Here is a 230,686-nt window from a genome sequence, read left to right as displayed (position 1 = left end):
GGTCGTTACTAAATGAGCCGGTTTTGAAAGATTGGTGATACTATTATATTATTTGAAGTTGGCTGTGGATTGTCTGACTTAGGGCTTGCCTTATAGCGTAAACGTTGCATTTGGGCCTGAGGGTTAACTACTACCTATTTGGCGAGAAAAAACTAACTACTTACCAATATGACTTTATTTCTCTCTACCCTTGAAAACATTAACCGGGAATTGCTTTATATTCTAACTCCTTATAGATGAGAATATTCTTCTAATGCATGAATACAGAAAAGAAATTGACGGATTAAGATTCTTGGCTGTTGCTCCCGTAATTATCTTTCACTATCATCCGGCCACACTGCCTCTGGGTTACTTGGGGGTAGATCTTTTTTTTGTGATCTCTGGATATTTGATCACCGGGCTGATAATGAAAGATACCGATAAAGGGAGTTTCAATTTAGCTCACTTTTACATCCGACGAATTAGGAGAATTTTACCGGCTGTATTGGTCGTATTCCTTTTTGTGTTAATTTCTGGTCTGATTTTTTTCATTTCTTCAGATTTAATCAGATTATCTACAAGCCTGCTAACAAGCTTATTTTTTGTTTCCAATATATACTTTTGGCGCTCAGGTGGTTATTTTGGTGCTAGTGATGAACTGAAGCCTTTATTACATTCTTGGTCCTTGAGTATCGAAGAGCAATTTTATCTTGTTTTCCCTTGCACGCTATTACTGCTAACCAAATTATCCAAAAATAAGAATTTTTATATAATCTTAGCTTGCTTAGTTATATTGGCATCCATCAGCCTAAATATATTCATTCTTTCTATCGGGGGTGAAAATCCTGCTTTTTTTCTTACACCCACACGAATCTGGCAGCTTGCAATTGGCGTCCTGGTTGCTCTATTAGCTTATAGAAACCCACAGCAAAATAAAAACATAAATATTCTGCTATCTTACCTGGGGTTTGGGATGATCATAGTCGCGTATTCATATCCCGAAAACTCGATTATTCCAGCTATTTTGATAACGACAGGGGCAGGACTAATGTTGTATCAACCCATTGGTTCGCAAAGTTTGTTATATTGTATCTTAACTTTATCAGCAATTCGTTTTATAGGCCTTATTTCATATTCCATGTATTTGTGGCACTGGCCAGTTATCTCTATCATTAAATATGTTTATGTTGATCCACCTAGTAATTATGTATTGATATTAGGATTCTTATTTACATGCCTTGCTTCAGCTTTGACCTGGAAATTTATTGAAATTCCTTTTCGCAACAAATATCCTGATAAACTTTCCATACTATTGATTGCCCTGTTATATATCTTGATCGTCGCATCGACCGCACTAATTTTTAGCTTTAATGGATTTCCTAAGCGTCACCCTCCATTAGCAAATAGTTTTTCGGAATCGATAAGCTCTAACTTTCGTTGTGGGGTTAGAGAATACTTACCTTTTGGTGCCTCTAGAGCTTGTTTAGTCGCAGGTGATAATAAGCAACCCTATTCAACAGTACTTTTGGGTAATTCTCATGCACAAATGTATGGTCCAGCTTTTGTTAATGCATTAAACAGTATTGATGAGAAAGGTCTAATTGTCCCTTTAAATAGCTGCTTGCCAACACTTAGAGTCAATCTAAGTCAAGATTGTTTGAGAAAAGCAAAAAAGAACTATGAAGCTATTGTTTCTACTAAGGAAATACAGAAGGTAATTATCGCACAAACTTGGCATTCTAATAGATATATTAGCTCTGAAGGTAGCCTTGTCAGTAGAAAAGCCAGGGAAGCCTTGGCTGAGGCTACGATTAGCTTTGTCAATCGATTGGAGAAAGCTGGTAAGATAGTGTATGTATTAGGGCCGATTCAAATACCTGGCTATAATTTTCCATCTATTGAAAGCCGAAAGTTGGCTATGGGAATCTATAATCCAAAGCATTTCTTTGTAGGAATTGAAAAATTTAATGAAGATTATCTTGACGTTGTTAACTACCTACATAGTAGATTGGGTGACCAACTGATGTTACCTCACCAGATTCTATGCCCAGAAAATACCTGCCTATTTTCTAATGGCGAGGTTTCATACTTTAGCGATAATCACCATTTGAGTCCTGCAGGTGCATTACTTATGACTCCGTTATTTGATACGATAGTCAAGGGAACTTAAGTTAACTGTTAGGTTAGATTAAGTCGAGTATATAGTTTATTCAGGATATAAATAATGAGCATAAAATATAAACAAGGAACTAAAGCTGACTGTCATCGTGTAGCGGAACTCGATTACATAACATCCGACGGTGTTGTTGAGTATCTTTTACTCGATTTTATTCCCGACCAATCGCCCTTCGTTTCGGATAATAAGTGCCGTTAGTCCGGGAGGGTTCTTCTGATAGCGCCGGCACCTCTCCCGGCCAAGATATGATCTGAGGGAGTTGTAATGATATTGTGGAGGAACAGCTTGGATGAAATCCCAGGGGCCTCGCGTAGCTTAAACGAGAAACAATATATAAAGTAAGGCAATCCTTAGGAATAACTCGTGAGCCTTGAAGGCTAAGCCAGATCAGATATAGTTTAAACCCTATTTCCGGACACCCATCAAAGAAGTATATTTAAATGTCAAATTCATTGACATAATGTAGGGACTTCCACAAAGTACTGGATACAAAAACAGCCACCTCACCTAATTCCATGACCCTATCTCGATGCTCACAGATATCTATTGATGCAATACCCTACTATCCCTGCGTCTCTCGCTGTTTACATAGGGCATTTCTTTGCCGAAAAGATGTTCAGCTTGGGAAAAACTATGAGTATCGACGTCACTGGATTGAGGTCGGAATGTAAAAAATGCCATTTTCGCCCTTGATATTGCAGCCTATGTAGTAATGAGTAATCATTACCATATCGTACTCTATATTGACTCAAATACAGCCAAAGCTTGGTCCGATACTAAAGTCATTCATCTCTGGCAGCGAGTTTTTTAGTACATCAATACTGGCTCAACGCTGTGATCAAGGTCACCCCCTTGATCACAGTGAAATGGAAAAGCTCAACGAGCTTATCGCTCTAACGAACCTATTGCTCGCCAGGCCAATGCAGAAGAGAAGTGTACAGGTCGCTTTTCCGAGGGGTGCTTTAAGTCCCAAGCTTCGACGGATGAGAGAGCCCTTGCCGCCTACATGACCTACGTCGATCTCAATCCTATCCGAGCCAAAATGGCAAAACCCCGAAAGATTCCAGTCACACTTCCATTCTACAGTGTATTCATGTTGCGACCACAGGTGAGCAGCCCAAAGACCTACTGCCATTTGAAGGAGGCGAACATGCGTAAGGGGTTACCCTTTCAATTGGAGCACTACCTGGAACTAGCGGGCTGGAGCGGTCGATATTTAGATCCCAGAAAGTGCGGCTCCATTAATGAGAACGCCCCCCATACTCGAACACTTGAGTATACAACCAAAACACTGGTTGTATCTCAGTCGTAATTTTGAATACCACTATAATCGCCTGGTTAGATCAGCAGAGACCGTACGACAAGCTTGCATCAAGCTCGGGAAACACTGGGTACACGGTATCAGTAATTGCCAACGCTACCTTTCGGCAACACCCAGCTAATTCTGACTCTCTCCAACTGCCTTCATTCCTCTCAAATTTCTCCTAAACCCTAATTTTCACATCCGAAGCATAATGCTTACCCCTTTCACTACGCCTTAGTACCAATTTATAAAAAACCAGTCGCCAAGGGGGTACCTGCGCCTCAGCTCTCCCCCCCTTATTTATGGGTGTCCTGAACCACCTCACCGCGATAGGTAAGTTAACGAGTACTGGACGAAAGATATTCTATTCATATACGGGGGTATAAGACAGTGAAGGAACTTTAATTGCTACCGGCCAATTGACTATGCGCTATCCTGGTGGCGGTAAAGCATTGGATGGTGAACTAATAGAAGGCGACTCAGTAAAGGAGGTTGAACAAAGAAATGTCTATCTTTGACCTACTACAGCTGAGCCGCCCACAATAACTTTGGATATGGCCTTGGAAAAATACCATAGGGGCCTACTCAACAGTTTATACATATAATTTGAAATAAGCTCGATGCAGGCAATCACACGTATTATCTCACCTATAACAGTTGAGCCAGCCACTTTTAGCAATACCCGTGGGACATAACTTTTATATCAAAAAATTCTATAAAGATTGTAAGAAATCTAACAGATCAGTCCGCTCAGAAATACTCATTGACTGAAACTTTTCCCGGCTATCCAAAGCCTCTCCAGCATGCCACAAAATAGCTTCCTCGACGGTTCGCGCCCGCCCATCATGTAATAAGTTACTGTGCCCATTTACTGCCTTTGACATACCCAACCCCCATAATGGCGGAGTTCTCCATTCCTGATTGAAATCGGCAGACTCACTCAAAGAATCAGCCAACCCCTCCCCCATATTATGAAGCAGTAAGTCAGTATAAGGGTATATGGTATTCCCCCTAAGCTCAGCAAGAGGATGGCTATGATCAGTACTCATTTCCGGTCGATGACAGGAGTCACATCCAGCTTCATAAAACAGCTTCTCTCCTGAGAGCACAGAATCTCTGGAAACGCTGCCTGGATTGCGGGGCGGCGCTCCTAAGGCTTGAAGGTAAACAACTAGGTCTCGCAGATGCTCTTCCGAAAGCTCAGCTGAATGCTCACTATATTGCCAACAGTTTATCTGCTCATACCCACAATCCGCGCTTCCTCCATTAGTAGTGACCCCAATATCACTATTAAGTGCATCACGCGTAAAACTGGTTAGACTGGCATGGCTGGCCTTCCAACCAAACCGTGCGACATATGGAAGTTCACCAGTTGGCTCTTTTACCAGTGCAGCGCGCCCAGAAATTCCATTTTCATCAGAATCATTAGGATCATGCCATTCTAATATTTCAGACTCAGGCACTGCCTCAAGCAACCCGAGCCCCAGTATTGGTTGAGGCATCCGTGGGGAAAAGTACACTATATCGCTCCCTTTGCCATCGAGCTTATTAATACTGTATACAGGCTTCCTTAACGTGTACTCAGTACCATCATCATAGTGGTTCACAATCTCTTCATATGTAACTACCACCTGACCTTCCACTTCTATCTTTTCGTCGGAAGAAACAGTTTGTAATAAATGGCCAAAGTAGTGATGAGGTAATACTTGACCCTGGACATTAAGTCCCCCAGACCCCAGTTTCATGGCCATCGTCTCGGGAAAATAGCCGTTCTCTGGAGCCTGTCCACGTCCATTATTGATATGACAAGCAAAGCACGAGTGCTGCACTTTAAGATCAGTGGCTAATTCTGCTAGCTCTGAAAACCTCGGATTTCCTTCTTCCTCATGATCACCAGAATTAAAATCGGTATGGAACAACCTTCTGCCCCGCAAAAATATATTGTGGGTATCCCAATGAATATTCGATGCCTCTTGCATATTTGCTGTCCAGTCAGCAATACCACTCTCGACGATGTAACTATCGTATATGCCTGTCCCGTCTAAAATTGGATAGGTAACTTCGGTAGCGTCGTCTGACCCACCACTTGTCCATGCACCGTCGGCTCCAGCATAGTAAGTCAAAGTCTTATCTGATAAGTTTTCCGAAATAATCTCAGAAGCTGGTACAGAATTCCCCGCTATTATCGGGACAGCTGTCGCGTTACCTCCAGCTCGTATACTTTCATCAATATCGCTATCATTAACAAGATAGATACCAGGTTCACCCAATTGGATACGATAAGTATTTGTGTAGTAAATAGCTTGGCCTTCTATATTTTCATCCCCATTGTATTTTCCCAAAAATTGCTGAAATTCAAATTCCATCCACTCGCCAACTTCCAGAACACCGTCATCTCCATCGTGCGCATCAAAAGTAATTAAACATACCCATATTTGCCCTTTCCCATCCTCATCAGCCTCAACTAAAGGATCCACCTCAAACCTAGCATTATTATTAAAATCTGCTCGATACACATTGGAATATGCCGATCGGCACTCTGGTGAGCGGTAGTGGGCATACTCAGGGGAGTAATAGATTTCAATTAAACTTTCACCTTTTGGGGTGTGATCATGAATCTCAAGACCAAAAGTCCTATGTTCAAAATAGAATTTTGGGAAAGTATAAAATGATCCCTCAGACTCATGGCGTGATCTAGCTCTACCACTGGCGAATGTCACTAGGGTTCCATCCTCTTTTATATACCAATTTTGAGCTTCACCAGCAGGATAAGTTTCATCGAAAAGAGGCATGTAACTTAGCAGGCTATCTGTGGGGATGGAATCCATTGCCTTATCAAATAACATGAGCTCCCAAATGGTGTAATGCGAGCTACCCTCACTTAACTCATCACCTTGAATTCGCAGATAACGGTAACTACCGGATAGTTTATGGCTATCAATTCGTGAACCGTACTGCCCATCGCCAGTAGTGACAAGCGTTTCCCACTCATTGCCATCATTTGAAGCCTGAATTTTGTAGCTAGCAGCATTATCTTCACCCCAGTCTATGATTGCCTTCGTCAGCTCAGTTGGTTCTCCAATATCCAGTAGTAAATAAGCCGTATCGCCCCCAGCCTCCCAGGCTGTACTTCTCAGACCATCAATAGCAAAATTACCTTCCCCTAAAGAAGACAAGATTGAGGCGTCCAAGGCAATATTACGCCCTACATTGCTCGGAGTTTCCTCTACGGAGTCGTAAACAGGTTCGCCATATACTTGAAACTCATAGATAGAATAGCCCCAGAAATTTCCATTACTACGAGTCAATCCATTAAGCCGTATATAACGAAATTTTCCGGATACTTGAAGAATGTCAGTTCTATCTCCAAACTCTCCATCAGAATACTCTGCTAACAGCTCCCATCCCTGCCCATCATTTGAACCTTCAAGATTATATGTATTTGCATTTGCAGCCTCCCAATAGAGCACCACCTCCTCCAATTCAGAGGTGGTGCCTAAATCAATAGTAAAAGTACTGGGATCTGTTTGATGTGAACTTTCCCAACGTGTACCCATGTCATTATCAACAGCCAAAGATGCCGACTGCACCTCTGTACTTGCAGTAACACTCTTCTCTTCAGAAAGTAATTCAGCAATTGCATTTGAACAAAAAACGGATAATAAAGTTAGGACACAACTTGCAGAAACTATATTTCTCATCAGGGCACCTATTTTCAATAGATATAGGAAGATCCCCCATAATGCGAGAGCCTCACCATCCCTGTAAGAAGTATATGCTCCTTCAATTAGCCCCACCGATATGGTGAAGTCTTCCAGCTTATAATTATTTTATTGGTTAGAAGTGAATAGCTAGATATCAGGGATTAGAAAAATAGAGACTCTTGTAACTACAACCCTTAACGTAATAACAATCCTATTAACCAGCGCCACCCAAAACCTCAATTAAATTGTAATTTATATCCAATTATTATCATTATCTATTCGATCAACAGGTAGGGATCAGCGTTAAACCGGACCAAAAATAGAATACTACGTCAACAATAAGATCTGCCTCACACCCTAGTACCCTCTAACTTTTACGATACTTAACCATACGATCTAAACTCCAACCAAGATGAAAAGATTTTTCTTGCGCCAACAATGGCAGATCAGCCTCAATAAAACGCTTATGCAATATTTGCACTCCCAAGATATGATTGAGCATCGCATCCAATTGAACCTTTTTTGACCGATGCAGGGTCGGTAACTTATACTCTTCAATTAAAGTATCTATTTCCGAGTATCGCAGTAATCCAGCTAAATTAACCTCCTTTGGGCTGAGAAATTTCTCAATAACTCGTTGCACCCAAGTCCAAGCTCCGGTAACTGTCTCTACCGGAGGAGCCATGAATGCAAATTTTTGCTTTTTATATAGAACATCCGGAAGGACTCCCTTCATCGCTTCGCGAAGGGCATACTTTTCTGTAGTTCCGCTAATCCTGACCGATGGTGGGATTTGTATAGCAAACGCAGCCAGGTGATGATCGAGAAAGGCCGGACGGGTTTCAATGGAGTGTGCCATATCCACTCGATCACTTACCCAGCCCAATATCTGGGTCTCAAACATAGTTTTTATCCAAACATACTGAGCAACATCCAGCGGATGTCTACCTTCAAGTTGTGATAAATCTAGCGTATCAACAATTGCCTTCCCGGCATCATAACCAGATATTTCTTTGCGCCACTCTTTGTTAAGCAATTTTTCTGCTTGATGATGACAGCTTAACCAGGATTGCAAGCATGTAGGGGTGAATCCTAAAGTCCGTTCCATTCCCTCTGATCGATAACTATCAATTGGCAGCATAGCTCCCTTAAATAAGCTATTGCTCCTTTCTAGATGTTGCTGCCAGGTTCTTCGTTTATTCAACTCAGCTTCAGATGTGCCATACAAGTAAAAATCTTTTTTAAATGCAGGATACCCAGAAAATAGCTCATCTGCCCCCTCCCCAGTAATTGCAACCTTGTAGCCATTAGACTTAACAGCTTTACTGAGCAAAAATTTAGCTACTGATAATGTATTGTAAAATGTCCTTTCGGTATGCCAAATGGTTTCTGAATAATTTTCATATATTTCTTCATCAGTTACCTTTACTATGAATTGGCTGACACCAATCTCACTCGCGGCTTCCTTTGCGATATGAGACTCATCGTAATCCGGATTTTCAAACGCTATCGTAAAGGCGGTGAGATCCTGCTGAGAAAGCGACTGCCCTACCCCAAGCAAGCTACCCGAATCAACACCACCTGAAAGATAATAGGTTACTGGGACATCAGCTTGAAGCCTCAAAGACACGGAGTCTATAATTTGTTCCCGCAAACCCTCAATATAATACTCATCAGACTTGTCACGAGCATACTCATCTGAAACCAAAAAATCGATGTCCCAATATTTATGTTGAGTAACAGCCAGTTCAGTGTTGTCTCGCTTAACTTTTGTAATGCACCCAGGTTCAACCTGGAAAACCCCTTCAAAAGCGGTTGTTCCAGGAATCGATACCTGAATGAGCTGGTGATACACTCCATGCGCTGTCAGTCTTCTTTGGACATCAGGGTGGGCAAACAAACTTTTAATTTCAGAACCAAATACTAAACCTTTTTTGATTCTAGCCCAATAAAGTGGCTTCACTCCAAACCGATCTCTAACCAAGTAGAGGCAATCCTCCATTTGATCGTAAACGGCAAATGCAAATTCTCCTCGAAGATGTTTAATAGCCCGAACAAGACCTAACTCCGCAATAAGATGCAAAATAATTTCGGAATCACTTTTACTTAAAAAATAAACTCCAGAGGCCCTCAATCTGGCTCTTATTCGCTGATAATCATAGATTTCACCATTATGAGCCAAATAGTAACGACCATCTTCTGACACATAAGGCTGAGAAGCGCGCTCATCACTCAGGTCATTGATCGATAAGCGCACATGACTCATCCCAAATCCCAGACCTGGAGGATTTGTAAAACCTACACCATCCGGGCCACGGTGGAACTGGATAGCAGCCATATTTAGAAGGAGTTGACCATCGACAGGCATTGTACGCGCACTATGAAGAATCCCAGCTATTCCGCACATAGACGATACCTTTTATTGGGGCCATTTCGAGACTGGAGAGGCTAGATAATGTCTACGACCTCACTAGGGCGGCCACAAATAGCCATTGCCAAGGCCATTCTGACGTACACACCACCTTTTGCCTGTATAAAATACCAATTATGGGGCGTATCATCCAGATTACTATCAAGCTCCCCCATTCGGGGTAAAGGATGCAGCACAATAGCTTGTTTTTTCAAAGGAGAATTATTATCTATAAAATATCCAGACCCAAAATCTCTATGACCCGCTGTTTTTAGGGATATAGCATTCATATAGACCACATCGAGCCGGGGAAGAATATCTCCAATCTTATCCGTTAACCTTATTTTTAAACCTTTTTCCTGAAGCATTGATAATTGCGCTTGCCTAAACGGTTCTTGTTCTTCCTCATCACAAAGCACAAAAACCCCTGAGAAAAACTCAGGAAAACAGCTCATGAGTATCAAGAGGCTTCTCGCCGCTCGCATTCGAGCTGGCGCTCCAATTAAGCCAATGGAGAGTTTTCGACTTTTTCCTGACAGAATGGAAGGGTTCCACTTAAGAAGTGCATATAGATCGATAAGGGATTGCGTGGGGTGCTCATCTATCCCGTTACCAGCATTGATGATTGGTATACTTAAATTATTAGACATAATTTTCACTGAATCTTCAGAAGAATCCCTCAAAACTACACAATCACCATAATTACTTACCATCTCTGCAACATCTCTTAAGCTCTCTCCGACACCAATACGTGTTGTCCCTTTATCTGTAATTGAAACAGTACTCCCTCCAAGTCGCAGCCAGGCGCTTTCAAAAGATAGCCTCGTCCTGGTGCTCGACTCAAAGAATGCGCTGATTAAGATTTTATTATTTAAATGACATGAGAATTTTCTGTTATCCAGCTCACAACGAGCGGCAAGTCTGAGTAACTGCAATATTCCATCTCTATTAAGCTGACTGCTCGATATAAGACTTTTACCAGTCAGGGACTCTAAGTATCTACCCTGCTCCGGGATAGCCTCTACCAGAGTTTTTGCCATCAAATTTGTATCTTTGTCGAACGGAGCGCTAGTCATCATAACCAAAGCCTAAATCAAATTTGAGGGGACAATTATCGCTTGAATAATCTGCGTGCAGATAAAGCACTTACAATACGGTTACTTAAATTCATACATCTAGTACCACCATCAAACTAAGAATCTTCAACCAATTTTATTGAACCTTGTTCCAATACGGTGTTCTTTCTAGCATTTCCTGCTGAATATCTTCTGGAAGAAGTTGAAATGGTGGAATTCCCTGCTGTATCTGCCATCCACCTCCGAGCGATAGATACACCTGCACCAGGTTCGCTGCCACGGCACCTCGCGCTATCGCCAAAATATCCTGCTGCTGAACATCTGATATCAGCGTAGTTATCACAGTATCAAATTCCACTTGACCATTAGTATATTGAGACAGGGAAATATCGACAGATCGCTGGGAGGCCTGGGCAGCCACCTCATAGTGAACTAATTGCCTTTGAGATTTTATATAAGCGACAATAGCGTTCTCCACATCAGCTTGCGCTAACAGAACTATTTGCTGATAGTCAGACACCAACTGCTGGAAAATCGCATCCTGTAGCCTGACATTGCTCCGAAGTCTTCCGTAGTTAAAGAGATTCCAGTCAAATTCAATAAAAAGGTCCCAGGCACTACTGCTGCCATTAAGTTGACCGCCATTGATATCGATAGCCCCTATCTCCCCACCAATACTAAAATTTGGATAGAGTTCCGCCCTCGCAACACCTATTAACTCACCTTGAGCTGCCAGCCGTCGCTCTGCTGCACGGATATCGGGTCGCTGCCTTAGTAAATCCTGAGGCATACCAACAGTAACGACTTTAGGAATCATAGGTATGGATGAGGGAAAAGAGACGATGTACCTCAAACTATTAGGAGGTATTCCCAGAAGGACTGCCAGGGCATTTTCAAACTGCTGTAAGCTTATCTCCAGTCCCGGCACACTGGCTTCTGTGTTACTGAGCAAAGCCTGCGCTTGCTCCGCATCCAGTGCACTGACCTCTCCTGCACGAAATTTGACTCTCGCGATCCTTAAACCCTCACGTTGTACGCGAATGTTTTCCCTGGCAACTTCTAGCCTGCGTTTCGTTGTGCGAATATTGATATAGGTTTGCGCCACCTGGGCAATAATAGAAACCAGCACACCATCATAGTCAGCTATGCTGGCTTCAAAATCTGCTGCGGCCGAATTAACCAGCCTTCTTAACTGCCCCCAGGTATCTAATTCCCAGGTTAAATTAAAGTTCGGGTAATATTCAGTCTGCAGATTGCCAGTGATCCCCGATCGAACATACTTTGAACGATCAATAAGTCCCTCAAGCTGCTGTGTTTGGGGATACTGGTTACCTATTGCAATAGCTAGCTGTTGCTGGGCCTGGAGAGCCCTGAGAGCCGCAGAACGCAGCTCCAGGTTATTCTCAATCGCAAGTGAGACTAATTCGTCCAGCGTCACATCTGAAAATGCCCACTGCCACCACAATGGGTTAACGGCTTCCAAGGTATCCAGTTTTGAGCTGGTTTGATAGATCCACTCACTTTCGACCTCTACCGGTGGGGGATGGTAATCTGGCCCCAGCATACAACTACTGCCGAAGATGAGCAGCAATGCCAACAGACACCCCTGTAGGCTCCGTATTAACCCTTTCCTGAAACTATTGGGATTGCACCGGTTCATCTTGCTCGGTGCCCGCAGAATTGCTCATTACTAGCACTGAGCTGGTAAATCCAACACGAAGCTTCACAGATTCGGGGACTTCTGTCAGATGAATCCTGACGGGAATACGCTGTGCAAGGCGAATCCAGTCAAATGTGGGATCTACCATTGGCAATAAGTCATTACCTGCAGTTCCATCTTTGCGAGCAATACCCCAGCCAATACTTTCAACATATCCTTCCAATTCTAGATGAGGATAAGCCATCAACTTCATAAATGCCTTATCCCCCGGAGCGATCCGACGAACAAAAGTTTCGCGAAAAAAACCATCAATACGAAAAGTGCTTATATCAACTACAGAAAGTGCAGGTTGGTTGGCGACGGCCTGATCACCGTAACGAAAATCTATATTGGTGACATAACCAGTAACCGGAGCAACAACTGTTGTGTATTCGAGATTTAGCCGCGCCTGCTCCAGCAGCGCAAAAGCCGCACGAACGCCCGGGTTATCGGCTCCAAGCGCTCCCAATTGTGCTCTAACCTGCTCCAGCTCCGCTTGGGATTGCTCCAAAGCAGCCATAGATTCCACCAAGCTGGCTTCTGCACCCGCTCGATACTCAATTGTGGATTCATACTCAGCCTGAGCCGCTTGCAATGCCCTTACTGATGTCGCTCTCTGGGGTAGCAGCTCTCTCTGCCGATCATATTCAGCTTTGGTTCTTGCAATTTCCGCATCAAGCGCGCCGATATTACTTTTTGCCAGATCAATATTTGCTATTGACTCCCTAATCCTGGCCTCATAAGCGAGAATATTCTTGTTTTGCGCTCGGTATGTATCGAGAGCTTCCTCGTACTCTGCCTTGGCCTCTTCCAAGGCTGCTTCATATATTCTCGGATCAATCTGAAACAGTAGTTCCCCTGCTTTAATAAACTGATTATTCTTAATAGGCAACTCAACTACCTGTCCAGTTACCCTGGGAGTCACTTGAATAATGTCCGCCTGCACTTTTCCATCCCTGGTCCAGGGATTATTGAGATATCTCCAGAACTGGATAATAAGTAACAGCAGTGCTACAAGCACTATTGTTCCAGTAAAAATATATTTTCTATACCTAGCCACTACTATATTCCCAAGAATATCCTTCCTATAAAAATTGAATAAATTACACTGAGGGAGATAATAACAACCGGTGGATTGGCAAAATATCGGGATAAACGATACCGATCCAAAAGCCTAGCGGTTAACAAGGCCGCAACAACACCAAACAAAGCTATCACCAATATTGGTGATAGATAGAAACTGCCTATTGATATATCGTGCGGTACTCTTTCCATTTAAAACCCTACAGACATTAAAGACACCTTTCCTCACAGAAAGCCTTCCAATCCACAGATTCTGAAACGCGACGAAACTCTGCCAGATAGTTATTGATGCAGTGGGTAACACCCAAGAAATAAAGAAAGTTTGTTACACCCTCTCTGGATTTTTCACTACATTCCCTTAGCTCCATCAACTCACCGACATCAATATTTGCCCTTTCAAATATCCTCCTATAACCTCTTCGCAGGGATTCAATATCAACCTTTTGGTTGCCACCAGAAAAATAGATAAGTATTTTGCTTGCAAGCCGCCTCCATATAAATGCCTCGCGAAGTAATCTTTTAGGAGCCACAAAATTTATTTTCTTCTTATCTATCTTATATAACAGCTTAACCTGATTGGATATCAACATAGCCAAACCTATAAGGCTTTGCATCTGGCTTCTGGTCATACCCCGCATTTTTTTATCAGAAATGCCCTCCACCCAATAGAACACTCTCTTCCTTGAGATCATAATAATATTCAGGTGGTACAATATATATAACCTGAAAAACAATGATTCTCTCTTTTTTTTCGGAATATCACCCTCCACCACCAGCCATGCGGCACTATTGAGAATCCTATCAATACTTCTCTTCAGGTTTATTTCTGGGTGAGCAGTGAAGGGGATATTTCTTGAAACGGCCAAAATACAAAAAATTATCGCCAACACAAATAGATAATTTGTGTAAACTACAAAACTATACTCTTGAGAGTTGTTAAAATTAAAAATAATCTGGGGAAAGATAAGAACCAGGGTTCGAATCATCGACTGGGGTCCAAAGACCTTATTCGAAGAAAAGCTTACTACAAACGTCCATACAAAAATCACGACAGCCAATGAATAAAATCCGTGCAATTTCGGCATTAGAAAGAAATATATAGGTGCCGATAATATGCACACTAAAATCGTGAAAACACAGGTTTCAAACAATTGAATTTTAGGGGTCATTGAGGCGAGAATACCTATTACTGTTATCAGTAATATAACCAGCAATCCACCAATCATGTCAGGGATAAAAAGATATGCCAGATAAGCGATCCACATTCCCATCTGAACACGGACAATATTAGTCAACCTGTCCGGGTCGGGCATCAAAGCTCCAAGCCAGCCTATGCCATCACTACTTACCTGTCTCGAATAGGAGTCACCCCGTGTTTGTATATCATTTACTGAATCAATTAGAGATCGGGTTTCAACCTCCAAGTCATTTAAGGATTTTCTAGTAACGGCTAAAGCAGCGGTTTCAAAGGTTGACAACCTCTTTACTTCTTCAATATTTCCTCGAACCACTCTCCCATTGGCACTATCTATAGGCATTTCCTCTGAAAGGGCGCTTTCCACTTGCGCGAGGCGCCCCTCAATGTCAGGTATATATTCCTCTACACCAATAAGGAATTTTGATATACCCAGATCACCTGAGAGTGCTAAGCTTTCTTCCAACTTCAAGAGGGACTGCGTGACGGCTGTCGCAGATTGACCAAAGTGACCCCACTGCTTTCGACATTCCCACACCTCATAACTATCTGAGCTCGCATCGCCAATGGCTGTTTGTAAGCGCGTATCAAGCTCTAAAAGAGCAACACGCTTTTTACGCCTAATCTTTATTTTCTCGCCACTTCTAACCCGAGAAAAACAATTATCCACAAATCGACGATGTTCTCTCAATAAATCCAGAGATGCTCTTCTTAACTCACCACGACTACAGTTAGGCCAGATCAAAACGGCTACCAATCCGTAGACAATTATTCCGAGCAAGGACTCCTGAATACGTAATACCCCAGCCTTGTAGGAGATAGAAAAGTCACCACCGGTCACATCCCACAATAAAAAGATGACATAACCACTTGTAAGCCAAAAGTACTGGTAGTTCGACCTCTGTAAAAAATAAACACAGATAGACACCCAAATAGATAGGGCGATCATAAACAACCAGCGATCCTGTGGAAATAACGCGACGATTAACCAGCCAGCTAGCAAGGCAAATAGCGTCCCTAAAATCCACAAAATAGCTCGATTTAGCGACTGCCCAAGATTTGCCTGGCTGCAAACAATAACAGCAAATCCACCCCAAAAAGGTTTTTCCCAATTCAGGCCCAAGGCAATGGCATAAACGATCACTAAAGCTGTTGCTAGCTTAATCGACTCTTTAACATTACGAGACAACTGCAAAGCTTTCTCCGACCATTTCTACATACTATTAATTCGTCATTTTGATCTATGACACAGCAATATATATTCACCCCGAATATATACTGGATAACCAAAAGGAAGTATGGCATACCAAGAGCTAAAGAAATTCGCTATCGGCGAGCTTCTCTAAACCAGCCCCAGATCTAAGAATCAATCCAAATAATATGAAATATAAAAGCTGACAAACAATAAAAATAAACGCCTAAACCCCCCAAACATGCAGGTACATCCTTATAGACTTTTCCTTTCTGCAAGCCTAAAGATCAAGATTATGACTAACTGAGCCACACCCAAAATACACTACTTATAAATCTTTAAGGCATGAAGGGAACGAAGTATTTGCTGTATTGCCAGACCAAATATTGGTCCCAGAACTACAATCTGAAGCCTCGTTGTCATCTAAAAGGTCATCAAAACCACTGCCTGCTACTGTATTTCCACTAACTACATTGTCCATATTCTGAATGACATATGGACCTCCAATCGCTATGCCCCAAATTTCATTATTCTGGACATTATTACTGGCAATAACACAAAAAGAAGCACCTACAGTCACACCATCAATTATTCTTGCTCCCAGGCTTATAGCAACAGCATTACCTTCTAAATAATTATTCCCAATATAAGAAAAGAAACCAAAGCCACCTATTCCATTTTCAAAAAAACCAGAGACACTATTTCCAATTGCAACATTAGCCACCCCTTCCAGCACAATACCCGATGCCTGAACATTAGTGGTGTTTGACAAGGTATTCTGTCGGATAAGGTTACTATCACTTTCTGCAAAAACGCCTGCGCCACTGGATTCCTCGACGGTTACACTGAATACTTTATGTAGGCCACTCCCCGCCAACTCCAATCCAGTTTCACAATTACTAACAACTCCACCCGTCACAACTCCTGAAGTTCCCAACATAAGTACCCCAACCCCATCGGTAGTGCATTCAATTGCGCCTTCACCAGACATTACAAGACTACCGTCAGGGCCTTCAACCGTTATTGCTGGATCTTCGCTGCAAGAAAGCTCACCAGTAAGAGTCTGCGCGTCAGTAATAGTATCGCCACATTCAACATCTGCAATGCAGACTGAAGAAAAGTATAGAGTTGACATCACCACCCCAGGAGCAAGGAGTGTTTTTGGAGAGAAGGACATTTATGGAACCTCAGCAAGTAGAGTATAGCTTCACCAAAGTGTCGCCTCTTTACGATCAACCCACTATAGGAATATTTTCTTAACTTCTAAAGATTTTTAAGGCAGGATGGAAATGATGTATCAGCAGCATTGTTAGACCACACATTTAAACCATCACTACAATCTGACTCTTCATTATCATCCAAAATATCATCATTACCACTTCCAGTTACAGTATTCCCTGTCACTAAATTATCCATGTTAGGATATGTATAGGGTGCGCCTATTCCAATCCCCGTACGTAGACTGCCTACCACTGTATTACTTTCAATTACGCAATACGAAGCACCTATACTCTCTCCATCAACTACTAATGCACCCAATATAATCCCCAACTCACTATTCTCTACATAATTATTTCCAATATATGAATAGAAACCAAAGCCAGCTATTCCATATTCTAAAAATCCGGACACATTATTACCAACGGCAACATTTCTCTCACCATCTAGCTCCAAACCAGATGCTATTACGTTAGTAGTGTTCGACACCGTGCTTTGACGAATTAGATTACCGTCACTTTGTGCAAAAATTGCTGCGCTAGAGGATTCTTCAACTGTTACACCAATCACTTTATGGGAACCATCTCCATCCAACAACAACCCTAAATCACAATTAGTGACAACCCCGCCCATGACAAGCCCAGATCTCCCCAGCATATGGATTCCTATACCATTAGTAGTGCACTCAATAGAACCCTCACCTTCTATCACAAGGAAACCCTCCGGCCCCTCAATAGTTAGCGCTGGATCATCACTGCAAGATAATGCGTCAGTGAGGACTTGAGAATTGGCAATAATATCTCCGCATTGGACAGCCAAACTACCGGTAGAATAAACACATGAAAACAGCATCACTAATCCAGTCGCGTAGATATCCTTTGGGTAATTAAACATGGATTGAGCCCTGGTAAGAATGTAAAAAAATATCACCTCAGTATCGCCTGTCCGTATTACCCTGCCATAGGAACATCATCTCAATCCATAGAAAATAACATGCTTGCACAGACCAATTCCCAAACACACATAAGAAGAATTCTTCCTGCTTCATCAACCCCTCTAAGGTGCACTGCTTATTTTGCCTTGGTCACCCAATCCAATAACGAATAACAAAGATGAAAAACTCTGCAAGTTAGAGTTCCATAATTTAACTTAAGAGCCAATAGAGAAGCTACAGGATTACCCGCAGCAAAGTGGGTTAACGCGGAACAATCAAGCTCGTGCCAATTAATTAATAATCCAATGACCCCCAAAATAAAAAAGGCCCCATTGGGGCCTTTTCAATCTCAATTAGCTCAGCAATTATGCATTAAGAGCTTTAAACTCGCGCCTACGGCGATGCAGAACCGGCTCGGTATAACCATTTGGCTGGGCACAACCTTCAAATACCAGCTCACAAGCAGCCTGGAAGGCAACGCTCTTATCAAAGTTCGGTGCCATATCGTTATAGTTGGAGTCGCCGGCATTCTGGCGGTCTACCACAGCAGCCATACGCTCCATGGTTTCACGCACTTGCTTTTCGCTAACGATACCCTGCTTGAGCCAGTTGGCGATATGCTGAGAGGAAATTCTCAGGGTTGCACGGTCTTCCATCAGGCCGACATCATTGATATCCGGCACCTTGGAGCAACCCACGCCCTGCTCTACCCAGCGCACTACATAGCCGAGAATACCTTGAGCATTGTTGTCCAACTCAAGCTGGATATCTTTAGCACTCCAGTTTGTTTCGGCCGCTACCGGAACCGTTAAAATATCTTCCAACTTAGCGTGATGGCGATGTTGAATCTCTTCCTGGCGGCGATTCACATCCACTTTGTGGTAGTGTAAGGCATGCAAGGTAGCAGCCGTGGGCGACGGTACCCACGCCGTATTGGCACCGGCCATTGGGTGGGCCAACTTAGCGTGCATCATGGCTGACATCTGGTCTGGAATTGGCCACATGCCCTTACCAATTTGCGCTCTGCCCTTCAGGCCACTGTTCAGGCCAACATCCACATTCCATTCTTCGTAGGCGTTAATCCATGTGGATTGCTTCATATCACCCTTGCGAATCATGGGGCCCGCAAGCATGGAAGTATGGATCTCGTCACCGGTGCGATCCAGGAAACCAGTATTAATAAAGACTACACGCTCTTTCGCTTCGGCAATACAGGCCTTGAGGTTCACAGTGGTGCGACGCTCTTCGTCCATAATGCCCATTTTTACTGTGTAACGGGGCAGATCGAGCGCATCTTCGATTCGGTTAAACAGAGTATTGGCGAAAGCCACTTCCTCCGGGCCGTGCATCTTCGGTTTTACGATATAGATGCTGCCTTCACGGGAATTCTTGATCGGGCTCTCGCCACGGAGGTCGTGCAAAGCGATCAAGCTGGTGATCATGCCGTCGAGAATCCCTTCGGGGATTTCCTGGCCATCGCCGAACAGCACTGCATCGTTGGTCATCAGGTGGCCGACGTTGCGTACGAACATCAGGCTGCGCCCCGGTAAGGTAACCTGGTTGCCGTTCGGGGAGGTGTACTCACGATCTGCATTGAGCCTGCGCTCAAAGGACTTGCCGCCTTTGCTAATGGTTTCCTTCAGGTCGCCCTTCATCAGACCTAGCCAGTTGCGGTAAACCACTACCTTATCTTCAGCATCGACAGCCGCTACCGAATCCTCGCAATCCATAATGGTGGTCAGCGCAGATTCCATTAGCACATCTTTAACACCGGCATCATCGGTTTTGCCGATGGGGCTCTCGCGATCCACCTGGATCTCAAAGTGCAAACCGTGCTGCTTCAGCAGGATGCTGGAGGGCTCTTCACTGTCACCCAAATAACCAACAAACTGCTTGGCATCTTTTAAGGTGGCGATGTCGCCACTGGCCTGTACCACTTCCAGCAGTGAACCATTGATGCGGTATTGCACCGCCTCAGCGTGACTACCGCAGGTAAGCGGGGCTGACTGATCGAGGAAGTTGCGTGCATATTGGATCACTTTAGCGCCGCGAACCGGGTTGTATTCCGTACCTTTTTCCGCGCCACCCTCTTCACTGATCACATCTGTACCGTAGAGTGCGTCGTAAAGGCTGCCCCAGCGCGCGTTTGCCGCATTGAGGGCGTAGCGTGCGTTCATTACCGGCACAACCAGCTGAGGTCCCGCCAGGATGGCGATCTCTTCATCGACATTTTCGGTAGTTGCGCTAAATTCAGCAGGCTCGTCGGCGAGGTAGCCGATCTCTCGCAGGAAAGTCTGGTAGCCTTCCAGATCGCGGAAACCCTCGGGGTTGTCCGTGTGCCAGCGATCCAGGGTCTCCTGCAGTTCATCGCGTTTTTCCAGCAAGGCGCGATTTACCGGGGCCAGATCGTGGACAATAGATTCCAATTTGGCCCAGAAAGCTTCGGCGCTAACTCCAGTTCCTGGAATCACCTCCTCGCAAACCAGGTTGTAAAGTTCTGGTGCGATTTGCAGATCGCCGATTTGGACTCGTTCCGTCATACCCAGGGCCTCTCATCAGATTGTTGGAATAGCGGCATTCTAAACAGCCATTTCCACATACCGCTAATTTATAGACACAATTCCCACTATTCATAGATCGAATTTTTATGACAAAGCAGTTGATGTGTGTTTGCCCAGACAGAACCGCGCAGACACAGCGCCCACCTGCAACATCGTTACAAAGCGCGGCCAATATCGAGAATTAAACGGCGCAGCCAGCGGTGCGGGGCGCTCTGTTGCAACAGTGGGCTCCAAGCCATTTTCAACTCCAAATTGGGAATATCCAGGGGCGGGTCACGCCTCACCACGCGGGGATTATCACTGGCCAATTGAGCCAGGCGAGTGGGCACCGTTACGATCAGATCGCTCTGTTCAGCCAGCAGCATAGCTACCTGGTAGTGACGGGTGAAAACGGAGATATCCCGCTTCTCTCCCAAACGACCTATGGCCTCATCCACCCAGCCCAAGCGCTGTACATCTTCCGGGTTAACCCCGACACCCACCCCCATACCGGTCTTGCTCACCCAGATATGCTGGGCTTCCAGATAACTCTGCAGATTGTAATCCCGGAGTATCGGGTTATCAGCGCGCATCACACAGGAGAAGCTATCGCGCCATACGGTGGCCTGGTGAAAGCTCTGCGGCATACTGTCAAAGCGGTTGATCACCATATCCACTTTGCCCTGCTCTACATCCACAAAGCTCACATCACTGGGCGTCATGATATCCAGACTGATACCCGGGGCGTCATCCCGCAGCTGCTTTAACAGCGGCGGTATCAGGGTGGACTCGGCGTAGTCACTGGCCATGATGCGGAAGGTGCGGCGGGTATTGGCGGGGTCAAAATCCCGATTTGGCTGGATAACCCGATCAATGGAAGAGAGTGCTTCGCGCACCATCGGCTGCAATTCCAAAGCCCTTTCCGTGGGCATCATGCCCTCACGGGTGCGCACCAGCAACGGATCGTCAAACAGTTCCCGCAGACGCTTCAGGCCATTACTCATGGCCGGCTGGGACAGTCCCAGGTAATTGGCTGCACGGGTCACATTGCGTTCGCGCAGCAGCACATCGAGGTAAACCAGCAGGTTCAGGTCAGCTCTTTCCAGTTGCATACATCTATTCGCCAAATCGATAGTGAAAATAAAATCAATAAATTAGGCAAATTATGCCACTCCTCCTAAGATACTCAACACCTAATCGCAGTCACCGTTTAAGGATTTACAGTCATGTCCACTTACACTCAAGACATCGACGCGGTAGCAAAGCTCCGTGAAAGTCATGGCAGCTCCTGGGACGCCATCGATCCCGAATCTGTTGCCCGTATGCGTGCCCAGAACAAATTCAAGCACGGCCTGGATATCGCCAAGTACACCGCTGATATCATGCGCGCCGACATGGAAAACTACGACAAGGACACGTCCAAGTACACCCAGTCCCTGGGTTGCTGGCACGGTTTCATCGGTCAGCAGAAGATGATTTCTATTAAGAAGCACTTCGAAGGCAACACTGACCGCCGCTACCTGTACCTGTCCGGCTGGATGGTCGCCGCTCTGCGCAGCGAATTCGGTCCTCTGCCCGACCAGTCCATGCACGAAAAAACTTCCGTAGCTGCTCTGATCGAAGAGCTCTACACCTTCCTGCGCCAGGCTGATGCCCGCGAATTGAACGACCTGTTCCGCGAAGTGGACGCCGCTCGCGAAGCTGGCGATAAAGAAGCTGAGAAAGCTGCCCAGGACAAGATCGACAACCACAAGACTCACATTGTACCGATCATCGCCGACATCGATGCAGGTTTTGGTAACGCCGAAGCAACTTACCTGCTGGCCAAGAAAATGATCGAAGCGGGTGCTTGCTGTATCCAAATCGAAAACCAGGTTTCTGACGAGAAGCAGTGTGGTCACCAGGACGGTAAAGTAACCGTTCCTCACGAAGACTTCCTGGCCAAGATCCGCGCAGTTCGCTACGCGTTCCTGGAACTGGGCGTAGACAACGGTGTTATCGTTGCCCGTACCGACTCCCTGGGCGCTGGCCTGACCAAGCAAATCGCTGTAACCAATAAGCCGGGTGACCTGGGTGACCAGTACAACTCCTTCCTGGATTGCGAAGAAATCGATGCTTCCGAGCTGGCCAACGGCGACGTAATCATCAACCGCGAAGGCAAGCTGCTGCGTCCTAAGCGTCTGGCTTCCAACCTGTTCCAGTTCCGCAAGGGCACTGGCGAAGCGCGCTGCATCCTGGACAGCATCACCTCTTTGCAGAACGGTGCAGACCTGATCTGGATCGAAACCGAGAAGCCTCACGTTCGCCAGATCGGCGGCATGATGGACGAAATCCGCAAAGTCGTTCCCGATGCGAAGCTGGTTTACAACAACAGCCCGTCCTTCAACTGGACCCTGAACTTCCGTCAGCAGGTATTCGATGCCTGGTCTGAAGAGGGTAAAGACGTATCCGCATACGACCGCGCCAACCTGATGAGCGCCGAATACGACGACTCTGAGCTGTCTGCAGCGGCCGACGAGAAGATCCGTACCTTCCAGGCCGACGCGGCTCGCGAAGCTGGTATCTTCCACCACCTGATCACTCTGCCGACTTACCACACTGCGGCCCTGTCTACCGACAACCTGGCCAAAGAGTACTTCGGTGAGCAAGGTATGCTGGGCTATGTGAAAGGCGTACAGCGCAAAGAGATCCGTCAGAGCATCGCCTGCGTTAAGCACCAGAACATGGCTGGTTCCGACATCGGCGACGACCACAAAGAATACTTTGCTGGTGATGCTGCCCTGAAGGCTGGTGGTAAAGACAACACCATGAACCAGTTCGGTTAATCGACCGGTACGGTTTCAGTAAATTTGAGGCGGCACTTGCCGCCTCTTTTTTTGAACCCATTGGGTTCATCTCAAAGCACCGCAAGCTTGCCTACGCTTTGATCTCTGCAATTTTTATTACTTGGGCCGCTACTGCGGCCCTTTTTTATTCCGAAACTGAACTACCCCGGTTCTTTCCCTCGCAAAGACAACTCCTCGGCTAGCCTTAAAGCACCCTCGTTGAAATTCGCGCACCATGAGCGATCAAAATTTAATTCTGATATTCAATTGCGGCAGCTCGTCAGTGAAGTTTTCCGTGCTGGACCCAGATTCGGGTGCAGAACATCTTGCCGGTATCGCCGAGGCTTTGGGCACCCCCAAGGCCAAGCTTAAGTGGCAATACCAAGGGACGGCTGATTCCCACCGACTTGCGCTGGATAGCGACCATGCGGCGGTAATTAATGAGCTGGTAACACAGTTTGACCGATCCTGGTCACAGTTACAGGACGGGTTAAAAGCGATAGGTCACCGAGTCGTCCATGGCGGCGAGCATTTCTCCAGCTCCGTTTTGATCAATCAGAAAGTGATGGCCTGTATCGAAGAGTGCTGTGACTTGGCCCCCTTGCATAACCCCGCTGCTCTCAAGGGGATCTACGCCTCCCTCGATGCCTTCCCCCAACTACCCCAAGTCGCCGTTTTTGATACCGCCTTTCATCAGCAAATGCCGAAGTATGCGTATCTATACGGGCTCCCCTACCCACTGTACGAAGAGCACAAGATCCGCCGCTATGGCATGCATGGCAGTAGCTATCAGTACATTGGCGAGCGGTGCGCCGAACTACTGGGAAAACAGACGGCTGAACTAAATATCATTGCTGCCCACCTCGGTGGCGGCGCCTCTATTTGCGCCATCAAACAGGGGCGCAGTGTAGATACAAGCATGGGGCTTACACCTCTTGAAGGACTGGTAATGGGGAGTCGCTGCGGTGATCTGGACCCGGGAATACTCCTCTACTTACAGCAATCGCTGGGATATACCCAAGCCTCACTAGAGCAGCTGCTAAATAGAGAAAGCGGTATGCTGGGCATATCCACCCTGAGCAGTGATTGCCGCGCACTGGAGCAAGCTGCCGAGAAAGATCATCAGGGAGCCAAACTCGCCCTGGAAATATTCTGTTACCGCCTGGCCAAATATGTCGCTGCCTACACCATCCCCTTGGGTAGCGTCGATGCTTTGGTATTCACCGGCGGTATCGGGGAGAACTCCTCCGGGGTGCGAAGCCGGACCATCGAATGGCTCAAGCCCTTAGGCTACCAACTCAACCCTGAAGCCAATCAGAAAACCAAGTCGCAAGTAGAGGGGTTAATCTCTGCGCAGGAAACTCCCAACATCCTGGTAATCCCCACTAAGGAAGACTGGATTATTGCCCGGGATACATCGCGCTTGGTGCAGTCTTAAACATGCTGCGACACAGCAACGCCAGAACCCTGATGCTGGTTCCCCTGGAAGCGGGAGCCGGCATCACCTCTGTAAGCCTGGGTTTAATTCGGGCGTTAGACCGAAAAAGTATTGAGCTTCAATTTTTTAAACCTGTTGCCGAGCCCCCACCCCCAGACGGCACTATAGAGCGCACCACTGAAATCTTGCGACAAACATCCAACCTAGCCATCCCCAGCTCACTGAGTGCCGAATATGCGGACTCGATGGTATCTACCGGAAAAATGGCGGATTTACTGGAAGAGATTCTCGCCCGCTTCAGACGAATCTCGGCGAAGGCTGAGGTTAACGTGATCGAAGGTGTACTACCCAGCCGCGACAATCCCGTGACTAACCAACTGAATTATCAAATTGCCAAAACCCTAGATGCGGAAGTGGTACTCGTCGCCTGTCCATCTCCCGGTGCCAGCGATTCAATCAAGCAACTTCGCGAGAGACTGGAATTTGCCGTTCGTCTTTATGGCGGCGAGGATGCAAAGCGCGTAGTGGGCTGCATCATCAATAAAGTGGGTCTGCCAGCGGAAATTATGGATACTCCCGGAGCTCATTTAATTGGACTGCATTCACAACTGGAATCTAGCAAAGAAAGCCCCCCTAGCCTGACCCCTGAGATACTTTCAAAGCAGATTCCACTGCGTATTGTCGGTTTTATTCCCTGGAATGCAGAACTGCTCTCCCCCCGTGCACTCGACCTGGCGCGGCACTTTAATGCAAAGGTACTCAATAAAGGGGAGCTGGAAACTCGCAGGTTGCATACCGTCACTTTCTGCTCCCGCTCACTGCCCAATATGTTGAGAAGATTTAAGCCCGGGGCCATGCTGGTAACTTCTGCCGATAGGCCCGATGTGGTTGTGGGCGCATGTTTAGCCGTGATGAATGGAGTCAAAATTGGATGCCTGCTATTAACCGGCGGCTACCATTTGGACAAAGCCATTTTGAAGCTGTGCACCCCGGCCATGGAAACAGGCCTACCCATTTTACTGGTGCCTTCCAATACCTGGCACACGGTGATGTCACTGCAGACTTTTAATTTGCGCACCCCATCAGATGACAGAAATCGCGTGGACCGGGTGCAGGAATTTTTCGCCAGTCGCCTGGATGAGGAGTGGGTGGAATCACTGAGCCAACAAAGTGAAATCCCCAAACGCCTTTCACCCCCGGCATTCCGCTATCACCTCACGGAACTGGCCCGGCGCCGCACTATGCGGATTGTCCTACCCGAAGGAACCGAACCCCGCACCATTCGCGCCGCCCAGCTCTGCCTGGAGAGAGAGATTGCACACCCGGTTTTACTGGGCGAAGAAAAAGATATTTTCAAAATTGCTGAGCAGCAGGGGTTAAAGCTCAATAAAAAGTTGGAAATTGTCGATCCCAAGGCGGTGAGGGCACACTATGTGGAGCCCATGGTTGCCCTGCGTAAAAACAAGGGACTTACTCAAGTAGTGGCACTTGAGCAGCTACAGGATAATGTGGTTCTCGGAACCATGATGTTGGCATTGGGTGAAGTGGATGGACTGGTGTCCGGAGCTATTCACACAACAGCCAATACCATTCGGCCCGCCCTGCAACTGATCAAAACCGCCCCGGATGAAGAGCTGGTTTCCTCGATATTTTTTATGCTGCTCCCTGAACAGGTACTGGTCTACGGAGATTGCGCGATCAATCCCGATCCCGATGCACAGCAACTCGCCGCTATAGCCATTCAATCAGCAGATTCCGCAGCGGCATTTGGTATAGAACCCCGAGTCGCAATGATCAGTTACTCCACCGGCACATCCGGCAGCGGCAGCGATGTCGATAAAGTCCGCAAGGCCACCCAGCTGGCCAAACAGAAGAGACCGCAGCTAATTATTGATGGCCCCCTTCAATACGATGCCGCCTTAATCCGCAATGTCGCTGCCCAAAAAGCCCCGCACAGTCCCGTGGCCGGCAGGGCCACAGTTTTTATCTTTCCCGACCTGAATACCGGCAACACTACCTACAAAGCCGTTCAACGCAGCGCTGACTTAGTGAGTATTGGGCCAATGTTGCAGGGATTGCGCAAGCCGGTTAACGACCTATCACGGGGCGCACTCGTGGATGATATTGTGTATACCATTGCCCTCACCGCCATCCAGGCCCAGGGCAAACTTCACTGATTTTATTTACTCACGGCGCAGGGGCCTTCGCTGGTCGATATACTCTTGTAACGCGGCCGCAACGGTATAGGCTTCCAGCCTGTGCTCATAGGTCTCTGTATGATCGTACCCCATTCGCTGTAAGCAGCGTTGGATATAGTCGGCACTTGAGGATTTATCGTGCCAGACCCGGCGGCCTTTAAAAATATTGGCCAACACTTTCCACCAGCTTTTATCAGCAGAGCGCAAGTGCTGTAGGGCCACCGCTAGCAGGGCTTCCTCATCAGAGAAATCAGTACCCAGTGGATAGTGAGGCAGTTCCGCCAGGCATTTTTCGTCATTGAATACACTGGCGAGATGTTCAGGTGTGTTGTTATTAAAACTCTCGGGAATCGAAAAGCTTTTTTCTATCTTCCCCGCGTGCTTGGCCTGCTCTAGCAATACAGCTTGAAAGCGGGTATCACAGATACTGAGCATAGCCACCATTACATCCCGGTCTGTTTTACCACGCAAATCGACTGCGCCATATTCCGTCACAACCACATCGCGCAAATGCCGGGGAATTGTCGTGTGAGGATATTCCCACACAATATTACTCTCGCAGATACCATCGCGCATTCGCACACTTGGGAGTGCAATAATGGATCGGGCCCCAGGCAAGTCCCAAGCCTGGGCGACAAAGTTATATTGCCCTCCCACCCCACTCACCACGTGGTTATCCACCAAGGCATCCGAGACAACCGCCCCCCCAAGGGTCACCATCATGGCTGAATTTACAAAGCGCGCATGCTGTCGCTGCGCCAGCTTTAGGTCTCTTTGGGATTGGAGGTCATTGGTAAAACTGATGTCAATCATATCGAGACCTGCACCCTCCTTAGGGTCCAGATCCCGCAACTCTCGATACATAAGTTCCGGCCCCAGATAGAAGCCACCATGTAACCAGATCCCCCCAGCGATCTTTTTATTCAGGCAACTACCAATTAGACGGCGGCGCCCATGTTCGCTGTGAAGATCACACTCCTCTTCTTCACCATCAGGAGTCAGCAACTTATGGCCCCGCCAACTGTAGCTGGGGTCCACAATGCCAAGCTGCTGTAAAAAATCTGTATCTGCCACGGTTAAAGGGCAACTGATACGGCCAGCATTCTTTAATGCAAGCAGCGTTTCTTCCTGCACAGTATCAGTAATCTGATCGCTATCGAGCAGATGTTGAATTGTCGCATCAGCGTAGACTTTACGGGTCAGAACCCCCGCTCTACGCAAATGGAGAAAACCGTGGGGCACCATTTCACTGGCCCCATAAAGGCCCCTCTGAAATGTACCGGTACACAGAGGTAATTCCTCTCGGTAGCGCTTTGTATCCTCTTCCACCAAGTCATTCAGAATCCGGCAAAAGAGGGCGTTTTCCTTATGCCTCAAGCGCAGTACATGGCAAACCGCATCTCCCAGGGCGCCGATACCTACTTGAAGGGTTCCCCCATCTTCAACCAGACTGGCGATATGGTAGGCGATACTGTATTCGGTAAAGGTTACCGGCAGGGCCGGAGCCGCAAACAGCGGCGTATCAAAAGTCTCGCCTTTCAACAAAAAGTCAAAAGCACTGGCCGGTAGCTCACTGCTTCCATGGATATAGGGCAGCTGTGTATTTACTTCACCCAATAAAAACAGGGGGTAGTCCTTGCGCTGAGCTGCCAGCTTTAGAACAGGCAGTGTCAGGTCTGGGTTACAACTTAAACTGTACTTGTCTCCACACTCTGAGGGCGCCACCATTTGCGCAATAACGTTAACCCCCCGACTGATCAGCTCACCGGGTACCTGGGTATAATTTGCACTCACGTAGTGTTGCTGTGCATAGTTGTTGCCGAGCAGCGAACCGGGCTCCATAAAGAATTCAATAACCTGGATATTACCTGGCAGGTGCCCTTTCCTCCTCGCGGGAACATAAGCAAGGTCTTGGTATTGACTGTAATGGGTATCCAGAAGTGGCTGGATAAAGCGCCGGGAAATATCACTATCCCCACGGGGGCGCTCCAGCGTCAGGGCCGTAAATATCGTCAGTGAAATCGTATGATCTTCTGCCGCTCGAGCGTATAGCGTATTAGCGAAATGGTTTGCTTTACCAAGCCCCAGCGGTAATGCCAGAACTATTTTTTTGCCGACAACTTCTAAGAGCTTATCGACACACTCCTCGGCACTGGTAAAGCTCTCTGGAGCATTCTTGTGCGCAGATTCCATCGGAGGTAGCTTTCCTCAAACCCTATTGGACTGTGCCCGCACACCCACCCAAGTGCTCGAAGTGATCCACCTGAATTGCCTTCTCTACAGCATCCGCTGCATCGTAGAGTATCTCAGCCTCTTCATCGCTGATTAGATTTTTCTTTAACCCTTTTTCCACGCTATCCCTGCTCAGGTTGCGAATACCGCCTTTTTTTAATTTTTCACGAGCCCGCTCGGAAGCGCATACCCGATCAAACGCCTGCTCAACAATATCCACTCCATCCCCGGGAGTTCCGAGAAAGACTCCACTGGTCAGCCGGTCGCGAGTCGCCGACGGCGTCAACAGTAATTCCGCACAGGCCTTGGCTTGCCGATCCGATGCAGTGTGGACACTGTGACCCCAAGGCATGGTGAGGAAGTGCATTACTTGGCCAATAAATGGCCGGGGGAAATTTTGAAACACCTCCAACAAGTTGACTTCGATCTTATGCAATCCATCTCGCATGGCAAATTCCAGCAGAGGGAGGTCATCCTTAGGGTTGCCATCATCATAAAAGCGCTTCAGGGTGCAGCTGAGCAGATACAGCTGACTCAAGACATCGCCCAATCGGGAAGAAATCAATTCTTTTCGCTTGAGTTCTCCTCCCAGGGTCATCAAGGAAAATTCGGTGACCAGAGATAGCACCGCCGAATACCGGTTCAATTGCCGGTAGTACTTGGCGGCGTGCCCTACGTTGCGGGGGCTGCTGGCAAACAAGCCCACCGTCCAGCCGTGAAAAATACCCCGACAGAGGGTTTTGAATTGAAACCACATATGCTTGGGCAGCAACTTATCCAGTTCGTCCAAACCCGCTTCATGATCCGGGTTTTCTGCCGCCAACATTTCCTTCAAAATATAGGGGTGGCAGCGAATTGCGCCCTGACCAAAGATCATCAAACTGCGAGTGAGAAGATTGGCCCCCTCTACCGTAATTGCTACCGGTATCGCTCGATAAACATTACCCAGGTAATTTAATGGACCATCCATAATGGCCTTGCCCGCATGAATATCCATTGCATCAATAATGGCCTGGCGTAGACCACAAGTAGCATTGGCTTTCATAATTGCGGTGATCACCGCTGGCTTTCGCCCCTCATCCAGGGCACGGGTAGTCGTTTTATGGGCGCTGTCCAATACAAAGGCGATAGAAGCAATTTCAGCCAAGCGGCGTTGCACGCCTTCAAAGCGGCCAACAGGCACATTAAATTGCTCTCGAACCCGGGCGTAAGCGCCGGTCATGCGCGCGGCCATTTTTGCCCCACCGGTAGACAGGGATGGCAGAGAAATTCCTCGGCCTGCGGCAAGGGCACTCATCAGCATCTCCCAACCTTTGCCGACATTCTCCTCGCCGCCAATAATCCAATCCATCGGCATAAAAACATCTTTTCCCCAGTTGGGCCCATTCTGAAATGCTTGCAGCGCTGGGAGATGCCTCTGACCAATGGAAACTCCCGGTGTATCTGTGGGAACCAGGGCAACCGTAATACCCAGCTCTTCTTCATCGCCGAGAATATGGTCCGGGTCATAGAGCTTGAAGGCCAAACCTAACACCGTGGCTATCGGGCCCAAGGTGATATAGCGCTTGTGCCAATTAACACGCATACCAAGGACCTTTTCGCCTTGATATTCGCCGTAACAGACTACGCCACGGTCAATCATGGATGCCGCATCAGATCCGGCCTCCGGACTGGTCAGCGCAAAGCAGGGAATATCAGTGCCATCTGCCAGACGTGGCAAATAGTAGTCCTTTTGCTCTTGCGTACCGTGAGCCAGTAGCAGCTCTCCCGGGCCCAATGAGTTAGGCACCATTACGGTGACACCCACACAGGTACTGCGGGTGGTAATTTTGGTCACTATCTCCGCGTGAGCTGTCGGAGAAAAGCCTAGACCACCATACTTCTTGGGAATAATAATGCCAAAAAAGCGATTTTTCCGAAGGAAATCCCAAACATGCTCCGGAATATTGCGATCCACATAGCTAATTTGCCAATCGTTGATCATTCGGCACAGCTCTTCGACTGGCCCCTCCAGGAAAGCCTGCTCCTCTTCATTGAGCGCAGGTGGCCCCATCCCCAACAATTGATCCCAATGTGGTTTACCTGACAATAACTCAGCGTCCCACCAAACTTCACCCGCTTCCATCGCCTCCCTTTCTGTTTCAGAAATTGGCGGAAGTACCCGTTTAATAATTTTTAAAAGAGGCGCGGTAAAGAATTTTTTGCGCAATTCGCTCATTTTCACCTTCCATAGCGGCAGCCGTTGCAACAAACACTGCCAATTCCCGCAGGGTCAAGAGAGTCATCAATGCACAATAATAGGAGACGTTTGATTGCAGGTAAGAATTCACAGAAGAAATGCATGCCCCTACCCTGATAGACATTTTATTTTTCAACAAAACCGGCGTTATTTTTTTTAGGGCCATTGAAAAGTTATTGAGATTAGCTTTTTCTCACTCCGTCCACAGCAATTCGTATTGTGGGACCCCCTCACCCCCTTTCAATTAAACAACCATTTTTTCCAGGGACTTAGCCTTATAACTTTTTGAAAGGGAAAGAAAAATAAACAAGGATTTTGACATGAAGCGATTAACGGCAATATCTCTCACCAGCATCAGCCTGATGCTCCCTTCATTAATTTACGCCGATCTTATCGGCGAAGCACCGCGCTTAGACCCTGCAGATAGGATTAGCCAGGATGAAATTTCCCAAGGACAACTCCACCTCGACGAAATACGTGAAGCGGGGCTGATTATTTTCAGCACGCCTTTCAATCGTTACGACGGTTTTGGTGATGGCCCCCACGATTTTTCTGAACCGGACAACCACTCCCCCACCGGAGGTAACAGGCCCACCCTGCAAGGTAATGGCACATTCTTACGGGTCAATGGCCTCGATGCGCAAAATTGCCTGGAGTGCCACACCGTTATCAGCAATAGAACAACGCCACCCAAATTAGGCATTGGCGGAGGTGGAGGATTCGGAACCAGCGTATTATTCCGTCCCGCCAATATCGATGTTATCGATGAAAACTTTGACGGTATCGCAGAGTTTGATGGGCGGCTGATTAATCCGGTATTTTTATTTGGCGCCGGGGGGATTGAATTGGTTGGTCGTGAGATGACCCATGAATTACAAAATCTTAAACAACACGCCCTCAACAACCCCGGCACCATCGTTGAACTGGAAACAAAATCAGTCAGTTTTGGGAGCATCATTGCCGACGAGTACGGCAATTTGGATACAACCAATGTCGAAGGCGTCGAGCACGATTTGGTTGTCAGGCCATTTGGTCGAAAAGGTGACAACGCCTCAGTCAGGGAGTTCGATGTCTCCGCCTTGGCATTTCACATGGGGATGCAGGCCTCGGAAGCCTTTGGCGGAGCAACAGCAGATGCTGATAATGACGGAGTCGTCAATGAAATCACCGTTGGGGACTTATCCGCACTGAGTATCTTTATTACCACCCTGGAACCACCATTCGATGTCGATGACAGAGAACACCGTGACGGCCGGAGGCTTTTCTCCGATATTGGCTGCGCCGACTGCCACCGCCCAACGATGGTCACCCAGAGAAGGACCCTCCCTTATAAACTTACCGGCTCTCCAGAAACTCCCTTTGAAGACATTTTTTACGAAGTGGACCTCACCAAGCAACCGACAAATTTTCGCCAAACCCGCAATGGCGGAATAGAGGTTGCAATGTTCTCTGATCTCAAGCGCCACGATATGGGCGAGGGGCTGGCTGAGAACGCCTTCTTCCAAACGGACCAGCAAAACCGTGAGTTTATTACCGCACGCCTTTGGGGAGTGGCCGATACCGCGCCCTATTTACACGACGGCAGAGCCACTACGTTGGCAGAAGCCATTTTTCTCCACGACAACCCCGGAAGCGAGGCCAGTAACGCAGCACAGAATTTCAAGTATTTAAGTGAAAATGATCAGAATAAGATCTTGGCATTTTTGATGTCCCTGAGAATGCCGGAGAACCCCGCTGATGATCTAATTGATCCCCGCTGAGTTGATTCTCAACAACTGGCAGCGCTTTTGGGCTGCCAGTTTCCAGACCTAATGGACTTACTGGCGTTTTTAGGTCAGTGCCTTACCCGCCACAATTACACCGTTGTTATCCGCGTAGAGGTACTCCCCCGGGCGGAAATCCACACCGGCAAAGCTAACCGCCAGGCCTCTTTCACCAATTCCCTTTTTTTCTGTTTTCATTGGATGGCTACCAAGTGCCTGCACCCCCAGATCCAGTTCCGCGATTTCATCTACATCGCGAATGCAGCCATACATCAGGATACCTTCCCAACCGTTGGCAACCGCCTTTTCTGCCAGCATATCGCCAAGACAAGCCCGCCGCATAGATCCACCGGCATCCACTACCAAAACCTTGCCCTGCCCCGGTTCAGCCACCAGTTCTCGCACCAGGGAGTTATCTTCAAAACATTTGATAGTGACAATCTGCCCACCAAAACGATCTCGGCCACCGTAATTGATAAACATAGGATCAACTACTCGCACCTCATCAGGGTAGGCATCACATAAATCGGGGGTTGACTTGAGCATCAATATTCTCGCAGCAATCTATGGAAGAGAAGGATAATAGCGGGAAAAAAGTAGAAGAGCTAAGAGGCAAATAAATACCGGGTATCACCACGATGGATAATACCCGGCCAAGCCTTCGCTGCCACGAAATTGAAACTAGTGTGTTACACGAACCGGCGTGCCTACACGCACATGCTGATAGAACTTTCTCGCCATATGTGGGGGCATACGCACACAGCCATGAGAAGCGGGGTAGCCGGGCACGTGGCCAGAGGCATGCAGACCGATACCGCCATTAAAACGAATGTAGTTATTCATTTTTGCTCCACGATACACAGTACCCGCAGGGCGACGATGCTTTCGAGTATTTACATTCGATCTCACGACTCTGCCAGTGCGTCTATCAACAAAACTGCCATAAATAGACGAGCGGTGATAAGGGTGTTTGGACAACACACGAAAATGTCCGGGGCGTGTGCTGTAACCGCGCTTCCCCGAAGAAATACGGGAGACACCAACTAATTTCCCACCTTTATACAGATATGCGCGCTGCTCACTTAAATCAATTCTAATTGATGGACTACCACCCCTGGCTGCGGCGCGATCATCAAACCAATTAGATGCGCGTGGCTTTGCATCTGCCGGTGGCGATGCCATTAAAGCCATAAGGCACATCATCAAAAAGACATGAAGTATGGGGATTTGAAACTGTCTACTCGTTTGCATAGCTCACCTCACCGAGTCTGGGTACCCTGCCCTGAATCCAACAGATAAACAGTCTGTCGGTAATTTTCAGGTGCGCGCCAGTGGGGCCAGGGCCCACGGCGAACATTTTTACGGAGCACATTGCGCAATCTGTTTTTCGATTTACACGCAACCTTAGGACTCTTCCGATTCTATTGAGGCGAGCGGAAAGATTTAGAATGAATTCTTCTGTGTGGATCAGCTGATAGAGGTTTGTATTTTTTGGGTAATGTGTCGTTTAAATTTTTCAAACACAATTAGCAGAACAAAATCAGGTGTTTCCGGATTTAACTGCAACAACGGACTCATTTTCCACCAAGGCAAACACCGCTTCAGCAGAAAAATTACAGTTAAATATAGCGGGGGAATAATTGGGAAAGCGGCCCACAGTTGGGCCGCTTTAGGAGGAAAATTAACCTTCCTCGTTGGCCAGGAATAGCCAGGTATCTACTGCGGTATCCGGGTTCAGGGACACACTGTCGATCCCCTCATCCATCAACCAGCGGGCGAAGTCTTTATGGTCAGAAGGACCCTGACCACAAATACCTACATATTTACCCGCTTTCTTACAGGCTTGGATCGCCCTGGAAAGCAGTGCCTTGACCGCTGGGTTGCGCTCATCAAACAAATCGGCAACCAGGCCGGAGTCGCGGTCCAGACCAAGCGTTAGCTGGGTCAGGTCATTGGAACCGATGGAGAAACCATCAAAGTGCTGCAGGAAGTCTTCCGCCAGCAAAGCGTTGGACGGCAGTTCGCACATCATAATGACCTTGAGGCCACCTTCTCCACGGCGCAGGCCGTTTTCAGCCAGCAGACCGACTACTTCCTCAGCTTCTTCCGGGGTGCGGACGAAGGGCACCATGATTTCCACATTGGTCAGTCCCATTTCATCGCGGACTTTCTTCAGTGCACGGCACTCCAGGGCAAAGCACTGGCGGAAATCTTCGGAGCGATAGCGAGCTGCACCACGGAAGCCAAGCATTGGGTTTTCTTCGCTTGGCTCGTACAACTGGCCACCCACAAGGTGCGCATACTCATTAGATTTAAAGTCGGACAAGCGTACGATGACGCGATTCGGTGCGAAGGCTGCAGCCAAGGTAGCGATGCCTTCCACCAGTTTTTCGACAATAAAGTCTTCTGGAGAATCGTATCCACCGATACGCTCGCGAATATTCTGCTGCAGATCTTCCGGCAGGTTATCCAGTTCGAGCAGTGCTTTCGGGTGAATACCGATCATGCGGTTGAGGATAAACTCAAGGCGCGCAAGGCCAACGCCCTGGTTAGGCAGATGGCTGAAAGCGAATGCGCGATCCGGGTTGCCCACGTTCAACATAATTTTGAACGGCAGCTCCGGCATTTCCGCAACTTCAGTTTCCTCGCGCTGGAATTCCAGTTCACCAGCCATTACAAAACCGGTATCGCCTTCCGCACAGGAAACTGTCACCGGGGTGCCGGTTTCCAGCAGCTCGGTTGCATTACCACAACCTACAACTGCGGGGATGCCCAGCTCACGGGCGATAATTGCCGCGTGGCAAGTACGGCCGCCGCGATTGGTAACAATAGCACTCGCTTTCTTCAGGACCGGCTCCCAATCCGGGTCGGTCATGTCGGTAACCAGGACTTCACCATCCTGCATCAGCGCCATATCTTCTACGGATTCAAGCTTGCGAACGGGGCCCGCGCCAATGCGCTGGCCGATTGCGCGGCCTTCACACAATACGTCACTGCGCTCCTGCAAGCTGTAGCGCTCAATGCTGGTTCCCTGATCGCGGGAGCGTACAGTTTCCGGACGCGCCTGTACGATAAACAACTTACCGCTGTCGCCGTCTTTGGCCCACTCGATATCCATCGGGCGTCCGTAGTGCTCTTCAATCTTGCGGGCCTGGATTGCCAGGTCTGTCAGCTCCGCATCGTTGAGGGCAAAGCGCTGGCGGTCTTCGTCTGCCACCGGGATAGTTTTCACGGAACGACCACATTCACCGCTCTCGTCGTAAACCATCTTGATCGCTTTACTGCCGCGGTTGCGGCGCAGAATCGCAGGACGGCCCACATCCAGGGCTGGCTTGTAGAGGTAAAATTCGTCCGGGTTAACTGCACCTTGAACAACGGTTTCGCCCAAACCAAAGGCGGCGGTGATAAAGATCACATCGCGGAAGCCACTCTCTGTGTCCAGGGTAAACATCACACCCGCTGCGCCAGTCTCACTGCGCACCATGTGCTGGATACCGGCAGACAGGGCAACGCCCACATCCGCATAACCGGTATGCACGCGGTAGGCGATAGCACGGTCGTTGTAGAGGGAAGCAAAAACCTCTTTTACTGCCTTCAATACAGCGTCGATACCGCGGATATTCAGGAAGGTCTCCTGCTGACCGGCGAAGGACGCATCCGGCAAGTCTTCGGCGGTTGCAGAGGAGCGAACTGCAACAGCAGTTTCCGCACCACCCAGGGCCTCATAGCCCTCGCGAATCTCTTTTTCCAGCTGCTCGGGGAACGGAGTCTGTAAAATCCAGTTGCGGATTTCATCTCCCGCCTGGGCCAGCTCGGTGACATTACCAACATCCAATCCTTGCAAACGCTCGGCTATACGCTGCTCCAGCTGTTCGTGAGCCAGGAAAGCCCTAAAGGCTTCTGCGGTGGTAGCGAATCCACCGGGTACGCTCACGCCGGCACCGGCGAGAGAGGAGATCATCTCGCCCAGTGATGCGTTCTTGCCGCCGACTTTGTCGACATCGGCCATGCCCAGTTTTGCGAAGTCGATCGTGAAGTTCGTCAAGTGAAGGCCCTCTAAAATTCAGGTTGAGTGGCGGCAGATTATAAGGATGAGTTTTGTAAAAAATAGCCCGTAAAAATTGGCCAAAATGTTGTAAATTTTCTACAAAAATTGCAAATCGCCAGAATAAAAGACCTTTGCCCCATTCCTCCCCTACAATAGCCCCCTCACGCCGACAAACTGAGAACAAACATGGCAAAAGACAAGCGCACGGCTTTTTTTATCTCCGACGGAACCGGTCTCACCGTCGAAGCGATTGGCCACAGCCTACTCGCACAGTTCCGCGATCAACAAGTTGAGCAGGTCACGCTTCCCTATATCGACTCCACCGAAAAAGTTAAACAGGCCCTGCAACGCATAGAAAAAGCAGCCGATGAATCCGGTTTACAGCCGATCATTATTACCAGCATTGTTTCTGACAAGATCCGGGAACAGCTGCACCAAAGCTCTGCGTTGATGCTCGATATCTTCGAGAACTACCTCACGCCACTGGCCAATCTGTTTAACCGGGATCCAGCGCAGATGGTCAACGTCTCTCACGGCATTGACGACAACCGTCGCTACACCGACCGGATTGAAGCAGTGCACTTCGCCATGGACAATGACGATGGCCGCAGAGTCAGCGAATTCCAGCAAGCCGATGTAATCCTGTTGGGCGTTTCCCGCTCCGGCAAAACGCCTACCTGCTTGTACCTGGCACTTCAGTTTGGCCTGCGCGCGGCAAACTACCCCATCACCGAAGAGGATATGGACTCCACCACCCTGCCCAAGATCCTGCGCCCGTTTCGCAACAAGCTGTTTGGCCTGACAATCGAGCCCGAGCGTCTGATGCAAATTAGACAGGAAAGGCGCGCCAACAGCCGCTACGCTTCTAAGGAACAATGTGAATTCGAGGTGCGCCAAGTTGAGCAAATGCTGAGGCGGGCCCAGGTGCCTTTCCTCAATGCAACCCAACTTTCGGTGGAGGAACTCGCCACCCGCCTGATGTCTCAGGCCGGTATTGAGCGCAGGATTGACTAAAGAGCCACACACCCTTTAATTGCCGCCGCAAAATGTGTAGTGTGCGCCGTCTTCCGGACTGCTGTAGCTTGATATGCAAATTGTCTCTCTGCCCTACTCATTAAACACGCCCGCCGCATTTGCGGCGATAGCGGATTTACCTATCCCCGTTTGGCTCGACAGCGGTCGACCTCTCGCGGAGGGTGGGCGCTATGACATCATTAGTGCCGACCCAATAAATACCCTCGAGTTAAGTGCCGACACGCCCGAGCCATTTGCCCGGCTGGATGACCTCGTGTGCGAACTCTGCCCTCAGGACAGGGACTCACAACTGCCTTTTTGCGGCGGGGTTATTGGTTACGCTGGTTATGAACTCGGTGTAGAGGGCAATTATCTGCCGGCAGATATGCGCCCTACGGACTTGCCCGCAGGCTTTTTTGGGCTCTACACATGGGCCTTTATTGCCGACCACCAACTGGGCAGCAATCACCTGGTTTTCCACCCCGCCTGCCCACCCCAGCAAGTTCGCGAATTGATACAGCGATTTAAAGCTATCAACTGGGAGACCACGCTTACACCCGGGGACTTCCGGCTGCTTTCACCATTTGAGCACGAACTGAGTGCAGATGATTATCGGGCACAAATTGAGCAGATATTGGAATATATCGCCGCCGGCGATATCTATCAGGCAAACTTTACCCAGCGTTTCAGGGCCCCCTACAGCGGCGATCTGTTAACAGCTTACCTGGCATTGCGCTCTCAAGCTGCCGGTCCCTTTTCTGCTTATATGGCCCTGCCCCATGGCAGTCTGCTCAGTATGTCGCCGGAGCGATTTATCCGAGCTGATGGCGCCAGTTTGCGCACGGAACCGATTAAAGGCACTGCTGCAAGACACGCTGACAAGATGGCAGATCAGCGCGCCGTCTTCTCGTTGCAGAGAAGCCCCAAGGACCGGGCGGAAAACCTGATGATCGTCGATTTACTGCGCAATGATTTGAGTAAGCTGTGTCGCAGTGGCACTGTACGTGTTCCCGAGCTATTCCAATTGGCAAGCTTTGCCAATGTCCACCACTTGGTCAGCGTAGTAACTGGCGAGCTACCCGAAGAGTCGGTCTACAGCGAATTACTCGAAGCTTGTTTCCCTGGAGGGTCTATCACAGGTGCTCCAAAGCGACGCTCTATGGAAGTAATTCGGGAGCTGGAATCCAGTCCTCGGGGGATTTATTGCGGCAGTATTGGCTACATCAGCAGCTGCGGCCGCGCTGACACCAATATCGCCATCCGGACCTTCAGTGCCAACGATGGACACCTAACCTGCGCGGCAGGTGGTGGGATCGTTGCAGATTCCGATCCCACTTCAGAGCACCAGGAGTGCTTGGCCAAGGTGCGCTTACTACTGGAAACAACTGAACAATTTTTGCAGTAGGCATCAAATCGCCGAAAAACGACCAAAAAATAGCCTATTTTGGCGCCTTTTGTAGCATCACTACAAATTTCAGTTATAAAGGTATCGGCGATTGATATTTCAAAGTTATTAGGGGTTCTGATAGATTCAGTCCATCTTGCCTTTAATGGCATTGCACTGGATCAAGGAAATTATCGTGAAGATCACACTGGTCAAGAAAATTCTCGCCGACGGCTCGCCCTGCGCCAAGTGTCGCGACGTTGAAGAAAAGCTGGAAGAAAATGGCCAAATGCAATTTATCGACCAGACACTTATCGCCGACGTGCGTGACCCGCAAAGCCCGGGCTTACAGCTGGCTCAGCAGTACAAGGTAGAGCGAGCGCCCTTCTTTATAGTAGAGCGCGAAGGTAAGGAAGCAGAGATTTTCACTGTTTACTTCAAGTTCGCCAAAGAAGTGCTGCGCCCCCTGATCGAGATGGAGGCTTCATAGCCTCCATCCCTTAGCTTTATTCGGCACTTCCATTCAGCAGCAGCTCTAGTAAACCGGCAACTCCATATCGGCGAACAGCGCATCGACCTCAGAACGGGATGTCGCCTGTGCCGCCTGGTCAATCAGCTCACGGCTGAGATGGGGGGCAAATTGCTGGATAAACTCATACATAAAGCCCCGCAGGAAAATCCCCTTACGGAAGCCAATTTTCGTAACACTCGATTCAAATAGATCACTGGCATCGAGAGCCACAAGGTCCTCATCTTCGCCATCAACGGCCATATCAGCCACAATGCCAATTCCCAATCCCAGACGCACATAAGTTTTGATTACATCAGCATCGGCGGCGGTAAAGACTACCTTAGGTGACAACCCTTTCTCCAAGAAAGCTTCATCTAACTTGGAGCGGCCGGTAAACCCAAATACATAAGTAACTATCGGGTACTTCGCCACGTCCTCAAGGGATAGCTTGCTCACTTGGCAAAGCGGGTGATCTTTCGGTACCAGAATGCAGCGGTTCCAGCGGTAGACAGGCATCATCACCAAGTCGCTGAAAAGCTCCAGAGCTTCGGTAGCGATGGCAAAGTCTGCGGTGCCATCTGCCGCCATCTCAGAAATTTGCATAGGGGTTCCCTGGTGCATATGCAGGGAAACCTCCGGATAACGGCCTATAAACAGCTTAATAATCGGGGGCAAGGCATAGCGCGCCTGAGTGTGAGTGGTAGCTACAGCGAGACTACCTTTTTTATCATTGCTGAACTCTTGCGCAACCTGTTTAATATTCTCCACTTTGCGCATAATTTCGCCGGCAGTCTTTAAGATTGCCTCCCCTGCCGGGGTCACCCTCGTGAGATGCTTGCCGCTGCGCGCGAAGATTTCTACGCCAAGCTCATCCTCCAAAAGTCGGATTTGCTTACTGATTCCCGGCTGGGAGGTATAGAGGCTCTGCGCTGTAGCAGAAACATTGAGGTCGTGATGTGCCACTTCCCAGATATATCTCAACTGCTGCAGCTTCATAGATCCTCCCTTTCATTAAGTTCGCTCATGGCCGAGAGCGAGTAATACCATTTTTTGATCGATAGTTATAAAAACTATCTTGAGTTATACGAGAAAAGAATAGCAGTGAATCAAAGCCAGGGCCAATGGACGGTTGAATATCCGTGGTAGAGACGAAAGTGTCAATCAACTTTGGGGGATCCCGGACTTTCTGTCGGCTTTATTTTCTAATAATTAGAGCTAAGCCTCTCGGATGAGGGCCGGGAAAAGTTCAAACATTATCGGCATAGAGAGCACTGAGTGATAACGTACACCTTTATCACTTTTGAACTTTTTATACCTCTGCATTTGCGATTCCATGAGGAACATGGCCCGTAGCCACATGCTCACCTGCAGAAACACAGTGACTAGGCTGATCATCAAAGAAGACATCGGCGCCAAAAGCCCGCAGGAACTCACCTTTAGGAAGCCCGCCGAGAAAAACTGACTCATCCACTCTAATATCCCAGGCGCGCAATGTCCTGATGACCCGCTCATGGGCCGGTGCGGAACGTGCCGTTACCAAAGCCGTTCGTATCGGGCAGGTATCCATCTCAAATTCAGCCTGCAACCTCTGCAAAGCCTCAAGGAATCCCTTAAAGGGTCCTCCCCCCAGTGGCTTCTGTGCTGAGGCACGCTCCGCCTCAGTAAAAGCAGCCAGGCCTTCCGTTTTGTAGACTCGCTCAGCCTCATCAGAGAAGATTACCGCATCGCCGTCAAAGGCAAATCGCAACACATCATCACGATATTCGCGGTTTCCTCCGGCAACCAAGGTTGCCGCAGCAACCCCCTGCTCCAACGCCTGGCGGACATCTACACCATCAGCAGACAAAAACAGGTTGCATCCAAATGGACCAATATAGCGGTAAGGGCTCCCACCATTGCAGAAGGCTGCACGAGTAATATTGAGCTCATAGTGCTCAATAGAGTTAAACACCCTTAATCCGGTATCGGCACTATTCCTGGATAGCAGGATCACCTCCACCCGCGGCTCCCCGCCAAGAAGCTCATTGATCTTTAGAAACTTCTCAACCAGAGGGAATGCATCTCCTTTTTCCAGAACATCGTTCTCACGCTCAACTTGATAATGAGAAAAGGCGTGCAATCCCTGCTCCTCAAAAACCTTGTGGCTATCGCTAAGGTTAAACAGAGCTCGAGAGGAAATAGCGATTACTAACTTATCTGGACGCACAGCCATTAGGGAGCCTCTACATCGTTAATCCACCGACACCGCAGCTTCACTGAGGGCAGTGAGAGTCTGCGACAAATCTCAAACTTATATTCCACAAATTGAGCGATATGTACAGATAAGAATGCCAGCCCTTACTGATGTTGCTTCCGTAGCGCCGCACAAGTGCCCAGGGAGTCAAAGTTGTTTGACTGCGGGATTAAGACGATGGAGCAAAACGTTTCAAAATTGAAACCGCTCCAAACTACCGCGTGCATTTTTCTTCAGTAATGTATTGATAGAGTTAATATCCACCCCATCAAATTCAGAAAGGATTAATACTTTAATCCTTTAGTTTGACAACCCCTTAAAGAACCCAGATTAATACACTCCTTCAAACTTAACAAACATATAGCACCCTCTTCATGCAAATTGAATTAAATTGAAGAATTTCGCACCAGAAATAAACAAAAACAACAAAACAATAGAAAGCTAAACCGTTTAAATATAACTCAAAAAAGTTTGCCACTCAGAAAAAAGCTATAAAATAACCAATTAAAACCCCTCAAATAACCAAAGTTGCAAATATCTGAATTCGTGACATACACATCAAAAAAACAATTTGACCTTTCAAGTTTACATCCACCACAAAAAAATTATTGTCAGGAATAACAACAAGGGATATCGTTATTTCGCCTGACAACGGCAAACAACCCCCAAGAAAATTTTGCACATAAACTCCATACAGCTCTCAGCTCATAGCGCGAGATATTCTTGGGGTGTGATTCAATTGGCCGCTTAACCAGACAGCATTAACCACTGAGCGTTTATTTTATGCTCCCGGTTAACTATGGCCATTAAATTATAATCATAAAGAGAATTACTTAATGAAATATTTGTTAGGAGCCGCTAGCACACTCGCACTCGCTATTAGCGCCCAAGCGGCGGAGCGTATTAATGTCACACCAGAGTTACTTTCCAATCAGTCCCTAGCCTCAATCGCTGGCTCAGATATGAAGTTGGAAAAGGTTCGCGAGCGCACGCTTGCCAATGGGAGAACGGTTGCCCGATATCGGCAAACTCATAAAGGCATACCCGTTTGGGGGAGAACCATAACCAGTTCCAGGCAAGGCTTAACTGAAAAAGTGAGAGGCCACGTACTCTCAGGCCTAGAGCTGGAGGTACCTACCGCCCGCGCAACGATTGATGCCGATAATGCTATTGATCGAGCCATGAACCATCAGCTGAATCTGCGCACTCAGGATGGTGACAGTAAAAAAGCTCTCTCAATGTCGTCCATGCGCTTCAACGCACGAAACCAGAAAAAAGAGCTCTATGTCTATGTCGATGAAAACGACCAGGCGCGATTAGCTTATTTGGTTAACTGGGTCGAATACGGAGATGAGCCGAGCAGACCGTTCTATTTTGTAGACGCACTTACTGGCGAAGTTATCAAGCAATGGGACGGCCTTGCCTTCCAGGATGCCACAGGCCCCGGTGGCAATGAAAAAACCGGGCGTTATGAATATGGAACGGACTTCCCTGCCCTCGAAGTTGACAATAACTGCTCCATGAACACTGCTAACGTAGAGACTGTGGATTTGAATCACGGTACAAGCGGAGGTAGCGTTTTCTCCTTCACCTGTCCGGAAAATGATTACAAAGAAATCAATGGTGCTTATTCTCCATTGAATGATGCCCACTTCTTCGGCAACGTCGTTTTCAATATGTATAGTGACTGGTATGGAACATCGCCGCTCACACAAAAATTGAGAATGCGAGTTCACTACAGCAACAACTACGAGAACGCCTTCTGGGATGGCAGCCAAATGACATTTGGTGATGGCTTCACAACCTTCCACCCGCTTGTCAGCTTGGATGTATCCTCTCATGAGGTGAGCCATGGCTTTACTGAGCAAAACTCCAACCTGACCTACGCCAACCAATCCGGCGGCATCAACGAAGCCTTCTCTGACATGGCCGGTGAAGCTGCCGAGTTCTACATGAAGGGCACTAACGACTGGATGGTGGGAGCCGATATATACAAGGCTGATGGCGCTCTTCGCTATATGGATGACCCCACCAAAGATGGCAGATCCATTGGCCATGCTTCCGACTACTATAGCGGCATGGACGTGCACTACAGCTCCGGCGTATTCAACCGGGCTTTCTACCTGATCGCCAACTCAAGCGGCTGGAACACCCAAACTGCTTTCGATATCTTTGTGCTTGCTAACCAAACTTATTGGAATCAAAGCACTGATTACATTGAAGGTGCTTGCGGAGCCCTGTCAGCTACTGAAGATCTCGGATACGATACTGCAACAGTAATCGCAGCGTTCGACACCGTAGGGGTATCTACCAGTAACTGTGGCGATGATGGCGGTTCAAACTCAGAAGGCTGGGAAGAAACCAACTTATCAGGCCGCCGCAACAGCTGGCAGCACTTCACTCTGGATGTACCATCAGGCTCATCATCTTTGACTGTCGAAATGCTCGGTGGCAATGGCGATGCCGATTTGTACGTCCGTTATGGTGCCACCCCAACCAGCGACAACTGGGATTGTCGTCCTTACGTAAACGGCAATAATGAATTCTGTAGCTTTAGCAATCCAGCTGCAGGTACCTGGCACATCAGTGTACAAGGCTATATTTCATACAGAGGCGTAACCCTTTCCGCCCAGAGCCAGTAATATTTAAGGCCGGTGCCGACACATTAGTGTGTCGGCATTCTCTATCACACCACTCAAAGACTAGCTTCCAAACCTATCTAACAAACTGTGGTAAAGCATCCCCAACACCAACCCCGGCCACCTCAATAAAGTGCCACCTGGAAACTCTACTTTAGGAAGAGAAGAAAACACGTTATAACCCTCACTCTCCCCATAAATTGCATCAGCCAGAAGCTTGCCGGCAAAAGTTGCCGTAGGCACTCCATGTCCAGAATACCCCTGACTATAATATAGGCCCGACTGTAACTGTCCTATACAGGGCATCCGATTCATAGTAATGGCCAGCGTACCCCCCCAGCCGAAATCAACAGCAGTATTTTCCAGCTGCGGGTAAACCCTCAACATATACTTGCGGACGAAACTGCAAATATCTTTAGGGAAACGCCTGGTGTAATTTTCCCCTCCCCCAAAAATTAAGCGGTTATCGCCAGATAATTTCCAATAATTTATAACAAATAGAGTATCTTGCAGTGCGAAGTCATTGGCTATGATTTCCCTAGCGAGCTCCGCCGGTAAGGGCTCTGTTGCCAGCACAAAATTATTTATTGGCATTATGCGCCCCGCTAAGCGGGGCTCAAGATCTTTCAAGTAACCATTGCAAGCTAAAATTAACTTTTCGGCCTTCACCTTTCCTCGTGCAGTTTTCACCGTAAAGGGAGAAGAGCTCGAATACCCTTGCACACCACTACACTCAAAAAACCTGGCACCGGCAGAAACTGCTGCGCGGGCAAGACCTAATGCAAAATTGAGAGGATGAAGATGTAGCGAACCAAAATCCAGCTGTGCGCCGAGATATCGTTTGCTACTTACAAGCTGTCGAACTTCTTCTTTCTCTATATACTCAACTTGCCTGTAATCATATTTCTCTCTGAGTTCTTCAGTTTCATCCTGCAGATATTTATCGTGACTGGATTTTGCTGCAAGATGCATGATCCCGCGTTTTAAATCACATTGAATCTGGTGCCTGACTATAAGGCTTTCCACCAGTTGAACAGCATTGATACTCAAATTCCAGAGCTGCTTAGCGGTGTCAAATCCGAACATGGCTTCCAGATCACCCTGGCTTCGCCGTTGTCCAACACCGACATGTCCTCCATTCCTTCCTGATGCGCCCCAACCAATCCTATTAGCCTCCAGAAGCACCACACGGTAGCCGCGCTCTGCCAAGTGCAAAGCACTGGAAAGTCCCGTATAACCACCACCAATAACGCAGACATCTGCCTCCACGTTACCTTCCAGGCATGGATACTCCTGAAGGTCGTTAGCTGTAGCGGCATAATAGGATTCCGTGTGCTCATCCAACCTATTCATCACCTTCATATTTCTACCAGATACCCTCAATGCCATTTAAATAAACGGCCCTGTTCCAATCGGCAGTATATAGTTCCTTTACACAGGAGGAATTATTTTCAGCGCAACGCTTTCCGGCACTGATCATAGAATTTCACTCAGGAAGAAAAAGTAAGCAATGGCTATCCAATGGATAAAATTACAAACTGGCTGGCAAATCACAATATTGCAGAAGTTGAATGCCTTGTTCCCGACATGTCAGGTAACGCCAGAGGAAAGTTCACCCCCACCGATAAGTTCTTAACTCAAGACAGCCGTTTACCGGAAAGCATTTTGGTGCAAACTGTCACGGGGGATTATGTCGACGAACACAATGAGCTTGTTGATCCAGCAGACACCGACATGCTCCTAATCCCTGACCCCAACTCAGTGCGCCTAAACCCTTGGGCCAATGATCCGACAGCACAAATCATTCATGACTGCCATTCTCGAGATGGGGACCCTCACCCTATCAGCACCCGTAATATTTTAAAATTTGTCCTCGAAAAATATGCAGACAGAGGATGGAAGCCTATTGTCGCCCCTGAGGTAGAGTTTTATCTTGTAAAAAGAAACCTGGATCCGGATGAAAAGCTATCCGCGCCTGTGGGAAGATCGGGACGCACAGAAAAAACCCGACAATCCTACAGCATTGATGCAGCCAATGAATACGAGCCCATCATTGAAGACATGTATGATTTTTGTGAAGCTCAGGGGCTTGATGTCGACACACTGATCCACGAATCAGGCACTGCCCAGATGGAAATTAACTTTCTCCATGGAGATCCACTTCATTTAGCTGACCAGGTCTTTACCTTTAAACGCACAGTGCGCGAAACGGCTCTGCGCCACGGCATTTATGCAACCTTCATGGCAAAACCGATGGAAGACGAACCTGGAAGCGCTCTGCACTTACACCAGAGTGTGGCGGATAGAAAAACCGGTGAAAATATTTTTGTCGATAATACAGGAAAAGAGAGCAATAATTTCTTGCATTTTATTGGCGGCATGCAGAAATACACTCCCGGTTTTATTAGTTTTTTTGCTCCAAATGTAAACTCCTATCGCCGCTTCACACCTGAAATGGCCGCACCCACCAGTCTCCACTGGGGTTATGACAATCGAACAACAGGCCTTCGGGTTCCCGACAGCTCGCCACAAAGTAAACGTCTTGAAAATCGTTTTCCCGGAGCAGACTGTAATCCCTACCTTGCCATAGCAGCTTCTCTTGCCTGCGGGTATTTAGGAATGATCAATAAAGTCGCACCGAGCGCACCTTATCAGGGCGACTGCTCCAAAGAGTCAATTACACTTCCCCGCACCCAGGAACATGCCCTGACACTCCTATCAGATTGTGATGAAGCAACAGAAATGTTTGGCAGTAAATTCGTAAAAGCCTGGAGCGCAATCAAGAGAAATGAATATGAAGAGTTTAATCGTGTGATCAGTTCGTGGGAGAGGGAATTTCTATTATTAAATGTATAAATAACCGTTCCACTAAAAGCTAACAGAAATAATAAACTGTTATCGCCAAATTTATTTTTTCGGAAAAAACAACTCATCTTTTCCACCTCACAGGCAGAACATCACTTCCTAATTTGTGACGATCCGAGCAAAAATATCGAAAACAATTCAAATATATTAGTTTGCCATCACCTTTTTGTTGCCTAGATGCGTATGCAGGGTAATCTCAAGTTGCCCAATTAATTAGGGCAACCGGTTTGAGAAAGCGAACGCCACTGCCGCTACCGCGGTCCCTTCCTGGCGACGGTTATCTTCTGCTGTCTTACCACATAAAAATCCAGCCTGTATTGGCCAACCAGATTTAATACGGTCCCCACAAGGGAAATACGGCTGTATACCGGCGGATTCATATATAAAAAAGCTATAAAAGGGAAAGCTAGCAATGAAGCATTTTGTAGGACTAAGCTGCACTTTAGCCTTGGCTATTAGTGCACATGCTGTTGAGCGCGTCCCCGCCACGGCGGACATGCTCTCACCACAAACTTTAGCTGCCACCGGCGGATCGGATATGGCGCTCGAAAAAGTTCGTGAGCGCACTCTCGTCAACGGCAAAACCGTAGCCCGCTACCAACAGACTCACAAAGGCATTCCTGTCTACGGCCAAACAGTAACCAGCTCCGGGCAGGGTCTGATTACTGAGGTTCGCGGCAATGTCATCACTGGGCTGGAACTGGAAGTACCCAATATCAAAGCATTTATCAATGAAGATAATGCTATTGAGCGGGCAATGGACCACCAGATCAACTGGCGCACGCAGCAGGGCGTTATCCAGGGAGCTTTGTCAGTTCAGGCTTTGAAGCTGGAAGCACATAACCCCAAAAAGAAACTCTACGTCTATATCGATGAGCAAGACAATGCCCGCTTGGCTTACCTGGTCAACTGGGTTGAGTACGGCGATGAACCCACACGCCCCTTCTACTTTATCGATGCAATGACTGGCGAAGTTCTCAAGCATTGGGACGGCTTGAACTTTGCACAAAATGCGACAGGCCCAGGGGGCAATTCAAAGACCGGGCGCTACGAGTACGGTACTGACTACCCCCACATGATTGTTGACGACAGCTGTGCCATGGATACGGACAATGTAGAAACCGTTGATATGAACCACAGCACGAATGGCGGTAGCATCCACTCGTTCACTTGCCCGGACAATGACTATAAGTCAATCAACGGCGCTTACTCACCACTCAATGACGCACACTTCTTTGGCGGTGTGGTCTTTGATCTCTATAGCGACTGGTACAACACATCCCCTCTCACACAAAAACTGAGAATGCGGGTGCACTACAGCAACAACTACGAGAATGCCTTCTGGGATGGCAGCCAGATGACATTTGGTGATGGCCAAAGCTACTTCTATCCACTGGTTAGCCTCGATGTTTCCGCTCACGAAGTCAGCCACGGCTTTACCGAGCAAAATTCGGACTTGAATTACTACAATCAGTCCGGCGGTATCAATGAAGCCTTCTCTGATATTGCCGGTGAAGCTGCCGAGTACTATATGCGCGGCAGCAATGACTGGTTGGTAGGGGCCGAAATCTTTAAGTCCAGCGGAGCACTCCGCTACTTTGAAGATCCAACTGACGATGGCAGCTCCATCGGTCATGCCGATGATTACTACAACGGCATGGACGTGCACTACAGCTCCGGCGTCTTTAACCGGGCCTTCTACCTACTGGCGAATACCAGCGGCTGGAATACCCGCACAGCATTCGACCCCTTTGTTCTTGCCAACCAGATGTATTGGAGTGCCAATACTGATTTTGAAGATGGTGCCTGTGGTGTTTTCTCTGCAGCATCAGATTTAGGCTACGACACTGATGATGTTGTTGCCGCATTCTCCACGGTAGGCGTTTCCACCAGCAGCTGCGGTGGCGGCGGTGGTGGTGGCGGTGGTGGTAATGAAGGCGGAGAACTCGAAAACGGGGTTACCGAGACCGACATCGAGGGCAGCAGTGGTGATGAAGTTCACTTCACCCTGGATGTACCCGCAGATGCCACAGACCTGTCTTTTGTAATGTCCGGCGGAAGTGGCGATGCCGACCTCTACGTTCGCTTTGGTAGCGCGCCGACCACCAGCACTTATGACTGCCGTCCGTATAGTTCTGGCAACAATGAAACTTGTGATATCGCTGACGCTGACCTGCAGGGCGGAACCTATTACGTCATGGTGCGCGGCTACTCCTCCTTCTCCGATGTCACCCTGGTAGGCAGTTACACCGGTGGTGGTGGCGGTGGTGGCGGTAGCGATAGCTGGGAAGAAACCAACCTTTCTGGTTCCCGCAATAGCTGGCAGCACTTCACCATTGAGGTTGACGCTGGAGCTTCTACCCTGAGCGCCGTAATGGAAGGTGGCAGCGGAGATGCAGATCTCTATGTTCGCCACAGCCAAGAGCCTACCCGTACAGCGTACGACTGTCGTCCCTACCAGTGGGGCAATGACGAAAGCTGCACCATCAGTAATCCGGATGCTGGAACCTGGTATATCAGTATCCGCGCTTACTCTGCCTACTCTGGTGTTACCCTGAGTGCAAGCACTGAGTAATTAAGCTGATTTCCACCCAGCAGGTCTCTGCTGGGTGGACAAGCTCTAGACCGATCAAAGGATCGGTGGTGCACAAACAAAAAAGGCGGCCATATTGGCCGCCTTTTTTAATCAAACCCAGACAAATTATTTATGGCTTGGGTCTTTCCAGTAGTCCTTCACGGTATCTTTCATCTCCTTGGCCAACACAGTAATACCAAACAGATTGGGCAAGGTCATTATCACAATGGCCACCGCAGAGAGGTTCCAAATAACTGTGGTGTCCTCAATCGCAGCCCAGAAGAATGCAATAACGTAAACTATTCGGTAAGGCATTACTGCCTTGGGGCCGAAAAGGTAAATCATTGAGCGGTCGCCGTAGTATGACCAGGCAATTGCTGTAGAGAAAGCAAACAGCAGAATTCCCAGAGTTACAATCAGACCACCGTATTCACCAAAGTAACCGCGCTGGAAGGCAAGATTGGTCAGGGCCACAGAGTGCACCAGGGACTTACCCCAAATATCCACATCTTCATTGGCAAACTTACCATCTTTCACATCCAGAACACCGCTGAAGCTGTCATCCCCCACACGGAAGTCCAGGTCTTCAGCAATAGAACGGGCGTGGATGAGGGTAAAGTCCTGGCTGTTCAGCGGGTGGCCGTCAGTCACAACAATGGAGCCGTTATAGGCCTTAACATCACTCTCCTGACCGCTCAAATACTTGAACAGCTGCTCAACATCCTGGGTATTCTTCTCATCGTAGCTACCCGCTACAACGTAAGTATCTGCACCTTCAAACAGGTTCTCGTGTTTCTCAGTCCAAACACCAGAAGAAAGAATCACAAGTCCGGTTAAGGTACAAATGATAATGGTGTCGATAAAGGGTTCCAGCAGGGAAACCATACCTTCAGAAACCGGCTCGTCTGCGCGAGCGGCGGCGTGAGCAATAGGTGCAGAGCCCTGACCCGCTTCGTTCGAGAAGAGGCCACGGTTCACACCACGGTTAAAGGCATAGGCAAAGCTCGCACCCAGGAATCCACCTACAGCCGCACTACCGGTGAAGGCATCGCGGAAAACAGCCCCAAAGGACGGCAGAATATTTTCGTAGTTGTAGATGATAACGCCCAAGGCACCTATTACGTAGATAACTGCCATGGTGGGAACAATAGTGGAGGTCACTTTAGCAATTCGGGTAATACCGCCAATAATCACCATGCCCAGCAAAATCGCCAGGATGCCACCAGTCAGAGCCTTCTCAACACCAAAAGAATCGTGCATTGCCTGGGCAATGTTGTTGACCTGGGGCAAGCTGCCGGTACCGAATGAACAGATAACGGTCGCGATTGCAAAGAGCACCGCAAGCCATTTCATATTCAAACGGCGCTCCATGTAAAACATGGGGCCACCCGCGTAGTAACCATCCGCTGCTTTAATACGGTATTTGTGTGACAGGGTCACTTCCACAAACTTTGTGGTCATACCCAGGAATGCGGTCATCCACATCCAAAACAGCGCAGCCGGACCACCGAGGAAAATAGCCAAGCCAACGCCACCGATATTACCGGTACCTACGGTACCTGACAGTGCCGTGGCCAATGCCTGGAAGTGGGAGGTATCACCCGGGTCACCGGGCTTGTCGTACTTACCGCGCACAATCTTGATCGCATGCCCAAAATAACGAAGCTGCGGAAAACCAAGATAAATGGTGAAAAAGAAACCGACTCCAAGTAACACCCAGGGGAACCAAGGTGCTGAGCCGAGCATGCCGTCTATTAACAACAGCAGATTGTTAAAGGAATCCAAACTAACCCCCCACTACTCTGACTTATTTCTGTTTGTTTTATATACAGATACAACTGTAATTTGTTGCGCAGGTTAGCAGCTTACGCGGCACGAGAACAGTAATGTCGTATTATTCGGCCACTGGGAAGAAGTGAGTTCGGTGGGGGAAGAGGCCAAATTGCCCTCCGGTATGAATAAAAACCAGGTTGTCTGAGCCCCGGTAATTTCCTTTTTTTAACTCCTGTAACAGACCATGAAATGCTTTGCCGGTGTAGACTGGATCGAGAAGAATACCCTCCAAGCAAGCCAACTCTTTAATAGTCTGGTAAACCTCTGGCTCCGCCACCCCGTAAGCGGGACCTTTATAGTCGGCATTAACCAAAATCTTGAGAGACTCCAAATCAAGCGATACACCAGACTGTGCCATCCACTGTGAAATATCCTCACGCACTTTCACTTGGAAATAATTAGCATTGTCGCAAACGGCGAAACCCGTAACTTTCACACCGGCTTCCAGCAAATGGCATCCCAAGGTCAAACCCGCTTGGGTCCCACCGCTGCCAGTAGCGCATAAAATATGATCAGGCGAGAAGCCCCTATCTGCACAGTCTGCCAATAATTCCTGAGAGGCCGAGATATAACCCCAGATGCCTAAACCGTCGCTGGCACCAGTGGGGATACAGAAAGACTTCTGCCCTCTGGACAGATACTCAGCAGCCCAGCTATCAAAGAGGCCCTGTAAATTCCGGGAGTATTCTTCCGGTGAGTAAACCGCAATTTCAGCGCCTGCCAACTCATCCAGTAAGAGGTTGCCATCGGGATTTGCAGTGCACTCGCCACGTAAAATCAACTGAACCTTAAACCCCAATCGAGCCCCCACCAAAGCAGTGGTACGGCAATGATTGGATTGCACTCCGCCACAAGTGATCAAAACCTGAGCCCCTTGGGTCCGGGCCTCAGCGGCAACAAACTCTAGCTTGCGCAGTTTATTTCCCGACATGCCGGACTCGGTAAGATCATCTCTCTTTATCCAAATCCTGGGCCCTCCATAAGGAAGGGAGTAAAGATCACTGATTCGGTCTAACGACTGCAGAGGTGTGGGCAGATTCGCCAGGCGCAACCGCTTAGGCAACTCAATTGGCAGGCTCTTAAGCACGGTGAATTAAACCTGTTATGTCTAATTATTAGTTTTATCGATGTGACTCTGTAAGAGGACACCTCTAGCAAAAAGTTTCCGCAGAGGTAGAGCCAAGCTTGCTGAGTAAGCGGATAGAGGACTAGCTTTGAAAAATGAACATAAGCATGCCTTTCAGTGCTATTTATTGCTTTTTGCCTAACCTGCTTTTTTATCGGAAAATTAATCAGACAAATTAGTCCAGTCTTTGATTAATTCCGCAATTTTTCTGTGGGCTTTCAAGGCACAATAAATACTGCCCGCGCAAAAATAGTAACCAAAAAAAAGCCCGGCAATTGCCAGGCTTTTTTAGTGACGACATTCAAAGATAAACCCTGAAAAGGATTAGATCTTTTTAATCGTACCTTTGGGTAATACTGCGTGCACAGCTACTTTTTGGAACTTCAAAGACATGCTGTCTGCAACTTCCAATACGATGTAGTCCTCATCGACCTTGTCGACGCGGCCCAGCATCCCGCTGCTCATTACAACTTCGTCACCCTTTTTCAGAGCGCCAACCAGTTCTTGATGCTCTTTCTGGCGCTTGCGCTGTGGGCGAATAATAAAAAACCACATGAATGCAAACAAACCCGCAAACATCAGCAGGGTTATCATCGGATTACCCTGTGCTGCCGGCGCCGCTTCTTGTGCCATGGCGGAGGGGATAAAAAAGCTCATGCAAAACCTCAAAGAGTCAGCCTATTAAATTGCCGCCAACTCTAACGGGTTTGCCCCGCGGAGGCAACGGATTGGGCCGATCCCGTAGAGACCGGCCAAACCAATCCACACTCAGAACCTCTGGCGGACCTGCCGGCGGTAGCCAGTAGGAGACATCCCGGTCCAGCGTTTGAACGCGCTGGTAAAACTGGTTCGATCAGAGAAATCGAGAATTCGTGAGATTCCATCAACGCTCAGCGCAGTATCTTTGAGGAAATGCACCGCGTGACGAAAACGAACATGGTCACGTAAAGATGCAAAACTGAGGTTGTGTTCCTGCAACCGGCGTTGCAGAGTCCGGGTGGACATACTTAGGTCGGACGCTACCGGGCGAATAGCGAGAGAGGCCTTACCGATACGCTGCTCCAGCACATCTATTACCCGTGCGGCAATACCAAAACTGGTTGCTTCGGGGGGGGCCAGCAGCTGGTCGAGAATATTCGGGTCTCCGGATATTCTGGCCTGCTGAAGTGATTTGTCTTCAGAGAGCGAAGTCTGGTCGGGCTGAGTATGGTTCATCGAGCTGCTCCTATTGAGTTCCGTGAGCCGCAGTTATTTTTCTATGTCCGCATCCAGCGAATCCCGGTTGCCCCTGCCCACACCAACACAACATCAACTTCGGCGGACGACTACGTGATGCGGGATGCACCAAAAAACAGACATCGAATCCTTCACAGAGATGTACAATTTTTAAACTAACCGCTCCGGCAATTCCCGCAGAGAGACTCTCTCTAGCCGGCGCACCTTTCCTTTACAACTGCCAGTATAGACCAAGAATTAAGAAAGCAAGGGGCGACAGTGCTTTTTTTCATCTTATTGTGTACCAAGGGCCAAAAATACTTACTTTCGGTACCCACGTGTCGCCTTTGAGTCCGAAAGGTAGGGGCTACAGCAGACCAAGCACCAGTCCAGCCCCGCCCCTCAGAGTCTGGCAATTAATCCAGGTTCTCGCCAATCCAATTCAAAACATCAGTGTCATGGGTCTTGGTTTTAACTTTGTCGATAATATGGCGAAGGCGCCCACTCTTATCGATAATAAAAGTTGTTCGCAGAAGCCCCATGTACTCCTTGCCCATAAATTTCTTCAAGCCCCAGCAGCCATATTTATCAGCAATCTTGTGTTCTTCATCAGATAGCAAATCAAAATTCAGTTCGTGCTTGTCGATAAAGCGCTGCAACTTTGCTTCTGGATCCGGGCTCACCCCCAACACAACAGTATTGGCTTTTTTAAATTCAGCCGCACTATCGCGAATCCCACATGCCTGAGTGGTACAACCGGGGGTAAGTGCTTTCGGGTAAAAGTAGAGGACGACATTACTTTTGTCACGAAAATCCTTAAGTGACACTTTCTCGCCACTTTGGTTGGTCAGCGTAAAAGCCGGAGCCAAATTACCGATCTTCGGAAAAGCCATCTGATATCCCCTGTGGAACAGTTAAGAGTAAAGCGGGGATTATAGCGAAAAGAAACAAACGAGACGCCAGTTCTATAGAGAAATCAGAACTGCTGCAGACGAAACTCTTTCTCTTTCCTGGCACAAATGCCAAAACGACCTAACTTCTGCACCAGCTCCGCCTTTTCAGCTTCGGTGAGGAACTCCCCGACTTCAAGGCATCCCTCAGGACCACTAAAGTTAACCGAAGCCATTTCGGTAGCACTGCTCCCCATCCTTACGAGTACTGCCAACTTATCGCGGGCGAACTCCCGGTGATACACCGTTTGCTGCCTGAAACCCTTACAGCAATCCAGAATTACCAACTCCTCATTGATGCGTATTACTTCTCTGCGGGTCCCTTCGAGGTACACGTAGGTAAACAGGATGCCTAGCAGGATCATTTCAAGCCCGGCAAAGGGAAGAATCATCCAGGCTCCCGCCATCGCAAAAGCGAGGCTGATTCCAAGGGATACCCCAACCAGGGAAAAAAACACCCACAGATTGCCGGAGAGGGACAGGGACTGGTTAGGCTGCAGCAGGATACAGGCGCAACGGGCGGTGTTGCGGCCAACTTCAGTGACCATAGCAGGGACATCCGGCAGATATATAAAATCAGTGTAGTGCCGATGGCGGCAGCTCACACGAAGATACTGACCGGGAAAGTTTCCTGGTCCGGGCCGGGGTTTACAAAATTCAGGCATAAAAAAACCCACACCTCAGTGTGGGTTTTTGGGAGAGGTCTGCGGCCAAGGCCTGGGACCTGTCACTCCCTATTACGGCAGCAGGTGTGCTACTGCATCACGCTCTTCCGCCAGCTCCTGCTCGGTAGCAGACATTTTCTCGCGGGAGAAGTCGTTGATGTCAACGCCTTGAACAATTTCCCAGTCGCCGTCTTTGCAAGTGCAAGGGAAAGAGTAAATCAGGCCTTCCTGAATACCGTAAGAACCATCGCTGAATACAGCCATGCTGGTCCAGTCACCTTCAGCGGTGCCCAGAGCCCAATCGTGCATATGGTCGATGGCAGCGTTGGCAGCGGAAGCCGCAGAGGAAGCACCACGCGCCTTGATGATAGCTGCACCACGCTGTTGAACAGTCGGGATGAAGTCGTTTTCGTACCATTCCTGCTCCACTTTATCCATGGCTGCAGCACCGGAAACCTTCACTTGGTGCAGGTCTGGGTACTGAGTGGAAGAGTGGTTGCCCCAAATGGTCATATGGGTGATGTCGTTAACGCTGGAATCAGTTTTGTTTGCCAGCTGAGACAGAGCGCGGTTGTGATCCAGACGGGTCATCGCGGTGAAGTTACGCGGGTCCAGGTCTGGCGCATTGCGCTGAGCGATCAGGGCATTGGTGTTAGCCGGGTTGCCAACAACCAGCACTTTTACGTTACGAGAAGCAACGTCGTTCAGGGCTTTACCCTGTGCAGAGAAGATAGCAGCGTTAGCTTCCAGCAGATCCTTACGCTCCATACCCGGTCCACGGGGACGCGCGCCTACCAGCAAAGCGTAATCTGCATCTTTGAACGCAACAGTAGCGTCATCGGACTGAACGATACCCGCGAGCAGCGGGAAAGCGCAGTCTTCAAGCTCCATAGCAACGCCTTTCAGCGCTTCCAATGCCGGAGTGATTTCCAGCAATTGCAGAATAACCGGCTGATCTTTGCCCAGCATTTCGCCAGAGGCGATGCGGAACAGCAACGAATAGCTAATCTGACCGGCAGCGCCGGTAACAGCAACACGTACAGGTGCTTTCACGATAGTTCTCCCTCGTTTGTAAGCGGCCGCATTATAGGGCCTCGCGAGTAAATTTCATCTTACACAAGCGAAATAGCGGCTCAATTTGTATGACAAAACCTCTCAGACTGTATTGGACACTCTTTGCGAGTGATTATGTCAGCGCCAATTCCCGGTAACGCGCCTGCAGTGCCTTGTAAACCTGGTCACTGTAATCAGCAGCAGATGAGTCCAAAAGTCCGGCAATTTCCGCTAAATGTTCATTGTCTTCACGGCCCGCCCAGTTTTTTACATAGCTGCCATCTTTGTAGCCGTTATCCTGACGGAATCGGTTGAGTACATTTTTACCAACATATCGCTGGTACAACTCAGCAAAAGACATTTCTGCATCGGCCAATAGTTGAGCAAAGCCAGCAACATCAAACTGTTTGGTGGCCAGGGTGTTCAAGGTGAAAGACTCGAGGTTCTCACGGAAATCACCCGCCGTACGCTCGGAACCGGCAAATTCCTTCAGCATGATCTCAGCCACTTCCTGCGGAGAGCCTTTTTGCAACTCAAGGCTCAAACCGAAATGCCAGATATCCACCAATTCAAGCTTCACCTGATCCATTTCTGGAAGTTGCTTCTTCCACCACTTCCAACCGTAATGGTCTAACAACTCTGCACTTTCTACCCAAATAGCGCGGTACCAGGCAAAGTTTTGCTCACGCCAGTTTTCATTTACTACTGTATTAATCTGGTCTTGCAGAGTCAGCATGACTTGCAACTGCTGCTTCATCATAGGGGAACATCCAATAGACCCGGATCAAACTGCCCGGGGGAATAATCTGAAAAAGTTTTCTGAGGTGATTTCGGCCAGCTCTTCGTAGGGAATACCGCGTAAATCAGCGATAAATTCCGCCACTTCACGCACATAGGCCGGAATATTGGGCTTACCCCGATAGGGCACTGGGGCCAAATAAGGGGAGTCGGTCTCAACGAGTAACCGATCCAAAGGCAACTTGCGGGCGACATCCCGCAGCTCCTCAGCATTTTTAAAGGTCACGATGCCAGACAAAGAAATATAATAATTGAGATCCAGGGCAGCCTTGGCCATATCCCAGCTCTCGGTAAAACAGTGCAGAACACCTGCGGTATTGGTATTACCGTACTCTTTAATGAGAGCGATAGTATCTTCCCGCGCATCTCTCGTATGCACAATAACCGGAAGCTCTGCCTGTCCTGCCGCTTTCAGGTGTGCAATAAAGCTCTGCTGCTGGATTTCCTGGGTGTCAGTGCTGTAGTAGTAATCCAGGCCTGTCTCCCCCAATGCAACAACATTGGGCTGGTTAGCCATTTCTACCAGTCGCTCAACATCCGCCATGCCGGAGTCGACATCCAGCGGGTGCACACCAACGGAACAGACTACGTCCTCGTAGCGGGTTGCGATTTCAACAACCGCATCGGCGTTTTCCAAACTGATACCGACACAGAGGAACTTGCCAACACCGCGACTGCGGGCCAGGTCCAATACAGCATCCAGATCGCCATCAAATTTATCGAGCTTAAGTCTGTCCAGGTGACAGTGAGAATCAACAAGCATTAGAGAGTTACAACGTATGGGTTGGGCGGCTGGATTCTAAGGTTCCCGCCAAGTGGGTTTCAATCTTGTTTTGCGCGATATTGTCCTTATCGCCAAACTGAACTCCGATTCCGGGAGTGCGGTTGCCTTGAGCACCATTGGGGGTAATCCAGATCACTTTACCGGCAACCGGAATCTTTTCCGGCTCATCCATTAAGCTCAGAAGCAGAAAAACCTCATCGCCAAGGTTGTACGATTTATCCGTACTGATAAACAAGCCACCATTCTTTACGAAGGGCATATAGGCCGCATAGAGCACAGATTTATCCTGGATTTTCAGTGACAGGATGCCGTTGCGGGCACCGCCTCCCATGGCTTTCATGGACAACCTCAATGTTTATATTTTTAAATGATGCGCTAACTTATCTAAGCCCGCTGCCTGTGTCCAGGCAACGTCAATTGCCCTACCCGACTTGTGCAAGACGCCTAAGCAAAAAGCTTCGCCCAACGAATAAATAATTCTTCCAGCAGCAAACGACGATTGGGGTTAGCTGTGCCCAGTAACCCTTTCCGCGCCTGAAGCAAATGATCGTAGAACGCAAATACTGGCTGCAAGCTTTGCTCACTCGACCCCGGCAACCTCTGCAAAAGAACCATTAGCTGGGCATCTCCACTAAGATCACAACTGCGAATCTGCACCATCTGGGTTAACCAGTGCTGCCAAAAAAGCAGTAGCTGAACCAATTCAACACCCTCGGCCGGTGTTTCCCAACGGCCCGCTGTAGAGACTGAACTTGCCGTACCCTGAGCTACAGCAACCAAATCTTTAAAAAACTGCTCGCGTACTTCTCTCGACTTGGGCTCGGCCAGCTCCGCCGCCAATAATGGTGCCCCGCCTGCCAGAGTTAAGGCACGCTGTGCCAGCGGCTCTTCCAGCCCATTGCTGTATAGCCACTGTAGCGCCACCTCTCCAGTTGGGGGCGGAAAAGCTATAGATTGACAGCGACTTCGAATGGTTGGCAAAAGGCCTGTGGGAGCATCGGTGATCAACACAAAGATAACGGAGGGTGCCGGCTCTTCCAGGTTTTTCAACAGGGCATTGGCTGCGTTGACATTCATCGCCTCCGCCGGCGACAAACAAACCAGACGCGCCCCGCCCCGCCCACTGGTGCGGGAAACAAAGTTGCCCAGCTGACGGATCTGTTCCACTTTCAGCGGGCCACCGGGCTTTTCAGGTTCAACTTGTAGGAAATCAGGATGCGAGCCAGCCATCCACAACCGACAATCCTTACACTTTCCACAGGCCTGACCTGCCCTCGGTTGTTCACATAGGGCCAACGCGGTAAAAGCAGCCGCGAATTGTCGCTTTCCCAACCCCTCCGGGCCAGTCAGCAGCAAAGCGTGCGGGCAGCGGCCCGCCTGCAACTGCAACCCCAACCGCTGCCATTGCTCGGAGTGCCAGGGAAGAGGTACCGGTATCGATTTATACTCAAAAGTTTCAGGCACAGACATCAGCCACAATTCTTATCATTTAAAAATAGATTCTGGGGCAAGATAGCTTAAAGCAACAGCTCCAATTGCTTGGCTAGATCCATCTGCACCTGTTCCAGAGATTGGCCGGCATCCACAACCGCGTAACGGGCAGGCGCAGCTTCAGCTCGATCGCGATAAGCCGCACGCACCCGCTGAAAAAACTCCAGGTGCTCACTCTCAAACCGATCCGCTTCCCCAGTCCGTGCAGCTCGCTGTAGCCCCACTTCTGGGTCGAGATCCAATAAAAGCACTTTATCTGGGCGCAAATCCCCTTGAACTGTCTGCTCCAACTGCTCGATCAACTGTCGATCCAGTCTGCGACCACCGCCTTGGTAGGCATAGGTAGCATCGGTGAAGCGATCACAGATCACCCAATCCCCACGTTTTAAGGCGGGCAGTATAACCTGAGACAGATGTTGCGCGCGGGCGGCAAACACCATCAATAATTCCGCCGTGGGATCAACGGATTCATCCCGTTTGGCCAATAACAGCTCGCGCAGCTGTTCTGCCAATGGGGTGCCTCCCGGCTCCCGGGTTTGGATAAAGTTAATATTGTGCTTTTTGAGCCACTCGGTGATGAAGAGTAAATTGGTAGATTTCCCCACCCCCTCTACACCCTCGAGGGTGATGAACTTGCCGTGCGACACTAATTCTTTCCTTTTGCCGGACTCGAGCGGTAATCCGCGCGCCTTTTCAGCTGATACTCCCGCACCGCACGGTTGTGCTCTGTCAGAGTCGCTGAGAAATGATGAGATCCATCCCCTTTGCCAACAAAATACAAGCTCTTGCCGGGCTTTGGATTTAAAGCGGCCCGAATTGCCGCTCGCCCAGGTAGGGCAATCGGCGTAGGGGGAAGGCCATTAATAACATAAGTATTATAAGGTGTTGCCTGGCGCAGGTGTGTACGGGTCAGATTTCCGTCAAAGTCCTCACCCAAGCCGTAAATTACGGTGGGGTCTGTCTGCAAGCGCATACCTTTATTCAGCCTGCGTACAAAAACACCGGCTATTTCACTGCGCTCAGATGGCTGCCCTGTCTCTTTCTCGATAATTGAAGCCATGATTAAGGCTTCATAGGGCGACTTATAGGGCAGATCATCCCCTTTTGATTGCCACTCCTCATCCAGTACCTTCTGCATCCGATCATAGGCCTGACGCAACAGCTCAATATCTGTGGTACCGGACCGGTAGACGTAAGTATCCGGGAAAATCCAACCCTCGACCTCATCTTCCTTTAGGCCCAGGGCCTGGGCAGCGGCACTGACATTGCTTCCCTCTTCGGACTGAACGATTCTTTCACCGGAGCGGATTTGTCGCAGGGCCTGGCGAAAGGTCCAGCCCTCTAATAGCGTAATGCGATAGCGGGTAACTTCACCGCGATTCAGGCGCGCAATCAAGTCCCGCGCGTTACTGCCAAAGGGAACTAAATACTCGCCGGAATGGATTTCTGTTGTGCCCTCCCAGTAGGCATAGGCGAGGAGTATTTGCGGCCACTGGATTATCCCTTCGCCCTGCAGGCTTCGCAGCGTCCGGGACAAACTTCCGCCCTTTTCCACCTGAAGCGTAAGCCCATCTTGTGCAATTGGCAGGGGGGATTCCAAGGCTTCCTTTGCCACGTATAGAGAGGCAACTGCAACCAAGCAGGCTAATACCAGCCCACCAAATAACAGCTTCAACACTCTCCAAGCGAAACTCGCTTGCTTTTTCTTCACCACAATTTATCCAATATCAGCTTCTGTAGCTTGCGGGTCTCGACACCCACAGGCCAATTTTTGTAACCGATTACCTCTACTACCGGTAATACACCTCGAACACTGTTGCAGAGAGCCAGCTCATCGGCCTCACAGAGTTCGGAAAGCTCCATGTCTTCCTCTTGCCAGTGGATATGGCTCGAGAGCCACTGCCGCATCACACCATGAACACCACACCGGTGCAGGGATGGAGTCATCCACTTCCCACCAAATCGGGCCAGGATATTACAGCGCAGGGTTTCGATGACCCTTCCCGCCGAATCCAGCATCAATCCATCGAGAAATTGACCCACCGGCAGCTCTGCTTTTGCCGCATTATATCGGTTACGGAGTAAAGTTTTGCAGCCCTGGTTCGAATTACTACCGATCGGCAAGCTCGTCGAACAAGGGAAAAGGCTAGTACCCACCTGCCCCTCAGCGGTTTCAATCAGCGGCCGCAGCACCAAATCCCAACATTGCTGCCCGCGCACACTGCCAACACGCAGGCGCGCAATCGCCTCAGGCCAGCGACAGCCGGCTGTCAATTTTAACGTCGACTGCTCAATTTCTCCCAGACAGGCCTCATCCAACACTCCCGAACGCTCCAGGCGAGCGCGGTGGAAAGACCAAAGCGGTAGACCTTTGTTGTGACAGCGCATTGTTTCGAGGATTCCACCCGAGTAATCAGCATCATCTGGTAACTGATCAACGGCCAGCCCCCGAAAGTACATTTGAGGTAACTGGTACATGGAGCTCCCAAGGCAGGTGCGCCCACCTCGCGGTGGGCACGGGAATCAGACTCGCTTGAAGATCAGTGACCCATTGGTTCCACCGAAACCAAAGGAATTGGATAAGACTGCATTGATTGCCATCGGCTGGGCCTCTTGGGGCACCAGGTTAATACCGGCACAGGCCTCATCCGGGGAAAAGAGATTGATAGTGGGGGGCGCAACCTGGTCGCGCAATGACAATACCGAGAAAACGGCTTCAATAGCGCCGGCAGCCCCCAGCAGGTGACCGGTCATCGACTTGGTAGAACTCACAGCGAGGGAGTCCGTCACCCCCGCGAATACTTTTTTAACCGCCAGGATCTCAGCTGTGTCTCCCAGCAGAGTAGAAGTGCCATGAGCATTGATATACTGGATATCACTTGGGCTCATACCGGAATCTCTCAGGGCATTTTCCATTGAGAGAGCAGCGCCAGCGCCATCCTCCGGAGGAGAGGTCATGTGGTGGGCATCACCGCTCATACCAAAGCCAGCTACTTCTGCATAAATCTTGGCTCCGCGAGCGATTGCATTTTCGTACTCTTCCAAAACGAGTACCGCAGACCCTTCGCCCAGCACAAAACCATCACGGTCTTTATCCCAGGGGCGGCTTGCTGATTGCGGATCATCATTGCGGGTGGACAGCGCCCTTGCCGCACAGAAACCGCCGAGCCCTACCGGGGTGGTAACCATTTCTGCACCACCACATACCATCACATCGGCATCACCGTGCTGAATCGCACGAACGCCGAGGCCAATCGCATGGGTTCCTGTGGTACAGGCTGTTGTCACTGCCAGATTGGGGCCTTTGAGGCCATATTTAATCGAGAGGTTACCCGCAACCATATTAATGATGGCGCCAGGTACAAAGAAAGGTGATACACGGCGAGGGCCTTTTTCGGCAATCAGCAATGAATTATCTTCGATCGCCAGGATACCGCCCATACCAGAGCCAATACAGGTACCCACGCGTGGACCCAGCTCTTCGGTTACTTCCAGGCCGCTATCTTGCATAGCCTGAATACCGGCAACCAGTCCGTACTGCAAGAAAGTATCCATCTTGCGCGCTTCTTTTGCGGGCATGTATGGCGTGGGATCAAAATCCTTTACAGTAGCGGCGAAGCGGGTTGAAAAAGCCGAGACATCAAATGTCTCAATCGGAGCAGCACCATTAGCTCCCTGTAGTACCCCAGACCAAGTATCCTCTAGGGTGTTACCTAACGGGCTAACGACTCCCATTCCGGTTACAACAACTCTTCTTTGCGACACTGCGCTCCCCCCTGAAATTTTCTGCTACCGTCCTTCACCAATGTAGTTAAAAGAACAACATCCGGTCAGCAGTCACAATTCCGTAGTACCAATAACAAGAAAGCCGCGCTATGAAACATAGAACGGCTTTCAGAATCGCTCGGCTAGGTACAGCATATTGAGCTGCCCGTGCCTAAACTACCCAGCAGGAATTAACCAAGGTTATCCTTGATGTAATCCATTGCCAGCTGAACAGTAGTGATTTTTTCAGCTTCTTCATCGGGAATTTCAGTTTCGAATTCCTCTTCCAAAGCCATAACCAGCTCAACTGTGTCGAGTGAGTCAGCGCCCAGATCTTCAACAAAAGAGGCTTCAGGCTTAACGTCTTCTTCCTTAACGCCCAGTTGTTCAGCAACGATCTTTTTAACGCGCTCTTCAATGCTGCTCATGATTCAATTTAACTCCTAGTGGGTAAAAATCTGTTTTAGTCGCTATTGTTTTTCACCGTATCCAATGTTGTTGGTGATAACGACCGGCTCACACAGCTTTTGGATAATTCAGAGGCCATTGTACCCCAAGTTTTTCGGGATGTAATGTGCGGCCCCTCAACACCATCAGCAAAAACATAAATATCTCTAAAATCAATAAGTTAAAGAGACATTTTGAAACACAAACTACGCCATGTACATACCGCCATTGACATGAATTGTCTCGCCGGTGACATAGCCTCCCGCATCACTCGCCAGGAAGGAAACCACCGAAGCAATTTCTTCCGGCTTCCCGAGCCTCGCGAGAGGAATCTTACCCAGAAGCAACTCGCGTTGCGCTTCAGGCAAGACTTTTGTCATATCAGTATCAATAAAGCCGGGGGCTACGGTATTAACCGTGATTCCTCGGGAGCCCACCTCTGAAGCCAGGGAGCGGGCAAACCCTCCCACACCAGCTTTGGTCGCCGCATAATTGCTCTGACCGGCATTACCCATACTACCTACGACGGAGCTGATATTAATAATCCGTCCCCATCGCGCCTTGGTCATATCGCGCAGGCAAGCCTTACTCATGCGATAGACCGCGGTCAAATTCGTATTGACGACTGAATCCCACTCGTCATCCTTCATGCGCATCAACAAGTTGTCCTTGGTGATGCCAGCATTATTAACCAATATCGCAGGAGCACCAAACTCATTTTTTATCGCTGCATGAAGCTCGGAAATACTTTCCGCATTGCCCACATCCAGAACTTTACCGGCACCTGCTATACCGGCTTCTGCGAAGCGGGCGCTTATTTTTTCAGCACCGGATTCGCTGGTGGCAGTACCAATAACTGTGGCACCCATTCCACCGAGCATATCTGCAATTGCCGCACCAATACCGCGACTTGCACCTGTCACCAAGGCAACTTTACCCTCAAGGGACATCTGTAAGGTCATTCTCACTTATCCTTATTCGACTACTGGACTACTTTTTGAGCGATTTATACCGCTGTAGCTCGCAGAGCTTCATTAAAGTTACTGGGGCTATCGATTGCGTGACAGGAAACACTTCGATCGACACGTTTGATCAGGCCAGACAAAACCTTACCCGGACCACACTCAACCATTTGCTCCACTCCGGAGCCAATAATTTTTTGTGCGCAGGCAGTCCAGCGAACCGGGCAATAAATCTGCTCGATCATCAGGGTCTTAATTTTTTCCGGATCCGCTTCAAGCTCAGCGTGGACATTGTGCACGATGGGTATTTCTGGCGCGTTAAATTCTGTCGTCTCTATTTGAGGGGTCAACTTTTCCGCCGCAGGACGCATCAGTTCAGTGTGGAATGGGGCACTGACCGGAAGAGGCATAGCCTTCTTTGCACCGGCAGCTTTACAGGCTTCGATGGCGCGCTGCACCGCCGCGCTACTTCCAGCAATAACAATCTGGCCGGGAGAGTTGTAATTCACCGCAGCGACTATTTCGTCCTCAGCAGAAGCAGCACAAGCTTCTTCAACAGCTGCATCATCAAGACCGATGATCGCAGCCATAGCGCCCTCCCCTACGGGAACCGCCTCTTGCATCAAGCGGCCGCGCTCGCGAACCAAATGAACCGCATCTTTAAATGCCAGAACGCCAGAGCACACCAGTGCTGACCACTCGCCCAAACTGTGACCGGCCATGAATGCAGGCTGGGCACCGCCGCGAGAGCGCCACATGCGATAAAGGGCAACACTGGAAGTCAGTAAGAGAGGCTGGGTACGCTGGGTGAGATTAATGGCTTCCTGCTCGCCATTCTGGCACAGGTCCCAGAGGTCATAGCCGAGCACATTGGATGCTTCGGCAAAAGTGGCCTGAATTTCAGGCGCCTCTTGGGCAATCTCAGAGAGCATACCTATTTTCTGGGAACCCTGCCCCGGAAAGACAAATGCGAGTGCGGCATTGGTCATAAGATATCCTTAACCTAAATGTGGCTGATTTCAGTAAGGGAAAACTGCTTTTTACCCTTCATCCATGGAGCGTCTTTCGCCGGATTGTGCCATAGCGGCATCGACCCTGGCTGCCAGGTCAGCATCGGCACACTCCTTCGCCGTAACCATCGCCCGATAAAAAGCTTCGCTGCTGGCACCGCCGTGACTCTTGATCACGTTGCCCTTTACCCCTACAAAGCTGGCGCCATTATAGCGAGCAGGTTCCACCTGTGTACGCCATTTTCGCAACAGCTTTATGGCCAATTGGCCAAAAAAACGCTTGAAACACCCTCTTTTCTCGATTATGAACGCTTTTTGACCCATTAGTCGAATCACACCCTCGGCAGATTTCATCGCGACATTACCCATCAGGCCGTCGCAAACAACCACATCTACCGAGCCGGTAAAAATATCATGCCCCTCAACAAAGCCAACATAATTGACCCCGGGGTCCGCATCGAGCAGCTCCGCTGCACGGCGTATTTCGGCGCTACCCTTATGCGCTTCCGCCCCAATATTGAGCAGCGCCACCTTTATATCCTTCACACTCTTGCGGGCAGTATGAATCCGCTGAGCCTCAATCCCCATACGGGCGAACTGAAGCAAATCCTCAGCACTGCAATCCACATTGGCACCAAGGTCCAAAAGATAGCAGGAACCCATACCTGAAGGTACAGACTTACCGAGCGCCGGCTTCCTAACACCTTGGATATTACCGAGAATACTGCGACTCAACGCCAACAAGGCGCCAGTATTGCCGGAGGTAACTGCAGCTTGCACACCTCCCGATGCAACACTCTTCAGGGCCATCGCCATGGTTGAATCGCGCTTATGGCGAACAGCCTGCAACGGATTGCACTCTTGAGTGATGACTTGCTCGCAATGGATAATTTCGAGACGGCGGGTAACGCGGCGGCGATGGCGCTGCAGCTCTTGATGAACCAGAGCTTGAAGCTCTGCGCGCGGGCCAAATAGCTTTAGCTGCGCTTCAGGGAAGTTTTGAAGAAATCTAATACATGCCGGAACGACAGAGCGGGGACCTAAGTCCCCGCCCATTGCATCCACGGCCAATCGCAATTGGCTGGACAAAGCTTACTCTTCTTCAGAGCCGCCGCTAACTTCGATCACTTTGCGACCACGGTAGAAACCGTCTTTGGTCACGTGGTGACGACGGTGCTTTTCACCGGTAGTCGGATCGACGGAAAGGGTAGCACCTGCGCCCAGCGCATCGTGGGAACGGCGCATACCGCGACGGGAACGAGTCTTCTTGTTTTGTTGAACAGCCATTGCTAGCTCCTAAAATAAACAAATTTCGCTGGAACCGGGGCGCCTACCGGCGAGCCCAAACTCATCGGGAAACCTAGGATTTACCCGACGAACCCTTCAACTGCTCCAGCACTTTAAAGGGGTTTGCCTGTTGCTCATCCGCCTCGGCAACCTCGTCACCAAAATGAAAGCTCTCCTTGGAGACACATTCTTCCTGGTGATAAGCCACCATTGGCAAATTGAGCAAAATTTCATCTTCAAGGATCTGATGCAAGTCCAGCTCATCGCCGTCCTGGATCACCGGGTCCAGATCTTTGGGCAGGGCCTTACCCTGCTCCTCAGTCCATACGATACCCCAGCTAAACTGTGCCTCGATCTGCTCATGGACCGGTGACAAACAGCGCTGACACAAGAGGTCAACTGCAAGTTGAACCTTGCCACTCACCGTTTGGTGACCTTGCAAGTCTCGCTCAAACTGCAATTCAGCAGAAATCTCTCCGTGGACAGACTCAACTGCGCTACCAACCCGAGGCAGGGACTCCAACGGCAAAACACCATCGAGCAACTGCTCTCGCTGTACCAATTTCCGAGCATCAATGCTCTTTGGCAATACTGATTTAGAGGGGGCTATCGACATAAGCGCGCAATTCTATGGACTCACCTTAGCCTTGTCAAAACAAATCAGGCATTGCAGTATCGCCCGGTCACAAACCACTATTCGACCCAGCGGAAAATCCACCAGAATGCCCCACCCTCTGATACTAGCCTCCAGCTCTCCTTACCGCAGAACCCTACTACAACAGCTTGGCATCCCCTTTCGGCAGGATTCGCCCCATATAGATGAAGCACCACAGGCGGGGGAAGCGCCAGCTGCACTCGCCCTGCGCCTCGCCACAGAGAAAGCGCGCGCCCTGGCAGGCCGCCACCCGAAATCACTGATTATCGGTTCAGATCAAGTTGCCTCTTGCGACGGTCAAATACTTGGCAAGCCAGGCAGTAGGGAGCGCGCCATCGCCCAGCTGCAAGCCTGCAACGGCAAAAAAGTGATATTCCACACCGGCTTGAGCCTGCTGAATAGCGCAAGCGGAGAGCAGTTGGGCGATACGGAAACCTTCACCGTCTACTTTCGGCAGTTGAGCACAGAGCAAATTGAACGATATGTAGAGCTGGAACAACCTTACGATTGCGCCGGCTCTTTTAAGGTTGAAGGGCTAGGTATCGCCCTATTTGAAAGGCTTGAAGGAGCAGATCTCAACACCCTGGTAGGGCTGCCACTAATCCGCCTTACCGATATGTTGAGCCACTTTGGCATAGATCCATTGGGCCCGCAGACCACTTAAAGGAGTGGCGGCCAGCGGAGCAGCTCAGAGAAACGATCGATAACAGCCTTGGGGCCATACCCCTGCAGTCGGGTTGGGCAATGAGCGCCATAGCTCACCCCGATAGAGGGCATACCGATCGCCGCCGCCATTTCCAGGTCGTATACGGTATCCCCTACCATTACCGCCTGCTCCGGACCGGTTCCGGTCTCATATAGCAACTCATTCAGCATCAGCGGGTCAGGCTTGGAAGCGGTCTCATCCGCACAACGACTGGCGGCAAACAAGTGGCCGAGGCCGTGCTCCTCAAATTCCCGATTGAGCCCCTGCCGACTCTTCCCGGTCGCCACCGCCAACTGGTGACCACCGCACAGCAACTGGTCCAGGGTATCCAGGACTCCCTCAAATAATGGCAGAGGTTCAACCCGGGCCGCCATCCACTCATCAAAGTAAAGTTGGCGCAACGTGAGCTTTTCTTCACTGGCAGCCTCCGGAAACAGAGAGGATATCGCTTCCGGCAGGCCAAGCCCGATAATGTTGCTAACCGCTTCCGGGGCAAGCACCGGCAAACCGGCTCTATCTGCTGCCCGCAACATACAATCGACGATACGCGCCTCAGAATTACAAACCGTCCCGTCCCAATCGAGGATTACCAACATAACAAAAGAACGCCCTACTCTTCCCTTAACCTATTCAGCACTGCACTCAGCTCCGCAGGGAGTGGAGCCTCCACCTCAACCTTGGAGCCATCTGGCAAAGAGCAGCGCACTGAAGCCGAGTGCAAAAAGAGACGCTTCAGACCGCGACCACGAAATTCACGATTGACTTCGTCCGAGGTGTACTTGTTGTCGCCCGCCAGAGGGCAACCAACAAACTGAGCATGAACTCGAATTTGGTGTGTTCGCCCGGTGACCGGCTCTGCGGAAAGCAGAGTCGCCGCCTTAAATCTCTCAATCAACTTAAAGCGGGTCTCTGAAGGCTTCCCCTCAGGGTGCACTGACACCATTCTCTCGCCGCTTTTCAAAGTGTTCTTGCGCAAAGGTGCCTCAACAACGCGGCGACCTCGGGGCCACTTGCCCACCGCCAATGCCTGATACGATTTACCGATCTTTCCCGCCCGCAACTCCGACTGAACATGCTGCAATACCGCGCGCTTGCGGGCCACCATGATGGCGCCACTGGTATCCCGGTCCAGGCGGTGCACCAACTCAATAAACGGGCTTTGCGGAAACATCTGGCGCAAAACTTCAATCAGGCCCAATCTGACACCGCTGCCGCCATGGACCGCAAGGCCCGACGGTTTATTGATCACCATAAGCCCGTGCTTGTCATAAAGTATGGACTCTTGGATCAGCTGGCGCAGAGATTCACCAGCGAGAGGGGTCTCAGCCTGCTCGGCAACACGAATTGGCGGCACTCGCACCACATCGCCCGCCTTTAACTTGTATTCAGCCTTTATTCGTCCTTTATTTACTCTTACCTCACCCTTACGCAGGATTCGGTATATACGTGAACGCGGCACACCCTTGAGGCGCGCCTGGAGGAAATTGTCGATCCTCTGTCCCGCCAGCTCTTCAGGTACAGTTAAAAGCTGCACGCCGCCAGATGGATTCGAGGTCTTTGATGGGGTCTCGGCCGGAGCCTTCTTAGGGTGGGGTATACTTCGCATGACGCGCATCATAGCGTTGCCAGGGATACAATTGAAGCACCTCCCTGCCCATGCTATATTCGGCCGGCCTGAATTCGGCGTATTTTCGGTCAAAGGCGACTTCCCACATGAAGAGATAGCCGTGACCCCAACGAAAATACCCCATTCGGTCGGTGCGCGGGGATGCCGCGTCATTGATAAAACTTAGCCGTTGAGATGTCCCCCAATTACCAGAACCAGAGGGGAGCTCACCGGCAACAACAGCCCGCGGTTATGCGGGTAATTATCGCGAAGGTAAGACGGGCCGTGACCCGCAGCGCTTGAAAGGACGACTCAAACTTGCGTCCGGTTTTGCAGAATACGACGAGCCAGCAACCGAACTGGCAACCAGGGCAGCACAGCTTCCGCAAGCCTGGTAAAAAAATTAAGAAGAATGGGTATCAGCCAAAAGCTGAACTGCAGAACCTCTGATGATTGACGCAAACCTTGCCGCCCAGCATGAAACAAACCAAGGGGCGGCGCCCAACCCTGCTGCAGAAGCCTGCAGCACAGGTACAGGGCAGTACTAACAAAAGGTATTAAAGGTACCAACGGATAGCACAATAACAGCGCGTATCCGGAGTTTTTGCAGAGCGAATAATAGGCAAATGCCAGTCTCAACAAGCCGCATAGATCCATGGCGCGGTAGAGCTGGCATACCTTATTTTCCCTGCCCTGCCTGGTGGTCCTCTCCACCTGGCAGCCAACAAGCAAGCCTGTGAGTAGCGGTGTCACACCTTTGCGCAACGCAAGGAAAACGACACGCATGAAAAGAATGCTAATCAACGCAACCCAACCTGAAGAGTTGCGTGTTGCCCTGGTCGACGGCCAGTGGCTCTATGATTTAGATATTGAGAACCGAACCCGCCAGCAGAAAAAAGCGAACATCTACAAAGGTAAGATTACCCGTGTAGAACCCTCCCTCGAAGCTGCATTCGTCGACTACGGCGAAGAGCGCCACGGGTTCCTCCCCCTGAAAGAAATCTCTCGCGAGTACTTCCTCAAGCAGCCCAAAGACATCGAAGGCCGCATCAAAATCAAAGATGTTGTCAAAGAAGGCATGGAAGTTATTGTCCAGGTGGACAAAGAAGAGCGCGGCAACAAAGGCGCCGCCCTCACCACCTTTGTCAGCCTCGCCGGCCGCTACTTGGTGTTAATGCCCAACAACCCTCGTGCCGGTGGCATTTCCCGCCGCATTGAAGGTGATGAGCGCTCCGAGCTCCGCGACGCACTGGCCAGTGTAGACGTCCCCTCAGGCATGGGCATCATCGTGCGCACCGCCGGCGTTGGCCGCAGCGGTGACGAGCTGCAATGGGACCTCAACTACCTGCTGCAACTTTGGAACGCCATCAAAGAAGAAGCTGATACCTCCAAAGCGCCACACTTCCTGTTCCAGGAAAGCAACGTCATTATCCGCGCCATCCGCGACTACATGCGCGATGATATCGGCGAAGTTATTGTCGACGACAAAGGCGCCTTTGAGCTGGCCGCAGAGTTTGCCCGCCAGGTAATGCCCCACTACGCCAATAAGGTGAAGTACTACGAAGACGCCATCCCGCTGTTCAATCGCTATCAAATTGAAAGCCAGATTGAGACAGCGTTCGAGCGCGAAGTGAAGCTCCCCTCCGGTGGCTCCATTGTTATCGATGTGACAGAGGCTCTGGTATCTATCGATATCAACTCCTCCCGCGCAACCAAGGGCGGCGATATCGAAGAGACCGCGCGCAATATCAACCTGGAAGCCGCCGACGAAATCGCTCGCCAGCTGCGCCTGCGCGATATGGGTGGACTGGTTGTAATCGACTTTATCGACATGCAGAGCAAGTCCAACCAACGCGAAGTTGAAAAGCGCATGGAAAAGGCCCTCAGCATGGACCGCGCCCGCGTTCAGGTTGGCCGCATCTCCCGCTTCGGACTATTGGAAATGTCCCGCCAGCGCCTGCGCCCATCCCTGGGTGAAACCACCTTCCGCGTTTGCCCCCGCTGTAGCGGTCAAGGCACTATTCGCGGCACCAAGTCTCTGGCCCTCTCCATTCTCCGCCTGGTAGAAGAGGAAGCGAAGAAAGAGCGCAGCGCCGAGATCCGTGCAATTACCCCGGTGAATGTCGCAACCTACCTGCTGAACGAAAAGCGTAAAACGATCTCCCAGATCGAATCCCGCAATTCCACTCGCGTAGTAGTTGTGCCCAGCGCAGAAATGGAAACGCCGCACTTTGAAGTTCAGCGCCTACGTGACGATGACACTGCAACCCTGGAAACTTCCTACAAGATTTCTGGCACTGCCGAAGAGACAGTGACCAAGAAAGAGGAAAAGCCACAGCGTCCAGCTCCAGTGCAAGCGGCCGTGCAGCAAATTGCCCACACCGCTCCAGCACCCACTCCGGAGAAAAAGGAAGAGCCTGGACTCTTCAGCCGATTGATTAGCGCTATCGCCTCCTTCTTCACCGCAGAAGAGGAAGAGCCGAAGAAGCATCAAAAGTCCAAAGGCCGTGGCAAGGACTACCAGCAGCGCAACCGCAATCGCAACCAGCGCGGAAATCGCAACAACCGCAGTGGCCGCCCCGCGCGCCGCAAGGATGATCGCCGCGAGGACAATAAGCGCGACGACCAACGCGAAGATAAGCGCAGCGCCAAGCTGGACGAGCATGACAGCGCCTCTGATCGCCAGGGTGAAGGTCAGCGCAGACGTCGCCGTCGCCGCAACGACAACCGCCGCAGCGACAACCGCACTCAAGCTGCTGAAACCCAAAATACCGTTGATACCAACGAACAGGCTGGAGACACTTCCGATCAGCAACGCCCAGCACGTCGCCCGAGCAATGTGCGCGGCCGCCCTCAAGCGCGCCGTCGCGGCGGACGCCGCAGTGAGAACACCGCAGCAACCGCGGTAGCTCACAGCCAGGAAGAGCTGAATCGCGAAGTTCACGAAGCCATCGACGAAGCTGAAAGCGAAGCCCGCAAGACCAAGGAAGTCGCAAAAGAGACTCGTACCGAGGCGCCCAAGCCCAAGGCGAAAGACTCTCACAAGGCTCAGAGAGCTCCCAAGCAAGCAGCTCAGCCCGCCATTACAATGCCGGTGCGAACTGCTCACGAGGAAAAATCTGAAGCACGAGAGACCCAGAAGCCTGCAGCTCAACCGCAAAGCGCCCCGCAGGCAGCCAAAGCAGCCGCCTCCGAGCAGCAACAGCAGCCTACTCAGCCCAAGCCCAAAGCTACCCCGGTAGAAAAAGCAGCTGCACCAGCTGCCGAGCCGGCCAAGCCTGTAGAGCAAGCGCCAGAACAAGAAGCCACCACGGCAGAAGTTCCGGCTACCCCCAAAGCTGAAACCACTCCTGCCAAGCCAGAAGTAGAAGCAGCAGAGGAAATCGTGCTTGAAGAAGCACAAGCTGCAGCTGAAGCTTTACAGGAACAGGCAGGCACCAGCGAGCCGGAAGTTCAGGAAGAAATTGTTGCCGCCGAGCAGGCAGCTTCCGAAGAGGAACCGACCGCACCCAGCCAGGGACGCGCAGTAAATGATCCGCGCATCAACCCCAAACCACTGGGTGAATTCTCAATTGTTACTGAGCGCCGTGAAGTGGGCTCCCAGCAGCCTCTGGATACCGCGCAGCCGGCAGCGATTGAGCATAATCCACGTGCCCTCGCCCGCCCGGCCAACGACCCGCGTATCAGCCGCAAGGCCGTGGAAGTTGATACCAACGCAGATATCGATCGCGACTCTGCAGAAGCGAGCTAAGCGATAGCTGCCAAGCCGCCCCAGCCAATGGCCGGGGCGGCCTTATCAACCTGACAGCAAGCCTTGAGCTGGTCAATAAATCACCTAACTTATTGAACTATATAAAAAAAATAAAAATGGCGCTTGTACATCCCGAGAAGCTATGTATAATGCGCAGCACAATTTGGTGGGGTGGCTGAGTGGTCGAAAGCGGCGGTCTTGAAAACCGTTGACTGTAACAGGTCCCAGGGTTCGAATCCCTGCCCCACCGCCATTATTCATACAGAAAGCCCTGATTTTTCAGGGCTTTTTTGTTTCTGCTATTTTTATTCCCCCACTAGTTCCCCTACTTATCTTTTGTAGGCCCATAACGCTTCAGACGACGCAAACTCTATACGCACCAACTGCGGCAGCGCACCAACGTCTTTACCGCCTGCCCTTTCACGTAAACACCAGATCGATTTAGCTCTTTTGCAGGCTCCACAACCGCTCGACCCTCAACCTTACAAAGACCTCATACGCTTACGCAGCAGCTAGACCGTAATCTCCGGTAGCTGGTCCCACTGAGTCGTATAGGCTGGCGATCGATGCTCCTGTCGCATCTTCCACTTCTTGTCGATACCTTCAGCCCCCAGAAACAAGGTGCCCCGGCCAAACCGCTGATTGATCTGGTCGATAGCCTGCATGGTCTCACCTGATCGTATTGGCTGACCTGTGGTGAACATATCGCCCTGGCCCAGCGAGCGGGGGATAAGCTCTACCAGCCCCACCCCCGCTTTCAGGAATCTATGCCCCTGCAGGAACAGTTCTGTAATCGCACGCTTTACCAGCTGCACTATCAACCGTGTGTCATCCGTAGGGTATGGAGTTTGCACTACGGTGCTGCGGCTGTAGTAATGCGGTTCATGGGGTGAGGTATGCAGGAAGACATGGATAGACTTTACCAGGGAATCCTGGGCCCGCAACTTCTCTGCTGCCCTACTCGCATACAAGGTGACCGCCTGCAGTATCGGCTGCAGATCGGTGAGCTTTTCGCCGAATGAGCGCGTGCAATAGATCTGTTTCTTGGCTGGTGGCTGCTCTTCCAGGCTTAAGCAACTAATGCCATTTAGCTCTTCTATCGTGCGCTCAATATTTACGTTCGTATGGCTGCGTAGAATTTTCGGGTTGGCTTGTGCTAGGTCATAGGCTGTCTTGATACCCAGGTGCCCAAGTCGCTTTGATAGGCGCCTGCCTACACCCCACACATCACCTACTTCAGTGCGCCGCTGCAGCCATTGCCACTTTGCGGGGGAGTCCAAGACGCAGACGCCCTGACACTTGGGGATCTTCTTGGCGACTCTATTTGCCAGCTTGGCCAGGGTTTTACTGGGAGCAATGCCAACGCCCACCGGCATGCGAACATCCCGCCAAAGGGTTTGCCTTATTTGCTGGCCGTAATCCAGCAGACACTCTTGCAACCCATGCAGATCCAGAAACATCTCATCGATGCTATAGACTTCAACCTCTGGACTGTACTGCTTCAGCGTTATCATTACCCGGTGGGAAATATCGCCGTACAGGGCGTAGTTACTCGAGAAGATCTTTACCCCGTGCTTTCGCAACAGATGCTCGATCTTGAAGAACGGCTGCAAATCGGGAATACCTAACACTTTGGCTTCTTTCGAGCGAGCCACCACGCAACCATCATTATTGGAAAGGACTACCACCGGAAGCCCGCGCAGGTCGGGGCGGAATATCTGTTCGCAGCTGGCATAGCAGCTGTTGCAATCAACCAGTGCCAACATCAGCAGGACCGGTGGTACCGCACGGAAGCCTTGACCACTCCCTCAACAATCAATTCCTGCCCCTCCCAAATGGGAATCGGTGCGTATTTATCATTGGCTGATAGCAGGCGGCCCTGTTGGCGGTCGAGCACCTTGCACGTTAACTGCCCATCGAGGGCAACCACCACCACATCACCGTGTATTGGCGTTAATGATCGGTCGACTACCAGCAGATCCCGGTCAAAGATGCCGAGGTTCTGCATAGAGTCGCCGTTGGCGCGGGCGAGGAATGTCGCCGCCGGGCTGGTTATCAGGTGTTGATCCAGGCTCAGCGCTGCTTCTTTGTGGTCATCCGCTGGCGAAGGAAAGCCGCAGCTAACGCCACTGCCGTATAGAGGGGAAAGTTTCATGTGCTCTAGCAATATACTGTATTTTTATACAGTGTAGTGGCGAGCACCCAATAAAGACAAGTAGCCAGTGTGACTCCAGGGCCTCACAGGTATTTTGTACTCAAGCCATCTCGGCGCCGCCACCTCCTTTTGACTCAGCCGAATAAATCACCCCCTGGATAGTGGTGCTCACTTCCTCACCTATCAGCTTTAACACGGCATCCATTCCCGCTAAATCAGGGCAGCCTGTTACCCGCTCCAGGGCCACACACAGGCCTGCGACCCGCTGCAATTGCTCCACTTGCGCTTTTATAGGCATGCGCAACTCCTTGTAACTGCTAGCCCTATCTCAATCTTGTGTCACCTAACACCGGCCATCTTTATTGCCTTATGACGACAAGCCGCCAAACGCACCTCGATATTTGAGGCCGGATCACTAGGCGATCTCCTGAGCAACGTACGGAAACGGGAGAGGATGATGATTGCACAGCCGGCAAGACAGCTGGGGCTTGCGTCATCTCAAATTTCGAAAATGGAAACGGGCGTACAAAGAGTTCCGGCGGACCTGCTGCCGGTATGGTGTGAGGCGGTTGGGATTACTTTAACGGAGGTGTATGGGGTGGAGAACCTGCACCACTTTGCACAGATTCCTTTCCCCCTTTTATTGATCGACTCTATTCGCAACTACCGGAGAATTTTCGCAAGCATATTCATTCGGTCATTGAGAGTAGCTAGCAACTCTGGAAGAGGTTGGGAGTAGTGGTAGGACAGCCGGTTACCCTAACTGCCCCCACGCAGATCCGGACGTGCGGAACTACCGCATCCGGCTCTTCAGTAATATATTCGCTCGTGTAAAGCACGAACCCTAATACCAGTCCACAAGTATACTGCGTTTGTATACTCGCGGTGGCTTTAGCCCAAAATATCCCAGCATTTCCTTTAGACTATTCCAGTTATAACTCTTGCGCTGACTCCGTCGATTGAGCCATTTGTGTATGCTGTGTAGAACATAGCTGTACAAACGGGACAAGCTTCGACTGTTGTCTGGCAGACCGAAGTAGTTCTGGAAGCCTTGTAGCTTGCGCTTCAGTGTGGGCAGCCATTCTCTCAGACGCTCACTGCGCTTGGCTTTGATCCAGTGGTAGAGCGCTTCCATTGTGCCCTTCTGTTTCTTTGCGGCAGTCCGGCGCCTGAGCCTGGGACGTTTGTTGACGTCCAAGCTCCAGTAGAACTCAAAACCCAGAAACTGGAACTGCCGTTTTCGGCCCGGATGGAAGCGGCTAAAGCGCTTCAGGTGCGTTTTCTCGGGGGCTAACTGCAGGCCAAACTTGTTCAGCCGTTGCGGTAGTACCCGGTAAAAGCGCTCTGCATCCGTTTTCAATTGGAAAGCCGCTACATAATCATCGGCGTACCGGATTAGCATGGCTCTGCCACGCATACGCGGCTTAACCTTCTTCTCGAACCACAAATCCAGGACGTAGTGCAGATAGATGTTCGCCAGTACCGGACTGATCACGCCACCTTGCGGGGTGCCTGCTGCCGCTTTACTGAACTTACCATCTGGAGTTTGCACGCGCACCTTAAGCCACTGTTTAATCAGTGTCAGCAGGGCTTTGTCGTCGATACGAAGGGCTAGCATGCGCAGTAACCAGTCGTGATCCAGCTGATCAAAGAAGCCTTTAATATCGGCTTCAACGATGTAGCCGTAGCCTTTGAATTGCAGGTTTAAGCCAAGGCTATGTACGGCTTGGTGGGCGCTTTTCCTGGGGCGGTAGCCGTAGCTAAAGGGCAGAAAATCCTGCTCCCAGATACTTTGCAGTAGCTGCGCTACGCTCTGCTGCACCAGTTTGTCTTCCACCGTAGGCAGCCCCAGTGGGCGCTGCTTGCCGTTGCCTTTGGGAATCAATACCCGCTTAATCGCCTGGGTACGGTAGCGTTTGTCACACAGCCGTTGATGTAGGCATTGGATATTTTGCGGCAGACCTTGCCGGTAAACTTCGGTTGTTACTCCATCAATACCGCAGCGGGCCTGCTTGTTGAGCTGGCCCCAGCTTTGATACAGCAGGTTGGAATTTAGCAGTCCGTATAAATTCTGAAACCTGTGCGTGGGGTGGCTCTGTGCTTTAAATGCGATGGCGTGCAAGGCGGTTGTCATAGTGTATCCAGCCCTACTTTGTCCGGACTATGTTTCTGTTGCACACCGATATTACTGTCAGCCCCTTCGCCATGTAAGCGGCTTTCCCGCTCTCGGACTACTATGAGCTGATCCGACTTCCGAGTGGTCTTCGTTGGTTTCACCATTAGGCTTAACTTCCCTACCTGCTCCTTCAGGAACCTGCTCGGATCTCTCAAGTTCTCAATACCTCTCTTTCTACATGCCATGGCTTGATAACCCCGCCGATCCGCCACAACCTCACCAATGCGGTTGCTTTGCCTGGACTTCGATGGCGTTACACATCTCGTCGATCGGAGCTCACTTTATTATCGGAGCGATACCAGCACTTCAGGATCACGATAACCCCTATGGCCTATAGAATTCTCTGTGTACGCTTCACATAGTTTGTTCACAGTGAGAAAAAAATGAGTATATTTTTTTTTTCCTTCTGCTCCGCCCTACGCGCAACACTCGATACGGGTGGCTGGTTAGGCCTTACCCGACAGGGACTTCCACCCTGCAAGAAGCATCAAGCTTAGCTTGACGCACTAACGCCCGCAGTTGCGGCTGGTTTGGAGCGCAGCGAAAAGCCAGTCCGACAACCTGCGCTTGTTAAATGTTTTTCTTCATGTACTGCTTAAGGTCGTCAATGCTATCGGCGATCTTATCAGCATACTGTGATTCCATACCGATGGATGGAATTGTAAATACTTCGCCTTTTGCATTTACTGCCAATATTTCGTTGCTTCCGCTGTCCCCGAAGCCAGTGAATTCTGGAGCATATTCTGAGAATTGATACTCTTTATTGAACTGATCAATTTCTTCAGGCTTCCAGATAATGTACCAAAGCGGATCAATCTCAAGTTCGCCTTCTACGTAACCTTCATTGATTAATTCTTTAACTTTTTGCTTGATATCCATGATGACATTTAACGCCTCAATAACCGGCGTAGCTTTGCTGCGTCCGGCGCCGTAGGCGCGTAGTTGATTGACTTGTATGATTGCTCTTGTCTGATTCTGATGTTGAAAATCCTTTTCGTTAACGGGTAAATTGAGACCCACCTTCGGCGGCCACCGAAGGCCTTGTTTATCACAGTTCGCTGCTTGACTGGTTCGTAAAAGACCGATAACAAGTATGAACGTGATAAGCACTCACTAGGCATAACTCGGATAGTCATGTGGGCCTCGAGCCCGAATAGCAAGGCGGAGATAGCTTATCTTATGGAACCTCAAGAGATCAATGTCGGTATCGATACCAGCAGTAAACAACTCGATATTTATGTGAGACCTACTGGCCAATTCTTTAGTGTTGCCAATGATAAAAATGGCATTAAGGATGCCATTAAACAATTACAACCTCTTAAACCTCAAAGAGTATTAATAGAGTCTACAGGAAGACTCGAATTAGAGTTTGTTTGCGCCGCTGACAGAGCAGGATTACCTGTTGTTGTTTGCAACCCTTCACAGATAAGAAGCTTCGCTAAATCCGCAGGGCGCCTCGCCAAAACTGACAAGCTAGATGCAATGGATATTGCACATTTTGGTGAGGCCATGAAGCCAAGACTATCGGAGCTAAAGCCAGTAAAGCTTAGGGAGATCAGTGACTTACTGGCTGTAAGAAGTCAGTGTTTAGAGATGAGTACAATGCAAAAGAATCGGCTTCAGAGGATGCCGAAATCAGTACACAAACCTATCCAGACCATTCTAAACACCATCAAGAAAGAGTTACAAGGTATCGACAAGCAACTGGATAAACTGGTTAACAGTGTGTCTGAGTGGCGGCAAAGGCGCGACCTATTGTTGAGTGCCAAAGGGGTCGGAAATGTATTGGCTTATACGCTGATGAGTGAACTTCCCGAACTAGGAAAATTGAACCGTAAAGAAATCGCTGCACTTGTAGGTATCGCTCCGATGAACCGTGATAGCGGCAGCTTCCAGGGAAAGAGATATATTCGAGGAGGAAGGCATCGTGTACGAACAGTTTTGTTTGTCTCCATCATGTCAGCCATTCAGCATCATCCCAAATTAAAGCCGATGTATAAGCGATTAGTCGACGCTGGCAAACCTAAAAAGGTTGCTCTGATTGCCTGCATGAGAAAGCAGATTACCATCCTGAATACGATGGTGAAAAATAACACCTATTGGGATGAAAGTATGGCTTAAAAACTTGACGAGTAACCATAGTCACTTGTTAGGCATTTGCAACACGATAAACCTCGAATATACGATACGGGCCAGGCTCACACTGGTTGAAAGCCCCTGATTCAATAAGATGCTTTGCCTCTTCAAATGAATTTAATAAGCAGTGTGAGCTGACCTTAAACTCCTCGGCCATATGGTTGCATGAAAGTGGAGAACATTCAGCGTATGTTTGAGCCGTAAATGTGGTTACATCGTAGCCCTCGAGTATTGGCGACTCTGGAAGCTGAACATTGGTTTCAAATGACTCTTCAGGCTCGAATTGCTCCCACTCTAAAACTTCATCATTCCATTGCTGTTCATATACCTTATAAAAGAACAACTTCATTTCATTCAGATCAATCTTATGTTCTTTAGCTAGGTTTTCGATAATTTCAGGAGAATCAAAAAACCAATAGCCATTATGCTTCCAATAATTGATCCATTCGTCGAAGTCTTCAGATACGCAGCCGCTAACAGAATATATATCCTTTACCTGATCGGTCTTAAGCCAATCAGGTTTAGATACTACTGCTTTATACATGTAACCTGCGGGAATCATCTTGTATGCCTAACGCTTAGATAACCTGCACTGCAGGCGGTAAAAAAAATGACCTGGCATTGAATTTAGGCCGAACTAAAGAGGCCCATTCCTGCAGTGTCTGGTTCATCGCCATGTTGTACATTCCCGCCGGCACTATCTTGCCGAGCCGCCCCCTTTATAAAGGAAATTCCTTTTTTCGCCTTAGACCACACTCGGCCAGTCAACTTTGTAGATTCATGGCACTGCCCACACTCTACCATCAGATCTTGGATTTGCAATCCAGCTGGGAGTCGTTGATCTTTCATTAAACCCACTTGATTACTACATAGATCGTGCTTTTTCTTATTGCACCCAGCATATAATCCATAACTCCGTACCATGTGTTTTCCTATTGGAGGTATGTGCTGCAAGACACGTCTTAAGAACTCCTGAGGCTTTAACCGAAGTTGCTTACGTCGCTGGTCACGGTGATCAAAATAACGAAAATCCAGCCCCTTATGATCCACGTTTAATATCTGCTTTGGCTTAAGCGGGCCACCTTTGATGTAGCGTGAAAAATACAGCAGAACGCCTTGACCATGCTCATATCGTTCTTGAATACGAACCAACCATTCCTTGCGATAGCAAGCTTTAAAGAGGATATCAAACTGGCCAATTGACCAACTGGGAGGAAGCTTGAGTAACCCGGCACGATACTGTTCTAATAAAAGCGCTTGAAATTTTCCCCTATAAAGACTCTTAACCACTCGCACAGGCAATAAATATTCACCTGTTTCTTTCCATTTTTCCCTTAAAGTCAAGCCGCCAGCAGTTATCAAACAGTGTATATGGGGATGTAAAGTTAACTGTCTTCCCCAAGTATGCAGAGCCATAAGCATCCCGGGAGTTACTCCGTGATAGTCTTTACTCGCCATTAATTCAAACAGGGTTTCTTTACTCGACAAAAAGAGTATATCTGTAACCTTCTCTTCGTTGTATTGCCATAACGGCAGATACTCATGAGGTATAGTAAAGACCACATGAAAATGTTCTGTATCAAATAATTTACGACGCTGCTGATCAACCCACTGGAGCTGTTTTCTGCCTGAGCAGAGGGGGCAACTTCTATGCCTACAAGAATGATGCTGTTCAGTGACATGGTTGTGCTTACAACGATAATAACTGCTTCCCATCGATTTTGTACGGCATTCTTGTATCGAGGAGATAGCCTTTAAATTTTTTAGTGGTTGCGCAGTTTTAGATAAATAACCACTGTACGCAGAAAATATATTTTGCAATACCCGGTGAAGCGTCTTTATATCAACTTTCTATATAATTCTACTCACTTCTTTCAAGATAACCTCAAAAACCCAATAATATCAAAAAGTTAAGAGCTTTGACATAATTCTCAACAGGTAGATATAAAGCAGGCGCTATATATCTACCTGCCTTTTCTGCTCTTTATAACATTATCAACCCTATAAAAATCAAAGAGATAGATCGTCACTTCCAGAAATAGGAGAAGCTTCTCTTGAATTCTGATATATAGAGCAAGCCTCAACTGTCTTAACCGCCTTTATTCCCGGGTAACTAACCGTGCGCTTAGTCTCAAATAGCTCTATCGTTCTTACCTGGCTTACGCTGCTCAATGACAGGCTCCGTTACCTATTCATCACCTGCTATCTTGCTTTAGGCAGCAAAGCTGAAGCTGGGGGAGGAAGTGGTTATGTCTGCCATGTGCCGTTTAGCCCTTTTGGCAGTAGTTTTTGTAGATCTGATGGGTCAGGGATTGCTGTTCCCGATCATCAATGAATTGGTTATGTCGACAAAATTCCAGTTCCTACCTACTGATACGCCACAATCAACTCGGCACTTGTACTATGGAGTTGTGATCAGCAGCTTCTTTCTGGCGTGGTTTGTTGGGTCCGTATATATCGCCAAACTGTCTGACAATATTGGACGCAAAACTGCCATGGTGCTGTGTTTGGTGGGGGCCATGGCCGGATACGCTATCACTGTCCTCTCTTTGCTAAGCAATAGCCTTTGGCTTCTTATTCTCGGACGAGTGATCAGCGGCTTTACTGCGGGAAACCAACCTATTGCTCAAGCAGCAATGATTGATGCCAGCCAAAGTGAGCTGGAAGCCTCCAAGAACCTAGGGTTATTGGTAGCCGGAATGAGTGCTGGGGCTGTAGCTGGACCGATTATGGCAGGAGTCCTGGCAGACAGGGAGCTATTGGGGAGCATAGCCAGTATCCAACTACCCTTTTACTTTGCTCTGGTACTTGTCGCTATTACTTTGTTTTTGATCCTGACCTTTTATCACGATACCCGGCAAGCCCCGATGCAGCTTAGGCTTCGCTTTCTGGATCTATTTACTCAGTTTATACATCTGAAGGACCGTCCTCGGGTTGTCCGACTTTGCCCTGCCTATCTCTGTTTCATGCTGGTGCATCTCAGCTTTTATATATTTATCACAAACTATTTAAGCAGTAGATTCCAGGCAGGCCTGATAATAACCAGTATGGCCATGCTGACTATGGGTATTGCGGTGGCAATTTCCAGCCTCTTTATGGTCAAGTCTGTTTTGTCCCGCTGGACCAAACCCCTGGTAGTTACAGTTTCCGCCTTAGTGATGGGAGCGAGCGCGTTAGTCTTCGTATTCAGCAGCCATATTTGGCTATGCTATCTCAGTGTGTTCTTCGCGTACCTTTGCTTTGGGCTCGCTTACCCCGCCCTCTTAAATATATTTGCCAATAGTGTCGATGAAACGGAACAGGGTTGGGTGATGGGAATAGCTACTGCGGGCTTCACGCTGGTAGCAAGCTTGATTTCGCTCGCGGGGGGCATGGCAATGGAAGTTGATACCCGCTTACCGTTTTACATTACAGCAGCTGCATCGATATTAGTATTTGTTTTAATCCGCTGGAGCTGGCGCAAACTCCCTGGCGTAGCATAGTGAAAAATCAGGCAAATAAGTAACCGACCTACTCCGCCAGTGACAACAGACATGGGCCCATCAGGATAAGCTGAAAGGCCCATAACTTTAAACCTCGCCCCTCATTAGTTAATGAATCGCCCGCTCTCTAGCTAATCCACAGTCTACAGGGTTATTTACCTCCACACTTAAATCTAGAATACGGGCGACCCACCATATAAATGGCTCAACCTGACCGCTTAAGGTGCAGCTACCTGTACAAATATCATCAAGCAGCGACTGAACATCGTGAAGCCGCAAGGCCGTGACAGATCTCTGGTTTCTTAGCGTTACTGAGCAAAAAGGAACGTCGTTGACCGAGAGATCACTCAAGATTACTTTGCCGCCATCAATTAAAATCCTCACCGGCTCAAACTGTTCAGTAACACTCACGGACAAGCACAAGTTGGGCACGGGGCTGGATAGTCGATTGATATATTCCTGTAAGAAGTTAGAAAAGGTATTTGCCCACTCACCAATTTCAGCGAGGGCTTGCCCCAAATCCATAGCTTCCTCTTTTGCTTCCTGGGATTGAGCATCAACCTCTTTTTCAGCCTCAATAAGAGCTTCCACGGTCCTATCAACATCCTCCCTCGTGTGAGCTGCCGAGCAGATCAACCTCAGGCGGCCGCGGCCGCTCTCAACTATCGGGTAAGTGACAGCCGAGGTTTGAATACCGCGCTGATAAAGCGCTTGGACTATCCCATATAGTTTATCTTTATCTTTAAAATGGGGTGTGATAATAGGCCCATCACCTGTTCCCAAATCGTATCCGGCCTGCTCGAATTTCCGGCGCATATAGCGGGTCGTATCCCACAATTGATCACGCAGTCCATCGTCAGATTTAATCCGACGCAAAGAAGTCAATGCGGCTGCAATATCTGCAGGACTGATAGAAGCCTGAAAGATATATGCCCTGGCTGAGGACCTCAGCAAGTCAACGTACTCCTTACTCGCAGCAACCACACCCCCAAGGCTACCGAGCGACTTACTGAGTGTTGTCATAATAAAGTCAACTTGATCAGTAATACCTTGAGCCGCACAGATGCCGGCACCACGCTCACCATAAAAACCGAATGAGTGCGCCTCATCGACTAAGGTCAAGGCGTTGTATTTCTTTGCTGCACGCACGATTTCAGCTACCGGTGCAGCACCTTCCCCCATACTGTAAACGCCCTCGAGAACCACTAGCGTGGTTCGGTAGGGAGACACTTCAGATTCCAACACTGACTCCAGATCAGAGGCATTATTGTGTTGGAAAGTTCTAATTTTGGCACCACTGAGACGGGCCCCATCAACAATTGAGGCATGGCAAAGTTGGTCTATAACCACAACATCATCTTTACCTAATATTCCTGCCACCACCCCGACATTGGCCGTATAACCCGTTGGAAACAAGCAGGCTCCAGACTTGCCTACCAAATCAGCAAACTCCATTTCAAACTGGAGGTGAAGGTCCGTCAGGCCCGATGCCGCCGCTGAAGTGCCCATTCCTGTCCCGAAAAGCTGTACAGCGGATGAAGCCTGTTCGATAACTTCTTTATCTCTATTCAGGCCAAGGTAGAGATTGGTCGTCCAAATAATTGCATCCTGGGTATCATCGTTATAAACATCTGTAACAGTGCCGTGCGTCCCACTACCTGTACGTAAAACTTTACTGTAAGGATTCCTCTTCTGATTGTTTGCCATGGCTATCACCGCCTGTACCAACTTACTTTTGTCAGAAGCAGACCAGGATGACGCCTTTGCGGCCTGGAAAGTTGGATGGCTCAACTGGAGCTGGGACTGGAAATTAGCCAGCGCATCAATTTCAGATTTGGCAACCTCATTAGCTGACTCACCACTGATCTTACCTTCCGTCAAATCAAGCATATAGCCAGCCAATAGCTTCGGCGTGGGATAATCGAAAATTGTCTGCGCAGATAGGGGGTGTCCAATGCTATGACTCAATCGGCTGGCCAATTCTAATGTTGTCAGCGAATCCAGGCCCTGCTTGTCGAAGGCTATCTCTGGGAGCACAACCTCCGGATTTGGGTGATTCATGATGGAAGCCACCTCACCCTGGATAATTGAAGTAAAAATTGCCTCGCTGTCTACTGATAAATCTGCGAAATGCTCGCCCATTCCACGGCTTCGGTTAATATCATCGTTTGCAGCCAAATTGCTTTCAGTTGGGACGACAAGCTCTCCTTCAAGGAGGGCTAATCGTTTGCGATCCAGCTTATTGTTGGGTAGCAGAGGTAACTCTTGCAGATGCTTGACAAACTGGGGGACCATATATTTAGGAAGGCGCTGTTCAAGAAACTCTTTTACTGCTACTTCGGTAATTGTCTTTTCGCTAGCAACAATATAGGCCACCAAAATCTTCTGTCCGGCCCCGCCATCTATAACGGTAGTAGCGGCAACATCAATACCCGGCATAGACTCAATTGCCGATTCTATTTCTTCAAGTTCAATACGATAGCCCCTAATTTTCACCTGGCAATCGGCGCGCCCCAAGTATTCTATTTCTCCATTTGCTGTCCATCGGCACAGGTCTCCCGTTTTATACAAGCGCTGGTCGGAAATTCGGGGATTGGAGGCAGACGGTATAAAACGCTCCTCGGTCAGATGCTCATCATTTAAATAGCCCCGAGCTAGCTTGTCACCAGACAAATACAACTCCCCCTCCCCTCCGGGAGCAACTGGCTCTAATCTCTCATCCAAAATATATGCGCGTGAACTTGAAACCACCCTTCCAATCGTAATTTGGTCGCTATCTGGGCTAACTTCTGAATAAGTTGAGTAAACCGTGTCCTCTGTGGGGCCATAAACATTAACTATCCGCAGTTGTTCAGCCCCCGCATATATTTGCTCAACTAGGGATTGCTTAAGTACTTCACCCCCAAAAATCAGGCAACGCACTCCCTGAGGCAATTTGTCTATCGAAAGTAAAGCCTGAACCGCTGATGGAACGGTGATACAAGTTCGCACCTGTTCTCGAAAGGGAAGTTTTGGCAGCTCCAAAATATTCTTCGACAATATAACTCGGCCGCCCAGAGAAAGAGTCCCGATAATTTCCATCACCGAGGGGTCAAAGCAAACTGAGGTCGAAGCCAAAACGCCTTCTAGCTCTCCATCGCTCAACAGCTCACTCATGGACTTACTGAGAGCGATAAGGCTTCGGTGTTCGATAGCAACCCCTTTCGGGCTTCCAGTAGAGCCGGATGTATAGATTACATAGGCTAAATCACTCGTTTTCGGCCTGGTATGTTCCGGTAGAAACTCCGGTGCCTGCTCTCGCAACTCATCGATCCATAACAGTTCTTTCACGCCAAGGCACAAGTTTGCGTTATCGTCACAGTCGACAATTGCTGCGGCAGCTCTGGAGTGCTCGAGCATATATCGTACCCGCTCTAGCGGATAAGTTGGGTCCAATGGGACATAAGCACAACCTGCACGCATTACGCCAAGTAGAGCCGCGACCAGCTCCCAGGATCGACTCATACAGACTCCAACCAAGGAACCAGGCTCAACTCCTCGATTTACCAACTCAGCGGCAATCCCATCGACCCGTTTCATCAGGCGAGTGAAATTTATTTCTGTGTTGCCATCGACAATAACGACCTGATCAGGATTCTTTAGCTTTTGTCTTTCGATCAAATCGCAAACTGTATCTCCTGATGATACAGCTCCCATTTCTCCCGATTCAAAATCTAAGGACTGGGCGTTATGTTTGTTTATTGAGCTGCACACTGAACATTACCTTTTATACTTATTAAAATCCGAAAACTAACTTTCAATTCATTTCTCTGTCTTTCAAATTTGGTCAAAATTTTCTGTTATTTGAATTACTTGAAAATCAGTTGCTAAATTGGAAGTATGCCGGGAAATAATTTCATAACATTGAACTGGAGCAGTATTTCAGCTACCGCAGTTCCAGGTCATAAAGGAAATTTAAATGAAGGTGGTATTCAGGAAGACAGAAACGCAATTTGGAAACTGATAGTTAAACATCAGTCATAAAATTAAATTTCTGAGGAAAAAAGCCGGTAAGAAGATACCGGCTACCGTTGAATTTATTTCTGTGTGATTGCACCGCTACTACCGAGGCGAGCGATGATATTTTTCAACCTTGTAAACAACTGGGGGATATCTTTACCCATCATTAAATAGAGGCAGGGTACCAATAACAATGAGATCGCTGTGGCAGCGAGTATTCCATAGCCCAGCGAGATCGCCATTGGAATCATAAAGCGCGCTTGCACCGAGCTTTCAAAGATCATCGGCATTAAGCCGCAGAAAGTTGTTATGGTGGTCAATACGATCGGGCGAAAACGCCGCGCTGCCGCTCCCTTGATAGCGCTTTCCAAATCAGCGCCATCATTTCGGAGACGATTGCTGTACTCAATCATTACCAGAGTGTCGTTAATCACAACTCCGGCCAGTGCCACCATACCCAGCAGACTCACCATACTGAGTCCATACCCCATGCCCAAGTGACCAAGTAACGCACCGATCACACCAAAGGGTATCGCCACCATTACGATCAACGGCTGTACGTAACTCTTTAAGGGAATTGCCAATAGCAAGTACAGCACCGCCATCGCAAGGGCAAAGGTCATCGCCAGGCTTGCCAGCCCCTCTCGCTCCTCCGCTTGGCGTCCCTCATAAGAAACACTTAGGCCGGGGAATTCAGCTTTCAATTGGGGGACCACACTTTCATTCAGCTCATTAATGACGAGTGTCGCTTGGTCACTGGGCTCCACATTGGCGGTAATTGTTGTAACCCTGCGGCCTGCCCGGCGATTAATCGTGGCATAGGCGCGCCCTTTATCAATTTTTACCAGATCTGGCAGGGGCATCCAAAGTCCATTGCTGGCCCGGATCATAATGCTATTCACATCATTGATATTGGCTCGCTCATCCTCAGGCAAACGTACCATGACCTTCACCTGATCCCGGCCACGCTGTTGGCGCAGGGCCTCAGCCCCGTACAACGCTGCCCGCAACTGGCGACCAATATCCTCCGCAGACATGCCCAAACTTTTGGCCGTTTCAGTCAGCGTAAGGTCCAACTGGGTTTTACCGAGGGAAATACCGGGATCGATATCACTGACATTCGGGAATTTCTCCAACTCATCCCCTAAACGTATCGCAGCTTGCTCCAAGGTATCCGTGTCAGTATGGCGAAGCTCCACGGTTAACGAGGAGCCAGCGCCGGGACCGCCACGGTCAGAAGCTGTTGTTGCGCTAAGGGCACCGGCAATAGGCCCCACTTCCTGGCGCCAGGCGCGAATAAACTCACCGGTGGAAAAAGGACGCTCATCTGCGGGAACAAAGAAAGCGTCCACCATAATCGCGTCATCGCCCATCAAACCGCGAATCCCCAGGAAGACCTTTTCTTTATCGTATTGCTCGAGCACCTTATCGGCAGCAGTAATAATCTGCGAGCGCGCTTTTTCCAGCTGGGATTGGGCCGTTCCGGTGGGAAAGGTGACGGCAAAGCGACCGGAGTCACGCTCCACCCTGGGCATCAAGGTGAAGCCCATACGGCCGCTAGCCGCATAGCCGCCAACCACCAGCAGCGCCGCTACCGCCACGGCAATAGTGGTGTAGCGGTGCTTGATACATATATCAAGGAAGGGTCTAAAGCGCTGCTGTACAAAACGATCCAATCCCCGCGCCAGCATTTTCTGCCGCGCAGCAAAGCGGCGCGCCCGGCGACTTTTATAACCGCGACGAGAGTGGGCCAAGTGACCGGGCAAAATAAACAGGGCTTCCACCCAGGAAATAATAAATACCGAGCCCACCACAAAGGGAATCACACCAAAGATCTTGCCCATAAAGCCGGGTAAGGCCATCAATGGAAGGAAGGCGACAATATTAGTCAGAATCGCAAATGTGAGCGGTACCGATACCTGGCGGGCACCGGCAACGGCAGCCTCCAGATTGCTGTAGCCTTTTTGTCGCCACTCGTGGATATTTTCACCGGCAATAATTGCATCATCCACCACTATTCCAAGGGCGATAATAAAGGCAAACATACTTACCATGCTGATGGAAATATCGAGCCCAGGCAGGAATAGCAATGCCCCCAGGAAGCTGGTAGGAATGCCCAGTGTTACCCAAAAAGCCAACCGCAATTCCAGAAAGGCTCCGAGCACAACAAATACTAATAAGAGCCCGATAAATCCGTTCTTCAGCAGCAGGGTCAGACGCGCTTTGAAAATTTCCGAGTCGTCATCGCGAACTGTCAGGGTCACACCCGGGGGCAGGCCTGCCCTAACCTCATCAACGACTTCATGGGCAGCCTCACTGACACTCATTGGTGTCTGGTCGCCCACCCGGTAGATCTTAATACTGATAGCTGGCTCGCCGTTAAACACCATATTGCGCGCTTCTTCCTCAAGCGCATCGCTGATATTGGCAACATCCTTTAAATAAACGGCACCGCCACCAATACCTTGGGCAATAACAATATCGCCAAACTCTCGAGCCCAATCGCGGCGCTCGGTCACCCGGACCAATATCTCCCCCGCATCAGATTTAACACTGCCGCTGGGAATATCTACCGCTGCATTTTCTACGATGTTTGCCACTTCCAGCAGGGTAAGCCCATAGCGACGCAGGTCATCGCGGCGAACCTCGATCGCCACTTGCAAGTCCCGCATCCCCCGCGCTTCCAGCTGGGTAATACCAGTGTGTGCTTCGAGCTTATCGTAAACCTGCATCGCCAACGCGCGCAGGTTTTGTTCAGTAAGATCGCCGTGTAATACGAGATCCAGCACATCCCGTTTGCGCTCGGCGAGACTGACCTGGGGCTGCTCAATATCTGTGGGGAAGGTGGTAACAGAATCGATAGCCTGCTGAATATTCTGGTACACCAGGGCAGCATCAGCATCGCCTTCCAGCTCCAGGGTTAAAGAGGCACTACCCTCATTGGCCCTCGCGGTCATCTCTTTGATGCCTACCAAGCCCTGCACCGCCTGCTCCGCAGCCACCAGTACACCGCGCTCGACTTCCTCAGGGCTGGCACCGGGATAGGAGATGGACACGCTCACAGTATCCAGGCTGAATTCCGGGAAGACTTCCTTTTTAACGATGGTCGAAAAAATCAAACCACCAATCAAGAAGACCAACATCAACAAATTGGCAGTTACGTGGTTGCGTGCCATCCACGCGATGGCGCCCGTGCGGGTATCGACCTTATCTTTGGATCTATTCTGTTCAGTCATCTGCGCCCCCAGCGTTGGGTCCACCGGGGCCGCGTCTTGGCGGGCGTTCCGCAGAGGCAGCCGCATCTATCGGCGGACGCTGCTGGCGATTACTGTCTCCGGCAATTCGCACCGGCATACCTTCAGTAACGGTTACCAACCGGGTCGTCACTAAGGCTTCTCCACCGCTGAGCCCCTGCTCCAGGACTGCAAAGTCGCCGCTCATATAGGCCACTTCTACCGGCAGAACCGTGGTGCGGTTCTCGCGAACCACCCACACATTGTTGCCGTCTTGCAACGCAGTGAGGGGGATTCGCACACGTTCATCCTCACTTTGGGAAACGATCTCTACTTTCGCCAGATCGTTGAGAAGCAGCTGCGGCTGGGACGGATCCTGCACGGAAAGCGGGTCTTCCAGCTCTACCAACACACTGGCGAGACGACCCTGCTCTTCCAGTACCGGGATAACCCGGACAAACTCACCGCGGCGGTAGACGCCCTGCGGCCACTGGCTGCCGTAAATTCGAACTTCAACATCACCGCGTCCGAGCCGGTGCAGTTGCGACGCGGGAACCTCAACGGCAATCTGGAAACGGTCAGCACTAGCGAGGCTGTAGAGAGTATCTCCCGGAGAGACGCGATCACCGACATCGGCATCACGCTCAACTACCAGGGCATCAAATGGGGCGCGAATCTCGGTAAGCCGAAGATCGCGTTTAGCCAAGGCCACATTTGCCTCTGCGGATTTTACTGCCGCCTCTGCTGCTGCTCTCTGAGGCTCGCGCAATACCAGAGCCTTATCCGTTCCAGACAGGGCTGTGCCAAGAAGCTCGTATTCCTCTTGAGCAACTTGCTGTTGTCCTTGCTCCTGCTGCAATTCAGCACGGCGTTCGGCGAGGGCACTCTGGGCAGTCATCAGGGCCAACTGGTAGGGCTCCTGGTCAATACGCAACAGCACCTGCCCTTTTGGCATTACGGCTCCGGGGCCCAGATCATAGTCGAGCCATTGCACCTGCCCCTGTACCTGGGGCTCCAACTCCGCTAACTCTCGGGCACTCACTTTACCCAGCGCGCTCAGGGTTACAGGAAAACGACCCTGCTCAGCAACGGCTACATCGACTGTCGGCGGTGGCGATTTGCGCTCACCGCGACTGACCGATGGTTTTTCCCGCATCATCCAGTTGAAGGCCAAGAATGCCAACACCACCAAAATTATGGGGATCAGCAGGCGCCAATTGAGTTTCTGCAACATCAGTTATTTCCCTCCAGGTACAACTCCAAATCCACTGGCTCGGGGGCTGGAAGATCCGCCTGGGGGATCCCGCCGGAAAGCGCGCGGTAAAGTACTACTCGGTTTTCAATCAGTTCGCGCTCGGCAGACAAGATTTGTCGCGCCAAACTCTGTTGTTCACTCGTCGCGGTCAACACATTGAGGAAGTCGATGGTTCCCCGCGCATAGGCGCGGCTTTGGCGCAGAACCAAAAGGTCTGCGAGACGCTCACGCTCACGTAGATGGTTAAGTCTCTGCTCGATCAGGCTCTCTCGAATCAAGGCCTGCTCTACTTCAGACAAGGCTTCATTGACTGCACTGCGGTAGAGCGCCCAGCGCTCCTGCAGAACGGCGTCCTGTTGCTCCCGGGCTGATGCCAAGGCGCCACCATCAAAAATCACCCCCTCAATGGAGGCTGCAATGGCCAAAAGCCAGTTTTCAGTCACATCGCTAATTAAACTGGTGCCATTGCTGGCTACCGCAGACAAACTAAATACGGGCAGTCGATCGGCCCAGGCCTCATCGGCTAAGTGATAGCCCTGTAAAAGGTCTCGCTGCGCCTCAACGACATCCGGGCGGCGCAATAGCAATTGCGATGGCACGCCGGTCTCTGGCAGGGCTGGTAAGGCAGGCAACCCGGCCTGTTCGTGAATAATGCTGCTAAGTTCCTCGACATTGATACCCAAAAGCACCGCTAACTGTACTTTTAGAGTTTCGGCATCCGCTTCCGCCTCATCCAGTTCCTGCTGTGACTGCTGGACCAGCTGCTGTTGCTGCAAAACATCGGCTGCACCTGAGACGCCGCGACCAAAGCGCAGTTCCAGAACCTTCAGGCTTTTGCGATTGATCTCCAGCTGTTGTTGCAGCAAATCCCGCTGCCCCCACTGCTCCCGCAACTCCAACCAGGTAGCTGCCACCTCGCTCGCCAGGGTCAAGGCTGCCGTCTGTAAATTCTGTTCCTGGGCCAGGTAAGCCGCCTCTGCTGCACTGGCACCGGCACGGACCCGCCCCCAAAGGTCCACTTCATAGCTGGCGGCGATACGGGTACTCCAACTATTGCCCTCCGCAGAGGGATCGGTGAACTCGCCGGAAGAGTAGCGCTGCTCAGTATTTTCAATACTGGCGGTCAGTCTTGGCCAAAGGCCCGATCGCGCTCCCCGCGCGGTGGCTGCGGCCTGCTCCAATCGCCAATAGGTAGCCTGAATATCCGGATTATCTTTCAGTGCCAGCTGTACCAAATTGTCCAACTGCGGATCTTCCAAATCTCGCCACCAGCGCAAACTCGGTGCGACAGTGCCCGATGCACGAAAAGATTCTGGTAACCCCAAATTTTCATCGGGTTGAATGGTCTCAATTGGCTGCGAACTACAGCTGACAAGCAGCGGAACACAAATTGCCAAAATACGGTAAAAGGACAAGGAATATCACCGAAATTAAACGTTTAATCATAAAAAATAGAGATTTATTGCGTGCATTATCCGCCCCCCAAAATCGCTCGCAATGCGTTTTACTCTTGTTTACAAAGCATGCGTAAAATCAGGCAAAAAATTGCTGCCCGCAGGAGTGCCGAAAACCGAGTACTTCGGTATGATGCGGCACACTAAACTGAATAGTCATCGGGGTTTGACGCGGAGCTTATCCAAAAAGTCTCCCCTCTGTACAAAGGTGCTCGGCCTTCTTCAGCCGGCCCTCTTGGACGCTCCGGTGGAATTAATAACGGAAGTAGAAGAGACAAACCATGAGTAAACATCAGCCACTCGCCCATTGGGACGATATTTTGCTGCTGGACCAACAGCTGACCGACGAAGAGCGCATGGTGCGCGACACGGCACGTGAGTACTGCCAAAGCAAACTGATGCCCAGAGTTCTCGAGGGTAACCGCCACGAAATCTTTGATCGTGAAATCATGAACGAGATGGGTGAATTGGGCCTGCTCGGTTCCACCATCGAAGGCTACGGCTGTGCCGGTCTCAACTACGTTTCCTACGGCCTGGTGGCGCGCGAAGTTGAACGCGTTGACTCCGGCTACCGCTCCGCTATGAGCGTTCAGTCCAGCCTGGTTATGCACCCGATTTACGCTTACGGTAGCGAAGAGCAGAAGCAGAAGTACCTGCCCAAGCTGGCATCCGGAGAATGGGTTGGCTGTTTCGGCCTGACCGAGCCCGATGCGGGTTCCGATCCCGGCGGCATGAAAACCCGCGCCAAGAAAGTCGATGGCGGCTACCGCATCAGCGGCTCCAAGATGTGGATCACCAACAGCCCAATCGCCGACGTTTTCGTTGTTTGGGCGAAAGATGACGACGATATTATTCGCGGCTTCGTGCTGGACAAGGGTATGGAAGGCCTCTCCGCACCGAAGATCGAAGGCAAGTTCTCACTGCGCGCCTCCATTACCGGCGAGATCGTGATGGACAATGTGTTCGTTCCGGAAGAAAACAAGTTCCCGGAAATTGGCGGATTGCGCGGCCCCTTCGGCTGCCTGAACCGCGCCCGTTACGGTATCTCTTGGGGCGCCATGGGTGCCGGCGAGTTCTGCTGGCACGCCGCTCGCCAGTACGGCCTGGACCGCACTCAGTTCAACCGCCCTCTGGCTCAAACCCAGCTGTTCCAGAAGAAACTGGCTGACATGCAGACCGAAATTACCCTGGGCCTGCAAGCTTCCCTGCGCGTTGGTCGTATCATGGATGAGAACAAGCAGTTCGACCCCACCATGATCTCCCTGGTGAAGCGCAACAACTGTGGTAAAGCACTGGATATCGCGCGTATTGCTCGCGATATGCACGGCGGCAACGGCATCTCCGACGAATTCCACGTAATTCGCCACGTGATGAACCTGGAAGCTGTAAATACCTACGAAGGTACCCACGACGTACACGCCTTGATCCTCGGCCGCGCCCAGACCGGCCTGCAAGCATTCGTGTAAAACACGTCTAGTTGGATGCTCACGGTATTTTCCGTGGGCATCGCCCTTATCCCGTCACTTCTTATCTCCTTACTTCTACTTCGGCCCCAGGTTGGTAGCACAAAATCATTAAACTAAAGTTCGGAATAGTCACGCAAAAAGGCGGCGCATAGACTGTGTAGCAGTATTAAATTATTACCCACACCAAGCAAAGTACTGCACCGAAAAAAACGTTTGGATTTAAAGTAATAATAATTTGAGAGAAGACCAAAACTCACTGTGACCATTTACGCATCATCGAACCGCGAAATAAGTAAAGACAGCCCTCAGCAATTATTAAACTCTCAATAAAGGTATAAAAAGGAAGTTTTGGGAACCATGGAAAGCCCAAACAGAGAGCCCAGCAAGCCGAATAAAATTATTACCCCTCCCCTAACTTCCCTCCACATCAACAATCTCCTGCCCCGGATTTCGATCGTTTAATTTCACTACACAAAGAGCAATACCCAGCAACACGACAAAAGTCGCTACCCACTCGATAAATGTAAGATATTCACCAAGGATAATTGATGAACCGATTATTCCCACAATAGGAACCAGCAACCCGAATGGTGAAACACAGGCAGAGGAATAGCGACGAATTAAATCACCCCATAAAATATAACCAACCAATGTCACCATGCACACTTGGTAAATAATTGAAAACCAACTGGCCGTATGCGCTTGAAAAAAGAAAACCCAGGGGGTATGGCTCTCATAAAATATCGACAAGACTAAAAGAGGTACTGGCGGCACCAATGAAGCCCACACCATTAAATGAAGTAAGTTAACTCCTGGCATCCTGCGGAATACGATATTCGCTATCGCCCAAGACAGCCCCGCCCCCATGATAAGGATAAATCCCACTATCGTTGTCGACCCACCTTTATCGGCATAGTAGAAGAATACAGAGAACCCTACAGCCGCTATTACCAAACCCAAGCACTGCTGCATATTTATCTTATCGCCAAACAGCATTGCGAATAACAATAGGGTGAATGGCACCTGCGACTGCATAAGCAGTGACGCTACACCCGCTTGAATATCGGCCTTCATGGCGTAGTACATCAACCCCAGAGAGAGAAACTCTAAGAAGAAGCCGAGCGCAACAACATTGAGGATCGAGGTCTTGGGGAATGGACAAAAGAAAACCAGAGGAACAGCGACGAGGGTGAAGCGAACCGAAGCCAATAACATTGGCGGGAAGTCGGCCAGCGCCACCTTGGTTATCGGGTAATTCAGTCCAAAAATTGAGACTGCCAGCAAAGCCAACAGTATGCTTCTATACGGCATCTCTACAGCCAGTGAACAATGGACGTAACCAAAGGGTAGCAGCCTCCATTACTCTTCTGCGCCTAATGGGCCCTTTGTCATTGTTTCAATAGCTCCCTGGTACCGATCTATTGCGGCGCCTCACACTTCTCACCAGTAGATCGCTGCTCAATTCCCTTTGCGTAGACAGAAGTGCTATTCTCCCCTGCCCGCCAATCTCTGGATGTAACGATGATATGGATGAGCTGCTGCACTGGTTTGAATTGATCGGTATCGCGGTCTTTGCCTTCAGCGGCGTACTCGCCGCCGGCCACAAACAGATGGATTTATTTGGTGCCGTGGTACTCGCCTGCGTCACCTCTATTGGCGGCGGCACCGCCCGGGACATTATTCTCAACGTCCCTGTATTCTGGCTTGAGCACACCTATTACCTGTGGATCGCCTCAATTACCGGTGTAGTAAGCTTTTACCTGATACGCTATCTAAAGGTCCCTATGCGCCTGCTAATGGTGGCAGATGCCATTGGACTCGCCGTTTTTGTGGTGCTCGGAACCCAGAAAGTACTTGAACTGGGCTATTCCGCGACCATCGCAATCGTGCTCGGCGTAATGACCGGTACTTTTGGCGGGGTGATTCGGGATGTGCTGTCCGGTGACATTCCACTTTTACTCCGGCGAGAGATCTATGCCACCGCTGCCCTTACTGGGACAGCCATACTCGTTGCATTGGACAATGTAGGGTGGCTACCCCATGAGCTGGTGGTGGCTATTGCTGTATTTGTGACCTTAGCGATTCGCCTCGCGGCATTGCGCTGGAATATCTCCGCGCCAGTGGCACGCTTCGGCAAGCACTGACCCGCTCACAGGCCTGGAACCATAAACCACTACTTAATAGCAGTCACAGGAATAATCTAAGTGCAAAAAGCCCGATTGCGCATACTCCTCATCATTCTCTTTTCCATGGTGATTGGAGCCTGTGAGCGCTCGACAGACTCTGCCCAAACCGGTCAATCCCCGCAAAAACAATACGCTCGCCTGGTAGCAAAGCCCTGCTGGTTCAAAACCGATGAAACCTGGCCTTTCACCCAGTGTTTCATGATGGAGGTGCCGGAAAATTATGCCCACCCAGAAAAGCGCAAAATCCGCTTCCCGGTAGTGCGCTTCCGCGCCACAAACCCCGATCCCAAGAAAATCCCCCTACTCCACCTAGGCGCCGGAGGCCCCGGAGCCAGCATGGGGTTAGAGCCCGAGAACGCCAGCGATTGGTTGTGGCTTAACTATGCCGCCATGACAGTAGAAGACGGCCGGGATCTGTTTGTTATAGACCCCAGGGGCACCGGTATGGCCCAGCCGCGCCTCACTTGCAGCGAGTTTATCGAAGATGCCGATACCGCCTTCCGGCGCAACCTATCTCCGGAAGAAGAGGCCCGTGTTTTTTCCTTCAGTATGGAGCGCTGTTACAGCCGCCTGAGCAAAGGTGCCGACTTGGCCCAGTACAACAGTTCTGTGATCGCCAGGGATGTAGAAGAGCTGAGAAAAACCCTCAAGCTCGATAAATTCGACCTCTATGGGGTGTCCTACTCCTCCCGCTACGCCCTGACAGTGGCCCGCGACTTCCCAGAGTCAGTGCGCACTCTGGTGCTTAACAGTGCGGTCTTCCCCAATATTGTCTACACGCAGCAGCTCCCACAGGACTCCCTGGCAGCCTACGAGCGCGGCCTGAAGCATTGCATCGAAGACGAGAAATGTAACAGTCGCTATCCCAATTTGCGCCGCAGGCTGGAAAACCTGATCCAGACCTTAGATGAAGAGCCGCGCACCATTCCGATCAAGCACCGCTACTCAAAACAAAGCTATCCCTTTGTGCTTACTGGACAGCGCTTGCTGAGAGTTTTATTCCAGGCGCTGTATAACGAAAACTTCTACAGTGAACTGCCCAAGATGATCGAGGGCCTGGAAAATGAGGGCGATGAAGGGCTACAGCCGGCCCAGGATGCCATCGCACACTTTATGGAGATCGTACTGGACCCCTACTTTGGGGATGCAGCCGGCGTTAGCCACTTCTGCTATGAAGAGGCTCCCTTTGTCGATTTTGATCAGGCCAGGGCCAACGCTGCAGACACCGGCATTCTCGGCGGGGCCGTACGATCAGATTTAAATTTGTTGCAGCTACAGTGTCGCATCTGGGCAATCCCCTCTGCTCCACTCACTGAGTCAGAAGCCATCTCCACCCCAGTTCCAGTGATAGTGTTACACGGCGGCCTGGATCCGGTACTGGCTGCAGATGATGTCGATATCGCACGCAAAGAGCTACCGAATCACCAATGGCTGCTATTTCCCAACCTGGCTCACGATATTATTTCCGCAAGCAACTGCGCGGAGCGGGCAGTTGCGCGCTTTCTCGACAACCCTGCCGAAGATCAAACCGAAACCACCATGACTTGCCGCAAAGCGGAGCTGGCAGACCAGATTTCCACCGAAGAAGAGTCTGAGTCCCAGCAAGAAGCCGAACAACAGGCCGTTGAACCCCAAGCAGCAGAGGTCCCTGCCCCGGAAAGCGGCCAATAACCAAAAACAACAGCTGAAGTTACACGACAAAAGCGGTATCAAGGATTGAGGAGAGGCCGATGGAGAGCAACAACAACCCCGCCCTGATTGAAGTTGCGGATTTGGTAGAGCTCAAAAAGACCGGCGAACCCGTAATATTGGACTGCCGCTATAGCCTGGCGGATCACGATAGTGGTGAGCGGGACTATCGGGCTGGCCATATTCCCGATGCCCATTACGCCTGCCTGCACCGTGACCTCTCTGCCCCTGTGCAACGCTACGGCGGCCGCCACCCAATGCCGAGCGCTGCACAGTTCCAGGACTACGCTCGCAATCTGGGAGTCGATAGTGACACACAAGTAATCGTCTACGACGACAACCGCCTGGGTTTCGCCGCCCGTGCCTGGTTCCTGTTTTTCTTCTTTGGCCACAAGAAAATCAGCATTCTGAATGGCGGTCTAAAAGCCTGGCTCGATGCAGGGGAGGATTTGGACACAAGCGAGCCCACTCTATCCAAGCAAGGAAACTTCAGTGCACAACCAAAAGAAAATCTTTTGGTTCATTACGAGACCATCAAACAAAACCTGGGTAAAGCACCCTGGCAGTTAGTAGACGCCCGGGACAGTCAGCGCTTTGAAGGAATTGAAGAGCCTATCGACCCGATTGCCGGACATATACCCACCGCCATCAACCAGCCCTGGCAAAACATTACTGACAAAAACAATGGCAAAGTGAAATCTATTGCCGAACTTAAATCACAGTTTGGCAACTTGGCAGATGGTAAACCACTTCTCAACTACTGCGGCTCTGGGGTTACTGCCTGCGTTAATTTCTATGCACAATATTTAGCTGGTCGCCACGACTCACTACTCTATCCAGGGAGTTGGAGTGATTGGTGTTCGCATCAGTGAAGATAAAATAGGAGTCATGGAACTTAAATACAGCAGTGCGAGAAGGCTCATGCGAACTGTAGATATAAAATAAAGCTAATAAGCCAGTTACAGTTTTTACTATTGCTTATATGCCCAGCGAATCCCCCACCTCCAAATCAGAACACTCCTGCATGGGCGGTAATTGGGCTATTTGATGCTTATTCAGTCGGGCACCAGAGAATTCGCAACGATTTTTACACATAAAGATTATAAAATTAGTTAAACCGATATCCACCAGCACCTCTTTACCGCATAACATGTTAGAGGAAGCCTCCTCATAACACCCCGCCGCTCTGCACTTTATAAGGTGTAAACATGGGTACGCCAACGATCTGAAAGACCTAGGGAACCAAATCCATTCGACAGAATCTTCCGCCGATAATATTCACGGAAGAAATTAAAAAAATCCTGCTTGTTATTAAAACAGTACTCTCCATGGTTAGGGTCAAAAAAAGTGCACTGTTGAGCCATCCCAGCGGGTCCAATATAGAGAGAAACAGCATGGGCCGCCGAAAAGTGCCCAAAGACTTTACCTGACACAGTAATTATTACGTAATGATCGTTTAATTGATCTAATGATGCTATTAAAAAATCGGTCATTGATAAAGGCTGAGCTCCAGGATTAACTATTTGAATACTCGAATCTTCTCCAAGCCCAGGTACTGGATATACTCCACGCTCTCTCAGCCACGCCCCTACATTATTCATATAAGAATTATCTTTATCATGTGCCCACCCCCACTGAGACTTGGCAACACTTCTTAATTCACGAATATTTAGAGAGCGAAGTCGAGTGAATGTAAATGGACCTGCTCCAACTTTCCACTTTTCATACAAGCCCAATTTGCTTGATAGAGATACCCCTTCAGAAGCCCTACAATGTATCCAATGTGCAGTTAAGGCTCCACAAATGCCAAACGTGCTAAATCCTGCATAGTGCACCCAAACTCTTAGCGAACTCTGAGAAAAACCCCAAATTTTTTGCCCTCGATGACGCTCGGCAATTGTACTAACACGCATACAAGCAACCTCCCAACAGACAATTAAAATCCAAAAATTATCTATTTTAATTCGAACAAAAACCTACAATAAATACTGATCCACACCTAGCCAGAGGCTTTTACCTACAAGGACTGATAACTCTCTTAGAAAATGGGGTGCGCAGATTGACATACTCTTATATTTACGCCAACCCAACAACAATAAAATAGATCAATCAATCCTTTACCCATTGACTCAAATGAACATTGCCAAATTGATCAACATCACCAATTTTGTACTTTTAATATCTCTTTATAACCAATTATGACAAGCAACGACTCACAACCCAATACCCGCACAGGATCTAAGTAATTCCAATATCAGCAAAATTTACTTCTCTAACACTCCCTTTCCCAGACTTAACGCCCACTATATCCAGCGCACTGTTAAAACAGTAAAAGTTAAATATGCCAAACCTGAAATAATGAATTTGTTTATATGAAAAGAACTGCGCCTCCATGGCTTTAAACCACACTTACCCCTTACCGGCCAATTTTCCACCCTCTCAACCTCCAACTTAAAGGGTAATTCATCCCTAAAAGCCAAAAGAATAGCTCTCTCTTTAGATCTATATTATGTCGGCACTATCAAGTAGCGCTTTAGATATTGGGCAAATGTTTTTAGGTTTTGGACTTTCTTTAGGGAAAGGAAAATACATGCAGATTGGGTTGTTTTGTATGGGGAAAGTAAGATGGCTAGAACTCCAACCATCTTAAGCAAACCGCAAAACTCTATACGAGATGAAATACTTCCTGCAACACTAAGCAGAACCAATTTATGAATAGAGCTAGCTTTTCCATATCCTATCGATCTGCCATGAATCGAATTTATGTTCCGCCCGATAATGCATATTACTGACCAAGTGAAAGAAGAAGTAAAAATCCTCTTTATCCTCAAACCAAAACTCCCCAAAGTTCGGATCAAAGAAACAAGCATCCTGCTTTTGCCCGCCAAATGACTGGGCACCAACCCAAGCAGCTACTGCATGAGCGCCCGGATTCTCGTCTCGACTAGAGCGCATTTCAATTAACGCATAGGCTCCATTAATCTGTTTAAGCCGCTGTCGCAAGGAATCCCTGTTTGATCTTCCGGTAGCTGAAGAAAGCACTCTCAACCGATTTAAAAGTAACCAGGCCCTATGAGAAGCTTCCCAGTTGGCACTTTGCTGCCAGGCTTGCTGTTGTGCCGCTATTCGTTGGTATTTTCCCATATTGAAAGGGATAAATCTTCGCTGACCCCAAACACCACCCAAGTGATTTACTAAAGAGTCGTCATAAGCATGATACTTAATCCAGTGTGAAACCAGCGACAAACAGATTCCACCGCCAGAAATCTGTCGGATATTCAACACAGGAAATGATTGGGAAAAATCCCAAGTACATACTCCACCCAACTGGCGCGCCATAGAGTAAACGCTGTACATAAAAGGTCCTACGAAAAAATTATTGTGACTCTGTACTTAAGGAGCCTCTGAATAACTACGCGGATAGAGTGAAATCTGTAACGGCCCCCTTATTAACCGTAACCATTTCTGCTCAAGATAAAAGTGAGGCTCAAGGGTTCTTTTCTCCGACGCAGGAGTTGGAACTTTACGCGCCAATCCCACCGCCGACTTTATGATTTGGGCGCAAGTTTTTAGATTTTGGTCATATTTTAACGACAATCAAATACAGGGAAGCAAATTCAGAGAAGGCAGGAAAAAGACAGAAAAGTGGAGGGGAATTAACTGTGCTAAGCGTCACAACAACAGGCAGCACTCACCGCGCCGCCTGCTTCTGCAATCTAACAACGTTTAGTCGTGCATTGGGTTGCGAAGAATTGGGCAAACAGCGTCTTCTTTCTTAGCCATATACCACTGGTGGTATTCATCGGCATAGTAGAACGATTGGGCCATGCTGATCTCAGTGGTGATTGACCGCGATCTTTAGCATCCAGCGCCTCCTGCACAGCCGCCCTACTTGCTTCCGCCTCCTGTTTCTGGCCTTCATTCAGCCAGAAAACACAGGAACGGTACTGGGAGCCGATATCGTTACCCTGTCGCATCCCCTGGGTTGGGTCGTGGTGATCCCAGAAGATACGCAGGAGCTCTGCATAGCCCACCTTTTTCGGATCAAAGATTACTTTTACCACCTCCGCATGCCCGGTACGACCGGTGCAGACCTCATCGTAGTTCGGGTTTTCAGTGGCGCCATCGGTGTAGCCTACGGCAGTGGCAAAGACAACATCCGTATCCCAGAACCCATGCTCTGCGCCAGAAGCACCCCATACCAAAAATGGCGACCTCCAGGTGCTCGGGGAGTGGCTCTTTAATGGTGTTGCCATTTACAAAGTGGGTCCCACTGGGTATTGGATAAATATTTTTAGATTTTAGGCACTTTTAGACATAAAGTAATTAAAGTTAAGTTGAGGGGACCGGCCTCCAAGAGCCCCAGATAACCGAGGGAGCCTTTAAATAATCTCACAATATCTCTACGGATTGTGATTACATTTCACCAAAAATACGACAGGCACTTCAAGCACAAATACAGGCCAATTTTAGGCTTACCCGAAGGCAACAAGCTGCTCACTCTTTTGGGGGAGCACTTACTAGCCAGGCAGAAATAATCAGTACACTCTGGCAATATAAACTGCATGAAATACGATGCCAGAAAACTTAGTACTGAGAAGCAGCACCTCATACGTAAAATTGCTGTTCAGCGAGTATTTGATGGAGAATCTGCGGCGGAGGTTAGTCGTAGCTTAGGGCTGGGGAGCAGAACTATTTTCCCATGGTTAAGGACTGCTCGGGAGAAAGGTATTAAAGCGCTATCTCCAAAAATTAGACCTGGACGCGGTAGAAAGCTATCAGCTATTGAAGAAAAGGAAGTCAAGCGATGGATTATTGGTAGCGATCCAAGGCAATATGGCTTTGACTTCGGATTGTGGACACGTCAGATCGTATCGGATTTGATTTTTGAGAGATTCAAGGTTGAACTTAGCATTTCTGGTGTCGGCACACTGGGCCTGACGCCACAAAAGCCTCTACGAAGAGCTTACGATAGAGATGAGAAGACGGTGAATAAATGGGTAAAGGAAGTCTACCCAAAGATTAAATCTTATGCGAAAAAAACTGGGGCAGAAATATTTTGGCTGGACGAGGCTAATATCAGATCAGACGATCCACTCCAAAGGACATGGGGAGAAAAAAGAAAAACTCCAGTGGTAAAAACGAGTGGTCAAAGACAGTCAATCAATGCGATCTCAGCTTTATCGAACAGAGTTGGCTTCTGGTGTCATATTTATAGTGAAAAGTTCACGGCAGAAAAGTGCGTAGAATGCTTCAAAAATTTCCAGAGAAGTCCGAAAAGACCAGTGATTCTCATTGTTGATGGGCACCCAGTACACAAATCGAAAAAGGTATTGGAGTATATCGATTCACAGGATGGCAAGCTTGAAGTGGTGTTCTTACCGCCATATGCACCAGACCTAAATCCAGATGAGTTGGTCTGGAATCATATGAGAAATATAGGGACCTCAAAGAAGCCGCTGAAAAAAGGTGAGACACTACTGAGTCGTGCAAATGCAGATTTGCAGAGCATCAAGAAAAATAGAAAACTTGTAAATCATTTTTTCAAGAGTCGTCTGTATTCTTTGCTGCTGCCTAGGTAATAAGCTCGAAAATCCTGCCTGTCAGCACAAGCATTCAGTGCTTCTACTAACCTATGATATCGTGCCTTATTGTAGCTAAACTGGTCTTAATATAGCGAAAGGGTTGCTCCAGCTTGGTCCCAACCTGTACTTCTTTCCATTATACGAAATCAAATTTTCTCCGGAAGAGATTTTTAGCTTGCTCGGCTTCAACGTTATGTTACAGACCATATTTCGATCTTCCCACATTTCCACACCGATGTAGTGCCAACGGCGTGTACGATTACGGTCTCATCATCAACACCAATAATAAGTTTCATATCAAATACCATTGCCCACCCTTCTTGACCTTGTAGATCTCTGGATTATGAGCTTTTCTTATTTTTGGTAGAACTGCGCGCACTGATAGTTCACTGACAGTTGTTGCATCTACGATGCATCCTTTTTTCAGTAATACGCCATTTTCTATGATCTGCTTGTGAATAGCCGTGAAGAGTTGACGAGCAAATTATTGTGTCTCAAGCAAATAGCAAAACTTAAAGACGATTGTTTTATCCGGGATAGGCTTTGTCAGTGCCAACCCAGCAAAGCGACGCATGACTTCGATTGCATAGAGGACGCCACATGTACGAGCTAGAATTACTTACTTTTTCCCTGTTTTCTAGTAATTCAGGCTTAAACTAACAGTGGTTACATTCTTGCTTCGCTCACTGGGAGTAATTAGTCCACCGCTTGTGATAAATACGTTTTTTCAAAGTTCCCACTGGAGACAAAATTGCGTCGACCGGGAAGCTTCGTCTGAGTTTTTAGTCAACTAGATGCTTGGAACATTTGGAGTAAATTTGTACTGTTCTATGCGAATAAGATAATCTCGCCACCCCTGAATTAATAGCTTGATTTTGCTCTGACGATGTATTGTGCTTTATTGTATTAACCTGCTGATTATTTATCCTGCCCCCAGCATACTATATCCACCTCTCTGAAGCTTCTGTAGACTTTCGATGCCTGAGTGTTTCACTCCTCACTTGTAGCTCATTCCTGGGCCTTTTTTACCTTTACGCGGCAATAGATATTCTCGATGACTCATTAGGGCCATCTATTCCCGAAATCTTTAGAAATCAACAAAATAATGACCAAAAACTAAAGATGAGATATGGGTGAAATCTAATAATACTTGAACCTTGTGAAACCTATAAGAGTTAATGAAAGTGACTATCCCGTTTTTTAAATCCATGGCTATAGCTATGCTTCTATTCTCCCTTGCAGGCTGTAGTGGCGGAGGGGGTAATAATGGCGCTACTGGCGGTGAAGATACCACTATAGCGGGGTCGCCTGCGGAAGACCCACCTGCGGAAGACCCACCTGCGGAAGACCCACCTGCGGAAGACCCACCTGCGGAAGACCCACCTGCGGAAGACCCACCTGCGGAAGACCCACCTGCTGCCCCCGAAGCAGTTCAGGGTTTTACCCTGAGCTTCGAGGCAATCAAGGTTTTCCGTTTTAATTGGAGCGATGCGGAAGGGGCTACTCATTACCACCTGCTGGAAAATCCTGATGGAATTTCCGGTTTCACACGTTTAGTCGAGGATATTCCCCAGGGTAATGGGACCCTTGAGGTACAAGTCCCACTGCACGCCCGAACAAATGCGCTATATATACTGCAAGCTTGTAACAAGGTGGGAGAGCAAGATCTTTGCACTGATTCTACCTCCCTTAGCGTAAACGACACCTTGGTGGAGAGCATTGGCTACTTCAAGGCAAGTAATACAGGTATTAGGAACGTTTTCGGAGTGTCAATCGCCCTCAGCGCAGATGGCCACACCCTTGCGGTAGGCGCTACCTTAGAGGAAAGCGATGCGACCGGTATCAATGGCGACCAGGAGAACGATGATGGAGTCAACCCAGATGGAACTAGCCCAAGAGGTGCGGTCTATGTGTTTACACAGGTAGATAACGCCTGGGTACAGGAGGCCTATATCAAAGCCAGTAATAATAATGGAGGGGGTCTTTTCGGTGTTTTAGATCTGAGCGGGGATGGCAACACTTTAGCCGTTGGTGCATTCTATGAGAACAGTGGCACAACGGGTATCAATGGCGATCAAACCAATACTGACGCCCCTCAATCCGGCGCGGTCTATGTTTTTACACGTCTAGATGGTGCCTGGACACAAAATGCTTATATCAAAGCTAGCAATACATCCCCCTATGACTTATTTGGACGCTCTTTAAGCCTCAGTGATGACGGCCGTCTTCTAGCTGTAGGTGCGCCTTTTGAAGATAGCAGCACTACTGGCATCAATGGCGATCAAACAGATCCAACTGTTATACTTGGCATCCCTGACGAGAGTGGAACTTGGCAAATAGAGGATAACAATGAGAGTCAGGAAATCGGCAATACTGTGAATTCAGGAGCGGTATATGTTTTCTCCCATATAGATGACACCTGGGTGCAGGAGGCTTATATTAAGGCTAGCAATACCGGTCTTCTGGATGAATTCGGAATTTCCGTCAGCTTGAGTGGGGATGGTACAACTATGGCTGTTGGCGCGACCGGAGAGGATAGCAAAGCGGTGGGTATTAATGGCGAGCAAAGCAATGATGATGCCCTTTACTCGGGCGCTTGCTACGTATTCTCCCGTACGGATGGTAATTGGGCGCAACAGGCGTATATCAAAGCGAGCAACTCTGATTATGACGATGAGTTTGGCTTGTCAGTTGACCTAAGTGCTAATGGTAACATCTTGGCCGTTGGTGCTAATAATGAAGACAGCAATGCCATAGGCACTGATGGCGATCTAAGCAATAATGCAGCCAAAGACTCTGGTGCTGCCTATGTCTTTGCCCGTGCAGATGGCCAGTGGGCGCAGCAGGCCTATCTCAAGGCCAGCAACTCAGATGCCTCTGACAATTTTGGTGAATCAGTTAGCCTGACTGCCGACGGTCGAACTCTGGTAGTTGGAGCACCCAGAGAGGGCAGTATCGCTAAGGGTGTAGGGGGAGACCAAAACAATAACAATGCCGAAAATGCTGGCGCAGCTTATATGTTTGCTCTAGTTGATGGGACCTGGTTGCAGAAAACATATTTGAAAGCAGGCAATACTGATGCAAATGATGCTTTTGGCTTTTCCGTCAACCTCAGTGCAGATGGCGATACCCTGGCTATTGGGGCTCCCAATGAAAGCAGTAGCTCTACTGGTATTAATGGTGATCCGGATAATAACCAAGCTGAGGGATCCGGTGCGGTTTATATATACTGATAGAAGCCTGACGCCCAGTAAAATCCCCCATCTTATTTCTTGGATTGGGGGGGGTAGTGGCGCTTGCGTAGGCAGTTCGGTTATAGGTCTGGTATCTTTCAAAGAAAATCGCATTCTAAGAATTTAGTAAGAACTTTGCTTTTAAGATCGGCCCTCAAATCAGCAACCACCCGCATAGCGGGTGGTATGGTGAAAGCCCCCAGAGGGGGCTATTTACAACCCCGCCAGTTGCATCTGCACTTGCCGGCGTTCTTCAACCTCTTGATGCTTGATGTACTCTCGAATCATCTGCTCATCAAGACCTACTGTGCTCACTCAGTAACCCTGAGCCCAAAAGTGTCTTCCTGTGAAATTTCTCTGCACATGCCTGTACTTCCGAAATATCTGGATCGCAGATTTCCCTTTCAGAAAACCAACCGTATTGGAAACACTTAACCTTGGAGGAATCATTAACAACATATGAATGTGATTCCTCATTGCGTACCCCTCGACCAACTCAATACCTTTTTGACGACATAAGTCTCGGAATATTGCTCCAATCTCATGTCTCAATGCTCCAAATAACGCATTCTTTCTATACTTGGGCACAAATGCCACATGGTACCTGCAATAATGTTTCACGTGAGCATGGCACTGCCAATCTCGCATATGGCCTCCTTAAAGAACTTGCCGGTTCATGGAGGCCATATTTTACTCTGCACGCCGGAACGGCGGAGCCTTGTCTAGTCTCACCGCCTGAGGCGGTGGTTTACCTATTTGTTAATTAGAATGCGTTGCAATTACTGCTAGTACATCAGTTAATGGTTGCTCTTCAGCATAAAATTCAAATGGTTCACTCCGTAGATCTTCAGCCAATACATAATTAACCGAAACAGCACAAAAATTAATTAGAAAAAATAACACTAAGGTGCAATATATTTATATAGCTGATTTTCCTTAATTTCGTTAGAGTTAATCTTTGGCAAAACACTTTCACACAATGAACAATGATAATTTGTAAATTCATAAAATTCTTCATAGGAGACGCTATTTTTGATAATGGTCTGAAAACCGAAATATTTTGCAACGTCAGCTATTATAGATTTTGCAAACCCAGGCCATGCATAGCCCTTTCGCATAGCATTCGTTAGGAGCACCCCTCTATGGATAGTTCCAGATTAACACTAACTAGCAAATATTCATTTCGTAACTCATAAAATAAAACGCTAAATTTTGAATCAAAATTTAAACAATAAGATTTATCAGGGCCATCTATGATCTCAGATATGAGAAAATCGAGGCATAATTTTGTTAGTTTGTCATTCAGCGGCATAATGATCCGAAGCACCGCCATAGTCATTTATTCGAACTTCAACAGCGAAAACATAAAAATTCTTTTAATTTTAACTTTTTTATGCAAAGGACAATTGTATAGCGATCTGAAGATATTTATTGATCATGCAATATACAGCTTGATTAACATCCAATCAGCAATATTTTGCGCACCTCATGAACAAGGTGCACAAAAATTATACTTTTATACCGAGCTTATTATCAACACTGAGATTACCTGTTAATGCTCCTGAACTTATTGAGTTATTATTTGATGTAATCAATTCATACCAATACATAGCTGCCTGATACAGTTCATTAACCCTTTTTGTTAATGACTCCACCTCAATATTTTCAAAATATTCTTTATCACAAAGTACTACCTTTTGTGACTCTGGATTGATTGATAGCGTTGCATACTCTGTTCCTATCCACAGGTAGTTTGCTTGAAGCATCAAGTTACAGAAATGCAACTCCTGACCTTGGGGTATGCCGCATATATCTAGAGTTAAAACTACAAACTCTCGGCTGTTCTCTTCATGGTGATAGATATGCATATCAATATCATCCCAAGAAATACGACATGAATCTTCTACCGGCTCCATTAATGGTTGCTGTAAGTTAATTGATAAATCCTGGATCAGTCTTTGAAAATCTAAATTCACAGTGAGTACTCTTTATAAGATCTCTAAATAGTTAAACTTGTTTTTCATGAGCCCTCAGCCAACGAATGACATCAGCTACAGGTTCAACAAATTCATCGGTTATACCTTGATCAACGCCTATCTTAGAATATAGCGCCCTTGCTAAGGGTACATTTTCAATAATTGGGACATTATTCTTGCTTGCTAAAATTTTTATCTTCCAGGGTAATATAAATTCACCTTTCATAGTTACATACGGAAGCCCCGTGCTTGTATAGATCAGTATACATTCTTATGATCTACACCGGCTTCGTCAATTAAAGACCTGGCACCATGCTCTAAAATGCCTCCTTTGAATTCAAATAATGATAATACTGGCTCCTGCTCTCTATCAACTTCCTTCAATATTTTCGAATTACTAGTCGAAGCACTTGCTGACTCCGAAAGCTGTGACCTCAATGAAAGAAGGGCTATTCCCTTCTTTGTTATATCTAAAGAAAAGTGTATCGAAAACCTCTTGAACTCTTCTAGAGCTCCAGCTTCAGTAAACTCATCCTTATTAATTGCGCTCGCTAGCTCAGAAACCCTACTCACCTCTTTCACATTTAAAGAAGCTTTTGTCATTTTTTTAATGTTCTAGCATCAATATCTTTTCGGGATATCTTTAGCTCTATTTTGGTTTAGGTTCTTATATTTATGCAAAAATGATGAAAATTCTATAAGGCTATTATTTATTGCCTGAAGCATTGCCCCCCCCCTAAAGGGGCAGCTCAGCTTGACGTTGGATACTATCTATAGCCTTGGGATTTTAAACGATATGAGTGACAACAAGTGGCGGACCGTTATATGAGCTCATTTAACCCCCTTAAATATAACAAAATAAATTAATAGCTATACGTACAATTAATTATCGTGTGTTGCTGTCAAGCAACTCCTACCTTCCCAAAGCTTACTAAAATTATTCATTATCGTTTCTCTCTCTTCTGGGGAAAGACTTCGAGGATTCAATCCGATATAGAGACATCCAGGCTCAGAAAATTCCACCCTGTATAACTCTAAATTATATCCCCGAACCGTATGCTCCATGTAATGCATCGAATCCCGACTCTTGGCTGCAATAACATCTACATCGCCCTCTTTAAGCATGTCTATACACTTACTTATAGATTTACAGTCAACAAATGCAAAAGCATCTGGATGTAAATTTATCAAACTTGGATCAACGCTCAAGGACGAGTCATCAGCAACATGGCTTATAGTTTTTATTTTCGAAAAAATATCCCTGTCAGAAATATTTGCTAGGTTATACCTTTCCTTGAGAGTAAAGCAATTAATAGATGCCTCACCAATCAACCTTCTTTCCCAACTTGTTGCACACCCCCCTGATCTGAGATAATCCATTGACTAATGACAACATCATAATTACCTAACGCTAGCTTTCTTTGAAGATCTCTAGCTGATAGTTTGTCAATTGAAAAAGGGGGAAATCCTTCTAAGCAATTATATTTTTAAAACAAAACATCTGACGCTTTACTTGATATTACGCTTTCAACTTGCACTCCAATACTTAGTGTCGAAATTATCTCTGCATCACTTGTCTTTTGTACAGCACTACCTATTATTGTAGAACCAAATAGACATGATAAAAAATATCTCAGGTACATTTTTGTCGAGCCTCAGATGGAGATATTCCATATTTTGACTTATACAGCTGGGTAAAGTACGACTGACTAGAAAAACCGCTCTCTAGGGCAATATCCACCAGTCTTCTATTGGTAGTACGAATTTGGATATCTGCGTGTCGGAGCCGCTTTTCGTTAATCCAGGCTTTTGGTGAATTTTCTTTATAAACTTGTCCAAACATTTTTTTAAAAGATGTCAAGCTCATGCCTATTTGCTTCGCATATGTAGCCACAGACCAGTTCTTCGTAGTGTTAGATTCCATGAATCTTCTAAATTTTTCATGTGTAGGATTAACCCTATTTAGCAGTTCGTCAGCAAGAATTTCCCCATGCTCACTATTTAGTTTCAAGAGAAGCAATTCTTCCAGCTTAAGAGCATTTAACCCATCATTGTCTAATCGGCCTAGCAGCCTAAAGGAGTCCAAAGTTATTCTCGTTAGCTCACAGCTTGGAAAGATGATTGGGGAAGCATACTTCGGTAATGAGGACTCCACCATTTTAGCAGCCTGTTTCTTGAGAATAAGCGCATTGTCATACCTGTCATAGAACCTGGCTAACATTGCTTCACGAATACGAACGCAAATAGCTACAATATCCTGGGACTCACTTTTATTACTCAAATTAAAGTCTGTATCAGAACCAACAAGCCAAACCTGCCCAACTGATAACTCAAATTTGGACTGGTTATATGTAATACTTGCAGAACCGGCTACCATCAAGACTAAATTAATAACCGGTGCAAATATGAAGGCAGCAGATTTTCCTTGAGGAATTGAAATAGTTATCAATTCTATTAAATCACCACTATGGTGACTTTCAATAGTTATTTCCCGTTCTGAACAGCATACCTGCCCTTTACTCAAGGCAATATTCATACTTTCAACAACTCACTAAAATTATTTCTTTAAATATACCGCTCAAACTCAATATCTATACAATAGACTTTGATAGTGCCTTAATTGTTGTACTATTATGAGAGTGTAGATCATCAATCATAGATTGAAATGCACTATTTAGGTTATCGACTAAGTTTATCTGCGCATTATTAGGAAAAGTTTCTGAGGAAAATTTACTTAGCGGGGTTTGGTAGTCCCCTACACCTCTCCAATCAGCAATACTTGCGTTATTTTTGTATGATTTTTTCCAGGGCATGGGATTGTAAGCAGGGTCCAGAGTATTCACTTTCCTTTGCTCAAAATAGAGTCTTTCATGTAGGTCATACATTACGACCATTTCAATTTCGCCTTTTAGTGAAAGCTGCTCTTGAAGCCAACCATCTACTGCATTTATCCTGCTTTTTAAATCTGTAAAAGCTTTTTGTTTATCCACTAAATGCTCAACAAGTAGCCCATTCATCTCAGAAACAATTTTCTCTGGTGCAACCTCAATTTCATTATGATAATATTTACCTGCATCATAGACCGAAAATACATCCGCGTTGATATCCGCCCTCATCTTATTTCGCAAAGCTACTCTTGCCGCACGAACCTCCTCACTTATTTGCTCGGGTGCTTGATCATCCTGAGTATAGAGCTTCGCAATTGCATCCACATCTTGTTCGAATGCACCATTCGCATCAAACAGAAGTAACTTGGACCCTTCTGATAGCACAGTAATCATAGCTGTAGGCGAACTTCGAGTTTGACCTAGAATCTCACCTTCTGTTGCTTCACGTACATTCCCATCACTGTCATAGCGAAATTTCGATGCTCCAAAAAGCCAAACATCCCCACCACTATCAGATAGGTTAGTTTCTTCACTTTTGGTCGCTTTCATACTATTCTGGGAGGCCATACTAATAACCCTTAGGCTCGCCCCCAATTGATTCCGGTCATACTGTCTCCTTTGAGCCTACACCAGTTTTGTATACATCTTGTGCGAAATCTATATGTTATCGAGTGACCCAGTAAGAATTTTCGGCTTTGCTAAATGCCCCGGGGAAAATTCTTGTTTCAGTACAATATTTAGTAGCCATGTTACGTAGTATCAGAATTCACGCTTTAGATTTTCCTGTTTTTTTTTTTGATTTTAGACTTTTTTCCCTGTTTCGTGGCACAGTGCTTCATCTAGCTTAGCCCCCTCAATCACTCCACTAATATGTGTGTCTGACTTCGCGTATTAAGTGTCCTGCAAGGCTTAAAGTTCATTCTGCTTCACATCTATCGCTCTAAATTTGATTTAACTCATGCTGAAGTAGTACATTTTTTTGAAGCGAGACTTCCCAGTTTATTGTTCTTCGCTGGACATCTCTCAAAGTTATTTATGCTGACCTATTTAAGCCTCATTCAACTTAATCCTATTAAACCCTGTATCCATTTGATCTAGCGTTTGAAGTATCGTTTGATCTATCAGTTGATTGTTCTGTGCCCTTCCATTTCCGTTTTCAGCCCCGACTCAGTCATCGACCTCACAAACATCCACACCCTATCGGTGATCAACAATTGGGGTCAGCTCTTTACGAGCTTCTGTCTGCTATACGGCCGATAGCTGAAAATTTTTATCACTCCTTGATTGCCCCGCCTCCCCGCCAAGTTATCAGTCTTGATGATGCGACTGATTTATACTCTACTTACTCAGCGTGGCATCAATACTGTTCATGTGTTTCCATTTGGCAGGTTCTACAAAGATAATCTTAGCTTCCTTAATCTGCGGATTTCTTTATGGTTTGTATTTAAAACTGTCACTCTCTATCATCAGTATCTCCTTATGGATACCACATCAGCTGCCAGCTCTTTGGATTTGCATCACCTAAGGTGATTCTGGATACATCGGTATGGTAAAGCGGGAATAGCTGAAAGAGACAATGGTGGGCTGGTACATAGCGTTTAGACCGAACAAGCTAAATCCCTTCCAGGTCAAATGTCACTTCGTAAAGTGGAAAAGAAAGAGATGCAGGTTAGGGTCACCCCTTCCGCTATATCAAGTGTCAGCTTGGCTACAATAATGCTCGATAACGCGGGTTGGTGAAAAATACTTGACACCTGTAATTACAGGTAGGCTTTACGATTTTATGGATAGGGAGAAAATATCTTGCTGCCTTGGGATATTGCGCCTGAAATCCGTACACAGAGGAATTCAGACAAAAACTTGGGAGATTTGTGCAAAAGTTAAAGCTATCTTCGTGAGAAGCCCAATTTTTATCCAGCCCAGGCTGGTCCGATAATAAGACCTCCTTAATCAGAAGTCTCTTCGAGAGTCTCTGAACAACTCCGCAATGTCTCTGCAGGCCTTGAATATTGCAGGGTTAAGCGTAGATCGCCGTGAATGGCTGTACAGCTGTGGCCTTTAAGACCTGCCCTTCGGGGCTTGCGTAGCGATTCACACTCCGCGCTGCGACTTATTGAAAGATCTAGCGATTCCTGCGAAGCCGCGCCTTGATTGTGAACCGCTCTGCATCCAGAGGTATCGTGAAGTTGTTCAGAGGCACCTAATTCTTGATGGCGGAAGCCTCCCACGAAAATTGCCGTAAAATATTTTGCGGAATATTGGTTAATCAACGCTAGAATATTTTTTATTTAATCGATATATTTTTTACAAGCTTGAAATTGGCATCTACTGTAACCAGAGGTACTAAAAATGACCAGAACTAATAATTTCGTCGAAGAATTCTAAAGCAGGAAAATCTGCATTTAGTTACCATAACTCAAGTAAATGACTTATAGGATTTTCACTCTATGATAACTAGGTTCCACCTATATATACCTTTTGTATGGATATAGAGGGCCGTATATTGTTTTTTAATTTGTAAAATACCCGAGATCTTCATAGGATTAGCTTAGCAGGTCTTATAGTTAAGGTTTGAAATTACTACTTTATGTCTAAAATAACTCATGTAAACCAGATAATTAGCACAGGTAAAATAGATTCTAAGTACTCAGCTGACATTGCTGTCGACCAGTATCAGGGGGAGTTCTGCCATGTGCGTAAAGATATGCAAAGATTGATAGATATAAACTTTAATCGCTTACCTCTTTCCTCCCCCAATTTTATTACTGGGGGCGACGCGTCTATTGATGCAAGTACTTCTAAACGAGCACTAATTCGTTTTTTACAACAACTAAGTACAATAACAGGAGCGGCCAGCACTTTAAATATTGCAGAAAAACTCACTGAAGTTGTAAAAATTGTAGAGAATGTTGAAAATGATATTTTGCATAGCAAATCATAAGGGTAATTAGCACAACGGTCAATTTATTCAACCGTATATAGATTTACTACTTTTGATTACCCAAAAATCGCTGAACTGATTAATTTTATACCACCCTTAAAGAATCTAATAATTATGAACAGGATAAATTATGCTGTCCTTTAACTTTAGTCCACCTAAGATTTTCCATACAAGTAAACCATCCAAGAAATCTCTACAGTGCACACTAGAACCTAACACTGCATCAAGCTTTGAGAGACTTCGTAGATATACTTTTAAATCGTATATTATAGTTTTTGCTGATACCAGTGGAGTATATAGTGGTCAGCATATGGAAACCCCCTCAGAAATAACATCTTCTGCATCGATCGAAAAGCCACCCTCTCCGATACAAAAAAAATCAGCTTTACATAAGTGTGTAAATGATATTAAGAAGCGCGGAGCTTGGAACACCAAGCTTTCAGATATGCACCCATCTCTTTTGTCTCAATGTATAATAAGGCCTATCAATATAATTTCTCCTGGCTACAACCAGGTCTTGGCGATAGGTGAAGAGTTTTCTAGTTCGTCTGCAGTAAATTTATTCCTAGACAATAATCACTATCAACTAATTAACAATGCAGTCAAGAATCCATCAGATTTGATTGAGTTAGAAAAAGCAAAGCAGCTAGAATCAACTAATGCCCCAGAAGATGGAAATTGCTTATTTGCAGCAACAGCTAAATATTTAAATAACCTTCAGATTAATTATGCATCTCTTCGACAGAAACTTGGTGACTGGGTAGCAGATAATCCTAACCACTCATTGGCTCAAGGTTTTGTCATTAATGAAATTATTTAGTCTGCATTGCTGCGTTGTGTTTCCAATCTGTCCAGGAAGGCTTGCCTCCCTCTTTGATCCGTCAACCTTATACTCGAAATGAAACTTTCTCATGCATTGAGATTTACAAATCTGCGCCTCCTTTGAGCTAAGTAGAGATGAATTCTTTCACTGCATTTACAAAAACCTTAGAAGCCGGTTCACGCCCAAGCAAAAGGTGGCCATCGCTATTCAAACCCACGAACTTGCAATTTGGGATGCTTGCTGCAATATCAATCCCTTGCTGTATTGGTATTCTTTGATCACCCAGCGAGTGGATAACCAGTGTCGGTACAGTAACCATTTTAAGTTTATCGCGAACATCTATACTACCAAAAACTGAAAGAAATCGGGCTGCATTATTCGCTGATGTTGTAAGTCGCTGAAATTCGTCGAACCAATCTAACTCATCAGCTTTCGCGCTAGGCATAAAGGTGGACGAAAAGATGTGCCTGTATGCTGGGTTGTCTTGCCCCCAACCTGACTCTGTAAGTGTTATTATAGCTTCACGCTCTTTAATGATCTTATCAGTTGCCCCAGTCCGCCAACCTGCTGCATACCCTCCAAAAAGAATCAGCTTATTAACGCGCTCCGGATGGCGTACTGCATATTCAATAGAAACAGCTGCCCCTTGAGAAATCCCGAGTAAGGCGAACTTATCAACACCACTTGCTTCCACAACCGTCTCTAAATCAGTTACAAATGATTCAAATGAAATGGTATCCACATTCCAATCGGATAGACCATTTCCACGCTCATCATAGCGTATAAACTGGTGTTCAGCGGATAAAGCTTGGAACAAAGGGCTCCAAATTGGGGATTCCCAATCATACTCTAAGTGGCTTAACCAGTTCGCAGCTTTTATGATTGGAGTTCCCCTACCGATAGATGCGTAGGCAATTCGAGCACCATCTGATGCTTTACAAAATTTAATTTTCTGGCTCTTAATTAATGTACGCTCTAATGACTGCTTCTTAAATCCTTTTACATAAGTTATCGCAAAGTTATTCTTTGGTGCCCATGATATGCCAGCCCTTTTAAATCTTTCTAAAAGTTTTGGGCGAATACTATCAGCCTCCTCAATACGCCCTAACATTTCTAGCTTGTTTAGTAATTGAGTTGCTGCGTTAGGATTAAATGGCTCTAGCGTTTCCCAATCTCGCGCCCACTTTAATTGCTCTGGAGGCGGGCTGTTTTTATGGGATGACAAGCGCGATAAGGTTTGCCCTCGCAAGCGTCCCACCTCCTCCCTCTCTGCTGCTAACCACTGCTGAAAAAGCTCCTGATCAGGCAAATCTATACCGTCTAGGAAAGTCTCCTTTAGCTCATCATGAATTGACAGAAGCTCACTGTAAGATAACTCAGGAGCTTTAAGCTTTGAAGCTAGCTCCCTCACATCAATATGAATATCTTCCGTATCCATGCGAACCCTTTCTCGATCTGCATTTAAGCGCGCATTGTGCGGGTCATTCACAATAGGCCTGATCTTACTAAGAGACCACCTTAGCGATGCCCTAGGATCATCTGGCAGATCCCAGAAGAGCTCACACAAACGATCACGACGGTGTGGCCTTGAAGCCAATAACAAGAACGCGAGGATTGCTCGGGTTTTTTTGGAGCGAGGTAAACTTATCGCTGAACCATCATGGTAGACAGCCAACTCGCCAAACATTTGAATTGATATATTCACAACAACCTATTTACCAATTCTTGTACAAAGTCCTAAGGAGTCCCAAATTACCTCAGATCATCTTTGGGCTGAAGCGTAAAGCGCAACTCGCCACACCTAGCCTTACCCCTTAAGAAGCGTCTATACAATCGTAGCAGCCATCAAAAAGACACATTTAATCCAAAGTAATTTTTTGACCCATTGGTTCTACTCGAATAGCTGACTACCCGTAATACCTATGAAAATATCCAGTTAGTGGCTTTCCTATTAGCCTGATATAAATATTTTGTACCACGAACTTGAGGAGCTCGGATGCTCCTGCCTGACCAAGAGCAGTCATCGTATGCTAGTAATAGATGGTACTAAAGTCACGTTAAAAAGGAAGAAACTATACATTGTCTATTTTTCATGCATTATTAGGCTTAAAGTATTATAGAAAGTCGAATATCTTGATTTTTATCTCCCTCTTACTACTCCGCGCATCAGACATGATCGATGATGTCTCAAAGAAAAGTTCTCAGAGTATTACTTTTTTGGCATCACTTACTTGATTGTTGTTAGATACAAAGAAACATTAATCAGGGGGCTCTGGATACGCCTAGACTTCCCGTCGGACCTCAAAGAATATCGGTGATAGGCTAAGCTTTAAAGGAAATAGCTTTTTAGTCATTGCAAGTGTTATTACGCTGGCCCTACGGCATCCTATGATCAATTCATAATCCGCAACAAGGCCTCCAAAAAACCTAATATTTTTAGAAAGCTCTCCTCAGGCTGCACCCGCTCTGAGAGGCACTTGCATCACCTGTCCCCTCCCAGAAAAGTGGCCCAAAGGCTAACCTAAAACTATCTATGCCCTACCAAGCCAACTCCAAATGTGACCAATCGGTCAACAACCTCTCTATGTATCTTCAGCACCCAACATCTATATATGGCACTATCTACCTTGGCACTCGTGCCCAGACCAATCATTGAAAAGAACCTATGGAACTAGAGTGCGACTGTAGCGACCAACTGTTTCCGGAAAATAAGTTAAGTTTTTCTTCCGCTTTTGCAGTCGGGACCCCATCATTGCGTTGGTGGGGGCGCTCCCAGTTATAGTAAGTCATTAGATAGTGACTGATATCTCGGCGCGGCGGACCTCCAGAATGACTTTATACTACCGTTTTATGCCATACATGATCTTCCAGTGCTGCGCATCCTAACTGATCGTGGTACCGAGTATTGTGGCAAATTGGAACAGCACAATTATCAGTTATATCTAAGGAGCCTCTGAATAACTCCGTAATGCCTCTGCGGGTTTTGAAAGCTGCAGATGTAAGACGCAGCTTGCCGCGAATGGCCGTAGCCCTTTGCAAAAGCTGCAACGCAGCAGATGCGGCCTTCAAGACCCGCCCTTCGGGGCTTGCAGAGCGATTCACACTCCGCGTTGCGACCTCTTGAAAGGTCTAGACATTCCTGCGAAGCCGCGCCTTGATTGTGAACCGCTCCGCATGCCAGGGGTATCACGGAGTTATTCAGAGGCTCTCTAAGTGTGAACGAAATAGAACACACTAAGACAAAAGCCAGGCATCCACAAATAAATGGGATCTGTGAACGCTTCCATAAAACCATTTTACAAGCGTTCTACCAACCTTCATACGCCGCAAGATCTATGGATCAATAGAAGAGTTACAAAAGGATCTGGACGAAGGCTCACATATTACAATAATTGGAGAACCCATCAGGGTAAATAGCACCTCCTGAAAAACCGGTAACTGTCAGATCAAACCTGAGCTACTATAGTTGAAGGGTAGGATCACTCGGACCCTTTTAGCTACCCGCAACTTTCTAATAGCGCTAGAAGATACCAGTCTCCCAAGCCACCAATAATAGTCCAATCTTGAGAACCTTAAACACCGACACATCAAGTTAATCGAGAATAGCCCTACATGCTCCTGTATCAGTGCGTACTTTACTCTTAGTGGTTCGCAAAGTACGCAGCTGCCTTTTTAGACACTCGCCCCCCTTACGCGCCTCCTGCAATTCCTTCGTGAGCCTGCGGACTACTGCACTTTCCTACTTGGAGTAGTCGATACCATTTAATCTATTAAGCTGCTTATCTGAGAGACGATTAAATTGACCGCGCCAGCTATAGATCTGCTGTGCACTGACACCCAGCTCGCGTGCCACAGAAGCCGTTGTCACTCCAGGCTTTTCCGCCCTTTTTACTGCCTCGATTCGGAATTCCTCTGTATACGCCTGAGTTCTTTTGTTTCCCATGATACAAGGCCGAAACCTAACTATACAGGGTGTCTACTTAACCTGGGTAAGTCTTATATCGAGCGCCGCTGAACTTGACCTACTAGCTATTAGTTAAAAAGTCCGATTGATTAAAAGCATTTAAAAAATATGGAAGCAACGAATAAAGTGTACCAATGGAAGGACTGTTTCTGAGCCTGGGATTTGAATGGATTCCTTCTCCAGGTTATACATTTATAAAATTAAAATCAGAACCTAATGGCTTACAGCAACTGTGAGCATTCCCACCGGCACAATGGGGATATCTCGCCTAGAGATGGAAAGTAAAATTAACATATTATCCGAAAATAGTTGCAATGCACATCATTTAATCCTTAGATATTAATGATCCTTGATTTTAGATAATAAGTGTGGCTGGGAAAGTAGGGTTCAGTTGGTAGAGTCAGCACCTCTCCCGACTAGAAGATGGGCACTGATGGGAGTGTTTTGAAGAATAACTACAGGGGTCGAATATCCTCAAGTAATTTACATCTGTGGACGATCTATTGAGACCGAAGAACACACAACGCCTGGCCTGTGTTTTATACACATCATTTAAGTCCATTTAAAGCCTCCGCTGCCTCCATATAATGGAGAAGCTTTGTGTACCCCTGCCAAACGGTTTTAACTCCAGGCTCACCATCGCCGCTCCGCCCCAGAAAGCCTCCAAGTCCTGCCAACATACGAGTTATATCTCTCATACTTGGAGCTTCATTGGGTGGGGAGGTTTTAGCTTGCATTATCCATATCATACGCCACTCTTTTTCAGAGTAGAATTTCGTACACGACGTATCAGGAAGCGTTCGTGCCCGTGTTGTCATGGAGTGTAGACGCCACCCAATAATCATATAGATTGCAATACAGTTCAACATGCGCTGCTCAGTTCTAAAGCGATTACTTTCTATCTGGCATCCGCCTTTCACCACTCGAAAATAGGTTTCAATTTCCCATCGACTTCGATACCACTCAATAATGATCCTCGCTTGCTTAAAGTCCTCAACTGCAAGATCGGTCAGCAGCATCCATTCAATACCTTTTTCCCCTTCTGGTGGGCTTAATTCCTTAGCAAAGACTGCGTAGAGAGAAAGAGGTCGTTTTGATTTTCCTTTTCCCTGCAATCTTACTTCTGCAATGGATACACTGACCTTAGCTTCCCTTTCTGGCCGTCCACTCCTTTTGGGGATACCTACTGAGTATTTCCCGATGGACTTCTGCTTGGTCATATAGTCCCAAAGTAAAGTCGTATCTTCTCCTTCGATCTCTAAACTACGGTTAGCCTTGGCTCGAACAATATAGCTTGCACGCCGCTGTTCATTTTGATCTTCAGCTAATTGAAACCACTCATGAATATCCCCCTCTCTATCCGCGATGCTCACAATCGTGGTTTCAGGGCAGCGCTCTTGTATCTCACAAGCTGATTCATAATGGTCTAGCCAGCGTCGACTCTCTTTATCTTGTATCGACTTGGTATAGCGAGAATTAGCACTAGATTCTTTATCTCGCTGCCACATACTACCTTCAACAACACCCAAATTAATTCTGGATGGTGTTATCGCGATGGAGGTGTGCAAGAGTTGTTGGTTGGTCTCTTTACGCCTAAGTGTTCCCATCTCTTTACTTTCTAGGTCAGTGGCAAAATTTAGAAAAGTAGTATCTTGTGGGATAAGAACAACAGGCTGCGCCTTGATTCTCTCAAGAGTTGCCGATTTATGGCCGCTCATAATAGAGTCAAAATTGACTTTATCATTTTCGATAAAGCGATAAGCCGCAAACGTTTCTGCCCAAGTTTTGTTTGCACAAGGAATGCTATTCTTTGGGTCGGAGCTTAAATTACTAAGAATATTAGACAAGCGTTTATTCAAGCGTGTATCACCCATAACCTGATTTTTTACTTCGTCCATGACCCAGTCCTGCATAATTATCCAGCCAAATCTGTAGTTCTTACTGGGCTAAACTGTAACTTATTGATTTATATAATAAAACTGAAAAAACTTGTGTATAAAACTTAGCGCCTGGCTACTAGGAAAGACACAGTATAAACAGCCTGCACACTAGATAACAACTAAAATATTTTTCAGAAAAACTTGGAAGGAATTATTTTGGATTAAAGATGTGAGTTTTCGAACCAGAAAGCCCTTATTCATGCAGAGAAATAAATACCGATCTCTGTGATCCAAAAGTCAGAAATAGAGAGAAAGAATGGTAATTGGTACATGCATACCCCCAAAGGGAAGTGACCTATCCATTCATGAAAAAATGCAGACATAAATGATAACCACAAAGAAAATTAAAAATAAAATTAAGACCCCTAGAAGCACTATATTCACAAAAAAGGTTAGGGGGGGGGGCAACATTTCATCCATCGTCCGAACTCACACAGACAAAGTTGATGAACTTATACTAATGATCTGATCATTATTATTCACCCCAACACTCTACCTATGCCTTTATTCTTTTTCTAAAGTAGAAAGCATATCCATATCTCTTTGGTAAATACGAAAGTATTACCAGTCACAGACCAAAGACAATACGACCCCATGAAACTTTGAATATTAAGCAAACACTACCGCCACACATAAAGCACCCAAAGAAATAACAACTTGCTTTATAAAAGACCACCTTCGCCCCCCATTAAACAAATACAATCGATTACATCCCAAAAAAAAAGACCAATATTGATAGAACCAGAAACCCAAAAATATATAGTTAAAACACCAATAAGAAACAACACCTAAAATAAAACATAATTACAATAATTACTGATTTTCATCCCCCACACGGGGACTTTCAGAGCAAGGAAAGGAAGGGGGTGGACATGTTTAATATATTTAAATTAGTCAAGGAGGGGCAACCATATGAGATAACACTGATACTGGCCAATAGATTCAAAATTCCTCTAAGCAACTGTATTAAAATTAATGATTATGTTACCAAAAGATTACTTAATTTTGAAAAAAATACCTCAATCGCTAGCTTATTTAAGCTGCATTATAATGACACTAAGCACTCAAAGTTTCGCGAAGGATTCCGATGGAGATGGGCTCGAAGATCATGTTGAACAACTAATAGGGTTAAACCCCAATAATTCCGATTCTGATCAAGATGGCATTCTTGATCCAGATGAATTTTATGAATTTAGAGATTTTATTGAGGCCGATACTGGTCGCACAATTAACCGGGATCATTTTCTAGTTAACCCATCTATCGATAGCGACGAAGACCAAATTACAGATTTCACTGAAGTCTACGGGTATTATAATGATGGAAACTTATTGAGAGGGGCACAAAGAGCTGTTCCCTCAGATATATGGCTAGATATGAGAGATAACTCCTCACATAATGTCATTTTAAACGGCATAACTATTCGAACTACAAGGTGGGCAATTAAAGCACTCGAAGCTGCTGGAAAGGTCACTACACAACAATTATCAAATCTCGATACAGGAGGCGAGCAAGACTTCAGAGTTCTCATCGTTGATGGGATGTACGATATTATCCGCTCCCATGTTATCAGTAAATTAGATGGACTTGGTGTTGCCAACCCGGAAACACATCAGGTAATTACCGGGTCTCCCCGCGAAGATGGAACCATCGCATCCGTAATGGCGGCGATCATGATCAATAGTGATTCTTTTGGCCCCGCTAGAGAAATCTTCTTTACAGACCCTTTTAGATACAGCACAGATTTTGACCCTTATAGTGACCGAGAAGAGGCAATTGGTATTTTTGGAGCCTCCCAACCGGTCCATGGAGCATCACACCCACTAATTGGAGCAATGCCACAACTTGTAACAACACTCGAGGGCATAACCCTTTATGATATGACTACAATTGGTGAATCTAACGGCACCGAAGTCGGCGAGGAAATCGGTGAGTATCAGACAAAGGAAAATAGTCAAACCAAAGAAAAACTATGGTTTGTTACATTAAACTTTGAAGGCAATGCTGGTACCGATGGCCTAAGCATCGGAGTAAATACCGGTGGGGGTTACGGTCAAAGCACCGGATGGTCCTCTAGTGAGGCAATAGAGACGGGCTCAAGCACATTTGAGTCTTTAAGCAGTGAAACTTCTACTGAAGTTTCAAATAGCTGCTTTTCCTCAATGGCACTGACTTTAAAGGTAACAAATACTGGGTCAGACGCGGCCTCTCAAATATTTCCATTCTGGGATATATATTTTGGCGATCAATTATGGGGAACCGTTGACTATGAAGGCAATGGGTTCTCACTAGCTGCTGGTCAGAGTGAGAGACTAGTTGTACTTGGAAGGAGTGAAGAAGGATCATGCTTAAGTGTGGAGGAAACAGATTACTTAGCGAATGGTGGTGCAGTTGGATTAGCCACAAATATTGCAAGTGCAAAAGTGACTCTCTTCAACAATGCTACAGGTCAACTCAATAACAATGCGGACTGGTCAGCCCTTATTAACTCATTCAATTCTGATCTCGCACGTATAAGTGTAAAAGGCGTGTCTGCGAACGGTAGTGACTTCAATCACAATATCTGGGTTCATGCCTATGATGAAGGTAGTTTATTACCAGACATGTCGGTAACCATTAAGGAAGCATTTGATATAGCCTATACCCAGCTAGACTGCAAGAACAGTGGCTATACAGATGCAGCCTTATGTTATCGTACTTCAGAAGGTGATTTTATTATTGGCGGCGACAATGATCGCGCATCCAGTTTTGAGTTCACATTTACAGATAGCAATTTTAACGTAATTAATGACCCAAATTTTGTAGAGCAACTAACCTCAAAAAATAACAGCTCTAATTTTTGGGATATACGATTGCCACCCAAAACAACTGTAACCATTACTCAACAAATCCCACTGTATCCAATAGTGAAAAACTATGATATTTTCCAGCTATATGGTGACAATGGAATTACTAATAATATAGAAGTGCACGCAGTCATTAATGATCATTTGGGAATAAAGAGTGTCGAGATATGCGATGGCAATCAATGTAACCCATTAAAACCCAAACTAGAATCCGGAGAACGAAGTAATAACTACTTCAAGTCTGTAAATAATATTTCCGATCTAGGTAACTTAACCCTGAAAGTAGAAAATACTTTAGGGAACATCTCAGAAACACCGGTTAGCCCCACGGCTGTAAAATATAGCAAAGAAACACAAAGAAGAATCACTTTTGCAGAAAACTATGCAATTAGCCTTAGTCAGCACCTTAAATACTATGAGGAAGAGATTAGCAGTACCGATAAAGATTACTATATAAGAATGGGATTAATATCAGATATTGACACCTTGCGAGAAAAAGTAGACGGCATCAATAATGATGCATTTTATCTTTCATCCGTATGTGATAATAACCTGAATACAATAACCCAGTGTTTCGACTCAATAGATAAATTCGATAAAACTTATCTGTCAGAAGAGCAAGTTCTTTTCAACTTGAACAAAATGCCAATTCGAAACCGATTACTAATGCCACGCGGTCAAATCCCTTCTTTTTCAGGTGATGTAGATTGTGCGATTCCCTCAAACTCCATCATTGTGGGAATGAAGGCCAAATCAGTAATTAGAGCTCCTGGTACGGATGCCAACCTCAAAATAGGTATATTTTCACGAGAAATCCTACCTACATATAAACCACAAGAGCCATTCTTTATTTTCAACTCAACTGTTGAATCATGTGATAAGTATAGCGGTAATGGCAATATGCATTTTTATGATTTTAATTTTGTAGATGGTGACAACACTAAAGCATATGCTTTCACCAATTTTGGCCTTGATGTTGATAATGGTCAAGTAAATAAACTTTGCGTGGGAAGGCACAAGGTAGACCTATCAAAAAAGGGACCTCTCACATCCACTGGAAGTCATTATAGTTCAATCTGTGGTAATAGTGATAGCTGGAGTGGCATCGAACGTAGAACGTCATCTACCCCAACAACTACGAGAGGACTGCCGTACCACTTAACTGCTGAAGCAGTACGTGCCACCGCAAAAAGTGCATCTTTTTATCGGGTTCAAATGTCTGAAATTGTTTTTGCCCAGCCCTACACTAGCGGGTTAACCAATGGTTACAGGTATCGAATTAAAAATGTTGAAACGGGAAATTATTTAGACAAGAGATCAGGAGACAATGATATTGTCGATATATCGCCGCGCAATGATGATGATCTTTCACAAATATGGATACTCGATGCCGTCAACCCACTCGAGTTTCGAATAATTTCTGCTAGCCAGAATACAATCCTTACTCAACCTAACTCATTAACGGAGAAATTTTTTACTAGGGCTATTCCCAACAATGACCAAGAGCTTGAATCAAATTATTCTCAACACTTTAGGCTCGAGTCACTTAGCGGGGGAGCAAATACTATTAAGTCTGTCTATATGAACAACAAATATATGTCAGCTGCTGGGAATCTATCAAATGCTTCAACAAGCACTAAATGGCTTTTTGAACGGGTAACTGATTAAATATTCTTATACCTCATTAAGCGCTTATGAGTTCGTTAACAAGAGGTTTCATAAGCGCATCTTAAAAAGGTGCTAGCAGCAAACTGATCTGACGAATTTGAATTCCCGATATAGTAACTAGCAACAGTTCTCTTGAGGCAGGGGCTAGTGATACAACCAGCCAGCACTATGGTGATACTATTGATTTATTTTTAACTGTGTAACTAATTGCTTTCCAACACTCAACACCTAAGTGTCTCATGAGTAAAATAATGACTGAAAACACCCTTAGTTGACTCACCCAGATGCCTATCAACATAATAGGCGGTTTTGGCTGAGCGCGCCCCCCCCTCTGTTCGAGGTTTTGACAACAACCACAGCGGTAATAACTCCACTCACCTTAAAGGGCAACATAGTAGAGTTGAAATAAGTGGTCTCTACTGTCAAACCGGATAATTTAAAAGTCAACTTGTTAATACAGGGCCAACCCATCTAACACAGATCGATAACCGGATTTTGGCTCAGTATGCACCCGCAATATCGTCAATACCCATGAGGAAACTGTGGATCTATATTTCTGCAGATTTTGCGCTATAGGGTACTAAGCTGCTTATGAAGTCGAGATAGGTCGGCACACACATCCTCTGGATTGGAAGTCCGCAGTTATCCATCTCAAAGAAATTGCGCTTCACGCTGCCCCAAAAAGCACTAAGCGTCAATATGGAAGGCCAGAGGGTCCCTCTGATCTTATATCTCAGAGGAACAGTGGATGTTAAATTCTGGTTGTTCGTGTAGTATTCATCGAGTTGAAGGTATTTTCCGTAGCGACTGCAGGAGAATATCTTACATCACGTTGATTCGCATCAAGTATAAACTGGGGTAGGATTCATCGACAGACTTCGAGGCGGTTGCCGCTGGTCTAAAAAATAGCTCCGGGAATAAGCCACTCTCTGCTGAGAATTGAGGCAGCAATTACCCACAGACTAGCAAGTCCAAGAGCAGTACACTAGCCAAACTTTTATATTCTGTTTGGAAATCCGTACGGGATTCATAAATTAACTTATACAACGAATATACTAAAGCGCCACAACAGCATGATCGGATAAACTAAAAACACATAAATTTCAACCACCTAATGAACCTTCAATGCAGGGAATATATCGAAAAGTCGATAATTTTATCCAAAACTGGAAGCCGATCTTATACCGACTTATAATCGAGCGTAGAAAGCAGCTTACCGACTTCCAGCAATATATTAGCATGATTGATTAAATCTAATCATCAATCTCTACTTTATATACATTTCGTACCTAATGATATACTTCATAGCAAACTAATATGTCTAACCTCAACAATCTGAGAACCCTCATATTCAGCATCAATACTTATACGATCTCCGTGCTTCACACTAAGGCCTTTTATTTTCTTCTTATCTAAGAAAAAATAGTTTCCAGAAACCTCATCTTTAATCAAAAAAAGGTGCTCAACCTTACTAAAGCTTTTATCTTCTACAGTGACTTCCTCTAGCTTTCCGACTATAAAATCTTCAGCCGTGACACTCACCGACAAAAAAATTGAAATCGCCATCAGTAGTATTCTAAACATAATTTACACCAAAAAAGATCTGTATTTAAAAATTAATTACTATATTTTACAGTAAATTTTGCAAACTTTCTCATAGCGTCCACCGATTCAAATTTAATAGACAGGCCATTCCTGGAGTCTGTGAAAGACTCACCGACCTTTACAATCGCCACATCATTATATGCCCCACCATCAGCATAGCTGATATATAACTCATCCTCAATTTGGTAGGGATTCATTATGGGGTGGGAAGCATGATAGTTAACATAATAATATTCTTTTCCATGACTATGACCTTCACCTCCTATTTTTACTTGCTGAGGAAGATTTTTTGAAAGCTCTCCGGGACCAAGATAAATTGACTGAATTTCTATTTCTTGTAATCCACCCAGATATGGTGTGACTACCTTTGTATACTCAGGGAATTGCTCATACCACCCTAAAAATTCACGCTGGCCACTCCCAAATAGGTTAGACCACCCTAAGCCCATTATTCCTCTTCCCCCATAATAACTTTCAAGATTTCCATCGTTATTCTCATCAAAATTTGCATGGCCTAGTCCAAAGTTATGACCCACCTCATGCTTAATAGTGGCTAAGGCTGCAACTGGCCCGCCCTCTAACCCTACAAACGACCAGTTCCCCCAAGTTGCGGCCACTCCAGCCGCACCAAATATAGATATCGGATAAAGATATACTCGATGGTCCCATTTTGTTAAATCCAGAGGTTCATTATTTTCATCTAATAAATTTTCTCTGGCCCATTCGTCAGCTTCATCTCGAAAGGTCATACCTTTATCTGTATATCGACCACCAAGGTGTTGTCTATCGAGTAACTCCTGGTAGCTGAGCATGTCGCCATTTATTTCATCGGGCACATTGTAGATTACACAATCAATTGATGAGTTTTCCTGGCCAGAGGTTCCATAGCAATAATTATCTAGAGAGCTATCATTAACACGATGCCGTACAAAATTATGCTGACCTAAAGAGTTATAATAATACACTCTATTCATTGAATTTGGGTTATTAAAAACACTATTAGCCAAATCAGATATACCGAGACTATCTAAGGATGAATTGCCATCGAACTCCATGTAAACAAATACAATACTACTTTCCTTTACCTTTATCGTATTAATAGAAAGCAATACTACCTGAGAAGTATTATTGCTTAATGACAGACTTATCGTTTCAGTAGCTGACTCTCCTGAGGCAATATTTTCAACTCCATCATTAAGGCGGTACTCCCAGTCACCATTCTTATCTACACTAAATTCACCATATTCACCATCAATGGTATCTTCAGTAAATGTTGGGGCATTTCCGTCGACATCAGTAATAGTTACTGTTCCAGATAAGTACTCTGTATCGCCAACGACTAATGTACCAATTGGAGACTCTACGTTAAATTCGTATGGATCATCAAAACCTACAATAGTAATCGTAATAGGTGTTGTTTCACTACTTGAGTCAATACCTATAACAAAATTATCTCTGACAACTTCCTCTCCCTTAATTGGATCTGATAGAGCCTCATCAAGTACATACACCCAACTCCCATCTATACTTACTTCAATCTCCCCATATGCTCCCTGAAAACTGCCTTGAGCGAATTGAAGGCCGCTATTTGTATCACTGATGAGCTTTCCAGATATTTTCTCTTCGATATTTTCTGAAATTCTACCGGTTCCACCTGTTATTTGATACGAACCTCCGCCTCCAGAGTTACCACCACCTCCTGAGTTATTGCCACCTCCTGAGTTATTGCCACTTCCTGAGTTATTGCCACCTCCTGAGTTATTGCCACCTCCTGCGCTATTGCCACTTCCAGCAGAACTTTCATCGGTAGCTTGGCCTGAGCTTCCCCCACCACCTCCACATGAGGCTATAAGAACAGACAACAAAATGCTAACGGCAATCTCTCGTATATTTTTCACATATTCTCCAAAGTACTATCTCTAGGATTGTTTGGCTTTGTCCTACATTATTTTCTATAAACATAAACCTATCAGTAAGAAAATACTGCGGGTGTCATAGAAATAAAAACTTCAGATAGAACAATTAACCATCTATATACAACCCTTATATTGCGTATACAACCACTCATTCGACGTATATTGATTAAATGCTTATACCTGATGTCAAATGGTGAAGGCGTCATTATTTTACATAACCCATTATTTTCATTATTTTTTGGTCTGATAATTTTAGGAATTGGTCTTTATTAACGGGTATTTGGTATTTTTTCTTACTTTTGTGAACTTTATTCAGTTATCGACACCCTCGCCGGAATCCAACACCCCCTCATATATTCGAACTTATTCGATTATATATTCCACAACCGCCACACAATAAGTTTATCGACTCATGTTATTTAGCCAGGGAATACTCCAGCTTATTTACATTGGTCTACTTTTCCACATTTTTATTTACATAACCACCATCTAGACAATATGGAAAAATCTTTACACGATGATTAATTTTTATTCCAAGGAATAACTACGATTCTTTATTCCACAAGTGGATCACCATGTGGCCTGGCAAATAATTCATTTGACGGCCATCCTCTTTTACTCGCTCCTGATCTACTGTTCAAAAGATCCATTACAAATTGATCCTGCTCGGCCATCACCTTATTAAAACCGGCATCCTTTGGGAAATATTTTCGCTCCAAGCCGTTTGTATTCTCACTGATTCTTCTCTACCAAGATAAATATGGGTGAACAAAGTAAAATATCTACTTCTAAGCAATCTACAATTGTTTCTTGTTCAGCGAATTCGAGACTACTATCAAAGGTAATCGTTTTGATTTTATCTTCGAAACTTACCTTGCGACTAATCGCTGCTTCAGCCAGCAAGTCTGATTGTTTACATATCAATGTAACAATAACAGTAAATAGTGTCTTGCGTTCAGGCATAGTCAGTAATTAACCGCGTCGATCACACCTATCGTAGCACTTGCCATGGGACTTTGATGCAATCCTAAGGTGCTTGTATTAGCTTCATAATTTTCCGATCTAAATAAATTTGTTGGTAGATCATCTCACCGTGTAACGACAACCCCGTACACCTCTTCATATAGCTTACGACTTGCTGTGGTCTGAGTTAGGGCCTCTATTTGTTTCCACATGCCATCAGTCACCCTCTGTGCTTTATACACTTGCTAGCGTCTTAGCGCTGCAAGCTTATGTTCTTGTCCCGGGCGATATCCTAAGTATTACACTGCAGCTTTTAGTCGATCATTGCGAGATACCTCTCTAACGGTTTTGCTATTGTTTTCTAAGAATGCATGGATGTTCTAAAACTGTAAATCTGGCATCGTTCGATCTCGCTCCGTTGGTAGCAGCTCATCATTTTCTTTCACTTGATTGAGATAGATTCCGGCTCTACCAACTGAGCCCACTCTTACCAATTACTCTTATTATCCGAAACCAACAATTTGTGTCATTGCAGGTATCAATTTAATTAAAGCAAAACAGTTTAATGGTTTCAAAACTTAGGGCGGGATCCTGTGGCGTACTGGGTATGCTTGATACGGCAGGTTCCTCTTTGTGATTACTAGAGTCAACACCAGAATGGATTGCGGGGGTATAGTGCTGGAGTCTCTTGGCTTTTAAATGTAGCTTATGAAGTGACCCACTAACCCCGGATACCATAATGACTTTATGCTTTCGGGCATTTTCATAGGTTGTAGAGTCCAAATGCGATAGGCCCGGATTTTGGTTGGCATTTCAGCGTATCGGGTGAACGCCTGGCGAGAACTCTTTATAGAAATATTAAAGGGGAGCTAGCGAAGGCAGACTCAAGGCCAGTCCACCACTTCAGCGACGCGGCTGTTGAGCGAAAAAATGAGGATGTGATTTTTTAGAGGTACCCTCGAGTATAAACAGCACGGCGGAGGGGATGTGCATATGGGATTGCTCCTATACCTTTCTGAAAACTGTAAGTATTAAGAATACCAGTAACCTGTTAATAATCATACAACTGTCTGTCGCATGCTAATCCCCCCCGCTTTAATGTGAGGGGGTATTAGAGTCGCGAGCAAAAATAATTAGTAAGTATAGATCTCTATCGCTGAGGATCCATCCGGGTCTACTGGGTATTCATATGCGCTAACAGCCAGCGTTTGCCCATCGCCACTGAGGCTGATAGTCGTTCCGAAAGAGTCACCCTGCTCAGTATTGCTACTCTTGAGATAAGCCTGCTGCTGCCAGGTATTGGCCTGCCGTGCAAACATGTAAGCTGCACCAGAGCTTATAGCACCATTATTGTGTTGATCACCATTGATACCTTGGGCACTGCTGCCCTCAAAAATAGCGCCAACAGCCAGAGTTTGGCCATCGGCACTGAGACTGATAGGGAACCCGAAATGATCACCCTGTTCAGTATTGCTGCCCTTGAGATAGGCTTGCTGCTGCCAGATATTGGCCTCTCGAACAAACACGTAAGCTGCGCCAGAGCTTATAGCATCATTGCTGTGTTGATTACCATTGATACCTTGGGCGCTGCTGTCCTCAAGATCAGCACCGACAGCCAGAGTTTGGCCATCGGCACTGAGGCTGATAGCCATTCCGAAAAAGTCATCCTGTTCAGTATTGCTGGCCTTGATATAGGCTTGCTGCTGCCAGATATTGGCCTCTCGTACAAATACGTAAGCTGCCCCAGCAAATGGGGCATCATTGTTGTGTTGATCGCCATTGATACCCTGGGCGCTGCTGTTCTCAGAAACAGCACCAACAGCCAGGGTTTGGCCATCGGCACTGAGGCTGATAGAGCTCCCGAATTCATCACGCTCTTCAGTATTGCTGCCCTTAAGATAGGCTTGCTGCTGCCAGATATTGGCCTCTCGTACAAATACGTAAGCTGCCCCAGCAATTGGGGCATCATTGTTATGTTGATCGCCATTGATACCTTGGGCGCTGCTGCTCTCAGAAACAGCACCAACAGCCAGAGTTTGGCCATCGGCACTGAGACTGATAGAGCTCCCGAAAGCGTCCCCCTCTTCAGTATTACTACCCTTGAGATAGGCTTGCTGTTGCCAGGTATTGGCTTCTCGTACAAACACGTAAGCCGCCCCAGCAATTGGGGCATCATTGTTGTGTTGATCGCCATTGATACCTTGGGCGCTGCTACCCTCAAAATGAGCACCAACAGCCAGAGTTTGACCATCGGCACTGAGACTGATAGAGCTCCCGAATTCGTCACCCTCTTCAGTATTATTGCCTTTGAGATTGGCATCCTGCACCCACACTCCCCCCTCTCTGATAAACAGGAAGACTGCATTTTCACTGTGATTAGCTACGGCCAGGGTGTGGCCATCACCACTGAGGCTGACAGAGAAGAGCTCTTCGGTATCATCGATCTTGAGGTAGCCAATGGCAGCGACCAATGCGTCGCTCACTGAGATAAGGTCTGAGTCACTGCACTGCTCCAATTCACCCTCCCCGTTACAAGCTTGTAGTAGGTACTGAGCATTTGCCCGCGCGTAGAGCGGCACTTCTAGCGTTATGGTTTCACTCCCCTGGGGAATATGCTCTGCGACAGGAGTAAACCCAGATAGCCCATCTGAGTTTTCCAGTAAATGGTAATGACTGGCGTTGCCGGTATCGGTCCAACTAAAGCGGAACAACTTAACGGGCTCAAAGCTTAGGGTGAAATCCTGTGGTGGATTAGGAATATCGGGTGTCTCTTCTACGGCAGGTGTCTCTTCTACGGCAGGTGTCTCTTCGTTGTTACTCTCGTTGCTACCGGACCCTCCACTGCTGCAAGCAGTAAGGAGGGAGAGGATAGTTATTATAAAGATGGCTTTAATGGACTGCGGGGGCATGGTGATAGGATCTCTACGCTTTTTAATACAACAGCTCAATTATTCATATCGCCCGTGCTGTTTCTTTAGGATTTGGGCATTTTTTATAGGTCACAGAGTCACAAAACTAATAAGACGGCACTGAGCAGTGGGGTCTTAGGTTCAATGTACCTGTCAAGATGATGATCCGAGGAGTTGGGTGCACACAGGCGCAATTCCCAGTCCGGGTATTGCTTACGGAAAACCAGCAGAACAGGTACAGGGCAGCAATTGTGGCAATGAGAGTGGAGTAGTGAACCCAGGCTGATTCTGCCCCACCGGGTAGAAAGTGTTTTTCTTCAACGCTGCGACGGCGATATAAAATTAGCGCATAAAAAATGACTGTCGCAATCACAAAGATGCGGGACCAACGGGTTTATTGTTCGTCAGATCCCACCTGGGCCACAAGACAGCACACCGCTGAATCAGCATAATCACAGTAAACAGACAGTGCTGCTGATGCGGCATTTTGTCAAACGGCTGACTGACTGTTGGAAATATGGTAGTAAGCATCAGTTGGATTAGTTCAGACCAAATCTGAACTACTACAGTTTAGTCGTCAGTGGGATCGATAGTTATCTTCTTACAGAGTTTTTTCCATATTGCCTGCATGTTAATTACGCTAAAGAAGTTATGAAACAGTTTCTAGGGGAAAGGAGCATCTGCGATATTTCATCTACAGATGCCTACCCCCTTAATTATTAGAGTCAATATTAGCTAAAATGAAAATTTCAAAGCTTAGGTATCAGCTATTACCTTCTAAATTTATGCACCTAAAAAATTTAGCAGCATATCCCCTCTTGTCCGATAATGATCTTCGTTCGCACCCTTTCCTGTATGCAGCACCCTAATATCATCCAATATTTTTTTCTTGTGCTTCACCACCGAGCCTACTATAGAAATCTTTCACCTCATGTGCGCAGTTTTCACCAAGCTTCCCTTTGTCCAGTAAAACTGCATTGAAGTGTATCAGAGATTCCTTTTCTTTATAGCTCATTTCTCCGCACAACTTATCTGCCAATGCACCCAAGTTATTACTTCGAAGGTTTACCAACAGCTTCAACTGCCGATCAGGAAATAATTGTTTGAAAATATTATGTTGCTGTTCAGGTTTCAGCTGGGTAGATAAAATTGCAGCGAGCGCAAGGTTTTGCTTATGGATCATCACAGACATCAGTGCTACTGAGCCATCAAAAAGATATGATACGAGCCCAAAGAATAGATTGTTATCGGATTTAATCCTATGAATAAAGCATGTATAGTTCCGTCTCAGGTACTTTCCATCGGTTGCGTTTAGATATCCATCAAAAATTTGACTGTTGTTCAAATTTTGACAAAGCTTGTCCGCGAGCTTATCCATTCCTGGGTCCCGACAGCCTCCAAGTAACTTCATTTGCTGGCCTGGATCTAGCTGTTCAATCATGCCATTCTGTTGATCGGAACTCACATGTGTAAGTAATAAGGCTGCACGGTGAGGACTTTTGTAAATTAATGTGGACATAACCGTAGGTTTTATGTCCCCTAGGCTTAGTGACTTAGTCTTTATTTGATTCGGACGGACGGCTTTGGGGCGTGATCAGTTTGTTTTCTGCCACAGAATCTAGTAAAAATTCGGTCACAGAGATCGGTCCTGCGCACTTCGATTAATCTTTTTCGACATGTATTACGCTCAGCGGATCGCTTGCCTTGTGTGTTATTTTTATGCTGAGGCGCTCCACTTGTTGCTCTTGTGCTACCGACTGAATTTACACCCATTGTTTTCACTTCTTCTTATGATGCTAATAATTTCTATATTTTATCTTGAGGAACCTCTAAATGCTTTATTTTATGGGCTTTAGTTTTTAACTCCTTGGTTTCAGATAATAATCCACCATATCCTTACCCCCCAATAAGCATGATCGTTATTGTAAAATACGGGGCATTCGTCCAGATACATCTGAAGACCCCCAACAAATCCATAGATAATCACCAAATAATGAAAACAGGCAGAATTCCTATAAACTAGTTATACCATAACGCATATAGTTATTATTTTGTTTCAGATGTCCGCTTTTAAGTGTCCCCCATCTCATTCATGTTCAATATTGCTCATATTCATATCCCCCTAATTTACTTCGATACCTCGCTTCCTAGACAGTTAGGATGTGCATCAATAGAATATTAGTTATTGGATGCAATAGTAATACAGGGTCCTTCAGAAGTTCCTCCACAGTAATGTGGTATTTTGATTGAATACATCCGATCATGAGGCAACTGCGCATAACTATTAATTAGGTTTCCTTAGCAATCCGGCATAATGAAGTATCCTATGGGCCTAGATAGCCTGGGTGCTGGGTACCGATGTCATCACAAGCTTCGTCATGCTGCTTTCGCGCTAAAGCCTGGATTTGCAATTAAGGTAAGATGAGCCTCTCCTTTACCACCTTTGCCTCAAGCTAATCGAAATTTGAAGCTCCCCAGGTCAAGCAGCCACAACCAGGTGCACTGTTATGCCCTAGACCCCATAATCGACTCAATGATATGAGCGCTAGTTTCTAAATCTTGGACATAAGTTGAAGACAGCCCAATAACGGGAAATAAACTTAGAGAATGCAGAAAAAAAGAAAATCGATGGGGGGGGAGCTCTGCTCAGCACAAAACAGGCAGCATTCAACGCGCCGCCGGCTTCTGCAATCTAACAATTTTTAGTCGTACATTGGGTTGCGAAGAATAGGGCAAACCGCATCTTCACTCTTAGCCATATAATGGCTCTTTGATGGTATTGCCATTTACAAAGTCGGCCTCATTGGGTACTGGATAAATATTTTTAGGTTTTAGGCGCTTTTCGACATAGGGTAATTAAAGGTAAGTTAAGGGGACCGGCCTCCAAGAGCCCCTGATAACCGAGGGAACCTTTAAATAATCTCACAATATCTCTACGGATTGTGATTACATTTAGCGGACTTACAGCAGTGGCGACCCATTACACCTAAATTAATTTCTATCGGTAACGGCGGGCAAGTTGCCGGCCTCCTATCCCGACAGCTGGATCGACTATTGTGCACACCAGTGAACTCACCCTCAACAAGTCGCGATTAAATCAGATTTATTCTTGCCATTTCATTACCTGAAACTCAACACTACTTACTCAAAACTAAAAATTATTACCAAGCGCTTATCTTGTAAGCATTAACATTCCATTGACCCGAGTAAGCTTGCCAACGTGACAAATAAGCATGGCGATAAAAAGCATCAAAAAAATTAAGAAAATCATTTTTTGATGGGAAGCGGTATTCACCATAGTTTGGGTCAAAGAACAGAGCACCAACCTCAGTGGGAATACGCTCATCCGCGATCCAAACAGCTATTGCATGTCCAGCACGCCGTGAACTAATAGAAACATATCCATAGGTTTCTTGAAAGCGTCCAAATGCATTTACAAGACATCTATTAACCGGTGGAATGGGGTTTGCAGGTGGCTGCGGATTGCCCGGTACTATTGGTGCAAGGTTTTGTAGGGCTAAATCTGCCCAACTAGTGCAATACTCCTTCGCCTTAGTAAGACCATTGTGAATTAACCAATTATCGATATTATCCCTCTGCCTACCTCCCCCGTTAGTCCAAAAATGAAAATCCTTTGCCACCTTGACTAATTCACCTGTATTAAGCGATCTATAAGTGGGATATCTTATTGGACCTAGAGTTATAGAGCATGGAGTTAATCCAAGCTTGTCTGGTAGGCTTTTATCATCTACCGCATGAGTCTTGATCCAGTGCGCACTGAGCGCGGCACATATTCCACGCGGACCATACTTGGCATAGTGCACCCAGCTCCGAGGTGAACTTTGCGAAAATCCCCAGGTTTTAACCCCTCTATGTGCTCTCGCAATTCTATTTACCCACATTATCTCTCCTTAAACCTGCTATCGTATTTCATTACTATGTCTCTGTGCCTAAGTACGCGGCTAAAGCGAAACTTGTAACCTGTTCCTATATTTAAGCCACCGCTACATCAAGTAATGCAGCGTTCCAAGGCACTCTCTACGCTAACCTAGAGATAAGACTTTACGCGCCGAGAGCGCAGATAACTTTAGATTGCAGGCTTAATTTTTTAGACTTTGGCCAAAACTTGTCTACATCCAAATGCAGGAAAACTAACTTGGTGAAGGTAGGTGGGAAAAAGAAAGTGACGGGAAAGTAACTGTGCCAAGCATCACAAAAACAGGCAGCAGTCACCGCGCCGCCTGCTTCTGCAATCTATCAATTCTTAGTCATGCATTGGGTTGCGAAGAATTGGGCAAACCGCGTCTTCATTCTTAGCCATATATTGCTGGTGGTACTCCTCGGCGTAGTAGAACGGTTGAGCCATGCTAATTTCGGTGGTGATTGACCCACGATCTTTGGCGTCCAACGCTTCTTGCACAGCCGCCCTGCTCGCTTCCGCCTCCTGTTTCTGGCCTTCGTTCAGACAGAAAACACAGGAACGGTACTGGGAGCCGATATCGTTACCCTGGCGCATACCCTGGGTTGGGTCATGGTGATCCCAAAAGACCCGCAGGAGTTCTGCGTAGCTCACCTTTTTGGGATCAAAGATTACTTTCACCACCTCTGCGTGCCCTGTACGGCCGGTGCAGACTTCATCGTAGTTCGGGTTTTCGGTGGCGCCATCAGTGTAGCCAACGGCAGTGGCAAACACACCATCCGTATCCCAGAACACATGCTCTGCGCCCCAGAAGCATCCCATACCAAAAATGGCGACTTCCAGGTGCTCAGGGAATGGCTCTTTAATGGTGTTGCCATTTACAAAGTGGGTGCCACTGATCTCCATCGGCTGGGGCCGACCGGGCAGCACCTGGTCCGCATCGGGTATCTGAAATTTGTCGTATTGCATACTGTTTTCTCAAGTGCAGGTATTTTCTTTTGTCAGGATAGCTCTAAGGCGCTTATCCTCCCAGATCAAGTAATATTAATCCGCGAATCAAGTAGTTAAGAGGACTCTATGATACGCAGAACAAACATTGGCAGATCAACACTATAAGGAGTCGTCATTGGCGCGCTTAATCTTACTGATTTTAATCGCCATCGGTGCCTGGTATCTCTGGCAAAAAATCAAATCTAGCTCACCGCAGGAGCGGCGCAAGCAGATTTTTATGGCCAGCATCGCCGGCGTCGCCGCAATAGTGGTTGTGCTGGCTATTACCGGGCGCCTGCATTGGGTAGGAGCAGCGCTGGTGCTCATTCTTCCTGTGTTGGGCCGCTTACTCAGTCAGCTCTCCCGTTATTTACCCTGGTTGATGCCACTGTTTGAAAAGTATTCAAACAGGCGCCCAAACCCAGGGGCCACTCAACATCCGCCGCCACACAACACCGAGGGCCCGCCACTCTCGGAACACGAAGCGCGCCGTATCCTTGGCGTTGATGCCGATGCTGGCAGAGATGAAATCATTAGTGCACACCGCAAATTAATCCAAAAACTCCACCCAGATCGCGGCGGCAACGATTACCTGGCATCGCGTATCAACGCCGCCAAGGAGTTGCTACTGAGCATTCTTGGTTAAACCTTACAAAGCAGGTGGATATACCTGGCCAATTGCCGATAGGGGTCCACCTGGGAGTATTCAAGCTCCTTTTCCACAATGGCCGACGCGGGCAACTTTTCCCGGATTGATGGCGTCATAAAGTCGTGGAAGCAGCGGATGCCGCTGTGACAAACCACGGAAAAGTCCGCTTCGGTCAACCAGTCTTCCACCCATTCCGGCAAAAGTGGATTCTGTGGAGTGAGGCTGCCAGGGTGGCCACCCCAGTTATCCCCTTCAATATTGCGGTCCAGCTGGCGAAAGCTGCCCCGCTGTAATAGACGGAACTCAAGGGCACGCCGATTGTAGAAAGTGAGCGAAAGATGCCCTCCAGGCTTTAACAGGCTGCGCAGCTGCTGCAATGCCTGTTGCGGCTGTTCCAACCATTCCAGCACAGCGTGGCAAATTACCAGGTCTGCGCCCTTTAACGCTTCTATTTGCGGCAGTTCTTGTAGGGGTTTATGCAGCAAGGTCATTTGCTTTTGCAGATGGCGCTGGCGAATTTCCGCATCTGCGAGTTCAAGCATCTGCGCAGAAATATCTGCGAGAAAAACCTCGTGCCCAGCCTCAGCCAGATCCATGGCAAAGTGGCCCTGGCCACCCCCAGCGTCAACGATTTTTAGAATGCGCTGCTCGCTCCCCAACAGCGGCGCCAGATCCCGGTTGAGCACTGCCAGGCGGATATCCCCTTTAAGGCCGCCATAGATACGGTTGCGAAAACGGTGAGCGAGATCGTCAAAGTTTCGATCTTTATGCAGGCTGTCACCCATCGGAGCCCTCACCTTGCAAAGCCTCATTGCATCGGCGGCGGTTCTCAGCGAATTTGCGCTGTAGCGCCTCTTCCATATCAACCCCCAGTACAGCGGCCAGTTTGCTCAAGTACATCTGAATATCCGCCAGTTCAGCGGCAACTTGCTCGGCCTTGTCGCCTGCCATTAGATTCTGGATATCTTTATCGCTGCACCATTGAAAGTGTCGCCCTAACTCTGCAACTTCCACAGATAGCGCCATGGCCAGGTTTTTTGGGGTATGCAGTGACTGCCAGCCGCGCATTTCAGCGACTTCATCAAAAGCCGCCAGGATTTCACGGTCTTTCATCAAATTTTTTCCTCTGCTGGCGCTCCAGCCCGCCCTCCCGGGCCGCCAAAATTGAATTCAGTGCGCGGGACAGAAACTCACGCCTGTATAAAACACAGACAACAAACAAATATCCGGCAACAAACAGGATTGGGTGTATAAACCAGCCCAGCACTGACATTGAGAAATAATAAGAGCGCAGACCGTAGTTGTAACTGTGGCCCGCATGGTCGATCACCTTGGCTGTACTGATGGCAAACCGGCGTCGCTCTTCCTCGGATAGATCACCAGTTTCCGGCGGCGGTGCTGCACCAATGAGTACATTGGCGAAGGAGTACTGGCGCAGTGACCAGGTAAAATTGAAAAAGGCGAAGATAAAAATCAGGATCAACAACATCACCTTGAGCTCAAACTGCTCAACGGTGGTGGGCTCCGCAAAAGGCAAACTGGTAAGCACTTCGATGGCGGCCTTGTTCGCCGTCAAAGCCGTCACTAAACCCGCCAGGATAAGAATACTGGTGGAGGCAAAAAAACCAATGACTCGCTCCAGGTTACTGAGAATAGCGGTATCGGCCATGCGCATATCCCTATCGAGCATACGCATCATCCATTCAACGCGGTACCACTGAAGGGATGAAGTAAGGCACCAGGTTTCTTTGGCTTTTTTTCGCGCAAAAACAGTGTAACCCACCCATGTGATAAAAAAGCCAATGACACTGGCAATATCCAACCAGGACAACCTCTAATATCTCCGTGTTCGTCTACATTTATGCCGTAGCTTCGGCAAGCGAAGTCTTCGCCCTACTGGCATCCTTGTCAACACTGTCTTTCCGATGTGTGCAAGCGGTAGAATAGCGCCCTTTCGCCGGCAGCAGTGGCCGGCCAGAAAATTCATATAACTCCAGGGAGCTGTCTTTTGAGCAACTCACATCCTGCATTTGAACTGGTTACCAGCGCAGATATTGATTCTCTCGGCGTGCGCGTCGAGGAATACCGACACATTACGACCGGTGCCCAGCACCTGCACATCGCCGCAGACAACTCGGAAAATGTTTTCCTTGTCGCCCTGCGCACCGTGCCCGAAGACTCCACCGGTGTCGCCCATATTCTTGAACACACAGCCCTGTGCGGCAGTGACAAGTACCCGGTGCGCGATCCCTTCTTTATGATGATCCGGCGTTCACTCAATACCTTTATGAACGCCTTCACCAGTTCAGATTGGACCGCCTACCCGTTTGCCAGCCAGAACCGAAAGGATTTTGACAACCTTCTCGACGTCTATCTGGATGCGGTATTTTTTGCGCGCCTGGACCCGCTGGACTTTGCCCAGGAAGGCCATCGCCTGGAATTTGCCGAAGCGGATAATGCGAGCAGCGAGCTCGTCTACAAAGGTGTCGTGTTCAATGAGATGAAAGGTGCCATGAGCTCCGTCACCTCGCAGCTGTGGCACACCCTGAGCAAATACCTGTTCCCCACCACCACCTATCACTACAACTCCGGTGGCGAACCTACTGATATTCCAAAGCTGAGTTACGAGCAGCTGGTTGCCTTCTACCGCAGCCACTACCACCCCAGCAACGCCACCTTTATGACTTTCGGTGATATTCCCGCAGCGGAACACCAGGCCGCGTTTGAAGAAAAAGCGCTGCACAAGTTCGAGAAACTCGACAAGACCATTTCCGTTGGGCGCGAAGACCGCTACCAGGCGCCGCTGAAAGTCGAAGAGCACTACCCGTTAAATGGCGAGCCTCTGAAGGCCAAGACCCATATCGTATTGAGCTGGCTACTGGGTGATGTCACCGATCTTGAAGAGGCCCTGACCGCACACCTGCTCGCCGGCGTACTGCTGGATAACAGCGCTTCACCGCTAATGAAGCTGCTGGAAACCACCGACCTGGGCACTTCCCCTTCGCCGCTGGTTGGCCTGGACGATTCCCAACGCGAACTAGTGTTTGTCTGCGGTATTGAAGGCAGCGAACGCGAAAGTGCCGACGAGCTTGAGCAACAGGTTCTCGACGTGCTGAGGGACGTGGCGGAAAACGGCATCCCCTACGAACAGGTAGAAGCCAGCTTGCACCAGCTGGAATTACAACAGCGGGAAATTGGTGGCGACGGCTACCCCTTCGGCTTGCAATTGATTCTCACCGCATTGACCGGCGCCACTCACCGTGGCGATGCCATCGGCCTGCTGAATATCGATGCCACCCTGGAGCGTCTGCGCGAGCAGATCAAAGATCCGAAGTTTATCGCCAATAAAGCCCGTGAACTTCTGCTGGAGAACCAGCATCGCGTACGTATGGTACTGAGCCCCGATGAGCAGTTGGCTGCGCGCCGCGAGCAGGCGGAGAAAGACCAGCTGGCGGAAATCAAAGCCGCTCTCAGCGAAAAAGAAAAAGCACAGATTGTCGAAACGGCCAAAGCCCTGGCCGATCGACAAAACCGCGAGGACGACGCTTCTATCCTGCCCAAGGTCGGCGTGGAAGATATTCCCGCAGAGCTTCCCGATGTCGAAGGCGAAGCAATAGAGTTGGGTCCACAGAAGTTGACCCGCTATAGCGCGGGCACCAACGGCCTGGTTTACCAACAAATGGTCTGCGCGCTACCGGAATTTACCGAAACCGAAAAACAACTGCTGCCCTACTACTGCCAGGTACTGAGCGAAGTTGGCCTGGGTGAAAAAGACTACCTGGAAGTCCAGCAGTGGCAGACCAGCGTGGTGGGCGCCCTGCACGGTTTCACCAGCAGCCGCACTGCCATCGACAACCTGGATCACCTGTCCGGCCACTTTATCCTGTCCGGTAAAGCGCTGGCACGCAATCAGGGCGGCCTGACCGAACTGATGCAAGCCACTATGGAGCAGGTGCGTTTCGACGAGCACGCCCGCATCAAGGAACTGCTACTGCAAACCCTCGCCCGCCGCGAACAGGGTGTTGTCGGCAACGGCCACGCCCTCGCCATGGCTGCCGCCAGCGCCGGCTACAACCGTGCCGCCTGGGAGAGCCATGCCAGCGGTGGTCTGCTGGGATTGCGCAACCTGCGAGCCCTGGTTGCCGGACTGGAAAAAGAGGAAGGCCTGCAAGACCTTTCCACCCAATTCCAGGCTATCCACCAGAAAATCCTCGCAGCACCGCGCCAGTTCCTGCTGGTGGGAGAAGAAGAGAAAATTGGCGATTTCAGCCAGACACTGATGCCACTGACCTCGACTTCCAGCATCGCCGCAGCCAACCCCGCTGCACCTTTCGAGAGCAAACAAATCGAGGAACTCTGGGTTGCCAACAGCCAGGTGAACTTCTGTGCCAAGGCCTACGCCACTGTGCCTATGTCCCACCCGGATGCGGCACCGCTGTCGGTTTTGAGCGGCTTCCTGCGCAACGGCTTCCTGCATCGCACCATCCGCGAACAGGGCGGCGCCTACGGCGGCGGTGCCGGCCACGACAGCAATATTGGCGTATTCCGCTTCTACTCCTACCGCGATCCGCGTATGGGTGAAACCCTGGAGGACTTCGACGCATCCCTGAAGTGGTTGACCGAAGAGAAGCACAAGGAAGAACAGGTTGAGGAAGCGATCCTCGGCGTCGTCGGCGGTCTGGATAAACCCGGCTCCCCCGCAGGTGAAGCCAAGAAGAACTTCCACTCGGGCCTTTACGGCCGCACCCACGAGACGCGCCAGCAATTCCGCAAACAGGTTACGGAAGTTACCCTGGAAGACCTGCAACGCGTCGGTGCCACCTATCTGAACCCGAGCAAGGCCAGTACCGCCATTGTTACCGGTCCCCAAGGTAGCGAAGCGGCAGCCAAACTCAACCTGAAGGAAGAGAAGCTCTAACTGGAGCTCGACGATTCCCCGGCAATTTGTCCGGAGAAGCTCTGCGGCGCCGGCCAAAAACCGGCGCCGATCTATCGCCGTTATCCTCTAGCGAAGTTCCAATGAGTAAACACGACAATATTTTTGCAAACCCACTGGGCCAAGTAGCTGGCTTCGAGTTCGATCGCCAGGTGGTGCAAGTTTTTCCCGATATGATCAAGCGCTCCGTGCCCGGCTACACCACGATCGTAGCCATGATCGGCACCCTGGCAGAGCGCTACGCCCAAGCCGGAAGCCGCTGCTATGACCTGGGCAGCTCCCTTTGTGCGGCAACCCTGGCCATGCGCCATCGCATTCCCGCCGCCGACTGTGAAATCGTCGCCGTGGACAATTCGCAAGCCATGGTTGATCAGGCGCGCACAGTACTCGAAGCCGATAGCGGCGAGGTTCCCGTTCAACTTATCTGCGACAACCTGCAAAACGTTGCTATCGAAAATGCCTCGGTCGTCGTGCTCAACTTCACCCTGCAATTTATTCCGGTGGAAGAGCGCGAAGAAATCCTGCAGAAAATCCACGATGGTTTACGCCCCGGCGGCATTCTGATTATTTCCGAGAAAGTGGACTTCGCCGATAAAGCCCACAACGAGTTAATGATCGAACTGCATCACTCCTTTAAAGCCGCCAACGGTTACAGCGCGCTGGAAATCGCACAGAAGCGCTCTGCCCTGGAGAATGTATTAATTCCGGAAACCCTGGATACCCATCGCACACGACTGAAAAATGTCGGCTTTACCAGTGTCGATGTCTGGTTCCAGTGTTTTAATTTTGCCTCTTTAATCGCCATCAAAGGCGCGCCGGAAAAGTAAGTACCCCGTGATTGACTACACCCAACTCTATCAAGGCCTGCAACACGTTCCCGCCCTGCGCACCTGGCTGGCCCAGCTGCCAACACAGGTGGCTGAAAACCTGAGTCCTCATCGCTGGGGCGACCTGCCCGATTGGCGCGCAGCGGTGCAAGCCCTACCGGAAATCACGCCCTCCGCTATCGAACTCAACAGCAAAGTCAGCACGGGCACTGCCGCTGATGCCAGCCCGGAACAACTCGAAGCCCTGGAGCGGGAGCTGCGCAAATTACACCCCTGGCGCAAAGGCCCCTGGGAGTTATTTGGACTAAATATTGATACTGAGTGGCGCTCCGACTGGAAATGGGATCGGGTACTTCCGCACTTGGCACCACTGAAAAATCGACTGGTGCTGGATGTGGGCTGTGGCAATGGGTACCACTGCTGGCGATCCTACGGTGCCGGCGCGCGCCGGGTAATCGGTATTGATCCCTCGGCCAAATTTGTCGCGCAATTTTACGCCCTGAAAAAATACCTGGGCCAGGAAGCGCCGGTGGATTTGTTGCCCCTGGGTATTGAAGCGCTCCCGGCAAACTTGCACGCTTTCGATACCACTTTTTCCATGGGGGTGCTCTATCACCGCCGTTCACCCATGGACCACCTGCGCGAATTGCGCGAGACCCTCCGCCCCGGCGGCCAGCTTGTATTAGAGACACTGGTTATCGACGGCGGACTCGGCGATTGCCTGGTACCTGAAGACCGCTATGCAAAGATGCGCAATGTGTGGTTTTTCCCCAGCTGCGCCACCCTGGAGAGCTGGCTGCGCAAGTGCGGTTTCCGCAACCCCAGGACCGTGGACCTGAACACCACCAGCCTGGAGGAACAGCGGCGCACCGACTGGATGCACTTCGAATCCCTGGCAGATTTTCTCGACCCGGAATCGCCAGACAAAACCGTGGAAGGTCACCCCGCGCCCAAGAGAGCGGTTTTGGTCGCGGAAGCGCCGTAGCTTGTCTATACGCTTAAGGTCTGGGAACTCATAAATTCCGCAAAATTTGCTGCTAATAGAATTTTGTACGGAATGGGGAGCACCATCTTGATTGTTGCGACTCATAAGGCAAAGTGCGCCCCTAAATAGTGCAACTATATCCTTTAGGGAGGGCTGCCGCAGGATGCAGCCCGGCGCAGAGAATATTTATGAGTATTAGCGTTTTTGAGCTTTTCAAAATTGGGGTTGGCCCTTCCAGCTCCCACACGGTGGGCCCTATGGTCGCTGCCCGCCAATTCGTGCAGGATTTGCAAGACCGTGAACAGCTGCCCCGCACAGACCGCGTACAAGTCCATTTGTATGGCTCGCTGGCCCTGACCGGGGTTGGTCACGGTACCGATATGGCGGTACTGATGGGGCTTCTGGGTCAATCTCCAGACACCATTGATGTCGACTCGATTGACGAGAAAATTGCGCAAATCCAGAGCGAGCGCCGCCTGTTATTAAACGGTGACCAGGATATCGAATTTATTCGCGAGTGCGATCTGGTTTTCCATATGGAGGAATTTCTTCCCCAGCACTCCAACGGAATGACCTGCCAGGCTTACGCTGGCGAAGAGCTGCTATTCGAGCGCAGCTATTTCTCCATCGGCGGCGGCTTTGTGCTCTCTGAAGAAGATTTCGCTCACAAAGAGGAAATCGCCACCCTTCTGCCCTATGACTTCAGCAATGCAGAACAGCTGATGAAGATCTGTGATCATCACGGTTGGACTATTGCCGAGCTGGCCATGGAAAACGAAAAAGCCTTCCGCAGCGAGCAGGAGGTCAAAGACCGTTTGTGGAATATCTGGAAAGTAATGGATGCCTCTATTGAGCGAGGCTGCCACCAGAATGGCATCTTGCCCGGCGGCCTCAATGTTCGCCGCCGCGCTGCCGAACTCTACCGGGAGTTGAGTAAACAGAGCCCGGAAGAGCGCAACCACGGCCTCGCCATCCTCGACTGGGTTAGTCTTTTTGCCCTCGCCGTCAATGAGGAAAATGCCGCGCGCGGGCGCATCGTCACCGCACCCACTAACGGTGCCGCCGGTGTGATTCCCGCCGTTATCGCCTACTACGTGGAATTTGTACACGACAGCAAAATTCACGGTGAATTGAAAGACCAGGTAGTGAAATTCCTGCTCACCGCTGGCGCTATCGGTATGCTGTTTAAAAAGAATGCCTCTATTTCTGCCGCTGAGGTGGGCTGCCAGGGAGAAATCGGCGTAGCCTGCTCCATGGCTTCTGCCGGCTTGGCCGCCGTAGAGGGCGGCACCAACCAGCAGATTGAAAACGCTGCTGAAATTGGTATGGAACACAACCTCGGCCTTACCTGCGATCCAATCGGCGGGTTGGTGCAGGTTCCCTGTATCGAGCGCAACACCATGGGTGCCGTAAAAGCCATTAACGGCGCACGCCTGGCCCTGCGCGGTGATGGCGCTCATATCGTACCGCTGGACAGCGTTATCGAGACGATGCGTCAAACCGGTATCGATATGCAGAGCAAATACAAAGAGACCTCTCTCGGCGGGCTCGCAGTAAACGCTGTGAACTGCTGATATTTTTCGGCAGGAGCACAAATCCGCTCCTGCCGCTTACTTAGGGAGCCTCTGAATAACTCCATAATGCCTCTGCGGGTCTTGAAGGCTGCAGATGTTAGGCGCAGCTCGCCGCGAATGGCCGTAGCCCTTGGCAAGAGCTGCAACGCAGCAGCTGTGGCCTTCAAGGCCCGCCCTTCGGGGCTTGCAGAGCGATTCACACTCCGCGTTGCGACTTCTTGAAAGGTCTAGACATTCCTGCGAAGCCGCGCCTTGATTGTGAACCGCTCTGCACGCCAGAGGTATCATGGAGTTATTCAGAGGCTCCTTAGCCCTAAAGATACCAAATTCTTTTTGTGGCATATCTCCAACGAACCCCCACCGGTCTTTAAAAGTCACTGGTTAAATATCAACGAGCGATGAGCTCCAACACCCGCCATGGTGCCGGATGCAATCGCAAAGGTTCCGCTTTGCATCGGGTTGGATAAATCCCCAGCAGCAAAGACTCCCTTTACAGAAGTTTCCTTAAAGCCATCCACCTTCACAATCCGCCCGGTAAAAGACTCCTCCAGCTCCAACCCCAATTTATCGATAAACGGAGAGGTCAACTCCGCTTTGGGGCTCACGTAGAGCCCCTCCAGTGGCAACTTGCGGCCATCCGCCAAAACAACTTCACTTAAACTATCCCCCTCTCCCTCCAACTGCGTAATCGGGGCTTCTTCCAGCATTACTCCCCGAGCCAGCAGATGATCGAGCACTTCCCCCTGCGGATTAAACTGGCCCTGGGTAAACAAGGTAGTTGCGCCCCAATCGGGAATCATCGCCGCCTGGTGGAAAGACAGCTCACTGGTAGCCAGCACACCTAAAGGGCGATCACTCAGCTCATAACCGTGGCAATAGGGACAGTGAATCACACTCCTACCCCAGCGCTCCTTTACCCCGGGGATATCAGGTAGCTGGTCCGTAATACCCGTTGCAAGAATCAGCCTCTTCGCTTTAAAAGTGGCACCTCCCTGTGCAGCGACAACAAAACCCTCTTCCTGGACATCCACACTATCCGCAGCCCCTTCAACCAGCTGGAAGCTCGGATAAGCTTGTAGTTGAGAAAGCGCCGTGGTTCGGATCTCCTCTGGTGCCTTTCCATCCAGGCAAAACACGCCGTGTGACGCTTTTGCATAGCGGTTTCGAGGTCTCTTAGCATCCAGTACAACGACCTTACGCCTTCCCCTAACCAGCTGCATCGCCGCAGATAAACCGGCAAAACTTCCACCGATGATCAATACATCCGTATCCATAGTCACCTCTCCAATATCATGCAACTTTTATTGTTACATAAATATTCGAACCTAGACAATACACGTAACAGAAAAAGTTTCGTGATAAGCTACAGGACGGAAACCTAGGTGATTTATGCGTAAAGACAGCCGACTATCCAGGGCACTTCATGTCCTGATTCATTTAAACATGACCGACAAGCCGGTTACTTCAGACAAGATGGCAGCTATGCTCCTCACCAATCCTGTGGTGGCTCGCAGAACCATGGCGCTATTGCGGGATCAGGGGTACGTGCGCTCCAGTAAAGGACACAATGGGGGCTGGTCACTCGCGAAGCCCTTGGATGAAATTACACTTCTGGATATCCATAAAGCACTGGGAGACAGCTCAGTTTTTACCATTGGCCTCACAGACGAACACACTAACTGCGTTATTGAACATGCCGTTAACGCCACATTAAAAGACGCAATGGATGAGGCAGAAAATATTTTGCTCACGCGATTTGGTGAGATCACTCTAGACCTGCTCGGGCGAGATTTCGAACCACCAGGAGCCTCGAAATAACTACTATAACCAGACGGCCAGCGAGGCTACGTTGCCTATAATGCCCCCCAAACACCCACTTCTGCCAGAAATTTAGCAAGCGACTTGCCCCTCAAATTGAAAGCCTGGGGGCTCATTAAATATTTTTTCCGTCAAGAGACTTTGGAAACCCCAGGTATTCCTTAAGAATAATAAGACTAAATTTATGGCATCCCTGTTATCTAGTTTACATAGCAGGCTGCAACTATCCAAATCGGAAAAATAGTATAAACATTTTCAAGGACCTTAATATAAGTTAAATTATTTTGCAGCAAAAACCCAAACACACCCTTAAAAATCCCCACAAAGAAACTAGAACTTTGACCATTAAAACAATTAAAAAACCTCCCCCAAAAACCAACCAAAATATGAGCAGACTCACCTAGCAATCACCCATTAAAAATGGCTTATAAAGATTTATTGTAAAATAGTCGCCAATAAGAGCCTCACCTAATAACTACAATATATCCTACCCTGCCAAACCTTAAGAAACCTAACTTTAGAAACCCGAATAAAATCAAATAAAAAACAGATAGTAAATTACCAATCATACTTTTAAGAAAAACGACTATTGAGACAGAATGCAAAATTGATGCGAGATCTAATTAGCCAGGAAACTTACTCGCCATCAATAACTTTCAAATCAATAAAGGAGATACAAATGATTAATTTTCGAAAATCGTATAAAATAAGCACTTTTACCGCAATTCTGTTTGTTGCATCCAACAGCGCAACTGCTGTCAATTGTGGTGATACTATTACAACCCCTACTGTACTTACAGAGAATCTTACCTGCCCGATAGACATAGATAACCAAAATGGTCTCATTGTTGAAGGTCCTTCAGGGAGTCTATATATGAATGGGTATACGCTAACATGCAATCTTGACAACCTCCCACTATTTACCGATGCAGCGGGTATTCGTATCACCGGCATGGCATCTCTTGTTACTGATGGAACGGTAAACAACTGCAATTATGGAATATTTGTAGTTGGCACTGGATTCCATACCATTTCAGATATGACAATCACTAACAGCTTAGAAGATGGCATAGATCTAAGAAGCGACAATAATACCGCCATAAAAAATCATATACAGTTCAGTGGTGAAGATGGTATCGACATGCAGGGAGATTTCAGTAGCGTTATACAGAATTATATTGAATTCAGTGACCGTGACGGCATTGAGGCCGATAATGATTTCGGTACAGTGGCTTTTAACTTCGTAACAGGCAGTCAGAGAGCTGGAATAGAGATGGAAGCCTCAGACAATAATACGATAGTACAAAATACAGTAATGAATAATGGTGATGGTATTTCCGGAGATTCTGGAGGGATTGTAATTACCAGTCAATCTTCATCTAATAACTTAATACTTGGGAATACTGCCGAGAACAATCTACCCTTCGACCTAAAGGATAGAATAGATCCAAACTGTACAGGCAGCAACCAATGGGTTGCCAATAATTTCGTAACTGCTGATCCAGCCTGTCTGGAATGAACTACCTGTATTTCGAAATCCAGCATCACCACTTATTAGAGGGGTGGTGATGCGGTTTTAAGTATTATTATTAAAGCGACACATTCTACCCAAATGAGGCAACAATCACCCACCTAACTAATCTTGAGTCAATAACAATCCTAGGAGCTAAGTGTGACCAACTGCAGCAATGGATTCAATCGCCACTTCGCAAGCTCCCAAAGGCTAAAAAATCGCGCAAAGCAGAGAGTTCCAAAATTCTCCTATGAGTACTTAATAGAGGGCTGTATGGATGATATTGGCTTATGCCGCAATCGCCAAGCATTTGCCTCCGTAAAATTCACTCCCCAATATATCCGTCCAAACTCTACTCCGAATTTAAACTGTGAGCTTCTTGGGAAGTTATACAGTGCTCCATTTGGCATAGCCCCCATAGGGCTACAGGGGCTTATGTGGCCAAATGCACCTGTCATACTCGCTAAAGCTGCATACGAGCACAATATCCCATTCATTCTCAGCACTGTATCCTCAGAAGCACTAGAGCGAATTTCTGAAGTCTCACAGGGAACAGCCTGGTACCAACTCTACAACCCAACAGACCCAGCCATTCTTTCTGACCTGTTATCCCGACTAACCTCTGCCCAATATCAACATTTAGTCATTACCATTGATGTTCCTACATTTGGCTTACGCCCCAGAGACTTCCACAACGGGTTGGCAATGCCACCGAAGTTGAATGTAAAAAACATCTGGCAAGCGATACTCAGGCCAAATTGGAGCCTATCTACATTGCGATACGGTCTCCCTAAATTTAAAAATCTAGAGCCTTACATTGATACCGATAACAAAAAACTTGAACTAACCGAGTTTATGAACACCACAACTATGGGCCCACTGGATTTTGACAGTGTAAAACGCATAAGAGATCTATGGCCCCATAAACTTATTATTAAAGGGATAATGAGTGAACCCGATCTTCAACAAGCGATTAAACTCGGGGCAGATGGAGTCATTTTATCCAATCACGGTGCACGGCAACTTGATTTAGGCGAAGCGACTCTCCCCTTACTGGGACGGTTTTCCAGCTATCAGGATAGGATTTCCTTGGCTATCGATAGTGGAATCAGATCCGGTGTGGATATCGCAAGTGCTTGTGGCCTAGGGGCAAACTTTTGCTTTCTGGGAAGATTTTTTATGTATAGCGTCTGTGCCCTTGGCAATGAAGGAGCCAATCATGCAATTTACCTACTTAAAGCTCAGTTAACTCAGGTTATGCAGCAAATCGGAGCTACTAATCTTGAAGGCATTTGCGGCAAGGTAGAACTAACCAACAGATGAAAAGCTCAGGCAGTTCATCCCGCCGAGTCGTGTAAGCCGAAAGCTTATACTGTTACCGCATTTTCCAATTCTTTTGGATACCCTTCCCCCTAGAAATAGTGCTCTTCGGCCAATACGCTGGTCAATTCAATCAATGGTTTGCATAATTTTACTGGCCTTAAATGGCTGCCCCAAGCAAAACAAATCACCTCGCCCCAATGAACAGGGAATTAACTCCACTCCAGCTTTAAAGAATCGACAAACCTGTCGAAATAGCCCCGGCACAGCCCGCTCTACTAGCCGCACTATTTGCCAGGTATCATCGGTTGGATATGGGGTTTATACTACAGAACTACAGCTGTAATAGGTGGATTCGTGAAGAACATGAAGGAACTATGCCTTGCATTGGCTCAGAAGAGTTTACCAACTAGTGAAACCTCTCCCAGTTAATTCATCAAGACTAATTATCTCTCTCTACCATTAACTAGCCTAGCCTGATAAAGGTATGTTTCACCGTATCTGTCACACCTTAAATAATCCCCCCAAATAACACTTGCTGCAGATTATCTTTTGGTGCCACCCTGCCCCTCTGATAAATCACTCGCATACTCGTACATTTGCATAACGACTTCAGAGAGAACCCAGCTAAACGACAACCTTGAGTTTCAGCCAGCACTCCAACTATGCGATACTTCCGCCCCAAAAGAAGTGAAAAGAAAACAGGGAAGACCCATGACCAAATTCACACTAACTCTGGCAGCGGTTTTATTGGCTGGCTGTAGTTCAGTCACTCAGCTCTCGGAAAAAACGGCAGGGGAAATCAGACAGGCGGTATCTATACAAGCTAGTGGGGAAAATTCTGGTACTCAGTTCTCAGGGCCGAAATTACAGGCCACTACTGATGGCTCTGACCTGAACCTCTACTACTACAACCTCCGCGCATTTGAACCCGCTGCTAACGAGCCAACGAAGTACCATCTACAGATCCATATCACCTATCGCAAGGCGTGGCGTCACTATGAGTCTGCGGAGTTAAATGGCGGACAACCAGTAGAGACAGCCCCTATTAACAAAAATGTCCTTCAATGCGTAAGTGGCAATGAATGTATGCTTGAAGAGATTCTGGATATTGCTCTCACTGAGGAACAAATACAGGCTTCGGTGCGCAATCGAGATAAACTCAAACTTAAACTGAGAGCAAGATCCGGGCACAGCTCTACCATTGAGGTTCCAGCAACCTACTTGCTTGGTTTTTACGCTGCGGTTGCCAATTACGAGGGGTGACTACCCCTCTCCGTAGGCAATAAATGTTGACTAAGTGCTCTTTTGCGGGGTCTGAGAGCTTCCTGCCTGGCAATATGCCTGTGCCGTCTCCGCCAGACCTTCACCTAAGGCCACCGGGGGGGTCCAGTCAAGTAACTCTTTGGTTTTAGTGATATCCACTTGTAGTGAACCGCACAAGCGCTCGGCAACTGCCCCCTTTCCTATTAGCTTCAGCGCACTGGTGAGTGCGAATTGGGGAAGAGGCAATAGTCGAGCATCACATCCCATGGCATGGGATAAACCACGCAACAAATCTGTTACCGATACATCCATATCATCGGACACCAGAAATACCTGGTTTGCCGCATTGGGATGAGAAATACAAACGCGGATCAGGTCGATCAAATTGCCGATAGATACCAAGCTTCGGCGATTATGAATAGCCCCTAGTGGCAGCGGGATCCCCTTGGTAAGCCAACGCATCATCGCTTGGAAGTTCGCCTTGACCCCAGGGCCATAGACCAGAGGTGGTCGGATAATAACAACTTCCATCCCCGTAGACTCAGCCAGCTCAAGCAGTGCGTCTTCGGCCTCTTTCTTTGAAATCCCATAGGGATCCGTAGGATCACATTGTTCATCCGCATTAAATGGCAAGCGGTTGTCGGTAGACTCCCCGTTAACCTTAATAGAACTAAGATAAATAAAACGTCTAACACCGGATGAAGCCGCCTGCTGTGCCAGCTTGATAGTACCCCCGACATTCACCCGACGGAATTCGTCCAGAGGGTTAGCAGAGGTCTCCTCCATTACATGGACGCGCGCAGCGGTGTGAATGACTGTATCTATATCGACAAGCGCCTGTGCCCAATCCGTATTGCTTGACAGGTCACCGATCTGAAAGCCACCCTCAACATCGCGGCGATACACCGGCAAAACCTGGTAACCGTCTTTGTGAAGCTGCGGCAAGAGTGCGGTTCCCACAAAGCCACTAGCGCCGGTTAGTAATATACGTCCTTTCAATGGGGGCCTATTTCTCAGCTGTAGAATTCACGTTAGTTTACACGGACCACTTTTTCGACACACCTTTATCTCGTCAACTACATAGTGAGCATGACAAACTATCCAAGCATCGCTGGCTATTAGAACTCTATTCAATACCACAAAGGCGCTCTTTGTCAGTAATAGCATTTTTAAGCCGAGCCCGGACATTCTTCAGGGCTCTCCCATGTGGAGCTTGAGTATCCGGCCTGCCCCAGCGGGCCTCCCAGGCTTCCCTGGCTTGTAAACAGGCTTTCGCTTGCTTGTACTTCCAGTTCGCCTCCTCGCAAAGAGACAACCCTTTGGGTGACTGACGATCACAAATCTGGTGGTATTTTTTATGGGCTATCTTTTCCTGAAAGTTCTTGGCAGTAGCACCTTCAAAGTGGCGGATCGGTGGTGTTTGGATTTTTCTATCCGGGCGCACCTGCTTATCCATAGTACTATCCAGATGGAGCATTCGAAAAAATGTAACTCCCAATAGCTCCTCATTAGCATATTGATCATCATTGGAGCTGGTTAATAGCCCTGGAGGATGGGGAGTTGCAATAACAAGAAGTGGCACAGCCAGCATGAAAAGTAGCAACGTCAACAGCAGCAAGAGTGGCCGCCCAGTCAAAATCTGTGTTGGCATTTAAGTCTGGAGCCTCCCTAAATAATCTACCTACGGCTGTGAATTCCGTACTGTGAAGGCCAAATGAACAACACACAGAAGTTTAGTGAACCACCTTATCACTCCCAAATAGCCTGAAGCTCAGGCACTAGCTATGAACTACTGTACCCAATAAGTCAACACAACAGGCAAAATAAAAATGCTCATAATAGTTGAGAGGAAAATAATACCGGATATCTTCGGGGTATCTTGGGGGCGATGAATAGATATCCAGAGGTAAGTACTAACAGCGCATGGCATAAGGGATTGCAGAATAAGCACCCCTCGCATAGCACCCGTAAAGTTAAACAGATTTATCAAAATAAGCGCGACGGCGCCACCGAGAATTATGTGCCCAATAGCAAAGACCAATCCAATCTTAGTATCACCCAGCTTAATTTGGGCCAAGCTATGTCCGAGGGTCAACAACATTAGAGGGATTGCCATACCGCCCAAAATATTAAGAGATGACATAACGGGCTTTGGTAAACTTATATTGAAAATCAATGCGACTATAGAAAAAACCACACTGTAAATTGCTGGGCTAAGCATAATTTCCTTGGCCGACCAGCTACCCGATGTTACTCCAGGAGCAACCACAAAGAAAAAAATCATTCCCACAACAACAAAAGCAATTCCGTATAGAACTCCCGCATGTCCAAATGCTAACGCACATACTGCGAGGCCGATATTGCCTACATTGTTCATACTTAGACAAGAAAAGTAAGTACGTATATTTTGCCTAAATAAAGATAAGAATAGAAGGGCTAGCACTGACATCAACGAGTACATCAGGAAGGCGGCCAACAGCATCCATAGAAATCTACCCAATACTATCTGCTGGCCCAGCATATGATCCAATATCAGCGCCGGATAACCAATATGGGCCATTAATTTGGATACCATTTTGGAATTTAATTCTTGCTTACTTGCTGCAAACAGGTATCCAATAAGAACGCAGATAAATACGGGAATAATAACTTCAAATACGTTCTCAAATAGGGTTCTCATCGAACATCAAACTCCCTCTGCCCTACTTCTCAGCACTGCGTAACAAGCACCCCTTTAATACGCTGACAGCCCCACCAGAACACACAAAAAAAATCGATAATATATTTACCTTCTAATATCCCACAGAATTAAGCAGGCAAAATTGCGATGTTCTGACAGATTTTCAAGTCAGAAACTGCAACCATAAAAAATGCCTATAAATTCAACTGCAACTCCTTAAGGTTTAAGGTCGGAGTGATCCATATTTCAGCATCAAAGGCCGCAAAAAATTTTTCATTATAGGTCATCAACTGATCTTGACAGTTCTCCTCAAAGATAAAAATTGCTGCACGCTTTCCTTGCTCCAAAAAGAAGTAGGAAGCCTCAGGATTGGCTGAGGCGATAAAATCATTCATCGCTACAGACATACTATCATCAGCAATGGACTTGTTGCCGGCCTTTGCCGGTATCAGGATTTTCATTAATAGGCGCATTTTGATCCTAGCAGTTGTCGAGTTTGCAGGATCAAAACATAGCCTTTTCACTATCCAGCTGCGCTGCATTAAGTGACAATTCTCTGAGCATATCAGTGGTAATTTACAACTGATATTCAGTAAGTAGCCTTTTCCTTCCGGCCAATAGTATTACTACCTGAAGGCGCCATCGAATCTCTACAGCATGCCCCAGGGAAGGGAAAACATGACTTAGGTAGTCACCAAGTCACTGGGATCGCTCCCTTTCTTTGGCTTACGCTCAATCCACTTAATCCATTTTAAGTCCTCTACCATAGTTGTATAGATGACCGGCACCAAAAATAGTGTTCCAAAAGTGGCCAAGATAAGGCCGCCAATTTGCGCAAAACATAATGGCCGCCAGAGGGGGCCTCCGTGAATAGCTAAGGGGATTAAGGCGAAGGTCGTCGCTGCAATAGTGATTAAAATGGGGCGCAGTCTAAGAATACCTGCATCAAGTAATGCCTGACGAAGCGAATCTCCTGCAGTATGACGCATCTCAATAAAATCAAATAGGACAATAATATGACTGACAATGACGCCTATTAGGCTCACTATCCCTAAAAACGCCATAAAGCCAAATGGCTGACCAGATATAAACAACGCTACTAGTGCACCCACCATACCTAATGGAACCGTGGCGAACACTACCAGAGGCTTTATCAAACTACTAAATTGGAATACCAAAGCAAGGTATATTGCACTGGAGGAAACAGCCATGATCATTAGTAATTGCAGGAATCCATGACGAGTACTGGCTGCATCTCCAGATATCTGCAATTGATATCCAGCAGGCAAAGAATTTGAGAGTTCTTTTAACTCTTTTTGAACACCAGACATAATATCTGATGAAATGAACCCGGAATATGGAAATGCATAAACAGTAATCGTTCGAAACTTTTCCAATCTATATATTCTTTCTGTCGAAAAGAGAATGGAAGTGGTTGCCACTTGTCGCAATGGAATATGAATATCGCTATCAGATGCGAATACATATAGATTATTGACATCCTCCAACTGTCCACGTTCCGCCAATCGAAGCTGAGCAACAATAGGTATTTCCTTATCTCCCTGACGCAAGGTATCCACTGTAGACCCAGTAAAACCTGAAGACGATGCCAGAGCGATATCAGCATTGGTTACGCCCGACATCTCAGCTCGATCTTCTAGCACATTCATATTCATTACTAGACTTTTTCCTGCCCAATCAGCGCGAACCACGCGAGCATAGGGAGACTTCTCAATAATTTCTTTAACTTTTTCAGCATATTCTCGCAGAAGTGCTATATCCTTCTCCTCCTCCAAAGACCCAACAGCAACTCGCCCAGAAACTCTTATCTCAACAGGGTGATCAACTGTACTTGTTTGTAGCTGGCGAACATCTAACTCCGCTCCAGGAATTCGTTCAGAAAGAGCAGCCTGGATAATTGGAACCAGAATAGGTGTCAGATACTTATCACTTAATCGAACGATAATCTGCCCATAATTGGATTGCTTTTGTTGAGGATTGGAGGTGTACCAAAAACGTGGCGCTCCACCACCTAAAGTGCTGCTAATCCCCTCCAATATGGGTCCGTCACTATTTTTTACATGCTCCCGCTGATACTCTTCGATAGTTTCTCTAATTATTTCCTCTGCGACCTTTGCTACATTATCCGTTGCATCAATACTCGCATCATTTTGCAACCAGATATCAACATAAAATAAATACTGAACATCAGCGGGAAAGAATGCATTCCTCAACTGGCTTTTTATAACAACACCCAATACAAGGATGCCTAAAGCAATTAATATAACAATCTTTCTGTTACTAATAGCCCAATCTGCTGTTCGGTAGTAGTGCCCGGTAAGCCCCTCTTTCCGCCGCACCTCCAAACTGCGCTCCGTTTGATCCGGCGGGCGTAATAACGTATTCCCAAGAAAAGGGATAAATGTCATGGAAACAATGCGGGATGCAACCAAAGCACAAACCATCACAACAGGAAGACTATGTAGAAAATCTCCCTGGTTACCCGTTAGCAATAAAAACGGCAAATACGCAACAATATTTGTCAATGTCGCAAAAAAAATCGCCTTAGCCAGCAAAGTTGGGCCCAACCAAGCAGCAATAATTGAGGGTTTACCGGATGCCATTTGTCGTTTAATCGCGTCACTCGCCACTACTGGATCATCTACCAAAAGGCCCAGAGCTATTATCAACGCAGCAATTGACACCTGTTGAATATCTATCCCCAGCAGCTGCATAAATCCAAAGGTCATTGTCAGTGTTACTGGTATAGATATCATTAACAGTACAGCAGATCTCCAATCTGAAAACCCGATAAATGCAATTATCACAACTAAAATAATCGCCTCTATCAAAGCTTCTAGAAAGAGGCTTACACTCTCTCGCACTTGACGCGGCTGATCAGAAACTCTTTCAATAATAAGGTCTTTTGGTAAATCAACCTTAACCTTTTCCAAGACTGTGCTAACATTGCGACCAAGCTCTCCTATTTGTTTGCCATCCAGCATCTGCACAGAGAGGTTAATGCTGCGACTACGCTGCCAGTCTCCATTTTCATCTTTATTTACGTAGTAATTTAACAGGGGCGGTGGTGCTTGATACCCCATAATAATATCGACAATTCCTCGCAAATATACCGGCGTTCCTGTATCACTCAAAGCTACCGGGACATTGGCAATTTCTTCATGGTTATTAAATTCACCACTGGGCATAATCGCGATACCCAGATCATCCGAAATAATGGTGCCGCCGGGAATAGTTGTATTGCGGGCATTGAGAACAGGGGCAATCATATCCGGTCGCAGCCCATAGGAGGCCAACCTCTCCTGCGAATACAGAAGTTTCACTTCCTGAGTCAGCACACCAGTTCTTAACACCCTTTTCACTTCAGGAATGGCTCTTATATTTGCTGCAATAAGATCAGAGAAATCATCAAGTTGACGATAGCTATATTTCGCACCTGCCACTTTCATTAAGTTGTCACGAGTATTGGCTAGGTTACGAACTACGAAAGGGTCCCAAGCATCGGGAAAAAAGCGCTGGGCACTTAGCCTATCGGATAGGTAGAGCTTGGTAGCCGCTAGTATTTCACTGTTACTTTTATCAGATAAAAAATCCACCCCAAGGTAGCCAGCCCCATTTAATACTTCAAAATTCGTTCCGTATCCTTGGGCCTCCAGCCAGTTAGCAAAAATCCATAGGCCTGTAGCAGAGTACGTATCTGCTAAAGACAAAGGAAGGGCAACAACAATGCTCACCCGTCCCTTACTATTTGACTCTTGCCCTCGAACCTCTGAAATACCTTCCCTAATATCCTCCGCACGTAATGTAATTTCAGTTGGCCCTGCACGGGGGCTAGCAACACTGAGTAATATAGCTGCAGTATCACCAAACTCCGAGTTCAGAGAAATTTTGCTAGCTCCAGATGGCAATTGCTGCTGAGCATCAATCAGCTTCAGATTAAGATCATTAAATGCCTTGGTAACATCGGTTTTCGGTGCCAACTGCGCTTGTACGATAGAGACACCATTTAATGTAAGGGACTTTATTGCAAAGGTCCTTGAGTCTGGCTCGTGAAGATATTCACTCTGCGCTATCGCCTCTTCAACTTTTCGAGTTACCAACTCTTCAACTCTTACTGCAGATTGTCCACGCCAATGAGTTGTTGCTACAGCAATACGCACAGGAATATCTGGATCTTTGCTTTTCGGCATAAAGAGATATGCAACTACCCCCCATATCAGGATAGTAACCAGTAATGCAGCGGAAATACTTGGATTGTCTACAAAAAAGCGGGCAGTATTGAAGCGGTGGTGACTTTCCGCCTCAATAATTTCCGCCTGTCTTTTTTCTTCCTGATCTGCCATTCCCTAGCCCTCAAGGCACGACAATTATGGCTTCCCCATCTCTGAGCTGGGCAGCACCGGTTGATACAACCTCCTCACCTTCGGTTAACCCTTGGATAATGACAATATCATTGCCAACTACTTGCCCCGGGAGAACTTTTCTTAGTTTTGCGCGCAAGACCTTCCCATCATTTTCCAGTACAAATACAGCGAACCCTTCAGATTTACCAGGATGGGCTACTAAACATGAGAGAGGTATAACGACCCTATCTGGAGGTATCGGTATTTTATCCAAGGCCAAAGACATAATCATTCCTACCCGTAATTGCGCCTTAGGGTTGTCAACGGTAACCGTAATCGCAAATACTCTGGTGCGGGGGTCAGCCATGGGCGAAACTTCAGTGATCATCCCCTTGAATGTAAGGTCTGGCAGAGACTCTGTGCGCAATGACACCACACTTCCCAGAGGCGCAAAACTCAACACTATGTCAGGCACTGAAAACACCACCTTAACTCGGGAGATGTCGGCCACAACGAAACCAACCGACTGCGAATGAACCAAAGTCCCCACTTCAATATTGCGCTGCAGGATAATTCCGGTAAGCGGGGAGCGCAGTACCGTATCTTGCAACTCTTCCTCTGCCCGATCTAAGTGGGCCTTGCTGCCGACCACCGAAGCCTGCGCAATTTCATACTCTTCCCTAGCTGAATCGTAATCAGGAGCGGTAATACTGGCAGTGGCAAAAAGCGCAGTTGCCCGTTTGTAATTGAGATCAGCTTTACGCCGTTCTGCCTCCGCTTTACTCACATTTGCAGCGGCCTCTACCACGCGATCTCTATATTGCTCGTCATCAATCTTAGCCAGTACTTCATGGCGTTTAACGTAGTCCCCTCCTTGCAGTAAACGCGTCTGCCCGAGCGCCTTTCGAGAGGGAATTACACGCACATAGCCTTCTGTACGAAATGCCACATCAACTTGCGTATGAGGATTGACGACTGCGGAGTAAGGATAACCAGCTGCTGCGTCTTGCGAGCGGGCAACAAAAACTTCCACCGGTGTGGGCTTTCTCTCCGGTGGTTGGCGGTGGCAACCACCGACGACCACTAATATAGCGATAATATAGAGGCTGATAACGCGCATTTATCACACCTCCCCCACCGACCTTTCATATTCCGCCAGGGACCCCCAAACAGACAGTATCGCGCGGTTGTAGTCGCTATTCGCACGAAAAAGCTGTTTTTCCGCCTCCAGGACATCACTCAGAACAGCAGCTTGTTCGCGGTAACGATTTGTCATTACCCGTACTTTCTCCCTATAGGCCGCTTGTAATTCCCGCGCAACGCCCACAGACTCCTGAGAAGTACGCAAGCGACGCAAACTCTCACGAACCTCTATTTCTATTCGATTTCGAACCTCTTCAGACTTTTTTTCCGCTTCAAGAATTTTATTGGCACGACTGGACAGTTCATCCCGTTTCCGCCCCCAATCAAAAAACTCCCAGCGCATTTCCAGGGCAATAAAAGCTTCGGCATCGGGTATCAACCTGACGTCATAGAGCTTTAGGTACTCAATATTCAAATCGATATCGGGGATGTACTCGGACTTTTTCACATCGTAGCTATATTCAGCCCGCTCAATCGACAACTCTGATTCCGCGAGATCTGGACGCTGCTCAAAGGCAAGCCCTAAAGAGGTTTCGACATCGAACGCTAAATGATGTGGGTTTGGAAGGCTCTGAATATTGAAGGGGGTCTCAACATCCCGGGCCATCAACGCATTGAGACGCTCCTTCGCTGTCGCCATCTCATCGGTAAGGCGCTGGCGCTCCAGCCTGCGCTGGGCCAGGCGTGCTCGCACATCCAAAAGTTCATACTCGAGGGCAACTTGTTGTGCAACATAATTCCCTACAAGTTCACTCAATGAGGTAAGGAAGATAATGGCTTCATCTACGGCCTGTAAATCACCAAGGATTCTGCCAATTTCAAAATACTGGATCTTGGTGAGGTAGCCTATATCCTGCTGCACCAAGCGAACCTTTTCCTCTGCCATTTCAGTGACAACGTAGCCCTCACAAATCTCTAGCTCTATGGTGTACAACTGTGTGATAGGTTGAGTCGCGCTGACGGAGAAGGTCTTGGTCACACCTTCCTCTGATGTGATCTCTATATCCCTAGGGGGGATAGGGCCTATCGGAGAATTCTGCACAAAAACGCCACGATCAAAGGTGTACCTCTGGCGTGTTAGGTTGTCGATTATCCCTGCATTCATTTCCAGCCGGGGATAGCGCTTTGTTTTTAATGCCTCGACGTCATCCCAAACCTCATTAACTTCAAGCGCAGCCGCCTGAACCCGTAAATTAGCTGTCACTGCCAAATCGACGGCATCTTCCAGGGTCAAAACCGGCTCGCTGGCATAGCTCCAGGCTCCGCCGCCAGTCAGCAGTATTGCGAGCGCGCACTCGAACAACGGCCACCTCTATTTCCAGCAACAATTTAAATCTGCTCACTGCGCAAATAAATTTAGGATCGAGTAAGTATATCTGTTGACAGCCACTGCCCGGACTGCTGGCCCCAGACTGGCGGATTCCTATTTATCCCCTTGGACAATATTCATATTTTTAATAACTTAGTAAGTTTATATTCCACCGACTGGCGACTAGAGATTCATTTTCGAAAACACCAGCACCTCTTAGAGCGGGCAGCCCCCTCCCATCAGTTTTCCGAACAGAAACTGTGTAGACGCCATAAAGAAGCATCACCTGTCGTGATCCTTTAGCTAGGCTAGTTAATGGCGGCAATCAAAACCGTATTTCTTTGGTTCCGTGGAAAACCCTATGGCGGTGAAGTTTATTCCTCTATTGATTCTCGCGGTTTGCACTATCGCCGTGGCTGGGGTGTTGAGCTTATTGGTTTATTTTGACCTGGATGATCAGATTATTGAGCTGATGCAGTGGCTCAATGAGCAGGGCTGGCAGACAAGTTTGCTATTTATCTTAATTGTGGCCGCAGCAATCGTCTTTTTACTCCCTGGCGTCATTTTTACCATGGGGGCGGGGTTCGTATTTGGCGTTATAAAAGGAACTCTACTGGTTATTGCCGGCACCGTACTTGGGGCAACCCTCGCATTTCTTATCGCCCGCTACCTTCTTGGCGAGAAGCCCTCTCGGTGGGTTATGTCTCATATCAAGCCCGCGACTGTTGGCGAAGTGATTCGTCGCGAGGGCTGGCAAATGATCATGTTGACCCGACTGGTTCCCCTATTTCCCTTCAAGTTGTCGAACTACTTCTTTGGACTGACTCCAGTTCGACTGCGTGACTTTGTGATCGGAAATTTCCTTGGAATTATCCCCCTTACATTGCACAACGTTTACATCGGCTCCATCGCAGCAGACCTCACCTCCCTGGGCAAGGTTGAAGAGCGCACTCCCGTTCAATGGGGATTTTATATTGCCGGATTCGCCCTGGCCGTCATCGCACTAATTGGGCTCACCCGAATGGCTCGCCGAGCTTTGAAAAGAATTATTAAAGAAGAGGACCTCTGATGCCTTGGATGAAATGGCTACCCTGGCGCTTCTTCGTACGCCGCTTTGCCACCGCTCACGGTTTCCTTGATCCACTCACATTGATGGCGCATTTACAGCGCTTTGCCGAGCCTTCAGAGGTGAGTGAACCCATCGAGCTGCTACGCGCAGGGGCGGTATTTCACGCTCGAGCACTGATCAACAGCAAAGTCATACAACACAACCTGGACTGGGTGTGGCCCTACTGGATTCAGCGCCAGTTTGATCCCTATGACAAGTCGTTTATCCCCCGGGCTTTTTCCATTAGCCACTGCAATTTAAGCCACCGCAATTGGACCGCTGTAGGTATACCAGACTGCGAAGAATTGCCAATTGTCGACCCCCGAGGCCTGCTTACACCCCACTACGATGGCTGGTCTATCGATGTCTGGGTCATCAGTGATAGCGGTGAAGAGCTAATGCCTTCCACCCTCGGCTTCTGCAACCAGCACCAGGAACTGGGAGATGATATTGCAATAGTTACCGAATCCCATCGTCGGGGTCTGAAGTTGCACAATAGGGCCTCAGTGAGCCTGCTCCAAGGCCACCCCCGCAGTGTGCTTGAACTCAATGCCCAGTGCCCGGGAGGCGGCTGGTTAATGGTGGTCTTGCGCCCCTGCAATCCGGAGGGCGTCAGCTTTGTTCACAAGGTTCGCCTGGGCGATAGCGGGCGCAATTGGCTTATTGAAGACAAGTCTGCAGTGGAGTTCAGTCAACCGGTGGACAAACACCTGGCATCCAATTACAAGCGTGGCGATATCTACCTCCATCTCCGAGACAAAGAGAGCAATCGCGAGGGGCTCTGCGATATTGGCATGGCCTCCGCTGCTGCTATGTTTCGTATCGAAGACCGAAAATCCCGCAAGATTGAGGTTGCTATTCCCCTGGTCACAGAGGAGAGTAAGCAGCGCTCTCCCCTTTGCTGGGAACACGTGCTGGAAGGTCACTGCGCCTTGACCGTTCCCGACGAAAAGTTTCAGTTTCTCTACGACTCAGCAATACGCACCCTTATTCTCCATTCTCCCAAAGATGTCTACCCAGGCCCTTACACCTACAAACGGTTTTGGTTTCGGGACGCGGCATTTATGATTCAATCGCTGCTTTATGCCGGACTGACAGACCGTGCAGAAAGAGCTCTGGAGCAATTTCCCCACCGGCAAAAGCGGGATGGTTTTTTTCACTCCCAGGACGGCGAGTGGGACTCCAATGGTGAAGCCCTTTGGATCTTCAATCTCTACTGTGAATTAACCGGCAAACCCTTAAAGCAGCCGTGGTGCGAGCCTGTCGTCAGGGGTGCCAAATGGATTATCAACAAGCGCCTGCCGAATGATGGTAGCCCCTGTGGGGGCCTGCTCCCTGCGGGATTCAGTGCAGAACACCTGGGGCCCAACGACTGCTACTACTGGGACGACTTCTGGGGCGTCGCCGGTCTGCAGAGTGCCGCCAGTATTTGCACGCGCGAAGGTATGGATGACAACGCCCATCGCTTCAATACCGCGGCCAGCGACTTCCAGCGCACTATTGATCAAAGCTTGCAGGATGCACAGGACCGCCTGGGCCGCCCCGCGATGCCAGCCTCACCAAACCGGCGCCTGGATGCCGGTGCCGTAGGATCGATCGCCGCAGGCTATCCCTTGCAACTCTACCCACCAGAGGACCCGAGGCTGGTAGACCTGGCTGAATACCTGATGGAAAAGTGCTTTGTGAGCGGCGGGTTTTTCCAGGACATGATCCATTCCGGCATTAACGCCTACCTCACTCTCCACATTGCCCAGATATTGCTTCGGGCTGGAGATGCCCGCTGTATTGACCTTATGCGCAGTGTCGCAGAACTGGCATCGCCAACAGGGCAATGGCCGGAAGCCATCCACCCCCATTCTCTCGGCGGATGTATGGGGGATGGACAGCACGCCTGGGCAGCGGCTGAGTGGGTGGCGATGCAACGCAATTGCTTCGTCCGCGAAGAGCAGGACGCACTGGTTCTCATCTCCGGGCTCCCCCCCGAGTGGCTCAAAGGTACTGACTCAGATCAGCCCATCCGCTTTGGGCCCGCTCCAACCCGGTTTGGCTTAGTTACCCTGGAAATTCAACCTGGCTCCACGCCAACGGTCTCTTGGGCTGCCGATTGGCATGGGAAGCCCCCACCTATCGCCATTAAGGCCATCGGCTTCCGGCCAGTGCTGATCACCGACGAATCGCAGAGTGTGGAGTTGAGCCCCAAGTGAATATCGTGATGCTCACCAACACCTACTTACCTCACGTGGGCGGCGTTGCACACTCGGTCGCCGCGTTTAGTGAGGAATATCGCAAACGTGGGCACAAAGTACTGGTGATCGCACCTGAGTTCCCGCAAAAGTCTGACGATGAAGAACATGTACTGAGAATTCACTCCATCCAGAATTTTAATGGCACCGACTTTTCCATGGCACTGCCATTCTCAGGCGTCTTGAATGATGCGCTGGATAAATTCCGTCCGGATATCCTCCATGCCCACCACCCTTTTCTCCTGGGGCTGACTGCCCTACGTATTTCGCGAGAGCGCGAGCTACCGCTCGTTTTTACCCATCACACATTGTACGAGCACTACACCCACAATTTGATGGGAGATTCACAAGCACTCAAACGCTTTGTAATGGAAGTTGCCACCCGCTTCGCCAATAAAGCAAATCTGGTCTTAGCCCCAAGCCTGAGTATTGTGAGACTTCTCCGGGAGCGAGGGGTACAAACTCCAATCGCGGAAGTCCCTACGGGAGTGCACCCAGAGCAATACGCCCATGGAAAAGGAAATAAGCTCAGGAAAAAACTGAAAATACCCGCATCAGCATTCTTGTTGGGACACTTGGGCCGCTTTGGGAAGGAAAAAAACTTGGTTTTTCTTTGTCAGGCCGTCGCCAAATTTTTACAGGAGTATCCATCCGCACACTTTCTTCTCGCTGGCAGCGGCCCATTGGAAGATCAGCTCCAGCAGTTTTTTACCGACAAAAAATTAATGCAACGTGTACATATGCCAGGGAAAGTCATTGGCGATGCCCGCCGGGATGTCTACAGCGCGATGGACACCTTTCTATTTACTTCCACTACTGAAACCCAAGGTCTAGTGCTGTCTGAGGCAATGGCCTCTGGAGTTCCCGTGATCGCCCTGGAAGCCAATGGATCGAGAGATATATTGAAGCAAGGTATTAACGGCTGCCTGGTAACCAAAGAATCGCTGAATGATTTTGTGGCGGCGATACGTTGGTTCCACAACCTGCCTGATGACCGCCGCCAGCAGATGATCAGGGAAGCCAGAATTACGGCCCAGGACTTTTCCATGAATAGCTGTGCCCAGCGTGCACTGGATCTCTATCAACCCCTCGTGCACTACAACTGGCCGCTCGATAACTCTATTTATGCGCGATGTATACGCACTGGAAAATTAATCACCATACAGTGGGAGATTTTCGAGGGCTTCACAGAAGCCGCAGGCGCAGCCTTGAATCAACCACCTAAGCGTTAGTCCAGAAACCATGTTAAGCCGTATCGGACTATCAATCAGACGCTGGCGCCGCCGACTCAGTCGCAGCGAGTGGATTACTCGCTTGCTCGGACTATCCACCAACCCAAATAGCCCCCATGCCCCGGGGCTAATTTTGATCCAGATTGACGGACTGGCCTACCCCGAACTTCTCAAAGCACTCGCCCGAGGGCGAATGCCATTTCTGAAGCGGCTAATCAGAAAAGAGCACTATCGCCTGGAACATATGTACCCAGGAGTCCCATCGACAACTCCTGCGGTACAGGCCGAACTTTTTTATGGAGTGCGCCAGGCCGTACCTGCATTTGGCTTCCTCGTCCACGAAACGCAAAAACTGGGACGGATGTACGATCCTGAGGTTGCCGCCCTGGTCGAAAAAAGAATTAAGACTCAACACCGCGACCCTCTTTTGCGAGGGGGCAGCTGTTATCTCAGCCTATTTAAAGCCGGCACAAAAACCGGTGAAGCGCACTTCTGCCCCGCCGACCAGGGATGGGGCCCGGCCCTACGCGAAGCCAGCCCCATGGCAATCGCCATCCTGATTGTCACCAATATTTGGAGCCTTGTTCGCACCACTGCATTAATTTTGATTGAACTGGTTCTATCCCTGATTGATTGCATACGCGGGATTATCGCCGGCCAAAACCTGATTAAGGAGTTGTTGTTTATCCCCACACGGGTAGGCATCACCATTCTCACTAGAGAGCTGTGCACCATGGGGGTAAAAGTTGATATCACCCGCGGCCTGCCGATTATTTATATCAACCTGCTCGGTTACGATGAGCAATCACACCGGCGCGGGCCAAAGTCAGCATTCGCGCACTGGGTGCTAAAAGGCATAGATAGTGCGATAGCCAAAATCTGGAAGGCTGCACACAGCTCCGAACGGCGGCACTACGATGTGTGGATTTTTTCAGACCACGGCCAGGAACAAACAGTGGCCTATGAAGAGGTCAACGGGCGCAGCCTTGGCGATGCCCTCTCGGAAGCTCTATCCAATTTACCTTCAGCGCCGAAGATCAAATCTACCACCATCCCCAAAAAAGTCCGCTTCGAAAGAGCTCGCCTGTTCGGCAGTGAGTGGATGGACAAAAGCAGCATCGAGGAGGAATCCACTCAAGAGGGCGATAGAACGCCTACTGCCATAGCGGCCCTGGGCCCAATCGCGATGCTGTACAACATAGACCTGAACGGTACCAGCCGGGCAGATGCCGCCAAAAGGATGGTGGAGCAAGCCAAAGTGCCCCTAGTACTCTATCTGGAAGACCCATCCTCCCCCGCTTCCTCACCAGTGCATGGGTGGTGGAAAGATGGCCCCATCAAGCTTCCTGAAGACGGCCGCAAATTGATGGGGGACGAACACCCCTACCCGGTTGAAGCCGCAGAGGATATGGCCAGCCTGTGCCGGCACCCAGACTCTGGCGACTTTATGATGTACGGCTGGTGTGCCGGTATGCGGCAACCCATGACTTTCGCCATGGAAAATGGCAGTCACGGCGGCTCAGGCCCCAATGAGACCCATGCCTTCGCCCTGATGCCAGAGGATATCCAACCCCCAGACCCCAGTCGGGGCTACTGGCGCCCGCAGGATCTGCGCTCCACAGCCCGTGCCTACCTCCGTGGCGCCCGCCCCATGAAAGTAGATAACCACAGGATGCCAAAAACTGTTTTGCGCATCATGACCTACAACGTGCACAGTTGCCGAGGGCTAGATGGCAAGCTCTCCCCACAGCGAATTGCCCGGGTAATTGCCCGCTATCGCCCGGATGTGGTGGCATTACAAGAACTGGATGTCATGCGCAAACGCACCGGAGGCCTCGACCAGGCCGAAAGACTTGCTCGTCTACTGGCAATGGACCTGCACTTCCAGCCCACTATAAATATGAAAGAGGAACGCTACGGTGATGCGATCCTCACCCATCTCCCCGCCCGGCTCATCAAGAAAGGGATTTTGCCCGGCCCTCCCTCTGGCAAAGGGAGACTTTTTAACCCCGCTGCAGACGAACCGCGTGGAGCTGTTTGGGTGGAAATTGAAGCCAATGGCAAACCTATCCAGATTATCAACACCCACCTGGGGTTATCCCGTGCAGAGCGGCTGCGCCAGGTGGATGCCCTTCTCGGCCCCGAATGGCTCAGCAATCCCCGCTGCACCGGAGAGCGAGTGCTACTGGGAGACTTCAACGCGCTACCCAACTCTGCCGAGTGCAAGCGACTCGGGGGCTACCTCCGAGATGCCCAGGAACAGGCGCCCCGCCACAACCCCAAAGGGACCTTCCTAAAGGTCCGTATTGATCACATGTTCCTAAGTGCCGGACTCAATGTGAAACGGGTGCGGGTGCCCAGGACATCGCTGACCCGACAAGCCTCAGATCACCTGCCATTGATCGTGGATATCGACCTACCCATCAAGGGTGGAAAGTAATCGATCTCGGTTTATCGAGCCCCACACTCTTCGCACCCTCCAACCCGAGCGATAACACTTGAAAAATGCCCCAGAGCCCCCACAATAAGCGGAGAATATTTGAATAAATCCTTTAAAAATATAGGGTTTTTGTGAATTCATAGAGACTGGCAGACGGACGCTAAAAGGGTTTTCCCGACTTGAAGGTCCCCACTGCGAGCTATATGATTCTTCTATCACTTAATAGCAGGAGTCGCTAAATGCAACCGCAAGCTTATACTCAAACCCGCGCACTGGATCGCTCGGAATCGGCGAAGGTGTTGCGCAATACCTATGCCCTACTGGCAATGACCGTTCTCTTCAGTGCCATTACCGCCGGTATTTCCATGTCTATTGGCATGGGTCGTGGCATGAGCCTGGTCTGCTCCCTCGGAGCCCTGGCCCTCATCTGGTTCGTATTACCGCGCACAGCAAACTCCGCCGCAGGCGTTGGTGTTGTATTCGCATTTACCGGCTTGCTGGGTGCCTCCATTGGTCCAATGCTTAACCACTTCCTGGGCATGGCTGGCGGCGGCCAGATCGTTATGCAAGCCCTGGGCACCACTGCCCTGATCTTCTTTGCCCTGTCTGCCTACGTACTGACTACCCGCAAAGACTTCAGCTTTATGGGCGGCTTCCTGGCCGTTGGCCTGATCGCAGTACTGGTATGTTTCCTGGGCGTTATCATCGCTGGCTTCTTCGGCATCCACATGCCGCTGTTTAGCGTGGCCCTGAGCGGCGTTGTTGCCCTGCTGATGTCTGGCTTCATCCTGTACGACACCAGCCGCATCATCAACGGTGGCGAGACCAACTACCTGATGGCTACCGCCTCCCTGTACCTGAACATCTTCAACCTGTTCACCAGCTTGCTGCACATCTTTGGATTCGCATCTTCTGACGACTAAGCAACAGCTTTGTTGAGCAAGTCACAATGCCCCGCACCGCGGGGCATTTTACTATTTGGCCCCCTATGAAGTTTTCCCTAGCCATCTACTCAGCCCCCCACAGCACCCAGTCTTCATCCAGTGCACTCCGGTTTGCCAAAGCCCTCCTAGAGCAAGGCCACGAAATTTATCGAGTGTTTTTCTACTGCGACGGCGTACAAAACAGCAATGCCATTGCCGCCCCTCCCCAGGACGAAACTGACCTGACTTCAGAGTGGCAGGCACTGGGCCACCAGCACCAATTGGACCTGGTAGTTTGTATTGCCGCTGCGCAACGGCGCGGTGTGCTGAATCAGCGAGAGGCCGAGCGCCTGGAAAGACCCGCCGCCAACTTGGCAGAGGGCTTTGAGCTGGCTGGACTCGGCCAACTAACCGACGCTGTCGCCAACTCCGATCGCCTGATTACCTTTGGAGGCTGAGCATGAGTACTAAATCATTGGCCCTATGCCGCACCGCCCCCTACGGCAATGCCCTGGCACGAGAAGGTATCGAAGCCGTACTGGCAGCGGCGGCGATGGAACAGGACATGGACCTGCTATTTCTCGGCGATGGGGTATTCCAATTGCTGGACCAGCAATCACCTGCGGATATCGGCCAGAAAAGCCTGCGACGCAATTTGCAGGCTCTGCCGATGTTTGGCATTGAGCAGTTTTTCGTTTGTGAGGAAAGCCTTGCTGAACGCAATATCACCCTGGAGCAGATCCAGGTTGCCGGCGCAGAGACTAAAGCCGTAAAAGATACCGGCTCACTGATCGCCGCCTACCCCACCGTATTGAGTTTCTGATATGACTTTGCATATTGTCAGTAAATCCCCCTATACCAGCAGTGCCCTTAAGGAATGCCTGGGTGCTTTTGCCCAGGATGACTCGCTCCTGCTTATTGAAGACGGTGTCTATGCGCTGAGGCACGAGGTTCTGGAAACAGTGCCAAGTACCCAAATTTTCTGCCTTGAAGCAGACACCTCTGCCCGTGGTCAGCAGCAACTTGCAGCAAACATGGATAGAGTGGAAATGATTGATGATGCGCGCTGGGTACAGCTCTGTACCGAGCATCACCCCATAGTCAGCTGGTTTCGGTAACAAAAAATGAGCAACCTAGTAGTCAATAGCCAGGAAATCCCCTTGGACAAAGAGGGTTACCTACGCAACCTCAGCGACTGGAGCCGGGACGCCGCCCTTCAGTTAGCCAAGGCTGAGGACATCGAGTTAACCGAGGAGCACTGGCAAGTTATTGAGCTGCTGCAAGAATTTTACCGCGAGTTTGAACTCTCCCCCGCTATGCGCCCGCTGGTGAAATATATTGGCCAGCATCTCGGCGCAGAAAAGGGCCGCAGTATTTACTTGATGCAGCTCTTCCCCCCAAGCCCAGCTAAAGTGGCCAGTAAAATTGCCGGCTTACCTAAGCCGACCAACTGCTTGTGACCCCCTCACTACACCTGGCCAGGTAAGCTCGAAACAACCTGGCCGGCAGACCACCTAAATGGATTTTATCTAATCACCATATAAGGTCAGTGCTTATTTGCGAGTTATTTGCCTCTAAGGCTCAAATCCATATGTGCTGCAAACAACGCCCATGACTCAGGGTCCCAGCGGTTTGCTAAACCTTACCGGGCAGAGGGCTTCCATCTCCAATCTTTTGCCGATTTAACTCGGCGCACGGGGTGTCCAAATCGTGTACCCCTAAAGCTCCAACAAACTCTTATCATCCACGTTAACTGTTGCCCCACAAAGTACCAAAGCCTCACGAAAAACTTCAAGATCGCGGTGAAATCCGGTTGGGCCCTCAGCGTGACAGCGTAGCCGATTACCCTGCTGTTCAAATTCATAAAAAGTAGGACGACTATAGTTACACCAGTCGTCCAGCACTTTATCCATTAAAGCCAGGGAGTCTGGGTTAAGAGCTTCCAACCGCTCTTCGAGGTAAGCGCCCAGCTGTCCATCACACAAACCTTGAATTAAAACTACCCAGTCTGACAATTGGGCCTGTGGGATATTAATATCAATAGCAAATTGATTGTCACTCATACTCAGCAATCACTTCTTGCCAGATTTTTTTAATACTAGGGTCTACTGGGTTATTAGCAATATGACTGTACAGCTCATCTAAAAACTCAAGTTTTTTACCTTCTTTTTCACCCACCTTTTGGCCAAGCAATTGAAATCTAGCCTTTAATAGACGCTTTATAATTCTCCCGCACTTTGGTGCGGGCCCTACCCCATGAGGACCTACATCACCCACTTTATCTAAGCCGGAGAAAAAATAGGCTTGTCGATCAATGATAGGAGTATAAAAACCATCTTCAACATATAAGATTAACCCAGATAACTGCTTAGCCAATAAATCATATAGATCAATTTTTAACTCTATAATTTTCTGATTACGACCTATAGGAACCCGGCTTTTAATTACTGACTGATAGCTTTTAGGGTGAAAATAATCAAAGAATCTTAACCGTGACTCCTGATCCCAAAAAAACTCTTCATAATCACTTGTTAGACTATTGTAAAAATACCGCTTAAATGCCTCAGGTTTTATCCTTTCATCCATAAAAGCAAAGTCCCAGCCCTCTGCTTCTTGCAAAGGAAAATATAAGACAATAGATCCTCCACGGGCCAACCCAAAATCTTCACATACCCCAGTTAAAAAAGCATTTTTTATTTTTAAAAACCTTTCTCGGCGATTGTCCTCTTTTAAGAATGCTTCAATGGGCTTCCAACGCTCTAAGCGCTGAGATATCCATTGAGGGTCTTTTGTAAATTCCAAATCGGGCGAAATCAACATATCTAATCCTCTGCAACGGTCACATCAGCAATTTCATCAAAGCCTAGACAGGCTAAACTACTGATCACTTCGTTCGATAAAACCTGGCATTAATCTTCTTCACATCCCACCGAAACCTGAGTTAAAAAATACTCCCGCACGTCATTTGGCAATACAGCTAACCATTCAGCCAAAGCGGTATTTTCATCATCACCTTCCTGGCTAAACTCCCCAACAAAACGCAGGTCATCTCGCACGGCATCAAATCTATGGGTGTCCAGAATAATTTTCTTAATCTATGCTAGGCAACATACTCTGCTTTAAGTTGAGTCAGCTGATTTTTATCCGTACACGAATAAAAACCTCTATCTTCAGCCCATTTTGAAAAACGTTTTTCCATAACGCTCAGATGCTCTTCAACCAACTCCTTCGATTGGCTACAGCCTGAATATTGAAACCGGATAATGCCATTAAAACTCGGCTCAGGAGTAAAGGGCCTGTCCTGAAACCTCATCTCCATATAGTTGAAACTATAACGCTGGGCTTCATCACGAGTATAGATTTCACCAAAACGTAGAGCATCATCCAGACTTTCGCAGGTAATTCTGATAACAAGTTCTTTCTCCGCGGTATTATCTGGCGAGTAGTCTAACTTGATATCCATGTCAGGCTTCGATTCAAACTCCAGCACCTCATCTAAATTTTGAGGGTCAACTTCCAATACTGGGCCTTGAGCAACATACTGTGTATGAGTAACCAGAGAAAAATACTGCTTACCTGAGACTCTATCATGGAAGTCATGGCCTCGAACATGATAACCAGTGGGCATTTCTATACGACGCAGTAAGGCTAAACTTCCTCTATCGAAAACCAGAATCACACCATCGTCATAATGACTGTAATAAATAGTAGAGTTGTCTATGTAAAGGGATGGACCAAAGAAACGATCAACAGGTACTGAGGTTTCTGTATCAATACTATTGATCAGTTCCCCATTAGCAGTGTTAATCAATAAGATCTCATTTAACGATACTACATAAAGCACACCGCCAAATAATTGATAGCTGTCCACCGCATTGGATACTTCATACTTCCATATCAAGCTGCCATCTTCATCGTTTAGCCCAACCAACACACCACCACCGAAAACACAATGACTACGACCTTTAACCAGCTGGCGAGACTCGACCTCAGGCCCTATGAAAGTGATGATTATGTTGTCAATTACTAATGGAGTCTTGGCCTTCTTAGATGCAAAACTCGGGCTATAAGCCCAGACCTTTTGCAAAGCAGAATCACACTTAAAGAAATACTTTTCCTCAGCATCAAAGCCATATGCAAACCCATTGATCAAAACACTAGAAATAGAACGCATTTCCTTTGAAACAAAAGTCTTAGAGCAAACATCAAAAAGACCTAAACTATTTCTAAACTTTTCCGGGTAATTCAAGATAGTTGCTAAAAATTTACTCTCCTCACCAACAAAAGGGTCATAGGGGCGAACTACATCCAAAAACTCCTGTGGCAAATCTAACCTTTTCCCAGAATCATTTGAAAATATGACTTCATCAAACCTTAAATACTTTCTATACACCTCTCCATGGATCAAATAGAAATTCAAGCACGTATAATCACTCAAATATCCCTCATAAATTACTTTCCCATCGATCAACTTAAAACTTCCACCCTCGCCCACCAAAACATACAGGGGGTCAATTGAGCTTGGGTGACAGTGGACAAAAGCCGGCTCACAGAAATTATATATCTTCACTCCTACCCCTCCGCTTTAATAATATTTTTATACTCATATATCTCAACAAACTTTTGCCCATCAGGGCCCTTACCATCCAGCGCGGCAAAAAGATCAGGAAGAACAAATTCTGGACATCCATCAAAGAAGAAGTATAAACCGCCAACACCATTGACAAAAGAGTGTAAACCTACAAAATACTGGTCATCCATCCAGTAAATACGCACACAACCAATGACTCTACCGCGGAGCAGCCAGATATCTCTTGACGCAACACCCTATTATCACTGCGTATCCCGCTGTGGAAGACAAGTGTACAGGCCGCTTTTGGGAGGGCCGGTTTAAGTCCCAGGCTTTGCTGGACGAAAGAGCCCTCGCCGCTTGTATGGCCTATGTAGACCTCAACCCTATCCGTGCCAATATCGCCAAGACTCCTGAAGATTCTGATCACACATCGATTCAACAACGTATTCGTGCAGCAATCTCAGGTGAGCAGCACAAAAGTTTGCTGCCGCTTGTGGGTGACGAGCGTCAAAATATGCCAAAGGGTTTACCCTTTCAGTTAGATCACTATCTGGAGCTAGTCGATTGGAGCGGGCGGCATCTAGACCCTAGAAAGCGCGGAGCCATCGCCGAAAATATCCCACCCATCCTCGAACGGCTGGGAATTTCATCTGAACACTGGCTTTATCTCAACCGAAACTTTGAAAGCCGCTTTAAAGCTTTGATAGGGTCTGCTGAGGCCGTACGAAGCGCTTGTAATCAGCTGAATAAACGCTGGGTACACGGCATAAATGATTGTCGACACTACCTTTCTGCAACACCCTGCTAGTCCCCTCCGATTCTCTCGATACTGTTTTCCATGCTTACCCATAACCGCAGTTTTTCTAAGGCCAGCATTGATCTTCAGCACTTCATCTCAACTTAACTAGCAAACAGAAAGAAACGGATACAGGGGCTAGCGCTAGCAACACTGTTAACGCCTTTCTCCAATCTATGGGTGTCCTAAATTGATTCCCGGAATTGTGTGGTACTTTTCTCTAATCTATGGGTGTCCAGAATAATTCTTAGTAATACTGAGCCTGCACCTTCCCCTGTCAACGCTTAACCCTGGCCGTTACCGGACAACGCCCATGACTCGGGGCCCCAGCGGTTTGCTAAACCTTACCGGGTAGAGGGCTTTCACCTCCAATCTTTTGCCGATTTATCTCGGCGCACTGGGTGTCCAAAACATTTCAATTGGCTATGAGGTAACAGATAATTTGCTCAATATTCTTATCAGTGTCATCCAGCCATTTTAGATTACTGAGCGGAAGTAAGTCTGACATATTGTCAGCTGTCAAGCGTTGCATTTCACCTTCTGTTTGCAAGTAAAAATAGCCTAGCCTAGAATCCTCCCCTGAGCTAGCGTCTTCTATTAACGGATCTTCTGCAGTATGCATAAAAACTATAGAAGCACCCATTTTCTCCAAGTTCTTTTTCAACGATAATAAGGAATATGGAGCCTCAAACCATTCCAGCCATAAATAATTTTTTTCTCTCACCAATTTATCAGGTGGAAATAAAAGCTCAACTAATTGAAAAATCCGCTTCCAGCCCGGCTTCACATCTTCAGAAAATGCTGGGCGACCTTTTGATGGTAATAGTGAACTCAGAGCTTCGATGATTTTATCATCGTCCGCATGTAGCAAAAAAGTAATAGCTAAGCTCATTCTTCCTGATCGCTTATTGCGTTTTCCAAAGCTTCAGCTAATAGTGAAGGGGCATCATCAGCTTTAGCTACGGCAATTAACTTCCGTTTAAGCTCTAATCGATATGGACTTAACTCCGTATCATCGAGCCGCAACAAAACTTTGTACATATCCGACAAGGCATTTTTGTGAATAGGCGCCTTGACTAAATCGTGCAAGTCGCAATAGCGCACGCAATCCATAAAATAATCAAAGGTAAAACAACTGTAACTCCATTTATACTTAAATTCATCAGCAACCTCCCAGACTCGAGTAAAACCAACCATAAACCCCAATGGACTAACGGTAATCGCTCTTTGCTGAGAATTTTTCAGCATAAAATAATCTTTATTGAATAGAGCCTCAGCCACCATTTTTACCATTTTATCCCGCTCAGGAAAGCCATCCAGACAACCTGAAACATAACGTGCAGCACCATGCTGTTGTTCGCGCGCATAGCGTTTTGTAACGGCCTCACTCCAAAACTTTTGCACCTGATCAACTGTCTCAAATGGCATGTAAGAAATACGATGCTTGAACTCAAACTTAATTATTTCACGCTCACCAGTATCTTCATCCTCTAAAAAACTGACTGGCTCCTTGCCAAACACATAAAACTCTCCTAAGTACTTGTTCAGCGGAGAGCCTCCCGCCACTTCAACATAGCGACGCCAATTTTCTTTACGCTTTTCTATCCATTGTGGGTCATCGGTTTTCCATAAATACTGGAACTGACCATAAACTTCACAGTCTTTTTGATAACTTTGATCATAACCTGGCTTCATTCCACTATTTCCTCACAAAACAGATCATCAAATGGCTCATGAATTTCAAAGTTCACTAGAGTCTCTCGAACATCATCACCAATAGCACCAGCCAAACGACTTTGCACATCGTCTTCAATCTCCAACCACCAATCCGGAGTAACCTCATCAATACCCTGCAAAACATCGCCGACAGCCCCCATCTGATCGATGACTTTGTCTTGCACGTTCTTCCGTAATGCCTCTATCTCTGCTCTCGACATCTCGCCTGCATTTTAATAATTAGCAAACTCACTATTAGCAACTTATTCTGACAATTTCTTTGCTACGTCTTTGGCTTTATCCGCACCCACCTCAATAGTCAGCATATTCATTAGCGTGAATGGCGCTACGGTACTTTTATTTTTGCCCACCTGTTTATCCACATAATTATTCTCATGCTTTGATTTTTCGTATCCAACAGTGGTCTCAAAGGCATCCGCTTTCATTTTACCTGGAGCTTGGGTTAAAAAGCCTTGAACATTATCAAATCCGCTTGCCTTAATCTGTGAGTCCGTAACAATTCCTTCCTCATCAATCCAGGGTATATTACGATAAGTCGACACTGTCTTAGTTGACCAATGCCACTTACCATTTTTATCTCTCTCAAGTGGCTGATACTCTCGAGCTTTATCGTACTGTTTCCAGGTTTGTATCCAGGTGCGATTGGTAGCAGCACGTAGTCTTAAATTTTCTGCGCGATCTATCCTATAGCCCCCACGTGTAATAGGTACGGTTTGGAGCCATTCGCTCCTCAACTTTCCCTGTGTCGCCACATAATCCAAAAAATGTTGCTTATGAGCGTGAGGATATTGATCACTGACTTCGATTGCCAGATTCCAGGGTTCAATTTTTTCGATAGCAACCTTTTCTTTAAAACCTTTTTTCTTACGCCAGGACTTAAACTCAATCCCAACAAATTCTGGACACCCACCAAATAAGAAGTATAACCCGTCAACCTTATTGACAAAAGAGCGCAAACCCACAAAATACTGGATATTCATACATGCCAATGCGCGTGCAATCAATGACTCTACCGCGAAGAACCCAGATATCTCTTGAGGCAACACCTTATTACCACTGCGTATCCCGCTGTATACGGCGAGCATTCCTTTGTGGTCGGGATACTGTATCTGGGAAAGATTATGATTATCGGCGTGAGTGGATCGAAAATCGTATGCATAAGTTAGCTGAGGTTTTGCCCTGGATATTGTCGCTTATGCAGTAATGAGTAATCACTACCATGTGGTACTCTACATTGACACAAAACTGCTGATAAGTGATCTCTATTGGAGGTGATTACTCGCTGGCAAAAAATATTCAAAGCCTCTAGTTTGGCTCAGCGCTACCTTAAAGGCGATACCCTTGACTGCCGTGAGCTGAACACACTAAAAGAAATCACTTCAATATGGCGGAAACGCCTAACAGATATTAGCTGGTTTATGCGCTGCTTAAATGACTCTATCGCTCGCCAGGCTAATACTGAAGATAAGTGTAAAGACCGCTTTTGCGAGCGGTCAGATAAAATCCCCGGCTTTGCAATAAGAGTCCTCACTTCCTGCATGGCCGATGTAGATCTCAACCCCATTTGTGCCAATATCGCCAAAGATTCTGATTACACATCAAATCAATAGTGTATTCGCACAGTATTCACCGATTAACAACCCAAATGTTTACTATCGCTTGCAGGCGATGAGTGGGTGCCTTAATCGCTGCCCAAGGTGGGGCTATCGACTTATCTAAACTGGTTCAGTTTTTTTAAGCTCCCCCTTTCATCCAAACGAACTGCTACAACTTTGTTTTCTCCAGCATTATCACTGAAGGTTTCTGCAAAAGCGCCTCCTATAATTTACTCTAAACATCACTAGACCGGCACTCAATTGCTCTCGCCCCCATCTCAAGGCAATCATCAATGGTAAACATACGCTTCGGAATTATTGGCACAGGAATAATCGCTGACTTTACCACCCGAACCATCAGCCAGGCAGACAGTGCCAGCCTTTCCTCCGTCGCCAGCAGACGGCACACACGGGCCAAAGAGTTCGCCTGCGAACACGGGATTCCGAATGTCTACCCGGATTGGAGGTCACTGGTAGAGGCGGAAGATTCGGATGCCATTTACGTGGCTAGCCCCACCACCAGTCGTGAGGAAATCTGCCTCGCGGCACTGGCCAACCATAAGCATCTTCTCTGTGAAAAACCTTTTCTCAATACTGCCTCGGTCGACAAAATTGCCGCCCGGGCTCAGTCTGAAGGGTTGGCATTTATGGATGCCACACATTTCACCCATCACCCTCGCACGGCCAGAATTATTCAGTGGGAAAAAAAATATCTGGGCCCGGTTAATAGAATTCGCAGCGCCTTTTTTGCCTCTATGATGGACCGCAACAATATTCGCTTCGATTCACACAAAGAACCCACTGGCGCAATCGGGGATATCGGCTGGTACAACATGCGTGCAATCGTCGAATATATGCGCCCCACAGGAGCAATAAAGGCAATTTCAGGAGCGATAAAGCGGGACTCACAAACAGGGACCATTATTAGCGGTGCGGGCCTGATTGAATTTGCCAGCGGGCAAACTTCAACTTTTGAGTTCGGATATGACTCAGGCGTTTGGCAAATGGACCTGGACATTCTGGGAGAAAGCGGCCTGATCCAGCTAGACGACTTTGTACTCGACTGGAGAGACAGCGCAGCCTTTTACAATCCTGAATATACGCCAGAATTTGTGGTTCGCCGGGGGCAGGCATCGCCAGATAAGTTCGAACACCAGCAAGTACCAATAGAGCAATCGCAGGCGGTACAGATGATCGAAAACTTCTGCTGCTTAACAGGGCCAGATAATCAAGTTGACCGTATCCAGGCAATCGAGAGGGCCCGCGCAACCCAGTCATTGATCGACCAGTACTGCCAGGCAGTTGGCGTAGCCGTCTAGCTATCGCCACCAACGCGCGGTATTGAATCAGATATGCAGGATAACGTGCCGAGCCCCATGATGATGGCGGTGCTCCCAAAGGTAGATCCCCTGCCAGGTACCCAGCATCAGGCGCCCCTTTTGCACTGGAATGGACAAGCTGGTCGCGGTAAGGCTGCATTTGATATGGGCCGGCATATCATCTGGCCCTTCAAGGGTATGGGTATAAAGCGAGTCATTTTCCGGCACCAGTCGATTGAGCCAGCTCTCAAGGTCACGGCGCGCGCTGGGGTCGGCATTCTCCTGGATCAGTAAACTTGCAGAGGTGTGCTGTATAAAAAGCGTACACAAGCCTTCATCGAGGGACTGTTCACTGACCCAATCAACTACACTGCCGGTAAACTCGTGAAGCCCCTGCCCATGAACCGGAATTTTTATCTCACCTATTGCCATACGGTTTCCTATATAATTCGCGCCCGCTTTTTGTACTGACACCGCATTGTAATATGGCACTGTACCGCGTTAATACTGACGACTACCCACAACAGCTTCAAAACAAGGCCGAGCGCCTGCAAGAGGCTTACAGCAAGTTCACTGACCTGGAGCCGGAACTCTTCCCCTCCCCACCCATTCACTACCGCCTGCGCGCCGAATTCAAGGTGTGGCATGAGGGAGGTGTAGCCAATTACGCCATGTACCGCCAGGGTGAGTACAAGAAGCCCTTTATCATCGATGAGTTTACCGTCGGCTCTGAGCTGATGAACCAGTTGATGCCGAAGGTGCTGGCTGCTGTCAATAATAGCGAAGTCCTGCGCAAGCGCCTGTTCTCTGCCGAGTTTCTTACCACGCTGAGTGGTGATGCGCTGATTACGCTGATATACCACAAGAAACTGGACGAAGCCTGGGAGCTGGAAGCCAAAGCACTCCAGGCTCAGCTGGGATTCCCGATTTTGGGGCGCTCGCGCAAGCAAAAAGTGGTTTTGGAGCGTGACTTCGTTACCGAAAAACTGGATATCGATGGGAAAACTTACCAGTACAAACAGGTAGAAGGCAGCTTTACCCAACCCAATGGAGAGATCTGTCGTTCCATGATCCAGTGGGCGAGAAGTGCCTGCGGAGACAGTGATAGCGATCTGCTGGAGCTCTACTGTGGCAATGGCAATTTCACCATCCCGCTCAGCGAGAAATTCCGCAAGGTCCTGGCCACTGAAATCTCCAAGGTATCGGTAAATTCGGCCCAGGAGAATATCGCCAACAACCAGATCACCAATCTGGATATCGTACGTCTATCCAGTGAAGAGTTTACCCAGGCCATCGATAAGGTACGCCCCTTTCGTCGCCTTAAGGATATAGATCTGGATAGCTACGACTTCTCCACCGTCCTGGTTGATCCCCCCCGAGCGGGCTTGGATGAAGACACCTGTGCGATGGTCGCCCGCTTCCCGAGAATCCTGTATATCTCCTGCAATCCGGAAACCCAATTGGAAAACCTGGAGTCGCTGACCAAAACCCATCGCATTGAGCGCTTCGCGCTCTTCGATCAGTTCCCTTATACCGACCATACTGAAACAGGGTTATTGTTGGTGAAGAAGTAATCACTTCCGTTATTCCCCTACACCACCCCGGCATGCTGATAATTTGGCACGCCGGGCGCTTCTAAATTAGCTGCTCTCCATTAAGCGAATCTGCGATCCAAATTCAAGGCTCCACAGCCCCGACAGTGTTTTATAAACGCCTCTTCTATGCCCAGGGGCTCCTGGCAGTAAAAACAGCAACCTTCTCTCATAGTCAAATGATTAGCAAAATTTTTGCTGTAGAGCATGGGCAGCTTAAGTTCCCTTCTCAGCGCCTTTACTAAGCTTGCAGTAATGCGCCCCTCAGGAAAATCCCGTGCTATCCCTTGAATATTCGACAGGGTCTTAGCAGAAAACTCCCAAACTTCACCACAGTGGTCACAGGACATTATCATTTCCCAATTTACTCCGCCTTTCCAAAGATACAATTATTTTATTCCCAACGGCTGAAGTATTTTTTCCATCTGTTTAAAGGAAAGGCGACACAGCAAAGAGGGAAACAATCTTTCCAGCCACCACAGCAACTTAAGTTTTGCTGGCACAACAATAATTTCTTTGTTCTTTGCAATTTGAGACAAAGCCTTTTCTGCAAAAGCATCAGCAGATATTGGCCCCAGAGGCTCGAACATTTCTGCCTGCTGTTGAGGAGGAATGGGGGTTGGCATCCGCCCATTGACGCCACCTCCCTGCAAAATCGGCGTTGATACTGCCCCGGGACACAAAACACTCACTCGAACACCGCAGGACTCAGCTTCAGGGCGAATAGCCTTTGATATTGCCACCACAGCACTCTTGGAGGCTGAGTAGGCGGCCATTGCTGGCGACGGAACTAAAGCCGCCATTGAGGCAGTATTGATAATATGGCCAGAGCCTTGACGCTTCATGACCTGGAAACCACATTGGAGCCCATGAATAACGCCAAACAAATTGATATCAATCGCCACTTTCCAATCTTCAAGATTATGATCGGAAAAATATCCACCCACCCCTATACCAGCATTGTTAAAAAGGAAATCTAACGGAGATATTTCACTAATGACCTGAAAAAATTGATCAAAGTTACGAACATCCAAGTGAACAAACGATGCTCTCCCACCGGACTCCTGTATTTGGCTGACAACCTGCGTAGCGAGGTCCTGCTGGATATCCGCGATAATGGCTTGAGCCCCAAGTGCTGCTAGTCGACAGGCCAAGGCCGCACCGATTCCAGAAGCACCACCGGTAATCAGTGCCGTCTTGCCACTGAAGTAAGATACCTGATCCATAAGCGCTTTCCCTTCCTTGCTTTTACCACTTTATACCCCAGTTTCTGCTATCATCGCGCCCGCAAAACCTAAGGGGTGGCCTTGCCTGAGATGTCCGGGGATCAAATTGGTCTGTCGCGACAAACCCTTGAACCTGATCCGGTTAATACCGGCGTAGGAATAGGTAGACAAAGCAAAACCTCCCCACGTCGCACTCCGGGTCTCTTTCACTGCCGTTATTCGAGAGAGAACCATGAAAAAACAGTTTCCCACCCACCCTATTGCCTGGTCTGTCAGCCTTGCCAGCAGCCTGTTCGCCGGTATCGCCACCGCTAATACCGCAGAAACCGGGCTTGAGGAAGTGGTGGTTACGGCACAGCTACGGGAAACCAACCTTTTGGAGCTTCCTTCCAGTGTTACCGTGCTGGATGAAAGCGCGATCGATGCGCGGGGCGCGGCCAATCTGGACCAGCTTTTGAACATGGCGCCCAATGTGAATTTTTCCTCCGGCGCCTCCAGGGGACGATTTGTACAGATTCGCGGAATTGGTGAGCGCAGCCAGTTTATCGACCCAGTAAACCCCTCAGTTGGCCTGATCATCGACGGTATCGACTTTACTGGCCTGGGGCTCGCAGCCAGCACCCTGGATATCGATCAAGTGGAAATCCTGCGGGGCCCACAGGGTACAGTGTACGGCGCTAATGCCCTGGCCGGCCTGATCAACATGACCAGTGCAGCGCCCACCAGTGAGTCGAACACCAAGGTGTCCGCCGAGCTAAGTGAGTACAATGGACAGAGTCTGTCCGCGGCTACCAGTGGTTCTTTGAGCGATGCTCTTGGCTATCGATTGGCTGCCAGCAAACGCAAATCCGACGGCTATACCGAGAATGTGTATCTCAACCGCGATGACACCAGCAATATTGATGAGTCTGTACTGCGCGGTAAGCTGGCCTACTCCCCGTCCGACGATTTAAAGCTGGGCGTTACCCTCTTCTATATCGACGTTGATAACGGCTACGATGCTTTCTCTCTCTATAACACTCGCGAAACGCAATCTGACCAGCCCGGCTGGGATCGCCAGGAAACCTTTGCCGGCGCATTGACTGCTCAATGGTCCGGCAACGAGAACTTTACCCTAGAAGGCACTCTCAGCCTCGCCGATTCAGATACAGAATATGGCTACGATGAGGATTGGAGCTATGTCGGCTTTCATTCCTGGGAATACAGCTCCACGGATAATTACCAGCGCGATAAAGACAATATCAGCATTGACCTTCGCGCACTCTCTACCGAAGAGTCCAAGTTATTCTGGGATCGCAGCCACTGGGTTGTGGGCCTTTATGGCCGCACGGAGCGCGAGGACCTTAATCGCAACCAGAGCTTCCGCAGCACTTTTGATACTGAAAACTCTGCCATCTACGGCCAGCTCTCTACGGAAATCACCCCTGCGATCAACTTGATCACCGGTCTGAGATTGGAAAGACGCGAAGCCGATTACTCAGATTCCTATAACATCGATGCAGATAATGGAGAAAACCTGTGGGGCGGCAATATCTCCCTGCAATACCATTACACCGACAACACCTTGCTCTACGCTACGGTTTCCCGAGGCTATAAAGCCGGCGGTGTAAACGGCAGAATCATCTCAGAATCAACAAGCAACACTGAGATCAACAGCGACATGTTCGAGTTCGATACCGAACATATGCTCAACTATGAATTAGGTATTAAGGGCAGCTGGCTGGAGAATCGTTTGCAAGCCCAGGTTGCGGCTTTCTACCAGGACCGGGATGACGTTCAGGCCAAGGTTTCTATCTTTAACCCTGCCGACTACTCATTTAGTGACTACCTTGCCAATGCTGCCGGCGGAAGCACTACTGGTCTTGAGGTGGAACTGAACTATCAGGCTACCGACGCCCTGCGCTTTTTCGCCTCTGCTGGCTGGCTGAATGCAGAATTTAAAGACTACGAAAGCAGTTCCCATGTCGATGCCCGCGATGACTACGCAGGAACAGTGTTGGCTGCGGTTGATCTGGATGGCCGTGATATCGCTCACGCCCCCAACTACCAGTTCTTCACCGGTACAGAAATCGATCTGCTTCCCAACCTGATCTTGCGATTGGAGCTTGAGGGTAAAGACGAATTCTACTTCTCAAACAGCCACGACGAAAAATCCACAGCCTACGAACTGGTCAATGCTCGCCTGACCTACCAGGGAGATAACTGGGATGTTGCCCTGTGGGGAAGAAACCTGACTGACGAAGATTACTATGTGCGCGGGTTTTACTTCAGTAACCAGTATGGCAACAACCCGGCCAATGGCTACGCACCCGAGCCCTACTATCAGTATGGTGAGCCCCGGATTGCCGGGATAACAGGCACCTACACCTTCTAATCACTCAGTGACTTTGGGGCAGCGTTTCGCTGCTCCAAAACTCTCTATCAAGAGGGGAATTATGCAGCTCTCTGTCGAAATCAGTATGTATCCGTTAAAGGACGAGTACATCCCAGCTATTCAAGCGTTTATCGCACAGTTAAACAGCCATCCAAAACTCAAGGTAATCACCAATACAATGAGTACTCAGGTGTTTGGCGATTACGATCTGCTGATGGATGTGCTCAAGTTGGAAATGCGCAAATCCTACGAACAGTTTGGCCGTGCCATTTTTGTATGTAAGTTTATTGACGGCGACCTGGCCCCGGGAGAAGCGCATGTTTGACCAGGATATCAGCACCGCAATCAGCGCTTCGATTGCGGCCATGTCCCTCTGGGAGGTAGCCGCTGTAATACTGGCTCTGGCTTATTTACTTCTGGCCATGAGGGAGAAAATCAGCTGCTGGTATGCCGCCTTTGTCAGTACGGCGATCTATCTTTTTCTGTTTTGGGATGTCAGCCTGTTAATGGAGTCTGCTCTACAGGTTTTCTATCTGCTGATGGCGGTTTATGGCTGGTGGCAATGGCGAAATCACCGCAACCGGCAGGACGATCTGAAAATCCACCGCTGGAGCGGAAAAACCCACTCGATAGTTATTGGCGCTACCCTGATACTGACGTTACTGATCGGCTACCTGCTGGATCGCAACACCAGTGCCGCCCTCCCCTACCTGGATTCATTCACGACTCTGGGGGCAATCGTCACCACCTATATGGTCACCCGGAAGGTACTGGAGAACTGGCTTTACTGGATTGTCGTAGACGGAGCTTCAATCTATCTCTACCTGGACAGAGAACTCTACCTTACTGCCGTATTGTTTATGCTGTACCTGGTGCTGGTTGTGATTGGCTATTTCCAGTGGTTGGCCATTTTCCGAAAAGAGAAACAACAACCCGATAGCGCTCCTCAAACAATGGCAGCGGCATAGTGACCAACTGATATGAGCCAGGACTTGAGCAACATCATCCCCAACGATTGGCATCATTGGAGCAAGGCCCGGCCCACGGTGGTCAGGGCCCTGGCTGGGGGGCTGACCAATAACGCCTTTCTGGTTGAGTCCGCCGATCAGCTGATGGTGCTGCGGATAAACTCCAGTATCAGCGATCAGCTCAATCTCGACAGGGCTGCTGAACAGCAGGCGCTGCAAGCTGCCACATATTCCGACAGCTGTGCCCCTTTGGTTTACTGTGACCCACATTACCGATATTTGGTGACCCGCTATATTGAAGGCACTCCCTGGGATAAAAATGTCGCCCACAGTTTGGAAAAACTTGCCGATCTGCTGCGCCGTATACACGGTTCCCCTGCAATTGATGCCCAATTAAACATCGGTGAGAAAATCTCAAGTTACAGGCAGTTTATCGACAAGCGAGCCAGTTATTTCCACTTGCTCGACACACTGCAAGAGAAACTTCCGCAATTAATTGATGCTGCTTATCGGATGGGCGACGAAATTTGCCTGTGTCACAACGATCTAACCGGCGGCAACCTGATCTGGGCTCCCTCTGACAAGCTATACGCTATCGACTGGGAGTACGCGGCAATGGGCGATAAATTCTATGACCTCGCTGTTTTGGTAGAGGAACACAACTTGAATCAGCGAGAGCAAAATAGTTTACTGGAGTGCTATCTTAATCGCACTGTGTCACCTGAAGACAATCAGCGCTTGGAGTTATGGCAGCTGATCTACGGTTACCTTTGTATTCTCTGGCACGGGGTACAATGGAGTAACCAAACCCAAAGGTCCCCGGAGCAAGGGAGATATATCGGGAAAAAAGCCCAACAGTTATTGAAAGGCCTATCGGCTCACAGCCTCAGCTGAGTAATCCCTGCTAGAATAGGCCCAATCCCCAAGAAGCGACTTTCAGTCACTGCGGCGCAATCCAAGTTGCTTTCGAGGTTGCTACCGAAGTAATTCAACTAGGGACCGACTCGGCTAAAATACCCCCCTTTTTCACACCCCTAAAAAATAACCACAGAGGTACTCCTGTGATCAGATCATTTTTTGCAATACTACTTACCTTTATCGCTATCAACGCACAAGCGGTAGAGAAACCCGAGGGTTTTAAAACGATAGATGGGCTGTTTGCTGCGCTTTCAAACCTGGACCACCAGGCTATGCGAGACGGCGTCAGCGACGATTTTATACTCCTTGAGCACGGTGAAGTCTGGGATATTGAGGACCTTATCGCCGTAATGAAGCCCAAGCCCTCAAAGCTGGAAAGAATCAACTACTTCAGCATTATCAATTTTGAAGAGCGTGAGAACCTGCTGACCATCAACTACTGGACCAAGTCCATTTTTAAATCCGAGGATGGCAATAAAGAAGCGGTGTGGTTGGAAAGCGCCATTGTTAAGAAAATCGATGGCAAGTGGCTAGTAGCCCAATTGCACTCAACCCGCCTGCCCGCAGAGAAATTCCCCAAAGACGTCCAGTTTGAGCAGCAAGTCCTATAATAAAGGGCCTTACAGGCCCTGCCCGCACAGGGCCTGTGTCCATTTGATCTCTCTCAGGTCCCTCCCAACTAGAACAACTACCGGATTTCAAAGCTTCCAAGTGCTAGTATGTGACTCTAAATCACATATTAGTCTCCAGTTCTACAGGGCCACTCAATGAAGCTTAAAGTTTACCTCTCCGGCGAAATCCACTCCGATTGGCGTGCGCAAATTATCGAAGGTTGCCAAAAAGAAGGGCTGGATATCTCCTTCTCTTCCGCAGTCACCAACCACGATGCCAGCGATGCCGCTGGTGATGGCCTGGGTGAGGAGCAGAACGCTTTCTGGCGGGATCACAAATCTGCCAAAGTTAACGCAATCCGAATCAAGCACCTGATTGAAAACTGTGATTTGGCGGTGATTCGATTTGGCGAGAAATACAAACAATGGAACGCCGCATTTGATGCCGGCTTTTGTGCAGCCTTAGGCAAGTCCTATATCACACTTCACGATGAATCCTTGGTGCACGCACTCAAGGAAGTGGACGGTGCCGCCCAGGCCTGGGCACAGACCCCCGCACAGGTTGTCGATATCCTGAAGTACTTAACCACTCAGGCCTAAAGAGCTTCTGGATAGCAAGCCGGCAGGCATCTACTGACAAAACTGCACAATCAATAGGTGCTGCCAGCTAAAAGCCGTAATTAAGGACACCGGCATAGTTCGGCCGAGAGGCTGCCTCTGCTGATGGGTTGTGCACTACCTCGCCGCTACGATTGATCGCATAGATTTCCGCACCGCAGTGCTTGCAGAATGCCTTCTCCCGCAAAGCCCCCTCTTTAAAGTGATATTTGCGCAGTGAGTTTTCAGGATCGCTGATATGGATAGCGACTTCAGTATCAGCGTGCCCCCTTTGGCCCGCTGGTACAAACAGGGCATCTATAAGCTTGTTGAAATGAATCGCTCCACAATGACAAGTTAACGGATTCATAGCCTTATCTCCCTGGTCGATTAGTATGGGGAAGCAGTTTACTATTTACTTTAATTTAACAAAGGGGATATATTGAAAAGATCTTTTAGCTTTAAGGAAACAGTCTGTGCGTAGAGAGTACGACAAATACCATTTGATCAACGTTTTTTGCAGTGTTGTTGATCACGGTTCCTTAAGCAAAGCTGCCAAGCACTTGGGCCTGTCTACGCCCACCGTAAGCAAGACTCTCGCTCAACTTGAACAGGCCCTTGGCCAGGTATTGCTCAATCGCACCACCCGGGCAATCGCTGTTACAGACGCCGGAAGGATTGCTTACCAGAAAGGGCAAAAAATAATCAGCTCATTCACCGAGCTGGAAGACCAGATTGCAGAGGCGGCAACGCTCACCCGAGGAAAATTAAAAATCACTTTTCCGGAAACCCTCGGCTTAAAAGTATTCAGTCATATCTGCAATGACTTTCAGAAAGCATTCCCCGATTTCAGCTTGGAGCTTATCTTCAGCCCCTATCACCTGGATTTAATCGAGGACGATATCGACATTGCTTTTCGCGTCTGGGAAACCCTGCCCGATTGCCAGCTTTACGCCCAGCCCCTATTTAGTATCCGCCCTATTTTTATTGCCGCGCCGACCTATCTGGAAGAACACGGCTGCCCCAAATCCATTGCCGAGCTCAGCCAACACAACATCATGCTAACCCGCCTTGACGGCCTGGAAGATGGCTGGTCAATTGATGGGAAGTTCTATCAATTCAATGGAAATTTAATCTCCAATAAAACTTTCCATACCCGAGCAGCCGCATTAAACGGGAATGGCATTGCCAAGCTTCCCTCCTATTTTTGCCAACGGGATATCAAAAAGGGGCGACTGGTAGAGGTACTCCCTGACTTGGAGCGAAAAGATAAAACTGTAGGCGCTATCTATAAAGTAAAGCGAAAAGATTCAAAGAAAATTGACGTGTTTTTGAACTTTGCACAAGAGCGCTTGCAGGAGTATGACTTTAGCCTGTTTGATGAGTGAGAATGTGCCACTAAAGAACTCTGCAGCGATTAGAGATCCTCTGTGAAACACTCAGCTGTTTAGCACCACATTAGGTGGTACCATAGAACAATAATAAGCGGCTTGCTACTGGGGCTGAAGAGAGTGAAAACAATACTCTCGAAATACACTGTAGATACATCCCCTCTCCTTTATTGGTAAAGCCGCACAACAGTCATACATTGGAGATTGAAGTGACAATCACTAAAGAGGTCGAACAAGGCCAAGCTGTCTATTCCAAACCCGTACTTTGGCTTTATGATATGTGGGTTCTGGGCATATCAAACCGCTTTATTTGGAAGTGCCCAACTCCTGGAATACTAGAGCACTTCAATCGAAATATATCCTCCAACCACTTGGATGTAGGTGTTGGAACGGGCTATTTTATGGACAGGTGCCATTTCCCCTCCGACAAAGTCCGCCTCGCCCTGATGGACCTGAATCAAAACAGCCTGGATATCTCAGCGCAAAGAGTGGCCCGGTATAATCCAACACAGTTCCGCTGCAATGTCCTGGATAAAATTACTTTAGAGACTGAAGTTTTTGATTCAATTTCCTTAAATTATCTATTTCACTGCCTTCCCGGCAAGCTATCAGAAAAACTGGTTGCGCTGGATAATGTCGCAACCCTGCTATCGGATTCAGGCACCGTCTTTGGTTCCACCATCCTGTCTGAAGGAGTACCGAAAAGTGGGGCAGCCAAGAAGTTAATAGCTATCTACAATAAGAAAGGAATATTTTCTAATACTCAGGATTGTGAAGAGGACCTTAATACATTTCTTGCCAGTCGATTTAAGGAGTACAAAATAGAAATTCGCGGGTGTGTAGCACTATTCAGTGCGCGGCACAAAATCACCGGCTAGAGCATCTACAGGGCACTTATGAGGATGAAGTTCTCGTTTAAGTTGGGGCTGAGAAATCCACTGATATTCGTTACCTTGTCAGCTTTAGCAGTAGTTCCCAATTATTGCCTGGGCCTGCATTTCAGTGTATTTGAAGATAAATTTGAATGCCTTGATATTCACAATTCTCTAAACTGTGCACGGTCAATCGAAAGTGGATTGAGTGCTCAGATCAACCATATCCAGCGGACGCAACCAGGGCACCTGACTATAGCCCTGAATAGCGGGAAATTACTGACGTACACAGACATCCTTCCCGCAAATAGTCCCGCAGAACACATAGCCTACTCTGCAATTGAGCAAATAACTGATAACCTGCTACTGATTCATCAACAGCTCTGGGAAGCACATTCCTATATTTTGCTCGACCTGAGAAACGGCCATGAATATTCTCTTGCCGGCTACCCTTTGCTGTCTCCACAAGGCGGCTACCTTTTTGTTGCCGAACAAGACCTGGATGCCGGTTTTAATGAAAATGCCTTACAGGTTTACAAGCTATCTGAAAATACTTTGGACTTACTATACGAGCTAAAGCCTGAAAACTGGGGACCAGAGCAAGCTTACTGGGCTACAGAAAATACAGTCTCTTTCACACAAAAGCAGCTTAACCCCAACTATTTTTCAAATGAAAATCAGCCCTTTTATCTTGAGACTAAAGCTGTGCTTTCTATTGCCCCTGATAGCCAGCGTGTAAACATTCGATATTTTGATTAAAATACCCCCCTTTAATTTACCCGAAGTATCTTGGAGCTATTTTGACAGCCAATTCAGATCTCTCGATATTATTTGTCTGCCTCGGTAATATTTGTCGTTCTCCCTTAGCCGAAGCCGTTTTCCGCACCAAGGCACAGCAGGCGGGTATTCCTGTTTCCGTCGACTCTGCGGGCATTATCAGCTACCACGCAGGTAAGCGACCAGATCCGCGAACTTTGGCTATTGGTGAAGAAAATGGCTATTCATTTGAAAATAGCTACGCTCGCCAGGTAGCCACTACCGACTTTACAAAATACGATCATATCTTTGCGATGGACAAAGATAACCTGGAAGCATTGCAATCCTTGCAGCCTGACTCATCAGGCGCCCAACTAGGGTTATTTTTATCAGTGTTGCAAGATAGTGATTTAGCTGAAGTGCCCGATCCTTACTATGGTGGTATTGAAGGGTTTCAACATATTCTCCAGCTTATAGAACAAGCATCTGATGCATTTATCGAGCAGCTTAAAAGCAGAGAGTAAGCAAAGCCCCCACAAATTCTACCGGGCTTGTGGGGGGAAACTTTCCTCCAAGGCAGACCTATCCCACATTCCCTTATCGGCTGCGGCTTCATAAGTACTCTGCAAAAAATCAAACAGCGCCTCATCAGGGGAGCGTGAAGCTCTCACCGCATCATAGGGCAGCAAGAACTCACCCAGATCTTTGGAATAGTAAGCTGAGGCGGGCGCGACCCTTGCTTCGGGAAATCCTTGGGGCTCTGGGTAAGTATATGAATAGAAGCAAGCACCATCTACACCACCGCCACCAGGCCAAAAACCGGCACTGCTAACTTCATGAGAGTAGGCTTCCCTGGCCACCCAATCGGGAAAGTGTGGAACGCCTCCAGGGTGCGGAGGCGCCTCCCTGCCAGAAAAACGGGTAAGTGCTAAATCAAAACTTCCCCAAAAAAAATGAATTGGACTGCACTTGCCAATAAAACGACTGCGAAACTCAGTGAAAACCCGATGAATTTGCACCAACGCCTGCCACAGCTGCCTAGCATATTCGGGATCATACTCGTAGTTATCCTGATCCCTCTCAAAGGGTATCGCATCCGCCACTTCGGATGGCATGGTGTTAATCTCAACCGGTATACCTAGCTGCTTGAGTGCAGCCATTACTTCCCAGTAGAAATCAGATACTGTGCGGGACTCCAAGGGTAATACCCATTCTCCCCCCTCAGTGGTCAACAGCTTCAGTACGTGATGATAGAAATCAAAGCTAATAGAAAACGACCGCCCTCCATAAGGGATAAGAGATGTCTCCAGCCCTCTGGCGGTAATATATAAAGGAACATGCCAGGAGTGATTGATCCAAGGAGTTTGTACCAGGCGAATCTTGCCAATAACCTGCATCCACATATGCAGGGTGGCAATCGTATTTACCGACTCAGCGTAGGGTAATTCTGGCCAGTCTTTACTCTCAGACCGATTCTTTAAGTTGCTCACTATACGTGCTCCATCTATCTTTTGACTCGCTCGACACCTAGTGCCTTCTGTTAACCGCCAAGCTTAGACCACTAAAAATACTCCGTCCGAAAAAAACTAAAAACAGATAAACAGCTCTTTTTTGATCATCATGAAAGACTACTTTAAATTCAGGCTCGACAGCCAAGCAACAAATATTATCGAGACTCCATAGAGAACAATAATGATAAGGGTTCCGATAGTGTTAATTTTTGTTGGCTGTCCTGACTTGTCAGATAACCAAGTATTAAAAGCTCTAGTTATCAGCGGCATCGCCACCCAAGTAAGCGACGCAACAATTAATAAGTTGATAAAGAAGTTAGTCGTCGCAAAGGGCCAACTCTCTACCAAAGGTAACAACCATATCGTAATAACCATAACTATCGGATATAACATCAATAAAATGAGCATGGCCATTTTCCACTGCGAGGGCGCAGTGTCTTGAGCTCGGCCACGAGCCCGAGAAAACCAATCCTCAAAGCCATGCCCTATCCGCTTTATTTTTACATCTTCAAAAAATCCTTCACCACGTTTTACCAATCGCTTATGTTCATCAGAATTAAGCCAGTTGTCTAAATGCTTGTTGGAGTCAAATCGAAATATTGCAACCCATTCCTCTTGAATACCCTTTATTGGCTTAGTTAGACCAGCGCCCAAGAAGCCTGGATATTTTTTAAGTGCTTTATCAATCTCTTTCTGCCACTGCATATATTCGCGAAAAAATTCAGGCTTCACTTTTTTGGATATCACAATCGTTACGGGCACTGTTAGTTGATCTGCACCAGCGATAACTTGAGATACTACTTCAACCGAGAATTTCTTCTCTAAAAAAGCAATTAGGTCTTTAAGTAAGTTATTTCCAAGAAACGTTTCAAGGTGAGCAACCGTATCAAATTGAAATATTTGAACCCACTCATTTTGGATATTAGAAACGGGCTCTAACAAATTCACCTCGAGCAGCCCATCACAATCTAGCGCAACATCCACCAGTTTCTGATGCCATGATCGATACTCATCCCCCAGGTACTTTGGCACCTCTTGAGACAATACAAGACAAGCACTGGAACCCTCTTCCATTATCTGGTAGCAGCCTCCGGCGGATGAACTAGAGATCAAAGTATTATTCAAGCAGAATGTATTTGTGTTCATTTTTGCGAACGAATGCTTTTGCTGAAAACTATCGCAACAAACAAACTTAGACGAAATGTCAGGACTGACATCAAGGGTAGCATTTGGGAAGTAACGCTCCGTACGAATGACGAAGCGATCTGCAGAAGTGTCGCCTATTTGGGTGACACTTCCGCTAGAAAAATAAATGCGCGAGCAATCAGCTAGTCAGGCTTTCACTAACAACCAGTACTTTGCCGTCACGCCCGCCTGCCGCAGCTATTCGTACCGCTTCTTTAATTTCAGACAGAGGGTATGTGCCATGAACTGGTGCAGATAACTTACCTTCCGCTACAAGCTTTGTGATAGTGCCAAAAACTTCCTGTTGCCGCTCTGGGGATGCCGAGCCGAACCATTTGGCCAGCCAGAACCCGCGCACGGTGATATCTTTAAAGATGATCATCCCCGGTGCGATAACGCAGGGTTCCCCACTAAGCGCGCCATAATTCACTAAGGTTGCGCCATTTGACAGAGCTTCGCCCATACGAGCAGTTGCCATTCCACCAACAGCATCAATGCCTAGCTTGATCTCAGCACCACCAGTAGCCTCAGCCACTCGCTTACCCAGGTGCTCACCATCTACGAGAACCACATCAGCGCCTGCGGCCTTCATCGGCTCAATCAAAGACTCACGGCGGACAACATTGATCACTTTCAGGCCCCGCAACTTGGCCAGGGTTGTCAGATAAGACCCCACACCGGAATTTGCGGCATTCTGAATAACCCAATCCCCCTCCTTGAGATCTACAAATTCGCTCAACAGCAAGTAAGCTGTTGGCGGATTAATCGTTATCATGGAAAGCTGTAGAGGGTCTACATTATTCGGGAGCGGAATCAGCCCCTGGGCATTGGCCACCATATGTGTGGCCCAGGTGCCGCTTCCTACCGGCAGGAGAACGACCTGGCCAATGGCTGGCGTGGTAACATTAGGTCCATGTTTGACGACCTTAGCAACACCTTCATTGCCTCCAACCGCAGGAAGAGGAGGCAACATCCCATAATCGCCCGTCAGGGTCAGAACATCTGAAGGGTTAATTGGAGCTGCCAGCATCTCCAGCAACACCTGCCCCTCTTGAAGTTCAGGGGTATCAAAGGACACCGCCTCAATAACATCCTGCGGCACTGGTCCGCGCTCTTGATATTCCGCCTTTAACATATCGCCGTATCCTTTTTCCGATTGATTATGAACAACGACCTTCACTCTGTACAAAATGTACCATGAGCACTAGAGTTTGACGCTTATTAACAGTGGGGCCATTTAGATTCCTCCTGATAAATCAAACCCATTTACAAATCGCCATTTGGATCTATATATGTTTGGTTCAAGCTAGCAATTTCAAGTCAGCCTCTTGCAAATAAATCCAATGAAGCAAATTGCAGCAGCGATAACAATAAGCAGATAAGAAGTTAAATTAAGCAGACCGGAGTAAATAACGGCACTCTTGTGCTCTACCCGATCAATTACCACCTTAAGCACCGGGTCAGTAGCTGCAAGTGCAGGGTCTGGCTCTATCACAGAAGCTAGAATGGTATAATTCTTGCCCTTTATTGTTTCGAATACATGCAGTGTTTTTCCCATTGTTGACCCCCAAAATCCTGAGACCTTGTCACCGCTCTTACCCACTGCAACCTCGACCCCCTCCTCTAAAATTGCCCAATCGATAGCCAGCGTTTCAGAATAATCTTTACACTTTTCCTTATCAAGAAATTGAATACCCAACCGACAATTTTGCTCGCGAAAATCAAGCACCCTTTCTATCTGCAACTCCAGCTCGTAAGGCACACTTAATTGCGATCGGAAGTTAAATTCACGTCTTCCCTTTTTTGTAACATCAACGGGATACTCAACCGCTACCCATTTATATTTGCTATAGGAAACAGTTGCATATACCAGAATCAAACCCGCAACAACAACTAACACCAGCACTAATTTAATGGTTAATCCCACATCTCTCCCCCAAATACTTTCCTTAATACTTTACAGCTACATCCCTTGAGGCCCAATCAGAACCAAGAAAACACACAATGCAAGCCAAACTTAGCATTTCGCAGTACCCAAAAGCAGACAAGCACATACTAAAAAGGGAGAAGGAAAGAATACACCGCGCTTGGGACCCTATGAGGCATGGATGCCGATTAGGAGCTTACAGGGATGTATTCACAGCGTGTCTCGAGTGCGGTGTATTCTTTCCTTCCACCCCAGTAGTAAGTTGCCAAATAGCGCTCTCCAACACTGCTCAACAGGCAATTATTTAAATTTATTAAAATAATCATCATGGAAAATAAAATATATAGCAAAACGTACCAGTTGGGAGTAGAGTCGTAGAGGCATCCCTAAAATAATCATTTAGATAGTTACAAGATGTATTTCAAAAAAATTACAAAAAAAAATTTAATTTTCCAGGAATTCATCCTGCCTCGCTTACAAAACATACAACCTGACCAAAGAGAACTTTTCAGTTCAGAAATTCTAGGCAAGTACAGAACACTATTATCAAAATCATATCGATTAATACCTTTAGCTTTATGCTGCTTACGTATTAATTTCCATTTAAGAAACTTCAAAAAGTCACAGCTTTTCTCAGCCACGATAATTCGTATTGCGAGCAGGACAGGAGAATAACAATGGGACTCTGCATTGACTCCAGTAATATCACGTTTATCACACAAGTAAGGGCTGCCCTGAATACTCTTGTCGGCGGTGTCGGTACCGCACTTACCTATACACAGGAGCGATACCGAACCGGGGGGCGACATGTGCTGCGAATTACAGAGGGGGTTGGTATTTTGACTGCAGCTGGCTTGAGGGCAAACAGCACCACTCTGCTACGCCGACTAATTACCAGCCGCCACGACACCAGAATTACTGAGCACCACGCTCTCGGATTTCGTCCCGACCAGTGGCTGATGGATCAGGTATGGAGCGGCTTTAAGAGCTACCTCCCACTAGTAAGCCCGGACAGAGGCTTTATGGCCAAAGTGATGAGCAGCGGCTCCAGCGGCGTTGTAATGTGGAACAATACAGCCCTGCAAACCGCCAACCTGGCCAACAACGGCACCGTAGCAATGGGGAATTGCCCAAGCTATATCACCCTGGCCCATGAATTGGTCCACGCTGACCGCTGTAATCGCGGGCGATACCTGTCGGGCAGTGCAAATTCCACTTTCCTGGCCGATGAACGCCAGGCTCCCATGGGTAGAGTGCTCCGCCAGCAAAATGCTCCCTTAACGATGGCCCGCATTGCCAATGGCGGTCTAAATATTGTTTATAACAATATAACTATCCCAAACCGCAACAACCTGATCTCAACCAGAACTAGCGGCTGGATTTGGGTAGGTGGCTCCATGGAATTGCGTGAGGAGATCGCCACTGTCGGGCTCAGTGACGATGACGGTAATGTACCTACTGACCCGCTAGCCATTAACGAAAATATGATTCGGGCTGAACATGGCGTAGCGCAACGGATGAAGTATGGCCAGATCAGAAACCTGAACTAATCTCGCGCATATGGGCCCCGCCAGCACCAAAACCTGAGGCCGGCCCACCAAAGCAAACTGACAGATATGATCTGTGTACCTACTGCTAGCAGTATTAACTTATGAGATATCGCTAGCAGCAGGTTTCTTGCCTTCCCCGCTTTGCATATTGCATCCGACCGCAGCATGTCGTTATGCTTTGGCGGCTAGAATCACACCTTCCCTTTGCATGGAAGGCACACAGAACACCTTGGTCAACATACAGCCAGATCATAACCATGATTGATTATGCCCTTATAAAACACGTCCACATGACCGCCGCAGCGCTCAGTATCCTGCTGTTTACCATCAGAGTGGGGTTGGAGTTCAGCCACAACACGGGCTGGCGAAATGGCCCCCTACGCTGGGTGCCACACCTCAACGACACCTTGCTGTTAGCTGCGGCTGCCGGACTGGTGGTTCTCGGCAGCTGGAACCCGGGCACATCGCCCTGGCTAGCTGCGAAAGTAACCCTGGTATTTGGCTACATTATTGCTGGCATCTTTGCTTTGCGCCCCAACTTCTCCAAGCCAATTAGAATCACTGCCTGTGTACTTGCCTTCCTGCAAGTAGTCGCTATTTTCTATCTGGCGATGCACAAGCCCAGCTTGTAACTGGATGGCATTGAGCACTCTTGGTATCAACCTCAAACTGGTATCAACCCCAAACATCGTGCTCAATGCCTTTTATTTTAAATTTACTTCCATTGAACACCGGCTCACGCACCCCGGAAGACAACTGGCTCTCGTAATCTGCCATTACCTTAAAGGCCACACCAGACAAAAGTAAGATAGCTATAAGGTTTGCCGATGCCATAAAACCCATCGAGACATCGGCCATACGCCAAAGAAAGACAAAATTTTCTGCACTTCCCGTATCTGCCACCCAAGCCCCAAAAAGTACGAACATCAAAAACAATAGCCGATAACATAAGATGGATGTTCGAGTGTGGTAGAGATAATAAATATTGGTTTCGCCGTAATAGTAGTTACCGATAATTGATGTAAAGGCAAAAAACACCAATGCAGTAGCAATAAAACTACTCCCCCAGGTACCCACCTCGCTCGCCAGCGCGTCTTGAACTAACTCAACCCCTTCCAAATTACCGACCATAAAGACATCTGCCACCAAGATAATTGCTGCCGTGGAAGTGCAGATAATAATGGTATCGAGAAATACCGATGCCATTTGCACGTATCCCTGCACCATTGGGTGTTTTACATCTGCAGCAGCAGCGACATTGGGCGAGGAGCCAAGTCCAGCTTCATTGGAAAACAGGCCCCGCTTGATTCCATTGGCCACCGCCGCACCAAAGGCCCCCGCCCCAGCTTCCTGAAACCCAAAGGCATTTGCCAGAATTTCCAACAGCACCCCGGGCAATTCAGCAATATTGGCGACCAAAACATAGAAAGCCACCAACAAGTAACCAATTGCCATAAAAGGGACAACAATACCGGCAAAGCGCGCAATTGAACGAATACCGCCAAAAACAATAATCCCGGCAAAGAGCGCAATAAAAAAACCCACCCATAAAGGGCTTACACCCCAAGCTCCATACAATGCGGCAGCCATCGTATTTGACTGCACAGCATTAAAGGTAAATCCGTAACAAATCATGAGAAAAACTGAAAAAGTCAGGGACAGCCATTTCCACTGTGGTCCCAGCCCCTTTTCAATGTAATAGGCAGGCCCGCCGCGAAACGCCCCGGGAACATCGCCGCGCTCTTTGTAAGTTTGCGCGAGAGTATTCTCCACCAAACTGGTAGCCATCCCCAGCAAGGCCACCAGCCACATCCAAAACACCGCTCCGGGCCCGCCAGCGGTTATAGCCACAGCCACACCAGCAATATTCCCGGTGCCGATTCTCGCAGCTGCGCTAGTGGCAAATGCCTGAAATGCGGTTACTGAATTTTCATTTTCCTTATGGATGCCACGAATCATGACTTTGACCATATGACCAAAGTGACGAAATTGTATAAAGCGAGTGCGAATAGAAAAGTAGAGCCCCGCCGGCAGCAATCCTAAAATCAAGATTCCAAGCCACCAGATGCCACCGACGCCACCCCAGGCAAGCAGGTTTGCCCACTCGATCAGGGTAGTGAAATGATCCAGAAACCCTTGCATTGACCACTCCCAGGACAACTTATCGTTATTAAACAAATCTGTTATTTGGCTCTAAGACTAGCAGGCCAATCTACTAGTCACCTTGGAGTTAATGCTGGAAAAACAGAGCCCATCGGCTCCATATAACAGAGCCGCATCAGTATTCTGATGCGGCCCAAAAGGAAGAAAAGTAATAGCTGACAGTCTACAGCCTCGGAAAGTAATTCCGCAGCAAGGGGCCGGACGCAATCATTGGCGCATGCTGCTTTTAGCAGAAAATCTCCCGCGCCCGACTCGGTGACACCACCTTTCGCCCAGTCTCTTCAGCTACAGCCGCAAGAGCCTCAATCAATTGACCATTCCCTGAAGTTCGCTCTCCTCCCGGCAAGTAAAAGGTATCTTCAACTCCTGTGCGCAAATGGCCGCCCAATTCTGCAGTCTTGCGATGCACCGGCCAGATTTCCTCACGGCCGATCACTGTGCTCTGCCATAAGCTGCCGGGCTTCATATATTTTGGAATAATTTCCAGCAAATCGGGATCGGCAGGCATACCTGAAGCCACTCCCATCACCAGGTTGTAGTTGGGCTTATCCACCATCCCTACATCCGCATACATGCCCACAGAGCGAACGATACCGATATCAAAGCACTCAAATTCCGGGCGGGTACCGGTCTCCCGACAAACTGCCAACAGCTCCTCTACCTTATCGACCGGGTTATCAAATACCATGGGTGGCCAAGCCCAGGTGCCGTTGGATCGCGCCTTTAAATAGTTCAGGCTTCCCGCATTACAGGCGGCAATTTCCGGCTTACCGGCACGCACACAACTCAAGGGACCTTGCTGATCCCGTCCGATAGTGCCAGTTGAAAAATTTAGAATAACGCCAGGGCATTTATCGCGAATTGCATCGGCAATTTCCAAGGCTATTTGCGGGTCCCAGGTGGGTAAATGGCCTTTATTTTCCTCTTGCGCGCGGAAATGAACATGCATAACAGAAGCCCCCGCATCGTAGGCTTCACGGGCGGATTCCGCCATTTCCTTGGGGGTTACCGGGACCGGGTGCTGCTGGGGGTTGGTAAGCACTCCGGTTAGGGCGCAAGTAATCACCACTTCATCAGACATCGCTGGCTCTCCTGAATTATCTTTGTTAAGGCCGCTGTTTACAGGGCTATCCAGCGTGTGCGCGTCGCTCCTACAACACCAACTGATCGTAAAAGGACCAGAGCGAGTGGAAGAGCTGATTCTGGATAGTGCATCGACAAAATACAGCACCAAGCGCTTGCTTGGTTATACGAGACTATCATAGGGCCCCCGCCAAGGCACCTTGTTTCCCCGGATTCATCTCGGCAGAATGCGAAAAACCCAATAAGGAAGTAAGTACCTCATGAGCGAGACTATCACTCCAACCATCGCCCCTTACGGCAGCTGGAAATCTGCAATCAACGCAGAACTTCTCGTGGAGGGCAGCGTTCGCCTGGCAGAAGCCAATTTAGTAGATGGCCGCTATTACTGGCTGGAGTCCCGCCCGTCTGAAAAAGGCAGGAATGTACTGGTGCAGTATTGTCCAAAAAATGGGCGCAGAGATCTCACCCCCGCCCCTATCGCCGTACGCACCAAAGCCCATGAATATGGAGGCGGCAGTTATCTTGTTTACGGTGACACCGCCTATTTCGTACTGGCAGAAGATCAGCGCATTTATCGCATGAAGCTCGACAATGCGATCCCCGAAGCAATCACCGCAGAAAATAGCTCCCGCTACGCCGATCTGATTATCGATCCCCTGAGAAATCGATTAATTTGTGTCGAGGAAGATACCAGTGGCCACCAGCAGGGCGAGGAACCCCGTGCGCGCATTATCGCGGTAGACCTAAACAACCCACTGGCTAACCCACCGATAATCCTTCAAGAAGGCGCAGACTTTTATTCGAACCCAACCCTGAATCCGGCCGGTGATCAACTGGCTTTTCTGCGCTGGCACCACCCTAACCTCCCCTGGGACGCGACAGAGCTCTGTATCGCCAAACTCGATCAGGTGGGGGATATCGGTGAAGTCACCCAAGTAGCCGGCGGTGAGAATGAATCCGTCTTTCAGCCCCAGTGGTCTCCTGAGGGCGAACTCTGCTATGTCTCTGATCGCAACAACTGGTGGAACCTATATAGGCTGGGACAAAGCGAACCCTTGTGGGAAAAAGAAGCAGAATTCGCCACACCACAGTGGGTATTTGGAATGTCCACTTACGGCTTTATTAGCCCCACGGAAATCCTCTGTACCTACACCCAGAATGGCACTTGGCACCTTGGAAAGGTCGACATAAAAAGCGGAGAGCATCAAACTCTTCCCCAGCCTTATTGTGATATCGAAAGCCTGCACTGTGAAAATGGCAACGGGGTGATGATTGCCGCAGGTGCAGAGAGCTTTCCCGCTGTTATTAGCTTTAACCAAAAGACGGGTAAAACGGAACAGATTGCCAGTAGCAATAGCAGCTCGCTGCCAACCGATTTGTTCTCCATCGCTCAAGCCGTCACTTTCCAAGTGGATAATCGCGCGGTACACGGGTTTTATTACCCACCCCACAACCCCAACTTCCAAGCACCTAGTGGCGATAAGCCACCGCTAATTGTATTTAGTCATGGGGGCCCCACCGGCGCTACATCAGCAGGCCTCAGCCTGAAAGTTCAATACTGGACAAGCCGGGGATTCGCCATTCTGGACGTTAACTACTCCGGCAGTACCGGCTATGGCCGCAAGTATCGGGACCGCCTCGCCGATAAGTGGGGCATCTACGACGTGGAAGATGTCTGCGCCGGCGCAGAATACCTGGTAGAAGATGGGCTCGCCGACCCCAATCGCCTGCTGATCAAAGGTGGTAGTGCCGGCGGTTACACAGTCCTGGCGGCGTTGACCTACCACGATACCTTTAAAGCGGGTGCCAGCCATTATGGAATTGGGGAGTTGAGCAGCCTCGCCAAAGACACCCACAAGTTTGAGTCCCGCTACCTGGATAAACTGGTAGGACCCTGGCCTTCCGCAGAAAAAATCTACCTTCAGCGCTCCCCCATTAACGATGTCGAAAAGTTGAATTGCCCCGTGATTTTCTTCCAGGGCATGGAGGACAAGGTAGTACCACCCAACCAAGCCGAAACCATGGTGGATGCCCTGAGGGAACGCGGTATTCCGGTGTCTTATATTACATTTGCAAATGAGGGGCATGGCTTCCGCAGTGGCGACAGTATCAAGTTGGCTCTGGAGGGAGAGCTTGAATTCTACAGCCGCATATTTAATTTCCCTCTCGCGGAACCCGGCCCGGGAATTACCATCGAAAACCTATAATTAAATAATATTGTATTAGAAAGAGATTAAAAAAGTACTATGGGAAGATGGAGACCGCCGCGTCCACGCGGCTCCCGCTACATCACCGCAGAGGGCGCGCAGCGTATGCGCGCCGAAGTTAAGCACCTCTGGGAGGAGGAACGCCCCCGGGTAACCCAGGCGGTTAGCGACGCCGCCAAGCTGGGAGATCGCTCGGAAAACGCAGACTATATCTACGGTAAAAAAAGACTGCGGGAAATCGACAGCCGCGTGCGCTTTCTCACCAAGCGCCTGGAAGAGATTACTGTTGTAGATCGAATACCGGACGATAAGGAAAAGGTCTTTTTTGGAGCCTGGGTAACGCTTGAAGATGATGAGGGAGAGAGCGTTTGCTACCGCATTGTAGGACCCGATGAATTCGATGTAAAAGCAGGCTTGATATCTATGGACTCCCCCGTTGCCCGTGCCTTATTAGGGCGCAAGCTCGATGATGAAGTGGATATCCGGCAGGGGGAAAAGTGGCAGGCTTTTTATATTACTGACATTCGTTACGAGGAATAAAAACCTTGGCACTCCCAAACACTTAGTTTGGGAAGTCAATTTAGCTGCCGCGCAATTAAAAAGGCTTATTCCACAGGAATAAGCCTTCAAAGCTAAGCTGCAAGTACATTCTCAGAGATTATTATAATACTGAATCACACCAACAGTACTTCCACCAGCAAAAGCAGATTTAACCTGCTCTGAACTCATTCCAATTTTCAAATCCGCACTGTTCACGTTGAGTTCAATAAACAGGCTGCCCGCTTGGGAATAGGCATCATTCCACTCGGCCACCCCTTCGTTGAGATCATTGATAACTGCTGTATAGTTCGCCCCCTCTTCATCAGAGATTGCAATTTGAATATCGCTTATCGCATCGGAAACATCACTTTCAATTCTTTGCCACTCTTGTAATACGGCCTGTAACTTATCTTCAACTTGCCGGGTTTCTTCTACTAGCTGCCCAAAGCTCTGAGACAGTATTTGTAGAGTGGATACATCAGTAGTGATCAGGTCCATCTCTGCCTGTTGATCCTAAATACGCTTTTAATCGGCAACAATTTTTGTAGTGGCCACCGGCCCCATCACAAACCATTTCAACAAGCCCCTAGGAAAAGCTACGATAGAAGCAACCGTGCCCAGAGAGATAGCAGTGGCATCGACAATATCCAGCGTAACGATGCCGGCAGTCAGGGATTTGATATCTGCCTGTAAATTCTTAGTATCCTGCTTCAGATCAGCAATTTTCTGCTCGTCAGCCTGGGAATCCTTTACAGAATTGTCGAGATAGGTTGCTTCTTATAATGAATCGCAAGCAAAAATACATTTATATTCACATTGCTGCTATCAAATCAAACCCTCTAGTACAGTAACCACCGATCAAAATCACTCAGTTTGGCAACTATCTCCGTCAAATGCTGCAATCAAATCCAAGGTACCCCCAACCTCTTTATATATGATTAGCTTCCGACTATAAGAACCCAGCAGCCATGAGCCGCAGGCCACCCAGTAAGTGACTTCTCTTGAGGTAACACAGAAGACACTTTGCGCATCAGATACACGCCAAAACAATCGTCCTTTGGAAAACCCCCTACTCTCGAGTCTCAAAACGCCAATATTATTCTGTTTAGCCCATTGAAGAATTTGCGCCCTGAAAAACTCGGATCTGATCGGCATTAACAAATAGGGAACCACACCCAATAGGGCCAATAAGGCCACTATTACATTGTTCCCCAGAGAGGGGCTAAACACATAGGCCAGCTTCCCCAAAGTTACCGATATTATTAATACAATAAATGGACGCATATTCACTGCCGCCGATTTCAGTTCCCTTTAGAAAGAATGGCAGATAAATATGCAGAGACAAGATTAAGCTACAGGGCGATAGAGCGATCCCGAGTTGGTATACCCCCCTATAGCACATTGAAACTAGCGAATTGAGATTGGTCGCATTAAGGCCAAACTCGTTAGAGCTTGACCCGCAGAATGACTGCCTAACGATAGAGCAAATACACAATAAAGTACTGGAGCAATTTAGTTGCTCTCGATTAAACCCAGCATTTCTTTTGCAACCAGCGCAGAAGAAGGTAAAAACATTGTAGAAACTATACGCTGATCGGATATGACATCATGCTTATCTGCAACATTATCCTTATTAATAATAATGGCTCCATTCTCTCGAAGGCGTTCCTCTACCAAGAACGGTAATAAAGTGCCCTGCTTAGCCCAAGACTTCTCTTTTTCTGTAGAGTTCGGGAAACCGGCAACCTTCTTGCCCTTTACCATATAATGGCCATCTTTCAGTTTCACATCTGCAAACGCACCTGCCCCATGGCCACAGCTGCCCACAACTCCCCCTTTCTGGTAAATCTCACCCATAATATTAGGGAGCCTCTGAATAACTCCGTGATACCTCTGGCATGCAGAGCGGTTCACAATCAAGGCGCGGCTTCGCAGGAATGTCTAGACCTTTCAAGAAGTCGCAACGCGGAGTGTGAATCGCTCTGCAAGCCCCGAAGGGCGGGCCTTGAAGGCCACAGCTGCTGCGTTGCAGCTCTTGCAAAGGGCTACGGCCATTCGCGGCGAGCTGCGCCTAACATCTGCAGCCTTCAAGACCCGCAGAGGCATTACGGAGTTATTCAGAGGCTCCTTAGCAGCTCACGATTAGATGCCACATCAAATAAGGTACCATAGCCTCCACCGATATAAACAGCTGCATAATTCTCTATAACTACTTGCTCAGGCTTTAGTGAACTATTTGCCCGCTCTAAAAAACCTTCATGTTTGATGGTGTAACTACTAATCCCCAGTGGATCCATCATAAACGGGACCACCCCACCCTTTGGCGAAACAAAGTCCACGTTATACCCATGGGAAACAAAAATATGGTAAGGCGGAGCGTACTCCCACAAATTATTTCTTGCATCGTGTTTCTCCGGATCACCCATATCCTGAAGATTAGAAGCAACGATTAGTATCCGCTTAGTCTCAGCTGCTTGTGAAGTTGTAATAAAGCCCATCAAAAGAATTATCATAGAGCAGATAAGGCTACAGATTTTTGCCGTTTTTCCCACGTTCAACTTCCCCATTCGAATAACTTTGATACGAAATAGATAGATTACATGAGTAACGTACAACCTTGACATAAGATCGATAGTTTGCAGGAGAAAAGCGATATAGCGAGGTCGAACTGCCCCTGAAGTAACAGCGGCCAACATTTCTATAGAGCCAAGCCTACCACCACAAAGTTAACACCCTATTACCGAGCAGCCTTAATAGTTAGGGCAGTAACAACACCCCAAATCCAATTGAAAAACAATACCAGGACTGGTGTTAAGACTCCCAACTCAAATCCGGCAACACCCTTCCCCGCCATCACAGGGAAAACCACAAACAATTGAAATGCAGAGGGAAACAAACTAAGAAGAGCTCCTTTTAAAAGTAACTTCGATGACCAGAACGGAAGAATAAATAGCAGTCCCCATAAGCCACCCCAAACAATACGAGGATAAAGCCACTCAGGAGATAGAGGAGGGGCAATTGATACGCCAAAAGCGGCATTAATCCCCAACTGGCCAAATAGCCACACCGCAATACTGTTTGCCAAAGCACCGAGGCTTCCGGCTGCGAAGAATATCAGTAGGTTTTTCATCTCCCTCTCCTAGAGCTGTAGGACCACTGCAATATTTACTCGCGAATCACACCACAATATAGAAGAACCATCGTCACTCAATGGAAAATAACCTCGCGTACGAATCACAACCCCACCCGAGATGACAGAGTAACTTTTCTACTTTACCTACCCAATAATACAGAACCTAAACCAGATTTATCTTGAGTACGCCTGCGTACCAATTAGACACAGCGGAAACGCCAGAAAAATTAGATAAAGCACTAGCCCCCTACTTCTCAAAAATGACTACTTAAAAAATATTTTCAATTTGAGAACCAGCAATATCCGCTGATCGTTTTTGCAACTAATCCCGAAAGAAAATAACTAGCTTCTCAAGCGCCAAATTTATGTAATAGATAAGTGGTACGCTTGTATTTATTTTATAAATCAATTAAAACCAAATAGGAACTAGTACTTATGAAAGTACCATCAGCAGGAGTGCTGTACCCGATTTTATTAGGATTGGCGATTTCGTCAGCGACGTCTCAAGCCCAGTCCTTTGATGAGAGCGCCTATATTGACAGGCAGCTGCAATATATTGAGGAAGGAGTCACCTCTACCAACGATACTGCCGTCGTACTTCAGGCATACACCGGTGATGATCTCAACTGGGATGCGCTAAATAAGAACCTGGATGTACTCCGCAACGGCGGCAAGAAAAATTCTGACTTCACTCTCACCCGCCTAATCCGCATCTTATTCTTCCGCCCCGAAATCAAAGACGAACTCTTTGCCGCACTCGACGGCTATCACTTCTGGTTTAAAGAAGGCGGGACGGGTGACCATGTCTTTGCTTCAGAAAACCATATGATCATGTACACCTCTGCCCAATATCTCCTCCAGGAGAAATATGGGGCATTTGAGGACGACAGAACTTATAAGCGCCTAAAGCGTTATCTGGAAGTGAAGAACCAATATGGCTACTATGAGTTTTACTCCCCTGTTTACTACCCCTATACCCTCTCGGCACTGCTAAACCTTGTAGACTTTGCAGAAGATGAGGAGATCCGTGAACTTGCAATCGGCGCTGCTCATCGCTTGCTGCAAGATATTTTATTGGTGACCAACGACCAGGGGATCAACTTCGCCGCAGCCGGGCGCAGTAATGACGGCTACCGCCGCAATGGGTCCGGAGGGAATATCAACCGGATTATCTACCTCCTGACAGGCCTGGGCAAAGAGTCAGTACGCACCCCCAGCCCCGCCGGCGTAATGCTCGCCACATCAGGTTTGGAAATCACCGATGAGGTTTTCGAGTATTTCGGTAAAGATCTCAACATAAATTATTCAGTCGGTCATTCGCTGGGAGATGCCAGAAACGAGATCTATGCAGACTTTCCCCGGGAAGAGCGCGTACCCTTCTATTGGAGCCAGGGAGCCTACTTCCACCCCGATGTCGCAGCGGATACCGCCTGGTTCGCCAGCAAATACCAACTCGAAGGATATGAGGGGCTCAAAGCATTTGACCAGTTCCTGGGACTATCAGAAGCAGCCGCCCCTGCGGCCGCCAAGGCGGGGGCTGTATTCAGCCGCAGCTCTGTCCTCTCCTCGGCCAACTTCTCCATGTACAAAGATGGCGGAGTCATGATGCACTCCATCCAGAATTATTGGGGAGGCCGCCAGGGCTACCAACAAACCCCCTGGATAGCCACCACCGGTTCCCAGTCTATCTGGGCAAAAGTCGGCGACGGCAATAGCACCATGCAAAATGACCACCTGCCGAAAATAAAGCAGGTAAACAATGTCGCCGTGATCCAATACAACCCCTACCCGGAGATAGAACTGTTTCACTCCGGCGGCTCCGATGTCGCACTACAGTGGCCCGAAGAGTTCGAGGAGGAGTCCCGCAGCGGTAACTGGAAGTTTGGTAAGGAAGATGATGGATACGTAGCCGTCCGCTACCCCTGTGGCAATGGTGACTCCAACACTGTGACCTGCGATTGGAACGAGCAGACCTGGGTCGTCATCATGGGAAGTGAAGAGCGCTACGGCAGCTTTGATGCTTTTAGACAGAAAGTACTCAATGAGGTCAGTTACGATGCCGACTGGGAATGGCACGGCTCCTTCTGGAAAGGCACCTTGAAGTATGTGTACGATTCAGATGTAAAGTTTGATGGAACCGATATCAGCTTAACTTGGTAGCACCTAATTAAGCTCACGGGAAGGGGATACCCCCTTCCCTGCCTCCCTGCGCCCTCAACCAAATTATCCTCCACAGACCACCAATCCAGCCTCTCTCCATCTATGTTTAGTTGACAGAGTCAACCAACATCAATAAAGTTGACACTATCAACCAGTTAGCATGGCGCCATGAAAGATACCGCAATCAATGAATCCCTCCACCAGCTTATTCACGCCTACAAACGGCGTTTGCGAGCTGGTATACAGGAGCAGAAAATTGGCTTGCCGGTGAGCCATATACGGGTACTCAAAGGTGTCTTCAAATTTCCTTTGAGTACTGCCCGGTCAATTGCCCAGCGGATGAATTTGGACAAAGCCCAAGTAACACGAGTGCTAAACGACCTGGTGCACTCAGGGCTAATCGAAAAGACCGACAACCCCAATGATCGGCGCAGCCAGTTTTTGACACTAACTACAGACGGAATAAGCACGCTGGAAAAAGTGAGCGGACAAGAAGCTGAAGTGGCCAGGCAAATGACTCGCAACTTGAGTACTGAAGAGCTAGAAAACTTCGCCCGCATTGCCAGCGTTATGGTCGCCAATATGAAAGAGCACTCCACCCCTGACGAAAGGAGCTAAACCCTATGGCCGAGAAAGTTACTAGAGAATTGGTCGTTATTCGCAGGACACAAATTACTGAAAATATGCTGCGCATCACCCTCGGTGGCGATGATCTAAAAACTCTCGCCCCCAACCAGGAAAGCGCCTATATCAAATTTCTGTTTCCACAAGCTGGAAGCGAGCGTCCGCTATTGCGAAGCTATACCATCAGACACCAGCGTGAAACTGAAATTGATATCGACTTCGCCCTGCATGAACACGAAGGGCCCGCTCTAAGCTGGGCACTTAAAACACAGCCTGGCGATACGATTTTAACCCGAGGCCCCGGCCCCAAAAAAATGACCAATCCCGAAGCAGACTGGTTTTTACTATTGGGGGACATGACTGCACTGCCAGCCATCAGCGTAAACCTTGCGGAGCTACCCAAGGATGCAAAGGGGTACGCATTAATTGAGGTCTCCAGTGAAGCTGATATTCAGGAGCTGGAACACCCAGAGAACCTGCAAATCCAATGGATTATCAATCCGGCTCCATCCGGCGAGAAACTCCTGGAAAAATTACAGGCACTAACCTGGCTCGATGGACAGGCCTCCGTATGGGCCGCCTGTGAATTCGACAGCATGCGCAGCCTACGGCAATTCTTTAAGCAGGAAAGAGTAATCCCCAAAACCCATATTTATATCTCCAGCTACTGGAAAATCGGGCAGTCGGACGAAGGCCACAAACTCGCCAAGCGTATGGACAATGAAAAGATGGAAGGACAGGGATAACTTATAGATAGGCGGGAAGAGAAAGCCTTCTGATTATAGGCTTTCCCTACTCAACAGAAACAGGCCTATCTAACCGGTACCAATAATTAGACAAAAAACCCCGGGCATCGGGCTTAGAAATCTGCCCGATAATTTCCGGGGCACCCGGCCTACAGCGCCATTCATACATAGAGGCACGGCCAGCCACTACCGCAGGAACGGTCCCGGAACTTTGATTATCTTTGCAATAGGAAAGCATGGCACCACTCGGCTCCCGACTGGTGTCAGCTTTCTCATCACAGGGGAGATTAGCCCCAACAAAGCAGGCATAGACACTTCCATCCATACATCGCCAATAGGTCCCCCTCGCGATCCAATCTTCGGGTGCCCCTGCACCGAGATTGGCCGCTCTTCTGATACCATCAACGATTTCCTCTGGCATAGCTTGTCCGGCAAAGCGCTGAACTGGGTTGTCATCATTTACCACCACTGCACAGTAGTCGAAAGGACTAGTGAGAACGCTTACCTCTCCCACTTTTTTATCTTCAGAGTTAGCGTAATTTATTGCAGCAAAGAAGAATACAAAACCCAAAACTGCTGCACCCAAGTTTTTCTGCATAAACACTCTCCTTTAATAAAAACAAGCCTATCATCGAGCTGAAAATTCAATACAACTTAAATATCAAAGGCATCGACTTTAGTTTGATCAAGCCTAACCCCAAAGACCGAACAAAAAATGGTTACACACAATGTACTTTTTCAAACTGACAGTAAAAAACAACTACCATAAACCGGCGAATAAATCTAAAAGTGATACCCGAATAAATTTTAAAAATGAAAAATAGGGACGCCTAAAAAAAACAATCTAGAAAAAGGCAGAAAAACTGATATATTTCTTAAAAATTCGAACTGGAGACTCCCATTGAGCCAAGATCTGTCACCCTCTGCCAAAGGTGTACCCAACTTAGAATTGCCCCAATGGATTAATTGCCAAGAACGCTTGCCCGAACAGTCCGATGCGACCTCTCGCGGTTACGTCCGAGTTATATGGAAATCCACCAACAGCTCTAATGGTGTTATTACGCGCACCTGGGAAGTTGGCATGGACCACTATGAAAATGCCCACAATTATCTGGGCTGGATGCCTATCTCAATCATTGTTGAATCTACCGAAACCAATTAAAGCGAACAGTTCAGTTCTGACAGGTTTGAACTCTTCGACAGCAGCTATCTATTGATAGCTGCTGAGATTGAATAGCGCACCAGTAGCAGTTACAAATCCCTCACTCTAAAAAGGGGCAACCAGACAGGTCAGCCCCTCCAAACCAGATTGCATATCACTAATTGTCCTCACTTATCACTGAACAATAAACAACCAACCCGATTCCCCTAAAGAAACAAGCGGTCCCCAACCCTTGACGCCACCCGGCAGCTGAATCACCATCCCCAACATTTAGCGCAACCCGGGTTTGGCCCGGTCTCATCTGGGAAGCTCTCGCACCATCGGGCAACCGCTTCCAGATCGGGCCCGACCAGCGAGCCACCCAAACAGATAGCAGCGTAAAACCGGGTAACAACGCCCGAGACAACACCTGTAGCAATGCCAGCACAAACCGAATTCGACTGGGCCCCAGCCAGCGCCCCAGCAGTACACAAAGGACAAGAAGCACCCCATGAGCAGCAATAGCGCCGCCGAACAGATCAGCCAGGACAGCATCAACAAGGCCCTGTGGAATGCCTGCGACACCTTTCGCGGCACCATCAGCGCCGATACCTACAAAGACTTTATCCTCACCATGCTGTTCCTCAAGTACATCTCCGATGTGTGGCAGGACCACTACGAGGAGTATGTGGAAACCTACGGCAACGAGCCGGAGCTGATCGAAGAGATGATGAAGAGCGAGCGCTTTGTACTGCCGCAGAGTGCCAGCTTCTACACCCTGTACGAGCACCGCCACGAGCCCGGCAATGGCGAGCGTATCGATCAGGCCCTGCACGCCATCGAAGAGGCCAACGGCACCAAGCTCAAGGACGCCGGCAAGAGCGTGTTCCAGGATATCTCCTTCAATACCGATAAGCTGGGCGAGGAAAAGCAGAAGAACACCATCTTGCGCCACCTGTTGGAAGACTTCGCCAAAACCGAGCTGAACCTGCGCCCCAGCCGCGTGGGTAACCTGGATGTGATCGGCAACGGCTACGAATACCTGATCAAGAACTTCGCCGCCAGCGGCGGCCAGAAGGCCGGCGAGTTCTACACCCCACCGGAAGTATCCGAGCTGATCGCCGAACTGCTCGACCCCCGCCCCGGCGACCGCATCTGCGATCCTACCTGCGGCTCCGCCTCCCTGCTGATGAAGTGCGGGCGCAAGGTGCGGGAACACCACGACAGCAAGCAGTACGAGCTCTACGGCCAGGAAGCTATCGGCTCCACCTGGTCCCTGGCCAAGATGAATATGTTCCTGCACGGCGAGGACAACCACAAAATCGAATGGGGCGATACCATTCGCAACCCCAAGCTCCTGGACAAAAACGGCCACCTGGACCTGTTCGATATCGTCACCGCCAACCCGCCCTTCTCCCTGGACAAATGGGGCCACGACGAAGCCGGCAACGACCCCTTCGGCCGCTTTCATCGCGGTGTACCGCCGAAAACCAAAGGGGACTACGCCTTTATCCTGCATATGATCGAAACCCTCAATCCCAAGAGCGGGCGCATGGGCGTGGTGGTGCCCCACGGCGTGCTGTTCCGGGGCTCTGCTGAGGGCAAGATCCGCAAGCAGCTGATCGAGGAGAACCTGCTCGACGCGGTGATCGGCCTGCCGGAAAAACTCTTCTACGGCACCGGCATCCCCGCCGCCATCCTGATCTTCGCCCGCGACAAGCAGGACGACAGCGTGATGTTTATCGACGCCTCGCGGGAATTTAAAGCGGGCAAAAACCAGAACCTGCTTACCCAGGACAATATCGACAAGGTAGTGGCCACCTACCGCCAGGGCACCGATCTGGACAAATACGCCTATGTGGCCAGCCTCAAGGAAATTCAGGATAACGACTACAACCTGAATATCCCCCGCTATGTGGATACCTTTGAAGAGGAGGAAGAGATCGACCTGCTGGCCGTGCGCGCCGAGCGACAGCAGCTTAAGGCTCAATTAAGCGAGCTGGAAGGGGAAATGGAGCAGTATTTGCAGGAGTTGGGTTATGGTGCCTAAGGGGTGGAAGATCACCAATCTCGGTGAGGTTTGTAGCGGAAATTTACAAACAGGTCCATTTGGAAGCCAATTACACTCTCATGAGTACTTAAATTCGGGAGTTCCGGTATTAATGCCTAAGGATCTCACCGAGTGCCGAGCGAACATAGAAAGTGCTGCAAAAATATCGAACTCAAAAGCTGCGGCTCTGCAAAAACATCTTCTAAGAAAAGGAGACCTCTTATTTAGTCGTAGAGGCGATGTTACAAAATTTGCACTTATTGATAAGTTATCAGAAGGTTCGATCTGCGGAACAGGCTGTTTAAAAGCAAGGCCGAGCGAAAATCACTCGCCAGCTTTTTTATCCTATTTTTTACAAAAAGAAGCGGTAAAAAAATGGCTTGAAAAAAATTCTGTTGGGCAAACCATGCCCAATATGAATACCCAAATCCTTAATGAGCTTCCACTAGTAATAGCCTCATCAAGGCAAGAGGAAGACAAGATCGCCCAAATCCTATCCACCTGGGATAAGGCCATCGACACCAGCGAAAAACTGCTCGCCAACAGCCACCAGCAGAAAAAGGCCCTGATGCAGCAATTGCTGACCGGCAAAAAGCGCCTAAAAAGCAATACGATTTCTTTCAAGAAGACTCGATATGGCGAAATACCTGAAGACTGGAACTACCCAGCCATAAAAGAGATTGCTATTCAACTCTCGGAAAAAAACAACAAAAATTACAACTATCCAGTTTTATCTTGCTCAAAGCATACGGGCTTTGTGGACTCTTTAAAATACTTTAAGAAAAAAGTATATAGTGATGACACCTCTGGATACCGAATCATTCCTCGGAATTGCTTTGGGTTTCCGTCCAATCATATTGAAGAGGGCTCTATCGGCCTTCAAAAATTGTACGATTTTGGAATTGTCAGCCCAATCTATGTTGTCTTTGATATTGATAGGGCCAAGGTGAATGGCGACTACCTTATCGCAATTCTAAAAACTGAACATTATCGTCAAATATTCTGTGCAGCAACAAATGCATCTGTAGATCGTAGAGGTAGCCTGCGTTGGAAGGAATTTAGTGCGATTCACGTTCCTTTACCGCCACTAGAGGAACAACATTCCATCGCATCTGTTCTAGCAAACGCCGATCGGGAAATCGAAACTCTGCAACAAAAACTCGACTGCCTAAAGCAGGAGAAAAAAGCCCTGATGCAGCAGCTGCTCACCGGCAAGCGCCGGGTCCAAGTGGAGAATGCCCAATGACATTTAGCGAAACCGTCGATCTCGATGCGCCCATCAGTGAAGCCGATCTGGATTATATAGACGAAGTACTACACAAGTACGGCAACGACGACTCGATACTGGATATCTGCGAGCTGGACGGCTTTCTCACCGCCCTGGTCTCCGGCCCGGAAATGATTCCCCCCAGCCGCTGGTTCTCCGCCCTCTGGGGCGGCCCCGGCAACGAGCCGGAGTGGGAGTCCGAGGAAGAGATGCAGCGCTTTATGGCGCTGCTGTTCCACCTGATGAACAGCAATGCCATGATGCTGGTGGAAACACCGGAAGAATTCCAGGCCTTATTTAACCTCTTTGAGAAAGAAGGCGAAGCCCCGGTTACCATCCCCGAGGAGTGGTGCTTCGGCTATATGCGCGCCGTCGACCTGGGCCAATGGCCCAGCCTGCCAGCAGAACTGGTTACCCATCTGCAAGCCATCGCCCTGCACGGCAGCGAGGAATACATCGATCAATTGAACACCCTCACAGCCGCCGAACACCAGCAAACCGTCACCCAAATAGAACCCGCCGCCCGCGCCCTGCACCGCCACTGGCTGCAACAACGCGCCCCGGAACTCTCAACCAGCCCCCATCACACCAAGCCCAAAGCCGACCCAAAAACCGGCCGCAACGACCCCTGCCCCTGCGGCAGCGGTAAAAAATTTAAACGCTGCTGTTTGCATTAGCTCGCTAAAGACTGAAATTGAACAAAGGTACTTGCATTTACCGATCATTCGGTACAATTTGGGGGAAAGTACAAAAGGCGTACTGTCTGAGTATAAGAAACAAGCCCCGCCCCAATAACTGCCAGCGGGCATAAAGCGGCGATGCCAAATAAATTCTAATCATTATCAAGGACGATCAATGAGTACTAAATTCACTGGATCTTTTGAAGAACTAAAACAAAAATTGTCCACTTTAGAGGGAGAGTGGGATGAGTCTCAACCCAATAAAAAAGTGTTCCGTCTCGGGCGTGGCTTGCTCAACTGGTATGTAACCACTGGTACTCTGCAATTCCAGGGTAAAGGCGCTGATAAAAGCCAACTCGAAAATAGAGTACCCATATTACTCTACCCTAATGAAGCACAGCCAGAACCTAAAACAGAGGAAACTACTGTTTCCGAGCTTACACTTGAACCCACGACTGATTCCTCAGCCCCACCCCATAACACAGAAACCAGTACACAGCCTGACCTTGAATACCGCTTCCTAACATCTGGAATCAATGAGGGGGAGTTAGTAATTGGCGTTGTCAGCGCAGTAGGAACCGAAACCAAGCGTGTTGTAGATCCACTGAAAGACCGCTTAGTAGGTTTCGGCTATAACGTAAGTGAAATCAGAGTCTCTTCAATTTTGCCTCCGGCCGACAGCGCAGATAACGAGTATGAGCGAATTCAGCACTTTATATCGGCAGGGGACGCTTTAAGAGAGCGGGCCAACAACAATGCCATACTCGCGGCAGGTGTCGCCAAAGAAATAGCCAACAATCGCTGCTCAGAAAACCAAAAGCGGGCATATATTGTCAATTCCCTCAAGCATCCACGAGAAGTAGAGCTTCTTAGGAAAATCTATGCAGATGGTTTTTACCTTATTGGCATTCATGCCGATGAAAAACGTCGCCGCAACTACCTGACCGAAGACAAGAGTTGCAATCAGGCCCAGGCTGAAGAACTTATTAAAACTGATGAAAATGAGACTATCGACCACGGCCAAAAAACCAGGGACACCTACCACCTGGCCGATTTTTTCCTAAACCTTGGCAACAATAATGATCAGGTAAAAAATAGGCTTCAACGTTTCCTTGAGCTTATTTTCTCCCACCCCTATAAAAACCCAACTTTTGATGAGTTTGCCATGTTTATGGCTTTTAACAGCTCTGTGCGCTCTGGGGATTTGTCCAGACAGGTCGGGGCCGTGATCAGTCGCGAAGAGCAGATTATCGCCACCGGCGCCAATGATGCACCAAAATCAGGAGGCGGTCTCTACTGGGCAAAAGAAGATCCAGAAACAGGAGAAATTAGTGATCACCCGGACGGGAAGGACTACAAAAGAGACGGCGATTCCAATAAAAAAGCACAGGCTGAAATCATCGGGGACATCATTGACGCACTAGCTAACCAGGAACTGGTGAATCCTGAGAGGCAAAAAGACCTCGAAAAGATTCTGAAGGACAGTAAGATTTCTGACTTAACAGAATTTGGCCGAGTGGTACATGCCGAGATGGACGCCTTGCTTTCCTGTAGTCGCTCCGGTATTTCAACGATAGGCTCAACACTTTATTGCACAACTTTTCCTTGCCACAATTGCGCAAAACATATTGTTGCAAGTGGTGTGAAACGAGTAGTTTATGTGGAGCCCTACCCCAAAAGCCGAGCCCTTGATTTCCACTCGGAATCCATTCAACTGAAGTCGGAGTTCGATGCGTCGAGTGAAGAAAATCACCTTGTCACTTTTGAACCATTTATTGGTATCGGACCTCGCCGCTTTCTCGATTTATTCTCTATGAATTTGGGTGCCGGCTCTAAACTGCGTAGAAAAGATAAAGAGGGATCTACCATCGAATGGAGCAAAAAGTCTGCTCCGATTCGTACCCCACTAGTGCCGAAATCCTATGTTGAAATAGAGAAGGCCGCTGTGGCAATTTGGGATAATCACACTTAAAACGTCAAACCGAATTACTAACTGAATACGAAATAAGCTTTAGCAAAGATATGAGAGTCACTGGATGATGCAGTCTCCCCCCAGGTTTCAGGAAGAATACTCCGCAAAGATCCCCGCCCTGGCCCTGTTGTGCAATCTGGGCTGGTCGTTTTTACCCCCCGCCGAGGCCAACCAAGCCCGCAGTGGGCGCCAGGACCAGGTAGTGCTCACGGAGATACTGCGCCGGGAGCTGGGCAAACGGACCTTCCATTTCGCCGGTAAGGAGCAGCCACTCTCACAAAAATCCATCGACCACCTGATTGGCATCGTATGCAGCCCTGCGCTGAACAAAGGGCTGCTTGCAGCCAATGAAGAGTTATACAACCACCTGCTCTACGGCATTTCGGTGACCGAATTTGTCGATGGCAAAAAAGCCACCCCCACCATTGCCCTGATCGACTGGCACACCATCGAAAACAATCACTTTGCCTTTACCGAGGAATTCAGCGTAACCCGTGCCAGCGGCGTAGAGACCCGCCGCCCGGATATGGTGTGTTTCGTCAACGGTATTCCCCTGGTAGTGATCGAGGCCAAGCGCCCGGATGGCAAGAAGGGCCCCTCTATCGACGAGGGTATCTCCCAGAGTCTGCGCAACCAGCGCCACGATGAAATCCCGCAACTCTTCGCCTACAGCCAATTATTATTGTCAGTCAACGGCGCCGAGGGCCGCTACGGCACCTGTAATACGCCGGCAAAATTCTGGGCGGCCTGGCGCGAGGAAGATACCTCCGATGGGGAAATGCTGGCGATCAAAAACCGTCCCCTTTCCAGCGAACAAATCCAAACTCTGTTTAAACAGCGCTCCCCATCAGATCTGGACTGGTACCAGACCCTGATCGCCGGCGGCGAGCTGGCCCTGGGCGGCCAGGATCGGTTGCTAATCAGCTTGCTATCGCCCCAGCGGCTGCTGGAGATGGTCCGCTACTTCACCCTGTTCGATAAAAAGGCCGGCAAAATCGTTGCCCGGTATCAGCAGGTATTCGGCATCAAACGGCTATTGGAGCGCATTGCCCAACGCGGCAATGACGGCGCGCGGGAGGGCGGTGTGATCTGGCATACCACCGGCTCCGGCAAATCCTTCACCATGGTGTTTTTAAGCAAGGCGCTGATCTTCCAGCCGAGTCTCAAACAGAGCCGCCTGGTTATTGTCACCGACCGGGTGGATCTGGAGCGCCAGCTCAGCAATACCTTTGCCAGCGGTGGCGAACTGGCGGGCAAGAAAGACAAGGAAGCGGCCATGGCCACTTCCGGCAAGCGTTTGGCCCAGCAGATTGGCAGCGGCAATGAGCGGATTTTCTTCTCGCTGGTGCAAAAATTTACCGGCGCCACTGCCCTGCCGGAATGCCGCAACGACAGTGCCGACTTGATTGTGCTGATCGACGAGGGCCACCGCAGCCAGGGCGGCGAAAACCATATTCGTATGCGCCAAGCCCTGCCCAATGCCGCCTTTGTGGCCTTTACCGGCACGCCCCTACTGAAAGACGACAAGACCACCAATAAATTTGGCCCCATTGTCCACGCCTATACCATGCAGCGCGCGGTGGAGGATCGCACCGTAACCCCACTGCTGTACGAAGAGCGTATCCCTGACCTGAATGTTAACGAGCGCGCAATTGACCGCTGGTTTGAGCGCATTACGGTGGGGTTAAGTGAGGAGCAGCAGGCGGATTTAAAACGCAAGTTTGCCCGCAAAGGGGAGATTTACACCGCCGACGACCGCATTCGACTGATTGCTACCGATATCGCCACCCACTTTGTTAAAAACATCGACGCGGGCTTAAAAGGCCAGCTGGCCTGCGATAGCAAAGCCACTGCCATCCAATATAAAAAGTACCTGGATGAGGCCCAACAGCACTGGCCAGAAGCACAGAAATTTGAATCGGCGGTAGTGATCAGTGCACCGGATACCCGCGAGGGCAACGAAGCGGTGGATGAGTCCTCCATGCCGGAGGTGGTGAAGTGGTGGAAGGACAATGTGGGCTCGCAAAATGAGCAACACTACACCCAGGGAGTGATTGAGCGCTTCGATAAAGACGATACCCTGAAACTGCTGATTGTAGTGGACAAGCTGCTAACCGGATTCGATGAGCCCAAAAATACGGTGCTGTATATCGATAAACCACTCAAGGAACACAACCTGATCCAGGCGATCGCCCGGGTCAACCGGCTGCACCCGGATAAAAAGTTCGGCCTGCTAATCGATTACCGGGGCATCCTGGCAGAGCTGGATACCACCCTGCAGAAATACCAGGATCTGGCCGCGCGCACCCAGGGCGGTTACGACATCGACGATATCGCCGGGCTTTATAGCCCCATGAGCAGCGAGTACAAGCGCCTGCCCCTGCTGTATAAAAATCTTTGGGGCATTTTCGCCGGCGTAAAAAACAAGCAGGACACCGAGCAACTGCGCCAAGTAATAGTTCCAAAAATTGAACAGCGCAACGGTGAGCTAGTCGATGTGAACCTAAAAGTGCGCGAGGACTTCTACGAGGCACTCACCCACTTCACCACCTGCCTGAAAGTAGCCCTGCAATCGGCCACCTTTTTCGAAGATAAAAGCTTTAGCGATAGTGACCGCAAGCACTACAAACAGACAATTAAAGAGTTCGCCAAACTACGCCAGTGGGCGCTACAGCAAACCGAAAAGTCTGTGGACTACGACCACTACGCGGCCCAGGTTAAAAACCTGTTGGATAAGCATGTGGTGGGGGTAGAAATCTTACAGCCCGAAGGCAAATACGAAGTCAATAAAATGGGCAAGGCGGAGCGGCCTGAAGATTGGGGGGAGGACAAAACCCGCAACGAAACCGACATTATCAAAACCCGCGTGACCCGCATGATCGAGCAGGAGTTGCGCGACGATCCCTACGCCCAGGAAGCCTTCTCCAAATTACTGCTACAGGCGATTGAGGAGGCGGAAAAACTGTTCGATCACCCACACAAGCAGTACTTACTGTTCGAAGCGCTGGAAGCCCAGGTAAAAGCCCGCAACCTGGATGAAATTCCCAATGCCTTTGCCGATAATCGCCACGCCCAGGCCTACTTTGGTGTATTCAAGAAAAACCTGCCGGAGGTTTTCGCAGTAGGCGATAGCCAGGTACAGGATAAGTGGATCAAGCTGGCTTTCGAGGTGGATACGGCTGTGAACCAGGCCGTAATGGAACACTCCATCAACCCGGAAAATATCGAGTCAGAGATCAAAAAAAAGCTGACACCCAAATTATTTATGGAGTGTAAATCCATCGGCAGTGGTATGGATCAAACCAGGAAAATGGTGGAGATGATCCTACAGATCACCCGCGTTGGTTTAAGCGGAGACTAATCCCGGCATGAATGTGCCTATTACTTCCCCCCCAAATAACCCCAACTCCCGGCAACTGAGCTTTGCCTATGGGGATGAGCGCATTACTTTTGAATGCCAGCCCCGCTCCCAGGCCAAAGGGCGAGTGCTGATCAAAGTGCACCCAGACTGCCGTGTGGTGGTCAGCGCACCCGAACCTTTCGATAACGATGCCGTATTAAAAGCGGTAAAAAAGCGAGGGCGCTGGATTTACCAACAGCTGCGGGATTTCCGCAAGGCGCTGGAATATATAACGCCACGGCAATATATCAGTGGCGAGAGCCACTACTATCTGGGCAGGCAATACCTGCTAAAAGTCATTGAGTCAGAAGACACCCAGCAGCAGGTCAAATTATTGCGCGGCAAGCTGGAAGTTTCCGTGCGTAAAAAAGATCCCGAGACTGTGCGCCTGCTATTGGCCGAATGGTATAAGGCGCGCGCCAAAGAAGTTTTTCACCGCCGCCTGGACGCGCTGCTGGAGCAAACCTTGTGGGTCTCCGGGCGCCCGCCCCTGCGTACCCTGAGTATGAAAACCCAGTGGGGCAGCTGCTCGCCACAAGGGCGTATTACCCTCAACCCCCACCTGGTAAAAGCGCCGCGCCAGTGCATCGACTATGTCATTTTGCACGAGCTCTGCCATATCGCCGAACACAACCACAGCGAGCGATTTTACCGTTTAATGAATCAAGTGATGCCCAAGTGGGAAGGCACGAAAAACAAACTGGATGCTATGGCGAATTTGATTCTGGGTGATACCCTGGCTTTTTCACCAACCTGCACATAAGTTATCTAAAGTAGATCGCTGTCACACTACGGAAAGCCGACATGCAAAAATCGCCATGGGTTGAAAACGCCATCGCAAAAGCGGATGCACACTGGCAGGCATCCAAGTCCACCATTGAAGGAAAAGTATTCAGTGATGTACAGGACAACCAGGGCCTTCAGTATGTCGATATCGTGATGGAAGGTGGCGGTATGCTGGGGATCGCCCTGGTGGGATATACCTACATTCTGGAAAAGGCGGGAATTCGGTTTCGCAAAATTGCTGGAACCTCAGCGGGTGCCATCAATGCGCTCTTCTTGGCAGCGGCCGGTACACCGAGCACTGGCAAGAGCGAAAAGCTCTTGGGTATCCTCGCCAATGCCGACTTTGCCAGTTTTGAAGATGGCGAGCGCTATGCCCGCAATACGGTACAGCGCCTGCTCAAGGGCAAAGGCTTGATAAGTAGTTTGGCATTGCACCCCTTCGATTCTATCCGCACCTTGCGGCACCTGCTCAGACATAAGGGGCTGAATCCGGGAGATACCTTTACCCAGTGGTTACAAACGGAGTTGAAACAGCTGGGCATTACCAACACCGCACAGCTCAACCAGAGAATTAACCAGTTCCCACAGCTTCTGTACCGCGGCACACCAGATCACTTGATAGGTAGCGGCGAGGTTGCCCTGGTGGCAGCGGATATCACTACAGAGACCCGCGCAGTATTTCCAGCCAAGGCGCCGCTCTACTTCGATAATCCGAGCGCAGTAAACCCTGCGGAGTTCGTGCGTGCCTCCATGTCGGTACCCGGTTTCTTTAAGCCCTACACCGTAAAGGGCATCCCCCAATTAAGTGAGTGCAATACTGTCGCCGAGAATTGGCGCAGCATTAAAGGCATCGGTGATCCCAAACGTTTTTTCCGCGCTGGCTTTCCCAAAGATATTGAATTTGTCGACGGCGGCCTTGTCTCCAACTTCCCTTTCGATATCTTCCATAAACCCATAGGCACCCCCAAATTGCCAACATTTGGGATCAAGTTGGAAGTGGACCTGTACCAGCCAAAATCAGATAAGGTAGGAAGGTTTGCGATGGGGCTGATCAGCACTTGTCGCAATATGCTCGACAACCATGTGCGCGCGAGCTTGAACGCTGAATACCATGCGCTGGTAAAAGAAATCCCCATCAACCCCACCGATACCGGAGAAAACCCGCACTGGCTGGATTTTTCCATGCCGGACCACCACTGCGAACACCTGTTCTTATCTGGCGTCAATGCAGCAATTGAGTTTTTGAATCAGGGATTCCACTGGGAGGATTACTTGGTGTTGCGCCAGCCGGACTCTTTCTATACCGGAGAAAAGCTGGCTTAAATGCAGGCCCGATGCGATAGTCGCAACGGGCCCAGCGCTCTTATTTAGAAAGAGCGACGACGATAAGAGCGGTAATCTGCACGCCAGAAGTTACGCTCTAGCAAACGCTCTAAATGCTCACGGCTCACCTTGGGCGCAACGCCATCCAATTGCGCCTGGGCAGCCACTGCCCTGGCAATATGCATGCTCACTTCGCGAATATCATTCAGGTGTGGCAATAAGGCACCCTCGCCATCTTTCACCACCGGCGCCTGCTCTGCCAGGGCGTTGGATGCTGCCATCAACATACTGTCAGTCACTTTCGAAGCACCGGAAGCAATCACGCCGAGGCCAATGCCCGGGAATATGTAGACATTGTTACACTGCGCTACCGCATAGTGATGACCATCGATTTCTACCGCTGCAAAGGGGCTGCCGGTAGCTACCAAAGCCTCGCCCTTGGTCCAGCTGAATATCTCAGTTGGAGTCGCTTCAGCTCGGGAAGTGGGGTTTGACAGTGGCATCACCAAAGGACGGCGGTGCCCCTTGTGTAAAGCTTCGATTACTGGCTGGGTAAACAGACCACCCTGCCCGGAAACACCAATCAGGATGCTGGGCTCAACATTGCCGATCAGCGTCTCAAGATTCCAGCTGGACACTCCCTCGTACTTACTCGGGTCCTGGGCCAGAGCTGCCTGGAAGTCGTGTAGACCTTTCATATCGGAAGTCACAAGCCCGTAGCGATCGAACATAAAGATCTGTTCACGAGCCTCGGCATCGGATAGACCGGCCTGCACTTTCGCACTGACGATTTGCTCGGCAATACCACACCCTGCTGAACCAGCACCCACTATCGTCACCTTCTGCGCGGCGAGGGTTTCTTGCCAGGTCTTACAGGCAGCCAGGATAGTACCCAGTGCTACAGAAGCCGTGCCCTGGATATCATCATTAAAACAGCACAGGCGGTCGCGATAGCGCTCTAACAACGGCGTGGCATTGGTTTGGGCAAAATCCTCAAACTGAACCAATACCTTGGGCCAGCGACGCTTTACCGCTTCAATAAATTGCTCCAGGAATTCATCGTACTCTTCCTGGGAAATCCGCTCATGGCGCCACCCCATATACATGGGATCATTCAGCAAAGTGCGGTTATTGGTGCCAACATCCAAGGTGACAGGCAAGGTATAAGCCGGGCTGATACCGCCACAGGCGGTATACAGGGAGAGCTTGCCAATAGGGATACCCATGCCGCCGATACCCTGGTCACCCAACCCGAGTATCCGTTCGCCATCGGTCACCACAATGACTTTGACGTTCTCTTTAGTGGCGCTGCGCAGAATATCATCGATATATTCCCGGTCCGGATAGGAGACAAATAATCCCCGGTGGTTGCGATAAATACTGGAAAACTCTTCACAAGCTGCACCTACAGTTGGGGTGTAGATAATCGGCAGCATCTCTTCCGTATGATGTTCGATCAGATAGAAGAACAACGTCTCGTTGTCGTCCTGGATTCCCCTCAGGTAGATATGTTTTTCCAAGCCAGTCTTACACTGCTGGAATTGGAGGTAAGCGCGCTTGGCCTGCTCCTCAATCGTCTCAACGGTATTCGGCAGAAGACCGACCAAATTAAATTCGAGACGCTCTTCCAAGCTAAATGCGCTGCCTTTATTGAGCAGTGGTATTTCCAGTAGGGAGGGGCCTGCGTGGGGGATGTAAAGTGGACGCTTTTCGTTGTTACTCATATGCCTGCTTTTGCCTATCGCCCGAAGCGATGATTATTGCGTAGCCATATTTCAATATGACTGAATTAGCCAACCATGTTCTTGAAGTTGCATAAATGTGCTAACTCAACTGGAGCCGAAGACTATCTATTGTGCCGATAGATAACAAGGCCCCCAGTGTGGCCCAATTCGCGAATAAACAGAGTCGCTCAACTATGCTAGCTGTAATTTATCTTCTCTTCGCAACGAATTCTTTTACGTTAAAAAGCGATCCGACACATTCAGGAAATGGAGCCGCCATCGATGCACAAGAGCAAAGCTGGATTAACCCTGCTCCTCTTTATTCTTGTACTCAGCCTTTATAGTTGCAGTAAAAAGTCCAACGGAGATAAAAATACAAATTCAAACACCCGACAGACTGAGGGCGCCACTCCAGAAAAACAACGGCCGCTCACGGCGATGACACCGGAGATAGAGGCGGAGCTGGAAGCTCAACGGGACAACGAAAAACGCATCGCTCGCAATGTCTATTTTGGCGATACACATGTCCATACTGGCTGGTCGGTAGATGCGGGGTTGGATGGCGCAATTCTTACTCCCGATGACGCCTATCGATTTGCCCTGGGAGAAACTGTTACCTCCAACAGCGGACTGAAAGCCAAGCTCAGCCGCCCTTACGACTGGTTCATGATCACCGATCATTCAGACGGTATGGGAGTTATCAGCGAGATCGTCGATGGCAATCCGGAAATGATGTCCAATGCCACCTTGAAAAAATGGCACGAGGCATTAATTTCAGGCAGCAAAGAAGCGACCAATGAAGCAAAAAGTGAAGTCATCGTGCTTCAATCAGAAGGCAAACTGCCTGAGCAGGTAATGGATCCCAAGTGGATGAAATCCGCCTGGGAAAAAACCGTTGAAGCCGCAGAGAAGTATTACAAACCCGGAGAGTTTTCTACCTTTATCGCCTTTGAATGGACAGTTAACGCCGATGGTGGCGACAACCTGCACCGCAATATTATTTTTCGTGATGGCGCAGACCGCACTAAGACCCTGCTCCCCCTAACTACCTTTGATACCGAGAACCCGGTAAAACTCTGGGAGTGGATGAAAGCCTACGAAGACAAAACCGGTGGCCGGGTGCTCGCCATCCCCCACAACGGCAATATGTCTAATGGCCGTATGTTTATCGAGCGGCAGTTTGATGGCTCCGAACTCACTCCGGAGTGGGCACAAATGCGCGCCCGTTATGAACCCCTTTATGAGCTGGTACAGGTAAAGGGACAAAGTGAGTCCCACCCTGCCCTCTCCCCGGAAGATGAATTTGCCAACTGGGATCTGTGGGATAGAGGCAACCTGATCTTAAAGCCCAAGCCCCCCGGTGCCCTGCAATACGAGTACTGGAGGGAGGCACTGAAGTCTGGCCTTCGCCTGGAGGAGAAGCTGGGCACCAACCCTTTCGTGCTAGGCGCAAACGCAGCTACCGACACCCATACCGGGCTTTCGACACCGGACCAGGACAACTTCTTTGGCAAGTTCAAGACCCTGGAACCCAGCAACAAGGAGCGCTGGGCGTTTCCCCTGCTCAAGGGGGTTGGTGGAGAGTACTTCGGCTGGGAACAAGCTGCCTCAGGCGTTACGGGAGTCTGGGCCAACGAGAATACCCGGGAGGCAATATGGGATGCGATGTACCGCAAAGAGACTTTCGCCACCACAGGCCCCCGGATCTCAGTTCGCTTCTTTGGAGGCTATGACTATAACGATGGGGATATTCACGGTGATCTGGTCGCCAATGGCTATAAAAAAGGCGTACCAATGGGCGGGAAACTACCTCAAGCCAGTGAGGGACAGGTACCGACATTCCTTATCGCAGCACTGAAAGACCCTGAGGGCGCCAACCTGGACCGTATCCAAATCATCAAGGGTTGGCTGGATAGCAGCGGACTCGCCCGGGAAAAGATCTTTAATGTGAAATGGTCTGGAAGCCGTAAGCTGGATACCGAGGGAAAACTATCCCCAGTTGGGACTACTGTGGATATGAAGACGGCGGAATACACCAACTCCATCGGCTCCCCTCAGCTAATCGCGGTATTCAAAGATCCCGACTTTAACCCCAAGGAAAGAGCCGTCTACTACCTGCGCGCCCTGGAGATACCCACACCCCGATGGACTTTATTTGACAAGGTACGCTTCGGTATTGAAATGGATGAAAAAGTACCCCTTACCCAGCAGGGGCGAGCATTCAGCTCGCCAATTTGGTATTCACCCTAGAGTTAAGGAGCCTCTGAATAACTCCGTGATACCTCTGGCTTTCAGAGCGGTTCACAATCAAGGCGCGGCTTCGCAGGAATGTCTAGACCTTTCAAGAAGTCGCAACGCGGAGTGTGAATCGCTCTGCAAGCCCCGAAGGGCGGGCCTTGAAGGCCGCACCTGCTGCGTTGCAGCTCTTGTAAAGGGCTACGGCCATTCGCGGCGAGCTGCGCCTAACATCTGCAGCCTTCAAGACTCGCAGAGGCATTACGGAGTTATTCAGAGGCTCCTTAAATAGCCCGTATATATACGCGGTTCAACTACTTGATGGATATGGCTATCTGGACCTCGTTTCCATCCACATACTGCTCAAAATCTGTGGTGAAAGCTCGCTGATGGGGGCAATCCTCCACAGCGAAATAACTCCAAACCTCGCCCCACAAATCAATTGCGACCTGAGGCATTTCCCCTTTGGCTGAAAACATCAGGTATTTGCCGGGCAGTATTTGAATCGACTTGAAATCCTCAGACATATCCTTCGACAACATATCTGAACATGCATAGACATCAAAAAAACCGTTATGGTCAGATTCGTAGTTGGAGTAAACACCAAATACCTTAGGGTTGCCCCTTAATTTAGGGGCCGCCTCTGCGCCGAAGCGTTCCCACATTGGCGTTATCTTTGCTGTTTTTGGGTCAGACTCATTGGCGTTCTTAGTGCGGGTATAAAAACCCACTAATTCCAGGCCTTCTAATTCTCTAACTTCCATTTCTATGGACCAATTATTTAGTTATTCGTAGAGTGCCGAATACTATAACAGCTCTCCGGGAACTGGCCAGGCGCATACGGTCACAAGAAATCACAAGTACCTTTTCAAGCTGACTTTACGGATTTCTGCCTTACCTCTGAAGGGGGGTACCCATACATCGATTTATAAAGCTGGGTAAAATAAGATTGACTTGAGAATCCGCTCTCCAGAGCTATATCGACTAAACGCTTATTGGTAGTCTTCAACTGAATATCAGCATGTTGTAACCTACGTTCGTTAATCCAAGCCTTTGGTGACTCAGCTTTAAAGACTTGGCCAAACTTATTCTTGAATGATGTGAGACTCATCCCAATCTGTTTAGCATAATTTGCTACAGACCAGTGCTGAGTAGCATTTTCCTCCATAAATCGACGGAAACGCTCGTTCACCGGATTAACCTGCCGAAGCAGCTCGTCAGCTAAGCGACAACCGCAAGCACCCTTCAGCTTTAAGAGAAGTAATTCTTCCAGCTTTAAATAGTTCAAACTCTCGTCATTTAACTTGCTAAATGCACTCAGTGAATCCAAAGTAAAGCGCGTGAGATCACACTCTGGAAAAACAAAAGGCCCGCTTTTGGGGAGCGTTGTCACGCTGGACGCAAGGGCATTCTTTGCTTTAATCAGTACGCGAGTGTGTCGCTCATAAAATCGTGTCAGCATGACCGGGCTGATACTCGCACAGATGATTATTAGGTCTTCTCCCTCAGACAAATTATCAACTGTAGCATGGCTCATTTCACTCGATAGCCAGATCTCCCCCGGAGCCATAGGGAATTCGCAAGCATCACTATTGATATTAGCAACACCTGAGATCACCATTGTCAGATTAAAATCTGAAGAAAACCCAATT

General features: G+C 48.3%; 183 protein-coding genes, 1 tRNA gene, 3 pseudogenes and 1 riboswitch (1 of these 188 only partly in view). Of the genes and pseudogenes, 76 read left to right on the top strand and 111 right to left on the bottom strand.

All coding sequences use genetic code 11. The annotated features are described in order from the left end of the window. Window positions 1-253 precede the first annotated feature (253 nt). Complete coding sequence (locus ACYX4J_RS08950) at window positions 254-2,149, top strand: acyltransferase family protein (protein WP_476178393.1); 1,896 nt, start codon at window positions 254-256, stop codon at window positions 2,147-2,149. A 1,156-nt stretch (window positions 2,150-3,305) separates the two neighbouring features. After that, a complete protein-coding gene (locus ACYX4J_RS08945) occupies window positions 3,306-3,467 on the top strand; it encodes a hypothetical protein (RefSeq protein WP_476178392.1) in 162 nt (53 codons plus the stop codon). Window positions 3,468-4,171: 704 nt separating this feature from the next. On the opposite strand, the gene ACYX4J_RS08940 is transcribed toward ACYX4J_RS08945, so the two are convergent. The 11 genes from ACYX4J_RS08940 to ACYX4J_RS08890 form a co-directional block, all read right to left on the bottom strand. Further along, entirely contained in the window at window positions 4,172-7,159 is a 2,988-nt protein-coding gene (locus ACYX4J_RS08940) for a di-heme oxidoredictase family protein (RefSeq protein ID WP_476178391.1), read from the bottom strand. A gap of 370 nt (window positions 7,160-7,529) precedes the next feature. Further along, on the bottom strand, window positions 7,530-9,569 hold the full coding sequence (gene asnB / locus ACYX4J_RS08935) for an asparagine synthase (glutamine-hydrolyzing) (protein WP_476178390.1): 2,040 nt from the start codon (window positions 9,567-9,569) through the stop codon (window positions 7,530-7,532). A gap of 41 nt (window positions 9,570-9,610) precedes the next feature. Next, on the bottom strand, window positions 9,611-10,651 hold the full coding sequence (locus tag ACYX4J_RS08930; RefSeq protein ID WP_475710028.1) for an aspartate/ornithine carbamoyltransferase family protein: 1,041 nt from the start codon (window positions 10,649-10,651) through the stop codon (window positions 9,611-9,613). Between the two features lie 133 nt (window positions 10,652-10,784). Further along, window positions 10,785-12,245 (bottom strand): efflux transporter outer membrane subunit, encoded by a 1,461-nt coding sequence (locus ACYX4J_RS08925; protein ID WP_444933406.1) that lies wholly within the window; start codon window positions 12,243-12,245, stop codon window positions 10,785-10,787. Between the two features lie 40 nt (window positions 12,246-12,285). Continuing rightward, window positions 12,286-13,368 (bottom strand): HlyD family secretion protein, encoded by a 1,083-nt coding sequence (locus ACYX4J_RS08920; RefSeq protein WP_282932512.1) that lies wholly within the window; start codon window positions 13,366-13,368, stop codon window positions 12,286-12,288. Between the two features lie 41 nt (window positions 13,369-13,409). Next, window positions 13,410-13,622, bottom strand: coding sequence for a DUF1656 domain-containing protein (locus tag ACYX4J_RS08915; RefSeq protein WP_353057030.1), 213 nt, complete (start codon window positions 13,620-13,622; stop codon window positions 13,410-13,412). A 17-nt stretch (window positions 13,623-13,639) separates the two neighbouring features. Further along, window positions 13,640-15,820: an FUSC family protein gene (locus ACYX4J_RS08910; protein WP_476178389.1), complete on the bottom strand. Its 2,181-nt coding sequence runs from the start codon at window positions 15,818-15,820 to the stop codon at window positions 13,640-13,642. 325 nt (window positions 15,821-16,145) lie between these two features. Further along, window positions 16,146-16,952: a NosD domain-containing protein gene (locus tag ACYX4J_RS08905; protein ID WP_476178388.1), complete on the bottom strand. Its 807-nt coding sequence runs from the start codon at window positions 16,950-16,952 to the stop codon at window positions 16,146-16,148. 128 nt (window positions 16,953-17,080) lie between these two features. After that, window positions 17,081-17,929 (bottom strand): right-handed parallel beta-helix repeat-containing protein, encoded by an 849-nt coding sequence (locus ACYX4J_RS08900; protein ID WP_476178387.1) that lies wholly within the window; start codon window positions 17,927-17,929, stop codon window positions 17,081-17,083. Window positions 17,930-18,334: 405 nt separating this feature from the next. Beyond that, the gene (locus tag ACYX4J_RS08895; RefSeq protein ID WP_476178386.1) at window positions 18,335-20,509 is read right to left on the bottom strand and encodes a malate synthase G; all 2,175 of its coding nucleotides are present in this window, start codon (window positions 20,507-20,509) and stop codon (window positions 18,335-18,337) included. Window positions 20,510-20,685: 176 nt separating this feature from the next. After that, window positions 20,686-21,621, bottom strand: a complete 936-nt coding sequence (locus tag ACYX4J_RS08890) for a LysR family transcriptional regulator (protein ID WP_108733532.1) — start codon at window positions 21,619-21,621, stop codon at window positions 20,686-20,688. A 114-nt stretch (window positions 21,622-21,735) separates the two neighbouring features. Here ACYX4J_RS08890 and ACYX4J_RS08885 point away from each other — a divergent pair, with 114 nt between their 5' ends. The 3 genes from ACYX4J_RS08885 (at window position 21,736) to pta (ending at window position 26,949) form a co-directional block, all read left to right on the top strand. Further along, window positions 21,736-23,334 (top strand): isocitrate lyase, encoded by a 1,599-nt coding sequence (locus tag ACYX4J_RS08885; protein ID WP_282932507.1) that lies wholly within the window; start codon window positions 21,736-21,738, stop codon window positions 23,332-23,334. Between the two features lie 235 nt (window positions 23,335-23,569). Next, window positions 23,570-24,772, top strand: coding sequence for an acetate/propionate family kinase (locus ACYX4J_RS08880; RefSeq protein ID WP_476178385.1), 1,203 nt, complete (start codon window positions 23,570-23,572; stop codon window positions 24,770-24,772). 2 nt (window positions 24,773-24,774) lie between these two features. Next, a complete protein-coding gene (gene pta / locus ACYX4J_RS08875; protein ID WP_476178384.1) occupies window positions 24,775-26,949 on the top strand; it encodes a phosphate acetyltransferase in 2,175 nt (724 codons plus the stop codon). A gap of 6 nt (window positions 26,950-26,955) precedes the next feature. On the opposite strand, the gene ACYX4J_RS08870 is transcribed toward pta, so the two are convergent. Genes ACYX4J_RS08870 through ACYX4J_RS08860 form a run of 3 tightly spaced genes read right to left on the bottom strand, consistent with a single transcriptional unit; the run spans window position 26,956 to window position 31,607 of the window. After that, a complete protein-coding gene (locus tag ACYX4J_RS08870; protein WP_444933413.1) occupies window positions 26,956-29,163 on the bottom strand; it encodes an acetyl-CoA hydrolase/transferase C-terminal domain-containing protein in 2,208 nt (735 codons plus the stop codon). Window positions 29,164-29,185: 22 nt separating this feature from the next. After that, on the bottom strand, window positions 29,186-31,420 hold the full coding sequence (locus ACYX4J_RS08865; protein ID WP_444933414.1) for an acyl-CoA dehydrogenase: 2,235 nt from the start codon (window positions 31,418-31,420) through the stop codon (window positions 29,186-29,188). Then, complete coding sequence (locus ACYX4J_RS08860) at window positions 31,368-31,607, bottom strand: hypothetical protein (RefSeq protein ID WP_444933415.1); 240 nt, start codon at window positions 31,605-31,607, stop codon at window positions 31,368-31,370. Before ACYX4J_RS08860 ends, ACYX4J_RS08865 begins: the two co-directional genes overlap by 53 nt. A 154-nt stretch (window positions 31,608-31,761) precedes the next feature. Here ACYX4J_RS08860 and ACYX4J_RS08855 point away from each other — a divergent pair, with 154 nt between their 5' ends. Continuing rightward, window positions 31,762-33,201, top strand: coding sequence for a di-heme oxidoredictase family protein (locus ACYX4J_RS08855; RefSeq protein ID WP_445361677.1), 1,440 nt, complete (start codon window positions 31,762-31,764; stop codon window positions 33,199-33,201). A gap of 69 nt (window positions 33,202-33,270) precedes the next feature. Here the strand turns inward: ACYX4J_RS08855 and rraA are convergent, their stop codons facing one another. From rraA to ppsA, 3 genes are all read right to left on the bottom strand, one after another. Continuing rightward, a complete protein-coding gene (gene rraA, locus ACYX4J_RS08850) occupies window positions 33,271-33,750 on the bottom strand; it encodes a ribonuclease E activity regulator RraA (protein WP_413662263.1) in 480 nt (159 codons plus the stop codon). A 135-nt stretch (window positions 33,751-33,885) separates the two neighbouring features. After that, entirely contained in the window at window positions 33,886-34,455 is a 570-nt protein-coding gene (locus tag ACYX4J_RS08845) for a L,D-transpeptidase family protein (RefSeq protein ID WP_444914000.1), read from the bottom strand. Window positions 34,456-34,885: 430 nt separating this feature from the next. Then, window positions 34,886-37,249 carry a phosphoenolpyruvate synthase gene (gene ppsA, locus ACYX4J_RS08840; RefSeq protein ID WP_476178383.1) on the bottom strand — a complete coding sequence of 788 codons (2,364 nt, stop codon included), beginning with the start codon at window positions 37,247-37,249 and terminating at the stop codon, window positions 34,886-34,888. A gap of 189 nt (window positions 37,250-37,438) precedes the next feature. On the opposite strand from ppsA, the gene ppsR reads away from it, so the two are divergent. From ppsR to ACYX4J_RS08825, 3 genes are all read left to right on the top strand, one after another. Continuing rightward, entirely contained in the window at window positions 37,439-38,266 is an 828-nt protein-coding gene (gene ppsR, locus ACYX4J_RS08835; protein ID WP_444896986.1) for a posphoenolpyruvate synthetase regulatory kinase/phosphorylase PpsR, read from the top strand. Between the two features lie 73 nt (window positions 38,267-38,339). Then, window positions 38,340-39,671 carry an aminodeoxychorismate synthase component I gene (gene pabB, locus ACYX4J_RS08830; RefSeq protein ID WP_476178382.1) on the top strand — a complete coding sequence of 444 codons (1,332 nt, stop codon included), beginning with the start codon at window positions 38,340-38,342 and terminating at the stop codon, window positions 39,669-39,671. A 175-nt stretch (window positions 39,672-39,846) separates the two neighbouring features. Continuing rightward, complete coding sequence (locus tag ACYX4J_RS08825) at window positions 39,847-40,140, top strand: hypothetical protein (protein ID WP_413662268.1); 294 nt, start codon at window positions 39,847-39,849, stop codon at window positions 40,138-40,140. 45 nt (window positions 40,141-40,185) lie between these two features. On the opposite strand, the gene cysB is transcribed toward ACYX4J_RS08825, so the two are convergent. Both cysB and ACYX4J_RS08815 read right to left on the bottom strand, forming a co-directional pair. Further along, window positions 40,186-41,157 (bottom strand): HTH-type transcriptional regulator CysB, encoded by a 972-nt coding sequence (gene cysB / locus ACYX4J_RS08820; protein WP_282932493.1) that lies wholly within the window; start codon window positions 41,155-41,157, stop codon window positions 40,186-40,188. 313 nt (window positions 41,158-41,470) lie between these two features. After that, a complete protein-coding gene (locus tag ACYX4J_RS08815) occupies window positions 41,471-42,373 on the bottom strand; it encodes a 5'-nucleotidase (RefSeq protein WP_444933419.1) in 903 nt (300 codons plus the stop codon). Between the two features lie 857 nt (window positions 42,374-43,230). On the opposite strand from ACYX4J_RS08815, the gene ACYX4J_RS08810 reads away from it, so the two are divergent. Then, the gene (locus tag ACYX4J_RS08810) at window positions 43,231-45,036 is read left to right on the top strand and encodes a M4 family metallopeptidase (RefSeq protein ID WP_444933420.1); all 1,806 of its coding nucleotides are present in this window, start codon (window positions 43,231-43,233) and stop codon (window positions 45,034-45,036) included. Between the two features lie 60 nt (window positions 45,037-45,096). Here the strand turns inward: ACYX4J_RS08810 and ACYX4J_RS08805 are convergent, their stop codons facing one another. Continuing rightward, window positions 45,097-46,386, bottom strand: a complete 1,290-nt coding sequence (locus tag ACYX4J_RS08805) for an NAD(P)/FAD-dependent oxidoreductase (protein WP_476178655.1) — start codon at window positions 46,384-46,386, stop codon at window positions 45,097-45,099. Window positions 46,387-46,554: 168 nt separating this feature from the next. Here ACYX4J_RS08805 and ACYX4J_RS08800 point away from each other — a divergent pair, with 168 nt between their 5' ends. Together ACYX4J_RS08800 and ACYX4J_RS08795 are read left to right on the top strand one after the other, a co-directional pair. Next, a complete protein-coding gene (locus tag ACYX4J_RS08800; protein ID WP_445356239.1) occupies window positions 46,555-47,889 on the top strand; it encodes a glutamine synthetase family protein in 1,335 nt (444 codons plus the stop codon). Window positions 47,890-48,310: 421 nt separating this feature from the next. After that, window positions 48,311-50,473: a M4 family metallopeptidase gene (locus tag ACYX4J_RS08795; protein ID WP_444933422.1), complete on the top strand. Its 2,163-nt coding sequence runs from the start codon at window positions 48,311-48,313 to the stop codon at window positions 50,471-50,473. A gap of 126 nt (window positions 50,474-50,599) precedes the next feature. On the opposite strand, the gene ACYX4J_RS08790 is transcribed toward ACYX4J_RS08795, so the two are convergent. The 21 genes from ACYX4J_RS08790 to ACYX4J_RS08690 all read right to left on the bottom strand — a co-directional run bounded on the left by ACYX4J_RS08790 (window position 50,600) and on the right by ACYX4J_RS08690 (window position 68,475). Continuing rightward, on the bottom strand, window positions 50,600-52,258 hold the full coding sequence (locus ACYX4J_RS08790; protein ID WP_413662275.1) for an alanine/glycine:cation symporter family protein: 1,659 nt from the start codon (window positions 52,256-52,258) through the stop codon (window positions 50,600-50,602). Between the two features lie 109 nt (window positions 52,259-52,367). Then, entirely contained in the window at window positions 52,368-53,393 is a 1,026-nt protein-coding gene (locus ACYX4J_RS08785) for a D-cysteine desulfhydrase family protein (protein ID WP_476178381.1), read from the bottom strand. Window positions 53,394-53,756: 363 nt separating this feature from the next. Beyond that, the gene (gene yajC / locus ACYX4J_RS08780; RefSeq protein ID WP_282932486.1) at window positions 53,757-54,089 is read right to left on the bottom strand and encodes a preprotein translocase subunit YajC; all 333 of its coding nucleotides are present in this window, start codon (window positions 54,087-54,089) and stop codon (window positions 53,757-53,759) included. Window positions 54,090-54,200: 111 nt separating this feature from the next. Next, window positions 54,201-54,647 carry a helix-turn-helix domain-containing protein gene (locus ACYX4J_RS08775; RefSeq protein ID WP_020415217.1) on the bottom strand — a complete coding sequence of 149 codons (447 nt, stop codon included), beginning with the start codon at window positions 54,645-54,647 and terminating at the stop codon, window positions 54,201-54,203. 416 nt (window positions 54,648-55,063) lie between these two features. Next, window positions 55,064-55,540 (bottom strand): thioredoxin-dependent thiol peroxidase, encoded by a 477-nt coding sequence (gene bcp, locus ACYX4J_RS08770; protein ID WP_282932483.1) that lies wholly within the window; start codon window positions 55,538-55,540, stop codon window positions 55,064-55,066. Between the two features lie 83 nt (window positions 55,541-55,623). After that, entirely contained in the window at window positions 55,624-56,262 is a 639-nt protein-coding gene (locus tag ACYX4J_RS08765) for a DUF2244 domain-containing protein (protein WP_413662277.1), read from the bottom strand. Window positions 56,263-56,334: 72 nt separating this feature from the next. Next, a complete protein-coding gene (locus ACYX4J_RS08760) occupies window positions 56,335-57,315 on the bottom strand; it encodes a malate dehydrogenase (protein WP_476178380.1) in 981 nt (326 codons plus the stop codon). Between the two features lie 133 nt (window positions 57,316-57,448). Further along, complete coding sequence (locus ACYX4J_RS08755) at window positions 57,449-58,072, bottom strand: dUTP diphosphatase (RefSeq protein WP_444908414.1); 624 nt, start codon at window positions 58,070-58,072, stop codon at window positions 57,449-57,451. 27 nt (window positions 58,073-58,099) lie between these two features. Then, window positions 58,100-58,876 (bottom strand): TatD family hydrolase, encoded by a 777-nt coding sequence (locus ACYX4J_RS08750; protein ID WP_476178379.1) that lies wholly within the window; start codon window positions 58,874-58,876, stop codon window positions 58,100-58,102. Between the two features lie 7 nt (window positions 58,877-58,883). Next, window positions 58,884-59,237 carry a PilZ domain-containing protein gene (locus ACYX4J_RS08745; protein ID WP_413662279.1) on the bottom strand — a complete coding sequence of 118 codons (354 nt, stop codon included), beginning with the start codon at window positions 59,235-59,237 and terminating at the stop codon, window positions 58,884-58,886. Window positions 59,238-59,341: 104 nt separating this feature from the next. Then, on the bottom strand, window positions 59,342-60,367 hold the full coding sequence (locus ACYX4J_RS08740; protein WP_476178378.1) for a DNA polymerase III subunit delta': 1,026 nt from the start codon (window positions 60,365-60,367) through the stop codon (window positions 59,342-59,344). 47 nt (window positions 60,368-60,414) lie between these two features. Next, a complete protein-coding gene (gene tmk, locus ACYX4J_RS08735; RefSeq protein ID WP_282932477.1) occupies window positions 60,415-61,035 on the bottom strand; it encodes a dTMP kinase in 621 nt (206 codons plus the stop codon). After that, window positions 61,035-62,066, bottom strand: a complete 1,032-nt coding sequence (mltG, locus tag ACYX4J_RS08730) for an endolytic transglycosylase MltG (protein ID WP_444919287.1) — start codon at window positions 62,064-62,066, stop codon at window positions 61,035-61,037. Before mltG ends, tmk begins: the two co-directional genes overlap by 1 nt. A gap of 29 nt (window positions 62,067-62,095) precedes the next feature. Continuing rightward, on the bottom strand, window positions 62,096-62,866 hold the full coding sequence (locus ACYX4J_RS08725) for an aminotransferase class IV (RefSeq protein WP_444896975.1): 771 nt from the start codon (window positions 62,864-62,866) through the stop codon (window positions 62,096-62,098). A gap of 45 nt (window positions 62,867-62,911) precedes the next feature. Further along, window positions 62,912-64,153, bottom strand: a complete 1,242-nt coding sequence (gene fabF, locus ACYX4J_RS08720; RefSeq protein ID WP_413662282.1) for a beta-ketoacyl-ACP synthase II — start codon at window positions 64,151-64,153, stop codon at window positions 62,912-62,914. Window positions 64,154-64,344: 191 nt separating this feature from the next. Continuing rightward, window positions 64,345-64,581 carry an acyl carrier protein gene (gene acpP, locus ACYX4J_RS08715; protein ID WP_020415205.1) on the bottom strand — a complete coding sequence of 79 codons (237 nt, stop codon included), beginning with the start codon at window positions 64,579-64,581 and terminating at the stop codon, window positions 64,345-64,347. A 225-nt stretch (window positions 64,582-64,806) separates the two neighbouring features. Further along, window positions 64,807-65,550 carry a 3-oxoacyl-ACP reductase FabG gene (gene fabG, locus ACYX4J_RS08710; protein ID WP_282934677.1) on the bottom strand — a complete coding sequence of 248 codons (744 nt, stop codon included), beginning with the start codon at window positions 65,548-65,550 and terminating at the stop codon, window positions 64,807-64,809. Window positions 65,551-65,606: 56 nt separating this feature from the next. Continuing rightward, window positions 65,607-66,551, bottom strand: coding sequence for an ACP S-malonyltransferase (gene fabD, locus ACYX4J_RS08705; RefSeq protein WP_476178377.1), 945 nt, complete (start codon window positions 66,549-66,551; stop codon window positions 65,607-65,609). A gap of 51 nt (window positions 66,552-66,602) precedes the next feature. Next, window positions 66,603-67,661 carry a phosphate acyltransferase PlsX gene (gene plsX / locus ACYX4J_RS08700; protein ID WP_476178376.1) on the bottom strand — a complete coding sequence of 353 codons (1,059 nt, stop codon included), beginning with the start codon at window positions 67,659-67,661 and terminating at the stop codon, window positions 66,603-66,605. Window positions 67,662-67,664: 3 nt separating this feature from the next. Further along, window positions 67,665-67,859, bottom strand: coding sequence for a 50S ribosomal protein L32 (gene rpmF, locus ACYX4J_RS08695; protein ID WP_108733564.1), 195 nt, complete (start codon window positions 67,857-67,859; stop codon window positions 67,665-67,667). 73 nt (window positions 67,860-67,932) lie between these two features. Next, window positions 67,933-68,475 carry a YceD family protein gene (locus ACYX4J_RS08690; RefSeq protein ID WP_444896972.1) on the bottom strand — a complete coding sequence of 181 codons (543 nt, stop codon included), beginning with the start codon at window positions 68,473-68,475 and terminating at the stop codon, window positions 67,933-67,935. 106 nt (window positions 68,476-68,581) lie between these two features. Here ACYX4J_RS08690 and ACYX4J_RS08685 point away from each other — a divergent pair, with 106 nt between their 5' ends. Continuing rightward, window positions 68,582-69,178, top strand: a complete 597-nt coding sequence (locus tag ACYX4J_RS08685) for a Maf family protein (protein WP_476178375.1) — start codon at window positions 68,582-68,584, stop codon at window positions 69,176-69,178. On the opposite strand, the gene ACYX4J_RS08680 is transcribed toward ACYX4J_RS08685, so the two are convergent. Both ACYX4J_RS08680 and rluC read right to left on the bottom strand, forming a co-directional pair. Beyond that, the gene (locus ACYX4J_RS08680) at window positions 69,175-69,816 is read right to left on the bottom strand and encodes an HAD-IA family hydrolase (protein WP_476178374.1); all 642 of its coding nucleotides are present in this window, start codon (window positions 69,814-69,816) and stop codon (window positions 69,175-69,177) included. The genes ACYX4J_RS08685 and ACYX4J_RS08680 overlap by 4 nt on opposite strands. 14 nt (window positions 69,817-69,830) lie before the next feature. Further along, a complete protein-coding gene (rluC, locus tag ACYX4J_RS08675) occupies window positions 69,831-70,826 on the bottom strand; it encodes a 23S rRNA pseudouridine(955/2504/2580) synthase RluC (RefSeq protein ID WP_444914009.1) in 996 nt (331 codons plus the stop codon). A gap of 784 nt (window positions 70,827-71,610) precedes the next feature. Here rluC and rne point away from each other — a divergent pair. Then, complete coding sequence (gene rne, locus ACYX4J_RS08670) at window positions 71,611-74,577, top strand: ribonuclease E (protein ID WP_476178373.1); 2,967 nt, start codon at window positions 71,611-71,613, stop codon at window positions 74,575-74,577. A 165-nt stretch (window positions 74,578-74,742) separates the two neighbouring features. Further along, window positions 74,743-74,830 (top strand) — tRNA-Ser (locus ACYX4J_RS08665). A 259-nt stretch (window positions 74,831-75,089) separates the two neighbouring features. Here ACYX4J_RS08665 and ACYX4J_RS08660 read toward each other — a convergent pair. The 5 genes from ACYX4J_RS08660 to ACYX4J_RS08640 form a co-directional block, all read right to left on the bottom strand. After that, entirely contained in the window at window positions 75,090-76,343 is a 1,254-nt protein-coding gene (locus ACYX4J_RS08660) for a Y-family DNA polymerase (protein ID WP_444908055.1), read from the bottom strand. Continuing rightward, window positions 76,343-76,732: a LexA family protein gene (locus ACYX4J_RS08655; RefSeq protein ID WP_444908054.1), complete on the bottom strand. Its 390-nt coding sequence runs from the start codon at window positions 76,730-76,732 to the stop codon at window positions 76,343-76,345. Before ACYX4J_RS08655 ends, ACYX4J_RS08660 begins: the two co-directional genes overlap by 1 nt. 100 nt (window positions 76,733-76,832) lie before the next feature. After that, window positions 76,833-77,030, bottom strand: a complete 198-nt coding sequence (locus tag ACYX4J_RS08650; RefSeq protein WP_444908053.1) for a hypothetical protein — start codon at window positions 77,028-77,030, stop codon at window positions 76,833-76,835. A gap of 546 nt (window positions 77,031-77,576) precedes the next feature. Then, entirely contained in the window at window positions 77,577-78,866 is a 1,290-nt protein-coding gene (ltrA, locus tag ACYX4J_RS08645) for a group II intron reverse transcriptase/maturase (RefSeq protein WP_444914012.1), read from the bottom strand. Window positions 78,867-79,478: 612 nt separating this feature from the next. Then, complete coding sequence (locus ACYX4J_RS08640) at window positions 79,479-79,928, bottom strand: hypothetical protein (protein WP_476178372.1); 450 nt, start codon at window positions 79,926-79,928, stop codon at window positions 79,479-79,481. Between the two features lie 159 nt (window positions 79,929-80,087). Between ACYX4J_RS08640 and ACYX4J_RS08635 the strand changes: the two genes are divergently transcribed. Further along, window positions 80,088-81,029 (top strand): IS110 family RNA-guided transposase, encoded by a 942-nt coding sequence (locus tag ACYX4J_RS08635; protein ID WP_445361041.1) that lies wholly within the window; start codon window positions 80,088-80,090, stop codon window positions 81,027-81,029. A gap of 28 nt (window positions 81,030-81,057) precedes the next feature. Here ACYX4J_RS08635 and ACYX4J_RS08630 read toward each other — a convergent pair whose 3' ends face one another. Beyond that, the gene (locus ACYX4J_RS08630) at window positions 81,058-81,606 is read right to left on the bottom strand and encodes a hypothetical protein (protein ID WP_444917894.1); all 549 of its coding nucleotides are present in this window, start codon (window positions 81,604-81,606) and stop codon (window positions 81,058-81,060) included. A 65-nt stretch (window positions 81,607-81,671) separates the two neighbouring features. Then, window positions 81,672-82,865 carry an IS91 family transposase gene (locus ACYX4J_RS08625; RefSeq protein WP_476178371.1) on the bottom strand — a complete coding sequence of 398 codons (1,194 nt, stop codon included), beginning with the start codon at window positions 82,863-82,865 and terminating at the stop codon, window positions 81,672-81,674. Between the two features lie 428 nt (window positions 82,866-83,293). On the opposite strand from ACYX4J_RS08625, the gene ACYX4J_RS08620 reads away from it, so the two are divergent. Beyond that, a complete protein-coding gene (locus tag ACYX4J_RS08620) occupies window positions 83,294-84,526 on the top strand; it encodes an MFS transporter (RefSeq protein WP_476178370.1) in 1,233 nt (410 codons plus the stop codon). 108 nt (window positions 84,527-84,634) lie between these two features. Here the strand turns inward: ACYX4J_RS08620 and ACYX4J_RS08615 are convergent, their stop codons facing one another. The 4 genes from ACYX4J_RS08615 to ACYX4J_RS08600 form a co-directional block, all read right to left on the bottom strand. After that, on the bottom strand, window positions 84,635-88,186 hold the full coding sequence (locus ACYX4J_RS08615; RefSeq protein WP_476178369.1) for an amino acid adenylation domain-containing protein: 3,552 nt from the start codon (window positions 88,184-88,186) through the stop codon (window positions 84,635-84,637). A 416-nt stretch (window positions 88,187-88,602) separates the two neighbouring features. Continuing rightward, window positions 88,603-91,761: an efflux RND transporter permease subunit gene (locus ACYX4J_RS08610; protein ID WP_476178368.1), complete on the bottom strand. Its 3,159-nt coding sequence runs from the start codon at window positions 91,759-91,761 to the stop codon at window positions 88,603-88,605. Further along, entirely contained in the window at window positions 91,754-92,992 is a 1,239-nt protein-coding gene (locus tag ACYX4J_RS08605; RefSeq protein ID WP_445358500.1) for an efflux RND transporter periplasmic adaptor subunit, read from the bottom strand. Before ACYX4J_RS08605 ends, ACYX4J_RS08610 begins: the two co-directional genes overlap by 8 nt. Continuing rightward, the gene (locus ACYX4J_RS08600) at window positions 92,992-94,428 is read right to left on the bottom strand and encodes an efflux transporter outer membrane subunit (protein ID WP_476178367.1); all 1,437 of its coding nucleotides are present in this window, start codon (window positions 94,426-94,428) and stop codon (window positions 92,992-92,994) included. The genes ACYX4J_RS08605 and ACYX4J_RS08600 overlap by 1 nt, the downstream gene beginning before the upstream one ends. A 320-nt stretch (window positions 94,429-94,748) precedes the next feature. Here ACYX4J_RS08600 and ACYX4J_RS08595 point away from each other — a divergent pair, with 320 nt between their 5' ends. Further along, window positions 94,749-95,933: an acyl-CoA dehydrogenase gene (locus ACYX4J_RS08595; protein ID WP_282932536.1), complete on the top strand. Its 1,185-nt coding sequence runs from the start codon at window positions 94,749-94,751 to the stop codon at window positions 95,931-95,933. A 411-nt stretch (window positions 95,934-96,344) separates the two neighbouring features. Here the strand turns inward: ACYX4J_RS08595 and ACYX4J_RS08590 are convergent, their stop codons facing one another. Beyond that, a complete protein-coding gene (locus tag ACYX4J_RS08590) occupies window positions 96,345-97,244 on the bottom strand; it encodes an EamA family transporter (RefSeq protein WP_445356265.1) in 900 nt (299 codons plus the stop codon). A gap of 215 nt (window positions 97,245-97,459) precedes the next feature. On the opposite strand from ACYX4J_RS08590, the gene ACYX4J_RS08585 reads away from it, so the two are divergent. The 3 genes from ACYX4J_RS08585 to ACYX4J_RS08575 are packed head-to-tail and all read left to right on the top strand — an operon-like array spanning window position 97,460 to window position 100,680. Further along, the gene (locus tag ACYX4J_RS08585; protein WP_413662328.1) at window positions 97,460-98,077 is read left to right on the top strand and encodes a trimeric intracellular cation channel family protein; all 618 of its coding nucleotides are present in this window, start codon (window positions 97,460-97,462) and stop codon (window positions 98,075-98,077) included. Between the two features lie 60 nt (window positions 98,078-98,137). Next, complete coding sequence (locus ACYX4J_RS08580) at window positions 98,138-99,790, top strand: alpha/beta hydrolase (protein ID WP_413662329.1); 1,653 nt, start codon at window positions 98,138-98,140, stop codon at window positions 99,788-99,790. Window positions 99,791-99,849: 59 nt separating this feature from the next. Further along, window positions 99,850-100,680, top strand: coding sequence for a sulfurtransferase (locus ACYX4J_RS08575; protein WP_476178366.1), 831 nt, complete (start codon window positions 99,850-99,852; stop codon window positions 100,678-100,680). Between the two features lie 321 nt (window positions 100,681-101,001). Here ACYX4J_RS08575 and ACYX4J_RS08570 read toward each other — a convergent pair whose 3' ends face one another. From ACYX4J_RS08570 to msrA (ACYX4J_RS08560), 3 genes are all read right to left on the bottom strand, one after another. Further along, window positions 101,002-101,721, bottom strand: coding sequence for a YopT-type cysteine protease domain-containing protein (locus ACYX4J_RS08570; protein WP_444897033.1), 720 nt, complete (start codon window positions 101,719-101,721; stop codon window positions 101,002-101,004). Window positions 101,722-102,529: 808 nt separating this feature from the next. Further along, the gene (locus ACYX4J_RS08565) at window positions 102,530-103,165 is read right to left on the bottom strand and encodes a YopT-type cysteine protease domain-containing protein (protein WP_444908029.1); all 636 of its coding nucleotides are present in this window, start codon (window positions 103,163-103,165) and stop codon (window positions 102,530-102,532) included. A gap of 359 nt (window positions 103,166-103,524) precedes the next feature. Beyond that, window positions 103,525-104,064 carry a peptide-methionine (S)-S-oxide reductase MsrA gene (gene msrA, locus ACYX4J_RS08560; protein WP_475709980.1) on the bottom strand — a complete coding sequence of 180 codons (540 nt, stop codon included), beginning with the start codon at window positions 104,062-104,064 and terminating at the stop codon, window positions 103,525-103,527. 309 nt (window positions 104,065-104,373) lie between these two features. Here msrA (ACYX4J_RS08560) and ACYX4J_RS08555 point away from each other — a divergent pair, with 309 nt between their 5' ends. Further along, window positions 104,374-105,390 (top strand): IS630 family transposase, encoded by a 1,017-nt coding sequence (locus tag ACYX4J_RS08555; RefSeq protein WP_444897030.1) that lies wholly within the window; start codon window positions 104,374-104,376, stop codon window positions 105,388-105,390. Between the two features lie 1,187 nt (window positions 105,391-106,577). Then, window positions 106,578-108,626, top strand: coding sequence for an FG-GAP repeat protein (locus ACYX4J_RS08550; RefSeq protein ID WP_476178365.1), 2,049 nt, complete (start codon window positions 106,578-106,580; stop codon window positions 108,624-108,626). A 213-nt stretch (window positions 108,627-108,839) separates the two neighbouring features. On the opposite strand, the pseudogene tnpA reads toward ACYX4J_RS08550, so the two are convergent. From tnpA to ACYX4J_RS08520, 6 genes and pseudogenes are all read right to left on the bottom strand, one after another. Beyond that, window positions 108,840-109,274 (bottom strand): annotated as a pseudogene (gene tnpA, locus ACYX4J_RS08545) (IS200/IS605 family transposase). Between the two features lie 860 nt (window positions 109,275-110,134). Further along, a complete protein-coding gene (locus ACYX4J_RS08540; protein ID WP_444908025.1) occupies window positions 110,135-110,602 on the bottom strand; it encodes a type III secretion system chaperone in 468 nt (155 codons plus the stop codon). A gap of 31 nt (window positions 110,603-110,633) precedes the next feature. Next, window positions 110,634-110,861, bottom strand: a complete 228-nt coding sequence (locus ACYX4J_RS08535) for an EscU/YscU/HrcU family type III secretion system export apparatus switch protein (protein WP_476178654.1) — start codon at window positions 110,859-110,861, stop codon at window positions 110,634-110,636. Then, the gene (locus ACYX4J_RS08530) at window positions 110,861-111,205 is read right to left on the bottom strand and encodes a hypothetical protein (RefSeq protein ID WP_444908023.1); all 345 of its coding nucleotides are present in this window, start codon (window positions 111,203-111,205) and stop codon (window positions 110,861-110,863) included. The genes ACYX4J_RS08535 and ACYX4J_RS08530 overlap by 1 nt, the downstream gene beginning before the upstream one ends. A gap of 1,030 nt (window positions 111,206-112,235) precedes the next feature. Further along, on the bottom strand, window positions 112,236-113,138 hold the full coding sequence (locus ACYX4J_RS08525) for a helix-turn-helix transcriptional regulator (RefSeq protein ID WP_444897025.1): 903 nt from the start codon (window positions 113,136-113,138) through the stop codon (window positions 112,236-112,238). Between the two features lie 55 nt (window positions 113,139-113,193). Then, window positions 113,194-114,039: a hypothetical protein gene (locus ACYX4J_RS08520; RefSeq protein ID WP_476178364.1), complete on the bottom strand. Its 846-nt coding sequence runs from the start codon at window positions 114,037-114,039 to the stop codon at window positions 113,194-113,196. A gap of 2,143 nt (window positions 114,040-116,182) precedes the next feature. Between ACYX4J_RS08520 and ACYX4J_RS08515 the strand changes: the two genes are divergently transcribed. Continuing rightward, window positions 116,183-116,431 (top strand): hypothetical protein, encoded by a 249-nt coding sequence (locus ACYX4J_RS08515; RefSeq protein WP_444897023.1) that lies wholly within the window; start codon window positions 116,183-116,185, stop codon window positions 116,429-116,431. A gap of 310 nt (window positions 116,432-116,741) precedes the next feature. Then, window positions 116,742-117,251 (top strand): OTU domain-containing protein, encoded by a 510-nt coding sequence (locus ACYX4J_RS08510; protein ID WP_444908020.1) that lies wholly within the window; start codon window positions 116,742-116,744, stop codon window positions 117,249-117,251. A 127-nt stretch (window positions 117,252-117,378) separates the two neighbouring features. Here the strand turns inward: ACYX4J_RS08510 and ACYX4J_RS08505 are convergent, their stop codons facing one another. Beyond that, window positions 117,379-118,692 carry an alpha/beta fold hydrolase gene (locus ACYX4J_RS08505; protein ID WP_444908019.1) on the bottom strand — a complete coding sequence of 438 codons (1,314 nt, stop codon included), beginning with the start codon at window positions 118,690-118,692 and terminating at the stop codon, window positions 117,379-117,381. 1,375 nt (window positions 118,693-120,067) lie between these two features. Between ACYX4J_RS08505 and ACYX4J_RS08500 the strand changes: the two are divergent. Both ACYX4J_RS08500 and ACYX4J_RS08495 read left to right on the top strand, forming a co-directional pair. Then, window positions 120,068-120,199 (top strand): annotated as a pseudogene (locus ACYX4J_RS08500) (IS481 family transposase); the annotation flags it as partial. A gap of 264 nt (window positions 120,200-120,463) precedes the next feature. Further along, a pseudogene (locus ACYX4J_RS08495) lies at window positions 120,464-120,668 on the top strand (integrase core domain-containing protein); the annotation flags it as partial. Between the two features lie 325 nt (window positions 120,669-120,993). On the opposite strand, the gene ACYX4J_RS08490 reads toward ACYX4J_RS08495, so the two are convergent. Next, on the bottom strand, window positions 120,994-121,197 hold the full coding sequence (locus tag ACYX4J_RS08490) for a transposase (protein WP_444897020.1): 204 nt from the start codon (window positions 121,195-121,197) through the stop codon (window positions 120,994-120,996). A gap of 569 nt (window positions 121,198-121,766) precedes the next feature. Continuing rightward, on the bottom strand, window positions 121,767-123,131 hold the full coding sequence (locus ACYX4J_RS08485) for an IS4 family transposase (RefSeq protein ID WP_475708210.1): 1,365 nt from the start codon (window positions 123,129-123,131) through the stop codon (window positions 121,767-121,769). Between the two features lie 1,077 nt (window positions 123,132-124,208). On the opposite strand from ACYX4J_RS08485, the gene ACYX4J_RS08480 reads away from it, so the two are divergent. Continuing rightward, window positions 124,209-127,670 (top strand): hypothetical protein, encoded by a 3,462-nt coding sequence (locus tag ACYX4J_RS08480; protein WP_476178363.1) that lies wholly within the window; start codon window positions 124,209-124,211, stop codon window positions 127,668-127,670. 1,302 nt (window positions 127,671-128,972) lie between these two features. Here the strand turns inward: ACYX4J_RS08480 and ACYX4J_RS08475 are convergent. From ACYX4J_RS08475 to msrA (ACYX4J_RS08445), 7 genes are all read right to left on the bottom strand, one after another. After that, window positions 128,973-129,254, bottom strand: a complete 282-nt coding sequence (locus ACYX4J_RS08475; protein WP_444897018.1) for a hypothetical protein — start codon at window positions 129,252-129,254, stop codon at window positions 128,973-128,975. 32 nt (window positions 129,255-129,286) lie between these two features. After that, entirely contained in the window at window positions 129,287-131,173 is a 1,887-nt protein-coding gene (locus ACYX4J_RS08470) for a VCBS domain-containing protein (protein ID WP_476178362.1), read from the bottom strand. 750 nt (window positions 131,174-131,923) lie between these two features. Continuing rightward, window positions 131,924-132,154 (bottom strand): hypothetical protein, encoded by a 231-nt coding sequence (locus ACYX4J_RS08465; RefSeq protein ID WP_444897016.1) that lies wholly within the window; start codon window positions 132,152-132,154, stop codon window positions 131,924-131,926. Window positions 132,155-133,287: 1,133 nt separating this feature from the next. Beyond that, window positions 133,288-135,063 carry an FG-GAP repeat protein gene (locus ACYX4J_RS08460; protein WP_476178361.1) on the bottom strand — a complete coding sequence of 592 codons (1,776 nt, stop codon included), beginning with the start codon at window positions 135,061-135,063 and terminating at the stop codon, window positions 133,288-133,290. An 871-nt stretch (window positions 135,064-135,934) separates the two neighbouring features. Continuing rightward, complete coding sequence (locus ACYX4J_RS08455; RefSeq protein WP_444897014.1) at window positions 135,935-136,504, bottom strand: hypothetical protein; 570 nt, start codon at window positions 136,502-136,504, stop codon at window positions 135,935-135,937. A 1,720-nt stretch (window positions 136,505-138,224) separates the two neighbouring features. Beyond that, window positions 138,225-138,704, bottom strand: a complete 480-nt coding sequence (locus tag ACYX4J_RS08450) for a YopT-type cysteine protease domain-containing protein (RefSeq protein WP_444908015.1) — start codon at window positions 138,702-138,704, stop codon at window positions 138,225-138,227. Window positions 138,705-139,327: 623 nt separating this feature from the next. Then, window positions 139,328-139,951 carry a peptide-methionine (S)-S-oxide reductase MsrA gene (msrA, locus tag ACYX4J_RS08445; protein WP_444897012.1) on the bottom strand — a complete coding sequence of 208 codons (624 nt, stop codon included), beginning with the start codon at window positions 139,949-139,951 and terminating at the stop codon, window positions 139,328-139,330. Window positions 139,952-140,108: 157 nt separating this feature from the next. Here msrA (ACYX4J_RS08445) and ACYX4J_RS08440 point away from each other — a divergent pair, with 157 nt between their 5' ends. Further along, complete coding sequence (locus ACYX4J_RS08440; protein WP_476178360.1) at window positions 140,109-140,618, top strand: DnaJ domain-containing protein; 510 nt, start codon at window positions 140,109-140,111, stop codon at window positions 140,616-140,618. Here ACYX4J_RS08440 and ACYX4J_RS08435 read toward each other — a convergent pair. From ACYX4J_RS08435 to ACYX4J_RS08425, 3 genes are read right to left on the bottom strand one after another with little or no spacing between them, the layout of a single operon-like run. Beyond that, window positions 140,615-141,406, bottom strand: coding sequence for a methyltransferase (locus ACYX4J_RS08435; RefSeq protein WP_476178359.1), 792 nt, complete (start codon window positions 141,404-141,406; stop codon window positions 140,615-140,617). The genes ACYX4J_RS08440 and ACYX4J_RS08435 overlap by 4 nt on opposite strands. Beyond that, window positions 141,399-141,734: a nucleotide pyrophosphohydrolase gene (locus ACYX4J_RS08430; protein WP_476178358.1), complete on the bottom strand. Its 336-nt coding sequence runs from the start codon at window positions 141,732-141,734 to the stop codon at window positions 141,399-141,401. The genes ACYX4J_RS08435 and ACYX4J_RS08430 overlap by 8 nt, the downstream gene beginning before the upstream one ends. Next, the gene (locus ACYX4J_RS08425; protein ID WP_108733516.1) at window positions 141,721-142,452 is read right to left on the bottom strand and encodes a DUF599 domain-containing protein; all 732 of its coding nucleotides are present in this window, start codon (window positions 142,450-142,452) and stop codon (window positions 141,721-141,723) included. Before ACYX4J_RS08425 ends, ACYX4J_RS08430 begins: the two co-directional genes overlap by 14 nt. A gap of 177 nt (window positions 142,453-142,629) precedes the next feature. Here ACYX4J_RS08425 and ACYX4J_RS08420 point away from each other — a divergent pair, with 177 nt between their 5' ends. The 4 genes from ACYX4J_RS08420 (at window position 142,630) to ACYX4J_RS08405 (ending at window position 148,943) form a co-directional block, all read left to right on the top strand. Further along, the gene (locus ACYX4J_RS08420; protein WP_476178357.1) at window positions 142,630-145,539 is read left to right on the top strand and encodes an insulinase family protein; all 2,910 of its coding nucleotides are present in this window, start codon (window positions 142,630-142,632) and stop codon (window positions 145,537-145,539) included. 101 nt (window positions 145,540-145,640) lie between these two features. After that, window positions 145,641-146,384, top strand: a complete 744-nt coding sequence (gene cmoA / locus ACYX4J_RS08415) for a carboxy-S-adenosyl-L-methionine synthase CmoA (RefSeq protein WP_476178356.1) — start codon at window positions 145,641-145,643, stop codon at window positions 146,382-146,384. A 7-nt stretch (window positions 146,385-146,391) separates the two neighbouring features. Next, window positions 146,392-147,369 carry a tRNA 5-methoxyuridine(34)/uridine 5-oxyacetic acid(34) synthase CmoB gene (cmoB, locus tag ACYX4J_RS08410; RefSeq protein WP_476178355.1) on the top strand — a complete coding sequence of 326 codons (978 nt, stop codon included), beginning with the start codon at window positions 146,392-146,394 and terminating at the stop codon, window positions 147,367-147,369. Between the two features lie 188 nt (window positions 147,370-147,557). Further along, on the top strand, window positions 147,558-148,943 hold the full coding sequence (locus tag ACYX4J_RS08405) for an L-serine ammonia-lyase (protein WP_476178354.1): 1,386 nt from the start codon (window positions 147,558-147,560) through the stop codon (window positions 148,941-148,943). A gap of 374 nt (window positions 148,944-149,317) precedes the next feature. Here the strand turns inward: ACYX4J_RS08405 and ACYX4J_RS08400 are convergent, their stop codons facing one another. Beyond that, window positions 149,318-150,217, bottom strand: a complete 900-nt coding sequence (locus ACYX4J_RS08400) for an NAD(P)/FAD-dependent oxidoreductase (RefSeq protein WP_476178353.1) — start codon at window positions 150,215-150,217, stop codon at window positions 149,318-149,320. A 115-nt stretch (window positions 150,218-150,332) separates the two neighbouring features. Here ACYX4J_RS08400 and ACYX4J_RS08395 point away from each other — a divergent pair, with 115 nt between their 5' ends. The 4 genes from ACYX4J_RS08395 to ACYX4J_RS08380 all read left to right on the top strand — a co-directional run bounded on the left by ACYX4J_RS08395 (window position 150,333) and on the right by ACYX4J_RS08380 (window position 154,860). After that, the gene (locus ACYX4J_RS08395; protein WP_444933457.1) at window positions 150,333-150,761 is read left to right on the top strand and encodes an Rrf2 family transcriptional regulator; all 429 of its coding nucleotides are present in this window, start codon (window positions 150,333-150,335) and stop codon (window positions 150,759-150,761) included. A 679-nt stretch (window positions 150,762-151,440) separates the two neighbouring features. Beyond that, window positions 151,441-152,280 (top strand): right-handed parallel beta-helix repeat-containing protein, encoded by an 840-nt coding sequence (locus tag ACYX4J_RS08390; RefSeq protein WP_445361648.1) that lies wholly within the window; start codon window positions 151,441-151,443, stop codon window positions 152,278-152,280. A 153-nt stretch (window positions 152,281-152,433) separates the two neighbouring features. Further along, a complete protein-coding gene (locus ACYX4J_RS08385; RefSeq protein WP_444959484.1) occupies window positions 152,434-153,597 on the top strand; it encodes an alpha-hydroxy acid oxidase in 1,164 nt (387 codons plus the stop codon). Between the two features lie 711 nt (window positions 153,598-154,308). Further along, window positions 154,309-154,860: a hypothetical protein gene (locus tag ACYX4J_RS08380; protein ID WP_444914045.1), complete on the top strand. Its 552-nt coding sequence runs from the start codon at window positions 154,309-154,311 to the stop codon at window positions 154,858-154,860. A gap of 30 nt (window positions 154,861-154,890) precedes the next feature. Here the strand turns inward: ACYX4J_RS08380 and ACYX4J_RS08375 are convergent, their stop codons facing one another. The 7 genes from ACYX4J_RS08375 to ACYX4J_RS08345 all read right to left on the bottom strand — a co-directional run bounded on the left by ACYX4J_RS08375 (window position 154,891) and on the right by ACYX4J_RS08345 (window position 164,350). Next, window positions 154,891-155,859, bottom strand: coding sequence for a UDP-glucose 4-epimerase family protein (locus tag ACYX4J_RS08375; protein WP_476178352.1), 969 nt, complete (start codon window positions 155,857-155,859; stop codon window positions 154,891-154,893). A gap of 127 nt (window positions 155,860-155,986) precedes the next feature. Then, a complete protein-coding gene (locus ACYX4J_RS08370) occupies window positions 155,987-156,511 on the bottom strand; it encodes a hypothetical protein (RefSeq protein ID WP_444897625.1) in 525 nt (174 codons plus the stop codon). A 138-nt stretch (window positions 156,512-156,649) separates the two neighbouring features. After that, entirely contained in the window at window positions 156,650-157,540 is an 891-nt protein-coding gene (locus tag ACYX4J_RS08365; RefSeq protein WP_476178351.1) for an AEC family transporter, read from the bottom strand. A gap of 194 nt (window positions 157,541-157,734) precedes the next feature. Continuing rightward, window positions 157,735-158,082, bottom strand: coding sequence for a hypothetical protein (locus ACYX4J_RS08360; protein WP_444907997.1), 348 nt, complete (start codon window positions 158,080-158,082; stop codon window positions 157,735-157,737). A gap of 141 nt (window positions 158,083-158,223) precedes the next feature. Further along, entirely contained in the window at window positions 158,224-161,904 is a 3,681-nt protein-coding gene (locus ACYX4J_RS08355) for an efflux RND transporter permease subunit (protein ID WP_476178350.1), read from the bottom strand. A 10-nt stretch (window positions 161,905-161,914) separates the two neighbouring features. Then, entirely contained in the window at window positions 161,915-163,024 is a 1,110-nt protein-coding gene (locus ACYX4J_RS08350) for an efflux RND transporter periplasmic adaptor subunit (RefSeq protein WP_476178349.1), read from the bottom strand. Window positions 163,025-163,027: 3 nt separating this feature from the next. Continuing rightward, window positions 163,028-164,350: a TolC family protein gene (locus tag ACYX4J_RS08345; RefSeq protein WP_444928124.1), complete on the bottom strand. Its 1,323-nt coding sequence runs from the start codon at window positions 164,348-164,350 to the stop codon at window positions 163,028-163,030. A 367-nt stretch (window positions 164,351-164,717) separates the two neighbouring features. Between ACYX4J_RS08345 and ACYX4J_RS08340 the strand changes: the two genes are divergently transcribed. The 9 genes from ACYX4J_RS08340 to ACYX4J_RS08300 all read left to right on the top strand — a co-directional run bounded on the left by ACYX4J_RS08340 (window position 164,718) and on the right by ACYX4J_RS08300 (window position 173,762). Next, window positions 164,718-165,425, top strand: a complete 708-nt coding sequence (locus ACYX4J_RS08340; protein ID WP_444897631.1) for a TVP38/TMEM64 family protein — start codon at window positions 164,718-164,720, stop codon at window positions 165,423-165,425. Further along, on the top strand, window positions 165,425-167,668 hold the full coding sequence (locus tag ACYX4J_RS08335) for a glucosidase family protein (RefSeq protein WP_476178348.1): 2,244 nt from the start codon (window positions 165,425-165,427) through the stop codon (window positions 167,666-167,668). Before ACYX4J_RS08340 ends, ACYX4J_RS08335 begins: the two co-directional genes overlap by 1 nt. Further along, window positions 167,665-168,939 carry a glycosyltransferase gene (locus ACYX4J_RS08330; RefSeq protein ID WP_444914052.1) on the top strand — a complete coding sequence of 425 codons (1,275 nt, stop codon included), beginning with the start codon at window positions 167,665-167,667 and terminating at the stop codon, window positions 168,937-168,939. The genes ACYX4J_RS08335 and ACYX4J_RS08330 overlap by 4 nt, the downstream gene beginning before the upstream one ends. Window positions 168,940-168,949: 10 nt before the next feature. Further along, window positions 168,950-171,379 (top strand): endonuclease/exonuclease/phosphatase family protein, encoded by a 2,430-nt coding sequence (locus tag ACYX4J_RS08325; protein ID WP_476178347.1) that lies wholly within the window; start codon window positions 168,950-168,952, stop codon window positions 171,377-171,379. 239 nt (window positions 171,380-171,618) lie between these two features. After that, window positions 171,619-172,302: a Bax inhibitor-1/YccA family protein gene (locus ACYX4J_RS08320; RefSeq protein ID WP_444907990.1), complete on the top strand. Its 684-nt coding sequence runs from the start codon at window positions 171,619-171,621 to the stop codon at window positions 172,300-172,302. Window positions 172,303-172,367: 65 nt separating this feature from the next. Next, window positions 172,368-172,760, top strand: coding sequence for a sulfurtransferase complex subunit TusD (gene tusD, locus ACYX4J_RS08315; protein WP_192879334.1), 393 nt, complete (start codon window positions 172,368-172,370; stop codon window positions 172,758-172,760). Window positions 172,761-172,762: 2 nt separating this feature from the next. Beyond that, window positions 172,763-173,125: a sulfurtransferase complex subunit TusC gene (gene tusC, locus ACYX4J_RS08310; RefSeq protein ID WP_476178346.1), complete on the top strand. Its 363-nt coding sequence runs from the start codon at window positions 172,763-172,765 to the stop codon at window positions 173,123-173,125. 1 nt (window position 173,126) lies between these two features. Next, on the top strand, window positions 173,127-173,420 hold the full coding sequence (gene tusB / locus ACYX4J_RS08305; RefSeq protein WP_476178345.1) for a sulfurtransferase complex subunit TusB: 294 nt from the start codon (window positions 173,127-173,129) through the stop codon (window positions 173,418-173,420). 6 nt (window positions 173,421-173,426) lie between these two features. After that, the gene (locus ACYX4J_RS08300; RefSeq protein ID WP_476178344.1) at window positions 173,427-173,762 is read left to right on the top strand and encodes a TusE/DsrC/DsvC family sulfur relay protein; all 336 of its coding nucleotides are present in this window, start codon (window positions 173,427-173,429) and stop codon (window positions 173,760-173,762) included. A 258-nt stretch (window positions 173,763-174,020) separates the two neighbouring features. Here ACYX4J_RS08300 and ACYX4J_RS08295 read toward each other — a convergent pair whose 3' ends face one another. From ACYX4J_RS08295 to ACYX4J_RS08275, 5 genes are all read right to left on the bottom strand, one after another. After that, on the bottom strand, window positions 174,021-174,365 hold the full coding sequence (locus ACYX4J_RS08295; protein ID WP_476178343.1) for a hypothetical protein: 345 nt from the start codon (window positions 174,363-174,365) through the stop codon (window positions 174,021-174,023). Continuing rightward, a complete protein-coding gene (locus tag ACYX4J_RS08290) occupies window positions 174,358-175,122 on the bottom strand; it encodes a hypothetical protein (protein WP_476178342.1) in 765 nt (254 codons plus the stop codon). The genes ACYX4J_RS08295 and ACYX4J_RS08290 overlap by 8 nt, the downstream gene beginning before the upstream one ends. Before the next feature lie 89 nt (window positions 175,123-175,211). After that, window positions 175,212-175,358, bottom strand: a complete 147-nt coding sequence (locus ACYX4J_RS08285) for a hypothetical protein (RefSeq protein WP_476178341.1) — start codon at window positions 175,356-175,358, stop codon at window positions 175,212-175,214. Window positions 175,359-175,402: 44 nt separating this feature from the next. Further along, a complete protein-coding gene (locus tag ACYX4J_RS08280; RefSeq protein WP_476178340.1) occupies window positions 175,403-176,872 on the bottom strand; it encodes a YncE family protein in 1,470 nt (489 codons plus the stop codon). A 2-nt stretch (window positions 176,873-176,874) separates the two neighbouring features. Next, window positions 176,875-177,078: a hypothetical protein gene (locus ACYX4J_RS08275; protein WP_476178339.1), complete on the bottom strand. Its 204-nt coding sequence runs from the start codon at window positions 177,076-177,078 to the stop codon at window positions 176,875-176,877. Window positions 177,079-177,116: 38 nt separating this feature from the next. Between ACYX4J_RS08275 and ACYX4J_RS08270 the strand changes: the two genes are divergently transcribed. Further along, window positions 177,117-177,683 carry a hypothetical protein gene (locus tag ACYX4J_RS08270; RefSeq protein ID WP_476178338.1) on the top strand — a complete coding sequence of 189 codons (567 nt, stop codon included), beginning with the start codon at window positions 177,117-177,119 and terminating at the stop codon, window positions 177,681-177,683. A 403-nt stretch (window positions 177,684-178,086) separates the two neighbouring features. Here the strand turns inward: ACYX4J_RS08270 and ACYX4J_RS08265 are convergent, their stop codons facing one another. The 4 genes from ACYX4J_RS08265 to ACYX4J_RS08250 are packed head-to-tail and all read right to left on the bottom strand — an operon-like array spanning window position 178,087 to window position 180,454. After that, window positions 178,087-178,563 carry a hypothetical protein gene (locus tag ACYX4J_RS08265; protein WP_476178337.1) on the bottom strand — a complete coding sequence of 159 codons (477 nt, stop codon included), beginning with the start codon at window positions 178,561-178,563 and terminating at the stop codon, window positions 178,087-178,089. After that, window positions 178,560-179,366 carry a hypothetical protein gene (locus ACYX4J_RS08260; protein WP_476178336.1) on the bottom strand — a complete coding sequence of 269 codons (807 nt, stop codon included), beginning with the start codon at window positions 179,364-179,366 and terminating at the stop codon, window positions 178,560-178,562. Before ACYX4J_RS08260 ends, ACYX4J_RS08265 begins: the two co-directional genes overlap by 4 nt. Continuing rightward, window positions 179,363-179,608, bottom strand: coding sequence for a hypothetical protein (locus tag ACYX4J_RS08255; protein ID WP_476178335.1), 246 nt, complete (start codon window positions 179,606-179,608; stop codon window positions 179,363-179,365). The genes ACYX4J_RS08260 and ACYX4J_RS08255 overlap by 4 nt, the downstream gene beginning before the upstream one ends. Before the next feature lie 42 nt (window positions 179,609-179,650). Beyond that, window positions 179,651-180,454 carry a hypothetical protein gene (locus tag ACYX4J_RS08250; RefSeq protein ID WP_476178334.1) on the bottom strand — a complete coding sequence of 268 codons (804 nt, stop codon included), beginning with the start codon at window positions 180,452-180,454 and terminating at the stop codon, window positions 179,651-179,653. Between the two features lie 219 nt (window positions 180,455-180,673). On the opposite strand from ACYX4J_RS08250, the gene ACYX4J_RS08245 reads away from it, so the two are divergent. Continuing rightward, window positions 180,674-181,018, top strand: coding sequence for a hypothetical protein (locus ACYX4J_RS08245; RefSeq protein ID WP_475709942.1), 345 nt, complete (start codon window positions 180,674-180,676; stop codon window positions 181,016-181,018). Window positions 181,019-181,296: 278 nt separating this feature from the next. Then, window positions 181,297-182,322 carry a Gfo/Idh/MocA family protein gene (locus ACYX4J_RS08240; protein WP_476178333.1) on the top strand — a complete coding sequence of 342 codons (1,026 nt, stop codon included), beginning with the start codon at window positions 181,297-181,299 and terminating at the stop codon, window positions 182,320-182,322. A 27-nt stretch (window positions 182,323-182,349) separates the two neighbouring features. Here the strand turns inward: ACYX4J_RS08240 and ACYX4J_RS08235 are convergent, their stop codons facing one another. Next, window positions 182,350-182,754 carry a secondary thiamine-phosphate synthase enzyme YjbQ gene (locus ACYX4J_RS08235; RefSeq protein ID WP_476178332.1) on the bottom strand — a complete coding sequence of 135 codons (405 nt, stop codon included), beginning with the start codon at window positions 182,752-182,754 and terminating at the stop codon, window positions 182,350-182,352. A gap of 53 nt (window positions 182,755-182,807) precedes the next feature. On the opposite strand from ACYX4J_RS08235, the gene trmA reads away from it, so the two are divergent. After that, on the top strand, window positions 182,808-183,896 hold the full coding sequence (gene trmA, locus ACYX4J_RS08230; RefSeq protein ID WP_476178331.1) for a tRNA (uridine(54)-C5)-methyltransferase TrmA: 1,089 nt from the start codon (window positions 182,808-182,810) through the stop codon (window positions 183,894-183,896). Between the two features lie 407 nt (window positions 183,897-184,303). On the opposite strand, the gene ACYX4J_RS08225 is transcribed toward trmA, so the two are convergent. After that, on the bottom strand, window positions 184,304-185,140 hold the full coding sequence (locus ACYX4J_RS08225) for an SDR family NAD(P)-dependent oxidoreductase (RefSeq protein ID WP_444933493.1): 837 nt from the start codon (window positions 185,138-185,140) through the stop codon (window positions 184,304-184,306). A gap of 61 nt (window positions 185,141-185,201) precedes the next feature. Further along, a riboswitch (TPP riboswitch) is annotated at window positions 185,202-185,317 on the top strand. 55 nt (window positions 185,318-185,372) lie between these two features. Between ACYX4J_RS08225 and ACYX4J_RS08220 the strand changes: the two genes are divergently transcribed. The 6 genes from ACYX4J_RS08220 (at window position 185,373) to ACYX4J_RS08195 (ending at window position 190,611) form a co-directional block, all read left to right on the top strand. Beyond that, window positions 185,373-187,514, top strand: coding sequence for a TonB-dependent receptor (locus tag ACYX4J_RS08220; protein WP_476178330.1), 2,142 nt, complete (start codon window positions 185,373-185,375; stop codon window positions 187,512-187,514). Between the two features lie 61 nt (window positions 187,515-187,575). Then, window positions 187,576-187,839 (top strand): hypothetical protein, encoded by a 264-nt coding sequence (locus tag ACYX4J_RS08215; RefSeq protein ID WP_445358152.1) that lies wholly within the window; start codon window positions 187,576-187,578, stop codon window positions 187,837-187,839. Next, complete coding sequence (gene pnuC, locus ACYX4J_RS08210) at window positions 187,832-188,482, top strand: nicotinamide riboside transporter PnuC (RefSeq protein ID WP_476178329.1); 651 nt, start codon at window positions 187,832-187,834, stop codon at window positions 188,480-188,482. Before ACYX4J_RS08215 ends, pnuC begins: the two co-directional genes overlap by 8 nt. Window positions 188,483-188,494: 12 nt before the next feature. Beyond that, window positions 188,495-189,376 carry a phosphotransferase gene (locus tag ACYX4J_RS08205; protein WP_476178328.1) on the top strand — a complete coding sequence of 294 codons (882 nt, stop codon included), beginning with the start codon at window positions 188,495-188,497 and terminating at the stop codon, window positions 189,374-189,376. Between the two features lie 167 nt (window positions 189,377-189,543). After that, a complete protein-coding gene (locus ACYX4J_RS08200) occupies window positions 189,544-190,011 on the top strand; it encodes a nuclear transport factor 2 family protein (RefSeq protein ID WP_444907970.1) in 468 nt (155 codons plus the stop codon). 156 nt (window positions 190,012-190,167) lie between these two features. Next, the gene (locus tag ACYX4J_RS08195) at window positions 190,168-190,611 is read left to right on the top strand and encodes a YtoQ family protein (RefSeq protein WP_444893547.1); all 444 of its coding nucleotides are present in this window, start codon (window positions 190,168-190,170) and stop codon (window positions 190,609-190,611) included. A gap of 67 nt (window positions 190,612-190,678) precedes the next feature. Here the strand turns inward: ACYX4J_RS08195 and ACYX4J_RS08190 are convergent, their stop codons facing one another. Continuing rightward, on the bottom strand, window positions 190,679-190,978 hold the full coding sequence (locus ACYX4J_RS08190; RefSeq protein WP_252465752.1) for a GFA family protein: 300 nt from the start codon (window positions 190,976-190,978) through the stop codon (window positions 190,679-190,681). Between the two features lie 106 nt (window positions 190,979-191,084). Here ACYX4J_RS08190 and ACYX4J_RS08185 point away from each other — a divergent pair, with 106 nt between their 5' ends. The 4 genes from ACYX4J_RS08185 (at window position 191,085) to ACYX4J_RS08170 (ending at window position 194,151) form a co-directional block, all read left to right on the top strand. Then, a complete protein-coding gene (locus ACYX4J_RS08185) occupies window positions 191,085-191,996 on the top strand; it encodes a LysR family transcriptional regulator (protein WP_476178327.1) in 912 nt (303 codons plus the stop codon). A 212-nt stretch (window positions 191,997-192,208) separates the two neighbouring features. Then, window positions 192,209-192,877, top strand: coding sequence for a class I SAM-dependent methyltransferase (locus ACYX4J_RS08180; RefSeq protein WP_476178326.1), 669 nt, complete (start codon window positions 192,209-192,211; stop codon window positions 192,875-192,877). A gap of 24 nt (window positions 192,878-192,901) precedes the next feature. Beyond that, window positions 192,902-193,630 (top strand): hypothetical protein, encoded by a 729-nt coding sequence (locus tag ACYX4J_RS08175; RefSeq protein WP_476178325.1) that lies wholly within the window; start codon window positions 192,902-192,904, stop codon window positions 193,628-193,630. A gap of 41 nt (window positions 193,631-193,671) precedes the next feature. Next, window positions 193,672-194,151, top strand: a complete 480-nt coding sequence (locus tag ACYX4J_RS08170) for a low molecular weight protein-tyrosine-phosphatase (RefSeq protein ID WP_476178324.1) — start codon at window positions 193,672-193,674, stop codon at window positions 194,149-194,151. A gap of 18 nt (window positions 194,152-194,169) precedes the next feature. Here the strand turns inward: ACYX4J_RS08170 and ACYX4J_RS08165 are convergent, their stop codons facing one another. The 4 genes from ACYX4J_RS08165 to ACYX4J_RS08150 form a co-directional block, all read right to left on the bottom strand. Further along, complete coding sequence (locus ACYX4J_RS08165) at window positions 194,170-195,117, bottom strand: DUF5996 family protein (RefSeq protein WP_413662398.1); 948 nt, start codon at window positions 195,115-195,117, stop codon at window positions 194,170-194,172. Window positions 195,118-195,255: 138 nt separating this feature from the next. Then, entirely contained in the window at window positions 195,256-196,212 is a 957-nt protein-coding gene (locus ACYX4J_RS08160; protein WP_476178323.1) for an antibiotic biosynthesis monooxygenase, read from the bottom strand. 250 nt (window positions 196,213-196,462) lie between these two features. Next, window positions 196,463-197,458, bottom strand: coding sequence for a zinc-dependent alcohol dehydrogenase family protein (locus ACYX4J_RS08155; RefSeq protein ID WP_476178322.1), 996 nt, complete (start codon window positions 197,456-197,458; stop codon window positions 196,463-196,465). 180 nt (window positions 197,459-197,638) lie between these two features. Continuing rightward, complete coding sequence (locus ACYX4J_RS08150; protein ID WP_476178321.1) at window positions 197,639-198,250, bottom strand: hypothetical protein; 612 nt, start codon at window positions 198,248-198,250, stop codon at window positions 197,639-197,641. Window positions 198,251-198,927: 677 nt separating this feature from the next. Between ACYX4J_RS08150 and ACYX4J_RS08145 the strand changes: the two genes are divergently transcribed. Both ACYX4J_RS08145 and ACYX4J_RS08140 read left to right on the top strand, forming a co-directional pair. Further along, window positions 198,928-199,800: a M91 family zinc metallopeptidase gene (locus tag ACYX4J_RS08145; RefSeq protein WP_413662402.1), complete on the top strand. Its 873-nt coding sequence runs from the start codon at window positions 198,928-198,930 to the stop codon at window positions 199,798-199,800. A gap of 257 nt (window positions 199,801-200,057) precedes the next feature. Next, entirely contained in the window at window positions 200,058-200,432 is a 375-nt protein-coding gene (locus ACYX4J_RS08140; RefSeq protein ID WP_476178320.1) for a SirB2 family protein, read from the top strand. A gap of 43 nt (window positions 200,433-200,475) precedes the next feature. Here ACYX4J_RS08140 and ACYX4J_RS08135 read toward each other — a convergent pair whose 3' ends face one another. After that, window positions 200,476-201,942: an alanine/glycine:cation symporter family protein gene (locus ACYX4J_RS08135; protein WP_444959644.1), complete on the bottom strand. Its 1,467-nt coding sequence runs from the start codon at window positions 201,940-201,942 to the stop codon at window positions 200,476-200,478. A 247-nt stretch (window positions 201,943-202,189) separates the two neighbouring features. After that, window positions 202,190-203,044: a beta-keto acid cleavage family enzyme gene (locus ACYX4J_RS08130; RefSeq protein WP_444913362.1), complete on the bottom strand. Its 855-nt coding sequence runs from the start codon at window positions 203,042-203,044 to the stop codon at window positions 202,190-202,192. A gap of 262 nt (window positions 203,045-203,306) precedes the next feature. Between ACYX4J_RS08130 and ACYX4J_RS08125 the strand changes: the two genes are divergently transcribed. Next, window positions 203,307-205,253: a S9 family peptidase gene (locus tag ACYX4J_RS08125; protein ID WP_476178319.1), complete on the top strand. Its 1,947-nt coding sequence runs from the start codon at window positions 203,307-203,309 to the stop codon at window positions 205,251-205,253. Between the two features lie 39 nt (window positions 205,254-205,292). Next, window positions 205,293-205,793, top strand: a complete 501-nt coding sequence (gene greB, locus ACYX4J_RS08120; protein WP_444897666.1) for a transcription elongation factor GreB — start codon at window positions 205,293-205,295, stop codon at window positions 205,791-205,793. A gap of 111 nt (window positions 205,794-205,904) precedes the next feature. Here the strand turns inward: greB and ACYX4J_RS08115 are convergent, their stop codons facing one another. From ACYX4J_RS08115 to ACYX4J_RS08100, 4 genes are all read right to left on the bottom strand, one after another. Beyond that, window positions 205,905-206,291, bottom strand: a complete 387-nt coding sequence (locus ACYX4J_RS08115; protein WP_476178318.1) for a hypothetical protein — start codon at window positions 206,289-206,291, stop codon at window positions 205,905-205,907. A gap of 1,014 nt (window positions 206,292-207,305) precedes the next feature. Beyond that, window positions 207,306-207,650 carry a type 1 glutamine amidotransferase family protein gene (locus tag ACYX4J_RS08110; protein WP_444897669.1) on the bottom strand — a complete coding sequence of 115 codons (345 nt, stop codon included), beginning with the start codon at window positions 207,648-207,650 and terminating at the stop codon, window positions 207,306-207,308. A 260-nt stretch (window positions 207,651-207,910) separates the two neighbouring features. Next, on the bottom strand, window positions 207,911-208,345 hold the full coding sequence (locus ACYX4J_RS08105) for a type 1 glutamine amidotransferase family protein (protein ID WP_476178317.1): 435 nt from the start codon (window positions 208,343-208,345) through the stop codon (window positions 207,911-207,913). A gap of 185 nt (window positions 208,346-208,530) precedes the next feature. Then, the gene (locus tag ACYX4J_RS08100; RefSeq protein ID WP_445354504.1) at window positions 208,531-208,923 is read right to left on the bottom strand and encodes a hypothetical protein; all 393 of its coding nucleotides are present in this window, start codon (window positions 208,921-208,923) and stop codon (window positions 208,531-208,533) included. A gap of 438 nt (window positions 208,924-209,361) precedes the next feature. Here ACYX4J_RS08100 and ACYX4J_RS08095 point away from each other — a divergent pair, with 438 nt between their 5' ends. From ACYX4J_RS08095 to ACYX4J_RS08085, 3 genes are all read left to right on the top strand, one after another. Continuing rightward, on the top strand, window positions 209,362-211,086 hold the full coding sequence (locus ACYX4J_RS08095; RefSeq protein WP_476178316.1) for a hypothetical protein: 1,725 nt from the start codon (window positions 209,362-209,364) through the stop codon (window positions 211,084-211,086). 168 nt (window positions 211,087-211,254) lie between these two features. Beyond that, window positions 211,255-211,704, top strand: coding sequence for a MarR family winged helix-turn-helix transcriptional regulator (locus ACYX4J_RS08090; protein WP_476178315.1), 450 nt, complete (start codon window positions 211,255-211,257; stop codon window positions 211,702-211,704). Between the two features lie 5 nt (window positions 211,705-211,709). Next, window positions 211,710-212,456, top strand: a complete 747-nt coding sequence (locus ACYX4J_RS08085; protein WP_476178314.1) for a siderophore-interacting protein — start codon at window positions 211,710-211,712, stop codon at window positions 212,454-212,456. Between the two features lie 46 nt (window positions 212,457-212,502). Here the strand turns inward: ACYX4J_RS08085 and ACYX4J_RS08080 are convergent, their stop codons facing one another. Then, window positions 212,503-213,054, bottom strand: a complete 552-nt coding sequence (locus ACYX4J_RS08080) for a hypothetical protein (RefSeq protein WP_476178313.1) — start codon at window positions 213,052-213,054, stop codon at window positions 212,503-212,505. A gap of 303 nt (window positions 213,055-213,357) precedes the next feature. On the opposite strand from ACYX4J_RS08080, the gene ACYX4J_RS08075 reads away from it, so the two are divergent. From ACYX4J_RS08075 to ACYX4J_RS08040, 8 genes are all read left to right on the top strand, one after another. Next, window positions 213,358-213,618 (top strand): hypothetical protein, encoded by a 261-nt coding sequence (locus ACYX4J_RS08075; RefSeq protein ID WP_444907948.1) that lies wholly within the window; start codon window positions 213,358-213,360, stop codon window positions 213,616-213,618. A 490-nt stretch (window positions 213,619-214,108) separates the two neighbouring features. After that, the gene (locus tag ACYX4J_RS08070) at window positions 214,109-215,647 is read left to right on the top strand and encodes a type I restriction-modification system subunit M (protein WP_476178312.1); all 1,539 of its coding nucleotides are present in this window, start codon (window positions 214,109-214,111) and stop codon (window positions 215,645-215,647) included. Further along, the gene (locus ACYX4J_RS08065) at window positions 215,637-216,893 is read left to right on the top strand and encodes a restriction endonuclease subunit S (protein ID WP_476178311.1); all 1,257 of its coding nucleotides are present in this window, start codon (window positions 215,637-215,639) and stop codon (window positions 216,891-216,893) included. The genes ACYX4J_RS08070 and ACYX4J_RS08065 overlap by 11 nt, the downstream gene beginning before the upstream one ends. Continuing rightward, window positions 216,890-217,591, top strand: coding sequence for a UPF0149 family protein (locus ACYX4J_RS08060; RefSeq protein WP_476178310.1), 702 nt, complete (start codon window positions 216,890-216,892; stop codon window positions 217,589-217,591). Before ACYX4J_RS08065 ends, ACYX4J_RS08060 begins: the two co-directional genes overlap by 4 nt. 178 nt (window positions 217,592-217,769) lie before the next feature. Next, window positions 217,770-219,566: an anti-phage dCTP deaminase gene (locus ACYX4J_RS08055; protein ID WP_476178309.1), complete on the top strand. Its 1,797-nt coding sequence runs from the start codon at window positions 217,770-217,772 to the stop codon at window positions 219,564-219,566. A 64-nt stretch (window positions 219,567-219,630) separates the two neighbouring features. Beyond that, on the top strand, window positions 219,631-222,927 hold the full coding sequence (locus ACYX4J_RS08050; RefSeq protein ID WP_476178308.1) for a type I restriction endonuclease subunit R: 3,297 nt from the start codon (window positions 219,631-219,633) through the stop codon (window positions 222,925-222,927). A gap of 7 nt (window positions 222,928-222,934) precedes the next feature. Next, on the top strand, window positions 222,935-223,729 hold the full coding sequence (locus ACYX4J_RS08045; protein ID WP_476178307.1) for a M48 family metallopeptidase: 795 nt from the start codon (window positions 222,935-222,937) through the stop codon (window positions 223,727-223,729). Window positions 223,730-223,770: 41 nt separating this feature from the next. Then, the gene (locus ACYX4J_RS08040) at window positions 223,771-225,075 is read left to right on the top strand and encodes a patatin-like phospholipase family protein (protein WP_476178306.1); all 1,305 of its coding nucleotides are present in this window, start codon (window positions 223,771-223,773) and stop codon (window positions 225,073-225,075) included. A 44-nt stretch (window positions 225,076-225,119) separates the two neighbouring features. Here the strand turns inward: ACYX4J_RS08040 and ACYX4J_RS08035 are convergent, their stop codons facing one another. Then, window positions 225,120-226,799 (bottom strand): NAD-dependent malic enzyme, encoded by a 1,680-nt coding sequence (locus ACYX4J_RS08035; RefSeq protein WP_444959659.1) that lies wholly within the window; start codon window positions 226,797-226,799, stop codon window positions 225,120-225,122. Window positions 226,800-227,081: 282 nt separating this feature from the next. Here ACYX4J_RS08035 and ACYX4J_RS08030 point away from each other — a divergent pair, with 282 nt between their 5' ends. Then, window positions 227,082-229,049 (top strand): DUF3604 domain-containing protein, encoded by a 1,968-nt coding sequence (locus tag ACYX4J_RS08030; protein WP_476178305.1) that lies wholly within the window; start codon window positions 227,082-227,084, stop codon window positions 229,047-229,049. 299 nt (window positions 229,050-229,348) lie between these two features. Here ACYX4J_RS08030 and ACYX4J_RS08025 read toward each other — a convergent pair whose 3' ends face one another. Further along, complete coding sequence (locus ACYX4J_RS08025; RefSeq protein WP_444914109.1) at window positions 229,349-229,798, bottom strand: GyrI-like domain-containing protein; 450 nt, start codon at window positions 229,796-229,798, stop codon at window positions 229,349-229,351. Window positions 229,799-229,902: 104 nt separating this feature from the next. Continuing rightward, a protein-coding gene (locus ACYX4J_RS08020; protein ID WP_476178304.1) for a helix-turn-helix transcriptional regulator crosses the window boundary here: on the bottom strand, window positions 229,903-230,686 show its 3' portion. It continues 170 nt past the right edge of the window; only the last 784 of its 954 coding nucleotides appear in the window; its start codon lies off the right edge, out of view — the gene reads right to left on this strand; it ends in the stop codon at window positions 229,903-229,905.

The organism is Microbulbifer sp. ABM4_008 (genome assembly GCF_056311705.1).
Note: the sequence above shows the minus strand (reverse complement) of the source record. Positions and strands in the feature narration are given on the sequence as shown.

Bases quoted from the DNA above. Each gene is read 5' to 3' on its own strand.
- ACYX4J_RS08950 (WP_476178393.1), top strand. From the start codon at position 254: ATGCATGAATACAGAAAAGAAATTGACGGATTAAGATTCTTGGCTGTT.
- ACYX4J_RS08945 (WP_476178392.1), top strand. From the start codon at position 3,306: ATGCGTAAGGGGTTACCCTTTCAATTGGAGCACTACCTGGAACTAGCG.
- ACYX4J_RS08940 (WP_476178391.1), bottom strand. From the start codon at position 7,159: ATGAGAAATATAGTTTCTGCAAGTTGTGTCCTAACTTTATTATCCGTT.
- asnB (WP_476178390.1), bottom strand. From the start codon at position 9,569: ATGTGCGGAATAGCTGGGATTCTTCATAGTGCGCGTACAATGCCTGTC.
- ACYX4J_RS08930 (WP_475710028.1), bottom strand. From the start codon at position 10,651: ATGATGACTAGCGCTCCGTTCGACAAAGATACAAATTTGATGGCAAAA.
- ACYX4J_RS08915 (WP_353057030.1), bottom strand. From the start codon at position 13,622: ATGGAAAGAGTACCGCACGATATATCAATAGGCAGTTTCTATCTATCA.
- ACYX4J_RS08905 (WP_476178388.1), bottom strand. From the start codon at position 16,952: ATGTCAACTCTATACTTTTCTTCAGTCTGCATTGCAGATGTTGAATGT.
- ACYX4J_RS08900 (WP_476178387.1), bottom strand. From the start codon at position 17,929: ATGTTTAATTACCCAAAGGATATCTACGCGACTGGATTAGTGATGCTG.
- ACYX4J_RS08895 (WP_476178386.1), bottom strand. From the start codon at position 20,509: ATGACGGAACGAGTCCAAATCGGCGATCTGCAAATCGCACCAGAACTT.
- ACYX4J_RS08890 (WP_108733532.1), bottom strand. From the start codon at position 21,621: ATGCAACTGGAAAGAGCTGACCTGAACCTGCTGGTTTACCTCGATGTG.
- ACYX4J_RS08885 (WP_282932507.1), top strand. From the start codon at position 21,736: ATGTCCACTTACACTCAAGACATCGACGCGGTAGCAAAGCTCCGTGAA.
- ACYX4J_RS08880 (WP_476178385.1), top strand. From the start codon at position 23,570: ATGAGCGATCAAAATTTAATTCTGATATTCAATTGCGGCAGCTCGTCA.
- pta (WP_476178384.1), top strand. From the start codon at position 24,775: ATGCTGCGACACAGCAACGCCAGAACCCTGATGCTGGTTCCCCTGGAA.
- ACYX4J_RS08870 (WP_444933413.1), bottom strand. From the start codon at position 29,163: ATGGAATCTGCGCACAAGAATGCTCCAGAGAGCTTTACCAGTGCCGAG.
- ACYX4J_RS08865 (WP_444933414.1), bottom strand. From the start codon at position 31,420: ATGAGCGAATTGCGCAAAAAATTCTTTACCGCGCCTCTTTTAAAAATT.
- ACYX4J_RS08860 (WP_444933415.1), bottom strand. From the start codon at position 31,607: ATGGCCCTAAAAAAAATAACGCCGGTTTTGTTGAAAAATAAAATGTCT.
- ACYX4J_RS08855 (WP_445361677.1), top strand. From the start codon at position 31,762: ATGAAGCGATTAACGGCAATATCTCTCACCAGCATCAGCCTGATGCTC.
- rraA (WP_413662263.1), bottom strand. From the start codon at position 33,750: ATGCTCAAGTCAACCCCCGATTTATGTGATGCCTACCCTGATGAGGTG.
- ACYX4J_RS08845 (WP_444914000.1), bottom strand. From the start codon at position 34,455: ATGCAAACGAGTAGACAGTTTCAAATCCCCATACTTCATGTCTTTTTG.
- ppsR (WP_444896986.1), top strand. From the start codon at position 37,439: ATGGCAAAAGACAAGCGCACGGCTTTTTTTATCTCCGACGGAACCGGT.
- pabB (WP_476178382.1), top strand. From the start codon at position 38,340: ATGCAAATTGTCTCTCTGCCCTACTCATTAAACACGCCCGCCGCATTT.
- cysB (WP_282932493.1), bottom strand. From the start codon at position 41,157: ATGAAGCTGCAGCAGTTGAGATATATCTGGGAAGTGGCACATCACGAC.
- ACYX4J_RS08815 (WP_444933419.1), bottom strand. From the start codon at position 42,373: ATGGCTGTGCGTCCAGATAAGTTAGTAATCGCTATTTCCTCTCGAGCT.
- ACYX4J_RS08810 (WP_444933420.1), top strand. From the start codon at position 43,231: ATGAAATATTTGTTAGGAGCCGCTAGCACACTCGCACTCGCTATTAGC.
- ACYX4J_RS08805 (WP_476178655.1), bottom strand. From the start codon at position 46,386: ATGAATAGGTTGGATGAGCACACGGAATCCTATTATGCCGCTACAGCT.
- ACYX4J_RS08800 (WP_445356239.1), top strand. From the start codon at position 46,555: ATGGATAAAATTACAAACTGGCTGGCAAATCACAATATTGCAGAAGTT.
- ACYX4J_RS08795 (WP_444933422.1), top strand. From the start codon at position 48,311: ATGAAGCATTTTGTAGGACTAAGCTGCACTTTAGCCTTGGCTATTAGT.
- yajC (WP_282932486.1), bottom strand. From the start codon at position 54,089: ATGAGCTTTTTTATCCCCTCCGCCATGGCACAAGAAGCGGCGCCGGCA.
- ACYX4J_RS08775 (WP_020415217.1), bottom strand. From the start codon at position 54,647: ATGAACCATACTCAGCCCGACCAGACTTCGCTCTCTGAAGACAAATCA.
- bcp (WP_282932483.1), bottom strand. From the start codon at position 55,540: ATGGCTTTTCCGAAGATCGGTAATTTGGCTCCGGCTTTTACGCTGACC.
- ACYX4J_RS08765 (WP_413662277.1), bottom strand. From the start codon at position 56,262: ATGCCTGAATTTTGTAAACCCCGGCCCGGACCAGGAAACTTTCCCGGT.
- ACYX4J_RS08755 (WP_444908414.1), bottom strand. From the start codon at position 58,072: ATGAAGCAGCAGTTGCAAGTCATGCTGACTCTGCAAGACCAGATTAAT.
- ACYX4J_RS08750 (WP_476178379.1), bottom strand. From the start codon at position 58,876: ATGCTTGTTGATTCTCACTGTCACCTGGACAGACTTAAGCTCGATAAA.
- ACYX4J_RS08745 (WP_413662279.1), bottom strand. From the start codon at position 59,237: ATGAAAGCCATGGGAGGCGGTGCCCGCAACGGCATCCTGTCACTGAAA.
- ACYX4J_RS08740 (WP_476178378.1), bottom strand. From the start codon at position 60,367: ATGTCTGTGCCTGAAACTTTTGAGTATAAATCGATACCGGTACCTCTT.
- ACYX4J_RS08725 (WP_444896975.1), bottom strand. From the start codon at position 62,866: ATGTACCAGTTACCTCAAATGTACTTTCGGGGGCTGGCCGTTGATCAG.
- acpP (WP_020415205.1), bottom strand. From the start codon at position 64,581: ATGAGCAGCATTGAAGAGCGCGTTAAAAAGATCGTTGCTGAACAACTG.
- fabG (WP_282934677.1), bottom strand. From the start codon at position 65,550: ATGTCCCTTGAGGGTAAAGTTGCCTTGGTGACAGGTGCAAGTCGCGGT.
- fabD (WP_476178377.1), bottom strand. From the start codon at position 66,551: ATGACCAATGCCGCACTCGCATTTGTCTTTCCGGGGCAGGGTTCCCAG.
- rpmF (WP_108733564.1), bottom strand. From the start codon at position 67,859: ATGGCTGTTCAACAAAACAAGAAGACTCGTTCCCGTCGCGGTATGCGC.
- ACYX4J_RS08690 (WP_444896972.1), bottom strand. From the start codon at position 68,475: ATGTCGATAGCCCCCTCTAAATCAGTATTGCCAAAGAGCATTGATGCT.
- ACYX4J_RS08685 (WP_476178375.1), top strand. From the start codon at position 68,582: ATGCCCCACCCTCTGATACTAGCCTCCAGCTCTCCTTACCGCAGAACC.
- ACYX4J_RS08680 (WP_476178374.1), bottom strand. From the start codon at position 69,816: ATGTTGGTAATCCTCGATTGGGACGGGACGGTTTGTAATTCTGAGGCG.
- rluC (WP_444914009.1), bottom strand. From the start codon at position 70,826: ATGCGAAGTATACCCCACCCTAAGAAGGCTCCGGCCGAGACCCCATCA.
- rne (WP_476178373.1), top strand. From the start codon at position 71,611: ATGAAAAGAATGCTAATCAACGCAACCCAACCTGAAGAGTTGCGTGTT.
- ACYX4J_RS08660 (WP_444908055.1), bottom strand. From the start codon at position 76,343: ATGTTGGCACTGGTTGATTGCAACAGCTGCTATGCCAGCTGCGAACAG.
- ACYX4J_RS08655 (WP_444908054.1), bottom strand. From the start codon at position 76,732: ATGAAACTTTCCCCTCTATACGGCAGTGGCGTTAGCTGCGGCTTTCCT.
- ACYX4J_RS08650 (WP_444908053.1), bottom strand. From the start codon at position 77,030: ATGCCTATAAAAGCGCAAGTGGAGCAATTGCAGCGGGTCGCAGGCCTG.
- ltrA (WP_444914012.1), bottom strand. From the start codon at position 78,866: ATGACAACCGCCTTGCACGCCATCGCATTTAAAGCACAGAGCCACCCC.
- ACYX4J_RS08635 (WP_445361041.1), top strand. From the start codon at position 80,088: ATGGAACCTCAAGAGATCAATGTCGGTATCGATACCAGCAGTAAACAA.
- ACYX4J_RS08630 (WP_444917894.1), bottom strand. From the start codon at position 81,606: ATGATTCCCGCAGGTTACATGTATAAAGCAGTAGTATCTAAACCTGAT.
- ACYX4J_RS08620 (WP_476178370.1), top strand. From the start codon at position 83,294: ATGTCTGCCATGTGCCGTTTAGCCCTTTTGGCAGTAGTTTTTGTAGAT.
- ACYX4J_RS08610 (WP_476178368.1), bottom strand. From the start codon at position 91,761: ATGACTGAACAGAATAGATCCAAAGATAAGGTCGATACCCGCACGGGC.
- ACYX4J_RS08605 (WP_445358500.1), bottom strand. From the start codon at position 92,992: ATGTTGCAGAAACTCAATTGGCGCCTGCTGATCCCCATAATTTTGGTG.
- ACYX4J_RS08595 (WP_282932536.1), top strand. From the start codon at position 94,749: ATGAGTAAACATCAGCCACTCGCCCATTGGGACGATATTTTGCTGCTG.
- ACYX4J_RS08590 (WP_445356265.1), bottom strand. From the start codon at position 97,244: ATGCCGTATAGAAGCATACTGTTGGCTTTGCTGGCAGTCTCAATTTTT.
- ACYX4J_RS08585 (WP_413662328.1), top strand. From the start codon at position 97,460: ATGGATGAGCTGCTGCACTGGTTTGAATTGATCGGTATCGCGGTCTTT.
- ACYX4J_RS08575 (WP_476178366.1), top strand. From the start codon at position 99,850: ATGGAGAGCAACAACAACCCCGCCCTGATTGAAGTTGCGGATTTGGTA.
- ACYX4J_RS08570 (WP_444897033.1), bottom strand. From the start codon at position 101,721: ATGCGTGTTAGTACAATTGCCGAGCGTCATCGAGGGCAAAAAATTTGG.
- ACYX4J_RS08565 (WP_444908029.1), bottom strand. From the start codon at position 103,165: ATGTACAGCGTTTACTCTATGGCGCGCCAGTTGGGTGGAGTATGTACT.
- msrA (WP_475709980.1), bottom strand. From the start codon at position 104,064: ATGGCAACACCATTAAAGAGCCACTCCCCGAGCACCTGGAGGTCGCCA.
- ACYX4J_RS08555 (WP_444897030.1), top strand. From the start codon at position 104,374: ATGAAATACGATGCCAGAAAACTTAGTACTGAGAAGCAGCACCTCATA.
- ACYX4J_RS08530 (WP_444908023.1), bottom strand. From the start codon at position 111,205: ATGACAAAAGCTTCTTTAAATGTGAAAGAGGTGAGTAGGGTTTCTGAG.
- ACYX4J_RS08525 (WP_444897025.1), bottom strand. From the start codon at position 113,138: ATGAATATTGCCTTGAGTAAAGGGCAGGTATGCTGTTCAGAACGGGAA.
- ACYX4J_RS08520 (WP_476178364.1), bottom strand. From the start codon at position 114,039: ATGAAAGCGACCAAAAGTGAAGAAACTAACCTATCTGATAGTGGTGGG.
- ACYX4J_RS08510 (WP_444908020.1), top strand. From the start codon at position 116,742: ATGGAAACCCCCTCAGAAATAACATCTTCTGCATCGATCGAAAAGCCA.
- ACYX4J_RS08505 (WP_444908019.1), bottom strand. From the start codon at position 118,692: ATGGATACGGAAGATATTCATATTGATGTGAGGGAGCTAGCTTCAAAG.
- ACYX4J_RS08490 (WP_444897020.1), bottom strand. From the start codon at position 121,197: ATGGGAAACAAAAGAACTCAGGCGTATACAGAGGAATTCCGAATCGAG.
- ACYX4J_RS08485 (WP_475708210.1), bottom strand. From the start codon at position 123,131: ATGCAGGACTGGGTCATGGACGAAGTAAAAAATCAGGTTATGGGTGAT.
- ACYX4J_RS08480 (WP_476178363.1), top strand. From the start codon at position 124,209: ATGACACTAAGCACTCAAAGTTTCGCGAAGGATTCCGATGGAGATGGG.
- ACYX4J_RS08475 (WP_444897018.1), bottom strand. From the start codon at position 129,254: ATGTTTAGAATACTACTGATGGCGATTTCAATTTTTTTGTCGGTGAGT.
- ACYX4J_RS08465 (WP_444897016.1), bottom strand. From the start codon at position 132,154: ATGCCTGAACGCAAGACACTATTTACTGTTATTGTTACATTGATATGT.
- ACYX4J_RS08460 (WP_476178361.1), bottom strand. From the start codon at position 135,063: ATGCCCCCGCAGTCCATTAAAGCCATCTTTATAATAACTATCCTCTCC.
- ACYX4J_RS08455 (WP_444897014.1), bottom strand. From the start codon at position 136,504: ATGATTGAACAGCTAGATCCAGGCCAGCAAATGAAGTTACTTGGAGGC.
- msrA (WP_444897012.1), bottom strand. From the start codon at position 139,951: ATGCAATACGACAAATTTCAGATACCCGATGCGGACCAGGTGCTGCCC.
- ACYX4J_RS08435 (WP_476178359.1), bottom strand. From the start codon at position 141,406: ATGGGTGACAGCCTGCATAAAGATCGAAACTTTGACGATCTCGCTCAC.
- ACYX4J_RS08430 (WP_476178358.1), bottom strand. From the start codon at position 141,734: ATGAAAGACCGTGAAATCCTGGCGGCTTTTGATGAAGTCGCTGAAATG.
- cmoA (WP_476178356.1), top strand. From the start codon at position 145,641: ATGAGTAAACACGACAATATTTTTGCAAACCCACTGGGCCAAGTAGCT.
- ACYX4J_RS08405 (WP_476178354.1), top strand. From the start codon at position 147,558: ATGAGTATTAGCGTTTTTGAGCTTTTCAAAATTGGGGTTGGCCCTTCC.
- ACYX4J_RS08400 (WP_476178353.1), bottom strand. From the start codon at position 150,217: ATGGATACGGATGTATTGATCATCGGTGGAAGTTTTGCCGGTTTATCT.
- ACYX4J_RS08395 (WP_444933457.1), top strand. From the start codon at position 150,333: ATGCGTAAAGACAGCCGACTATCCAGGGCACTTCATGTCCTGATTCAT.
- ACYX4J_RS08390 (WP_445361648.1), top strand. From the start codon at position 151,441: ATGATTAATTTTCGAAAATCGTATAAAATAAGCACTTTTACCGCAATT.
- ACYX4J_RS08380 (WP_444914045.1), top strand. From the start codon at position 154,309: ATGACCAAATTCACACTAACTCTGGCAGCGGTTTTATTGGCTGGCTGT.
- ACYX4J_RS08370 (WP_444897625.1), bottom strand. From the start codon at position 156,511: ATGCCAACACAGATTTTGACTGGGCGGCCACTCTTGCTGCTGTTGACG.
- ACYX4J_RS08365 (WP_476178351.1), bottom strand. From the start codon at position 157,540: ATGAGAACCCTATTTGAGAACGTATTTGAAGTTATTATTCCCGTATTT.
- ACYX4J_RS08360 (WP_444907997.1), bottom strand. From the start codon at position 158,082: ATGCAGCGCAGCTGGATAGTGAAAAGGCTATGTTTTGATCCTGCAAAC.
- ACYX4J_RS08355 (WP_476178350.1), bottom strand. From the start codon at position 161,904: ATGGCAGATCAGGAAGAAAAAAGACAGGCGGAAATTATTGAGGCGGAA.
- ACYX4J_RS08350 (WP_476178349.1), bottom strand. From the start codon at position 163,024: ATGCGCGTTATCAGCCTCTATATTATCGCTATATTAGTGGTCGTCGGT.
- ACYX4J_RS08340 (WP_444897631.1), top strand. From the start codon at position 164,718: ATGGCGGTGAAGTTTATTCCTCTATTGATTCTCGCGGTTTGCACTATC.
- ACYX4J_RS08335 (WP_476178348.1), top strand. From the start codon at position 165,425: ATGCCTTGGATGAAATGGCTACCCTGGCGCTTCTTCGTACGCCGCTTT.
- ACYX4J_RS08325 (WP_476178347.1), top strand. From the start codon at position 168,950: ATGTTAAGCCGTATCGGACTATCAATCAGACGCTGGCGCCGCCGACTC.
- ACYX4J_RS08320 (WP_444907990.1), top strand. From the start codon at position 171,619: ATGCAACCGCAAGCTTATACTCAAACCCGCGCACTGGATCGCTCGGAA.
- tusD (WP_192879334.1), top strand. From the start codon at position 172,368: ATGAAGTTTTCCCTAGCCATCTACTCAGCCCCCCACAGCACCCAGTCT.
- tusC (WP_476178346.1), top strand. From the start codon at position 172,763: ATGAGTACTAAATCATTGGCCCTATGCCGCACCGCCCCCTACGGCAAT.
- tusB (WP_476178345.1), top strand. From the start codon at position 173,127: ATGACTTTGCATATTGTCAGTAAATCCCCCTATACCAGCAGTGCCCTT.
- ACYX4J_RS08300 (WP_476178344.1), top strand. From the start codon at position 173,427: ATGAGCAACCTAGTAGTCAATAGCCAGGAAATCCCCTTGGACAAAGAG.
- ACYX4J_RS08295 (WP_476178343.1), bottom strand. From the start codon at position 174,365: ATGAGTGACAATCAATTTGCTATTGATATTAATATCCCACAGGCCCAA.
- ACYX4J_RS08290 (WP_476178342.1), bottom strand. From the start codon at position 175,122: ATGTTGATTTCGCCCGATTTGGAATTTACAAAAGACCCTCAATGGATA.
- ACYX4J_RS08265 (WP_476178337.1), bottom strand. From the start codon at position 178,563: ATGAGCTTAGCTATTACTTTTTTGCTACATGCGGACGATGATAAAATC.
- ACYX4J_RS08260 (WP_476178336.1), bottom strand. From the start codon at position 179,366: ATGAAGCCAGGTTATGATCAAAGTTATCAAAAAGACTGTGAAGTTTAT.
- ACYX4J_RS08255 (WP_476178335.1), bottom strand. From the start codon at position 179,608: ATGTCGAGAGCAGAGATAGAGGCATTACGGAAGAACGTGCAAGACAAA.
- ACYX4J_RS08240 (WP_476178333.1), top strand. From the start codon at position 181,297: ATGGTAAACATACGCTTCGGAATTATTGGCACAGGAATAATCGCTGAC.
- ACYX4J_RS08235 (WP_476178332.1), bottom strand. From the start codon at position 182,754: ATGGCAATAGGTGAGATAAAAATTCCGGTTCATGGGCAGGGGCTTCAC.
- trmA (WP_476178331.1), top strand. From the start codon at position 182,808: ATGGCACTGTACCGCGTTAATACTGACGACTACCCACAACAGCTTCAA.
- ACYX4J_RS08225 (WP_444933493.1), bottom strand. From the start codon at position 185,140: ATGGATCAGGTATCTTACTTCAGTGGCAAGACGGCACTGATTACCGGT.
- ACYX4J_RS08220 (WP_476178330.1), top strand. From the start codon at position 185,373: ATGAAAAAACAGTTTCCCACCCACCCTATTGCCTGGTCTGTCAGCCTT.
- ACYX4J_RS08215 (WP_445358152.1), top strand. From the start codon at position 187,576: ATGCAGCTCTCTGTCGAAATCAGTATGTATCCGTTAAAGGACGAGTAC.
- pnuC (WP_476178329.1), top strand. From the start codon at position 187,832: ATGTTTGACCAGGATATCAGCACCGCAATCAGCGCTTCGATTGCGGCC.
- ACYX4J_RS08205 (WP_476178328.1), top strand. From the start codon at position 188,495: ATGAGCCAGGACTTGAGCAACATCATCCCCAACGATTGGCATCATTGG.
- ACYX4J_RS08195 (WP_444893547.1), top strand. From the start codon at position 190,168: ATGAAGCTTAAAGTTTACCTCTCCGGCGAAATCCACTCCGATTGGCGT.
- ACYX4J_RS08190 (WP_252465752.1), bottom strand. From the start codon at position 190,978: ATGAATCCGTTAACTTGTCATTGTGGAGCGATTCATTTCAACAAGCTT.
- ACYX4J_RS08175 (WP_476178325.1), top strand. From the start codon at position 192,902: ATGAAGTTCTCGTTTAAGTTGGGGCTGAGAAATCCACTGATATTCGTT.
- ACYX4J_RS08160 (WP_476178323.1), bottom strand. From the start codon at position 196,212: ATGGAAGAGGGTTCCAGTGCTTGTCTTGTATTGTCTCAAGAGGTGCCA.
- ACYX4J_RS08155 (WP_476178322.1), bottom strand. From the start codon at position 197,458: ATGTTAAAGGCGGAATATCAAGAGCGCGGACCAGTGCCGCAGGATGTT.
- ACYX4J_RS08145 (WP_413662402.1), top strand. From the start codon at position 198,928: ATGGGACTCTGCATTGACTCCAGTAATATCACGTTTATCACACAAGTA.
- ACYX4J_RS08140 (WP_476178320.1), top strand. From the start codon at position 200,058: ATGATTGATTATGCCCTTATAAAACACGTCCACATGACCGCCGCAGCG.
- ACYX4J_RS08135 (WP_444959644.1), bottom strand. From the start codon at position 201,942: ATGCAAGGGTTTCTGGATCATTTCACTACCCTGATCGAGTGGGCAAAC.
- ACYX4J_RS08130 (WP_444913362.1), bottom strand. From the start codon at position 203,044: ATGTCTGATGAAGTGGTGATTACTTGCGCCCTAACCGGAGTGCTTACC.
- ACYX4J_RS08125 (WP_476178319.1), top strand. From the start codon at position 203,307: ATGAGCGAGACTATCACTCCAACCATCGCCCCTTACGGCAGCTGGAAA.
- greB (WP_444897666.1), top strand. From the start codon at position 205,293: ATGGGAAGATGGAGACCGCCGCGTCCACGCGGCTCCCGCTACATCACC.
- ACYX4J_RS08115 (WP_476178318.1), bottom strand. From the start codon at position 206,291: ATGGACCTGATCACTACTGATGTATCCACTCTACAAATACTGTCTCAG.
- ACYX4J_RS08110 (WP_444897669.1), bottom strand. From the start codon at position 207,650: ATGGGTGAGATTTACCAGAAAGGGGGAGTTGTGGGCAGCTGTGGCCAT.
- ACYX4J_RS08100 (WP_445354504.1), bottom strand. From the start codon at position 208,923: ATGAAAAACCTACTGATATTCTTCGCAGCCGGAAGCCTCGGTGCTTTG.
- ACYX4J_RS08095 (WP_476178316.1), top strand. From the start codon at position 209,362: ATGAAAGTACCATCAGCAGGAGTGCTGTACCCGATTTTATTAGGATTG.
- ACYX4J_RS08090 (WP_476178315.1), top strand. From the start codon at position 211,255: ATGAAAGATACCGCAATCAATGAATCCCTCCACCAGCTTATTCACGCC.
- ACYX4J_RS08085 (WP_476178314.1), top strand. From the start codon at position 211,710: ATGGCCGAGAAAGTTACTAGAGAATTGGTCGTTATTCGCAGGACACAA.
- ACYX4J_RS08080 (WP_476178313.1), bottom strand. From the start codon at position 213,054: ATGCAGAAAAACTTGGGTGCAGCAGTTTTGGGTTTTGTATTCTTCTTT.
- ACYX4J_RS08070 (WP_476178312.1), top strand. From the start codon at position 214,109: ATGAGCAGCAATAGCGCCGCCGAACAGATCAGCCAGGACAGCATCAAC.
- ACYX4J_RS08065 (WP_476178311.1), top strand. From the start codon at position 215,637: ATGGTGCCTAAGGGGTGGAAGATCACCAATCTCGGTGAGGTTTGTAGC.
- ACYX4J_RS08060 (WP_476178310.1), top strand. From the start codon at position 216,890: ATGACATTTAGCGAAACCGTCGATCTCGATGCGCCCATCAGTGAAGCC.
- ACYX4J_RS08055 (WP_476178309.1), top strand. From the start codon at position 217,770: ATGAGTACTAAATTCACTGGATCTTTTGAAGAACTAAAACAAAAATTG.
- ACYX4J_RS08050 (WP_476178308.1), top strand. From the start codon at position 219,631: ATGATGCAGTCTCCCCCCAGGTTTCAGGAAGAATACTCCGCAAAGATC.
- ACYX4J_RS08045 (WP_476178307.1), top strand. From the start codon at position 222,935: ATGAATGTGCCTATTACTTCCCCCCCAAATAACCCCAACTCCCGGCAA.
- ACYX4J_RS08040 (WP_476178306.1), top strand. From the start codon at position 223,771: ATGCAAAAATCGCCATGGGTTGAAAACGCCATCGCAAAAGCGGATGCA.
- ACYX4J_RS08035 (WP_444959659.1), bottom strand. From the start codon at position 226,799: ATGAGTAACAACGAAAAGCGTCCACTTTACATCCCCCACGCAGGCCCC.
- ACYX4J_RS08030 (WP_476178305.1), top strand. From the start codon at position 227,082: ATGCACAAGAGCAAAGCTGGATTAACCCTGCTCCTCTTTATTCTTGTA.
- ACYX4J_RS08025 (WP_444914109.1), bottom strand. From the start codon at position 229,798: ATGGAAGTTAGAGAATTAGAAGGCCTGGAATTAGTGGGTTTTTATACC.